Source organism: Aliishimia ponticola, from assembly GCF_004803475.1.
GTDB lineage: Bacteria > Pseudomonadota > Alphaproteobacteria > Rhodobacterales > Rhodobacteraceae > Aliishimia > Aliishimia ponticola.
On the sequence record NZ_SRKY01000003.1, the window covers coordinates 279,438 to 507,096 of the forward strand.

Consider the following 227,659-nt stretch of genomic DNA (forward strand, 5'->3'; position numbering starts at 1 on the left):
CATAGTCCCAGCCTTCGCGCGGGGTGGTCTGGAAGTGCCACTTGATCTCGCCCGTGGCCGGATCGATGCCCAGACGCGACGCGGCATACAGGTTGTCGCCGCTATTGTCGTCCATCGGCTGCCCCGCTGCGCGCAGGTGGCTGTTCCAGGGCGCCGGGTTGCCGGTGCCAAAGATCAGCGTATCGGTATCGGCATCGTAAGAGCCGCCAAGCCACGTCGCCCCGCCGCCGGTTTTCCACATATCGCCGGGCCAAGAGGCGTTCAGCGTGCCGGTCATGGTGCTTTCTTCGCCGTTCAGCGTGCCCATATGGCCTTCGATCACCGGGCGCGTCCAAACGGTTTCTCCGGTCATGGCGTCGCGCGCCTGCACTTCGCCGACAATGCCGAACTCACCGCCCGAATTGCCCGTGATGACCAGCCCGTTCACGATCAGCGGCGCCGCCGTATAGGAATAGCCCGCCTTGTAATCGGCGATTTTCTTGCGCCAGACCACATCGCCGGTGTCCTTGTTCAGCGCCACGATGCGCGCATCCAACGTGCCGAAATAGACGTTGTCGCCATAGATCGCCGCGCCGCGGTTCACCACGTCACAGCAGGGCAGAATGCCTTCGGGCAGACGCGCGTCATATTGCCAAAGCTCTTCGCCGGTGGCGATGTCGATGGCGTACATCCGGCTGTAGGAGCCGGTGATATACATCACCCCATCATGCACGAGCGGCTGCGTTTCCTGCCCGCGCTGCTTTTCGCCGCCAAGGCTGAAGGCCCATGCGGGCATCAGGTTCTGGACGTTGTCCTTGTTGAGAATATCAAGCGGGGAGTAGCGTTGCAGATGCCGTCCCATGCCGTTGGTCAGAACGTCCCCGGTCGAGGCCTGATCGTTGGCCAGCATGTCCTCGGTGACTTCCGCTTGCGCGCTGAAACTGCCTGCAAGCAAACTGGCCAATGCGGCCAGAACAAAGCGGTTCATGTGTTTCCTCCCTGATTTCGCGAGTCGGTCCCTTGCCGGCGCGCGTCTACGGGGTGGATTATCCCGAGAACGCGCGCTTCGCGAAATGCAACTATGGTCGTAGCGTCAACTTGGCCCGCAAATGCGACTGGATTGACCGGCGAACGCCCCGGCGTGCCGGGCGCGGGGCGCTGCATGTCGGGCGCGTGTCAGTCGCTGATCGCCTTGTTGCCCGCCACGTCCGAAATGCTGGTCAGGTAGAACAGGATGAAGTCCTGCACGGTGCGGTCTTCGATGCCCACATGGCGCATCTTGGTGCCCGGCATGAAGCCATCGTTATCCTCCAGCCATGCGCGCAGCGCCGCCGGGGTCCACACGATGCCGGACGCTTCGAGCGCGATGGAGTAATCGTAATCGACCACGCTGCCCGCCGCGCGCCCCACGACGTTTTCAAGGGGCGGGCCATAAGACGGGTCTTGCGAGCCGACAGCATGGCAGCGGCGGCATTCCTTTTCGAACAGGGCCTGCCCGGCCTGCAATTTGATTTCGTCAAAGTTATCGGCCAGCGCCGGGCCAGCGGCCAGCACGGCAAGAAAGGGGATCAGGGTCAATTTCATCGGAACGCTCCGTGTTGAGACTGCCTTGACAGAAGCGGTGCCCGCCACCCTGCCCCATGATCTGGATCAAATTTGCGACCATGGTCGAAGCCTGCCATGCCGGGATCGGGCGCACGCTGCACTTACCCGATGGAAAGCCGCGCCCGCTATACCGCCGCTTGCAGCTGCACCTGTCCTCGCCTTTCGCCGGTAATATAGCTCCGGTCGGCGCGGACGCGATCAGGAACGATGGTCGTTTCCAATGTACCGCCCGTGGCCCTGTTGGCGACGCGGCAGCCATCACGTTTACCCAGGCAGGCCTGCCGCCCTGACGCGATCCAGTTCTCATAGCGCATCCGTTACAGCGCAACTTGCCCGCCGGAGATAGTCCGCCGCGGGCCGTTGCCGCTTAGCCGCCGCGATTGGTCAGCCCGCGCGCCGGGTCATAGGCCCAGATCGCCAGCCCCCCCAGCACCGCCGTCGCCAGAACCGTCCAGCCCAGCGCGGACCAGTTGAGTTCCACGTAAAGCAGGAAGCGGATCAGTTCGACCACATGGGTGAACGGGTTCACCGCGCAGATATCGCGCAGCAGGACGGAGCTTTCGGCCATTTTCCACAGCGGATAAAGCGCCGAGGACAGGAAAAACATCGGGAAGATGACGAAGTTCATCACCCCCGCGAAATTTTCGAGCTGGCGGATGAAGCTGGACAGGACCAGCCCCAGCGCGCCCAGCATCACCCCGCCCAGGACCAGCCCCGGCAGTACGGTGACATAGCCCAGCGCGGGCAGCGTGATCCCGAACAGCGCGGCAACGCCAAGAAACGCATAGACCTGCACGATCGAGATCGCGGTCGAGGCCAGAAGCCGGCTCAGCAGCAACCACCAGCGCGGCAGCGGGCTGGTCAGAAGCAGGCGCATCGACCCCATCTCGCGGTCATAGACAAGGCTCAGGGAACTTTGCATCCCGTTGAACAGCAGCACCATCGCGCAAAGGCCGGGGACGATATAGACCTCGTAGGTGATGTAGGTCTGATAGGGCGGCGTGATCGACAGGCCCAGCGCGGCGCGAAAGCCCGCCGCAAAGGCCAGAAGCCAGACCAGCGGGCGCAGCAATGCCGCGAAAAAGCGCGAGCGTTGGTGAACGAAGCGCAGAAATTCGCGCGCCATGATCGCCTGCATCGCGCGCAGATAAGGTGTCACATCGGCGGCAGCGCTCATGCGGCCAGCCCGGTTCGGCTCAGGAACCAGTCTTTCAGCGGCGCGCCTGCGCGGATGTCCCGCGCGATGCCATCGGCCAGCACGCGCCCGCGGTGCAGCACCAGCAGGCGGTCGGTATCGCGGATTTCATCGGTCAGGTGGGTCGCCCACAGCACGCACATGCCCTGCTCTGCCAGATCATGGGCATGGGCGGTGATCGCCTCGCGCGAGGCCGCATCAAGGCCGACGGTCGGCTCATCCAGCAGCAGAACCTGTGGATCATGCAACAGCGCGCGGGCCAGTTCGGTGCGGCGGCGGTGACCTCCGTTCAGGGCGCGCACCTTTTCGCCCGCCCGTTCGGCCATGCCAAGGCGCGACAGCGCGCGGTCGATGCGGCGGGGCATGTCCGCCCGCGCGATTCCGTGCAGCGCCGCGAAATAGCGCAGGTTCTGGCGCACGCTCAGATCCAGATCCAGCGTCGGTTGCTGGAACACCACGCCCATCCGCGCCAAGGCGGCGCGCGGGTCCTGTCCCAGATCGTGGCCTGCGATCCGTATATGGCCCTGGGGCGCGACCAGAAGCCGGGTCAGCAGCGCATAGAGCGTGGATTTGCCCGCCCCGTTGGGACCAAGCAAGGCGCAGAACGTGCCTTGCGCGACGCTGAAGGAGACATCTTCAAGCGCGGTCTTGGCCCCGTAGCGAAAGCTGAGCGCCTCCGCGCCGATCCCCTTATTCAATGGTGATTTCAAGGCGTTGCGTTTCTCCGGTAGAGCCGGGAACCTTCAGGTAATAGCGGCCGGGCTTGATCGCGACAAAGCCGATTTCCATCTCTCCGGCCTCGTCGAATTCGATACTGTCCACCCCCAGCGGGCGGATTTCCAGCCCTTCGACCACGATCTCGTCGATCCAGATCGCGCGGAAGAATTCAGGCCCGACAAGGGCAAGTTCCTGGCTGCCATCGCCCTGGATCTCGAATTCGTAATACGTACCCGATTTCAGCACCCAAGGCGCAGAGGTCAGCGGAATGCCCGCGCCCAGCTGGATCGGCTCAAGGTCGGCCTTGTTTCTGGCGGACAGGATCCCGGCAAGGCCAAAGCCCTTGTCGTCATCGTCATCACCATCCGCCACTGCCGCGCCCATGGGCAGCGCCAGTGTCAGCAATGCGGTAAGGAGCGCCTTTTTCATATCGTTGTCCTTCGTTGAAATGGATGGAGGGCGTTGGGGTGGATGTAGGGTGCGCTTCAGCGCACCTTACGGTGTGGGGCGGAATGCGGCCCCCCATGGGAAGCGGCCGACCTTGATCGACTTGATCGCCTCGCGGCGGGCCACGTCGATGACGGTCACGTCACCAGAGACGCCATTGGTGGTGAAGACAAGGCTGCGGTCGGCGTTGAAATCCATGTGCCAGACACGGCGACCGACAAGGATATAGTCCTCCACCTCGTAGGTCTGCGCGTTGACCACGGCCACATGGTTCGACGGCCCCAGCGCCACGAAAGCGTGGGTGTCGTCATTGGTCATCTCGAATCCCACGGGCTGCACCCGGTCGGGATGCACGCCCTGCACCTCGAATTCGATCTTGGCCTTCTCGGCCTGCGTGGCCACGTCGAACACGGTGATCGTGCCGCCGATTTCGGCGCTGACCCAAAGTTCGGTGCCGTCCTTGACGAATTCCGCGTGGCGCGGGCGGCTATCGACCAGCGTGTTGGCGAACAGCTCCTGCTTTTCGGTGTCGATCCAATGGGCCATATTCGTCGTCTCGGAGGTGGTGATCACGATCTTCCCGTCGGGGCTGACCGCCATGCCTTCGGGTTCGATGCCGACATCGATCTGCGCCACCACGCTGCGGGTTTGCGTGTCCACCACCGTGGTGATCGCGTCGTCCTCATTGGCGATATACAGGTGCCGGTCATCGGGATGCAGCACGAATTGCTCCGGGTCTTCGCCCGAGGGCAGATCGTGCAGGATCTTGCCGGTCGCGGGGTCCATCACCTGCACCGTGTCGCTGTCAGAGGCGCAGATATAGACCACCGAATAATCCTTTGAGAACGTGATCCCGCGCGGGCGCTCGCCGGTGTCGATGGTGCGCGTCACTTCCATCGTCTCGATGTCGATCACGCTGATCGTGTCGTCCTTTTCATTCGTCACCCAAAGCTCATCCGCTGCCACGGGGGACAGCGATACGGCAAGGGCGGGGGCGGCCAGAAAGGCCAGCGTGCGCAGATCGAAACGGGTCACGGGCGCGTCTCCTTATTCTTGTTCAAACCGGGTGCAGCCGCTTTCGGGCTGGTCGAGGCCAAGCGTGTCGAGTTCCGTGCGCGCGTGCAGATAGCCCTCAAGCGGGGCCTGCGCGACAAGCGCGGCCCGGGTCACAAGCGGGATCGGCTGGCGCAATTGTCCGTTCCATGGGCGGAAGGACAGCGGGCGGCCTTTGAACCCGGCCAGTTCGAACGCATCGGAAAGCAGGAAGGCGCGCAGCGTGTCTGCATCGCCCGCATTGGTGCGGGTCACGGCCTCGCCCAAGGCGCGGATCGCGGCCCATGCGGCATAGTCATGTGGGGTCATGTCGCGCCCGGCCAGATCGTGAAACCGGCTGTGAAGCTGTGCCGCGCCCCATTGTTCGACCACCGGGGCCCATGCCACGGGCATCAGCCCTTCAGAGCCCGCGACCGGGCGTGGCTCCCATGTATTATAGGCGATGTAGCGGGCGAAATCGTTTGCCACGTCCGAGATCAGCAGCAGATCGTGCTTTGGCAGATCCTGCGTGAACAGCGGCACCTCCTGCGCGGCGTTGCGGCGCATGTCGGCATCGAACAGCCATTGCTTTTCCCCCTTGAGCGACATGCCGAACTTGGCCGCGCTGGCCCGCAGCGCCTGCGACCACGCGGCGTCCTGCGGCGCGGCGCCTTCGATTAGGGCAAGGTTTTCCCAGCGTTTCTTGCGCGCGAACTGCATCAGCGCGTCCGCCTTCATCGCATCGCTGGGCATGGTGTGCAGCAGGTTGGCGCGGCAACTGTCAGCGCGCAGCGCCGTATCGCCGGAACTGGCATTGAACAGGATCGCGCCCTGCGCCTCTGCCAAATCGGCGATGGACAGTTGCGACGCGGTGGGCGCGTCCAGAACAAGATAGGGCGATTGCGCCAGCGCGGCACGGGCGGCGGGCAGCAGGTCATCGTCCGGGGCGACCTCGACCACGGTCAATTCATAGGTCTGGCCCAGAAAGCGCCCGGTGGTCTGGTTGTCGCGCAGTGCCAGTTCCGCCCCGGCCCGGCCCCGGTCCTGCGGAATCGGATCAAGGTTCGACAAGACCGGGCGTGGGGCTTCGGCGTGGCGCAGCCACGTCACGCTGACCGCGACATCCGCCCAAACCGCGACTGGCGGCAGAGTGACGCCCATTATAACGGCCGCAAAACAGCGCGCAGCAATGCGTCGAAACATGGTGTCTTCGTCCTCCCTGCTGTCACGCTACACATCGCAGTTCCGATTGCGATACGACCTTTGTCGGACAGGTTTGCTGCCCTTGCGGCACCAAGGTCGAATTGGAGCGGCGGCGCGCGGCGCGATACAAGCAACGAAACCGACCCGAGGAGGACCGTGTCGATGATCCGCACCACATTTACTGCCCTGCCCATCCTGTTTGCCGCCGGTCTTGCGCTGGCACATGGCGACGTGGCGCCGCAGCCCGTAGACACCGCCGCCCTGCCCGATGTGGGCGAGGAATGGCTGATCGAGAATCCCTACCGCGAAGAGGCCGTGGGCCACGACGTCTGGACCAAGGCGATCGAGATCGGAAGCTCCGGTTACAACCAGAATTGCGCGCGCTGCCACGGGCTTGAGGTGATCTCGGGCGGGTTGGCCCCCGATCTGCGTTTTCTGGAGGCCGAGGAATATGGCGACGAATGGTATATGGAACGCTTCATCCACGGTTACACGCAGAACGGCATCACCAAGATGCCTGCCTTTGGCGAGCTTCTGGGGCAGAAAGCCGCCTGGGCGATCCGCACCTATATCGAGACGCGCCCGGATCAGGACATGGTCGATGAGTTCGGCGACGAATTGAAAGCGATGCGCGATCAGTTCTCGGCCTGGTCCGAGGATGCCAGCGGCGCGGATGCCGATGCGGTGATCGCGCGGCTCAGCGAAATCGCAGGCGAGATCGAAACGCTGTCCGGTGCGCCGGTGGCCGATAGTATCGCCCTGCGCGCGTCCAAGGTGATCGACGGCACGCCCGCGGCCTATGGGCGGGCGGCGGAAATCCTGACCGTCGGGTTGTCTGCTGCGCATTGATCCGACAGGCTGCCCGAATGATCAGGACGTTCTGCGCACATCTGGCCGTGATTCTGGGCACCCTGTCGGGCGTGGCCCTGGGCGTGTCGGGCACCGGCGCGCTGGCTTCGGACCCGTGCGCCGATTACGTGCCGCAGGCCAAGCCTCAGAACACTGGCCGCGATATCGTCGGCAAGGATCTGGACCAGATCATCGATCAGGGCTCGATGCTTTTTGCGGTCTATGCGGACAACCCGCCCTATAGCTGGCAAGATGGCGCGGTGCCGCGCGGGGTCGATGTGGACATCGCGCGGATCATCGCCGCCGATATCGGGGTCGAGCCGCGCTTCAACTTCGTGGGCGCGGGCGAAAACCTTGAGGCGGATCTGCGCAACAACCTGTGGAAAGGCGCGCTGATCGGCGGTCGAATCGCCAATGTGATGATGCGCGTGCCGTATGATTCCGCCTTCAAGTGCCGGGTCGAACAGGTCGTGTTCACCGGGCAATATGCGCGCGAGACCATCGCCATCGCCTATGACAGGGACGCTTATCCCGACGACCCGCCGGTTCCGGCCTATTTCCGGTTCGATACCGTCGCGGTGGAGAACGACTCGATCGCCGATTTCTACCTGACGCAACTGGTCGGGCCCACGCATATTCAGCGCTATCCCACGGCGGCGGCGGCGATGGCGGCGCTGCGCGCGGATAAGACAATGGCCGCGATGGGGCCTTTGGCGCAGCTTGAACATGGCGCGGATGAGGGAATCGCAATCCACCAGCCGCCCCTGCCCGGCTTTACCGTGGGCACCTGGACGCTGGGTGTGGGGGTGAATTTCCGGTATCGGCCGCTCGCCTATGCTGTCGATGACGCCATTCGTTATGCAATTGAGGACGGCAGGATCGAAAAGATCCATGCCGACTATGGCTTGACCTTTCAGCCGCCGATACGCTGAACTCATATCACGCGGCCACCGCGCACTTATCCATTGGTCTAATATCCGGCGCAAAGCTCTGCGCTTAGGCTTCGAAGAAATCTGGAAGAGGGAATGAGCTTATGAAAATGTCGGGATCCATCCTGATCGACGCTGACCGCGAGACCGTTTGGGCGGCGCTTCTGGATGCCGAGGTTCTCAAGCAATGCGTGCCGGGCTGTCAGGAGATGGAAGGTTCCCCCGAAGAGGGGTTTCAAGCCACCGTCGTGCAGAAGGTCGGGCCGGTAAAGGCCACCTTCAAGGGCGCGGTGACGCTCAGCGATATGGACGCGCCCAACAGCCTGACCCTGAGCGGTGAAGGCAAGGGCGGCGCTGCGGGCTTTGCCAAGGGCGGCGCGGACGTGCGTCTTGAGGACGAAGAAGGCGGCACCCGCCTGCATTACGACGTCGAGGCCAAGGTGGGCGGCAAGCTGGCACAGCTGGGCAGTCGCATCATCGACGGCTTCGCCAAGAAGATGGCCGATCAGTTCTTTGAGAGCTTTCAAACGGCTGTTGCCGGACCGGCAGCGCCCGAAGAGGGCGCCGAGGACGGGGCCGAGGTCGCCGATGCGGATGCGGATGGCAATCCGAAAGAGAAACGCGGCTGGTTCAAGCGACTTGTATCCAGCGACGAAAAACAGGGCTAAGGGAGAGATGTGAATGCCTGATATCAAGATGAAAGTGAACGGGGTCGAACGATCCGGTTCGGTGGAGGGCCGCGATCTGCTGTCCTCTTTCCTGCGTGACGATCTGGGGCTGACCGGCACCCATGTCGGCTGCGACACGTCGCAATGCGGGGCATGTGTGGTGCATGTGGACGGCGAAGCGGTGAAATCCTGCACCATGCTGGCGGCAGAGGCCGATGGCGCAGAGATCGTCACCATCGAAGGCATGGCCGCGCCCGATGGCACGCTCAACACCATTCAGCAGGCGTTTCAGGACCACCACGGCCTGCAATGCGGCTTCTGCACGCCCGGCATGGTGATGTCCGCATCGGCGCTGCTGAAAGAGAACCCGAAGCCGACCGAGGCCGAAATTCGCGCCTATCTCGAAGGCAATATCTGCCGCTGCACCGGCTATCACAACATCGTCAAAGCGATCATGGCCGCATCCGGTCAGGACGTGGGGGCGATTGCAGCGGAATAAACGGACGCAGGCGCCGCGCCCGGTCCGGGCGCAACGCAGCAACGACATGTAGGGTGCGCTTCAGCGCACCACCGTTTCAAGGGAGGAACAGATGCCCAAGGATCATGGCATTGGGGCCGCGCAGACGCGGCGGGAAGACGTCCGGTTTTTGACCGGTCAGGGAAACTACACAGACGACATCAACCTCAAGGGCCAGGCCTATGTGCATTTCCTGCGCTCGGATGTGGCACATGGCAAGATCGCCAAGCTCGACACATCCGCTGCGGCGGCGATGCCGGGCGTGGTGCGGATTTTCACCTCTGCCGATTTTGAAGGCGTGGGCGGCCTGCCCTGCGGCTGGCAGGTGACGGACAAGCATGGCGAGCCGATGCAGGAACCGGCCCATCCGATCATTGCCTCCGGCAAGGTGCGCCATGTGGGCGAGATCGTCGCCGCGGTCGTGGCCGAAAGCCTGCCGCAAGCACGCGACGCGGCCGAGGCGATCGAACTCGACATCGAAGAACTGCCCCCCGTCGTGGACATGAAAGCCGCGCTTGAGGCAGGCTCGGCCAAGGTGCATGACGATCTGACCTCGAACCTGTGCTATGACTGGGGCTTTGTGGAAGAGAACAAGGGCGCGGTCGAAGAGGCGTTTGGCAAGGCGGCCCATGTCACCACGCTGGAACTGGTCAACAACCGCCTTATCGCCAACCCGATGGAACCGCGTGTGGCCGTGGGTGATTACACCCGCCACAGCGACGAGAGCACGCTGTATACCACCTCGCAGAACCCGCATGTGATCCGCCTGCTGATGGGCGCGTTCGTTCTGGGCATCCCCGAGCATAAACTGCGCGTGGTGGCCCCGGATGTGGGCGGTGGGTTTGGCACCAAGATCTTCCACTATGCCGAAGAAGCGTTCTGCACTTTCGCCGCCAAGGCGTGCAACCGCGCGGTCAAGTGGACATCGACCCGGTCCGAGGCGTTCATGTCCGACGCCCATGGCCGCGACCACGTCACCACGATCCAGCTGGCGCTGGATGAAAACAACAACTTCACCGCGCTGCGCACCGATACGCTGGCGAATATGGGCGCTTACCTGTCCACCTTCGCCCCGTCCGTGCCCACATGGCTGCACGGCACGTTGATGGCGGGCAATTACAAGACTCCGCTGATCTATGTGAATGTGAAGGCGGTCTTCACCAACACGGTGCCGGTCGATGCCTATCGCGGCGCGGGTCGCCCGGAAGCGACCTATCAGCTGGAGCGTGTGATCGACAAAGCCGCGCGCGAGCTTGGCGTCGATCCCATCGCGCTGCGCCGTCAGAACTTCGTGACCGAGTTCCCCTATGCCACGCCTGTGGCCGTCGAATACGACACGGGCGATTATCACGGCACCATGGACGCGCTGGAGCGGATGGCGGATTTCGCCGGGTTCGAAGCGCGCCGCAAGGAAAGCGAAGCGAAGGGCAAGCTGCGCGGTCTGGGCGTCAACTGCTATATCGAGGCCTGCGGCATCGCCCCGTCCAACCTTGTGGGCCAGCTTGGCGCACGGGCGGGTCTGTATGAAAGCGCCACGGTGCGGGTGAATGCGACGGGCGGCCTTGTGGTCATGACTGGCTCGCACAGCCACGGCCAGGGGCACGAGACGACCTTCCCGCAGGTGATCGCGGAGATGATCGGCATCGACGAAAGCATGGTCGAGATCGTTCATGGCGATACCTCCAAGGTGCCGATGGGCATGGGCACATATGGGTCCCGGTCCCTTGCTGTTGGCGGCTCTGCCATGGTGCGGGCGGCCGAGAAGATCATCAACAAGACCAAGAAGATCGCGGCGCATCTGATGGAGGCCAGCGAGGCCGATATCGAACTGAAGGATGGCGCGTTCAGCGTGGCGGGCACGGATAAATCGGTGGCGTGGGGCGATGTCTGCCTTGCCGCCTATGTGCCGCATAACTACCCGCTGGAAGATATCGAACCGGGGCTGGAGGAAACGGCGTTCTATGACCCGTCCAACTTCACCTATCCGTCGGGCGCCTATGCCTGCGAGGTCGAGGTCGATCCGGAAACCGGCAAGGTCACGATCGAGCGTTTCGCCGCTGCCGATGATTTCGGCAATGTGGTCAATCCGATGATCGTCGAAGGCCAGGTTCATGGCGGGATCGCGCAAGGGGTCGGTCAGGCGCTGCTGGAAGGTTGCGTTTACGACGAGAATGGTCAGCTTCTGAGCGCGTCTTACATGGATTACGCCATGCCGCGCGCCGATGATCTGCCCTTCTACAGCGTCGATCATTCCTCGGCCACGCCCTGCACCCACAACCCGCTTGGGGTGAAGGGCTGCGGTGAGGCCGGTGCGATCGGCTCGCCCCCGTCCGTGGTGAACGCGGTCGTGGATGCGCTGCAATCGGCGGGCAAGAACGTGACCCATATCGACATGCCGTTGACGCCCGCGCGCGTCTGGGCGGCGATGCAGTGAGATAACGTCCGGACCCGGGGGGCCAGCCCCCCGGACCCCCCGGAGTATTTCGCGGAACAATGAAGAGGGGCGGTGGCCTCTCATGGGAGAAACAGGATGTATAATTTTGATTTCGAGAAGCCCTCGACCGTGGCGGATGCCGTCGCGGCTTTGGGGCAGGAAGATGCGCAGGCGCTGGGCGGTGGTCAGACGCTGATCCCGACGCTGAAGCAGCGGTTGGCGAGCCCGTCGAAGCTGGTCAGTCTGAAGGGGATTCCCGAGATGGTCGGGATTTGTCGTGGTGATGACGGCGCGCTGTGCATCGGTGGTGCGACGCCCCATGTGCAGGTTGCGGCGGAAGCGGGCGATTATCCGGCGCTGGCGGCACTCGCCTCGCATATCGGGGATCCTGCGGTGCGCAACCGTGGCACGATTGGCGGCTCGCTTGCCAATAACGATCCGGCGGCCTGCTATCCGGCGGCTGCCTTGGCGAGCGGCGCGACGATCAAGACCAATTCCCGCGAGATCGCGGCGGATGACTATTTTCAGGGCATGTTCACCACGGCGCTGGAAGAGGGCGAGATCATCACAGAGGTGCGTTTCCCGGTGCCGGAGAAAGCCAATTACCAGAAGTTCGTGCAACCGGCGTCGCGCTTTGCGTTGACCGGTGTGTTCGTCGCGAAATACGCGGACGGTGTGCGCGTGGCGGTGACGGGGGCATCCGAGGAAGGTGTGTTCCGCTGGACCGAGGCGGAAGCGGCCCTGTCGTCCAACTTCTCGGCCGATGCAGTGCCAAGCGCGCCCTCTGCCGATGGGATGATTGGCGACATTCACGGCACGCCGGAATATCGTGCGCATCTGATCGCGGTTCTGACCAAGCGCGCGGTGGCTGCCGCAGCCTGATCGGCGCGAACTTGGCAAGCGTTAGAGGGGTCGCCTTTCGGGGCGGCCCTTTTTCGTCAAAGGGTGATCAGGTCACCCGCGGTATCGGCCAGAAGGATACGGTGAATACCCGGCGCTGCGCGCAGGCGCCGGGCGAGAGGCAGGTCCGCGAGGCAGAGCGCGGTCGAGAGGCCATCGGCCAGCGTCGCAGTTTCGGCCACGACGGAGACTGTCCCCCAGCGCGGCGTGCCGCCATGGGGCGCGAGGATGTGGAAGCCTTTGGCCAGCCGCATCGCGCCGGGGCTGGAGGTCGCGATCGCCGCATCCTGTAGCGTGACATGGCCGAGCAGTTCGGCCCCGTCTTCGCCCTGCCCTGCCAGACCGAGCCGCCTTGCCGGGCCAAGGACGCGGTGTTCGCCGATATTCACGTGGACATCCTGCAGCCCGTGGGCGCGCAGCCGATCGGTGACCGCATCGGTGGCGAAGCCCTGGGCGATTCCGTTAAAGGTCAGGGCCTGACCCGGAGCAAGCGTGATCCGCGCGGCGCTGGCATGAACACGGGACCAACCCAGCGCGGCGATGGCCTGCGCCGGGTCGCCGCCGCGCGCATGGGCCTGCCAAAGCGGCTGCACGGTGGGATCGAAGAGCCCCTCTGTCAGCCGGTGGATATCGCCTACGTGGCGGAACAGGCGCAGCATCTCGGGCGCGGGATTTGCCAGATATCCATCGCGGTTGAGGCGCGACAGCGCCGAGGTGGGAGCAAAGAGGCTGAAGAGCGATTCAACCTCGCGGATCTGGTCGATGGCCGCCTTCAAGGCGGGCTGGGTGCGCGCCGCCGGGCCATGCAGGGTCAGGCTGGCTTCGGCGCCAAGCGCGCGTCCGGTCCAGCGCGCGGTTGCTGCCCGCGCGGGACCAGCCAGGGTCGTTGCGGCGACGGCGGCGGTGATCGTCAGAAAGCGGCGGCGGGTGGTCATTTGGCGGCCATCCTCATCCGGGTGTCTTTGCGGTCCGCGATGATCAGGGGCACGCATTGGCTGCGGTCGTCATGGATGGTCACGCAGTCAAGGCATTGGAAGCACTCGGAATAATCCACCTGCCCTTGCGGCTTGATCGAGCCGTAGCGGCAGCGCACCCGGCACAATTGGCACGGCGTGCCGCATTCCTCGCGCCGGGGCACCCAGCGGCGCAGGCGCAGCGCCCCGCCAATCGCCATCAGCGCGCCCAGCGGGCAGACATAGCGGCAGAACCCCTTGAACAGCATCATCGACAGCAGCAACCAGAACAGCGCGTAGGCGACGTAGTACCATTCGCGCATGAAGAAGGTGGTGATGGCAGTCTTGAAGGGTTCGACCTCGGCCGCTTTGTCGGTGTAATCGGGCGCGACGAACACCACCCCGACAAGCGCGGCCAGCACCACGTATTTCAGCCATTTCAGCCGTTTGTCCCAATGGGCGGGCATGTCGATCTGCGGCAGGCGCAGCAGGCGGCCCAGATGGCTGGCAAATTCCTGCAGCGCGCCGAAGGGACACAGCCAGCCGCAGAACAGGCCCCGCCCCCAAAGGAAAAAGCCAAGGATCGCGGCGGTCCAGATCACCAGCGAGAAGGAGTCATAGATCAGGAATGCGTAAGAGCCGCCCTCCAGCGCCGCGCGCAGCGTCGCCAGCGGCGTCACGATGGACAACTGCCCCTGCCCCCAGAAGCCGACAAAGCCGGTCACGGCGGCAAGGATGCCCAGCCGGATCGGGGTAAAGGCCCGCAGCCCGGCCAGCCAGCTTTGCCGCCCCCAGAGCAGTGCAATCAGCAGCGTCAGACCGACCCCGGCGATGGCCATGTCCACGGCCCGGCCGCGCAGCGCCTCCAGCCATGGCGGGACGGGCCTGGGCAGTTCGGGGCGGGTGAAAAAGCGTGCGTCGGTCTCGTGGGTCAGGTCCAGCGATTGCGACCCGATCTCGGGCTGGAACATGCCGTGTTCGCGCACCGCCTGCATGGACAGCGTCCAGGGCGCGCTGGGATCGAAGCCCAGCCGCCGGTCCGTGCGCAGGATCAGGCCGGACCCGAAATCGACAGCCTCGTGCAGCGCGTCCGGCACGTCGTCATGCAGTTCGATCAACAGGTCCGCATCGCGCAAGGCAATGGGAAAGCCGCCCTGCTCTGCCGAGATCCAATCGGGCGAGGTGTTTCGCACGAACGCATCCGACACCAGCCCGTGACGCGCGGTTTCGACGACCAGGATCGGCTCGTCAGTGGTGGAAATCTCAAGAAAGTTCTGAAGCTGGGCAAAGCCGTCATCGGACAGGACCGCGCGGGCGATGCTGGGCGGGCCAAGATCGACGACCCACAGATCGAGATAGGCCGCTTCGGGGGCCTCTTTCGCCTCTGGGTCGTCATCTTCCCAGAGGGTGCCTGCGAACATCTCGTCGATCTGGGCATTGGTGACGACAAGGCGCTGGGCCAGCCCTTGCGCGACGAGGTCGTCCCACGTCAGTGCTTCGTCCACGGCCGGGTCGGGATAGGCGGGCGGACCAGAGGCGATGCCACCCATCTTTTCGCGTGCTACCTGAAGCGCGGCGGCCAGCACGCTTTCATGGGCGATGCGCACACTGGCGGTGCCCTTCGTCACCCCGTCGAGATAGACCAGAGAGGAGCCTTCGGACGCGCCGCCATAGGGCGAGCCGACCACCAGCGTGTCGGAGATGGAATGCCCGCGATACTGATCGAAGAATTCGTAGAACAGCCGTTCAGGCAGGCCCGAGACGAAGATCGGTTCGTTATGCGACAGCAATTGCACGTCAAGGAACCGCCCATCGAGGTCCAGCGTCACCAGCAGGTTGATCGGCGCACCGGAAAAGCCGGGCAGCGGGGCCATCGGTTCGGTTTCGAAGACATAGCCGGCCTCTGCCCCGCCGGAATTGAGCAATTGGTAGACGCCCTTGTCGTTCAGGACCGCGCCCAGCGACATGGGCGGTTTGACGAGCGGTTCCAGCACCTCACGCGGGAGCGGCTCTGCCAATGCGGCAGCGGCCTGCACCAATGCGCAGAGGAACAGCAGAACCCGGATCATGCGGCAGAGATTGGCACCCCGGAGGCGACGCATGAAATTGGACTTTGGTCTATACGGTCTGCGCCGGGAACGCTGTACCCATGGGACATGAAAAAACCGGCCCAAACGGGGCCGGTTCCAATGGTCCACGCAGGCTATAGGGAGGATCAGCCCCGACGCTTGCGGCGCAGCGCGCCCAGCCCACCGACACCGGCAAGCAACATCCAGCCCGCAGCAGGCAGCGGCACGGCAGAGACTGGCGGCGTCGACGACGCGGCCGACAGAACCCCGGTATTGACGCCTGTCGGGTCACCAAGATTGAAGACGCCAACATTCTCATACCCGTTGAAGATAGCTTCAGCGGTCAGGGACGTTTCAACGGTGAAGCTTTCGCCATCCAGAATGCCGTCAATCGCGACCGCGCCAATGATGTCGTCGAGGATCACATTGACGCCGCTGATGCCTCCGAACCCGTTCGAGATACCAAAAATGGATGCAGACGCGTTCTGGGCATTGTCGAGAACGTATGTCTGGCTGCCGCCATAGGCGTCTATCCCGGCTGAGAAAACATTCGTGCCGTTCACGAACACATTATAATCGAAACGCACACCGACGGATTCGACGTCTGCGGGCAGAATTTCAAACGGATTGGCACCGAAACTGGCGCCGCCAAAATCACCGTTGAGATAGAAGGACATATTCGTCAGCGAATAGTCCAGCACGTAATCCATCGTCGCGCCGGTGGTATTCGTTTCGGTAATCGTCTGAAGGGCGGCCCCAAGGTAATATCCGGGTTCTTCCCCGTACGCCAATGCGCCCCCACCGACAATAACAGAAGTGCCGTCTGTATTCTGCGTGGCTGTCACGGAGTCAGGCCCAATACCGAAATCGGGTTCGCTGCCAGCTCCGGTGACCGTGACCGTCGCAGATGACGTCGAATTATCGAAATCTACTGCGTGGTTTGCGCCGGAGTATTCGATGGCCGCGAGCACAGCGGCGTCGACCGTGGCTGCATAGGCCGTTCCTGACATCAAAGTCGAAGACACGGCCAAAGCCGCTAAAAGGTTCTTTTTCATGATATTTCACCCAGTTTAAAAAAATGTACGTAACGTCAATCACGCTAGCACCTGGCCACCATTCTACAAATGGTTGGGGTTCGGTGTATGGCGGTTTTCCCTACCGGGTTCGTGCTTTAAGGAACGCTGGCGGACGAAATATAGGTTCACGCCGCAAAATCGCACACAGCAGGTTGTATTCTGTCGCCAGCGAAACCCGGCGCCGAAATTTTCCATCGTTTTTCAGTGACTTGCATCACAGCCTGACCAGTGACCTCGATCACATGATTCGGGTTGCTCGATCAGATCTGCGCGAATAGCCCCGCATGTTCGGCCCGCAGCGCCGCCTTTTGCACTTTGCCCATCGTGTTGCGCGGCAGGGCATCGACCACGATCAGCTTGCGCGGCAGCTTGAACGCCGCCAGCTTTTCACGCGCCGCCTTCAGGATGGCATCGGTGTCGATTTCCTGTCCGGGTTTTCTGGCCAGAACGCCGACGGGGCTTTCCCCGAAATCGGGATGCGGCACACCGATCACCGCGCTTTCCAGCACGCCGGGCATCTCGTCGAGGATCAGTTCGACCTCTTTGGGATAAATGTTGTAGCCGCCGGAAATGATCAGATCCTTGCCACGACCGACGATGTGGACATAGCCATCGGCGTCGATCCGGCCCAGATCGCCCGTGATGAAGAACCCGTCGCTGCGCAATTCGGCGGCGGTCTTTTCCGGCATCTGCCAATAGCCCTTGAAGACATTGCGCCCGCGCACTTCGATCATGCCGATCTCGCCCTCGGGCAAGGATGCGCCGGTTTCCGGGTCGGTGATCTTCAGCTCCACCCCCGGCAACGGGAACCCCACGGTGCCTGCGCGGCGTTCGCCGTCATAGGGGTTGGAGGTGTTCATGTTGGTTTCGGTCATGCCGTAGCGTTCAAGGATGCGGTGGCCTGTGCGCGCCTCGAACCGGGTATGTGTTTCTTCCAGCAGCGGCGCAGAGCCAGAGATGAACAGCCGCATATGCGCCGCCAGATCGCGGGTGAAACGCGCGTCGCCCAGCAGGCGGGTGTAGAAGGTCGGCACGCCCATCATCGCAGTTGCATGTGGCAGGTTTTCGATCATGCGGTCCAGATCGAAGCCGGGCAGAAAGATCATCGACCCGCCGGTGAGCAGCGTGATGTTGGTGGCGACGAACAGGCCATGGGTGTGAAAGATCGGCAGCGCGTGCAGCAGCACATCGTCCGCCGCGAAGCGCCAGTAGTCTTGCAGCGTTTGCGCGTTGGACAGCAGGTTGTCATGGCTGAGCATCGCGCCCTTGGAGCGCCCGGTGGTGCCAGAGGTATAGAGGATCGCGGCGGTGTCATCGGCGCTGCGCGGCACCGTGTCGAACCGGGCGGGCTGTGCTGCCACGGCATCGGCGAAACTGCCCGTGCCAGCGGCGCCAAGGGTCATCAGTGCCACCCCCAGCTTTTGTGCGACAGGGGCGAGACGCTCTTGCCCCGCACTGTCGCAGATCATCAGCTTTGCGCCACTGTCAGAGAGGAAATAGGCGACCTCCTCCGCCGTATAGGCGGTGTTGAGCGGCAGATAGACCAACCCGGCCTGCACACAGCCGCCATAGATCGCCAGCGCCAGTTCCGATTTGGGGATTTGCGCCACGACGCGGTCGCCCGGCGTCAGTCCCGCCTGTGTCAGGGCATGGGCGCAGCGTGCGACCTCGGCCACGAAATCCCGATATGGCAGCGCAGTTCCCTGCGTGGGCGCTTGCGTGAACGGCGCGGCGCTTTGGGCATGGGGCGCAAAGAGCGCGTCATAAAGCGGGTTGGTCATGGCATGGCCCTTCGGTCGATCGTCCCGCCGTACATGGCGCGAGATTTCGAGAAGGTCAAAGGGCCATGTCAGCCAGTGGTGATTTCAAAGGGCGCGATCCGGTCCCAATCGAATGTGACCCCGGTTCCGGGTGTGTCCGGCGCGATGGCGCGGCCCTGTTCGATCACCAGCGGGCGCGTGGTGTAGCGGTCGATGGGGAAGGAATGCACTTCGAGCCAGCCATCGCTGCCCAGCCCGGACAGAAGCGAGACATGCAGTTCCTGCATCCCGTGGCTACAGACCGGCACGCCATGGTCCACCGCGCGCTCCGCCACTTGCAGAAAGCCGGTGATGCCGCCGCAATTGGACGCATCGGGCTGGATGAAGGCCAGCCCGCCCTGCGCCAGCGCCATTTCGAATTCATGGATCGTGTGCAGGTTTTCGCCCTGCGAGACAGGCACGCCGGTGGCATCCGCGATGATCTTGTAGCCGGGGTAGTCGTCGGGGATGATCGGTTCCTCGAACCACATCAGGTTCTGATCCTTGACCGCACCGGCCAGCGCAATCGCGGCTTCGCGGGTCAGGCTGTAATTGGCGTCGATGGCGAAACCGGCCTCTGGCCCTATACGGCTGCGTACGGCGCGGATGCGTTCGATATCGGTCGCCGGGTCGGGTTGGCCGACCTTGATCTTCACCGCGTTCAGCTTGGCAGAAAGATAGCCCGACACATGGTCCAGCAGCTTGGGCAAGGGAAAGGCCAGATCGATGCCGCCGCCATAGGCGTTGCAGGACCGCGCCTTGCCGCCCACCAACTGCGCCAGCGATTGCCCGCGCCCCTGCCCGCGCAGATCCCAAAGCGCGATATCGACGGCGCTGATCGCAAAGCTGAGGATCCCGCCGCGCCCGACATAATGCATATGCCACTGCATCGCGTCATTCAGCGCCTCGACCTCTTCCGCGTCCTGGCCGATCAGGAAGGGCGCAAGGTCGTGGCGGATCATCGCCGCCGTGGCATGGCCGCCGCGCCCGCCATTATAGGTATAGCCGGTGCCGCTGCGGCCATCCTCCAGCGTGACGGTGGCGGTGATCAGGTGGAAATGCGAATGATCCCCGTGCTTTGCATCCACCAGAACCTCGTCCAGAGGCACGGCGAACAGCCGCGCCTCCACCGAGGTGATCCGGGTCATTGGCATTCCGGCACAGGTGTTTTCACCGTGCCGTTTTCCAGATGTTGCAGCAGGTTATCCACGGTCAGCCCGCCCATTGCGGCGCGGGTTTCCACGGTCGCGGACCCCACATGCGGCAGCAGCACGACGTTCTTCATCGCCTTCAGCGCATCCGGGATATGCGGCTCTGCCTCGAAGACATCCAGCCCGGCCCAACCAAGCTTGCCGCTGCCCAGCGCATCGATCAACGCGGCCTCGTCCACGACGCTGCCACGCGCGACATTGACCAGCGTGCCTTGCGGGCCAAGCGCCTCCATCACCTCGGCATTCACGAGATGTTTGGTCGACGGGCCGCCCGGCGTGATCACGATCAGCAGATCAGAGCGCCGCGCCATCTCCACAAGGTTTGGCACATGCTCATAGGGGGACTCCTTGGGGCTGCGCGTGTGATAGAGGATCGTCGGCTCCCATGGTTGCAGCTTGCGGGCGATTTCCTGCCCGATCCGCCCCAGCCCCAGAATGCCGACCGTCTGCCCTTCCATGGACCGGGTCAAAGGCGCGCCGCCCCTGGTTTCCCAATCGCCCGAGCGCGCCCACGCATCGTCGCGCAGCAATTCGCGGTAACAAGCCAGCGCCAGCAGAACGGCGGTGGTCGCGACCTCGGCGTTCAGCACGTCGGGGGTATGCGTCACCATGATCCCGCGGCGCACGGCCTCTGCCACGTCGATGGCATCATAGCCGACCCCATAGCAGGAGATCAGTTCAAGGTTCGGCAACCCGGCCATGACTTCCTTTGGCACGCCGTCATGGCCATTGGTCGCCACATGGGTGATCCGGTGGCCATTGCGCTTGAGCCAATCCATATCGAAATCGGCCCAGCGATGGACGGTGAAACTGGGCGTCAAACGGCCCAGCATTTCATCCGTCATGCCGCCGATAAGCAGAAGATCAGGCATCTTGTCCTACCTTCTGGCGCTGACGGCCCAGCCCTTCGATCTCAAGCTCCATCACGTCGCCCGATTTGAGGTAGACTGGGGGTTTCATGCCCATGCCCACGCCCGGAGGCGTACCGGTGGTGATCACGTCGCCCGGATGCAGGGTGAACAGGCCGCTGAGATGTTCGATGATCTCGGCCACGGTGAAGATCATGGTGCTGGTGGTGCCGGTCTGCATACGCTTGCCGTTCACATCCAGCGACATCGCCAGCGCCTGCGGGTCCGGCACCTCGTCGCGGGTCACAAGCCATGGGCCGGTCGGGCCGAACGTGTCGCAGGATTTGCCCTTGGTCCACTGGCCGGTCAGCTGCGTCTGAAAATGCCGTTCGGACACGTCATTGACCACGCAATAGCCCGCCACATAGTCCAGCGCGTCCTCTTTCGAGACATATTTCGCCTCGCGCCCGATGACGACGCCCAGTTCGACCTCCCAGTCGGTATGGGTCGATCCGCGCGGCATCATCACATCGTCATTGGGACCGACAACGGCGGAGTTCGCCTTGAAGAACAGGATCGGATGCTCTGGAATATCCGCGCCGGTTTCGGCGGCGTGGTCGGAATAGTTGAGCCCGATGCACAGGAATTTCCCGATATTGCCGACGCACGCCCCGATCCGCGGGGCGCCTTCGACAACCGGCAGGCTTGCGGGATCAAGCGCGCGCAGCCGGTCCAGCGTCGCGTCGTCCAGAACCGCGCCGGTAATGTCATCCACATGGGCGGACAGATCACGCAGCGTGTCGCCATCCATCAAGCCCGGCTTTTCCGCGCCCATCGCGCCATAACGTACCAGTTTCATTGTCGTCTCCTGTCAGTGTCCTTGGGTGGGACGCCGCCCACCATCGTTCAACGGGTGCGCCAGGGGTAGGCTGAAGCCTACCCTACGGGCTGGCCCCTAGTGGTTGTCTCTTGGTGTGAACTTGCGGGCGATATCGCGGTATTTCGGCGCGCCCTCCAATGTCATGCCCTCGTCAAAGCGGCCGACTTTCTCGCGGAAGAACTCCTGCCACGGCGACTGGCTTTCGGGATAGACATAGCCGCCCGCCGCTTCGAGTTGCCGCGCCCGCTCCGCCAGATCTTCGGGATCGACCAGCATATCCGCCGTGCATTTACGCAGATCGATCCGCACCATGTCGCCGGTCCTGAGCAGCGCAAGCCCGCCCCCGGTCGCAGCTTCGGGCGAGGCATTCAGGATCGACGGGCTTCCAGAAGTGCCCGATTGCCGACCATCGCCAATGCAGGGCAGCGCCTCCACCCCGCGCTTGAGCAGATAGGACGGCGCACGCATATTCACCACTTCCGAGCCGCCGGGATAGCCGACAGGGCCGGTCCCCCGCATGAACAGAATGCAGTTTTCGTCAATGTTTTCCGCCGGATCGTCGATGCGGTGATGGTAATCCTCCGGCCCGTCAAACACGATCGCCCGGCCCACGAAAGCCTCCGGGTCATCCGGGTTGGACAGATACGTCTTGCGGAACGCGTCAGAAATGACCGAGGTCTTCATGATCGCGCTGTCGAACAGATTGCCCTTCAGGTTGATGAACCCCGCCGCCGCCACAAGCGGATCGGAAACCGGGCGGATCACATCGGTATTGACCGACCGCACCGCGCCGCAATTGTCGCCCATACTGCGCCCATTGGCCGTGACCGCGCCCGGATGCGGCAACAACCCGGCCGCCAGCAATTCGCCCACAACCGCCGGAACGCCGCCCGCGCGCTGGTAATCTTCGCCAAGATAAGCGCCCGCAGGTTGCAGATTGACCAAAAGCGGCACCTCATGGCCGATCTTCTGCCAATCGTCATTGTCCAGATCGACCCCCAAATGCCGTGCAATCCCGTTCAAATGGATCGGCGCATTGGTCGACCCCCCAATTGCCGAGTTGATCACGATCGCATTCTCGAACGCTTCGCGGGTCATGATGTCGGAAGGGCGCAAATCCTCGAACACCATCTCGACCGCGCGTTTGCCGGTCTCATAGGCCATCTGCCCGCGCTCGCGGTAAGGCGCCGGAATGGCGGCAGACCCGGGAAGCTGCATCCCCAAAGCCTCGGCCAGCGAATTCATCGTCGTCGCCGTGCCCATCGTGTTGCAGTACCCGACCGACGGGGCAGAGGCCGCGGCGATCTCCATGAAATCGTCATTGGTGATCTCACCGGCCGCCAATTGCTCACGCGCCTTCCAGATCACCGTCCCGGACCCGGCCCGCTTGCCATCATACCAACCGTTCAACATCGGCCCCACCGACAAGGCAATCGCCGGGATATTCACCGTCGCCGCCGCCATCAACAGCGCCGGCGTGGTCTTGTCACAGCCGATATTCAGCACCACCCCATCCAGCGGATAGCCGAACAGCGTCTCCACCAGGCTCAAATAGGCAAGGTTGCGATCCAGCATCGCCGTGGGCCGCTTGCCGGTCTCCTGGATCGGATGCACCGGAACCTCGATACAGGTGCCCCCCGCCGCGATGATGCCGTCGCGCACGCGCTTGGACAGCTCGATATGATGCCGGTTGCAGGGCGACAGATCGCTGCCCGTCTGCGCAATGGCAATGATCGGCTTGCCCGACTGCAACTCCTCGCGCGTCAAACCGTAATTCAGATACCGCTCAAGATAGAGCGCGGTCATCTCCGGATTGTCCGGATTGTTGAACCATTTCTGCGAGCGGAGTTCAGGTTTCTTCGCCATCATGCACCTTCATTGTTCCAAAAATACTCATCGGCCCGGCCTCAGCCGCTCCAACCGCCGTCGATCACGTGGGGCTGACCGGTGGTAAAGCCGCTCTCGTCGCTCGCCAGATAAACGACCAGCGCCGCGATCTCCTCGGCGCGGGCCACACGGCCCATCGGCTGGCGCGACACGAAAGCCTCCAGCGCCGCCTCATAGCTGCCCATCTCTTCGCCCAGCGCCTTTACGCGCTCGTGCCAACTGGGGCTTTCGACCGTTCCGGGGCAAATGCAGTTGCAGCGCACGCCCTGCCTGATGAAATCCACCGCGACCGATTTGGTCATCCCGATCACGGCGGCCTTGGTGGTGCCATAGATGAATCGATTGGGTGCGCCGATCACGCTGGAACAGGCCGAAGACATGTTCACGATAGAGCCGCCGCCGCGCTCCACCATGCCCGGGATGGCCGCGCGCATGGTCCGCCACATGGACCGCACGTTCAGCGAAAAGGCGAAATCCCAATCCGCGTCACTGGCCTCCAGAACCGATCCGTGATGCACGAAACCGGCGCAATTGAACAGAACGTCCGGCGCGGCGCGGGCGACGCCTTCGCGGATCGACGCGTCGTCCATTGCGTCCAGTTCAAAGACTTCGATCTGTCCCTGATTCGCATCTGCCAGATCCGCCAGTGCGGCGGCGTTCACATCGGTCGCGAAGACCTGTGCGCCCTCTGCCGCCATGGCAAGCGCACTGGCCCGCCCGATCCCCTGACCCGCCGCTGTCACCAGCGCGCGCTTTCCTGCAAGCCTTTGACCAGACATGCTTTCCTCCCTCTTTTCCACCGATGCGGCCCGCGCCGCTATCCCTGTTTTTTACGACTCGACTGTGCGGGATCCTCCCCCCGCGCCATCGGCTCGACCTGTTTGCAACTGGACCCCGCCCGGTGTTCGGTTAGCGTAAGCGGACGGGTGTGAATTGACCATGCCCCGCAACGATCAGGGAGGGCCAGATAATGGCAGCACAACGGATTCTCATCCTCGGAGGCGGCGGCATGGTCGGCCAGAAACTGGCGGCGCGACTGGCCTCCGACGGGCTGAATGGACGCCCGGCAGGAGAGGTCACGTTGTTCGATCTGGGCTTTCCGGAAAACGGCGCGCCCGCGGCGCAGCGCCTGACCGGCAATGTGACGGATACGGCGCGCATGGCAGAACTGGCGGCGCAGCGCTTTGACGTGATCTTCCATCTCGCCTCGATCGTGTCGGGCGAGGCAGAGGCCGATTTCGCCAAGGGATGGCACACCAACATGCTGCCCATGTGGCATTTTCTCGAAGCGCTGCGGGCCGAGCATGAGGCCACCGGCGGGGCCTATGTGCCGCGCCTTGTCTTCACCTCGTCCATCGCGGTGTTCGGCGGCCCGTTTCCCGACCGGATCGGCGACGACTTCCTGTCCGCGCCGCTGACCTCTTATGGTGCGCAGAAAGCCTGCTGCGAGCTGATGCTCACCGATTTCTCGCGCAAGGGCATCCTTGACGGGGTGTCGATCCGCCTGCCCACGATCTGCGTGCGTCCGGGCAAGCCGAACAAGGCGGCGTCTGGCTTTTTCTCGGGCATCATCCGCGAGCCGCTGAACGGCCTGCCCGCGACCCTGCCCGTGCCGGACAGCGTGCGCCACTGGGTTGCTTCGCCCCGCGCGGCGGCCAAGATGCTGACCCATGCGGCGGAGTTCGACACCGCCAAGCTGGCAGAGCGCCGCGCGCTCAACATGCCCGGATTTTCCTGCACCATCGCCGAACAGATCGAAGCGCTGCGCCGCGCCGCCGGGCAATCGGCTGTCGATCTGATCCGGCGCGAACCGGACGAGACCATCATGAAGATCGTCCAAGGCTGGCCGCGCGATTTCCAGACGGACCGCGCCCGCGCCCTTGGCTTCGAGGCCGAAACCAATTTCGACGAGATCATTGCGATCTACATGGAAGACGACCTGCCCCACGCGTCAGCCCGCCAGTGACACAAGCGTCGTGGTCTGGGCGGACTCGCCCAGCACCAGATGCCGTTTGAAATGTTCGTAGATGCGCCGCCGCATCAGGTCTTCGTCGCCGGTCAGCGCCGCGTCGAGGATGTTTTTGTGTTCCTCGATATTCTCCGCAAGGTCGGTCAGCGCGCGGTCCGCTTCGATATTCACCTGCCGGTAGCGGTAATAGACGATCAGGTGCAGTTCCATCAGCAGCGGCGAGCCGCAGGCCGACAGCAGCGTCTGGTGAAATTCAAGCTCTGCCGCGCTCCATAGGCGGAGCAGTTCTTCGGTCATGCCGCGCGCGCTCATGCGGGATTCGATATGGGACAGCTTGTGATGCGCCGCGCTCAGCTGCGCCTCCCATTCGACCCCGCCCTGCCGCATCGCCCGGCAGGCCGCTTCGCTTTCCAGCATGATTCGCGTGGCCGTGATGTCGTGCTGACGTTCGGGCGCGTATTCCGGCATCCGAAAGCCGCGTTGTTCCTGGAAATCGACCAGCCCCAATTCGGACAGGCGCAGCAAATTCTCGCGGACAGTGCTGGCGGCGCAGTCGTAATCCTTGCGCAGTGCCTCGGCCCGCAACTTGGTCCCGTAGGCGAATTCACCGCTACACAAGCGGCGCCGCAGATCATGAAAGACGTCGATTTCCTCACGCATCGCGCCAGCCCCCTCATTTTCGAGATTTATGGTAAATCACGAAATTATAAGAAATCCAACTTTTTTGTTGATAGCTCGCAAATTTTTCGCCTAACCTTGCGCTAGCGTGAAAATAAGAGCGACCGGAGGAGGTCGCGCGAAAACATACGCTACCAACGTCTTGGGAGGAGACACATGACACTATTCAAGAAGGCGGCCAGCATGGCAGCCGCAACGGCCCTTGCCATCACAGCAGGCGGCGCGCTCGCTCAGCAGACCAATCTGCGGATTCAAACGCACTACACGCCCGAAAACAACTCGGGCAAACTGATCCAGACTTTCATCGACAACGTGCAGACCATGTCGAACGGCGAAATCTCCATCGAGATGTTCTGGGCCTCGTCCGTCGTCAAATCGGTGGAAGGTTTCGACGCGGCGGCGACCGGCATTCTGGACTGCGAGATGCATGGCGGCGGCTATCAGATCGGCAAGAACCCGGCATTCCAGTTCGTCGGCGACATCATGGGCGGCTATGACACGCCTTATCAGCAGTTGTCCTGGCTGTACTACGCGGGCGGCATGGACGCCGCGCAGGAGCTGTACAACAAGTACGACATGCAGCTGATCGGCTGGTGGGTTTATGGGCAGGAAAGCTTTGCCTCCACCCGTCCGATTGCCTCCACCGAAGACCTGAAGGGTTGGAAGTTCCGCTCCCCGCCGGGCATGGAGACGATGATCTTCGAACGTTTGGGCGCAAACCCGGTCGTGATGGACTTCACCGAAATCTTCACCGCGCTGGAAACCGGCATCATTGACGGTGCGGATGCGTCGGGCCTTGCGAATAACAAGGGTCTGGGCCTTTACGACATCGCCAAGCATGCGAACTACCCCGGCTTCCATTCGATGCCGTCGGATCACCTGACCTGCAACAAGGCCGTGTTCGACGCGATGCCCCCGCATCATCAGCGTATCCTGATGGTGGGCATGGAAAGCCTTGCCCTGCGCACCGCGCTGCAGACGGAGATCGCCAACACCGAAGCGCTGGCGGCGCTGAAGGCAGAAGGCGTGACGATCCACACATGGTCGCCCGAAGAACTCAAGAAGTTCCGCAACGCGGCCCAGGCGGCATGGGGCGACTACGCCACCACGCCCGAGGCGAAAGCCCTGGTGGAAAGCCACTCCAACTACCTGCGCAAGCTCGGCTTGGTGGACTGACGCGACCGCACGGACGGTAAGGTGACGCGACAGGCCTCGCCGCGCGCAAGCGGCGGGGCCTTTTTCTCTAAAGGCGGCTTGCGATGTGCCGCACCTCAGAGGGAGTGACGGGGTGGACGAGAATAAGACAGGAAGTCCGATCGAGTGGCTGATGCCCTTGGCTTTCGTGATGTGCTGCGGCTGGCTGACATGGCATATGCCCGCCTTCATTCTGGACTGGAACCCGCCGGAGGGGTCCGATTTCGACAAGCTGGCCGCGCAGTTCCAGCGCATGGACGTGACGCCGGGCATGGCTGGCCTGTTTGGCGGATTTGCCGATCTGGTCGACTGGGCCGCGCTGGCCGGGATCGTGGCAACGCTGGCCTTTGGCATGATGACGGTGCGCCGCGCGCCGATGGAATTCGAAAGCTGGCGCGTGATCGACCGCGCCGCCGTCTTTCTGGGCCGGGTGGCGATGATGCTGATCGTGCTGCTTTGCTGCGTGATGCTGTACGAGGTATTCGTGCGCTACGTGCTGAACGAGGGCACCTATTGGGCGAACGAGATGTCGCTGTGGCTGGCCGGGTATGTGTTCCTGCTGGCCGGGCTTTACGCGATGCAGCAGCGCAGCCATATCCGCATCTTCCTGCTTTATGATATCTGTCCGCGCCCGGTGCAGCGGCTGTTCGACATGATCTCCACCCTGCTGATCCTGACCTTCGCGTTCTTCCTGTTTTACGGCGCCTATGGTGAGGCATTTGCGAAATTCTACCGCTGGGAACTGTTCGGCACGGCCTTTGACCCGCCGATCCCGGCGACGCTCAAGATGATGGTGCTTCTGGTGATCCCGCTGGTGGCGATTCAGGCTGTGATCAACCTGATTTCGGACTGGAACGCAGAGCCGGTGTTCCACACCGCCGCCGATGATTTTGACGAAGACGAATTGCAGCGCCTGCGGGCGGCTGTGGGGCAGGATGGCGTGGGCGAACTCGACGTGACGCGCACCGCACATCAGAAGGGAGACAACTAAGATGGATATCGGGACGATCTCCCTCGTATTGATGCTGGGCCTCGTGGTCCTGCTGGCTATCGGGATGCCGCTTGGGCTGGCTTCCGCCGTGTTGGCGGTGCTGGTCCTTGTGATGAAATTCGAACCGGGTCTGTTGATGAACCCGCTCAGCTTCGGTGACGGGATACTGACCGGAAGGCCGGGGAGCGGGCCGCTCAACATCCTTGCGCAGAAGATATACGGGTTGCTTACGGATTATGTGCTCATATCCATCCCGCTCTTTATCTTCATGGCCGCCCTGTTGGAGCGGTCGGGCATCGCCAAGGACATGTATTCCTCGCTCAATGTCTGGCTGAGCCGGACGCGCGGGGGCATTGCCATCGTGACCTCGATCATGGCGGTGATCATGGCGGCGATGTCCGGCATCATCGGGGGCGAGGTTGTGCTGCTGGGCCTGATCGCGCTGCCGCAGATGCTGCGGCTGGGCTATGACCAGAATCTGGCGATCGGCACCATCTGTGCAAGCGGCAGCCTGGGCACGATGATCCCGCCGTCGATCGTGTTGATCATCTACGGGCTGATTACGGAAACCTCGATCAAGGCGCTGTTCACCGCGTCCTTCATTCCGGGTTTCATGCTGGCCTCGTTCTTCATCCTTTATATCGTGATCCGCACCCAGTTGAATCCGTCGCTCGCCCCCCTGCCCGAACCGGAGCCAGGAGAGCCGCAAGGCGCGGAGAAAGGCGCCCTGTTCGGCGCATTCATGAACATTCTGGTTGCTGGCTTTTCGGCTGTGCTGGCGCTGCGGGCCGCGTTCTTTACCGTGACGGGGCAGAACGCGCTGGTCGAAGGTGTCGAGCCCATTGCGCTGGGGATGCCAAATCATGCGGTGATCTTCGGTGTCATCTTCGCGGTGAGCGTCGCGCTGGCGCTGTTTGTCTTCGGGCGCGAGCGCAGCGCCACGGGCTGGAACATGGGCAAGGGTCTGGTCGCCCCCATCGTGGTGATCGGCGTTGTCATGGGGTCCATCTATGGTGGGATCACGGGCATCACCGAGGCCGCGGGCATGGGCGCTTTCGCGGTGCTGGTGCTGGCGATCTTCCGCGGCGAGTTCTCTCTTGATCTGCTGTGGGACAGCCTGATGCGGACGCTGAAATCCACCGGCACGATCATCTGGGTGACCATTGGCGCGGCGGCGCTGGCCGGGGCCTATACCATCGCGGGCGGGCCGACCTATGTGGCCAATGCCATCGTGGGGTCCGATCTGCCGACGATGGGCGTGCTGCTGCTGATGATGCTGATCCTGCTGTTCATGGGCGCGTTCATGGATTGGGTCGGGATCGTTCTGCTGATCATCCCGGTATTCCTGCCCATCGTGCAGCGCCTTCCCATCGAGGAGATCGGCGTCTTCGGCACGCTTGAGCCGAAATACCTGACGGTGTGGTTTGGCGTTCTGTTCTGTATGAACATGCAGGTGAGCTTCCTGTCGCCGCCCTTTGGTCCGGCCGCGTTCTATCTGAAATCCGTGGCCCCGCCGCATATTTCGCTGACAGATATCTTCCGCGGCTTCCTGCCTTTCATCGGCATTCAGCTTATCGCGCTGTCGGTGCTGCTGCTGTGGCCGCCCATCATCGAAATCCTGCTACCGTAGTAACGTAGGGTGCGCTTCAGCGCACCCTGCCGGGGGACAACCTATGAAGCAGACGATCCGTCTTGATCCATCCGACAATGTCGTCACCGCAACCCGGCCGCTTGAGGCCGGCGCGCAGGTGGAGACCGTGACCACCACCGGGTTGATCCCGTCCGGTCACAAGATCGCCACCGCCGCCATCGCCGAAGGTGCGCCGATACGCAAATACGCGCAACTGATCGGCTATGCCGCCCAGCCCATCGCGGCGGGGGATCATGTGCATACCCACAATGTCGCCTTCCGCAACACGGATGAGGAGTATGCCTACAGCACCGATCTGCGCCCGGCCGCACCGGCGGCGCAGTCGGACAGTTTCATGGGCTATCGGCGGGCCAATGGTACGGTGGGCACGCGCAACTATATCGCCATCGTGACCTCGGTGAACTGTTCGGCCACGGCGGCCCGCCAGATCGCCGCGCATTTCACCCCGGACCGGCTGGCCGCTTATCCCAATGTGGATGGGGTCTGCGCCTTCGTGCATGGCACGGGCTGCGGCATGGCGGGCGATGGTGAGGGGTTCGAGGCGCTCCAGCGCGTCATGTGGGGCTATGCGCGTCATCCCAACCATGCCGGAGTTCTGATGGTCGGGCTTGGCTGCGAGATGAACCAGATCGATTGGCTGCTGGAGGCATACGGGTTGGAACAGGGCCCCCTGTTCCAGACCATGAATATCCAGAATGTCGCCGGGCTGCGCCGCACGGTGGAGGCCGGGATCGCCAAGATCGAAGCGATGCTGCCGCTTGCCAACGCCCAGACGCGCACGCCCTGCCCTGCATCGGACCTGAAGGTGGCGCTGCAATGTGGCGGCTCTGACGCGTGGTCCGGCATCACCGCCAATCCGGCGCTGGGTCATGCCTGCGACCTGCTGGTCGCGCAGGGCGGCACTGGCGTTCTGGCCGAGACGCCGGAAATCTATGGGGCGGAACATCTTCTGACCCGGCGCGCCATTGACCGGGCCACGGGCGACAAACTGATCGGGCTGATCCGCTGGTGGGAGGATTATACCGCCCGCAATCGCGGCTCGATGGACAACAACCCGTCCCCCGGCAACAAGAAGGGCGGGCTGACGACGATCCTGGAAAAGTCGTTGGGCGCGGCGGCGAAGGGCGGCACGACGCCGCTGACCGGGGTCTATAAATACGCCGAACCGGTGACGGCGCGCGGCTTCACCTTCATGGACAGTCCCGGCTATGACCCGGCCAGCGTCACCGGCCAGATCGCGGGCGGCTGCAACCTTGTGTGCTTTACCACCGGGCGCGGATCGGCCTTCGGATCGAAACCCGCCCCCACCATCAAGGTGGCCACCAATTCCGAGATGTATGGCCGCATGATCGACGACATGGATGTGAACGCGGGCACGATCCTGACCGATGGCATCAGTGTCGAGGAAAAAGGCCGCGAGATTTACGAGCTGTTCCTGCGCATCGCCTCTGGCACCGCCAGCAAGTCCGAGGCGCAGGGTCTGGGCGATTACGAATTCGTCCCATGGCAAATCGGAGCCGTGATGTGACCCGAATCCTGGTCCTTGGTGGCGGCCTGATCGGCAAACGGCATGTGGCGCGTGTGATCGCGCATCCGCGTGCCGTTCTTGCCGGGCTGGTCGATCCCGACCCCGCCACCGGGGCTGATTTCGCGGATATGTCAGATGTTTCTGGCCCGGTGGATGGCGTCATCATCGCCACACCGACGCCGCTGCACGGGGCCCATGGGCGCGCCGCCGCCGCGCGGGGCTGGCCGATGCTGATCGAAAAGCCCGTCGCTGCGACACTGGCCGATGTGGATGGGCTGGAAGGCGCCGCGCTGCTGGTCGGCCATCACCGGCGGCATCATCCGCGGGTCACTGCCCTGGCCGATCTTCTGGCCGCGGGTACCATTGGCCGCCCGGTCACAGCGACGCTGCTATGGGCGATGAAGAAGCCCGACAGCTATTTCGCGGGCAATTGGCGCAGCGCCGGCGGCTCGCCGGTGATGATCAACCTGGTGCATGAGTTCGACTTGCTGCGCTTCTGGTTCGGAGAGATCACCGCCATCGCCGCCCTGCCCGGCACCAGCCTGCGCGCGGCCCGTGGGGCTGCGCCGCGCCACGAAAGCGGGGCGATTGCACTGCGGTTCGAGGGCGGGCTGGCGGCAACGGTCAGCTTTTCGGATAACGCGCCCAGCCCATGGGGGTTCGAGGCCGCGACAGGCGAAAACCCGCATATCGGCCAGACCGGGCAGGACATGATGTGGGTGACAGGTACGGCGGGCGCGGTCAGTTTCCCGTCGCTTACCGTCTGGCAGGGCACCGATTGGTCCCGTCCCGCCATCGCCCGCGCCCCAGCCACGGTAGACGGGCCAGCGCCGCTGGATGCGCAACTGGACCATTTCCTGGAGGTGATCGCGGGCCGGGCCGCCCCGATCTGCACGCTGGCGGATGGCCGCGCGGCCCTTGCCGCCGCGCTGGAGGTCGAGGCGCAACTGGACCGGAGGGCGGCGTGATGCCCGTCCTGAAGGCCGGATTGATCGGCGCGCATATCTCGCGCACGCGGCTGCCTGCCGCGCTGGATCTGCTTTGTGCCGAACACGGCTGGAGCCTGGATTTCAAGCTGATCGACACTGCCGACCTGCCGCAATTCGATTTCGACGCGCAGATGCACACCGCCCAAGACGAGGGCTGGTCCGGCATGACCGTGACCCACCCCTGGAAGACCGACGCGCGCCGCTTCGTCGGAGAGGCGATGGGCGCCGAAGCCGTGCATCTGGGCGCGTGCAACACGGTGACGTTCGCGCCTGATCTGCGCGGCCATAACACCGATTACACTGGCTTTCTTGCCGCGTTCCGCGCCTTTGACCATGTGCCCGGGCGCGTGGTTCTCATGGGGGCGGGCGGCGTGGCCGAAGCGCTGGCCCCCGCCCTGATGGCGCTTGGCGCGGATGATGTGGCGATTTGCGACATCAACGCCCCGCGTGCAGCGGCGCTGGCGCAAAGCTGCGGGGGCCGGGTGATCGCGCCGGACGCGGCAGAGGATACCCTGCGCGCGGCCAATGGGCTGGTCAATGCCACCCCGCTGGGCATGGCCGAATATCCCGGCACCGCCTTCGATCCGGCCCTTCTGGGGCCGCAGGGCTGGGCCTTTGACGCGGTTTATACCCCGACCCGCACGATGTTCCTGCGCGACGCGGCGGCGGCGGGTCTGGCCTGCCTGAGCGGGTTCGCCCTGTTTCGCGCAATGGCGGTGCGCAGCTTTGCGGCCTACACCGGGATCGACCCGGACGAAGAGGCCATGCGCCCGCTTCTCGATACACTTCATCCTGACTGACTGAACGGAGAGTTTCATGACCAAACCTACGATTGGATTTATCGGCCTTGGCCTGATGGGCGGCGCCATGGTGGGGCGTCTGCAAGACAAGGGCTACACGCTGCACGTTCTGGGCAACCGGGACCGCACCTATATCGACCCCGCCATCGAACGCGGCGCGACAGAGGCGTCGTCCGCGCGCGAGCTTGCCGCCGCCTCGGACATCATCATGCTGTGCATGGGCACCTCGGATCAGGTCGAAGGCCGGATGCGCGGCGAGGATGGCGTGATCGCCGGGCTCAAGCGCGGCGCGATCGTGATCGATTTCGGCACCTCGCTGCCCGGCTCTACCCGGATGCTGGGCGAAGAGGTCGCGGCGGCGGGCGGCACCTATCTGGACGCGCCTCTGGGCCGGACGCCGGCCCATGCCAAGGACGGGCTGCTCAACATCATGGCTGCCGGGGACAAGGCCGCCTTTGACACGGCCAAGCCGGTGCTGGACGATCTGGGCGAGAACGTCTTTCACCTTGGCGCGCTGGGGTCGGGGCACACGATCAAGCTGATCAACAATTTCTTCGGCATGACCGTCGCAAATGCCATGTGCGAAGCCTTTGCCATGGCCGATGTGGCCGGGATCGGGCGGCAGGATCTGTATGACGTGATGTCGGCGGGGCCGCTGAAATCCGGCATGATGGATTTCGTCAAGGGCTATGCCGTGGATGGCGACGCGACCAAGCTGGAATTCGCGGTCAAGAACGCGGCCAAGGATGTCGGCTATTACCGCCGCATGGTCGAAGACGCGGGCGCGGCAAGCACCATGTCGCCGGGCGCGCTGAACGGCATGACCCGCGCGATAGAGGCAGGCATGGGCGACGCGATGGTATCGCAGATGGTCGATTTCTACGCCAAGCAGATGAAGGGCTAGGACCGTGGCCCACGTGATCCCCGGCATCGAGGACAAGGCCCGCAAGGGAATTGCCCTGATGCTTGTCACGTGGCTGACCTTCGCGGTTCTGGACACAAGCGCGAAATGGGCGGCGGTCGCCGGACTGCCCGCTGCCCAGATCGCCTTTTTCCGATATATCGGGCATTTCGGTATCTCGGCGGCGCTGACGATGCGTGACCCGGACAACCGCCGCCTGCCCCCGCAATTCGGCCTGCTGACCCTGCGCGGTTTGCTGGTGGCCGGGGCGACTTTGTCGAATTTCTGGATTCTGACGGTGCTGCCATTGACGGTGACTTCGGCCATCATGTTCTCGTCGCCGGTGATCGTGTGCTTTTTGTCCGTCACCATCCTGCGCGAAAATGTCGGGCTGTGGCGCTGGGGCGCGATCCTGCTGGGCTTTGCCGGCGTGCTGATCGTGATCCGCCCCTTTGGCGCGGCGTTCCATCCGATGATGCTGCTGGCGCTGATGAACGCGGTGTTCATCGCCGTCTATTCGCTGATCACACGGGCGATGGCGGGCAAGGTGTCGACCGATGTGATGCAGTTCTGGATGGGCTTCTGGGGCACGGCGGTGACACTGCCGCTGGCGCTGTGGCATTGGCAGGCCCCGCAGGACACGACCTTATGGATCATCCTGGGCGCGGTCGGCGTTCTGGGCTGGTTCGGGCATCAGTGCATGACGGCCGCGCATCGCTTTGCGACGGCGAACACCTTGATGCCATTCACTTATTCCTTTTTGCTCTACCTCACGGTGTTGAGCTATGTCGTCTTCGGGCATGTCCCGAACTTTTGGACGATTTTGGGGGCCCTCGTCATCATGGGGTCCGGTCTGATCATCTGGTATCGGGAGGGGCAGAAATGACCCGCGTAGCATGTCTTGGCGAAGCTATGGTCGAGCTTTCCATGAGCGGCGAAAACAATGCGACGGTCGGCGTCGCGGGCGATACGCTCAATACGGCGATCTACCTCAAACGCGCCGCGCCGGAGATAGAGGTAGATTACATCACCCGGCTGGGCACCTGCCCCTTTTCCGAACGTATCCGCGGCTTCATCGCGAGCGAGGATATCGGCACCGCGCGCATTACCTCGGACCCGTCGCGCACACCGGGCCTGTATGCGATCACGGTCGATGACACGGGCGAGCGGACCTTTACCTATTGGCGCAGTGCCGCTGCCGCGCGCGACATGTTCGCCGATCACGATTTCGCGGCGCTGGACGGGTACGACCTGATCTACTTGTCGGGAATTTCGCTGGCGATCCTGCCCGGCCCCGTCCGCATGGCGCTGCTGGATTATCTGCGAGGCAGCGGCGCGCGGCTGGCTTTCGACGGCAATTATCGCCCGCGCCTGTGGGAAGATGCGGATACCGCGCGCCGCGTGTCCACCGCCTATGGCGAGGCCGCGCATATCCTGCTGCCCTCCATCGACGATGAAATGGCGCTGTACGAGGAAACCGCCGCGCAGGTTCAAGACCGGCTGATGGCCCTGGGCGCGGGCGGCGCGTTGAAGCGATCCTCTGCCGGACCGCTCTCTCTGAGTGGGCCGGTGACGCAGGACTACCCCGCGGCGCGCAAGGTGGTCGATACCACGGCGGCGGGCGACAGCTTCAACGGCGGCTATCTGGCGGCGCTGCTTTCCGGCGCGGATCAGGCGGCGGCGCTGATGGCGGGGCACCGGCTTGCGGCCGAGGTCGTGCAGCATCGCGGCGCGATCATCCCGGCCAGTGCGACCCGCGCGCTTTATGAAGGTGCCGTCGATGCGTCCTGACCTGACGTGTGCCCTAATCGGGCTGGGCATGGTGGCCGATACCCATGTGGCCGCGCTGCGCGACGCGGCGGGCGTGCGTTTGGGCGGCGTCATGGGGCGCGACCCGGCAAAAGCGCGCGCCTTCGCGGACCGCCATGGGGTGCCCCATGTGTTCGACGATATCGGCCAAGTCGCGGCTTCGGACATGGATTTCGTAATCCTCGCCACCCCGCCCGATGCGCGGCACGATCTGGTGGCGGCACTGGCGCAGGCGGGCAAGCCGATCCTGATGGAAAAACCGATTGAGCGTGATCTGCCCGCCTCTCGCGCGATTGTCGATCTGTGCGCGGCGGCGGATGTGCCCTTGGGCATGGTGTTCCAGCACCGTACCCGCCGGGCCAGCCGCGCGCTGAAGGCGCGGATCGAAACCGGGGCCATGGGCGATCTGGTGCATGCCGAATTGCGGGTGCCGTGGTGGCGACCCCAATCCTATTATGACGCGCCGGGGCGTGGCACCTATGCGCGCGATGGCGGCGGGGTGATGCTGACGCAGGCGATCCATACGCTTGATCTGGCGCTGTGGCTGATGGGCCCTGTGGCACGGCTTCAGGCGATCATGCACCGCACGCCGCTGCACAGGCTGGAGGCCGAAGACTGGGCAGGCGCGTTGCTGCGGTTCGAAAGCGGCGCGGTTGGCACGTTGACGGCGACCACGGCGGCCTATCCGGGCGGGTCGGAAAGCGTGACGATCCAAGGCACCAAGGCGGCGGCACATCTGGCCGAGGGGACGCTGCGGCTGACCCATATGGATGGGTGCGAGGAGACCCTTGGCAGCGCGGCGCAAACCGGCGGCGGGGCCGATCCGATGGCCTTCACCCATGCCTGGCACCAGCGCATCATCGAAGATTTCGCCGAGGCCTTGCGCGATGGACGCCCGCCGCTGGCCACCGGACAGCAGGCCCTGCACGCCCATGCGGTCATCGCCGCCATGGAAGAGGCCAGCCGCAGCGGAGCGGAGGTCAAGCTATGACGCTGACCTGTGTCGCGCTGGGGCTGGACCACCGGCATATCTATGGCATGACCGCGCAGATGCAGGCTGTCGGCGCGCGCTGCCTTGGTTTCTGGACCGAAGGCGACCCCGGCACCCTGCCCGGCTTCACGCGCCGCTTCCCCGACCTGCCGCGCCTGAACAGCCCTGAGGACGCGCTGAGCAGCGGCGCGCAGCTTGCGCTGATCTCTGCCATTCCGGGGGACCGGGCCGCACTGGCGATAAAGGCCATGCGGGCGGGCATGGATGTGATGACTGACAAGCCGGGCTGCGTAACGCTGGAGGAACTGGCCCAGATCCGCGCCTGCGTCGCCGAAACCGGGCGCATCTGGTCGGTCAATTTCTCGGAACGGTTTGAAACGCCCTGTTCGACCCTGGCCTCGCAACTGGTGGCAGAAGGGGCGATCGGCAAGGTGGTGCAGACCGTGGGACTTGGCCCGCACCGCCTGAACCGCGCGACCCGGCCCGGCTGGTTCTTCGAGCGGGCCCGTTTCGGCGGGATCCTGACCGACATTGCCGCGCATCAGATCGACCAGTTCTTGCATTACACCGGTTCTGACAGCGCCGAGATCACCCTGGCCCATGTCGCCAATCACGCCAATCCCGACGATCCCGAGTTGCAGGATTTCGGGGAAATCGGCCTGCGCTCTGCCCATGCGTCGGGGTATATCCGCGTCGATTGGTACACGCCGGATGCGCTGCCCACATGGGGCGACGGACGGCTGACCATCCTTGGGACCGAAGGCTATATCGAGCTGCGCAAATATGTGGATGTGGGGCAGGACGGGACCGATCATCTGATCCTTGCCAATGGCACACGCTGCGAACGGATCGACGCCTCTGGCGCGGGATTGCCTTATTTCCAAAGGCTTGCCAATGACATCCGTGACAGGACCGACAGCGCGATGCGGCAAGATCACTGTTTCACGGTGATGGATCTGGCCCTGCGCGCGCAAGCGATGGCAGAGCGCGAATGATCGGTGTCGCGATCCTTGGCGCCGGGATTGGCGCGCAGCATCTGGCGGGGTTTCGGGCCTTGCCCGGCCAATGGGACGTACGCATGGTCGTGGACCGCGACGCGGCGCGGGCGCAGGCTTTGGGCGCGCCGGTCGAGACGGATATCGACGCGGCGCTGACCGATCCGGCGGTGGAGGTCGTCGATATCTGCCTGCCGCCGCATCTGCATGTACCGGTCGCGCTGAAGGCGCTGGCTGCGGGCAAACATGTCATCTGCGAAAAGCCTATCGCGACCTCGCTTGCGGATGTGGACCGGTTGCGCGTGGCCCAAGGCGCGGCGCAGTTCTTTCCGGTGTTTCAGTATCGCTTTGGTCCCGGTTTTGCGGCCTTGCGGGCCTTGCGCGCGGCGGGGCTGACCGGCCGTCCGCTGGTCGCCGCGCTGGAGACGCACTGGGCGCGCGGCCCTGACTATTACGCGGTTCCATGGCGCGGCACATGGGAGGGGGAGCAAGGCGGCGCTGTTCTGGGGCACGCGATCCACGCCCATGACCTGCTGCGCGAACATATGGGCGCGGTGCGTGCCGTTATGGGGGCCGTGACCACACGGGCCAACCCGATCGAGACCGAGGATTGCGCCGCGCTGAGCTTTGAACTCGAAGGTGGGGCGCTGGCGACTTCCTCCATCACGCTGGGCGCGGCCGTGGACGAGACCCGGCTGCGCTTTGTCTATGACAAGCTGACGACAACTTCCGGCACCCTGCCCTATGCGCCCGCCGACGGGCCGTGGCGGTTCGAGGCCAGAGCCGCCGCCGATCAGGCTGCCATCGACGATGTGCTTGGCGGTCTGCCGCCTGTCGCCTCCGGTTTTGCCGGTGCGTTTGCTGAAATCGCCAAGCAACTGTCCGGCGGCGCAAGCGATGCGGTTCTGTTCGAGGATGGCGCGGCCTCCATCGAATTGGTGACGGCGATCTATGATGCGGCGCGGCGCGGTGGGCGGGTCAGCCTGCCGATCCACCCGGATCATCCGCTTTATTCCGGGTGGCGCGCGTGACCGCCCCCCGTCCCGCACGCTTTGCCGCTGGCCCTGAGCCGGCAAATCGGATAGCACATATGTTAGCGCCCAAACACCGAATTAGGAGCCTGCCATGACCCCTGCCCGCCCCTTGCTGACTGGCACGAATGTCATTCCCGTTCTCGCCTTTTCCGAAGTCGCGCCGACGCTCAAGATGATCGAACGCATGATCGGCGCAGGGCTGAAGGTGATCGAATTGACCCGGCGGTCGGACGTCGCACGCGAAACGCTGCGCGAGGCGAAAGCGGCGTTTGGCAAGGACGCGCTGATCGGCATGGGCACGATCCTGTCGCCGCAGCAGCTTGACGAAAGCATCGATGACGGCGCGGATTTCGGGGTGTCGCCGGGGCTAACGCCGACGCTGATGGACGCGATTGCCAAGACCGATTTCCCCTTTCTGCCCGGCACATCCACCGTGGCAGAGGCGATGCGGGCGCGCGAAGCCGGGTTCGATGTGCTGAAATTCTTCCCCGCCGAACAAGCGGGCGGTGCAGGGTATCTCAAGGCGATGGGGGCCGTACTGCCCGACGTCGTCTTTTGCCCCACTGGCGGCGTGTCGGAAAAGAACGCGCACCAATATCTGGCCCTGCCCAATGTGATCTGCGTGGGGGCAAGCGCGCTGTCCGGGCCAGCCAGCGCCGACCCGTTCGACGCTGCCGGGTTTGCTGAATTAATAGGCAAGTTTTCCCCGCCGAGCTAACCGGATCGGGCTACACTCTGGCAAATCCGCCTGCGCCATGGTGGTTTGGCCATCTGCGCAGGAGGACAGGACGATCGACGGAACCACCGCAGCCCATGACGCGACCGGGACGATGCCGCCCCGTGCGATTGGCCGGGCGCATGTGGCCGTGCGTTTGCGCGATGCAGACGCAGCAGGCCAGAGCCCTTCTGTTCTGTCGGACCTGCACCAATCTGGGTCGATGCGCGTGCTGTTCCCGCGCCCTGCCGCCCCGCCGACGGCGATGCTTCTCAATACGGCGGGGGGGATCACTGGCGGGGACCGGTTCGATATTTCGCTTGAGGTGGGCAAAGGCGCGCACCTAACCGTGACCACGCAGGCAGCAGAACGCGCCTATGCGGCGATGCCGGGGCCTGCGGGGCGGTTATCCACAGCCATCTCCGTTGCTGAGGGCGGCGCGGTTCGCTGGCTGCCACAGGAAACGATCCTGTTTGATAACAGCGACTTGAACCGCCGCCTTGATGTGGAACTTGATGGGGATAACAGCAGCGCGCTGATTGTGGAGCCGTTGGTCTTTGGCCGTCACGCCCATGGCGAAATTCTGACCGACGCGCGCCTGCGCGACCGCATTCGGATCAACCGAAATGGCCGGGCCATTTTCGCCGACGGGATCGACCTTGCCGGGAACGTCACCGAACAATTGCGCCACCCTGCCCGCGGCGGCGGCGCGGGTGCCATGGCAACCGTGGTTCTGGCCCACCCGAGCGCCGAAGCGCAGCTGACTCCGCTGCGTTTGCTTGGCGATGAAATATTAGGCAGCGGCGCACAAATCCGCGTCGGCACCAGTCTTTTGGCCCCGGATTTGCTTGTCCTGCGCTGCCTCGCCGATGATAGTTTTAACCTGCGCCGCGTGCTCCTGCCTGTGCTGGATCATCTGACGAACGGCGCGCTGCCGATCTGCTGGAGACTATGACCCGATGCAACTGACGCCCCGCGAAAAGGATAAGCTGCTGGTGGCGATGGCCGCCGAGGTCGCCCGCAAGAGGCTGGCCCGCGGCGTAAAGCTGAACCATCCCGAAGCGATTGCGCTGATTACCGATGCGGTGGTCGAAGGCGCGCGCGATGGGCGCAGCGTCGCTGATATGATGCAAGCGGGCGCCGAAGTCGTGACACGCGCGCAATGTATGGAGGGCGTGGCCGAGATGATCCACGAAGTGCAGGTCGAGGCGACTTTCCCGGACGGCACCAAGCTTGTCACCGTCCACAACCCAATTCGTTAAGCGGGCCAATTCGCTAAGCGGGCCCATTCGTTATGGCGGCCCGCGCCCGACCAACACGCCGACCGAGAAGACAGATCAAGACCATAAAGGACCGCCCCATGAAGACGATTTTGCCGCTTTCCTCCCTGATTGCCGTATTGGCCCCTGCCGCTGCGATGGCGCATGGCGGCGCGCATCTGCATCCACATGGGGTCGAAGGCTGGGTCGTGGGGCTGGGCATCGTGGCGATGATCGCAGGCGGCGCGGTGAGCGTGCGCGTTGCACGGCGCGGGCAGGATCGCAAATGATCCCCGGCGAGATCATTACCGAAGGGACGCTGACGCTGAATGCCGGGCGTGAGGCGATCACCGTCATGGTCGCCAATACCGGCGATCGTCCAGTTCAGGTCGGCAGCCATTACCACTTTGCGGAAACCAACCCCGCTTTGGATTTCGACCGGGGCGCGGCGCGGGGTATGCGCCTTGATATCGCGGCGGGCACGGCGGTGCGTTTTGAACCCGGCCAGCGGCGCGAGGTGCAATTGATCCCCATCGGTGGAAAGCGCGAGATTTACGGCTTTAACCAAGCTATCATGGGTCCGATCTGAGATTGGATCGCGTAACAAGGAACGCGCGTATGTTGAGAAAATCCGACCCCTACACCTTATGGCATACGGGGCTTCATACTTGGCAGTTGATGCTGGATGCGCAGATGGTGATGACCATGCGCATGATGGGCATGGCGGGGCTTTGGTCCGTCACCCCGGCGGAACAGTCGCGCATGGTGTCCGAAAAGACCGAAGCCTTCACCGATGCGGCCGCGGCCTCGGCCCGGGCGATGGCGCGCGGCGGCTCGCCCGCCGATATCGCGGCGGCGGCGTTGAAACCGGTGCGCCGCAAGGCCCGCAGCAACGCAAAGCGGCTGGCCAAGCGCGGCCCCAATACGCGGGCAAAGCACTGATGCGACAGGCTGCGGCAGCGACGGTGGTTTTGGGCTTCTGGGCCAGTATGGGCCACGCGGCCTGCCCCGGCGCGTCGCAGGCTGAAATGAACGAATGCGCGGCCGCCGAGTATCAGCGGGCCGATGCGGAACTGAATGCTCTGTGGAGCTATGCAAAACCCAGCGCCGATCAGATGGGCGTTGGCGCGCAGCTTCTGGACGCGCAGCGCAAGTGGATCGCCTATCGCGACGCGGCCTGCACGGCCGAGGCGGAGATGTTCCGGGGCGGGTCGATCCAGCCCTTGGTCTGGTTCCAATGCATGACCCGTCTGACAGCCCAGCGCAGCGGCGATCTGCGCAACTTCAGCAACTAAGATGCAGGCTTTGGCGGCATATCCCGCGCCACGCCGCGCCGTTCCGGGCCGGGGCCAAGCCTACCCGGCCTCAGATAATCCCCGCGCCATGCCCGCAACCGCGCGCGCGCCGACAAGACCCGCTAGAACGACCCGCTAGAAGGACAGGACCATGCCCACGACAATCTCTCGTGCTGATTACGCCGCCATGTTCGGCCCCACCACCGGCGACAAGGTGCGGCTGGCCGATACGGAGCTGTTCATCGAAGTGGAGCGGGATCTGACCGCTGAAGCCGTGGGCGCGGCCATGTCCGGCGGCTCTGGCGGGAATGCGGCGATTTATGGCGAAGAGGTCAAGTTCGGTGGCGGCAAGGTGATCCGCGACGGGATGGGCCAAAGCCAGGTCACACGCGCGGGCGGTGCGGTCGATACGGTCATTACCAACGCGCTGATCCTCGATCACACGGGGATCTACAAGGCGGATATCGGGCTGAAGGACGGGCGTATCGCGGGCATCGGCAAGGCGGGCAACCCGGACACGCAGCCCGGCGTCGATATCATCGTCGGTCCCGGCACCGAGGCCATCGCGGGCGAAGGCCGGATCATCACGGCTGGCGGTTTTGACAGCCATATCCACTTCATTTGCCCACAACAGATCGAAGACGCGCTGCATTCTGGCCTGACGACAATGCTGGGCGGCGGCACCGGCCCGGCGCATGGAACGCTGGCCACCACCTGCACCCCCGGCCCCTGGCATATCGGGCGGATGATGCAGGCGGCTGACGCCTTTCCGATGAACCTGGCCTTTGCGGGCAAGGGCAATGCCTCGCTCCCTGCCGCGCTGGAAGAGCAGATCAAGGCCGGGGCCTGCGCGCTGAAACTGCACGAGGACTGGGGCACCACGCCCGGCGCGATTGATTGCTGCCTCTCGGTCGCGGACGCGATGGATGTTCAGGTGATGATCCACACCGATACGCTGAACGAATCCGGCTTTGTCGAGAATACAGTGAAGGCGATGAAGGGCCGCACCATCCATGCCTTCCACACCGAAGGCGCGGGCGGCGGGCACGCCCCGGACATCATCAAGATCTGCGGCGAAGAGCATGTGCTGCCGTCATCGACCAATCCGACCCGGCCCTTCACCGTGAACACGCTGGAAGAGCATCTCGACATGCTGATGGTCTGTCACCACCTTGATAAATCCATCCCCGAGGACGTCGCCTTTGCCGAAAGCCGTATCCGGCGCGAGACTATCGCAGCCGAGGATATCCTGCACGACATGGGCGCGTTTTCGATCATCGCTTCGGACAGTCAGGCCATGGGCCGCGTGGGCGAGGTGATCATCCGCACCTGGCAGACCGCCGACAAGATGAAGAAGCAGCGCGGACGGCTGGCGGATGAAACCGGCGAGAACGACAACATGCGCGCGCGCCGCTATGTGGCCAAATACACGATCAACCCGGCGATTGCGCATGGGCTGTCCCACGAGATCGGGTCCATCGAACTGGGCAAGCGGGCGGATATCGTGATCTGGTCCCCTGCCTTCTTTGGCGTGAAGCCCGAAATGGTGCTGCTGGGCGGCACGATCGCTTGTGCGCAGATGGGCGATCCCAATGCCTCCATCCCGACGCCGCAGCCGGTCTATACACGGCCAATGTTCGGGGCCTATGGGCGGTCGGTCGAACGCTCTGCCGTGACATTCGTGTCCGAAGCCGCGCAGGCGGAGGGGATCGGGAACACGCTGGGGCTGGCCAAGGATACGCTGGCGGTGCGCAACACGCGCGGGATCGGCAAGAAAGACCTGAAGCTGAACACCGCAACGCCCGAGGTCGAGGTCAACCCGGAAACCTACGAAGTGCGCGCGGATGGTGAATTGCTGACCTGCCAACCTGCAAGCGAGCTGCCCATGGCGCAGCGCTATTTCCTGTTCTAAGCGCGCACGCCATGTCCCTGACCGCCGCCAAAACGCAACGCTTAACACCTAGTTTACCGGACCTGTTGCCGTGTTTACTGGATTCTAACGGTCATTTGAGAGATACTTGTCCGCAAGGGAGGAAGCCTCGTACGCAGTTTGCAAGGGTTTCCAATGTCTCAGATAATCATCCACAAGGGGATCAGGCCAACCAACGCCGTCACGGCGATGGTCGATCAGTATTTTGCCGGAATGGGTCAGGGCGTGAACGCCTATCTTCTGACCCGGTCGCGCTACAACCAGATTGCCCGGCTGAACGCCAAGTCCGATACGGAACTGGCTGCACTGAACCTGACGCGCGAAAATATCGTGCCGCATGTGTTCGGCGACCTGTTCGGCGCCTGACCGAACGCCGCACGCGCGGCCCGGAAGGGGCCGCATCTCTTACGCGCAATTTGCCTGCGCCGCGCCGTGCTGATGGGCCCAGCACGGCCGTTTTGCCATGTGCGGCCCCCTGCCCGTTTGAAAACTCATTAAAATCGAAAGGGTTGCGCCTCATGCAAGGCGGCTATTCCACATTGGCACTTCTTTTGTCAGCATCACTGACCTATTTTGGATGCAAGGGAGGGAACCAAAGCAATCGCATAGAGGTTTCCAATGGCAGACTTTACAGCAAACCACGCACCAGCAACCACATTCGGCAATCCGATCAGCCGCTTTTTCAGCAGCATCTGGCACGGCCTGATCTTTCTGGCAGAGCAAAACAGCCGCGTCAAAGCGCTGAACGAACTGGCAGAAACAACCGACGCAGAACTGGCGTCCAAGGGCCTGACACGCGAACAAGCCGCGCGCCGCATCACGTCGGACATGCTTTACATCTAATGCACCCATGGGGGCGGGCATGAGCACCGCCCCTCTTGCACAACCGCGGGTGGCCCGGTCTTACCACGGCCACGCACATGACGCGCCGATCGACGAGCTACGTCTTGACTACGACGCGCGTTTCCTGCGCCGCAAGATGCTGATAACGGTGTCCGGCGCACAGGTTCTCGTCGATCTTCCGCAAACCACCTCTCTTGACCATAACGGCGTGCTGATCCTTGAAGGCGGCGGAGAAATCCTTGTGACCGCCGCGCCCGAAGCCTTGCTGGACGTGCGGGGGCCCGCCCTTCACCGGCTGGCATGGCATATCGGCAACCGCCACACCCCCTGCCAAATCGAAGACGACCGCCTGCTGATCCAGCGCGATCACGTAATCCGCGACATGCTGACCTTGCTGGGCGCGGAACTGCGCGAAGTGACGGAGCCCTTCGTGCCCGAAGGTGGCGCTTATGGCATGGGGCGGACGCACAGCCACGCGCACGGCCATTCCCACACGCATGAACATGGGCATGACCACGCGCAAAATCACGGGCACGGGCATTCCCATGATCACGAACAGGCAGGAACCGGCCATGACTCCGGGAACTGACCCTGCCCTTGTCCTGGCGCAATGGTTCTCTCCCGGTTTTCCCATCGGCGCTTTCGCCTATTCCCACGGGCTGGAATGGCTGATCGAAAGCGGTGATCTTGCGACGGCGCAAGACCTGCAAGACTGGATCGAGGTGCTGTTGCGCGACGGAACCGGGAAGAATGACGCGATTTTCGTGGCTTCGGCCTATGACGCCGAGACGGAAGACCAGATGCAGATGCTTGACGATCTGTGCCGCGCGTATTGCTCCGGCCTTGGGCGGCGGGTCGAAACGGTGGAACAGGGCGGCGCATTTGCGCGGACCCTGCGGGATATGGGCGCGGCGGAGGTGCCGGATATGTGCTATCCGGTGGCTGTGGGCCGGGCGGCGCGCTTGGCGGGTTTGCCGCTGGGGCTGACGATCCGGTTCTATCTGCACGCCTTCGCGGCGAACCTGATCTCCGCCGCGGTGCGACGGGTGCCGCTGGGGCAGGTGGAAGGCCAGCGCGTTTTGGCCGCTTTGGCCCCGGTGATCGAAGGGCTGTCCCGCGCGGTGCCGGACCTTGACCTGCCCGACCTTGGCACCACAAGTTTTGCAGCGGAAATCGCGGGCATGGCCCATGAGACGCTCTATTCGAAAACATTCCGCACGTAAGAGCGGGAAACGAGGAAGGTACATCCATGCACTCCCCCAACGGTCCCTTGCGCATCGGTATCGGCGGCCCGGTTGGCGCTGGCAAGACAACGCTGACCGCACGCCTTGCCGAAGCATTGAAGGCGCGCCACTCCGTCGGTGTGATCACCAACGATATTTACACGCAGGAAGACGCCGAGGCGCTGATGCGTATGCAGGTCCTGCCCGATGACCGGGTGATCGGGGTGGAAACCGGCGGCTGCCCGCATACCGCGATCCGCGAGGACGCGTCGATCAACCTTGCCGCCGTGGCCCGCCTGTCCGAACGGCATCCCGATCTGGAGGTCGTTCTGATCGAAAGCGGAGGAGACAACCTGTCGGCGACGTTTTCGCCGGAACTGGCGGATGTTACGCTTTATGTGATCGATGTCGCGGCGGGCGAAGAAATCCCGCGCAAGGGTGGCCCGGCGATTACCCGCTCTGACATCCTGATCATCAACAAGACGGATTTGGCCCCGCATGTGGGTGCATCGCTTGAAGTGATGGATCGCGACGCGGCGCGGATGCGGCAAGGGCGTCCGTTCTTCTTTGCCCAGCTGAAACACGGAACCGGGGTCGAGGAAATCGTATCAGCGATCCGCGATGTGTCCGGGCTGGGGATCGAAGCGGCGCTGAGCTAACCCCTTGACCCAGCCTTGCGTGCGCGACTGGTTGTGCGCGGGACGATCGGGGCGCGCTGCCCCGCCGCGCGGCACAAGCCCGCGCAGAAGCCGTCGCGGCCGGTCAGGCGACGCGGCGTGAATCCTGGGCAGGCATGTCGGCTTTGTCCCCATGGTTGAAGTGATCGACGAGGCGACGCAGCTCGCGCGCCTGATTGGCAAGGTTGGTCGCCGCGGCCGAGTTTTCTTCGGACGTAGCGGCGGCCGTTTGCAGCACGCTGGCGAAATCGTTGACGGATTTCGTAATCTCTTTCACCCCGGTCGCCTGCTCATTCCCCGCGATGGAAATGTCGCTGATGCCGTTCACGACTTCGGCCACCGCGTTCAGAATACTGTCAAGGGAGCCGCCGCTTTTCTCGACGATCTGGGCGCCGCGCATGACCTGTTGGTGGCTGGTTTCAATGAGGCCCTTGATCTCTGTCGCGGCATCGGCGGATCGTTGCGCCAGCGCCCGCACTTCGGAAGCGACCACCGCAAAGCCCCGGCCCGCCTCCCCTGCCCGCGCGGCTTCGACACCGGCGTTCAGCGCAAGCAGATTGGTCTGGAACGAAATCGCATCGATCAGTTCGACGATCTTGCTGATCGCGTCAGAGCTGGCCTTGATCTCATCCATCGCCGCAATCGCGTGAGAAATGTCGGTCTTGCCTTCCTCGGCCACGATCTGCGCGCTATTCGCGGCGCTGGAGGCTTCCTTCGAGTTTTCCGCGGTGCGAATGACCGTCGCTGACATCTGTTCCATCGCGGCAGAGGTTTCTTCGATCGTCGCCGCTTGGCGTTCCCATTGGCGGGATTGGCTGGCCACGTTGGAATCGATGGAGGCGCTTTCCTCAGCGATCGTGGCCGACAAGGACAGAATTTCATGCACCATGTTGTCGAGCGTCTCGACGGTGGTGTTGAACTTGGTCTTCAGCGCCTGGAAATCCTCTGTCATCTCTTGCGTGATACGGTAATTGAGATCCCCCGCTTCCAACGCATCAAGCCCGGCGGCGATTGCATGCGTCGCTTTGATCCGACCGGTCACATCGGATGCAAATTTCACAACCTTGTAGGGCTTCCCGTAGGATGAGAAAATCGGGTTGTAGGACGCTTGAATCCAGACTTCTCGACTGCCCTTGGCAAAGCGCCGATATTCGCCCGATTGAAACTCCCCATTTCGCAAGTCTTCCCAAAACGCATTGTATTCGGGCGACTTCGCCTCATCCGGGTGCATGAAGATGCGGTGATGGGCGCCTTTCACCTCGTCCAGGCTGTACCCCATCGCTTCCAGGAACGCGTTATTTGCCGTTCGAATGGTTCCATCCATGTTGAACTCGATCACGCCGAGTGAGCGGTTCAGAGCGGTGATCTGAGACGACTTGTCCATGGATTCGCGCTTTGTTGACGTAATATCATTGGCAAATTTTACGATCTTGTAGACTTCACCGGATGTGTTGCGGATGGGCGTGTAGTTGGCTTGCAGCCAGACTTCACGTTGCAGTTTCGAAAAGCGGCGGAACTCCCCCTGGATTGCCTGGCCAGACGCCAACGTTTTCCAGAACTCCTGATACTCGTCATGCGCCGGGTCGCCGGGTACCAGAAACATCCGGTGCTTTTGCCCCACGATTTCTTCAAGTGTGTAATGCACTGTATCGAGGAAGTTTTTGTTCGCGGTGATGATTGTTCCATCCGGTTCGAATTCGATCACGGCCTGCGACTGGTCGATGGCATCGATTCTCGCCTGCGTCTCAACGTCATGTGCCTTGCGCGCCGTGATATCCGCAGCGACCTTCACAATCTTTACCGGTTTCCCATCCTCGTCCAGAACCGGCGCATAGATTGCCTGCAACCACACATCCTCGCCGGTCTTGGCAATACGGCGGTATTGGTCGGAATATGTTTCCCCTGCCGCCAGACCTTGCCAAAACGCTTTGTATTCAGATGTTTCGGCATCGGCCTTGGGCAGGAATATGCTGTGGTGTTGACCAACAACCTCCTCAAGTCGGTATCCCACAGCCGCTAAGAAAACGGCATTTGCATCAAGGATCGTGCCATCCAAGTCGAACCAGATCACGGCGCGGGTGCGACTGATAACGTTTGCAAGAGTTTCGGCCTCGTTGCTTGGGGCGTCATCCCGACGCGGACGTTTGAAAAACACTATAATTCCTCCGGAACGGCGAGCGTCAGGTTTCGCGGCGAAATTAGGCCGATGGAGTTAAAGTAGCGTTATAGGTTCCACGAAAATCACCCCGCATCCTGCCGCGGCGCGCCGTCGAACGGTTTGCGGGCAATCGCAGCGAATAACCTGCATTTTTTCGGGCAATCGCCGGCCTGTCCCGGTGGTCCCCTTGCACAACGGCTGATTCACCTGTTTAGTCGGCACAAATTCGCAGCCATAGCGAAGATCACACACGGGGAGCCAGATTTGGCAGACGGATCACTCAGCGACGCATTTGTCGAGTTTGAACGCGTGCAAAAGAGCTATGACGGGGAAACGCTCGTCGTCAAAGATCTCAACCTTGCGATGCCGAAAGGCGAATTTCTGACCATGCTCGGCCCGTCGGGGTCCGGGAAAACCACCTGCCTGATGATGCTGGCCGGGTTTGAAACCGCGACCCATGGCGACATCCGGCTGGGCGGGGTGTCGATCAACAATATCCCACCGCATAAGCGCGGTATCGGGATGGTGTTCCAGAATTACGCCCTGTTCCCGCATATGACGATCGCGGAAAACCTCTCCTTCCCGCTGGAAGTGCGCAAAATGGGCAAGTCCGAGCGAGAGGACAAGGTCAAGCACGCGCTGGATATGGTGGAGATGGGGGCGTTCGGCGGCCGGCGACCCAGCCAGCTTTCGGGCGGACAGCAGCAACGTGTGGCATTGGCCCGCGCGCTGGTCTTCGAACCTGAACTGGTGCTGATGGACGAGCCGCTTGGCGCGCTCGACAAGCAGCTGCGCGAGAAGATGCAGTTCGAGATCACCGATCTGGCGCACCGCCTTGGTATCACCGTGGTGTATGTGACCCATGACCAGACCGAGGCGCTGACCATGTCGGACCGCGTCGCGGTCTTTGACGATGGCCGCATTCAGCAGCTTGCGCCGCCCGATACGCTGTATGAAGAGCCAGAGAACAGCTTCGTCGCTCAGTTCATCGGCGAGAACAACACGCTGGAAGGCGTCATCAAGGAAATCCGCGGCGGCACCTGTCTGGTGCAGCTTGACGATGGTGACCTGATCGACGCCAAGCCGGTCAATGTCACTGCCGTGGGCGAGCGGACGCGGGTTTCGATCCGGCCCGAACGGGTGGAATTCAACAAGGACCGGCTGAGCCCCGATGCGCATCTGCTGAAGGCGACGGTCAAGGAATTCATCTATATGGGTGACATTTTCCGCACGCGCCTGTCGGTCGCGGGCAATGACGATTTCATTATCAAGACGCGCAACGCCCCAGACCAGGTCCGGCTGAAACCCGGCCAGGAGATCGAGATCGGGTGGCTGGCGGAGGATTGCCGTGCTCTTGACGCCTGAGGCGCGGTGCACGGGACATCGGTTGCCCATACGGGCACGATGAACATGGGACCGGCGAGAATAAGCCCGTCGCTTCGGTCCCTTTCGTTTAGACGGGCGCAACGGGAGAATAACATGAATCTCACGAAAATGATGCTGACGACGACGGCGCTGACGGTTGCGGCCGCCAATGCCTTTGCCGACGGTCACATGGCCGACACCATGACCGCCGTGTCCTGGGGTGGCGCGTATCAGACATCGCAGCAGCGGGCTTATACCGAGCCCTATATGGAAATGAACGAAGGGCTGGATGTCGTCTGGGACGAAAGCTCTGCCGAAGCCGTGGCCAAGCTGCGCGCAATGGACGAAGCGGGCAATGTGACCTGGGACATCGTCGATGTCGTGGCGGCGGACGCGATGCGTCTGTGCGACGAAGGTCTGGCGATGGAGATCGATTTCGACACCGTGCTGGCGGCAGCCCCCGATGGCACGTCGGCAACCGAAGATTTCGGCGAGCTGATCGTGTCCGACTGCTTTATCCCGCAGATCGTATACTCGACGACGTTCGGCTATCGCACCGATCTGGTCGGTGACACGCCGCCGACATCGGTTTGCGCCGTGTTCGACACCGAAGCCTATCCGGGCAAACGGTCGCTGGAAAAGCGTCCGATCGCGAACATGGAATGGGCGCTGATCTGTGACGGCGTCGGCATCGACGAAGTCTATGACCTGCTGGCAACCACAGAAGGTCAGGACCGCGCGCTGGCAAAGCTCGACACCATCAAGGACGACGTGATCTGGTGGTCCGCCGGTGCTGACACGCCGCAATATCTGGCCGATGGCGAAGTCATCATGGGGTCCACGTATAACGGTCGTCTGTTCTCGGTCATCGAAGAGCAGAAGCAACCGGTCGCGATGCTGTGGGACTGGCAGATGTTCGACCTTGATGGCTGGATCATCCCGGCAAACCTGCCCGAAGATCGTCTGGCGCGTGTGATGGACTTCGTAAAGTTCGCGACGGACACGCAGCGTCTGGCCGATCAGGCGAAATACATCTCCTACGGCCCGGCACGTGCATCTTCCGCGCCGCTGGTTGGCCAACATGCCGATCTGGGCATCGAGATGGCGCCGCATATGCCGACCGATCCCGAGAACTCCAAGAACACCTTCCTGTTCAACTATGAGTTCTGGGCTGACTACCGCGACGATATCGACGCGAAGTTTCAGGCGTGGCTCGCGCAGTAATGCGCCCACGGGGGTAGGCTGAAGCCTACCTACGAGATCTGGCCGCCGGGCTGCCATGTTCAGTCCGGCGGTATCAACCACATGTAGGGTGCGCTTCAGCGCACCATCGAAGACCAGGAGAACACGCGATGCCCAAAGGTTACATCATCGGCCATATCACCGTGAATGACCCCGAAGCGTACAAAGAATACGTTGAGAAGGACACGCCGATCCTACTTGGCCTTGGTGCCCGCCCGATTGTCCGCGGCGGCGCCGGCCAGACGATGGAGGGCGAGGACTTCTCGCGCCATGTCATCTTTGAATTCGACAGCTACGAGGCTGCGCAGGCCGCGTATAACAACCCCGAATACCAAGAGGTGATGAAGATCCGCCACCGTTCCGCGACCTCCATGATCGTCGTGGCAGAAGGCGTCTGACATGAGCGATGCGACCGCCCCTGATGGATCCGTGCTTGCCGCGGATGGCACACCGCTCAAGCGTAGCTTGGCCCGGTCGCTTCGCCTTCAGAAGACCCGCGCACTGCTTCTCGTCGCGCCGCTGCTGATCTTCGTCCTTGTCTCTTTCATCATTCCCATTGGCGCGATGCTGTTCCGCTCTGTCGAGAACTCGCAAGTCGCCGATACGCTGCCCCTGACGGTCGCGGCCCTTCAGGACTGGTCGCCCGAGGCAGGCACCCTGCCCGAAGAACCGGTCTATGCCGCCTTCGTGACCGATATGATCGCTGCGGTGGAGGCGAAGGAACATACCAAGCTTGGCACCCGGCTGAACTATGAACAAACCGGCATGTCCTCGCTCTTTCGGAAATCCGGTCGCCGGATCAAGCGGCTGGACACCGAAAGCGGTGCCCCGCTCAAGGACCAGCTGATCGCCGTCGACAAGAAATGGGGCGATGTCGAAACCTGGGCCACGATCAAGACCCATTCGGTCCGATACACCAACGGCTATTTCCTCAACGCCATCGATATGCAGCGCACGCCCGAAGGGGCCGCCGTGCAGCCGGAGGACAAGCGCATCCTGCTCAAACTCTTTGGCCGGACGCTGTGGATGTCGCTGGCGATCACCTGCTCTTGCATCCTGCTGGGCTACCCGATTGCGTGGCTGCTGGCGAACCTGCCCGCGCGCAAGGCGAACCTGCTGCTGATCCTCGTGCTGCTGCCCTTCTGGACCTCGCTTCTGGTGCGGACCTCGGCATGGAAAGTGTTGCTGCAACAACAGGGGGTGATCAACGACATCCTCGTCTGGCTGGGCATGTTGTCCGATGATGGCCGCCTGATCATGATCAACAACCAGACCGGCACGATCATTGCGATGACCCATATCCTGCTGCCATTCATGATCCTGCCGATGTATTCCGTGATGCAGACCATCGCGCCCAGCTATCTGCGCGCGGCGAAATCCATGGGGGCGACGAACTGGACCGCATTCTGGCGCGTCTATTTCCCGCAATCGGTGCCGGGGATCGGTGCGGGTAGCATCCTCGTCTTCATCCTTGCGATCGGCTATTACATCACGCCCGAAATCGTCGGCGGCACCAAGGGGGTCTTTATCTCCAACCGGATCGCCTATCACATCTCGTCCTCGCTGAACTGGGGGCTGGCGGCGGCGCTTGGCGCAATCCTGCTGGCAGTCGTGCTGATCCTCTACTGGGCCTATGACAAGATCGTGGGCATCGACAACGTGAAGCTGGGGTGACGCAATGGCTGCTTTGACACCGATTTCCCGCAAACCCCTTGGCTTCGTCCTTCCGGTCGTGGCGGCGGCGGGTGGCCTTCTGGGGCTGTTCGTCGGCACGGCGAACGGGTCCGGCTTGGCTGGCATCTTGATCGGCGCGGCGCTGGTCGCGGCGATGGCCGCGTTCTTCATCCTCGTGCTCAAGAACGAAGGGCTGGCCCGCTGGATCGCCATTGGCGGCATCGCCCTTCTGGGACTGCTCTTTGCGGGTGTGCCGGGGCTGGTGCTGGGGGCCGTTTTCGGGCTGTTCTTCTGGTGGCTGACCTATTGGCTGTACGAAGGGCGCTACCGCGCGCGGCTGTTGCCTTATCTGACGCCGATGCAGGTGCTCTGGCACTATACGTTCCGCATCATCTGCGGGCTGATCTTCTTCTTCCTCGTTGCCCCGCTGGTGCCGGTGGTCTGGCTGTCCTTCAACGCGCAGGACTTCTTCACCTTCACGCCGGAGATGCTGCGGTTCGACCCGGAGGGCTATTCGCTCAAGCATTACCGCGACTTCTTCACCAATGATGCATGGCAGCGCAGCTTCAAGAACTCGCTGATCATCGCGCCCATCGCCACGGTGATCTCGGTCACGCTGGGCACGCTGGCCGCCATTGGCCTGTCGCAAAGCCATGTGCCCGGCCGCCGGGCGATCATGGCGATCCTGATCTCGCCGATGATCGTGCCGCTGATCATCTCGGCCACGGGCATGTTCTTCTTCTATAGCGATATCGGCAATTTCCTCGAGAACCAGCTTGGGCTCGACAAGTCCTTCGTGGGCTATGTCAAAGTGATCCTTGCCCATGCGGTGCTGGGCATTCCCTTTGTCATCATCACCGTCACCGCGACGCTGGTGGGCTTTGACCATTCGCTGACCCGCGCGGCGGCGAATATGGGCGCGGGGCCAGTCACGACCTTCTTCCGGGTGCAGATGCCGCTGATCTTGCCCGGGGTAATTTCGGGCGGGCTTTTCGCCTTTATCACCTCCTTTGACGAGGTCGTGGTGGTGCTGTTCGTCGGCTCTGCGCAGCAAAAGACCCTGCCATGGCAGATGTTCACCGGCCTGCGCGAGCAGATTTCCCCCACGATCCTTGCGGTGGCGACGATCCTTGTGGCGATCTCCATCGTGCTGCTGACGGTTGTCGAATTGCTGCGGCGCCGGTCCGAACGGCTGCGCGGCATGAGCCCCGGCTGACGCGGAACGCGGAACCGAAACAGACCGACGCGACAGAAGGACATCCCCTTTGCAAAGCTATGCCGGGCTGCTGGCGCTTGTCTTTACCGCTGTGTCGCTGGTGGTGGTCGGGGATACGTTCGGCAAGCTGCTGACCACCTCCGGGATCAGCCCGTTCTTTGTCGCATGGAGCCGGTTTGCGCTGGCGGCGCTGGTGTTGCTGCCGATGAGCGGCCTGCGCCGGGCGGAACTTACCCACCTGCGCGCACCCCGCGTCCTGCTGCGCGGCGCGCTGATCGCAGGCGGGATCTGTTGCATTCTGACAGCCCTGCGCAGCGAACCCATCGCGAATGTCTTTGGCGCGTTCTTCATCGGCCCGCTGGTGTCGTTCCTCTTGGCCCGCATCCTGATGGGCGAACGCCCCACCCCGCTGCGCGCGGCGCTGCTGGGGCTGGGCTTTGTCGGCGTGCTTCTGGTGGTCAAGCCCGGCTTCGGGGTCACGCCGGGGATGATCCTCGCGCTTTGTGCGGGCGTTTGCTATGGCGGGTATCTGGCCACGACGCGGCTGCTGGCGGGCGCATATCGGCCAAGGTTCCTGCTGATTTCGCAGCTGTTGATCGGCACGGTGCTGCTGGCCCCGCTGGCCGCCTCTGCCGGGCTGCCGGAATTGACACCGCGCATGTGGGTCTGGCTGGCGGGCAGCGCATTGGGATCGGCGGTGGGTAATTACCTGCTGGTCATCGCGAACCGCCGGGCCGAGGCGACGCTGATCGCGCCACTGGTCTATACGCAACTGATCACAGCAACGCTGATGGGGATCGCTGTCTTTGGCGAGTGGCCGGACGCTGTCGCGTTGAGCGGTCTGGTGCTGATCCTTGCCTCTGGGCTGGGCGCGCTTGTTGCCCAGCGCCGCGTCCGGGTTTAGCGCAGGCGCGCTTCGGTCTTGGCGTCAAACAGCATCGCGCGCGCCGGATCGAAACGGACAGCGACCCGGTCACCCACGCGCGTACGGTGATCGCCGCGTTCCTCGACGATCATCTTCTCACCGCCCGCGCAGACCAGATGCGCATAGCTCACCCCGCCAAGCGCTTCGGTCAACTCGACCACGGCATCGCTGCCGCTTTGGTCCAGTTCCAGATGCTCTGGCCGCAGCCCCACCGTCACCGCACCGGTGCCCGAGCACAGGCTGGCCGGGACAGAGATGGACCGCGACAGCGCAGGCACGGCGACCTTCCCCTCCCCTTCGATCTGGCCGTCCAGAAAGTTCATGGAAGGCGATCCAATGAACCCGGCGACGAACTTGTTGTCCGGGTCGCGGTAAAGATCGAGCGGCGCGCCAACCTGTTCGATCCGCCCGGCCCGCAGTACGACGATCTTGTCGGCGAGGGTCATTGCCTCCACCTGATCGTGGGTCACATAGATCATCGTCGCGCCAATTTCCTGATGCAGCCGGGCGATTTCGACGCGCATCTCCACCCGCAGTTCCGCATCGAGATTGGACAGCGGCTCGTCGAACAGGAAGACCTCTGGCCCGCGGACGATTGCCCGTCCGATGGCCACGCGCTGACGCTGCCCGCCTGACAGCGCCTTGGGCTTGCGGCTGAGATATTCGTCCAGCTTCAGGATGCGTGCCGCTTCGCTGACCTTTTGCTTGATCTCGGCACGGGGCACACCGTTCATCTTCAGACCGAAGCCCATGTTTTCGGCCACGGTCATATGCGGATAAAGCGCATAGGTCTGGAACACCATGGATACGCCCCGCTCTGCCGGGTCAAGCTGCGTGACGTCGCGCGCGCCGATATGAATCGTGCCATCGCTGGTTTCCTCCAGCCCAGCGATCATCCGCAACAGCGTGGACTTGCCGCAGCCGGACGGGCCGACGAAGACGCAAAATTCGCCATGGTCGATGGTCAGGTCGATCCCATGGATGACCTGCACTTCGCCGTAACGCTTGATCGCGCCGTTCAGAATGAGCCCTGTCATGATCCGGTCCTTTTCTGCGTTTCGGGGAAACGCCATGTCTGTGCCTCGCGGGCGATGAATGCGGCAGTGTCCTTTAGCTGCGGGGCCAGCTTGGTCAGGTCGTCCAGCGTCATGCGCGTGGTCGGCCCCGTGACCGACATCGCGCCCAGCATTCGGCCGCTTTCTGCAAGTATCGGCACGGCAATGCAGATGATGCCCGGCTCGTGTTCCTCGCGGTCGAAGGCGTGGCCTTCGGCGCGGATGGTGGCCAATTCCCCCCGCAGCGCATCCGCGCTGGTCAGTGTCGTGTCCGTGAAACGGTGATAGCTTTGCTGCGCAAGTGCCGCTTCCAGTTGGACGGGATCGAGAAAGGCCAGCATCGCCTTGCCGACGCCGGTGCAATAGGCCGGTCCGACCTTGCCGGCGCCGGAAAACATCTGGACCGGCTGCGCCGCGTTGCGTTTGTCGACATAGAGCACCTGCGCGTTATCAAGCTGCGCCAGATGGACGGTTTCGCCGATGCGCGCGCTCAGATCATCCAGCGACGGACGCGCGATCGGGGCCAAGGAGCTTTGCTGCCACGCCGCATGGGCCAGCCGCACCAGTCGCACCCCAAGGCTGTAGGTCTGGCTGTCCGGGTCATAGGCCAGCATGGACTGCTGCACCAATGTCTGCACCAAGCGATACAGCGTCGCCTTGGGCAGATCGCTTTGCGCCTGCAAATCGCCAAATCGGACCGGGCGGCCAAATCCTGCCACCTGATCCAATACGGCCAAGGCCTTGCCGACTGTACCGCCTTCGGACATGCGTTCCTCCCCTTTGGGCGCCGCGACGTCGCGGGCATCCCACCTGTTGACAACAATAGGTGAGTCGGGCTCTAATTTTCAATATGCAAAACTAGGTTTCACATAGTGGAACTAAAATTCTGCGAAGCCGATCCTAGGGAGGACACCATGACCAAGACGCTCCGCGGCGCATTCGCCGCGCTTGCCTGCTCGACTCTGCTCGCCAGCCCCGCGCTGGCGGAGTTGACGGGTGACCTGAAGATTTTCCTTGATACGTCCAATCCGGCGCCGCGCGCGACGATGGAGAAAATGATCGCCGATTTCCAAGAGGCGCATCCCGATCTCAACATCGAAACCACCGTGATCGACCGCGAGGCGTACAAGACGCAGATCCGCAACTTCCTGACAGCCAACGCGCCCGACGTCGCAAACTGGTACGCGGCGAACCGGATGAAGCCCTTTGTCGATGCGGGCCTGTTCGAAGACGTGTCCGACCTGTGGGCCGAGGCAGAGATCGCCGATAACCTTGCATCCACCAAGGGCGCGATGACCATCGATGGCAAGCAGTGGGGCGTGCCCTATACCTATTACCAGTGGGGCGTCTATTACCGCAAAGACATCTATGACGATCTGGGGTTGAGCGAGCCAACCGACTGGGACAGCTTCAAGGCCAATTGTCAGGCCATCGTCGATAGCGGCAAGGCGTGCTTTACCATCGGCACGAAATATCTTTGGACCGCAGGCGGCTGGTTCGACTATCTCAACATGCGCACAAACGGCTTCGACTTCCACATGGCGCTTGCCGCGGGTGAGGTCAGCTGGGAAGACGAGCGGGTCAAGCAGACCTTCGCCAATTGGCGCGAGCTGATCGACATGGGCGCGTTCATCGACAACCACCAGACCTATAGCTGGCAAGAAGCGCTGCCCTTCATGGTGCAGGGCGATGCGGCGGGCTATTTGATGGGCAACTTCGCCGTGGCCCCGCTGCGCGAAGCAGGCCTGACCGACGATCAGCTGGACTTCTACCAGTTCCCGGCGATCAACCCGGACGTGGAACTGGCCGAGGACGCGCCGACCGACACGTTCCACATCCCGGCCAATGCGACCAACAAGGAAGCGGCGCGCGAATTCCTGCGCTTCGTTGTCTCTGCCGATGTGCAGACAGAGATCAACAACGGCAAGAATCTTGGGCAGTTGCCGGTCAACGCGGCCTCCATGGTGGATGACGACAAATTCCTGAACGAAGGCTTCAAGATGCTGTCGTCCAACAGCCCCGGCGGCGTGGCGCAGTTCTGGGACCGCGATGCCCCGGCAGAAATGGCGAAGGTGTCGATGGAAGGCTTCCAGGAATTCATGGTCAAGCCGGACAATCTGGACCGGATCCTTGCCAAGCTCGAACGGGCACGGCAGCGGATCTACAAGTAAGCCGGGATGGGCGCGTTTCGGCGCGCCCCGCCCCACCATCGTCACCGCGGGGTGCGCCTTGGTGCGCCCTGCCCTTGGATCGGACCGGTACAGGTGCAAACACTTCCAAAACGTGGTTTCTGGGCCCGCAATCAGCGGCGGCTTGCGCCGTGGCTGTTCCTTGCGCCCGGCATCGCGTTTTTCCTGGTTTACGTCATTCTGCCGGTCTTTCAGTCCTTCAACCTGTCGCTTTACGAATGGGACGGGCTGGGGGCCAAAGAATATTTGGGCCTGCGCAATTACGAAGACCTGTACTGGGAATTCGTTGACCGTGACGCTTTCTTCATCTCTCTCAAGAACAACCTGATCTGGCTGTTCCTGTACCTGCTGGCCATTCCGGGCGGGCTGTTCATTGCCCTGTTCCTGAACCAGAACGTCTGGGGCATCCGCCTTTACAAGTCGCTGTTCTTCTTCCCCTTCGTGATCAGTCAGGTCGTGGTCGGCCTTGTCTTTGCGTGGTTCTACGATCCGGCTTTCGGGCTGTTGAACGTGGCGCTGGGATGGATCGGGCTGGGTCCGATCAACGTGCTGGGGGATGAGAACCTTGTCACCTATGGCATCATCGCGGCGGGGCTTTGGCCGCAGACCGCCTATTGCATGATCCTGTACCTGACCGGCCTGAATGCCGTCGACCCCGAACAGATCGAAGCCGGGCGTCTTGACGGGGCCAAGGGGCTGCGGATGCTCTGGCATATTATCCTGCCGCAACTGCGCCCGGCGACTTTCATCGCCTTCGTGGTCACGATCATCGGCGCGCTGCGCTCTTTCGATCTGATCTCCATCATGACGCAGGGCGGCCCGTTCGGATCGTCGCGCGTGCTGGCCTTCTACATGTTCGAGGTCGCCCTGTCGGAATATGGGTTCCGCATGGGGTATGGCGCGGCGATTGCCGTGGTGCTGTTCCTGATCATGCTGTGCTTCATCGCCTATTTCCTGTGGTCGATGTGGCGCGAAGAAAAGGGGCATTAAGATGTTCCCACGCCCTATCGAGAAAAGCACCCCCGCCGCACGCGTCGCTTACAAGACGCTGCTGCCGGTCGCGCTGCTGTTCTGGCTGCTGCCGCTGCTGGCCGTTGCGGTGTTTTCCGTCAAACCCGACGCGGATTTCACCTCGGGCAATTACTGGGGCTGGCCCTCCTCCTTCGAGGCGCTGAACAATTACGGCAAGGTGTTCTTCGCCTCTGACATGCCGCGCTATCTGCTCAATTCCGTGCTGATCACAGTGCCGACCGTGATCGGCGCAGTGGCCCTGTCGACGATGACCGGCTTCGCGCTTGGCATCTACAAGTTCCGGGGCAACCTGCTGATCTTCTTCATGTTCATCGCGGGCAATTTCGTGCCGTTCCAGATCCTGATGGTGCCGGTGCGCGACCTGACGCTGGAGATGGGCCTTTACAACACCAAGACGGGGCTGGTTCTCTTTCACATCGCGTTTCAGACGGGGTTCTGCACGCTGTTCATGCGCAACTTTATCCGCGCCCTGCCCTTTGAACTGATCGAAGCCGCCCGCGTCGAAGGCGTGTCCGAAATCCGCATCTTCCGCTATGTGGTCCTGCCGCTGATGCGCCCGGCCATCGCGGCGCTGTCGGTGTTGATCTTCACCTTCATCTGGAACGATTATTTCTGGGCCGTGGTGCTGACCCAAGGCGCGGAAAGCCAGCCGGTGACCGCGGGCATCACCTCGTTCAATGCGCAATACCGCGCGGCCTATCACCTGATGAGCGCAGGCAGCATCGTCGCCGCCCTGCCGCCCGTCCTGATGTTCTTCCTCATGCAGCGACACTTCATCGCTGGTCTCACCCTCGGAGCGGTCAAATGAAAATCGCCTTTATCGGAGCAGGCTCAACCATCTTCATGCGCAACATCGTGGGCGATTGCCTGCTGACACCGGCCTTGGCCGAAGCAGAGTTCGCGCTGATGGATATCGATCCGAAGCGGCTGAGCGAGTCGGAACAGGTCGCGCGGTCGATGATCGCACAGACCGGCGCGGGCGCGCGCGTCACCGCAACGCAGGATCGGCGCGCGGCGCTGGATGGGGCAGATTTCGTCGTCACCGCCTTTCAGGTCGGCGGCTACAAGCCCTGCACGGTGACCGATTTCGAAATCCCCAAGCAATACGGCCTGCGCCAGACCATCGGCGACACGCTCGGTGTAGGCGGCATCATGCGCGGGCTGCGCACGGTGCCGGTGCTGTGGGACGTGGCCGCCGACATGATGCAGCTTTGCCCCGACGCGCTGTTGCTGCAATACGTGAACCCGATGGCGATCAACACATGGGCACTGGCCGAAGCCTTTCCCAAACTGCGCCATGTGGGCCTGTGCCACTCGGTGCAGAACACGGTCGAAGAAATCGCCCATGATCTGGACCTGCCCAAGGAGGACATCCGCTACCGCGTCGCCGGCGTGAACCACGTCGCCTTCTTCCTGCGGCTCGACCATAATGGCCAGTCGCTCTACCCCGCCCTGCGCGAGGGCTACCGCACAGGCCGCCTGCCCAAACCGCCCCTCCTGATGCCGCGCTGCGCCAACAAGGTGCGCTATGAAGTGATGGAGCAGCTTGGCTATTTCTGCACGGAAAGCTCTGAACACCTGGCCGAATACGTGCCTTGGTTCATCAAGGCCGGGCGCGATGACCTGATCCGGGACTTCTCGATCCCGCTCGATGAATACCCGAAACGCTGCGAAGAGCAGATCGCCGAATGGGATTCGCAGAAACAAACCACGACAAAGGTCTGTCGCTCCCATGAATTCGCTGCCGACCTGATGAATGCCGTGGTCACCAACCAGCCCTACACGGTCTATGGCAACTTGCCCAATACCGGCCAGATCCCGCAACTGCCGCTGGGCGCCGCGGTGGAAACCCCCTGCCTCGTCGATGCAAATGGCCTTCAACCCACCACCGTGCCGGACATCCCGCCGCAACTCGTTGCCCTGATGCGGACCCAGATCAACGTGCAGGAACTGACCGTGCGCGCGCTGGTGGACCAAGCCCCCGAACACATCTACCACGCCGCGATGATGGATCCGCACACAGCCGCCGAACTGGACCTGCGCCAAATCCGCAACCTCGTCGACGACCTGCTTGCCGCCCATCAGGACTGGCTGCCCGACTGGTGCCGCCCCGCCCGCGCGGCCTGACCCTTCATTGTTCCCCAAATACTCCCGCCGGAGGCGCCCTTGACCCATCCCATCTTTCCCGACCTCAAAGATCGAAGCATCTACATCACCGGCGGCGGCTCCGGGATCGGGGCGGCGCTGACCGACGGCTTTCTCACTCAGGGGGCCAAGGTCGCATTCATCGGACGCTCCGACGCCACCGCCTTCTGCGACGCGATGGAAGAAAAGCACGGGCGGCGGCCACTTTTCCTGCAAGGCGACGTGACCGACACCGCCCGGTTGCAAGCCACCATCGCCGAGGCCGCAGAGGCGCATGGCCCGCTGAAGGCGCTGATTTCCAATGCGGCCAATGACCAACGCCAAAAGCTCGAGGATTACAGCCCCGAAGACTGGGACGCCAATCAGGCGATCAACCTCAAGGCCTATTACTTCGCCACGCAGGCCGCCGCGCCGCTGATGCGGGCCGCCGGGGGCGGATCGATCATCAACTTTTCGTCGATCAGCTATATGATGGGGAACGCAGGATATTCCGCCTATGTCGCTGCCAATGCAGGGATCACGGGCATGACCCGCGCCCATGCACGCGAACTTGGCCCCGACAATATCCGCGTGAACGCCGTCGCACCGGGCTGGGTGCTGACCGAGAAACAGCTTGAACTCTGGGCCACGCCCGAGGATCTGTCGGCGCATCTGCAACGCCAATGCCTGCCCCGTCACCTCACGCCGGAAGACATCGTCAACCCTGTGCTGTTCCTCGCCTCCGACGCTTCTGCCATGATGACGGCGCAATGCATCGTCGTCGATGGTGGCGTGGCTTATACGGGGTAACGGAATGTCCAAGGAATGGATCGCAGTCGACTGGGGCACGACCCATCTGCGCGTATGGCGGATGGCCGGGCGCGAGATCATGGCAAAGGCCGCCTCGGACAAGGGGATGAACACTCTTGCAGCGGACGGGTTCGAACCGGCTCTGCTGGAACTGGTGGAACCGTGGCTGACCGAGACACCGACGCGCGTGTTGTGCTGCGGTATGGTCGGCTCGCGGCAAGGCTGGATCGAAGCACCCTATCGCCCGGTGCCCTGCGCGCCGCTGGCCGAAACCCTGGTGCGTGCGCCGACCAGGGATCCACGGCTGGACGTGCGCATCGTTCCCGGCCTCAGCCAATCCAGCCCGCCCGATGTAATGCGCGGCGAAGAGACCCAGATCGCGGGGTTCCTCGCGCTCAAAGACGGTTGGGACGGGGTGATCTGCCTGCCCGGCACCCACACCAAATGGGTGCATCTAAGCGCGGGCGAAGTCGTCAGCTTTCAGACCTTCATGACCGGCGAGCTTTTCGCGCTTTTGGCCGGGCAGTCGGTGCTGCGCCACTCGGTCGATACGTCCGGTTGGGACGCTGCCGCCTTTGCAGAGGCCGCGTCCGAGGCGATGTCGCGCCCCGAAGCGCTGGCGGCGCGCCTGTTCCGTCTGCGCGCGGCGCATCTGCTGGAGGGGCCGCAACCCGCCCGCGCCTGCGCCGAACTCTCCGGCCTGCTGATCGGGGCGGAACTCGCCGCCGCGCGGCCCTATTGGCTGGGCCAGAATATCGCGGTGATCGGCGCAGATGCGGTGGCCCGCGCCTATGTCGAGGCGCTCAGCCTGCAAGGAAATTCGGCAACCTTTGCCAAGTCCGACGCCATGACGCAGGCCGGACTGGTCAAGGCCAGCCGGGACACGGAGTAAACTGGATGACCCTCCCCCTGATCGCGATTTTGCGCGGTATCACCCCGCCCGAAGCGCCCGAGATCGCCGCCGCCCTTGTCGCCGCCGGGATCACGACGATCGAAGTGCCGCTGAACTCGCCCGACCCGCTGGCAAGCATTCACGCCATGGCGCAAACCGTCGGCACGCAGGCGGTTATCGGTGCGGGTACCGTGCTGACCCCGGACGAGGTCGACGCGGTGGCAGATGCCGGCGGGCATATCGTCGTGTCGCCCAATTGCAATCCGGCCGTCATCGCACGGACCAAGGCGCTGGGGCTGCAAAGCTGGCCGGGCATCTTCACACCGACCGAAGCCTTCACCGCGCTGGGTGCCGGGGCCGATGGGCTCAAACTGTTCCCCGGCTCCATGGCCGGGCCAAGCGGTTTGCAGGCGCTGCGCGCGGTTCTGCCCGAAGGCACCAAGGTCTATGCCGTTGGCGGCGCAGGTCCGGATAATTTCGCCGATTGGCAACGCGCGGGTGCAGATGGCTTTGGCATCGGCTCTGCGCTTTATCGCCCCGGCCTGTCCGCCGACACGGTCGCCGCGCGCGCGCGCGCCATTGTCGCCGCCTTCAAGGATCCGAATTATGAACGCCGCACGTCACGATGACCGCATCTGCAAGCTTGGCGAGGGACCATTGTGGCACCCCGCGCGCAAGCAACTTTTCTGGTTCGACATTCTGGGCTGCCGGCTGCTGTCGCAACAGGGCGGCGCGCCCGTCGAATGGCAGTTCGAGGAAAACGTCTCTGCCGCCGGGTGGCTGGACCACGACACTCTGCTGATCGCTTCGGAAACGGCGCTGTTCCGCTTTGATCTGACCCAAGGCACGCGCGAAGTCGTCTTCCCGCTTGAGGCAGACCTGCCCGCCACACGTTCCAACGATGGGCGCGCGGACCCGTGGGGCGGGTTCTGGATCGGGACGATGGGCAAACATGCCGAACCGGGCGCGGGATCGATCTATCGCTTTTATGGCGGGGAATTGCGCCGCATCGCGGGCGAAATCAGCGTATCGAACGCGATCTGCTTCGCCCCGGACAGCTCTGCCGCCTATTACACGGACACCCATAGCCGTCAGGTGATGCGCGTCCCGCTGGAGCCGCAGACCGGCTGGCCTGCGGGATCTGCGCAGGTGTTGATCGATCTCACCGCTGACGGTCTGAACCCTGATGGCGCTGTGACCGATGCGGATGGCAATATCTGGATCGCTCAATGGGGCGCGGCGCGGGTGGCACAATACAGCCCGCAAGGCACGTTTCTAAGCGCCCTTGCGGTGCCCGCCCTGCAAGCCTCTTGCCCGGCCTTTGGCGGCGCGGGGCTGCGTGACCTTTACGTGACATCGGCCAGCGTCGGACTGGACGCCGCCGAGAAAACCGCCCGCCCGCATAATGGCAAGACCTTCGTGATTGCGAATGCGGGCCAAGGGCTGCCTGAACCGAAAGTGATCCTCTGATGCCCAGTATCGGCGTTTGTTATTACCCGGAACACTGGGCCGAAGAGACGTGGCCGCGTGATGCCAGGCGGATGGTCGATACGGGCATTACCCATGTGCGCATCGGGGAATTTGCGTGGTCGCGGATCGAGCCCCGCCCCGGCGTATTCGACTGGGACTGGCTGGACCGGGCGATTGATGTGCTGGCCTCTGCCGGACTGAAGATCGTTCTGGGCACGCCGTCAGCCACGCCGCCGCGCTGGATGCTGGACCGCTTTCCCGACATGCTGGCCGTCGATGCGGCTGGAGCGCCGCGCAAATTCGGATCGCGCCGGCACTATTGTCACGCGCATGATGGCTATCGTGACGCCGCTGCCGATATGTGCCGTGTGCTGGGCGAACGCTATGGCCGCGATGCGCGGATCGCCGCGTGGCAGATCGACAACGAGTATGGCTGCCACGATACCGTGCTCAGCTATTCGGACGCCGCAAGGCACGCGTTTCGGGACTGGCTCGCCCGCAAGTACCAATCGCCCGAGGCGTTGAACCGCGCGTGGGGCAATGTGTTCTGGTCGATGGAATATGCCGATTGGACCGATGTCGATTTGCCCAACCTGACGGTGACGCAGCCGAACCCCGCGCATGAGCTGGATTACCGCCGCTTTGTGTCGGACATGGTGGCGCAGTGGAATGCGCGGCAGGTCGCGGCGCTGCGTCCGCTGACCGACGCGCCGCTTTTGCACAATTACATGGGCCGGGTGCTGGAGTTCGATCACTTCGATGTGGGCGCTGATCTGGATATCGCCAGTTGGGACAGCTATCCGATTGGCTTTCTATCCGACCGACTGGAGGCGGCGCCCGCCCACAAGGCGCGCTTCATGCGGCAGGGAGACCCGGATTTCCAGGCCTTTCACCACGATCTTTACCGCGCGGTCGGCAAGGGGCGCTGGTGGGTGATGGAACAACAGCCCGGCCCGGTGAACTGGGCCCCGTCGAACCCGGCCCCGGCCCCCGGAATGGTGCGTCTGTGGGCGATTGAGGCCGTTGCGCACGGGGCCGAGGTCGTCAGTTACTTCCGCTGGCGGCAGGCCCCTTTCGCGCAGGAACAGCTACATGCGGGGCTGATGTATCCCGATGACACCCCCGCCCCCGGCCTGACCGAGGCCAAGCGTGCCGCCGATGACCTTGCCGCCTTGCCCGCGCAGTTGACTCCCAGTGCGCGGGTGGCGCTGATCTTCGATTACCAATCGGATTGGGCATGGAAAACGCTGCCTCAGGGCGCGGGGTTCGACTATTTCGATCTGGCGTTCTCGGCGTATCGGGCGCTGCGGCGGGCGGGTATGTCCATCGACATTCTGCCGCTGGAGACCGCGCGCGATTACGGCGGCTATGACCTGATCGTGGCACCGGGGTTGATGACGCTAAATGCGGCAGAGATGCAGGCGCTCACGGCGTCCGGCGCGACACTGCTGATGGGCCCGCGTAGCAATTTGCAGACGCCTGATTTCCAGATTCCCAATCCGCCCGGACCCGCGATTCCCGGTCTGGACCTTCAGATCATGCAGGTCGAAAGCTATCCGCAGGGTTACGCGCCGCACGTCAGGGATGACCGGCATATCGGTATCTGGCAGGAACATGGGCGTGGCACGGCCGAGGTGGCGCTGCGCCGCCGCGACGGCATTCCGATCCTCTACCGGGCGGGCAAGATCCACTATCTTGCCGCATGGCCGGACGACGCGCTTTGGGGGGATATCGTGCAGGACTTGACGGGGGCCCCGTCACTTCTGCCGCCGGGTCTGCGCATCCGCGACACCGAAAGCCACCGCTTCGTGATCAACTACGATCTGGACCCGGTGGACTGGGACGGCCACACCGTCCCCGGCTGCGACGCGCTCATCCTGCCGCGCAGTTGACGCGATTGCGAGAACGCCCGCCACGCGCCCCCTAAAGGGCGTGCGGCCCGCAAGGGACGCTCCGCTATGTCAGAGGCGTTACTTCGAGGCGGCTTCCAGCGCGTCGAGCCGCGCCTTCAGCGCTTCGTTCTCTTCGCGCGCCTTTTGCGCCATCGCCCGCACCGCGTCGAATTCTTCGCGCGTTACGAAATCGCGATCGGCCAGCCAGCGATCCACGATGGACTTCATCGCGGTTTCGGCTTCGTCCTTCGCGCCTTGCGCGACGCCCATCGCGTTGGTCATCAATTGCGACATATCGTCGAAAAACTTGGAACGGGTCTGCATTCTGCCCTCCATCATGCGTTCGTGTTCCATATGGTTCGTGATGGGCGCATGCGCAAGGTTGACTTCGCCCCGCGCCGTCGCCATTCGATCCCCATGACCGGAGCGATCCCCTTTCCCGACATCTCACCCGAGATCTTTTCGATCTCGTTTTTCGGCATGGATTTTGCCCTGCGTTGGTACGCGCTGGCCTATATCGTGGGCATCGTGATCGGCTGGCGGCTTGTGGTCATGGCCGCGCGCCGCCCGCATCTTTGGCCCGCCGGCACGCCCGCGATGACCCCCAAACAGATCGAAGACCTGCTGACATGGATCATCCTTGGCGTGATCCTTGGGGGGCGGCTGGGCTATGTGCTGTTCTACCAGCCGGAATTCTACCTCGCCAATCCGGGGCAAATCCTGATGGTCTGGCAAGGCGGCATGGCCTTTCATGGTGGATTGATCGGCGTGATCCTCGCCAGTTGGGTATATACCCGCAATCAGGGCATTCCGCGTCTGTCGGCGGCCGATGCGATTGCGATCGGTGTGCCGCCGGGGCTTTTGCTGGGCCGGATCGCGAATTTCATCAATGCCGAGCTTTGGGGCCGCGCGACCGATATGCCTTGGGGCGTGGCCTTTCCGGGTGACGCGGCGCAAGCCTGCGGGCAGCTTTCGGGGCTGTGTACGCGCCACCCATCGCAGCTTTACGAGGCGGCTTTGGAAGGTCTGCTTCTGGGCGCTGTATTGCTGTGGCTGGTCTGGCGGCGCGGCGCGCTCAAGACCCCCGGCCTTGTCTGCGGCACCTTCTTTGCGGGCTATGGCATCGCGCGCTTTGCGGTGGAATTCGTGCGCCAGCCCGATGCGCAGTTCATCGCGCCGGGCAATCCGCTTGGTCTGGCGTGGCATGTCGGGGGCTATGGCCTGACGATGGGGCAAATCCTGTCGCTGCCGATGATCCTGCTGGGCGTCGTCCTGATCCTGCGTGCCCGCCGCCGCGCGCCGCAAACCGCATGACCCTCAAGCGAGAACTGTTGCACCGCATCGCATCAGACGGGCCGCTGAGCCTTGCCGAGTATATGCGCGAGGCGCTGCTGCATCCGCAGTTCGGTTATTACAGCACGCGCGATCCGTTCGGCGTGGCGGGGGATTTCACCACTGCGCCGGAAATCTCGCAGATGTTCGGCGAATTGCTCGGGCTCAGCCTCGCGCAGGCATGGATGGATCAGGGTGCCCCGCCGCAGATCACGCTGGCGGAACTGGGACCGGGTCGCGGCACCTGCATGCGCGATGTGTTGCGCGCGGTCCGGGGCGTGCCAGGGTTCCAGCCGGACGTGGTGTTGATCGACGCCTCGGAAAAGATGCGGGACGTACAGCGCGGCACCCTAGCGGGCCACGATGTCCGCTGGGCCGACCGAGTGGAGGATCTGCCCGATCAGCCGCTCTTCCTGATAGCCAACGAATTCTTCGACGCCCTGCCGATCCGACAGTTTCGCCGCGATGCCACCGGCTGGCGTGAAATCCGGGTCGGGGCCGATGGCGACGATCTGGTCTTTGGCGCGGGGCCGGATCAGGCGGAGCCCATGCTGGCGCACCGGCTGGAGGACACCGCGCCAGGCGATATCGTGGAAACCTGCCCGGAGGCGGCACGAATCGCGGGGCAGATCGGCGCAAAGATTGCCCAGTTTGGCGGCGCTGCACTTTTGATCGATTACGGCGACTGGCGATCCCTGGGCGATACGCTGCAAGCGCTGCACCAACATCAACCGGTCCATCCGCTGGCCGATCCGGGCCATGCGGACCTGACGGCGCATGTGGATTTCGAAGCGATTGCAAATGCCTGCGCCCCGGCGCGGTATTCGCGCGTGACACCGCAGGGGATCTTTCTGGAGCGGCTGGGCATCACCGCACGGGCGCAAGCGCTGGCGCGCAACCTGACGGGCGCTGCGCTGGATGCGCATATTGCCGCGCATCGGCGGTTGACCCACCCCGATGAAATGGGAAACCTGTTCAAGGTGATCGGGCTTTATCCCGACACTGCGCATCCACCTCCCGGCCTGGACCCATGACACTCGAAGCACTGACCTCCGATCACCTTGCCCCGCTGCGCCACGGTTTCTTTACACGTCGCGGCGGTGCGTCTTCGGGCGTGTTCGAGGGGCTCAATTGCGGGGCGGGCAGTTCCGACCAGACAGAAGCGGTCAAGATCAACCGGGGCCGCGTGGCAGAGGCGATGGGCGTCGCGCCCGATCACCTTGTGGGCGTGCATCAGGTGCATTCCGCCGATGTGGTGACCGTCCTGTCGCCCAGCGACGCGCGCCCGAAAGCGGATGCGCTGGTGACAAACGTGCCGGGCCTTGCACTGTCCATCCTGACCGCCGACTGCCAGCCGGTTCTGTTCGCCGACCATGAGGCCGGCGTTATCGGCGCGGCCCATGCGGGGTGGCGCGGCGCGCTTGACGGGGTGCTCGAAGCGACGGTGGACGCGATGGAGGCACTGGGCGCCGCCCGCGCCCGGACCGTCGCCATCATCGGCCCCTCGATCAGCCAGCGCGCCTATGAGGTCGGGCCGGAATTCGTCGAGCTGTTCGCCGACATGGATATGGACAACATGCGCTTCTTCGCCTCCGGCAATGGAGACCGCGCGCATTTCGACCTGCCCGCCTTCGGTCTGTCCCGGCTGCGCGAGGCCGGGCTGGGCCATTGCGAATGGATTCGGCACTGCACCTATTCCGATCCGAAGCTGTTCTACAGCTACCGGCGGTCCGTACATGCGCAAGAAGCAGACTATGGCCGACTGATTTCGACCATCGTTTTGTAAAATTGGCCTCATTTGGGCATGTTTGGCCACTGCGGCGCCACGATCTGACGTGAACAATCCCGACAAACTTCACAGCATTGTTGCGCTTCCTCCCGTAAGCCAATGAATTTACACAGTTTCAGAAAGCGGCGCATTCGCGACAAACTTGCCCTGCCAGAAACACAGATGTCGTTTCATTTTTCTGAACAATTGCCAAAATCTGGTCAGATTGACCCGGCATCTTGTGGTTAATCAAAACGACGCGCCACAGGCAGGAGCATACAGACATGAAATCTAACGAGCGGCACATCAAGTCTGTCATCAAGGCAGCCAAGGAATGCGACACAGTTCTCCCCTGGAGCCGGGGCGCGCGACGTGACGCGTTCATCGCGAAAAGAAATTCGAAGGCGCTGCTCAAGAAAAGCGCCTGACCTCCAAAGCAGTATTCCCCCCACTGGTCCCCGCTCCCTCAGGCGGGGATTTTTTTTGCCGCAAAGAATCAAAATGTGGCAAGACTGTCTTGCGCAGCGGAAACATTTTTCGCCCTGTGAGCCGCTTTGTTCCGGCGCGCGGATACAATCATCCCTGAAATTTGACGAAAGCCGTGCGGCTGATCACATTAATCCTCGTTAAAGAACAAACGTCCGTCTGACGTTGCTGGTGGGGGCCAGCTTCGGATGTGACCAACCAGTTAATGGGTGATCACATGGTTATGCCCCCGTCTTTCCCAGGCGCGTCCCCTCTTGCGGGCCGTGCGCCAACCGAACCGCGGCTCCCCTCCTCGACCGACCTCTCTCGGTCGCCGCAGCCCGGCTTTCGTGTTTTGGAAACAGCGGTCGCCCGCGCGGACGGCACAACCCATGTTTCGCAGATGAAAGTGCCCGCGCTGCCCCTGTTCGAGGCGGCGTTCTCAGCCTTTGCGCGTGGCACGGTTCTGCAATCGGACTTCGGCGACATTGCGATCGAAGACCTGCAACCGGGGGACAAGCTGGCCACGACCTCTGGCAAAAGTGCGCGCGTGCTGTGGATCGGGTCGGCCAGTTTTGCCCCGATCGACGCCAATGGGCGGCGCACGCCGCTGACGCGCGTCATGGCGGACAGTTTCGGGCAAGGCCGCCCGGACAGCTTCCTGACACTTGGCCCCAGCGCCCGCATCCTGCAAACGCCGCCGCATCTGCGCGGACAGGTCGGAGCCGGAACGGTGCTGAGCCCGGTGCATCATTTCGTCGACAGTGTGAACGTGATCGAAGTGACACCGCCGACTCCGGTGACGCTGTTCCATATCGTTTTGGAACGTCACGCGGCGGTCTATGCCGGCGGTCTGGAATGTGAAACCTATCACCCCGGCGCGAATGCAACGCGGACCGTGTCGCACACATTGCGCGACCTGTACCTGTCCATGTTCCCGCATATCCACCACGTCAGCGATTTCGGCCCGTTGGCGCATCCGCGCGCCCCGGAGATCGACCAGATGCTCGCGACGGCGGCCTACTGATGGGTGCGCCGGAATGGGTCGCTATGCTGTTGGCGATGTGGGCTTTTCTGCCGGGTCACGCGGTTTTCTGCAGCCGCGCTTCGAGAACGTCGAACGGCACGCCGGGCACGTCTTTCGCCTCTTGGATGACCAGTGACGTCTTGACGCTTTCCACATTGGCGGTGGTCAGCAATTCGTCCGTCAAGAAGGTCTGAAAGCTGGACAGGTCCGGCGCGGTGCATTTCAGCAGGAAGTCCACTTCGCCGTTCAGCATGTGACATTCGCGGACCAGCGGCCAGGACCGGCACTGATCTTCGAATGCGGTCAGGTCGTCCTTGGCCTGGCTGTGCAGCCCGACCATTACAAAGACCTGGACCTCGAACCCAAGAGAGCGGGCATCGACATCGGCATGGTAGCCTTTGATGAACCCCTGCTCTTCCAGTGTGCGCACCCGGCGCAGGCAGGGCGGAGCGGATATTCCGACGCGCTTGGCCAGTTCCACATTCGTCATTCGACCATCTGCCTGCAATTCGGCGAGAATCTTGCGGTCAATCGGGTCGAGACCATTGCTCGGCATACGCATCCTCCTGATTTGCGATTGTTATAGCAGCGCGGATTGCACACGCAATATTGTTTCACTGAACGGTAATAAAATGGCACGGCACCTACCGCATTTGTGAGAGTCGCCGCGCAAACTGGGGGCTTTAAGCCGCTGCGGCGCGGGTCTATATCCATGCGGCAACATCTGAGGGGAAGTTCGACATGGCCGAGACACGCCGCACCAAGGTTCTTATCATCGGCTCCGGCCCGGCGGGTTACACGGCTGGCGTGTATGCGTCGCGCGCGATGCTGGAGCCGATTCTGGTTCAAGGGATCGAGCCCGGCGGGCAGTTGACCACGACCACAGAGGTCGAGAACTGGCCCGGCGATACCGAAGTGCAAGGCCCCGACCTGATGGTTCGGATGGAGGCGCATGCCAAGGCGATGGGCTGCGAGATCATCGGCGACATCATTTCGTCCATCGATTTCGACAAGCGCCCCTTCGTGTGCCAGTCCGACAGTGGCACCGAATATGTGGCGGACGCGATCATTCTGGCCACCGGCGCGCGCGCCAAATGGCTGGGCCTGCCGTCGGAAGAGAAATTCAAGGGCTTTGGCGTGTCGGCCTGCGCCACCTGTGACGGGTTCTTCTATCGCGGCCAAGAGATCGTCGTGATCGGCGGCGGCAATACGGCCGTGGAAGAAGCGCTGTTCCTGACGAATTTTGCCTCCAAGGTCACATTGATCCACCGTCGGGACGAATTGCGTGCCGAACGCATCCTGCAAGACCGCCTGATGAAAAACCCCAAGATCGAACCGCTTTGGTTCCACGAGCTGGACGAAGTCATCGGCACCGAAGATCCGCTTGGCGTGGAAGCCGTGCGGGTCAAGAACGTCAAGACCGGCGAGATGACCGAGATCGCGTGCAAGGGCGTCTTCGTCGCCATCGGCCACGCCCCGGCCAATGAACTGGTGAAGGACGTGCTTGAGACTCATATGGGCGGTTATGTCCTGACCAAGCCGGACAGCACCGAAACCTCCATCCCCGGTATCTTCGCGGCGGGCGATCTGACCGATCACAAATACCGACAGGCGGTGACGAGCGCGGGAATGGGCTGCATGGCCGCGCTGGAAGCCGAACGCTGGCTGGCCGAACATGGCATGGAAGCCCCGATCGCAGCGCAGTAACACCGCCTGTGCCGGAAAATCCCGGCAGCGTTAATGTTTCGCTTAGACGGCCCCGATATACCTACGGCGTACCCACGTCGTAGGTTTTTTATTTGTGCCGTCCCATCAGATGCAGCCCGAAAACGAACTGACGCTGCCGCTTGGCTTCGTCATCGAGTTGACGGAATCCCACGACAAAGAGGACGTGATCCAAGCCTATGCCCGCTGGGTCAGCGTGATCTTTTCCTGTAGCCGGACCGATGTGGCGCTGCTGGACCCGCAAGAGGAGTTGATCGTTTACGCAATCGAGGACGGCGACATCAAAGTCGATGGGGAGCCGCATCGCATCCGCGACACGATACTCGGCCATGTCAGCCAGACCCAAATGGCTTTGGTGCAACGGGATGTAACCCGGACTTCGGAATTTCCAGATGTGGCGCGCCTTGCATCGCGGGGTATCACCAGCGTGGCGGTGGTGCCGCTGATTTTCGCGGGGAAAGCCCTTGGCGCCTTGGGTCTTGCCTTCAGGGCGACGGAAACCTTTGACGACGGCAAGATGATCCTGCTTGAGACGGTGGCGCGCTGCCTTGCCTCTTACCTGCTGCTGCATGACCAGCTTCGGCAGTTGAACGATCTTTCGATCACCGACCCGTTGACGGGCAGTTTCAATCGCCGCCACTTTCAGGACGTGACACGCGCCGCACAAGACGCCTGGGTGCAGGCCGGAACGCCGTTGTCCATCGCGATCCTCGATCTGGATCACTTCAAGGCGATCAACGATACCCATGGGCATGATTTCGGCGATGACGTGCTGCGCGAGGTGGCTGCAGTGTCGCAAGACTTCGCCACCGGGCAGGAGACGTTTGTGCGATTGGGCGGGGAAGAATTCTGCCTTGTGATGCAGGGCACGCCCTTGCCGTCCGCGCTTGCCCGGGCCGACGACCTGCGCCAGCGGATCGCGTCGATGCCGATGGACTGCGCCGGGGTTCCGGTGCCCGTCACGGCCAGTTTCGGCGTCGCGGCCCTGGGCCCCGGCGTTCCGGATGTCGCGGCGATGATGCGCCGCGCGGATGAGGCGCTCTATGCCGCGAAACATGCCGGGCGCAACCGCGTGATGCCCATGACCGCGCAGGTGCAGACCGCCTCCGCTTGACCGCTGGGTGATCGGGCCGCAGGATCACAGCATTGGCGGCGGGGACAAGATGGCGGGATTATGGGGCGGCACATGGACGACGCGGACGCGGATTGCGACCGGGCTTGTCCTGTTCACCTATGTCGGCCTGCATTTCCTGAACATTGCGAGCGTTCTGATTTCCCCGCAATTCGCCGATCGGATGATGGCCATCATGACCACGATTGTCCGCTCTTTGCCCGGCACCCTGCTGCTGTATGGCGCGCTTGGCCTGCATGCGGCGCTGGCGCTGGGAAAGGTCGCGTTCAGCAAGAGGCTGCAGCTGTCTGCCACCGACATGATACAGGTCGGCTTTGGCGTCACGATCCCGCTGATCCTTGCCAGCCATGTGACCTTCACACGGCTGAGTTACGAGCAATACGCAACGAATGTCACGGTAAGCTATATCGCCGGGCTGATCTGGGACACCCGCGACGGCTGGCTTCAGGCGATCTTGCTGCTGCTGACATGGCTGCACGGGTGTCTTGGGGTGCATATGTGGCTGCGGCAATTGCCGTGGTGGCGCCGGTATCTGAGCGGGTTTGCCATTGTGGCCGCGCTGGTTCCGGCCTTTGCGCTCAGCGGTCTTATCAGCGAAGGTCGGCGTGCCAGCGCGCTGTGGCGCGGCGCGGAGGCGGCGCAGCGCGACGCGTTCTTCGAGGCGACCAATTGGCCCGCCCGCGAACAGTTCAGCGCCATGCTGACCCAGTCCCGCATTCTGTTTTGGACCGTGGCGGCACTGATTTGCCTGACCGCTGTGATCTATGTGGTGCGCCAGATCCTCAGCCCGCGCCGTTCGCTGCGCATTTCCTATGTGAACGGCCCGACCATCAGCACCGCCCCCGGCCCGACGCTGCTTGAGATGAGCCAGATCGCCGGGGTGCCGCATACCAGCCTGTGCGGCGGTAAGGGCCGCTGTACCACCTGCCGGGTAATCTTGCAGGATGGGCGCGAACACGTCGCGCCGCCCTCTGCTGCCGAAACCGCCGCGCTGCGCGCTGTCGATGCGCCGGAACATGCGCGGCTGGCCTGCCAGATCCGACCGACCGGGCCATGCACCGTCTACCGCATGTTCGAACCCGAAGCCCGCCGGCGACAGGCGCGCACATCGCAGGGCAAGGAGGCGCGTCTGGCGATCCTGTTTCTGGATATGCGCGGCTTCACCGCCCGCACCACCGGGCATCTGCCCTATGACGTGGTCTTTCTGCTCAACCGGTTTTTTGACGCCATCGTGCCAGAGATCATCGCGGCGGGCGGGACGGTGGACAAATATCTGGGCGACGGCCTTCTGGCGGTGTTCGAACTTCCGGCCTCTGAAGCCTCTGCGCAGGCGGGGGTGAAGGCCGCGCGCGGGATCGGCGTTGCGCTGGAACGCTTCAACGCGCAGCTGCGCGCAGAAGGGTCAGAGCCGGTGCGGATCGGGCTGTCGCTGCATCTTGGCACGCTGGTTCTGGGGGAAATCGGCGCGGCCGGGTTGGCCCCGCGCACGCTGATCGGCGACACGGTGAATGCGGCCAGCCGACTTGAAGCGGAAACCAAACAATTGGGCGTCGAGGGGCTGATATCGCTTCCCGTTCTCGAAGCGGCGGGGATTCCAGCAGACCCTGACACGCTGATTGACCTTGCGTTGCGCGGCGTGGCCGAGCCTGTGACAGCGCTGAAAGTGCCTGTGTTGGCGGGCTTGCCGGAGCTTTAGCCAAATGTGCGTACGCTTGTTTACCATTTTCTTGAGCGGGGCCTGAAAGAACAGGATCGGATGTTCTCACACGATAAGGACCTCGATCATGTCGCGTCTTACCGCCCCGTCGCCTGCCGATCTGGCCCATATTCCGCATCTTCCTGCCCTGCCCTTTGTCGGCCATACCTTGGCGTTGCTGCGCGACCCTTACGGGCTGCACCGGCGCTGCGCCGAGAAACTGGGCCCGATCTACAAGCTGCGGATGCTGGGCCAATGGCGGGTCGCGCTTGCGGGGCGCGAGGCGTGCGAGTTGATCCTGGACGACAAGGAGAAGCAGTTCTCGGCCCATCACGGCTGGGACATGATCCAGCCGATTTTCGGTGGCGGCCTGATGCTGCGCGATTTCGACGATCACCGCCGCCACCGCCGGATCATGCAATCGGCCTTTCGCAAGCCGGTCATGGACGGGTATCGCAGCCAGATGGATGCGCTGATGCCGGTCCTGATCGACGCATGGCCGGTGGCGCAGAAGTTCCGCTTTTATCCCGCGATCAAGGATCTCAGCCTGCGGATCGGCACGTCGATCTTCATGGGGCTGTCCCCGGATGATCCGCGTGTGGCAACCATCAACGCGGCGTTCATGGATGAGGTGAATGCAGGCGTGGGCGTGATCCGCAAACCGCTGCCCTTCACGGCGCTGCGCCGCGGATTGAAGGCCCGCGCTGTGCTGCTGGACACGTTCCGAGCCCTGATCCCGGAACGTCGTCTTGCACCCGGTAATGACTTCTTCAGCCAGATGTGCGTGGCGCAGGATGAAAGTGGCGGCGGCTGGACCGAGGCAGAGATCCTCGACCATTTCAACTTTCACATGATGGCCGCGCACGACACCACGGCCTCTACGATCGCGGCGATGGTCGGCGCGCTTGCATCACATCCCGAATGGCAGACCCGCCTGATCGGAGAGATCGATTCTTTGCCCGCCGGCGCTATCGACGACGCTGGCCTTGCGGCGATGACCCTGACGGACCGCGTCTTCAGGGAAGCGTTGCGGATGATGCCGCCCGTTCCCTTCATCCCGCGCCGTGCAACGCAGGATTTCGTCTGGAAGGGCACCCACATCCCGGCGGGCACCTGGGTCAGCTGTCTGCCCGCCACCGTCATGATGTCGCCCGAGCATTACAGCGACCCGGAAGTCTTCGACCCGGATCGGTTCTCTCCTAACCGCGCCGAGCATCATGGCGCACGGCATGTCTGGGCCCCGTTTGGCGGCGGTGCGCATAAGTGTATTGGGATGCATTTCGCCAATCTGGAGGTGAAGATCTTCTTCCGTCACCTGTTGGCCCGTTACCGGATCGAAGCGGTGGGAAAGCGGCCCGTGAAGTGGCGTCGCCTGCCGGTGCCGCGCCCGGTCGGGGAACTGCCCATCCGGCTGATCCCGCGCAGCTGACAGCCTTCAGGCCTGTTTACGCCGAATCCACAGCATTGCTGGACTTTTGCCACAAACGCGGTGTATCGGACCCGCGAACCGGGAATGACCCGGCGTATCGACGCAAACCTGAACGAAAGTCCTTTACCGATGTTGGCGAATTTGGCTCCGATCCCGGAACTGTATGTTTCCTATGAAAGCGCGCAAAAACTCAAGTCGGAGGCAGCCGATCTGGTCAGCCATGACCTGACCCCTCGGCAGATCTGCGATCTGGAATTACTGATGAATGGCGGGTTCAACCCGCTCAAGGGCTTTCTGAGCGAAGAGGATTACAACGGCGTCGTCGAGAACATGCGTCTGGCCGATGGCACATTGTGGCCGATGCCGATCACGCTGGACGTGTCGGAAGCCTTTGCCGAAGGTCTGGAACTGGGTCAGGACATCGCGCTGCGCGACCAAGAGGGCGTGATCCTCGCCACCATGACCGTGACCGACCGCTGGGAGCCGAACAAGGCGCGCGAGGCCGAGAAGGTCTTTGGCGCCGATGACGATGCGCACCCGGCGGTGAACTACCTGCACAACACGGCGGGCAAGATCTATCTGGGTGGCCCGGTGACTGGTATCCAGCAGCCGGTGCATTACGATTTCCGCGGCCGCCGCGACAGCCCGAACGAGCTGCGCGCCTATTTCCGCAAGCTCGGCTGGCGCAAGATCGTCGCCTTCCAGACCCGTAACCCGCTGCACCGCGCGCATCAGGAACTGACCTTCCGCGCCGCGAAAGAGGCCGAAGCCAACCTGCTGATCCACCCGGTCGTCGGCATGACCAAGCCCGGCGATGTGGATCACTTCACCCGCGTGCGTTGCTATGAGGCGGTTCTGGACAAATATCCCCAGTCCACCACCACAATGTCGCTGCTGAACCTAGCCATGCGTATGGCGGGCCCGCGCGAAGCAGTCTGGCACGGCCTGATCCGCGCCAATCACGGCTGCACCCATTTCATCGTGGGCCGCGACCATGCTGGCCCGGGCAAGAACTCCGCCGGGGAAGATTTCTACGGCCCCTACGATGCGCAGGACCTTTACCGCGCGCACCAGTCCGAGATCGGCTGCGAAATGGTCGACTTCAAGCACATGGTCTATGTGCAGGAACGCGCCCAGTACGAGCCCGCCGACGAGATTGCCGACAAGGATGATGTGACCATCCTGAACATCTCTGGCACCGAACTGCGCCGCCGTCTGGCCGAAGGTCTGGAAATCCCCGAATGGTTCTCCTTCCCCGAAGTGGTGAAGGAACTGCGCCGCACCAAGCCGCCGCGCTCCAAGCAGGGCTTTACCGTGTTCTTCACCGGTTTCTCCGGTTCGGGCAAATCCACCATCGCCAACGCGCTGATGGTCAAGCTGATGGAAATGGGCGGCCGCCCGGTGACGCTGCTGGATGGCGACATCGTGCGCAAGAACCTGTCGAGCGAGCTGGGCTTTTCGAAAGAGCACCGCGACCTGAACATCCGCCGCATCGGCTATGTCGCGTCCGAGATCACCAAGAACGGCGGCATCGCCATCTGTGCGCCCATCGCGCCTTATGCCACCACCCGCCGCGCGGTGCGCGAGGATATCGAACAGTTCGGTGCCTTTGTCGAAGTTCACGTCGCGACCACCATCGAGGAATGCGAACGCCGTGACCGCAAAGGCCTGTACAAGCTGGCGCGCGAGGGCAAGATCAAGGAGTTCACCGGCATCTCCGACCCCTACGATGTACCCGAGAACCCCGAGCTGCGCGTCGAGACGGAAAATGTCGAAGTCGACAACTGCGCGCATCAGGTGCTGCTTAAACTGGAAAGCATGGGCCTGATCTAAAGGCGGCTCAGTTGCGATCTGGATGACGGTTCAAGGCCCTGCGGAAACGCAGGGCCTTTTTTCTTGCGGCAACAGGCTGCGCCGGGGCCGCCCAAACTTTCATCGCATTCAACGGAAGTTTAACGTCACCATTCTATCCTCTTGGTTCCACAAGAGGTGATGACATGGCCGACGCCGTTCACTGGGCCTGGTTGCAACCCACGTCTTTGGCGGGGTTCGATCCGACCGACGATAACAATCTGGATGCCAGCCTGAACGGGATGGCCGTTTCGACCGCGACCTATTTGGAATACGGTCTGCGGGATCTCGACGGCGATGGCATCGTCTATGATCTGGATGCCGATGACGGGACCACCACCGCCGCGGGCGAAGGGATGGTCTATAACGGCGCGGTCTATGCCCCGCAAGAAGTCGCAATCTACGACGGTTCCACCGTTATCGCCAATGGCGTGGAATATACTCTCCCACTGGTGGTTATTCTGTCGGAAACCGGAAATTACGGCGTGCGCATTCTTGACGGGTATTTTCCGGCGGACACCTATCCCAGCGATTTCACATCTGCCACGCTTGGGACGCTGCGCGCGGTCGAGTATACGGGGGCAACCATCGACGCGCTGGATGACATGCTGTGCTTCGCCGATGACGTGCCAATCCGCACCCCGCATGGCTGGCGCGCCGCCGGCGAATTGCGCGAAGGCGATCTGGTCACGACCCTGCGGGGGGAGAAACCGCTTGTCTGGACGGTCCGGTTCACCGCAACCCAGCCCCCCGTGGTGATCCCGCAGGGCGCGTTCGGGGCGCAACTGCCGATCCGGCTGTCACGGGCGCATAATCTTCTGATGTCTTCGCCGCTGGCCGATCTGATGTTTGGCAGCGCGGATGTGTTGATCGCCGCCGGGGCGCTTGTCGGGCGGGCGGGCGTGCATATCGCCCAGCGCCCGCCAGCCAATTATGTCCACCTGATGTGCGCCGACCACGAGGTATTGGAAGTGCCGGGTCTGTATTGCGAAAGCTATCATCCCGGCCCTTGGGGGCTGCGGAACCTGCCATCTTGCGCACAGGCCGGCCTGACCAAAGCCACATGTGGCCGGTTCCCGGCAGCGCGGTATCCGATCCTGAAACGCAAAGAGGCAGAGTTGCTGCTGAATGCGATGGGTGCGGACGACGACAACGCCGCCCGGCTGATCAGCCCACCGCGCGGCGACGCGCAGGCAAATCCCGCCTTCTGCTGAACTGCTTGCCCAGCCAACGCCGCCTTGGCGCGTTGTTCAGACGCCGAGGCACCAGCGCATGACGGCCTTTTGCGCGTGCAGGCGGTTCTCTGCCTCGTCGAACACGACGGAGTTCGGACCATCCATGACAGAAGAGGTCACCTCCTCTTCCCTATGCGCGGGCAGACAATGCATGAACAATGCGTCGGGCTTTGCCTTGGCCATAAGCGCGTCATTCACCTGATAGGGGCGCAGCATGTTGTGGCGGCGTTCGCGCGCCGATTGTGCGTCATGCATCGACACCCAGGTATCGGCAAAGATCAGGTCCGCGCCCTCGACGGCTTTCTCTGCATCCCGTTCGACCTTGAAACTTTGGCCGCTGTCGCGCACCAGCTTTTGCCATTCAGCTTCCGGGTCCAGTTGCATCGGGCCGGTGAACGTGATGTCGAACCCGAACTGGGCGGCGGCATGCATCACGCTGGCGCAGACATTGTTGCCATCGCCGCACCACGTCGCCTTGATCCCGGCAATCGGTCCGCGATGTTCCTCATAGGTCATCACATCGGCCATGATCTGGCAGGGATGGGTCCGGTCGGTCAGCCCATTGATCACCGGCACATCGGCATATTCCGCCATCTCTTGCAGGACGCTTTCATCGAAGGTCCGGATCATGATCATATCGACATAGCGTGACAGCACGCGGGCGGTGTCGGCGATTGTCTCGCCATGGCCAAGCTGCATTTCGCTGCCCGACAGCACCATGGTCTGCCCGCCCATCTGGCGCACACCGACATCAAACGATACCCGTGTCCGCGTCGACGGCTTTTCAAAGATCAGCGCGACCATCCGCCCGTCCAGCGCGCGGTCGTCATCCGGCACGCCCTTGGGGCGGCCCGCCCGCGCGTCCTTCATGGCGCGAGCATGGTCTATCATCGCGCGCAGGTCGGCTTTGTCGGTCGTGTGAATATCAAGAAAGTGGTTCATAAATCCGTTCGCTTTTTCGGCGCGGCGAAGCAATCCAGCCCCGCCGCTATCTTATGTCAAAGTCAGGCAGACAGGCGGGTGGCCGCACGATCAAGCCGGTTGACCGCTTCGCCGATTTCTTCGTCGGTGATGGTCAGGGCCGGCAACAGGCGCACCACGTTATCGGCCGCTGGAACGGTGAGGACGTCTTCCTCGTAGCCCGCCGCGACCAGATCGGTATTGGGTGCCTTGCATTTCAGCCCCAGCATCAGGCCAGATCCGCGCACGCTGTCGAACACATCCGGATGCGCGGCGACAAGCCCTTCGAGGCGCTGGCGCATCAGGCCCGCCTTGCGGTTCACTTCGGCCAGAAAGGCAGGATCGGCGACGATACCCAGCACCGCATTGCCCACCGCGCAGCCCAGAGGGTTGCCGCCATAGGTGGACCCGTGGGTGCCTGCCGTCATGCCCGAAGCGGCGTTTTCCGTCGCCAGAACAGCGCCCAATGGGAACCCGCCGCCAATGCCCTTGGCAACCATCATGATATCCGGAGTGATCCCCGCCCATTCATGCGCAAAAAGCTTGCCGGTCCGGCCCACGCCGCATTGCACCTCGTCAAGGATGAGAAGCGTGCCGGTTTCGTCGCACAGCGCCCGCATGGCGCGCAGGTCTTCGTCGGGCATTGGCACGATGCCGCCTTCGCCCTGCACCGGTTCGATCAGGATGGCGGCGGTCTTGTCCGACACCGCCGCTTTGAGTGCCGCGTGATCGCCCCATGGCAGGTGCGTGAACCCGGGCAGCAGCGGGCCGAAGCCCTTGGTCATTTTCTCGGACCCGGCAGCCGCGATCCCGGCCGAGGACCGGCCATGAAACGAGCCAGAGAACGCGATGATCTCGGTCCGTTCCGGTTGGCCTTTGTCATACCAGTATTTGCGCGCCATCTTCACCGCCAATTCGCAGGCCTCGGTGCCGGAATTGCAGAAGAAAACGGTGTCGGCGAAGGTTTCGTCCACCAGCTTGTCGGCCAGCTTTTCCTGCTGCGGCACGCGGTAGAGGTTCGACGTATGCCAAAGCTGCCCCGCCTGTTCGGTCAGCGCCGCCACCAGCGCCGGATGCGCATGGCCCAGTGCGTTGACCGCGATCCCCGCGCCCAGATCAAGGTATCGGCGCCCCGACCCGTCGATAAGCCAAACACCCTCGCCTTTTTCAAAGGCCATGGGCGCTCTGTTATAGGTCGGCAAAACGGAAGAAATCATGGGACTGATCCTTGGAAAATACCCGCAAGCGGAGTGAAACTCATGCAACAGGCGCTGCGGCGGGTCAAGTTGTAGGGGAGAAGGACGCAGGCGCATCCTGAAAGCAACACGAAAAGCGCGGGGTCAGCCGCGCGCGCTACGTCGAAGATTGTGAGCGTTCATGTTCATGCCCGCAGCGGTGCCGTAAATTTTGCCGCGATGCAAGCATATTCGGCGCTTGAAACCGCCCGCGCGGCCCGCCAGACATCTATCATGTTCGAGCCGCGCGCCCCTGCCCCCCTTTTGGCCGCCGCACTGATTTTGTGCGCCACCGCCTTTATCGCCCTGACGACCTTGCTCGCCAAGGCTTTGGGGACGGACACGTTTGGCCCGCCCCTGCCCGCCTTGCAAATCAGCCACGGGCGGTTTCTCTTTGCCTTTCTCGCCATTGCCAGCGTTGCTGCCGCGCGCGGGCTGCGTCCTTCGGGGGTGCATTGGCGTTTGCATGTGGCGCGCACCAGTCTGGGCTGGGCGGGCGTTAGCCTGATGTTCGCCTCGGTCGCGTTCATTCCGCTGGCGGACGCGACGGCGATCTCGTTTCTGAACCCGGTGTTCTGCATGATCCTAGCCATCCCCTTGCTGGGCGAAAAGGTCGGTCCAGTGCGGTGGGGCGCCGCCGGGGTCGCGCTGATTGGCGCGCTGGTGCTGCTGCGCCCGACGCCGGACAGCTTTCAGCCCGCCGCGCTGCTGGCGCTTGGGGCGGCGGTGGTCATGGGGCTGGAGCTGATCTTTATCCGCAAGCTGTCGACCCGCGAGCCGCCTTTGCAGATCCTGCTGATCAACAACGCGATCGGTCTGTGCATCGCCACCGCCGCCGTGCTGCCTGTTTGGCAGGCACCCACGGGCGCGCAATGGCTGGCTCTTGCCGGGGTCGGCATCGCCATGGCCGCGGCGCAGGCCTGTTTCGTCAACGGCATGGCGCGCGGTGACGCCAGTTTCGTCGCGCCCTTCAGCTATGCCACATTGATTTTCGCCGCCCTTTGGGACGGTCTGGCATTTGCCGTCTGGCCCGACGCGATCACGGTGCTGGGCGCGGGCATCATTCTTGGCGGCGCGGTGCTTCTGGCGTGGCGCGAAGCACAACTGGCCCGAAAGACACGCCGCACGGGTATGACGCCTTGATCCTGCCTTCCCGGCGTTTTAAATGAGACGCTGACACGGCGAGACGCGCCAAGAACAAGGAAACCGTATGTCCTGGACTGATGACCGCGTAGAAAAGCTCAAGAAAATGTGGGGCGAAGGACAATCCGCCAGCCAGATTGCCAAGGAACTTGGCGGCGTGACGCGGAATGCGGTTATCGGTAAGGTGCACCGGCTGGGTCTGTCCAACCGCACCGGCGGCGCGACCAGCCAGCCCAAGGCGGAAGCCAAGGCCAAGCCCGCGCCCAAGGCCGAACCCAAGCCACGCGCCAAGGCCAAACCGGCAGAGCCGGTCGAAGCCGCGCCGGTGCCCGAAACACGCCCGGCCACGACCCCGGCGCGCAAGCAGATCATTCCGGCAGGCCAACCGCTGCCGCCGCAGCCTTCCGCGAACGAAATCAGCCCCGAGGCGCTTGCCAAGGTGAGCGAGGTCGAAAAGAAGGCCAAGAAGCTGACGCTGATGGAACTGACCGAGCGGACCTGCAAATGGCCGGTGGGCGACCCGGCGACGGATGATTTCTGGTTCTGCGGCCTTCCGGTGCAGCAGGGCAAACCCTATTGCGAAGCGCATGTGGGCGTTGCCTTCCAGCCGATGAGTTCGCGCCGCGACCGCCGTCGCTAAGCTGAAACAATCCCGCACATATCTGTCACTTGCATGTGGCGCGCTGCCGTGGAACCTGCGGGAGCATGACTGACACGATCCGCGCCGCCGATGCCCTTGCCCGCCGCCTTCATGCCGCGGGCTGCCGCTTTGCCTTTGGGATGCCCGGAGGCGAGGTTCTCACCATTGTCGATGCTTTGGAGCGGGCGGGAATCCGGTTCGTCCTTGCCAAGCACGAAAACGCCGCCGCCTTCATGGCCGAGGCCGCGTGGCACCGATCCGGTGCGCCCGGCATCCTTGTGGCCACTGTTGGGCCGGGATTGCTGAACGGCGTGAACGCCATTGCCAATGCCCATCAGGACCGGGTGCCGCTGATCGTCTTGGCGGGCAGCATCGACAGCGATGAGGCCGAAACCTACACCCATCAGGTGCTGGATCAGCGGGCGGTTCTGGCCCCGATCACCAAGGCGACCTTCGGCATGACCGCAGGGGCGGCGCATGTGCAGGCCGACAAGGCCGTCAGCCTCGCGCTGGAGGGGCGGATGGGTCCGGTATATGTCGATGTGCCGATCTCTGTCGCGGATGCGAAGCTGCCCGCCGCCGCGCCTGCTGCCCGTGTCGCCGCGGCGCAGACCGGCCTCAGCGGTGATGATCTGGCGCTTGCGACCGGCTGGCTGACCGAAGCGCGTCGTCCGCTGATGATCGCGGGCGTCGATGCGATGAACCAAGGCGCGGAACCGGCCATTGCGGCGTTCTGCGAACGCTACGGGATTGCGCTGATCACAAGCTACAAGGCCAAGGGCACCTTGCCCGAAGACCATCCGCTGTGTCTTGGCGGGGCCGGGCTATCGCCGCTGGCGGATCGCCACTTGCTGCCGCTGGTGCAAAGCGCGGACCTGATCCTTTGCGCGGGCTACGACCCGATTGAGATGCGTCCAGGCTGGCGCGATCCGTGGGATCCGGCGCAGCAGCGGGTGATCGATATCGCGCCCGTACCCAACGACCATTACATGCATCAGGCCACGCTGAACGTGATCGGACCGGTTGCCCCAACCCTGCACGCATTGTCCAGCGCCTCGCCGCAAGACACATGGCCCGGCGGCGAAGTGGCCGCCTGCAAGACCGCTTTAGCAGAGGCCTTCCCGGCGGATGCGGAGTGGGGGCCGAATGCGATCGTGGATGTGTGCCGCAGCACGCTGCCGCAGGATACGCTTGCCACCGCCGATAGCGGCGCGCATCGCATCCTGCTGTCGCAGCAATGGACCTGCTATGAGCCGCGCGGGCTGATGCAGTCGTCGGGCCTGTGCACGATGGGCTGCGCCCTGCCCCTTGCCATCGGCGCCGCCTTGATGGAGCCGGACCGCCCTGTGATCTCTTTCTCGGGCGATGCGGGCTTTCTGATGATCGCGGGCGAATTGGCAACCGCCGCCGAACTGAAGCTGAAACCGATCTTTCTGGTCTTCGTGGACGGCGCGCTTGCCCTGATCGAGAAGAAGCAGCGCGAACGTCAGCTTGCCAATGCGGGCGTGGATTTCGCGGTGCATGACTTCGCCGCGATGGGCCGGGCCTTTGGCGGCGCGGGCGTGGATGTGCGCGACCGTGACAGCCTGCGCACCGCGTTGACAGATGCCATGACGGCCCCGACCTTCACGGTCATCGCCGCACATATCGATAAAGGAGCCTATGATGGCCGAATCTAAAGGCGCGCTTGACGGGCTGGTTGTTCTGGACCTGTCCCGTATCCTCGCAGGGCCGACCGCCACCCAGCTTTTGGGCGATTTCGGCGCGAGGGTCATCAAGGTGGAGAACCCGAAGACCGGCGGCGATGATACCCGCAGCTGGGGCCCGAACTATGCGCTGAACCCCGATGGGACTCGTTCTGACCTGTCGGCATATTTCATGGCGGCCAATCGCAACAAGCAATCCATCGCAGTGGACCTGTCCACCCCAGAGGGTCAGGACACGATCCGAAAGCTGGCGGCGCGGGCCGATGTGGTGATCGAGAATTACAAACCCGGCGGGCTCAAGAAATACGGGCTGGATCACGAGACGATGCTCGCCGCGCATCCCGGGCTCGTCTATTGCTCTATCTCCGGCTACGGGCAGACCGGGCCGAACCGGAGCCAGCCGGGCTATGACCTGATGGCGCAGGGCTTTGGCGGCATCATGTCGCTGACGGGCGACCCGGATGGCGCACCGATGAAGGTGGGCGTTGGCATCGCGGATGTAATGTGCGGGATGTATGCCTGCATCGGTATTCTCGCCGCGCTCCGGCACCGGGATGCGACGGGCGAAGGTCAGCATATCGACTTGGCGCTGGTCGATGCTCAGATGGCCTGGCTGATCAACGAAGGCACGAATTTCCTGACCTCTGGCAAGGAACCGGTGCGGCGCGGCAATGCGCATCCCAATATCGTGCCCTACGAAGCGTTCGAGACCGCCGATGGCTGGTTCCTGCTTGCGGTTGGCAATGACGGGCAGTTTGCCCGGTTCTGCGATGCCTTCGGATTGCAGTCCTTGGCGGAGGATGACGCCTATCGCACCAACCTTGCCCGGATCGAAAACCGCGAGGTGCTGATACCGCAGATCGCGGCGACCCTTGCGAAATTGCCAAAGGCCGAAGTGCTGCGCCGGTGCCAAGACGCGCTGGTGCCCGCCGGGCCGATCAATACGGTGAAAGAGGCGCTGACCTCGGATCAGGCGGTTGCGCGCGAAACCGTGCGCGAGGTGCCCGCCGCTGTGAAAGGCGGCCATGTCAAACTGCTCGCCAACCCGCTGAAGCTGTCGCGCACCCCTGTCAGGTACGATCTTGCGCCGCCGCGGTTCGGGCAGGACAGTGACGCGGTTCTCAAGATGCTGGGCGAGGACGATTAAGGCCGACAAGGACCGGCGTCCTGCGCCAGATCACGGCCCCCCTGCGCCCTTTCGGCGCGGGGCGTTCCCTTTTCGCGTGTATCAATTTCGTTGACCTGTCACCATACGCTGAAATAACCTTAAGATGTTGAGACAACAATAAACTGGTTGACGGGAAATATTTTGGCCTCACCTAAGAGACCGACAAGAAGACAGGCTTTCACTACGCCGCACCAGCCGATAGGCGTCATCGCCCACGCGCCGTACTGCCCTTACACTGATCGGTACGGATAACGCCCATGATGTTTCAGCTTCTCCAAAGCTTGATTGAGCTGTGTCTGGCCGGGTTGTTCTGCTACGTGATGTTCACCTCGCCGCGTCTGCAGAAAAGTCATGCGAGGCGGAGCGCGATCATTGGAATCGTTTTCGGAATGCTCGCGATTTTGTTGGGCGCGAATTCCTTTCGGATACCTGAAGTTCAAGTGCCGCTTGATGGCCGCCCCGGGCTGCTTCTGTTTGCGGGCTATCTTGGTGGCCCGCTGGGCGCGGCCATCGCGGGCGGTCTGGCGGCCTCGTCCCTCGTCGTGGAAGGCGGGCCCACGGTCATCGTATTTGCCGGAATATGTGTCATGCTGGCCATCGCGTTTTCCGGCGCGGGGTTGGCACGCCTTCTGCCGCCCACGCCCTGGCCCCAAGTGCATTGGCGGGCCGTGGTCGGGATGATCGTGTGCTACATCGCCATCCACTACACCGTGGCCGTCCTGCTTTGGTATGGCGGCGCCCCGTTGGTCGATATCAACCGGGTCATCCGAATGTCGCCGATCGTGATCGGAGTTGGCGCCTTGTCCGTGTTGATCGTCTGGCTGACCGTGATGCAAGCGGACCGGGCGGCGCAACACACCTTCGACAAGCAGCGCCTGAAAATAAACTTGGACCTCGCCCAGACGGCGGCAAATTACGGTGTGTTCTCCGGCGCGCTTGGCACAGATCATCGAGAGTTCGATCTCAAGGCGTTGCAGTTGCTGGGATTGGGGCATCTGACACCGGGTCCGCACAAGCTGGAAACCGTGCTGCACCGGGTCCACCCCGACGATGTGCCGGACCTGATTGCGGCAGATCAGCGGCTGACCGTCGGCGAAGACGTCGACCCGGACATCCCCTTCCGCATCATCATCCCAGAAACCGGCGAAATCCGCCACTTGCGGGTGATGTGGAGCATCTGGAAAGAACCGTCCCCCGAACAACACCGGATCACGGCCTTGCTGATCGACGAGACGGATCGGCGCAAACGGGAAAATGCCCGGCTTGAGGCGCTGGAACGGATTGCCCAGGTCGCGCGGTCTTTCCCCGGAGTGATTTTCCAGCTTGTGCTGCATGCTGAGGGCGGCGGGCGGCACTTCACCTTTGCCAGCGATAACGTGCAGGAAGTCTGGGGCTTCACACCCGCCGAGTTGATGGAAGATTCGATGGCGTTTTATCCGAACCAGGACCCGGATGATGTGGCCGCCGTCAGATCCGCGATCGCGCAATGTGCCGCAACCGGAGAACGGGGATATGTGCGCACGCGCGCCGTGCATACGGATGGGTCGGTGCGCTGGGTCGATCTGCATATCACACCCAAGAGCCTTGAAAATGGCGAAACCCAGATCACCGGCGTCATTGTCGATGTGACACGTGAAGTGGATGCGATGCGAGAGGCCGAGCGGCAGGGTCAGCTTGCGATGCAGGCCCAGAAAATGGAAAGCATCGGCCGTTTGACCGCAGGTGTTGCGCATGATTTCAACAACTTGCTTGCGGTCATCATGGGCAATCTCGAACTCTTGCAGAGCGAACCGCAAATGGTCACCATCGAGGGGGCGAACGACAAGATCATCGCAGGGCTGGAAGCCACGCAGCGCGGTGCCAACCTGACGCGCAGCATGCTGTCCTTCGCGCGGCAGGCGCGGCTGGCACCAGAGATCGTCGATATCAATGACATCGTGCGTCACGCCAAGATCTGGATGCACCGCGCCATGCCTTCGACCATCGATGTTGAGCTTTCGCTGCTGGCCGGGTTGTGGAAGGCGCGGCTGGACAAGACCTCGCTTGAGAACGCGATCCTGAACCTGCTGCTCAATGCCCGTGACGCGATGGATGCCACTGGCAGGCTGACGATCGAAACCGCGAATGTGCGCATCGACCAGACCTATATCGATCAACGCGGTGAACAGCTTGAACCGGGGCGTTACGTGATGCTGGCCGTCAGCGACACGGGCGTCGGCATGGACGCGGATACATTGGCCCATGTGTTCGAGCCGTTCTTCACGACCAAGGGCGCGGCCAAGGGGTCGGGCATCGGCCTGTCGATGGTCGAAGGTTTCGTCAAACAGTCCGGTGGAACGGTGCAGGTCTATACCGAAGTGGGCGCGGGCACGACCTTCAAGCTGTATTTCCCGGCGACAAGCGCCCCCAGCGCCGTGCCATCCCCGGAGGTTGAGGAAGACGCCGTAAACACATTGGCGCGCCAGCATATTCTGCTGGTGGAGGACGAACCGGCGGTGCGCGATGTCCTGACGGAGGTCCTGCGATCCGCCGGCTATCAGGTCACGACCGCAGAAACCGGCGATCGAGCGAAGGAGCTGTTCGAGAGCACCCCGGGCATTGAGCTTCTGGTGACGGATATCGTGATGCCCGGCACCTTGCAGGGCACCCATCTGGCGCGGGCGCTGCGCGATCAGGTGCCGACGCTGCCGGTCGTGTTCATGTCTGGCTATGCATCAGAGGCGACGGTACATGGCAACGGCCTCAAGCCGGAGGATATCCGCCTGATGAAGCCGGTCCCCCGTGACGAGTTGATCCGCGCGGTTGTCAGCGCCTTGCATAATGCGTCTCGGAACGAGGACGCGGAGCCGCCGACTGCGTAACCCGCGCCGGTTTTTCCGAAGAAGGGATGGGGCTTCCGCCCGAGGGAATTGCGCCCGCAAGAACCGGCAGGTCAGCCGCCGAACAGCGTCGCCATATCGTCGAAGACGTTGTGCCGGGTTTGCGGCGTTTCCATCATCACTTCATGTTCGCCGCCGGGCACCATTTCCAGTCGTCCGCCCGGCCAACGGGCCATGCGTTCATGAATCCGGTCGGTCAGCACGATCCGTTCGTTGTCGCCCAAAAACGTGACGCAGGGCAATTTGGGCGAGGCCATCGCGGCCAGACGCGCGCATTCGGTCAACGCCTCGCGCAGCCAGACGTAGCTTGGCCCGCCCAAGGCCAGCGCCTCGTGCGTCGTGACCTGCTTGCGCATCATCTCGAACATCTCGGGATCGGTGGTCAGTGTGTTATCGGCAAACGGCTCGGTCGCCACATAGGGCTTGCGGTTGGTGCCGGGCGGGCACTGATTGCCAAGCCCCAGCATCGGCATGACATGGGCCAACGTCCATGCCACCGGAATGATCGGCGGGGAGACGCGGATGCCCCACATCGGCCCGGTGAAAGCCGCCGCATTGACCGGCAGCCCTTCGATCAGGGCACGCAGCCCGATGCAGCCGCCCATCGAATGGGCCACAAGGTTCCACGGCTTGGGCAGGTCCAGCGCATGGGCCAGCCGCAGCACCGCGCCGACGTCTTTCTGGTAATCGGGGAAATTGACCACATGCCCCAGCAGCGGATCATCGGCCAGCCGGTCGGCCAGCCCCTGCCCGCGCCAGTCCACCGCCAGCGTGGCAAAGCCGCGCGCCGCCAGTTCCCCGGCGGCCGGCGCATATTTTTCGACATACTCGGTGCGGCCCGGAAACAGCAGCACTGTTCCTTTCTGCGCCTTCCTGCCCCACACGCCAACACGCAGACGGACACCGTCATCGGCGTTCACCCACCATGCCGCGCCATCCTCTGGCCCCGGGTTGATATCCGTGAAAAGCGGCGCGGCTGTGTGTGTCATATGGGGCAGTCTTGTCTTGAAGGGTCAGGCCAGAACGGCGGCGAGTTGCATCGCTTTGCCCATGTCGCCATCGACTTTGAGCTTGCCGGTCATGAAGGCGGATGTCGGATTCACATCGCCGGTCATCATGCCTTGGAAGGTTTCGACGTCAGCGGTCAGCGTCACGTCGGCCGGTTCGTCGGAAACACGTGCGGACGCGCCATCGATGACAACGGCCCCGGTGCCTTCGATATCGAACTTGGCAGTGCCCGAAAAATCGCTTCCGGCCAGCTTTTCGTTCAGCGCCGCGACGGCCTGATCCAGAACTTCACTCATCCTTGATGCCCTTTCTGTTGGCGGTGTGCCGAGAATTCATGGAATTATCAGCGTTCGGTGTTACATTTCGGTTATGGGCATCTTACGCACTCTTCGCCACCTTATCGTCGCGGCACTTCCTGTCTTAGTCGGGTATTCCTTACCTTTGCACGCTCAATCAGAGGTGCCGTCCCTTCTCGAATCACTTCGCGACGCGACCCCGGAAGAGGCGCGGATGCTGGATCGGCAGTTGAACGCGGCGTGGTCACGTTCTGGTTCGGCATCGATGGATTTGCTTCTGCGGCGCGGTCAGAAGGCGCTGGAAGAGGGGCAGACCGAAGCCGCGATCGAACATTTCACCGCCCTCACCGATCATGCCCCCGAATTCGCCGAAGGCTGGCACGGGCTTGCCCGCGCCTATTTCGCCGCCGATCTTTACGGCCCGACGCTGGATGCGCTGGGGCATGTGCTGGCGCTGAACCCCGATCACTACCCCGCCATGTTCGGACTTGGCGTTCTTCTGGTCGAGTTTGAGGATTACGCCCGCGCGGAAGAGACGTTCATGAAGGTTCTGAACTTGAATCCTCACTACGAAGAGGCCAAGGAAGCCCTCGACAGGCTGAAGCGCGTGGGCGTGGGCCGGACACTTTAAGGAATGACCGGTGAGCCAGACGCGCCGGGTCGTTGCCGTACTCGGCCCGACCAATACAGGTAAGACGACTTACGCGATCGAACGGATGCTGGGCCACCGAACAGGTGTGATCGGCCTGCCGCTGCGCCTGCTTGCCCGCGAAGTCTATGACCGGATCGTGGAATTGCGCGGCCCGTCGGTGGTGGCGCTGGTAACAGGCGAGGAACGGATCGTCCCGCCGCGCACGCAATATTGGGTCTGCACGGTCGAGGCGATGCCCGACGGTATGGGCTGCGATTTTCTGGCGGTCGATGAAATCCAGCTTTGCGCCGATCCGGAGCGCGGGCATGTCTTTACCGACCGGCTGCTTCATGCGCGCGGCCTGCACGAAACGCTGTTTCTTGGCGCCGACACGATGCGCGGGCCGATTTCCGAACTCGTGCCCGAAGCGCATTTCATCCGCCGCGAGCGCCTGTCTACATTGCTGTATTCCGGCGCGCGCAAGACGGCGAAAATGCCGCGCCGCTCTGCGATCGTGGGGTTTTCCGTCGATAGCGTCTATGCGCTGGCTGAGTTGCTCAAGCGCCAGAAAGGCGGCGCCGCCGTGGTGATGGGCGCGCTGTCACCGCGCACGCGCAATGCGCAGGTGGCGATGTATCAGCAGGGTGAGGTCGACTACCTTGTCGCGACGGACGCGATCGGGATGGGGCTGAACCTTGATGTGCATCACGTCGCCTTTTCGTCGCTGACCAAGTTCGACGGGCGTCGGATGCGGGCGCTGCAACCCAATGAACTGGCACAGATCGCCGGGCGCGCGGGCCGTGGCCACCGGGACGGCACCTTTGGCGTGACGGGCGACGCGCCGCCGCTGGACGATGGTGTTGCCGGGGCGATCATGAACCACCGGTTCCGCCCCTTGCAAAAGCTGATCTGGCGCAACAGCGCGCTTGAATTCGGGTCGATCCACCGGCTGATCACCTCGCTCGAACGGGGGCCGGAGCATGAAATGCTGGCTCGCGCCCGCGATGCGGACGACCTGCTGGCGCTTAAATCACTGTCGGAATCGGCGCAGGTCGTGGCACGTGCCACCGATGGCCGATCGGTCAAACTGCTGTGGGATGTGTGCCGGATTCCCGATTTCCGCGGTATCAGCCACGCAGAACATTCGTCGCTGCTGGAGGCGATTTTCGGCCACCTGCATGAGCGCGGCGAGATCCCGAATGACTTCATCGCACGGGCAGTTAAACGGATCGACAAGCCCGCCGGAGATATTGACGCCATCGCGAAACGGCTCGCTTTCATCCGCACCTGGACTTATGTGGCGCAGCGAAACGGGTGGACGCAGGATGATTCTCATTGGCGTCAGGAGACACGCGCGGTAGAAGACAGGTTGTCGGATGCGCTACATTCGGCATTGATGCAAAGATTTGTGGACCGGCGGACCAGTGTACTGCTTCGCCGGCTGGGCCAGAAGGAGGCCATGGTGGCCGAAGTAAGTGATAGCGGCGATGTGACCGTCGAGGGCGAATTCGTAGGCAAGCTGGAAGGGTTCCGGTTTGCGCAGGATAAAAGTGCCGAGGGGGCAGAAGCAAAGACGATCAAGACGGCGGCGCTTCAGGCGCTGGCGCCGCATTTCCATTTGCGCGCGGACCGGTTCTACAATGCCCCCGATACGGAAATCGACTTCACCGAGCAAGGTGGTTTGATGTGGGGATCGGCGGCCATCGGCAAGCTGGTCGCGGGCAATGAGCCTCTCAAACCGCGTGTCGAGGTATTCGTCGACGATGTCGCTGGTGCGGATGTGGCCGAAAAGGTCCAACGCCGCCTGCAACATTTCATCGACCGCAAGGTGGCCGCGCTGTTCGAGCCGATGATCGCCATGCAGAACGATGAGGCGCTGACCGGTCTGGCCAAGGGATTCGCGTTCCAGATGGTCGAGGCCTTTGGCATATTGCCCCGCAGCGCGGCGGCGGACGACGTCAAGGCGCTGGATCAGGATGCGCGCGGGCTGCTGCGCAAACACGGTGTACGCTTCGGCCAGTTCACCATCTTCATGCCGCTGCTTCTTAAACCTGCGCCGACCCGCTTGCGGTTGGTGCTGTGGAGCCTTGCGCAAAACCTGTCGGAATTTCCCGAAGCGCCGCCTCCGGGCTTGGTGACGATCCCCTCTGACGATGGGGCGCCGGAAGGTGCGGACACGATGGCGGGCTATCGCAAGGCCGGTCAACGGGCGATCCGCATTGATATGCTGGAACGTCTGGCCGATCTGCTGCGCGCGCAGGACAGCCGCGCCGGGTTCGAAGCAACGCCGGACATGCTGTCGATCACCGGCATGACGCTGGAGCAATTCGCAGACCTGATGCAGGGCCTCGGCTATAACGGTGAGCGCGGCGAACGTGCCAAGGTGAAGCCGGTCGATGCGGTTGTCAGCGAAGAGACACCCGCGACGCCGCCCGCCGAAGGCCCGGACATGACCGAAACCGCCGCAGAGGCCGTCGAATCGATTCCCGATGAGGGGATCGCCCCGATTGCCGAAACCGCGCCGGAACAAACAGATATACCTGCCGCCATCCCGGAAATGAGCGAAGGCGAAACAGCCCCCGGCACTGTGCCGGATGCGGTCGAAGACCCCGAGATCGAGGTGTTCTACACCTTCACCTGGGGTGGGCGCGGCAACAACCGCCAGCGCGGCGGTGGACGCCGTCCGCAGGGTCAGGAAAACAGCGGCAAGCCGCGCGGCGGCAAGAAACCGCCCCGCAAGGCTGGTGGCAAGCCCGGTGGCCGCGACGGTGGCAAGGGCAAGCCGCAAGGGGGCCGCAGCTTCGAGGCGCGTCCGCCGAAGAAAGACAAGCCTATCGATCCTGACAATCCCTTTGCCGCGCTCGCCGCGTTGAAGCAGGACAAGTAAGGATTGACCGCGCCGCCCGAAAAGCTGCGCATAGACAAGTGGTTGTGGCAGGCGCGGTTCTTCAAGACCCGCTCTGTCGCGGCCGCGCAGGTGTCTGCCGGGCATGTTCGGGTCAACGCCACCAAAATCCACAAACCCGCGCAGAATGTCGCTCCGGGCGATGTTCTGACCTTTCCACAGGGGCGCACGGTGCGTGTGATCCGGGTTGAGGCCATCGGCCAGCGCCGCGGCCCTGCCCCCGAAGCGCAGGCGCTTTACACCGATCTTGACCCGCCCCAGCCGCGCAAGAAAACGGATATGCCTGAAAACCCCTCATATGAGGGAAAAGGTCGCCCAACGGGGCGCGATCGCCGCAGGTTGGACCTTTCCCGCAGTGGCAACCTTGAATGATCCGCATCGCTGGTCTAACTGCCACTTGATCAACAGCCCAACCGGACGACCATGACCTATATCGTCAACGACAATTGTATCGCCTGCAAATACACCGACTGCGTCGAAGTCTGCCCCGTAGATTGCTTCTACGAGGGGGAGAACATGCTGGTGATTCATCCGGATGAATGCATCGATTGCGGCGTGTGCGAACCTGAATGCCCCGCCGACGCGATCCGCCCGGACACCGAACCGGATATGGAAAAATGGGTCGAGTTCAACCGCAAGTATTCCGAATTGTGGCCGGTGATCATCACCAAGAAAGACCCGCTGCCCGAAGCGGAAGAGCGTGACGGCGAAGCTGGCAAGCTCGAAAAGTACTTCTCGGAGGCGCCGGGCGAAGGCGGCTAAGACGCCGCGCCCCTGCCCGGGACGTCAATTTTGCCGCCATAACAGGCGTTTAACTGGTGCGCGCTTTGAGAATCAGCTCAAACGTGATATATTGCCGTTACAAATGAGCCTGATCGCACCCATTTCACGGCGTAGGACTGCTGTCCTGAACGCAAGGCATCGCTGAAAATTCAGTACGTTGACGAGGACTTGCGCCTCGGCACGGCTGGCTTTTTCGCGTTGTACCACCGGGCGCGCCGCGGCGTCAAAAAAGGAAAAAGAATACATGCCAAAGTCGAAAAACCTCGACTTCCGTCCAAACGAGTATGTCGTTTACCCCGCGCATGGGGTCGGACAGATCGTCTCCATCGAAGAACAGGATGTGGCGGGATTCAAGCTGGAGGTCTTCGTGGTCTCCTTCGAGAAAGACAAGATGAAGCTGTCGGTGCCGACCAACAAGGCGACCGAAGTGGGAATGCGTGCATTGTCCAGCCCTGATGTCATCAATCAGGCACTCAAGACCCTGAAGGGCAAGGCGAAGGTCAAGCGGGCCATGTGGTCGCGTCGCGCGCAGGAATATGAGCAAAAGATCAATTCCGGCGACCTGATCGCGATTGCAGAGGTCGTTCGCGACCTGCACCGCAATGACGATCAGCGCGAGCAAAGCTATTCCGAGCGTCAGCTTTACGAAGCCGCGCTGGAACGTTTGACCCGCGAAGTTGCTGCGGTCGATGGCCGGGACGAACTGGAAGCTGCCCGCCAGGTGGACGAGGTGCTGACCAGCCGCGCGGCCTAAGCCGACCTGATCGCGTCTGGAACGAACGCTTAAGGGCCTTGCCGGTGATCGTATCGGCAGGGCCCTTTTTCGTTTGCCCGCCAGTCCTGTCCGCCAGTCCTGTCCGCCAGTCCTGTCCGCCAGTCCTGCGCCGCAAACGGGGCTGCCCCGTTACCCCTTGGACAAGCTGTCCCGCGCGGCCAGAAGTTGGTCAAGGGCGGCCGCGATATGCGGCTCTTCGATGGCGCGGGCCCCTTCTGCCACCCGAATGCGGTGGGCGGCGATCATCACGTCCGCGACCCGGTGACCTTCGGGCAAGGTGAACTTGTAGCAGGCCAGTTCAATCGTCAGCCCCAGCGGATCCTTGAAATAGATCGATTCCATGAAGCCGCGATCCTTCGGCCCGGCAAAACCGAACCCGCGGTCCTTCAGCCGTGTTATCGCCTGATTGAAGCTGGCGCGCGGCACGTCGAACGCGATATGGTGGACGCTGCCGGGAAAGGGGTCGATCCTGGCCCGGCGCGGCTTTCGCGTTTCATTCGTGAAAACAGTGATCAAACGGCCATCGCCGGGGTCGAAATAAAGGTGCCCTTCTTCCGGGTCGTCCAGATTCGGCTGTTCGAAAATGAACGGCATCCCCAGCACACCTTCCCAGAAATCGATGGTGCTTTGCCGGTCTGCGCCGACCAATGTGATGTGATGCACGCCTTGTGTGGCGATGGGCGGGGTCGTCCCGGTCATGTGGCGCTCCTCCTTGTTTCAGTCAGTCGCAAGTTTCCGCCGGAAACCTAGCGCGGTGCGCGGATTCTTACAGATTGCCCGGCCCTCTGGGTGCGCAATTGCGGCATCGGTGTCAGTTTGTGTGTCATCTGCTCACGAAAGCAGAGATCGGCTTCACGTTGGCGTGTTATCACGCTCCGGGCCATAGGGACGGGCCGCCAGTTAGGTTTAGATCGGTACAAACAATTAGTGCAGGTCCACCCATGTCCCATGATATTTGCCAGTCTCCCGTTTCGCTTACGACCCCCGGCGCCTTGTCGGAATGGAACAAAATGATCTGTGGTTTTCTGGCGCATACCGCCAGCACACCGACCCATCTGGGCGCGGTACTGGAGGCAGAGAGCGACTTTGCCATGGGCCATGCGGCCAAGGGCCTGTTCAGCCTGATGTTGGGGCGGCACGAGATGCGCGGCGCGGCGGAAGATGCCTATCGCATGGCGCGCACCGGGCGGGCCACACATGCGCGCGAACGCGGCTGGATCGACGCGCTTGGCTTCTGGCTCGCCGGGCGTCCGTCCCGCGCGGTCGCGGCGATGGAAGACGTGCTGCGCGCCCACCCCGAAGACACGCTGTCCGCCAAGGTCAGCCATGCCATCCGCTTCATGTTGGGCGACGCCGCGGGAATGCGCCGATCGGTCGAGGCCGTTCTGCCCGCCCATGAGGCGCATCCGCTGCGCGGCTATCTCTTGGGGTGCCACGCCTTTACGCTGGAAGAAACCGGTGACTATGCCGCCGCCGAACGCGCCGGGATTACCGGGCTGGAACTGGCGCCGGACGATGCGTGGGGGCTTCATGCCGTGGCGCATGTATATGACATGACCGCCCAGCCGGACCGGGGGATTGCCCTGATTGAAGACAATTGCGCGGCATGGGATCACTGCAACAATTTCCGGTATCACGTGTGGTGGCACAAGGCGCTGCTGCATCTGGACCGGAACGAGACCGCGCTGGCCGTCGCCCTTTACGATCAGCAGATCCGCGCGGACAAGACCGACGATTACCGCGACATCGCCAATGCGTCCTCGCTGTTGATGCGGCTGGAGCTTGAAGGCGTCGATGTCGCTGACCGCTGGGATGAACTGGCAGATCTGTCAGAGCAACGCACCGCCGATGGCAGTCTTGTTTTCGCCGATCTGCACTACATGCTGGCCTTGGGCGCGGCAGGGCGGTTCGAAGCCGCCAGCGAGATGGCCCTGCGCTTTACCCGCGATGCCCGCGATCCGGGCGATATGGCGCTGCGCGTGGCCGATCCGGGGCTGGCGGCGATGGCGGGGCTGCATTCCTTTGCCGAAGCGCGTTGGGATACCGCGTTCCTCAACCTGTCCGCCGCGCGCACCCAGATGCAAACCGTGGGTGGCAGCCACGCCCAGCGCGATGTGTTCGAACGTATGACCATCGACGCTGGTCTGCGTGCCGGGTTCTACGACGAGGTCAGCACGATTCTGGACCAGCGCCGAACCCTGCGGGGCGGCCATGACGATCGGTTCAACGCCACGCGGCAGGACATGCTGACCCACGCCCGGCGCATTCCCGCTCAGTAACGGGGTGGCCCCGTTCGTGGCCGCTTGACTTCCCTCGTGCACGGACCAAAGAGCTAATGACTTTCGCTGATCCAAGCCAGGCTTCCTCGATGCCCGATTCTGCTGCCTCTCCCAGTGCCGCACCAGCACGTGTGCGCGACCTCCGGTTGGATTTCTTCCGGGGGCTGGCGATGTTCATCATCCTGATCGCCCATACACCGGGCAACTTCCTCACCCTGTGGATTCCCGCGCGCTGGGGCTTTTCCGACGCGACAGAGATTTTCGTCTTCTGCTCCGGCATGGCGTCGGCGATTGCCTTCGGATCGACCTTTGACCGGGCCGGGTTCGCCCTTGGCACCGCGCGTGTCGCGTACCGGGTCTGGCAGGTCTATTGGGCGCATGTGGGGCTATTCTTTGCCACGCTGGCGCTGGCCGTTTTCCTTACCGATCTGGAGATCACCGGCCGCAATTACTGGGGCCAGTTGAACCTGTGGATGATCTTTGTCGAAAGCGACAAATGGGAAAACCCGAACATGCTGCTGTCTTTCATGACGCTGCGCTGGGTGCCCAATTATTTCGACATCCTGCCGATGTATATGATCGTGCTGATGATGATGCCGGTCGTGATGGCGCTGTCACGCGTCGATCTGCGTCTGGTTGCCGCCTTTGTCGTGGCGGTCTGGGTCCTGGGCCAGGAAACCGTGACGCGCGCCTTGGGCCTGCCCTATCTCGCCTTCCCGGCCGAGCCGTGGTCGGACCGGTCGTGGTTCTTCAACCCGTTCGGCTGGCAGCTGATCTTCTTCACCGGCTTTGCCTTCATGCGCGGCTGGTTGCCCAAACCACCGGTTTCCGCGCTGCTGATCGGTCTGGCGCTGTTCCTTGTCATCGCCAATATCCCGCTATCCAATATCGGTGTGCGCGTGCTTGGGCTGGAATGGGCGCGCGATTGGCGCGAGGCAATGGCCCCGCTGATCGACAAATCCGGGTTCGGCCTGCTGCGCTATACACATTTCCTTGCGCTCGCCTATCTGTGCTGGGTGGCGGCAGGAGATAAGGGGAGCCGTCTTTTGAGCCGGGGCGCAGGCGCGCTGGCACGGCTCTGGGACGGCGTTCTGGCGATCATCCTGAAGGTGGGGCAGCAATCTTTGGCCGTCTTTGTTGTGTCGATGTTTACTGCCCGGCTGATGGGGTTCGGCATGGATGTGATGGGCCGCGATGTTCTGACCACACTGGCCGTCAACCTTGCGGGTTTCGGCGTTCTGATCGCCACCGCATATGTTGCCGGCTGGTTCAAAACCCAACCTTGGCGCGTTCGGAGGACTGCATAATGCTGCGACGTGAATTTCTGATGGCGCTGGCCGCCTTGGCCGCCTCGCCGGGTCTTGCACAAGAGAATGAGCCGGGCTTGCAGGCCGGCGCATCCACGCCATTTTCGCGCGACGATCTGATGGAGCGCGCGCGGCAGATGGCCCAATCCGAATACACCCCGCGCGGCGAGGTGCCCGAAGATTGGCGCAACCTGACCTATGACCAGTATCGCCAGATCTGGTTCGACAGCCGCAATGCGCTGTGGGAAGGCACCGCGCTGCCGCAACGGCTGGATGTGTTTCCGCCGGGCCTGTATTTCCCGCGCCCGGTCGAGGTCCATGTGGTCGAGGGCGGCGAACAACGCCCGCTGCGTTTCGACATGGGCGTGTTCGACACGACCGACCAGTTCCCGGACCTGACGATCGATGACAGTCTTGGCTATTCCGGCCTGCGCCTGCGTGCCGATCTTCTGGGCGATGGCAACCATACCGAATATGCGGTGTTTCAGGGGGCCAGCTATTTCCGGGGCATCGGCACCGGCGAAAATTACGGGCTGTCGGCGCGGGGTTTGGCCCTGCGCACCGGTGATCCACAGGGCGAGGAGTTCCCCGACTTCGTCGCCTTCTGGATAGAGACCCCGGCCAAGGGCGCGCCCAGTGTGACGCTCCATGCGCTGCTGGACAGCCCATCCTGCACGGGGCTTTACACCTTTGTCATCCGCTATGGCGAAACCCTGATGATGGACATCACCGCCAGCCTGTTCGCGCGGGTGGACCTGACACATGTGGGTATCGCGCCGCTGACCTCGATGTTCCTGTTCGATCAGACCAACCGCGACCGCTTTTCCGATTTTCGGCCTGCGGTGCATGACAGCGACGGGCTGCTGATCCACAATGGCGATGGCGAGGTCATCTGGCGGCCCCTGGCCAATCCCGAAACGCTGCAAATCAGCGCCTTCGGTGACAATGGCCCGCGCGGTTTCGGGCTGATGCAGCGGGCGCGCCGGTTCTCTGACTTCAACGATCTTGAAGCACATTACCACAACCGCCCCGGCGTCTGGATCACCCCCGGCGAGGATTGGGGCCAAGGCTCCGTCGCGCTGGTCGAAATCCCGGCGGACAAGGAAATCTACGACAATATCGTTGCCTATTGGCGGCCCGCCGGGACCATCCCGGCAGGGGCGCGCCACGATATGAGCTACCGGCTGGATTGGGGCGACGATCCGGCCCCGCGCAAGGCCATGCCGCTGCGGGTCACGAATACCTCTGCCGGGGGCAGCGCCTTTCACAAGGGGCTGATCTTCGTCATCGACTTCCAGGCGTCGGAGGCCGTGCCAGAGGATCTGTCCAAGCTGATGCGGATCATTCGCACCACGGCAGGCACCGTGTCCGAGGGCGTTCTGCAGCGCAATCCCGAAACCGGCGGCCCAAGGCTGGCCTTTGAATTCGACCCGCAAGGAACCCCGCTGGCAGAGTTCCGCGTGCAGCTGCGCGCCGAAGACGGCACCCCACTTTCCGAGGTTTGGCTTTATCGCTGGACCCAGGACACACGCATGGCGGAAACCCGCTGATGCGCTCATGCAACCATCTTCCACCTTTGGCGTTACGTCATCATGGATAACACCCCTCACCTTGACTCACACATGCCCGCTCCAGCCCCGCTGGAAATCGTCCCGCAGCGTTTCGACCGCGCGCCACAGGCGGCGGTAAATGCAGGTGGGTCAAAGGGCGATCTGGCACAGGCCCGCGCCTTCCCGTGGCGGCTGGCCCTTTTCGCCCCGGCCCTTGCTGGCACCGCCGCGCTGGTGGCGGGAATGCACGCATGGCTGAACATGGGCGGCATGACCTGGCTGGAATGGGCGCTGCTCAGCCTGATTGGCTTCAGCTTCGTATGGGTGGCGCTGTCGGTTGCCACCGTCATCGTGGCGCTGGCGGGCCTTGCGCTGCGCCGGGCCGAAACCGTGACCGATGCCGCGCCGCTGGATGTGGCCCTGCTGGTCCCGGTCTATAACGAGAACCCCAGCGATGTCTTTGGCAATGCGCAGGCGATGCTGGACGATCTGGCCCGCCAGAACGCGGCGCATCGCTTTACCCTGTTCGTTCTGTCCGACACGCGCGATCCCAAGATCGCCGCCGACGAGGTCTCTGCCTTGCGCGCGCTGCGCCGCGATGCGCCCGCCGGGATGGACGTCTATTACCGCCGCCGGGCCGAAAATACCGACAAGAAGATCGGCAATCTGCATGACTGGATCACCGGTTGGGGCGCGGCGTATGACGCGATGCTGGTGCTGGATGCCGACAGCCTGATGGCCGGGCGCAGCATCATTGCGCTGGCCGACGCGCTGGCCGCCGATCCCAAGGCCGGGCTGATGCAAAGCTTCCCGACGCTAATCGGGGCAGAGACCGTCTTTGCCCGTATTCAGCAGTTTTCCAACATCGCCTATGGCTGGCTTCTGGCCGAGGGGCTGGCGCTCTGGTCCCAGTCGGAAGGCAACTATTGGGGCCACAACGCGATCATGCGCACCCGCGCCTTTGCCGAAGCGGCAGGCCTGCCCCGTTTGCGCGGCGACCGGCTGATCCTGAGCCATGACTTCGTCGAGGCCGGCTTGCTGCGCCGCGCGGGTTGGCGCGTGCGGTTCTTGCCGCGCATCGCCGGATCGTATGAGGAAACGCCCGCGACCCTGATCGATTACGTGTTGCGCGACCGGCGCTGGTGCCGGGGCAATCTGCAACACCTGCGCCTTCTGGGCGCGCGGGGGCTGCACCCGGTCTCACGGTTCCACCTGTTCCAAGGCGCGGTCAGCTATCTGCTAAGCCCCGCATGGTTCCTCCTGCTGTTGGCATGGGCGCTTTTGGGCAAGAACGAAACGACCAATGTCATCAGCTATTTCCGCGAGGATAACCCGCTTTATCCCGATTGGCCGGTGATGACAGAGATCAACGCGGCGCTGTTTCTCGTCATCATGTACGCGGTGCTGCTGACGCCCAAGCTGATGGGGGCGGGCATCATCGCGCTGCATCCCAAGGCGCAGCGCATTTTCGGCGGTCGCCGGAACTTCCTGACCGCCTTCCTCGTGGAGATTACGCTGTCGGTTCTCTATGCGCCTGTGCTGATGATCCAGCAATGCCGCGCCGTGCTGCGCGCCGCGCTGACCATGTCTGAACCGTGGTCGCCGCAAAGCCGGACCGCGCGTGGGCACGACCTTGGCACATTGCTGCGCTTCCACTGGCTGGAAACGGTTCTGGGCCTGATCCTTGCGGTTGGCCTTGTATCGGGCCTTGTGTCCATGTGGCTGCTGCCGATCGTGATCTCGCTGGTCATGGCGGTGCCGCTTTCGGCGCTGGGGTCGTTCAACCTTGCCCGCCATGCCCCCCCAGCGCTGCGGCTCGACAGCCCCAACACCCTGCGCGAGCCTGCAATCGTCACCCGTGCCCGGATCGAACGGGACCGGATGCGCGCGCATCTGGCAGGTCAGATCGAAACACCGGCAGAATAACCCTTGGCGCGTGTCGCGCGGCCCTCAAGCCGCGCGGCAGCGTCAGTTGAGCGCGGTCTGCGCCTCGAACCACTCCAGCGCCATTTCCGCCCAGCCATTTGGCACGGCATGCCCGCCCGGATGCATCACGAAGCTCAACGATGAGCCCGGCGCGCAGTTTTCCGACCAGTCACGCCGCCACAGGAGGCCGTCGGCGCTGCGTGCGTCCGGGTCATGGGTGCGGCAGTCATTCGTCTCGCGCCACAGCGCGATGGAGTGGAACACATCGCCCTGCACAAAGGCGTCCGGCGCATAGGCATCTGCACCCCGCACCGTCCGTCCTTCCAGCGGCACGACCCCGTCATTCCAGCCGTGGGTATGCATCAGGCGCACCGGTCCGGCGCAATCCTGCGGTTGCGGACGCCACATTCCGCCCGCCACCGGGGCGTAAGCGGCGAACAAATCGGGCTGGAAACAGGCCACGTAGGACACCATCGAGCCGCCGATGGAAAAGCCCGACAGCATCACCGTATCCGGGTCAAAACCGAACCGCGTGGCAGCGTCCTTCTTCACGCTTGCAAGAAACGGCAATTCGTCGCGCGCGGCGGGCCGATCCGGGTGGAAAGACCATGTGCGCCCGTTGCGCCCTTCGCGCGGGGTGCCATTTGGCGCGATGACCGCCAGCCCGGCCTCGGTGAAGGTGCGGACCATGCCCGACATGCTCAGGCTGCCCGCGCCGGAGGATCCAAACCCGTGCAGGAACATGACCGCGCCTTTGGGCGGCCCGTCCGGCAGGGCCGCGAAATAGCTGCCCGTGGGCACCTCGCAAGCGTTGTCCGGCGCGGCGCAGTCCTGCGCGTTGGCACTTGTGGCGACGCCGAAAGCGATGGCGGCACTCAGGGCAATGGCCTTGGCGGTAAATCTTTGTTTCATAGGCGCACCACCGGCAAGCCCTTGCGCAGCCAGCCCTGCCCCGCACCCGATCCAAGCATCCCTTCCGGCACGTCCAGAACCCGGGTGAACCCGGCCTCTGCCATGCGCTGCGCAAGTCGCCGGGACCGCACGCCGCGCGCGCAGATCACTGCAATCGGGGCGTGCGCGTCACCGCCCACAAGCGTCAGCACCGCGCCCGCGAAATCCGCCCGGCGCATATCGATGGGATGCGCCCCCGCGCCGATACCGGTGCGCGCCCATTCATCGGGTCGGCGAATGTCGATCAGCGTGATGTCGCGGCGGGTTGCCATAGCATGGGCGTCCTCGACGCTCAGCCCGGCTTGGGTGACGCTTGCGCCGATATTGAACCAGCGCGCGCCCAGCACCCCGACGCCCACGGCCGCCACGGCGCCCAGCGCCAGAATGCGGCGGCGCGAGGGGGGCTTGGGATTATGAGGGGAGCCATCCGGCCCGGCGGACGTGGGATTTTGTGTCATTGGCGCTTCGCTTCCAAACCAGCCCTTTGGTAACTTCCGCGCCCCTGTCGATCAAAAGCTAATTGTCCGGCTCGCGCCGATGTGACCGGTGCTAGCGCAGCTTGGGCGGCTTGTCCGGGTCCATGCCCGGCGCGGCCGGCGTGGCGGCTTTCGGATCTGGCGCGGCGGGGATGTCGAACCGCATCCCCACGCGAGTGAGTTTTTCTGCCAAGGGGGCCTGCGGCGCGACGAAAACCACGTCGAGTTGTCCCGCATCGAGGCCGGAGAATGTCAGCGCCTCGGACACCATCCGGGCCAGCGCCGGTTCGGCCCGCGCCTCTGCCCCGATGATCGCCAGCAAATGCCCCTGCCCGCCATCGGCGTAATCCGCCCGCGCAAGGCACGCGGCCTCGGCCAGACCAGCGGCGCGCGCCAAGCGGATCGACAGCGCCTCCAGCAGCGCTTCGGGCACCTGTCCGGGCGAAGCCACGCCCTTGATCCGCGCCTCCGCCGCATCGGGCGCGTCTTGGCCCAGCGTTTGCACCAGCCATGTCAGCGCATCGGGCGGCAGGACAATCGCGGACGGGGCCGTGTCCAGGTTCAGACCCAGCAGGATGCCCTGCCCGTCCAACATCTGCGCCACGATCCGTCCCGGCAACGCCACATAGGGCGCAGGACCGTCGGAAAACTCCGCCAGTCGCAATTCGGTGTCAAAGGCCAGAACCATGGGGCCATCGCCGGTTTCGATCAGGCGCGGCGTGATGTCGTCGCCGTCAGGCTCGCTCTCCAGCAGCAGGCACAGTTCGGTATCGGCCAGCGTCGCGAAGTAGTTCAGCCGCGCGGCGTCGGAGCTGTCCATCAGCGCATGGGCCTGATCGAGCGGGGTTGGTTCTGTCATTGCAATGCCTCTTTGACCGCAAGGCGCAGGGCGGGCACCACCTCGGCCTCGAAAAAGGGGTTTCGTTTCAGCCAGGCGGTATTGCGCCAGCTTGGATGCGGCAACACGAAGGTGGCCGGGGCGTGATCGCGCCAGTTGCGCACCGCGTCATCCACGCGGCCCTTCCAGCCCAGATGCCAGCGCATGGCATAGGCCCCCACAAGGATGCGCAACCGCACTTGGCCAAGCGCGTCCATCATCTTGCCACGCCATGTGCGCGCGCAGACCGGCGGCGGCGGCAGGTCACTGCCCTTGGCGTTATAGCCGGGAAAGCAGAACGCCATCGGCACTATTGCAAGCCTGTCGCGGTCATAGAAGGTCTGATCGTCGATCCCCATCCAGTCGCGCAGCCGGTCGCCGGAAGGATCGGTGAAGGGGCGGCCGCTTTCATGCACCCGGGCCCCGGGCGCTTGTCCCGCCACCAAAATCCGCGCCCCCGGACGCGCCCAGACGACCGGGCGCGGCGCATGGCCGGTGGCGGTTTGCGTAAAGCGATCCGCACAGATGCGGCAGGCGCGGATATCTTGGGTCAGACGCTCCATCCTGCCCGGATGTGCGCGTTTTCCGGGCGAGAGGCAAGCGCCCCTGCGCGGAACTCTGAGGCCGCAACCTTGGATCGGCCCGGCCTTCTGATCGTCCGGCGTTCTCATCAGCCTGCCTTCATTTCGATATTTGTCGAAATATTTCTTGCCGCGCCCCGCTCATTTCGATAATCCTAGAAATATGAAACACGACTCGACAGACAACCTCGACCTTGCCCGCGCAGCCTCGACCTTTGCCGCGCTGGGATCGGAGCAACGGCTGGCAGTTCTGCGAAGCCTTGTGCGCGCCGGACCCAACGGGCTGAGCATCGGAGAATTGGGAGAGCGATGCGGCGTGACCGGATCGACCCTGACCCACCACATGAAAATCCTTGCCCAATCCGGGCTGGTGACACAGGCCCGCAAGGGGCGGAGCATTATCTGCGCCGCGGTCGCCTATGATGAGGTGAAGGCCTTGTCGAACTTCCTGCTGAAGGAATGCTGCACGGATTGCGCGCCCCCTGCGGATGGAGACATTGATCATGGCTGATACGGCCCACACCCCGCCCTCTTCGCTTTACGAACGCTGGCGGCGCATCGACAAGGCGTGGCTGACTGTCGGGCTGATCCCGCTGGCCGTGCTGGTTCTGGACAGCGCGCAATTCTGGCCGGTCGTGACCACCGCCCTGCGCGCCTTTGCCGGGACCGCGCCCCTGATCGTCTTTGCCATCACCGCTGTCGCCTATGTCAAAGCCAGCGGGGCCGAAACGCTGATCGCGCGCGCCTTCGAGGGCAACGCCGCGCGCATGATCTTTCTGGCAGCGCTTCTGGGGGGATTGTCGCCGTTCTGTTCCTGCGAGGTCATCCCCTTCATCGCCGCCCTGCTTGCCGTGGGTGCGCCGCTGAGTGCCGTCATGGCGTTCTGGCTGGCCTCGCCGCTGATGGACCCCCCGATGTTCTTCGTCACCGCCGGAGAGTTGGGCCTGCCCTTCGCCATCGGCAAGACGGCGGCGGCGGTCTCGCTGGGGCTGTTTGGCGGCTTTGCCACGATGCTTCTGGCGCGCTCACCGATCTTTTCCGACCCGCTGCGCGAAAAGCCGCAAATCGGTGGCTGCTGCGGCGTCCAGAAACCGTTTCAGGGCCAGCCGGTCTGGAAGTTCTGGACAGAAGCCCCGCGCCGCACCGCCTTTCGCGACAGCTGGATCGAAAACGCGCTGTTTCTCGTGAAGTGGTTGCTGATCGCGTATCTCTTCGAGGCGCTGATGATCGAATACGGCACCACGCAATATGTCGCGCAGTTCTTGGGCGGTGACGGGCTGCTGACCGTTGCACTGGCCGCGCTGGTCGGAATGCCCGCCTATCTCAACGGCTATATGGCGGTGGGGCTGATGGGCGGCCTTGTGGAACATGGCATGTCTCCGGGCGCCGCGATGAGCTTTGTGATCGCGGGCGGTGTGTCCTCCATTCCCGCCGCGATTGCGGTCTGGGCCTTGGTCAAACCGCGCGTTTTCGCCGCCTATCTGGGCTTTGCGCTGATCGGGGCCATACTCGCCGGGGTGGCGTGGCAGGCCGTCGCCTGACCCTCCCCCGGCCGTCGAATGGCCCGTCCGTCCGCATCTGATCGGTGCGGGCGGATTTCTGCTTTTGACCATGAGGAAAGCGAACAGTTCCCGCGTAAGCGGTGGATTTGTTGCCCCATCGGACATAATATAGCCTGAATCCGGGAATAACTCGGTAAGAAACTCCTGTTAGGGAGGCTGGAAGAGCCCTCGTACCGGGGGTGGAGCAGGCAATGTTGGAATTCTTGGATGTCTCCAAGTCCTTTTGGACAGGGCAGCAGCGCAAGGTGATCCTTGACCGCGTGTCTTTTCGCGTGGAACTGGGCCGCTCGCTTGGCATTCTTGCGCCCAACGGCACCGGCAAGACGACGCTGATCAACATGATGGCGGGCCTGGAAAAACCGGATGAGGGCGTGATCAACCGGGGATGCAATATCTCCTTTCCGCTTGGCTTCATGGGCGGCGTGGTCACGAAAATCTCTGCGCTCGAAAATTCCCGCTATATTGCAAGGCTTTACGGACTGGACCCCGATTATGTCGAAAGCTTCTGCCGCTGGCTCTGTGGGCTGGGCGAGTATTTCGATCAGCCCATCGGCACCTATAGTCAGGGGATGCGCGCGCGGTTCTCCTTTGCGTTGATGCTGGCGCTCGATTTTGACATGTATCTCATCGACGAGGGGATGCCGGGGACCACGGATGTGGAATTCAACCGCAAGGCGGGGGATATTCTGCGCGAACGACTGGCGACGACAACGATCATCATCGTATCGCACCAACCGCAAACACTTGAGAAATTCGCGCGTTCGGCGGCGGTACTCCTGAACGGCAAACTTCACATGTTCGACACCTTGGAAGAGGCAAGACAGCTTTATGACTACGAAACCCAAGGCTAGAAAATTCCGCATCCGGCGGTCCATGCCGCGCAGCAGAGCCGAAAGTGCGGGCGTTGACGGGTCTGCTGTGCGGGCGCAACCGGTGCCCGATCCGGCCCCACACGCCGCGGAACCGCCCGAAGCGCCGCGCGTGCAGCAAACTGGTGCAAAGCCGGCTGCGGCACAACCACAGCAACCACCGCAGGCCAACCAACAGGCGGCCCCGTCCGCCTCTGCCCAGGCCACCGGCGCGCCCAGCACCGATCTGGACGCGATCCGGCGCGAAGGGCTGACGGGCCGCCAACTGCGCATGGCGCGGCGCGTGGCGCAAAAGCACGGGCTGGCCCCGACCTCTGATTTCGACGCGGTAAGACTGCTGCGCGACAAGGGGATCGATCCGTTCCAGCGGTCCAATATGCTGGAATTGGTGGCCCCCAAGCCGGACGATGACGGCGCGCAAGACGGCAGCGATCAGACGCGCCGCACGCAATTGCCGCAAACCGTGCCTGCGGGCGGAGGCAACCTGCCCTCCACCGAAACCATCAGCCCGGCGCAGCGGCGTGAACGCGAGATTTCCGACATTCAGCGCGACATCGCCCGCCGCCGCCGCCGCAAGATGGCGCTTTTGGTGACGCGGCTGCTGTTCTTCGTCTTCCTGCCGACCTTCTTTACCGGGTGGTATTTCTACAAGATCGCCACACCGATGTACGCCACCCACAGCGAATTTCTGATCATCCAGAACGAAGGGTCGGGCGGCGGCGGCGCGCTTGGGGGCTTGCTGCCCACGCAATTCGCCACCTCGCAGGATAGTATCGCGGTGCAGTCCTATCTGACGTCCAAAGACGCGATGCTGCGGCTTGACCGGGATGAGGGGTTCCGCGCCCATTTCGCGGACACGTCAATCGACCCGATCCAGCGCCTGTCCGAAGAACCGTCCACCGAAGAAGCGCACCGGGCTTACAAGAAGAACGTCAAGATCGGCTTCGATCCGACCGAAGGCGTGATCCGTATGGAGGTGGTCGCTGCCGATCCGGCGGTCAGCCAGTCCTTTTCCGAGGCGCTGATTTCCTACGCCGAAGAACGGGTGAACCAGCTTTCGGCGCAAAAGCGCGAGGATCAGATGCGCGACGCGCTGGAGGCGCTTGCCAAGGCGGAGGAGGATCGTCGCGAGGCGCAGGGCGAGCTGGTCGCGCTTCAGATCGAAGGCGCGACGCTGGATCCAGAGGCCGTGATCGCGGCCTTGCGGACCCAGATTTCCGAGATCAACGGGCTGATCACCGAAAAGGAGATCGAGCTTGATACCCTTCTCAACAACACGCGCCCGAACCAAGCCAAGGTGGATGGTGCGCGCAGCACGCTGAACATCCTGCGCAATCGCCGGAGCGTGCTGGAAGCCGAGATGACGGATATGAGCCAGGGCGAAAACAGTCTGGCGCAGCTGTCGATCAACATCCAGATGGCGCAGGCAGACCTCGCCACGCGCGACATGATGCTGCAATCGGCGCTGCAGCAGATGGAACAGGCCCGGACCGAAGCGAACCGCCAGGTGCGTTATTTGACAGTGGCCGTGCGCCCCGTCGCCCCGGATGAGGCGACTTATCCCCGCGCATTCGAGAACACGATCTTGGCTTTCATGGTTTTTGCAGGCATCTACCTGATGATCTCGCTGACTGGAGCGATCTTGAAAGAACAGGTGTCTTCCTGATGAAAACAATCGATGTCGCCGGGCTGAAGATCGGCAACGCCTGCCCGCTTACCGTGATCGCAGGCCCGTGCCAGCTTGAAAGCGCCGATCATGCGCAGATGATCGCGGGCACCATGAAAGAGGCCTGTGCCGCTGCCGGAGCGCAATATGTGTTCAAGGCCAGCTACGACAAGGCCAACCGCACCTCGCTGTCGGGCAAGCGCGGCCTTGGCATCGATGCCGGGCTGAAAGTGCTGGACGACCTGCGCAAGGCGCTGGATGTGCCGGTGCTGACCGATATCCACTCCGAAGCGCAGTGCAAGCCCGCCGCAGATGCGGTCGACATTCTGCAAATCCCCGCCTTCCTGTGCCGCCAGACCGATCTGCTGATCGCGGCGGGCGAAACCGGTGCGGCGGTGAATGTCAAAAAGGGGCAGTTCCTTGCCCCATGGGACATGCCGAACGTGATTTCAAAGATTGAAAGCACCGGTAATACTCGCATCCTGCTGACCGAGCGCGGCACCTCTTTCGGCTACAACACGCTTGTGGCCGATATGCGCGCCCTGCCCCAGATGGCCGCGACAGGCTATCCGGTGGTCATGGACGCGACCCATTCGGTGCAGCAACCGGGCGGCAAGGGCGGCTCTTCCGGGGGGCAGCGCGAATTCGCCCCCGTGATGGCCCGCGCGGCGGTCAGCCTTGGTGTCGCCTCGGTGTTCATCGAAACGCATGAAGACCCGGACAATGCGCCCTCCGACGGGCCAAACATGATCCCGCTTTCGCAAATGGCTCATCTTGTTGACACAATGATGCAGTTTGATGCGCTGGCCAAAGCAAATCCTATCGTGATCTGACAGAGTACCTACATTCCATGACAAAACCACTTTCCGACGTGACCCCAAACACTTGGGCCTTTTTGCGCGATGCGATGATCCGCCCCACGGGCTTCCGTGAGTATGACGCACGCTGGCAATATCCCGAAGAAATCAACCTCCCCGGCATGACCGCGCTGGGGATGGGGCTGGGCACGCAGATGCACAAGCGCGGGATCGCCCCCGTAATAGCCGTCGGGAACGATTACCGGGACTATTCGCTGTCGATCAAGAATGCGCTGATCCTCGGGCTGATGCAGGCCGGTATTCACGTCAAGGACATTGGCCCGGCGCTGTCGCCGATGGCCTATTTCAGCCAGTTCCATCTGGACGTGCCCGCCGTGGCGATGGTGACGGCCTCGCACAACCCCAACGGTTGGACCGGTGTGAAGATGGGCTTTGATCGCCCGCTGACCCATGGCCCGGACGAAATGGCAGAGTTGCGCGATATCGTTCTGAACGGCGAAGCCGTGGCGCGCGAGGGCGGCAAGTATGAGTTCGTGGATGGCGTGAGAGAAGCCTATCTTGACGATCTGGTGGGCGATTTCAAAATGTCCCGCCCGCTGAAAGTCGTCTGCGCGACAGGCAACGGCACGGCCTCCGCCTTTGCGCCGGAGCTGTTCGAGCGGCTGGGCGTCGAAGTGGTCGAAAGCCACAACGCGCTTGATTACACGTTCCCGCATTACAACCCGAACCCCGAAGCGATGGAAATGCTGCATGATATGTCGGCGTCCGTGAAAAACTCCGGCGCGGATTTCGCGCTTGGGTTCGATGGGGATGGCGACCGCTGCGGCGTTGTCGATGACGAGGGTGAGGAAATATTTGCCGATAAGGTCGGCGTGATCATGGCCCGCGATCTGGCAAAGATTTACCCGAATTCGACCTTCGTGGCCGATGTGAAATCGACCGGCCTCTTCGCCTCCGACCCAGAGCTTCAGGCCCATGGCGTCAAGGCGGATTACTGGAAAACCGGCCACAGCCACATGAAGCGCCGGGTGAAGGAAATCGGTGCCTTGGCGGGATTTGAGAAATCCGGCCACTATTTTTTGGCAGAGCCGATCGGGCGCGGATATGACTGCGGCATGCGCGTCGCGGTGGAAATCTGCAAGCTGATGGACCGCAACCCCGATATGAAAATGTCGGACCTGCGCAAGGCCCTGCCCCAGACCTATTCCAGCCCGACGATGTCCCCCTATTGCGCCGATACCGAAAAATACGACGTGCTGGCGCGGCTGGTGGACAAGCTGGTGGCCAAGCATGAGGCCGGGGAAACCGTTGGCGGGCGCGCCATCAAAGAGGTCGTGACCGTCAATGGCGCGCGCGTGATCCTCGACAATGGCGGTTGGGGGCTGGTGCGCGCATCGTCCAATACGCCAAACCTCGTCGTGGTTTGCGAAAGCCCCGAGAGCGAGGATGAACTGCGCGCGATCTTCGCCGATATCGATGCGGTCATCCGCACCGAAAGCGCCGTGGGCGATTACGACCAGACGATCTGATCCGCGCCGGATACGGGACGGTGGGCGGGGCGAGTTGGCCGATCAGGCCAAGAGCGCCGTTCCCGCCGGACCGGGCCAGCGCCGCTGTCAGTCGAACAATTTGCGAAGCTGCCGCCCCAGTTCTTCTTTCGCGGCATCTTCCAGTGACTGACCCTCTTTCTGGGTCACGCCCAGCTCCTTCTTGACCTTGTCTTCGACCTTCTCGCGCACTTGGCTTTCAAGCTGCTTGCGTTCTTCGACAAGGTTCTGCTCCACCGCCGCTTTCAGGTCGGGCAGAATTTTCGGCCCACTCCATGCGCCGCGCACCCGCACGGGGATCGACACGTCCTTGCCGTCCCGCGCATTCAGTGCGACCGGCGTGAAGAGATAATCGATATCCTGTGCGCCAAGGCCCACGCGCCCCGCCCCGCGCACTTCGAACCGCGCCAGTTTCATCAGCAGGTCCTTGTTCTCCAGATTGCCCCCCGCCATCGTGAAACTGCCTGTCAGGCTGTCAAAGACGGTCGTGCCACCCGCGCCAGAGCCGCTGCGCATCAACTGATCCAGATCGATCCCTTCGATCGTGCCGCGCCCCAGGGCGAGGCGTCCGCCACCGCTAAGGCTGCGCATGATGGCATCGACACTTTGCCCGACGCCCAGGAAGTTCAATTCGGCCTCTGCCGCGCCGGTCAGCCGGGTCAGGCCTGCCAGATCGCTAAGCAAGCCTTGCAGTTGCAGGCCGCTTCCGGTCAGTTTGCCGCCCACGCTGAGCCCGTTGCGGTTGTTCATCACGAATTCACCGCGCAGCGCGCCGCCATAGGCCGCGACATCCTGCAATGCGAAAACCATACGCGAATTGTCGTTGCGCAGCTCGGTGCGCGTTGCGCCAAGTTTCAGCGATCCAAGATCGATACTGTCGGCACGCAGGGCGATGGTTCCATTGAACGCCGCAAGGCCAGAGGCATCGATCGGTGCGCGGGACCAGCCTTGCGCCGCGCCCGATGACGACCCGCCCCCCGCATCGGCAGAGCTGCCGCCCAGCGCCGCGCGCAGATCCAGCGGTCCGGCATCTAGATTGGCCTTCACATTGGGCGTGCCGTTCAGCGACACCTCTGCCGTGCCTGCGATACGGTTACCGCCAAGATCGGCGCTCAAATCGGTCAGTGACAGAAAGCGGTCCCCGCTCAGCGCCAGTTCCGCGCTCATATCCACGGACCGCCCCAGCCCTTGCGGCAGGTCGGCGCCGGGCAGCCCCAATGCGCGCAGGAACCCATCCGTGTTGCCGCTGCGCAGCGTCAGCTTGCCCGCCACATCGCCGGAAATCGCCGCCAGCCCCTTGAGCGTGGCCGCCCCCGCGTCCGAGGTCAGCGCCACATCGACGGCCTCGACCCCGCCTGCGATGAACCTGTCGAAACGCGCGATATTGGCGGAAATCGTTACCGGCGTATTCGTGGGCCGCACCACGGCGTCAATCCGGGCGGGGCCTTCACGTTCCGGCCAGTCCAGGGTCAGGTCCACCCCGGAGTAAGAGACAAGGTCCGCCCCTTCCGCGTCGTAGATCAGCGTCGCATCGGTGATGTCGAGCCTTTCGATGGACACTGCGCGCGGCGCGCTATCGGGGGAGGTCGTGGTTTCGATCTGCGCCGCACCGCCGCCATCGGTGAATAGCCAGCTTGCGCGCCCATCATTGCGGCTTTCCAGCCGGATCGTGGGCGATTGCGCCTCGATATTGGTGATGCGGATTTCGCCGCGCAGCAAGGCTGCGGCATCCACGCCCAGCGCCGCGTTCTGCGCTGTCAGCATCGGCCCCTGTTCGGACCATTCGGCATTGCCGACCTCAAGCGCGCCGACCCGTGCGCCCACGACGGGCCAGAAGGTCATTGCCACATCGCCGGTGATCGACACGTCGCGCCCGGTCGCGGCGCGGATCTGATCGGCGGCCAGTTGCGCGACCTTGTCCGCCGGCATCAGCAGCACCGCCCCGACGGCCAGCACCACCAACATCACGACAATTCCGATGATCCGTGCAATCCAGCGCAGCATGGTCAGGCCCCTTCGATACGTCCTTGATCCCTGCCTTGGTGTTAGGCCCGCAGCCGCGTTGATGCAATCAAAGCCTTGGCGCAGCCGCGCGCGCAGGCTATAGGCCCGGCACATGAGCCAGAACCCGCCGAACCTGCGCCCCGACCTCGCGCCCAAGCCCCGCCTGACAGACACAGCCCGCCCCGGACAACCAACCGTGGGGATGGTGTCCTTGGGATGTCCAAAGGCCTTGGTGGACAGCGAACGCATCCTGACGCGCCTGCGCGCTGAAGGCTATGCGATCTCGCCCGATTACAGCGGGGCCGATGCGGTGATCGTGAACACCTGTGGCTTTCTCGACAGTGCAAAGGCCGAAAGCCTTGATGCGATTGGCGAGGCGCTGACCGAAAATGGCCGCGTCATCGTCACCGGCTGTCTGGGCGCCAATCCCGAATATATCACCGGCGCGCATCCCAAGGTTCTCGCCGTCACTGGCCCGCATCAATATGAGCAGGTGCTGGATGCGGTTCATGCCGCGGTGCCGCCTGCGCCCGATCCGTTCGTCGATCTGCTGCCTGCCTCCGGCGTGTCGCTGACCCCGCGCCATTTCAGCTATCTGAAGATTTCCGAAGGCTGCAATCACGCCTGCAAGTTCTGCATCATCCCCGATATGCGCGGCAAGCTGACATCGCGCCCCCATGCTGCAGTGCTGCGCGAGGCGGAAAAGCTGGTAACCGCGGGCGTGCGCGAGCTTTTGGTGATTTCGCAGGACACCTCGGCCTATGGCACCGATTGGGACCGTGAGATTCGGCGCGGCCTGACCGAACAGCCGATCACCACACTGGCGCGCGATCTGGGCCAGCTTGGCGCGTGGGTGCGCCTGCATTACGTCTATCCCTATCCGCATGTGGCAGAGATGATCCCGCTGATGGCCGAAGGTCTGGTGCTGCCCTATCTTGACGTGCCGTTCCAGCACGCCCATCCCGATACGCTGCGGCGCATGGCGCGGCCGGCGGCGGCGGAACGGACGCTGGACCGTATCGCGGAATGGCGCGGGATCTGCCCGGAAATCACGCTGCGCTCTACCTTCATCGTCGGCTATCCCGGCGAGACGGAAGAAGAGTTCCAAACGCTTCTGGACTGGATGGAGGAAGCGCAGCTCGACCGTGTCGGGTGCTTCCAATACGAGAATGTCGAGGGCGCGCGCTCAAACGCGCTGCCGGATCACGTGCCCGCCGAAGTCAAACAGGACCGCTGGGACCGCTTCATGCAGACTGCGCAGGCGATTTCCGAGGCGAAGCTGGCGGCAAAGGTCGGCAAGCGCATGGATGTGATCGTCGATCTGGTCGAAGAAGATGCCGCCACCTGCCGGACAAAGGCGGATGCCCCGGAAATCGACGGCAACCTCTTTATCGACGAGGGGCATGAGGCGCTTTCCCCCGGTGATATCGTCACGGTCGAGGTCGACGAGGCCGGCGAATACGATCTGTGGGGGCGGCTGGTCTAAGGGCTGAAAAGCGCTGGACCTTCCCGCGCCGCTGCCGCAACCTGCGCGCACAGACAGGAGAACCAGATGGCGACCGGCACGAATATCCGCACCTATTTCAACGGCCAATGGCATGACGGCGATGTGCCGATCATGCATGCGGGCGATCATGGGGCGTGGCTGGGGTCTTCGGTTTTTGATGGCGCGCGCTTCGTCAACGGGCTGACCCCCGATCTGGAGGCGCATTGCGCACGGGTTGGCCGCTCTGCCGAGGCGCTGATGCTGACCCCGACGGTCAGCACCGAAGACATGGTGCAGATCGCCCGCGAGGGGCTGGCGATGTATCCCAAGGACGCGGCGGTTTACATCCGGCCGATGTATTGGGGCATCCATGGCGACGCGACGGCCATCGTTCCGCAAGCGGAAGAGACCGGCTTTGCCTTGTGCCTTGAGGAAATTCCGATGGCCGCGCCCGAGGCGGCTGTGACGCTTTGCCGGACGCGGTTCCGCCGCCCGGTGATGGACGACGCGGTGGTGAATGCCAAGGCTGGCTGCCTGTATCCCAACAACGCGCGGATGCTGGTCGAAGCCCGCGCCAAGGGGTTCAGCAACGCGCTGGTTGCGGATGCGATGGGCAATGTCGCGGAAACCGCGACCGCCAACATCTTCATGGTGCGCGATGGTGAAGTGTTCACCCCGATTCCGAATGGCACTTTCCTTGCGGGTATCACCCGCGCGCGGCATATCGCCAATCTGCGCGCCGATGGCGTGACGGTGCATGAAACGGTTCTGGGCTTTCAGGATTTCGACGCCGCCGACGAAGTCTTCATGTCCGGCAACATGAACAAGGTCACGCCGGTCAAGGCGTTCGAGGATCGCCAGTACCAGATCGGGCCGATCACACGCCGGGCGCGTGAGCTGTATTGGGACTGGGCGGCAAGCTAGGCTTGCAACACGGATACACGCGACCGTTGCGCCTTGCCAGCAGTTGCGCCATGATCCGCAGGAAACACTCCGGAAGGCCACATGCGCAAGTTCCTCGTCGTCCTTGACGATTCCCGAGAATGCCTCAACGCAATGAGATTTGCCGCCATGCGCGCCTCCAAGACGGGCGGCGGCGTGCAGATTCTATCGGTGATCCCACCCGATGAATTCAATCATTGGATCGGTGTCGGTGACATCATGCGCGAAGAGGCCCGCGAACGGATCGAGGTGCATTACGAGGTCTTCGCCAAGTGGATGCGCGACCGTCAGAATGTCGATCCGGAACTTGTGATCCGCGAAGGGCGGCCTGTTGACGAGATCATCGCGCAAATTCGTGACGATCCGGATATCGGCGTGCTGGTGCTGGGTGCGGGCGTCGACAAGAAAGGCCCCGGACCGCTTGTCACGCAATTGACCAAGACCGCTGGCGCGCTGCCGGTGCCGATCACCATCGTTCCAGGCGATTTGAGTAAGGATCGGCTCGAAGCGATTACCTGAGCGTTCTTTGCCGGGGACAATCATGCGGCCCGAGCAATGATCCCTGCGCGGTGATGTCTGAATTAGAATTATTCTAATCTCTTGACACCCTCCCGGCGCGGTCGCATATCTGGTGCAAAGCGCGCGGAGGGCTACAGCATGTTTATCCAGACCGAATCCACACCGAACCCGGCGACCCTGAAGTTTCTGCCCGGCCAAGCCGTGTTGGAGACCGGGACCGCTGACTTCCCCGCCGCCGAGGCTGCCGATAGCTCGCCCTTGGCGCAGCGCCTGTTTGCCGTGAGCGGTGTGACGGGCGTGTTCTTCGGGACCGATTTCATTACCGTCACCAAGGATGACGGGCAGGAATGGGATCACCTGAAACCGGCCCTTCTGGGCGCGATCATGGAACATTTCCAGTCCGGCCAACCGGTGATGGCAAGCGGCTCTGACACGTCGGGCGGCCACGCGGAACATTCCGGCGAAGACGGCCATATCGTTGGTCAGATCAAGGAGTTGCTGGACAGCCGCGTGCGTCCGGCGGTGGCGCAGGATGGTGGCGACATCACCTTCCACGGTTTTGATCGCGGCGTTGTCTATCTGCATATGCAGGGTGCCTGCGCCGGGTGCCCGTCCTCGACCCTGACGCTGAAAATGGGGATCGAGAACCTGCTGCGGCACTACATCCCGGAAGTGACCGAGGTCCGCCCGGTTGCGGTCTGACGCGAAAATACTCGCCTTCGACACATCGGCCGCGCATTGCGCGGCCGCATTGCTTTGCGGTGACGAGATACTTGATCAACGCTGCGAAGAGATGACGCGCGGCCAAGCCGAACGCCTCATGCCTTTGCTGGACTCGCTGCTGCAGGCCCAGGGCATCGGCTGGCGCGATCTGGACCGGATCGGCGTCGGCATCGGTCCCGGCAATTTCACCGGCATCCGCATTTCGGTCGCGGCCGCGCGCGGGCTGGCGCTGGGGCTGGGCATTCCGGCCATTGGCGTGTCGATGTTCCAGACGACGCAAAAGCTGGCCGACAGCGCGCAAACCGCCATCCCCGCCCCGCGCGAGCAGGCTTATGCGCTGGATACCGACACAATGACCGCCCCGATCATGGCGGCGCAGGCTGATCTCGCTGGTTTTACGCTGTCCACCGCTTTCACTGCCACGGACCATGTTGCGACCATCGCGCGGATCGCCCGCGATGCGCCCGATCAGGCAACCCCGCCTGCCCCGCTTTACATCCGCCCCGCCGATGCGGCCCCGCCGCGCGATCCAGCCCCGGTGATCCTTGATGACGCCTGAAGAGATGGCGGAACTTCACGCGACCTGCTTTCCCGATCGGCCATGGTCGGCGAAAGAGTTCAGCGATCTGATGCGCCAGAACGGGGTCGTCGTGATCACTGCGCCGTCGGATGCGGGGATGCTGGTTGCCCGCTCCATTCCGCCCGAAGCAGAGGTTCTGACCATCGCGGTCCACCCCGATGCACGGGGGAACGGGCTTGGCTTCGGGTTGATGCAACGGCTGCTCGATACGCTGCCATCGGTCAATGCGAACGAGTTATTTCTGGAAGTGGCCGAGGATAACGCTGCGGCAATCAGCCTGTACGAGAAGCACCGTTTTGTCGTGACGGGACGCCGGAAGAACTATTATCGTCAAAAGGATGGCAGGACTTGCGACGCTTTGCTTATGCGGCGGGCGGTTGCAAATGGTCCGGTGAATTGACGCCAAGAATCGGTTGACCCTCCCGGCGCTTCACGCCCTTAATGTCAGATGTTCAACGAAGATCGGCGAGCATGGGCTCAGCCGACATGAATGGGAGACATTCTATGACCCTGATGAAGACATTCCTCGGCGCTGCCGCCGCGATGGCCGTAACGGCTGGCGCTGCGCTGGCAGACCCGGCAATCATCTTTGACCTTGGCGGCAAGTTCGACAAGTCGTTCAACGAAGCCGCCTTCAATGGTGCGAAACGCTGGGCAGACGAAACCGGCGGCAGCTTCCGCGAGATCGAGCTTCAGTCCGAAGCCCAGCGCGAACAGGCGCTGCGCCGCTTTGCCGAAGCCGGTTCCAACCCTGTGATCACCATGGGCTTTGCCATGGCCGACCCGCTGTCCGCGGTTGCCGCCGATTACCCGGACACCAAATTCGTGGCCGTGGATGTGACATGGCTGGACGCGCCGAATGTGCGCCAGATCGGCTTTGCCGAGCATGAAGGATCCTACCTCGTGGGGATGCTGGCGGCGATGGCGTCCAAATCGGGCACGGTCGGTTTCATCGGCGGCATGGACATTCCGCTGATCCGTCACTTTGGCTGCGGCTATGCGCAAGGTGCGAAGGCTGTGAACCCTGACGTGAAGATCGTCGCCAACATGACCGGCACGACCCCGGCAGCATGGAACGACCCGGTGAAAGGGTCCGAACTGACCAAGGCCCAGATGAGCCAAGGCGCTGACGTGGTTTATGCCGCGGCCGGCGGTACGGGCGTGGGCGTTCTGCAAACGGCTGCGGATGAAGGCATCCTGTCCATCGGCGTCGACAGCAACCAGAACCACCTGCATCCAGGCAAAGTCCTGACCTCCATGCTCAAGCGCGTGGATGTTGCGGTTTATGACGCGATGAAGGCGGGCGAGAACGTCGAAACCGGTGTCTTCACACTGGGTCTGGCCGAAGAAGGCGTGGGCTATGCGCTGGATGAAAACAACGCCGAGCTGATCACAGACGAGATGAAAGCCGCCGTGGATGCCGCGCGCGAGAAGATCATCGGCGGCGAGATCGAAGTCGAAGCCTATTACACCAACGACAGCTGCTCCGCTCTGGACTTCTGATCGACTGGATTGACTGAAACACGAAGGCCGCGCTGAGAGATCGGCGCGGCCTTCTTCAGACAGGGGACGGGCATGGCGAACGAAGCGCCGGCAATTGAACTCAAAGGCATATCGAAGGCTTTCGGGCCGGTGCAGGCCAACAAGGACATTTCGATCCGCGTGATGCCGGGGACGATCCATGGCATCATTGGCGAGAACGGCGCGGGCAAGTCCACGCTGATGTCCATTCTCTACGGTTTCTACAAGGCCGATGCGGGTGAGATTTTCATCTCCGGCCAGAAGACCACGATCCCGGACAGTCAGGCGGCGATTGCTGCGGGCATCGGGATGGTGTTCCAGCATTTCAAGCTGGTGGAAAATTTCACGGTTCTCGAGAATATCGTGCTTGGCGCAGAGGATGGCGGCTTGCTGCGCCCCTCGCTGGCCAAAGCGCGCAAGACGCTTGAGGAACTGGAACAGGAATACGACCTGAAGGTCGATCCCGACGCGATCATCGAACAGATAGGCGTAGGTGCCCAGCAGCGGGTCGAAATTCTCAAAGCCTTGTACCGGCAGGCAAATATCCTGATCCTCGATGAGCCGACAGGGGTTCTGACCCCGGCAGAGGCGGACCAGTTGTTCCGTATCCTCGGGCGGCTGCGCGAGGAAGGAAAGACCATCATCCTGATCACCCACAAGCTGCGCGAGATCATGGAAATCACCGACACGGTCAGCGTCATGCGGCGCGGCGAGATGACGGCGACGGTCAAGACCTCGGAGACCAGCCCGGAGGAATTGGCGGAACTGATGGTGGGCCGCAAGGTTCTGCTTCAGGTGGACAAGACCCCGGCGCAACCGGGCGATGTTATCCTGGATGTGAAGAACCTGCGGGTTGTCGATGAGATGGGCGTGGAACGGCTGCGCAGCATCGATTTGCAGGTGCGCGCGGGCGAAATTCTTGGGATTGCGGGCGTGGCCGGGAATGGCCAGTCGGAACTGCTTGAGGTTCTGGGCGGCTATATGGACGCCACTGGCGAAGTGCGGGTCAATGGCACCCTGATGCCGCTGACCGGCGCGGGTGCAGATGGCCGATCCCGCCGGGAAAGCGGCGTCAGCCATGTGCCCGAAGACCGCCAGCGCGAAGGGCTGATCATGGATTTCGCCGCGTGGGAAAACGTCGCCTTCGGGTATCACGACGACGCCGCCTATAATCGCGGGGTTCTGATGGATAACAGCGCGGTGCGGGCCGATACCGAGGCCAAGATGGAACGCTTCGACGTGCGCCCACCCAACCCGGCGCTTGCGGCCAAGAATTTCTCGGGCGGGAACCAGCAGAAAATCGTTCTGGCCCGCGAGATCGAACGCAATCCGGACCTTCTGCTGATCGGCCAGCCGACGCGGGGTGTGGATATTGGCGCGATTGAATTCATCCACCAGCAAATCGTGGCGCTGCGGGATCAGGGGAAAGCGATCCTGCTGGTATCGGTCGAGTTGGAGGAAATCCTGTCCTTGTCCGATCGTGTTGCGGTCATGTTCGATGGACAGATCATGGGCGAACGTCTACCAAGCCAGACCGACGAAAAAGAACTGGGCCTTCTGATGGCCGGCGTAAGCGGGGAGGCAGCCTGATGGACGTGGTACCCAAGTGGGCGGAAGTGACGCTCATTCCGATTATCTCGTTGCTGCTGGCGGCGATCTTCTCTGCGATTGTCATCATCGCCATCGGCGAAGACCCTCTCAATGCGCTCAAGATCATGGTTCAAGGCGCGTTCGGCTCCACCTATGGCTGGGGCTATACGCTGTATTACGCGACCAATTTCATGTTCACCGGGCTGGCCTTTGCGGTCGCCTTCCATGCGTCGCTGTTCAATATCGGCGGCGAAGGTCAGGCGCTGCTGGGCGGTTTGGGCGTGGCGCTTGTGTGTCTGCTGGTGCCGTGGCCGCATTGGACCATTGCCCTGCTTTTCGCAATGATCGGCGGCGCGGCATTCGGGGCGCTTTGGGCCGCGATTCCGGCTTGGCTTCAGGCCAAGCGGGGCAGCCATATCGTGATCACGACGATCATGTTCAACTTCATCGGTGCCGCGGTGCTGAACTATATGCTGGTCAATGTCCTCAAGCCCAAAGGCTCGCAGGATCCGGCCACTGCCCGCTTTGCCGAGGCTGTCCATCTGCCCACCTTGCATGACATCCTTGCGCCTTTCGGAATTGCGTTTTCCAAATCCACACCGGCCAATGTCTCTTTGTTCATCGCGTTGGCCGCCTGCGTCCTTGTCTGGCTGCTGATCTGGCGCACCCGTCTTGGGTTTGAAATCCGCGCTTTCGGCAAGTCGCAATCGGCGGCGCGCTATGCGGGCATCAGCGGTGTGCGGATCACGATGATCGCCATGCTGATTTCCGGCGGTCTGGCCGGGCTGATGGCAATCAACAACGTCATGGGCGAGGCCGAACGCCTGGTACTGAACCCGACCGAGGGCGCGGGCTTTCTGGGTATTGCCGTGGCGCTGATGGGACGCTCGCACCCGTTTGGTGTGTTCCTTGCCGCGATCCTCTTCGGGTTTCTCTATCAGGGCGGCGCAGAGCTTGCCTTTTTCACCTCGATCCCGCGAGAGATGATCATCGTCATTCAGGCGCTTGTGATCATGTTCACCGGGGCGCTCGACAATATGGTCCGTATGCCGCTGGAGCGGATTTTCCTCGCCCTGCGCGGCAAGGAGGTGCGCTGATGGATTTCCTGACGATCATCCAGATCCTCGATTCGACGATCCGTCTGGCCACGCCGCTGCTGCTGGCCTGTCTTGCCGGGTTCTTTTCCGAACGCGCCGGGATTTTCGATATCGGGCTTGAAGGCAAAATGCTGATCGCAGCGATGTTTTCTGCGGCTGTGGCCTATGTCACCGGGTCGGTCTGGCTGGGCCTGTTGGCCGGGGCCGCATCGTCAGTGGCGCTGGCGGCGCTGCATGGGCTGGCCTCCATCACCTTCCGAGGCAATCAGCTGATTTCCGGCGTGGCGATCAACTTTCTCGCGGCAGGCATGACCGTGGTGATCGCGCAGGACTGGTTCCAGCTTGGCGGGCGGACACCCTCCCTGTTCGGCGGCGCCCGGTTCGAGCCGATCATCCTGCCCTTCGCCGAGGCGGTGGCCGATGTACCGTTCCTTGGGCCGATCTATGCCGAGTTGCTGTCGGGCCATTCGATCCTCGTTTACGTGACCTTCCTGCTGGTGCCCGGAACATGGTGGGTGATCTATCGCACCCGCTTTGGCCTGCGCCTGCGCGCCGTGGGCGAGAACCCGGCAGCGGTGGATACGGCAGGCGTGTCGGTCGTTGGCCTGCGCTATGCAGCCGTGGCGATTTGCGGTGTGCTGTGCGGCATTGCCGGGGCGTATCTTGCCACTGCGCTGCAAGCAGGCTTTGTGAAGGACATGACCGCGGGGCGCGGGTTCATCGCGCTGGCGGCGCTGATCTTTGCCAAATGGCGCCCTTGGCCCGCGATGTGGTCGTGCCTGCTGTTCGGGCTGCTTCAAGCCATCGCCCTGCGTTATCAGAATCTTGATCTTGGCGTGTTTACTGTACCGGTGCAGGCCATGGACGTGCTGCCCTATGTGCTGACGGTGATCATTCTTGCCGGGTTTGTCGGCAAGGCGATCCCGCCCCGTGCAGGCGGCGTGCCTTATGTGAAGGAACGATAGGATACGAAGTGCGCGCGCGGCGGAAAGTTCATTCTGCCCCGCGGCATGGGAGTTGATTTGCCCGATGGTTAAGCGCTAACAGAGCATATGCAGATATACCTCCCCATCGCCGAAGTTTCGGTCAACGCATTCCTGCTTTTGGGACTGGGGGGGCTTGTCGGGGTTTTGTCTGGCATGTTCGGCGTGGGCGGCGGCTTCTTGATGACGCCGCTGCTGTTTTTTATCGGCATTCCCCCGGCTGTGGCCGTCGCGACAGAGGCGAACCAGATCGTCGCGTCCTCCTTTTCCGGCGTGCTGGCGCATCTCAGGCGAAAGACCGTCGATCTGAAAATGGGGACGGTGCTGCTGATTGGCGGCCTTGTCGGGGCTGCGCTTGGCGTTGTGCTGTTCAACTATCTGAAATCGCTGGGCCAGGTCGATCTGCTCGTCCGGCTTTGCTATGTGGTGTTTCTTGGGATTATCGGTGGGCTGATGTTCATCGAAAGCCTGAATGCGATCCGCAAGACGCGTAAAGGGGCCACGGCACCGACCAAACGCAAGCACGGGCTTGTGCACAAGCTGCCCTTCAAGATGCGTTTCCGGGTGTCCGGGCTTTATATCTCGGTGATCCCGCCACTTCTTGTCGGGCTGCTGGTGGGTATCTTGTCGGCGATCATGGGCGTCGGCGGCGGCTTCATCATGGTGCCTGCGATGATCTACCTGCTGGGGATGCCCACGAAGGTCGTGGTTGGCACATCGCTGTTCCAGATCATCTTCGTCACCGGCTTCACCACCCTGCTTCATGCGACGACGAACTACACGGTGGATATCGTGCTGGCGGTGCTGCTGCTGGTGGGCGGCGTGATCGGGGCGCAGATCGGCACACGGATCGGCGTTCACCTGAAGGCTGAACAGTTGCGGATCCTGCTGGCGCTGATGGTTCTGGTGGTCTGCGGCAAGCTCGCGCTGGACCTGCTTTTGCAACCGTCAGAGCTTTACACCCTTGGCGCAAGCGGGGGGCACTGAGATGCTGCGGCTTTGCCTCCTGCTGCTTTGGCTCGCCCTGCCCGCCACGGCGGAGAACGTCGTGCTGGGCCTGTCGCAGGACCGCGTGGCCATCACCACCAGCTTTGACGGGTCGGAAATCCTGATCTTCGGCGCGGTCAAGCGAGAGGTTCCGATCCCCGACACATCACAGCTTGAGGTGATCGTCACCGTTGCCGGGCCGTCGCAAGCCGTTTTGGTCCGCCGCAAGGCGAAACGCTATGGCATCTGGGTCAATACCGACGCGGTGGAAGTCGATGCGGCCCCGGCCTTCTATGCGGTGGCAACAAGCGGCCCGCTGCGCGAGGTTCTGTCGGACGTGGAAGACCTGCGCCACCGCATTTCGATCCCCCGCGCGATCCGGTCCGTCGGCGCGCCGCAGAACATACTGGATTCGCGCAATTTCACACGGGCGCTGATCCGCATCCGGGAAGATAGCGGCCAGTACCAGCTTCTTGAAAACAAAGTCGCGGTCGATGAGCAGACCCTGTTCCGCACGCGCATCCAACTGCCCGCCGCCTTGGTCGAAGGCGAATACGCGACGCGCATTTTCCTTGCGCGCGAAGGGCAGATCGTATCCGATTTTGAAACCACCATCACCGTCGACAAGGTCGGGCTGGAGCGGTGGCTGTTCGACATGTCACGGCAACAACCGCTGCTTTACGGCATCATGTCACTTGCGATCGCGATTGCCGCCGGGTGGACGGCAAGCGCTGCGTTCTCGCTGCTCCGGAACTAGCCGCGCCCGACATAGGGCATCTTGTTGGCCATGATCGTCATCGTCAGCACGTTGGTATCAAGCGGCAGTGACGCCATGTGCAAAAGCGAGCGTGAGACATCCTCCACCGACATGGTCGGCAGGTCCGGCACCTTCGCCTTCATCGCTGCGACCATCTCGCTTTCCGCGTTGCCGATATCGATTTGCCCGCAGCAGATGTTCAGATCCCGCCCATCAAGGCTGAGCTGTTTGGTCAGTCCCGTCACCGCGTGTTTTGTCGTGGTGTAGGTCACGGCGTTCTCGCGCGGCACATGGGCAGAGACGGACCCGTTATTGATGATCCGGCCCCCACCCTGCTTGCGCATCTGGGCAAAGGCCGCGCGGGCGCACAGGAACATGCCAGTCAGATTGACGGCGAGCGCCTGATCCCAGTCTTCCACCGGGGTTTCATCGATCGGCGCGGCGGGTTTGAAAATGCCGGCATTGTTGAAAAGCACATCGATCCCCCCGGCCCTTTGGGCAAAATCGGCAAAGCATTTTTCAACCTCGGCCGGTTTCGTGACATCGCCCGGCAGTACGATGGCCGCTTCGCGCCCGGCCGCGACCTCTTCAAGCGCAGCCGCGCGGCGCGCCATCAAACCAACTGTCCAGCCCGCTTGCAGAAAGGTCTCCGCAGCCGATTTCCCGACGCCGGAGCTTGCCCCTGTGATCAAGATCGTTTTCATTCTGTCTCCTCCGTGGTTTCCAGCGCCAGCGGCGTTCGCGGGACGCTGCGCAGATCGTCCGTCCTGAGCGGTCCGTTGGGTTTCGACAGCCGTGCGCGCACCACCCAATGCAGACGTTCGGACGCGCGGGTGATCGCCACATAGGCCAGACGTTTCCACAGCGGTTGACCGGCCTCCATCCGGCCCACCCGCGCCGCCGCGTAAAGATCGGGCGCAAAAACCTGCACCGTATCCCATTGCGAGCCCTGCGCCTTGTGGATCGTCACCGCCGCACCGTGCAGGAAGGTCGCGCCCATATTGGCCGCGAAGGGGATGAAGGGTTCTTCTTCATCCGGTTTTTCAATTTTTACGATGGACGCGGCAGAGACCTGCGGCTGCTCTGCGCCAACGACGTGGAGACGCGAAAAACCGGGGCGCTTCCCTTCGCTCAGATAGATCACCTGCGCGCCTTTGATCAGGCCGCGCGCCTCAAGGTCGAGCCGTTTCTTGCGGTGTTTCAAAGGCAGTTCGATCCCGTCGCAGATCAAGGGCTCACCCGGCATCAGCGCATCTTCCGGCGCGCCGTGGACCTGGCGGAACGCATTGATAAGCCGAATACGCGTCGCGTTGCGCCACACCAATACCGGGGATCGCGCCATCAGATCGACCTCGACCCGCTGCGCCATCACCACGCGGTCGTCTTGGCGGGCAGCTTCTTCGATCATCTGTTCAAAGCTGTGGAATTCAAGCTGCGGGTCGGCAAGGGCATGTGCCAGATCAAGGATCGGGTTGTCCGCGTCCTGCCGGTGGACCCGCGCAAGGTTCAGGCGGCGTTCCTCTGGCAGGCGGTCAAAGACCATCTCGCCCGATTGCTGCACCGGCGCAAGCTGCGCGGGATCGCCGAACAGAAGCAGCGTCGGAAAGATTTCCTTCAAGTCCTCGAACTGCCGATTGTCGAGCATGGAGGATTCGTCGATGAACCCGATATCCAGCGGCTCTTCCCGGCGTTTCCAGCCGGTGATGAAATCAGATCCGCGTAGCCCGGCCGCAGCCAAAGCGCCGGGAATCGACTTGTTGGTCTGATAAAAGTTCCACGCACGGTCCAGCGCCTGTTCGGTCAACGCCTCGATCTGGGGCTTTTCGCCATTGCCCATGAGCCATTCGGCGATCCGCTCGTATTCGGGATCGTAAACAGGCGTATAAAGGATGCGGTGAATGGTTGTGGCCGGGACGCCGCGCAGGCGCAGCACGCTGGCCGCCTTGTTCGTGGGCGCGAGGATCGCAAGGGTACGTTTGTCCTTGGACTTTCGGCTTTCGTAATCGCCAGAGATAACCTCGACCCCGGCGTCTTGCAGCGCTTTGGCGAGCTCGGCCAGCAGCAGCGTCTTGCCGGACCCTGCTTTGCCCGTCACGGCGGCGATGGAACTGATCCCCTCGCGCCGGGGCATGAGGACGCCATCATCAAGATCGACGCCCATCGTGCGCAGCATCTCGGAGATGCTGTCATGGGCGGCGGCCTGGTCTTCGGAAAACGATACTGCCGGGGCGGTCATGGGCGGACCCTAACCGCCCCGGCAGGGGGCTACCAGATCAAAGCGTCAGGCGAGCGCCCGCACAGCCCAATTCGTGTCGCTTGGCTGCACGGCGCGCCCGAAGGAGTTTTCGAACCACATACGGGACTGTTCCGCTGTCAGACCCGCGCGCGCGGCGACTTTCGCCTTGGCTTCGGTCGTGAAATCCCAAAGCCCGACACTGATCTGGTCACGCCCCTCCCCAATCGAGCCAAGCACATCCGGCGAGGACCCGATCATGCGATAGATGCGCACCATGCGGGCGTCGAATACGCCGACGAAGTTGACGATGCCGAAGCCTTCCATGATTTCGCCGCCCCCCAGCATCAATGCTGCTGCCACATGCGCCGGGGCGCCGCGCTTCAGGCAGAATCGTGTGCATTCCCAGACCAGCGGGCTTTCGACCGTTCCGCCGCCCATGATGTGGCTGAAATGTTCATTGATCATGGTCCGCCCCGTCGTCGGAAGGAACCGCATCGATCCGCCATGCGTGCCGTCGGGCATTTCCCAGATGACATAAAGCGGGTTCAGCGCATCATACTGGTCGGTTTCGAACCCGTTTTCATCAACATTGACTTCCCACCCAAGGCGCGCGCTGAACTGATCGGCGCGGTCGCGGAACATGGTGTCACGCAGTTTCGGGAAACGGTGGAGGTCTTCGGCATAGACATAGCGGAGCATGTGATCGTTCCTTTATTGGAATTGGGGACTGATCACAGGGATAAGCTATGAGGTTTTAAGAGCCTATTGCCGCCACGCGCGTTATTTTAACCCCACCGTGCGGATGCGGTAAGGCTGCATTAAGTTTGCGCACACGCGCAGCTTGTAGGCATCACACGACGATCAAACCCCGGCTCAGGGCGCGGGCGACCGCGTGTGTGGTGTTCAGCGCGCCCAGCTTGAACCGTGCGCTTTCGATATAAACCCGCAAGGTATGTTCAGAAATGGACAGCGTGTCAGCGACCTGCGCGCGGGAGTAACCCATTGCCAACAAGGTCATCGCATCCACTTCCCGCGGCGACAGGTTTTGCGCCGCTTCCGGGGCGCGGTCCGGTTCCAATTCCAGCGCCTTTTCGTTGAAGTAATGCGCGATCAGTACCAGCATGCGCCGGTGTTCTTCGATGAAGGCGCTCCATTCTTCATCCGAGCATGTGTGGTTTGCGGTAAACAGTGCAAATTGCCCGTTCGGACCGCGGATCGGGACGGAGTAACCCTGATTGCCGACCTCATATTCGGTTGCCACGCGAAGAAAGTGGCGAGCGGCCTTTGTCGACCAATCCAGTTGTTTCCAATCGACCGGATGGAACCGCTGGTAGCAGCCAAGAATGACCGGATCGACCCTGTGAAATTGCTGCTGTTCATACTTTTGCCGCCATTCAAGACTGTAGGTGCCGACGCCGGAATGTGCCCCCAGCGAGTCCACCCAGTGATAGACCAGATGGTCGATCGCAAACTCGTCCCGGAGGCTGACGATCGACGACTGAAGCCCTTCAAGCCCGTCGGCCTTCTCCAGCCTCTCCAATATTTCTTCCAGCCGAGAGTTCGTCACCATTGGCAGTACTTGCCTTCATTTCAACGGACGCCAGCTCCACCGCTGCCAAGTCCGCCGTGTCGGCCAGCTGCTCTGCGAGGGACGGCAGGCCATTGGCACGTGCGAAGTTCTTGAGGTCAGTGAGGACGTCTAGGATCCACTCGTTTGTCATAAGAAAGTCGCCCTTTTTTGGTTAACGATGAGTTAACATAAGACTACCATGGGTTAAGAGGCGGCGATATTCGCGAATTTTCACTCCCCAGAAATGGTGAGGTATCGGGCACGATGGCGGATATTCCGGGGGCATTGCAACCCTTAATAGAAAAAGGCCCGCGAAACAATCTTGATTCGCGAGCCCATTCATTTCCAACTTACGATTGAAGGCGTGTCAGCCTTTCGCGTCAAGCACCTCTTCCAGCGTTCTCAGGCCGGTTTTCGGCGCTTGCACCAGCACGGACATGTTGCCGGGCTTATGCTCGTTCCGGAGCATTTTCATGTGCGCCTGCGGCAGGTCCGCCCAGGTAAAGACCTCGGACATGCACGGATCAAGACGGCGTTCGATCATCAGCTTGTTGGCCGAGGACGCTTGCTTGAGATGCGCGAAGTGCGACCCCTGCACACGCTTCTGGTGCATCCACAGATAACGGACGTCAAAGGTGCAGTTGAAACCGGTCGTACCGGCACAAATCACGACCATGCCGCCCTTCTTCACAACGAAGGTGGATACGGGGAAGGTTGCCTCGCCGGGGTGTTCGAACACCATATCGACGTTGTTGCCCTTGCCGGTGATATCCCAGATCGCCTTGCCAAATTTGCGCGCTTCCTTGAACCACTCCGCATATTCGGGCGTGTTGACCGTTGGAAGCTGGCCCCAACAGTTGAAATCCTTGCGGTTCAGAACGCCCTTGGCGCCCAGCCCCATCACGAAGTCACGCTTGTCCTCGTCAGAGATCACGCCAATCGCGTTCGCGCCCGCCGTATTGATCAACTGGATCGCGTAGGAGCCAAGGCCCCCCGACGCCCCCCAGACCAGCACGTTCTGACCCGGTTTTAGGTCATGCGGCTCGTGCCCGAACAGCATCCGATAGGCAGTCGCCAGTGTCAGCGTGTAGCAGGCGCTTTCTTCCCAAGTCAGGTGCTTGGGACGCGGCATAAGCTGCTGTGCCTGCACATTGGTGAACTGCGCGAAAGACCCATCGGGTGTTTCATAGCCCCAAATCCGCTGCGAGGGCGAATACATCGGATCGCCACCGTTGCATTCCTCGTCGTCACCATCGTCCTGATTGCAGTGGATCACGACCTCATCGCCGACTTTCCAGCGCTTCACCTTGTCACCCACGGCCCAAACGATCCCAGAGGCATCGGAACCCGCGATATGATAGGGCGCGCCATGGCCGTCAAAGGGAGAGATCGGCTGACCGAGCGCGGCCCAGACACCGTTATAATTGACGCCAGCCGCCATCACGAGGACGAGCACCTCGTGGCTGTCCAGCTGGGGCACGTCCACGACCTCGACCTGCATGGCCGTATCGGGTTCGCCATGGCGTTCCTTGCGGATCGTCCACGCGTACATCTGCTTGGGCACATAGCCCATTGGGGGAATTTCGCCCAATTCATAGAGGTCTTTCTCGGGCGCCTCATAAGTAATCGAACCGTCGGTATCCAAAGCCATCCAAGCCTCCGTATCAACAAGTGCTGCGCCGCAGAATCGCGGTGCGTTTGAGCAGGAATATGGATGCGCGCGAAATAAAGCAATAGATGAATTGCCTGTTTGGGTAATTTTGTGACCCAGCAGGCGCAGAATATTACTTTGCGGCCGCAGAATAAGTGCGTTCGCTCTGCTCTGTTGAGTTGGCATAGAAGCGCAGCGCGTCGCGTTCGCCCTCGCAGATCGTGACCCGGTCCGCATCCACGGTGACAAATCCCCGCGCGATCATCTGATCCAGCGCCGCGTCCAAGACCTGCATTGGGTTTTCGCTAGGATTCAACAGGTAGCGCTCCGGGGCGGCCTCCATGTCCTGCGCCGCTTGCATCATCAAGGCTGTGCGACTGGTCGGCGCGCCCTGTTCCAACAGGCGTTTTGACAACAGTGGAACCGCAAGGCGCGGCATGGCCGCTTCGATACGGGTCATCAAGTCTTGCGCCAAGGCCTCTACCGGGGCGTCCGCATCGAATGACTGCAAAGACAGCGGCTCGCCAAACACGACCGCAGCCGAACCAAAGCGCAGGAACTTGCCGCGCACCCGCAGCCATAGCTTTTGCAGAATGAACCCAACCACGACGCTGATCCGCGCGCCAAAACGGCGATCGCCACGCTGATGCGCCGCCATCAACACCCTGTCTTCCAATATGCGGTCGTAATTGATTGCCACCGGCACAAAGACCACGTCGCGATCACTCTCTCGCCCGGCCTCTACCACGTAAGACAGTAGCCCCAGTTTCGGCGGCGCGAGGTTCCCATCAAGGCTCAGCCCGCCTTCGGGAAAGATTGCCTGTGTCACGCCGCCTTCGGTCGCCATCTGCACATAGCGGGCCAGCACCTTGCGATAAAGCTGCCCGCGCGATTTGCGCCGAATGAAATGCGCCCCCATGGATTTGATAAGCCGCGACAACGGCCAGACCCGCGCCCACTCCCCCACGGCATAGGACAGCGCAGAGGCGCGCCCGGCCAGATACGTGACCAGCACGTAATCCATGTTGGAGCGATGATTCATTATGAACACCGCCGTGGCGTCGGTCGGAATATTCGCGATGATGTCATCATTTCGCGGCCCGCAGCGCACTGTGTAGAGCGCATTGGCCAGCCACCGGGCCAAGCGGATGCCCAACCCGAAATAGGCAAAGGCGGAAAAGCTTGGGACGATCTCGCGCGCGTAGCTACGCGCCTTTTCAAAGGCCACGTCTTCACGCACGGATGATTTGCGCGCGTATTCGACAATCGCGCGGGTCACTTCCGGGTCATAGATCAGCCGCTGAATCATGTCGTGACGCGCCACCAGCTTGAACGGTTCAATCGGCCGGGTCAGGCGCTGGTTCAGCCGCGCCACGGCGCGTTCCAGACGTCGCCGTAAAAACCAGCGGACCGAGGGGAACAGAAAATGCGACGCGAAAGTGACCGCGGCGAACACCACGATCAGGACAAAAAGCCAGATGGGCAATTCAACCGTTTGCGACATGGCGCAGACCGTGGCAGGTCATCGCCGGAGCGGCAAGCGCACAAATTCAAGGCAATCGCAATTAGGCAGAAACGTCCGGGCAGTGTGGCTTTGGCGCTTTGGAAAGGGCCTATGTCGGGGGCCATTAATAACCTTGCGTATCGCCGCGATGCAGCGAATTGACATTGGCACAATCTTCCAAGTATCACATCCCTGACGAAATAAAATTACCCATTTGTGATTCCGAGAGGTGCCCATGTCGCAACCGCAGAAAGACCGCCCCTGGCTGATCCGGACCTATGCCGGACATTCCACTGCCGCTGCGTCCAATGCGCTGTATCGCAAGAACCTCGAAAAGGGTCAGACCGGCCTTTCCGTGGCTTTCGATCTGCCGACGCAGACCGGCTATGACAGCGATCACGTGTTGAGCCGTGGCGAAGTGGGCAAGGTCGGCGTGCCGGTTTCGCATCTGGGCGATATGCGCACGCTGTTCGATCAGATCCCGCTGGAACAGATGAACACCTCCATGACGATCAACGCGACCGCGCCCTGGCTGCTATCGCTTTATATCGCCGTGGCCGAGGAACAAGGCGCGGATGTCGCCAAGTTGCAGGGCACGGTTCAGAACGATCTGATCAAGGAATACCTGTCGCGCGGCACATATATCTGCCCGCCCAAACCATCGCTGAAGATGATCGCGGACGTGGCCGAGTATTGCTATACCAACGTGCCCAAATGGAACCCGATGAACGTGTGTTCCTATCACCTGCAAGAAGCCGGGGCGACGCCGGAACAAGAGCTGGCCTTTGCGCTGGCCACGGCGCAGGCGGTTCTGGACGAATTGAAACCGCGTATCCCGGCCGAGGATTTCCCAACCGTCGTTGGCCGTATTTCGTTCTTCGTGAATGCCGGCATCCGTTTCGTGACCGAGATGTGCAAGATGCGGGCCTTCGTCGATCTGTGGGATGAAATCTGCCGCGACCGCTACGGGGTCGAGGACGCGAAGATGCGGCGCTTCCGCTATGGCGTGCAGGTCAACTCTCTTGGGCTGACAGAGCAACAGCCGGAAAACAACGTCTACCGTATCCTGATCGAGATGCTGGCCGTCACCTTGTCGAAAAAGGCACGGGCACGGGCGGTGCAGCTACCGGCATGGAACGAAGCGCTTGGCCTGCCCCGCCCCTGGGATCAGCAATGGTCGATGCGGATGCAGCAAATCCTAGCCTATGAAACCGATCTGCTGGAATTCGATGATCTGTTCGATGGCAACCCGTCGGTAGATGCCAAGGTCGAAGCGTTGAAAGAAGGCGCGCGGCATGAGCTGGCGACGCTGGAAAGCATGGACGGCGCAATCGGCGCGATCGACTACATGAAATCGCGTTTGGTCGAAAGCAACTCCGAACGGCTCAACCGGATCGAAGCTGGCGAGACGATCGTGGTCGGCGTCAACCGCTGGCAGAAAGGCGAGGCATCGCCGCTAATGACGGGCGATGGCGGCATCATGGTTGTCGACCCGGCAGTGGAGCAAGAGCAGATCGACCGCCTGAATGCGTGGCGGTCGGAACGCGATGACACCGCGGTAAAGAACGCATTGGCCGGACTGCGCGCCGCCGCAGCGGCGGGGGACAATATCATGCCCGCCTCTATTCTTTGTGCGCGTGTTGGCGTGACGACCGGCGAATGGGCCGCGCAAATGCGGTCCGTGCACGGAGAGTATCGCGGCCCGACGGGTGTCGCCTCTGGCCGCTCCAACAAGACCGAAGGGCTGGAAGATATCATCGCTTCCGTTGATGCGGTCAGTGACCGTTTGGGCCGCCGTTTGAAATTCCTTGTCGGCAAGCCGGGGCTTGATGGCCACTCCAACGGGGCGGAGCAAATTGCAGTGCGCGCGCGCGATTGCGGAATGGATATTTCCTATGAGGGTATTCGACTGACGCCCGAGGAAATTGTGAATGCCGCGAAAAACGACGACGCGCATGTGGTCGGACTTTCCATTCTTTCGGGCAGCCATTTGCCGCTGGTGGAAGACGTTTTGACCCGTCTTAAAAATGAAGGGCTAAGCCATATTCCCGTGATCGTGGGCGGCATTATTCCCGACGAGGACGCCGACAAACTTCGCGCTATGGGTGTGGCACGTGTTTATACGCCGAAAGATTTCGAGTTGAATACGATCATGACCGATATCGTGACACTTGCCGACCCACAGGCTGTTGCCGCCGAATAGGCGGAAAAAAGCTGACACAAACCACCTATTTTCGGGGAATTGCTTTGATAAGAGCAGTTCCCTAATGTCCTTCGCGTGAATGCCCGCAGGAATTCTCGGAGGAATAGAATATGGCAGTAGACCTGACAACTATGAACAAAAAGCAGCTCGAAAAGCTGTTAAAGGACGTTCAAGCTGAATTGAAAATCGTCGCCGTGCGTGAGCGCCGCGAAGCAAAAAAGGCAGCGGAAAAGGCCGCAGCGAAGTTCGGCTTTTCGCTTTCGGAACTGACCGGTGGCGCGTCCGCGCGTGGCCGGAAGAAAGGCGGGGTCAGCCCCAGCGGCGACCCGAAATATGTGAACCCATCCGACCCGGACCAGACCTGGACTGGTAAAGGCCGCCAGCCGCGTTGGTTCAAGGATGCCGTCGCAGCAGGCACCGATCCGTCGACGATGGAACTCTGACCACATGACAATTCATATCGGCGCAAAGCCGGGTCAGATCGCCGAGACCGTATTGATGCCCGGCGATCCTTACCGTGCGAAATGGGCTGCGCAGACATTTCTTGATAATGCGGAATGTGTGAACGAAGTCCGTGGGATGCTTGGCTTTACCGGGACGTGGAAAGGGAACCGGGTCACGATCCAGGGGAGTGGAATGGGCATGCCGTCCTTTTCCATTTACGCCAATGAATTGATCCGGGACTACGGCGCGAAAACACTGATCCGGATCGGGTCTTGTGGTGGAATGCAGCCGCATGTGGGCATTCGTGATGTTATCATTGCGATGACCGCAAGCTCTGTCAGCACACCTTCGTCCGCAATTCTCAAGGAGTTCAATCTGGCTCCCTGTGCGGATTGGGATCTGTTGTCGGCTGCTGTTTCCGCAGCCGCGACGCGCGATGTGAAAACCCATGTGGGGGGGATTTATTCCTCTGACGTGTTTTATGCCGAGCGGCCTGACCTGGACGAACAAATGGTCCGCCACGGTATTCTTGGTGTCGAAATGGAAGCGGCGGAACTTTACATCCTTGCCGCGCGCCATGGATGCCGTGCATTGGCCGTGCTTACGGTTTCGGACCATTTGCAAACCGGAGAGGCATTGCCTTCCGATCAAAGAGAACGCTCTTTCGGCGACATGGTCGAGATTGCCTTGGAAGCGGCCTTCGCCTGAGGGACGCCGCGTTACCCGTGGCTGCGATCGTAGCCGCTTTTTGACGCCTCCTGCCAACCGCGCAGACTTTCCTGTTGCGGTTGGTAGATCTCCACTTTCAACGGAAAGCATGCAGCAACGTCCGACGAATGGGACGCGGAACAATCCCCTCCCGGACAGGCGGACAGGTTTCCCAGCAGATCCGTTTCAGCCAGAAATTCAATGTAATCGCCTGGACGCACAGGGCTGGCCTTCATGAAATACTGCCCCGTATCACGGGTAAAGCCGGTGCACATGAAAACATTCAGAACGTCGTGAACCAGCAATTCCGCTTCTTTGCGCGGAACTTGCATGTAGTCTGCCAAAGCGCGTGTCAGGTTGGAATGACAGCAATGGTGGTATTGCCCGCCTGTCAGCGCGTGGTGCGTATAGGGATCGCAGCGCGTGCCGATCACATCATGGACAGACCCGCCATGGGGGTCGATGCCGTACCAATCCAGACTGTCCTCTGTCACGGTGGCAAGCGGTCGAAGATGCGGCAAAGTCGACCAAAGCCGATCCCCTGTGCTGACATGCGTACCATGCAGCGCCCGCGTTTTGCCCGAGAAGAACCGTTCCGACAGGTCATGCAGGCTGTGCAGATTAAGATCGCCGACCTGCGGCCCCTCTACCGACGTGATCCGAAAGAAATGCCCTGCGGGGACTTCGAACACACGGGCCTCGCGCGGGGGCACGATGACCTCTGACAGTTTGGTCGCACCCGCACGTGCCTGCGCGTAAAGCGCAAGGTCGGGCGCGGGCAGCGTTTCGGGCGGGTAGCAGATCACGGGGGGCAAGGCGCGTTGGCGGTCGGCGAAATCTTGGGTCATCAGTGGCGTCTTTCTTTTCGCGCCACGCTACCAAGACAATCCGTTCGCGCAATGGGGTTGTTGCCCCTGCCCCGGCAATGCCGGTCACAGTTTGGGTTGATCCACGAGGCATTTGTTCGGCGGACCCGGCTGTGCGGTAAACGCCTCTTGCCCGCAAGAGGCGCAGCGGTACTTGCGCAAGGCTCCGCGATCACCGGATTTTTCGGCACGCCAACGGCATGTGCGCGTTGTCTTGCGCCGTGATGCGACCACGATCAAGACAACGAAAACGATCAGCAATCCAATGATAAACGGCATGTCGGTTTCTTGGCGCCCTTCCCCGGTCCGAGGACCCGGAATTTTCAACAGTGGACAGATCGGGCCTTAACACCGCGATTTCAAGAACTGCAGGCGAAACACCGGGGGCGTGCGCGCTAAATGCCGCGTGATGCGGTGCGGATTGGGGTGGGCGATACGTTCCGGCACCGCAACACGGAGGGTGCCGGAAACAGGATTGACAGGACGAGCCTCAGACGGCCCGTTCGACCATCATCTTCTTGATCTCTGCGATTGCCTTGGCCGGGTTCAACCCTTTGGGGCAAGTCTTGGCGCAGTTCATGATCGTGTGGCAGCGATAAAGCTTGAACGGATCTTCCAGTTCGTCAAGACGCTCGCCCGTGGCTTCATCGCGGCTGTCGATGATCCAGCGATAGGCATGCAACAGCGCCGCCGGTCCAAGGTAGCGGTCGCCGTTCCACCAATAGCTTGGGCAGGATGTCGAGCAGGACGCGCACATCACGCATTCATACAACCCGTCAAGCTTTTTGCGGTCGTCGATGGATTGCCGCCACTCTTTCGCCGGGCGGTTGGTCTTGGTTTCAAGCCACGGCATGATCGAAGCATGCTGCGCGTAGAAATGCGTCAGGTCGGGGATCAAATCCTTTACCACCGGCATGTGCGGTAGCGGATAGATTTTCACATCGCCGGTCACTTCATCCATGCCATAGATACAGGCCAACGTATTGATCCCGTCGATATTCATCGCGCAGGAACCACAGATCCCCTCGCGGCAGGACCGGCGGAAGGTCAGGGTCGGGTCGATCTCGTTCTTGATCTTGATCAGCGCGTCCAGGATCATCGGACCGCATGTGTCCATGTCCACGAAATAGGTATCGACCCGCGGGTTCTGGCCGTCATCCGGGTTCCAGCGGTAAATCTTGAACGTGCGCAGGTTGGTCGCGCCGTCCGGCTTTGGCCATGTCTTGCCGGTGGTGATCCGGGAATTCTTGGGGAGCGTGAACTGTACCATGGAGTTCTCCTCTTACGCGGCCAAGGCAGTGATGCCGGCGCGGGTCAGGCATTGCGTCGTTTCGGGACGGCGCAGGATGGACTGGATCAGGGCAACGGTGGTTTCGGATACCCCGACCACCGCATCCTTTGCGAATTCTCCGATCTCGCGCGCGGACGCGTTGTCGATCACGCAATCGGTAAAGGGCGTCACCGCAAGCGACGGGACGTTGGGAAAGCGGGTCACAAGCGCCTCATTCACCGCAGCTTTGGCGCTGCGGCGGGCCACACCGTCGACGGCGTCCTGTGTCTGCGCGCAGGCAGCCAGCAGGAGAAACCCGGCAATCATCAGCGGCTTCGGCAATAGTTGCTTCCCCGGATCAAGGGCGACGAGTTGCGGCGGCAGCCATAGACCAGACCACCCGTATCGGCGTAAATCTCGTCTGACACGCAGCTTGTGAACACTCGGCGCAAACCTTTGCATTCCTTGGCGCTGGGGGCGCTTTCCGCACCACCATAGGCCGCGGCACCATATTGCACCTGATAGATGTCCCGCAGGCAATCGTTGACATTCGCCGCGCCGCGGATCGTGCCGCCAAAGGCGGGCTGAACACTTGGCACTGTCGCGCTGCTGCGGATCACTTCGTAGCTGCCCGGTGCGTGCACGCGCGCAGTGCAATTGAGCACCTGGCCCTGCACCGCCTGGTCAGCCAGCGCCGCCCCGCCCAGGGTGGCAGCCCCGAGCACAGCAGACAGAAACATGGATTTCATCAATACACCCTCGCTTTTGGCGCGATCTTTTTCAGATCGATCCCCCCGTCATTATGGCTTGTCAGCGGCTGTGTGATCACACCACGATAGCCGAGCGAAGCCTCATTGCCCTTGAACCAGACGAGGCTGTGCTTGCGCCAGTTCTCATCATCGCGGTCAGGGTAATCTTCATGCGCATGCGCGCCGCGGCTTTCCTTGCGCGCGGCGGCGGCGGTAACGGTGGCAACGGCGTTTGGAATGAGGTTGGTCAGTTCCAGCGTTTCCATCAGGTCGGAGTTCCAGACAAGCGAGGTATCTGTGACTTTGACATCACTGATCTTGCCTGCCACGGCTTCCATTTTCTTCTGCCCTTCGGCCAGCGTCTTGTCGGTACGGAAGACAGCCGCATCGGCCTGCATCGTCTTTTGCATTTCCAGGCGCAGGTCGGATGTCGGCACATGCCCCTTGGCATAGCGCAGCCCATCGAACCGGCTGAAGGCCGCTTCGACCGACCGTGAGTTCGGTGTCGGCACCGGCGTTTTGGGATCGACCGTCTGGCCAGCACGGATCGCCGCGGCACGGCCGAATACGACGAGGTCGATCAGCGAGTTGGACCCAAGACGGTTGGCCCCGTGCACAGAGGCGCAGCCCGCTTCGCCCACAGCCATCAGCCCCGGTGCAATCGCTTCGGAATCGTCCTTGGTCGGCGCAAGCACTTCGCCCCAGTAATTGGTCGGAATGCCGCCCATATTATAGTGAACCGTCGGCAGAACCGGAATCGGCTCTTTCGTGAGGTCCACGCCTGCGAAAATCCGCGCCGATTCCGAGATGCCCGGCAGACGCTCTGCCAGAGTTTCGGGCGGCAAGTGGTTGAGGTGCAGGTGAATGTGGTCGCCATCCGCACCAACGCCGCGCCCTTCGCGGATTTCCAGCGTCATGCAGCGCGAAACCACGTCGCGGCTGGCAAGGTCCTTATACGTCGGCGCGTAGCGTTCCATGAACCGCTCGCCTTCGGAATTGGTGAGGTAACCACCCTCCCCCCGTGCGCCCTCGGTGATCAGGCAGCCAGAGCCGTAGATCCCTGTCGGGTGAAACTGGACGAATTCCATATCCTGCAGGGGCAGCCCGGCCCGTGCCGTCATACCGCCACCATCGCCGGTGCAGGTATGCGCCGACGTGGCCGAGAAATAGGCGCGGCCATAGCCGCCGGTCGCCAGAACGACCATCTTGGCCGCGAAGAGGTGCATGGTCCCGTCATCAAGCTTCCAGCACAGAACGCCTTGGCAGACGCCGTCTTCGGACATGATCAGGTCGATCGCGAAATACTCGATATAGAATTCCGCGTTGTTCTTGAGCGACTGACCATAAAGCGTGTGCAGAATGGCGTGGCCGGTCCGGTCGGCTGCGGCACAGGTCCGCTGCACCGGGGGGCCTTCGCCGAATTCGGTCGTGTGCCCACCGAAGGGCCGCTGGTAAATCTTGCCTTCCTCGGTCCGGCTGAAGGGAACGCCGTAATGTTCCAGTTCGTAAACCGCCTTGGGCGCCTCACGTGCGAGGTATTCCATCGCATCCGTGTCGCCCAACCAGTCGGAGCCTTTGACGGTGTCATACATGTGCCATTGCCAGCTGTCGGGGCCCATATTGCCCAGCGACGCGGCGATGCCGCCTTGTGCCGCCACGGTGTGCGACCGGGTCGGGAACACCTTGGAGATACAAGCGGTTCTCAGCCCCTGCTCCGCCATGCCAAGCGTGGCGCGCAGCCCGGCGCCGCCGGCACCGACGACCACGACGTCATATTCATGCGTCTCGTATTCGTATGCTGCAGTCATTTTCGGTTTCTTTCCTAGCGCGCGTTATTCAAAGGGCGAGTTTGACAAGGGCGAACAGCCCGGCTGCCATCAGCGTGTAAGATACCGCGCTGGCGGCCACGATCAGCAGCTTGCCAGCCACGCCGTGCACATAGTCTTCGATCGCTTCAGTGACTTCCTGAAGGATGTGATACAGCCCGACGATCAGCATCAGAGCCGTCACGATTGCCGGGAAGGGCCGCGAGAAATAGGCCAGCACTTCTTCATAGCTGCCGCCATAGCCCAGCCCGAAAGTGAATACGAAGATCGGCACCAGCACGGCCAACGCCGCCGAGCTGACAAGCATCTGCCAGTGGTGGTGAGTTCCGCTACGGCCAGAACCAAGGCCCTGCGCGCGCTTGCGATCAGTCAGATAACGCATCGAATTGCCCCTTACACTACAATCGCGGTCAGGATCGTCAGCACGGTCGCGCCGATGAACATGGCCCAGCCCAGATGTTCGGAAATCTCGACCTCGACCCAGTAGCCCAGATCCCAAACGACGTGCCGCAGACGTCCCAGCATGTGATACCAGATCGCCCATGTCAGCACGAACATCAGAAGATCGCCGATGAAGCTGCGCATCAGCCCGTCCACGACGCTGAATGCGCTTTCGGACGTGGCGGCGGTCAGTAGCCACAAAACGATCAGGAATGCTGTTCCAAGCGAAACGATTCCGGTGATCCGCACCATGATAGACGAGATAGAGGTCATCTGCGGGCGGTAATACTGCCCGATCATGAAGGGAGATAGCGGGCGGTTGCCCCGATTCACATCGGCCATGGCGACTCCGTTTTTCTAGGTTCCCTGCTGGTTAGATAGCAGAAAAGTTCACAAGTCACGTACGAAGATCACAATAACGCTGAGTTTCTTGCTGGCAACTCGCGGACGTGATCACACGTTGTTTGCACGTGATCACATTATTCGAAACTTGTTGGAATGGGACGCATTGGCGCAGTGTTTTGCGCCGTGGCTTTGCGGGTTTCGCGTTGCAGTTTGCGGCGGATCGCTTCTGGATAATCCTCGAATCCGGTTGCGGTTTCGACGAATGCCCCGTCGCCGGTGATGACGTTCTCGAAAAAGTAGGCCGTGAGGTCGGTCTCGTCCGTCTCAATGGCCAAGGCATTCGCGGTGATGCCGTCCGCGTTCAGGGCCGAATGCACCCGCGGCGGTTCGGTTCCTTCGTTGGAAACCCCGTCCCCGGACAGATCGATCACCCGCCGCTTGCAATGCGCCATATCGGCCAAAAGCGTGCGGCCCACGGTCAACGCCTCGCCAATTGCTGTGGAATAGTTGCGCCAGACCCGCGCATCCTGCGCAATCTGCGCGGCAAAGCTGTCCACCGCTGCAAAGTTGGACATGCGCGCCCATGGCAATGTCTGCTGCTGCCGCGACGACCCGGTCCACTGGACCAGCGTGACCATCGCCTGCGCATCCACAAGGGCTTCGGCCACGATGCCATCCCGCAATCCTGCGGCCAGCCCGTCCATCTGAATCCGATATTCGTCCCGATCGACAGAGCCGGAGACATCGACCGCCAGCACCAGCGCAAGATCGCAGGCCCGTGCCTTGCCGCCCATTATTGCCCAGAACATCACATTTCGCGCCCACATAGGCGCACCCTAACCACATGGCCGCGCATCACGCAGGAAAAACTGGCCGTTGCCGCGACACTCGGCGCAATTGTGAACGCGCGTCGTTAAGGTTACTATTCCGTTAATGGATTTTGCGGATCGTCTTTACCCAGTGCGCCGCGTAACGATTGCCCATCCGCCGGGTCCGGGACATTTGGACAAGGAGGATAAAGATGACGAACAAATCTACGAAAACCAAATCGCAAACCCTGCAAGGCGACGGGATGGCCGCCGCAATGGCCCTGTTCAACCCGGCTTTGGCAACCGCATGGGTCGAGATGATGACCGAAAGCGCGCGGTTTGTATCGGACCGGTTGCAGCAGGACATGGAAACCCAGCGGGCATTGCTGAATTGCAAGACCCCGGCAGAGCTTTTGCAGGTGCAGACCGAGTTCTATCAAAACGCGATGGAACAGTACGCCGCCGAAGCGAACAAGCTGATGGAGATGATGACTCAGGCCGCAGCCTCGCATAAGCGCGGCTATGACGACGTTCCATTGTAACGCGAGTGCAAGCTGTCCCGATTGGGCGGGGGGGATGCTGGGCAACCTCGCGGCTTGCGGCGGGTGGCGATTGAACGCCGCCCGCAACCGTTTTCAGATCGGAGCCTACGGATCGGCCGCTATCAGATTGGACAAAGCGCCCAGTAATCGAGGTCCAGCAGCACTTCGGGCAGATATTTTCCGTCCTCGCCCCGCAGTTCGAAAGGCGCACCGCCCTTGGTTGCGACCAGCCGCAGACGCAGCGCCCCCACACCCGGCACAGAGGTTTCGGCTTTGTCCAGCACCTCGGTCCAGGCACGGATGGTGTCGCCGGACAGGCACGGGTTCGCATGTGCGCCCGCATTCAGACCGACGATCATTTGCGCATTGGCCAGCCCGTTGAAAGACAGCGCACGCGCCATCGAAATCACGTGTCCGCCATAGATCAGCCGTGAACCATCCGGCCGCGCGGATGTGTCGAAATGCACCTTGGCGGTGTTCTGCCAAAGGCGCGTCGCCATCATATGCTCGGCCTCTTCGACAGTGACGCCGTCGACGTGGTCGATTTGCTCGCCCACCTCGTAGTCGCCCCAGCGATGCGGCTCGCCCGCCAAATCGTAGTCGTAGCCGTCGAATGTCAGCCCCTCGGGGATCACCAGATCCTCGACCGCGACGGTCTTGGCAAGTTCAGGCACAACGGCTTCGGGCGCAGGCGCGTCCGCATCCCGCTTACGCACCATCACCCAGCGAACATAGGTCAGAACCGCCTCGTCCTTCTCGTTGAACCCGGTGGTGCGCACATAGACCACCCCCGTCCGCCCGTTGGAGTTCTGCTTCAGCCCGATCACCTCGGACACTGACCGCAACGTATCGCCCGGCCAGACCGGCTTCAGCCAGCGCCCTTCGGCATAGCCCAGATTGGCGACGGCGTTCAGCGATACATCCGGCACGGTTTTGCCAAAGACCACGTGAAAGGCCGCAAGATCATCAAGCGGCGCCGCGTCCAAGCCGCAGGCCTGCGCAAACGCGTCCGAGGAATAGATCGCGTGCCGCGCGGGATAAAGCGCGTGGTAGAGTGCCCGTTCTCCCGCGCCTACGGTGCGCGGCACCGCATGCTGGATCGTCTGCCCGATGCTGTAATCTTCGAAAAATCGGCCCGGATTGGTTTTGGCCATGTCTTACTGTTCTCCCAGTTTCAGATCGGGGTGATAGTCCCCCTCCACGTCCTTCGTGACCGCCTGCCCGCAGCGCATGATCCCGCGCTTCGCGTCGAAGGCGTAGGTTGGATCGCCATACAATACCCAGCCTTTCGACAGGGCTGCGGTCACCTTGTGACAAAAGGCGGATGTGTCGTCTTCGCTGAGAAATCGATAGAGTTTCATGTCATGTCCAAAGATCTGGGTTTATCCGAAGGTCGGGTAGCCGAGCCATGTGTGAATGCCGCCAATCACCAGCAACAACACCACGCTTGCGCCTGCAAACATCGCGTCCTTGGCGATGGACCCCTTCGGCGGCGGCGTCCAGTTGGGTTCGGCCCGGTTGATGACGATCATTTCGGCAATCGCCCAGATCCCCAGCCCGCCAAACAGTACGAAGGACGGCACATCGCCGTTCACCAGCAAGTGTGCCAACGCCCACAGCAGAAAGCCCGTCAGCATCGGGTGCCGCATCTTGTAGAACAGCGCGCCTTTGCTTGGCCCCGGCGAGGTCAGATACAACGCGAACAGCATCATCAGATTGTTGATGCCAACCGTCGCCGGATGCCGCCCCCAGAAAAACGCCCCATCCGCGGCGCGATAGCCGAAGATCATCAAGATGACGGACAGGACAAGCGCCAACGCGACGATCCCCTTGCCGCGTTCGCCCATGCGCGCACGCATATCGGGCGCCGCGCGCTTGAAGAAATGTGCTGCCACCCAAATGGCCAATCCGAGAATCAGTAGGGTCATATCGCGCTCCTGCCTATGTGAATCGGCGCCAGCGTCCCCTTATCCGGCCATCGCTGCAATGGCTTGTGCCTTCGCGATGGTCTTTTTCGCGGTCTCCACATGCAGGTTCTCGACAATTTTGCCATCCACGACGGCAACGCCCTGCCCCGAGGCAACGACCTCTTCGAAGGCGGCAATCTGACGACGGGCCAGTTCGATTTCTTCATCAGAGGGCGCAAAGGCCGTGTTGGTGACATCCACCTGTGCCGGGTGGATCAGCGTCTTGCCATCAAACCCCATGTCGCGGCCCTGATCGCATTCGGCGCGCAGCCCTTCATCATCCTTGAACGCGTTGTAGACGCCATCGACGATGATGCGGCCATGCGCCTTTGCGGCCAGAACACAATGCCCAAGCCCGGCCATCAGCGGCAGACGGTCCGCCCGGAACCGGGTCTGAAGCTCTTTGGCCAGATCATTTGTGCCCATGACCATCCCGGCCAGCTTGGGGTGTCCTGCAATTGCATCGGCATTCAACATGCCTCGCGGGGTTTCCATCATGGCCCAAAGCGGCACGTCACCGGTGATCGCAGCCAATTGATCAAGGTCTTCTGGCCCGGCGACCTTGGGAAGCAGCACCGCATCCACATCCATAGCAGCCACGGCCTGTGCGTCTTTCGCCCCCCATTCGGTGTCAAAGCCGTTGATCCGCACGATCTTGACCCGCGCCCCATAGCCGCCTTCGGCAATCGCAGCGGCCAGCGTGTCGCGCGCGCTGTCCTTTTCCTCTGCCGACACGGCATCTTCCAGATCGAAGATGATCGCATCCACGGGCAGATTGCGCGCCTTGTCCAGCGCGCGCGGCTTCGACCCGGGAATATACAATACGGAACGATATGGGCGCTCATCTGACATCTGAAACTCCTCCTGCGGGTTCGCCGTGAAATATTGTTGCGCGTTGGGTCGCTGTTTTTTACAGAATGATCAACCCCCTTGCCGCCGCGACGCAGCGAAAACCTGAAAAATTTTACGGAGCGCGCCGGGGATTAACCAATGCTTCAGTGTGGTGTGCGCATATTGTTCTCATTCGCACACCGGCGGGAGGGCCGCATCGGTTGGGCCACCGACAACACCTTGGCTCTGGTGTGCACAGGACAGAAACCGGGGCCGACCCGTCATCGCCGGAGATATTCCGGTTTGGGCCAGATGAGCGTGTCGCTGCCTTGACCAAAGGACGGCAACGCTATGAAGACGACTTTCAAGACTTTCGCAATCGGCTTCGGCCTGATCGCACTGACGGCTGGCACAGCCATGGCACAGAATGCGCGCAACTGCGCCCCGCGTGAGGCGGTGATCGATCGCCTCGCCTCAGGTTATGGGGAATCGCGCCAATCCATGGGGCTGGGTACCAATAATCAGGTGGTTGAGGTATTCGCCTCTGACGAAACCGGGACATGGACGATCACGGTGACAATGCCGAACGGCCTGACATGCCTCGTCGCATCTGGGCAAGCCTTCGAAGAGCTGGTCGAAGCACTCCCCGAAGACGGCAACGACGCCTAAGCTGATTAAAAGACTATCGAGCAGAGGAGCGGTCGCTTAAGGCGGCCGCTTCCTTGTCGGCGCCACCCAAACCTTTGGCCAAGCTTGAAGTCACCAGCCCCTGACCATCGGACTGAACCTTGCCGGGCATCTGCCGTCCACCGGCAAGGTTCTGGTCCCACCGGTTCCGGGGTAATGCCGACCCGCCCTTTCGGCAGCCCAGCCCAAGGGCCATGCTTCAGCCCGCTCGGCGGCGTCAGGTCAGGCCATCCCAGATCAGTTTGGTCCCCGTCGCCAAAAGCAACACATAAGTCAGCCCGAAAAAGAGCCGCTCCGGCACGATCCTATGCAGCTTTACCCCGGCCCAGGCGCCGGCCAGCGCAAATGGCGCCAAGACAAGATTGGCGCGCGCCGTTTCCCATGTGAACATGCCCAGATAGGCGTAAGGAACGAATTTCAGGATATTGATCACCCAAAAGATCAGGACCGTACTGGCTTGATATTGCGTCTTGGTCAGGTTCTTGCTGAGCAGATAGACTGCGGCGGGCGGCCCTCCGGCATGGCTGACAAAGCTGGTAAAGCCCGCAACCAACCCGGCCAGTGCGCCGATCCAGTCGGGCAAAATCCTTTGCGCCCCCCTGCCCTGCTGCTGCGCCGCGTTTGCGGATTTAAGCAGTTGCCACGCGACGAATGCGATGGAAATCGCGCCGATCAGTACGCGGAACACATCCGCATCGACCACTGCGTAAAGCCACGCGCCCAGTGCAACGCCCGGAATACCGCCCGCGATCAACAAAACCGCGCCGCGCGTGTCCCATTTCTTCCAATATGGTCCCAGCGTCGCGACGTCGATCAGCATCAAAAGCGGCAGCATGACACCAAGCGCCAGACCCGGCTCGACAACCAGTGCCAGAATCGACGCGGCAGCGAATGCGGCCCCGGACCCGAAGCCCCCCTTGGAAATACCCGCAAACATCGCGGCTGGCCCGGCAATTGCGTAGAACCAGACATCGGTCAGCATCATGGTGTGATCTCCGGTTTTCCACTTCTTTGCCAATGACTTACGATACGTGACCCAAAGGCGCCAGATGCAAAGGCGCGCATCGCCCTCTTGCACAGACGCCCGGTTCGCACTACGCACCGCGCAAGTCACAATCACATCAGAGGACTTCTCTTATGGCCAGACCCAAGATCGCGCTCATCGGCGCAGGTCAGATCGGGGGCACGCTTGCCCACCTCGTTGCACTCAAGGAACTGGGCGACGTCGTCTTGTTCGACATCGCGGAGGGCACCCCAGAGGGCAAAGCGCTCGACATCGCGGAATCAGGCCCGTCCGAAGGGTTCGACGCGGCGCTGAAAGGCACGCAGGATTACGCCGACATCGCGGGCGCCGACGTGTGCATCGTGACGGCGGGCGTGCCGCGCAAGCCGGGCATGAGCCGCGACGACCTTCTGGGCATCAACCTGAAAGTCATGAAGTCCGTGGGTGAAGGCATCCGCGACAACGCGCCGAACGCGTTCGTGATCTGCATCACCAACCCGCTTGATGCGATGGTTTGGGCGCTGCGCGAATTCTCCGGCCTGCCGCATGAGAAAGTCTGCGGCATGGCAGGCGTTCTGGACAGCGCACGGTTCCGCCACTTCCTGAGCCTTGAATTCAACGTCTCCATGAAAGACGTGACAGCCTTCGTTCTGGGCGGACACGGCGACACGATGGTGCCGCTGACGCGCTATTCGACCGTTGCAGGCATCCCGCTGCCCGATCTGGTAGAGATGGGTTGGACCACGCAACAGAAACTGGACAGCATCGTTCAGCGTACGCGCGACGGCGGTGCGGAGATCGTTGGCCTGCTCAAGACCGGCTCTGCGTTCTATGCGCCTGCGACCTCGGCGATCGAGATGGCAGAAGCCTATCTCAAAGACCAAAAGCGCGTTCTGCCTTCCGCGGCATATGTCGACAACGCCTATGGCCTGAAAGGCTTCTATGTGGGCGTCCCGACAGTGATCGGCGCCGGCGGCATCGAGAAAGTCGTCGAAATCAAGCTGAACAAAGACGAGCAGGCGATGTTCGAAAACTCCGTGAATGCGGTGAAGGGCCTCGTCGAAGCCTGCAAGGGGATCGACAGCTCTCTGGCGTAAGCCTGATTTGCAGCGTAGTCTTAAGGCCGGGCGAGCGATTGCCCGGCCTTTTCTGTTTCATCGTTTTCAACCGAGATCATGACCCAAGCCCCCGCGATTCAGCGTAAACTGACCACGATCCTCGCGGCGGATGCTGCCAATTTTTCGGGCCGGATGGCCACGGATGAGGTCGCGACGATCCAGGCGCTGCGCCGCTCACGCTCTGTCATTGAAGGCTGCATCGCCATTCGGGGCGGCCGCGTTGCCAATACTGCCGGCGACGGGTTGATTGCGGAATTCCCCTCGGTTGTTGAGGCGGTTGCGGCGGCGGTGACGATCCAGCGCAGCATCGCGGATGCCCCCGATTTGCTGGCGTTTCGCATCGGTCTGCATCTGGGCGACGTGATTGTCGAAGGCGACGATTTGCTCGGCGATGGCGTCAATCTGGCGGCGCGGCTTGAACAGATGGCCCCCGAGGGCGGCATCCTCGTGTCCCGGCAGGTGGTGGATCAGGCGCGCGGACGCCTTGACGCGGACTTCCGACCGCTGGCGCCGGTGACGCCCAAGCATATGCGGGACGAGATCGAGGTGTATGGCGTGATCGCAGACGGCGTGAAAGAGCCGGGCAACCTTGCCCCCGTCCTGCACCGCACGGAACCACCTGCCGACAAGGCCGCACCGGCCAAAAGCAAAAAGCCTCAAACCCGCTATGTCGCGCTCACCGGTTTTGTGCTGGTCGTGGACCTGCTCACCGATGGCGCGATTTCGTGGTCGTTGCTGCCCGCCGCGTTCTTCGGCTATCGCCTGTTTCGGGCGCGGCAGACCCCTAGTTGAAGCGGTAAGTCACGCCGAAGTTGATCGCATGTGTGTCGACTTCGAAGTCGATGCTGCCGCCACCGTCCAGATCCGCGTCGATCCAGCTATAGGTTCCTTTGTATTCGCCAAAGATCGCCCAGCGATCGTTGACGGCATACTGGATGCCCGCATTCCACGCGACGCTTGGGCCCGCGACCTGGTAGCCAAGCGTTTCGGGCGCGGCTGCCGCGGTCTGAACTTCCACATGCGGAATCACGATCCCCGCCCCGACACCTGCATAGGGCGTCCAGCGTCCGTCAGCCGTCGGCCAGCGCCAGACCGGACCGACAGTCAGGTTGTTGAGGCCGTCGGTAAATTCCAGTGTGGAGAACCCGGAGCTCGCCAGCGTCGAATCCGATCCGTAAATCTTGGTGTGGTTGAAATCGACGGCCCAGCCAAAGCGTTCCGTCTGCCACCATGTCGCGCGGATACCGTAATGCGGCGGTGCCTCAAAGCTTTTGCCGTCCCAGCTGGCCGGGAACGAAAATGCGCCGACACCGGCCGGGTCGTTGCCGTTGATGTCGCTGTTGCCCGCTTGCTGAAAGCCGAGATATACGCTGATATCCGGCGCGGCCAGGGCTTGCGTCGCCCCGAAAATTGCGGTCACGGTGATTGCGGACACGAAGGAAAAACGTGCAAGACGGGTCGTCATTTTCGAGGCTCCAGAGCAAGGACCGCAGGCGTCCAGCGGCTTTGCCCTAAACTGGCGCGATCATCGGGCAAGTTCAAGTCACCGCGAACGCAGTGTGGCCCGCAATCAACAAACTGCGTCTTCGCGGCAGAATCTTCGACCTTCCCCCCGGATTCGTTGGGGAATCCTGTTATTCCGCACGCGCGCCACGTTTTGTGATCACACTTTTTTGGCCGTGATCACAAAATTGGCTTTTTTCCGCACAAGTTTGGTTGAAACGACTTTTCAGGTTTACCGAGCCTTCATCATTGGTCGTATAGGCGACAAGCGAAGTCTAGCGCGAGGAAGATCTCTCCCATGAATATCCACGAATACCAGGCCAAGGCCTTGTTGCGCAGCTACGGGGCCCCGGTCTCCGATGGTCGTGCGGTTCTCAAAGCCGAAGATGCGAAAACCGCAGCAGGCGAAATGGACGGGCCGCTTTGGGTCGTCAAGGCGCAGATTCACGCCGGTGGCCGCGGCAAAGGTTCCTTCAAGGAAGCCGAGGCAGGCGAAAAGGGCGGCGTACGTCTGGCCAAGTCGGTCGAAGAAGCGGCCGAAGAAGCCAAGAAGATGCTGGGCAAGACCCTCGTGACGCATCAGACCGGTCCGGCGGGCAAGCAAGTCAACCGCATCTACATCGAAGACGGGTCCGACATTGAACGCGAACTCTATCTGGCGCTGCTGGTGGATCGTGTGACGTCGCGCGTGTCTTTCGTCTGCTCCACCGAGGGCGGCATGGACATCGAAGAAGTCGCGGCAAGCACGCCCGAGAAAATCCTGTCCTTCTCTGTCGATCCGGCCACGGGCTACATGCCGTTCCACGGTCGCCGCGTCGCGTTCGCCCTTGGGCTGGAAGGCGCGCAGGTCAAGGAATGCGTGAAACTGATGGGTATTCTCTACAAAGCCTTCATCGAGAAGGACATGGAGATGCTTGAGATCAACCCGCTGATCGTCATGACTGACGGCAAGCTGAAAGTGCTGGACGCCAAGCTGGGCTTCGACGGCAACGCGATCTACCGCCAGCCCGATATTGCCGAACTGCGCGACGAGACCGAGGAAGACCCCAAGGAACTCGCCGCCTCCAAGCATGACCTGAACTACATCGCTCTGGATGGCGAAATCGGCTGCATGGTGAACGGCGCGGGCCTGGCCATGGCGACGATGGACATCATCAAGCTCTATGGTGCGGAGCCTGCCAACTTCCTCGACGTGGGCGGCGGCGCGACCAAGGAAAAGGTGACCGAAGCGTTCAAGATCATCACCTCTGACCCGAACGTCAAAGGTATTCTGGTGAACATCTTCGGCGGCATCATGCGCTGCGATGTGATCGCGGAAGGCGTGATCGCGGCGGTGAAGGAAGTCGGTCTCAAGGTTCCGCTCGTTGTCCGCCTTGAGGGCACCAACGTTGAAAAAGGCAAGGAGATCATCAACACCTCCGGCCTTGATGTGATCGCGGCGGACAACCTGTCCGACGGCGCAGAGAAGATCGTGAAAGCGGTGAAAGGCTGAACTGATGGCAATCCTCGTAGACGAAAACACCAAAGTCATCTGTCAGGGCTTGACCGGGTCGCAGGGTACTTTCCACTCTGAACAGGCCATCGCCTATGGCACCAAGATGGTCGGCGGCGTGACGCCGGGCAAAGGCGGTCAGGAACATCTGGGTCTGCCCGTGTTCGACAGCGTGCACGAAGCCAAGGCCAAGACCGAAGCGAACGCATCGGTGATCTATGTCCCGCCACCCTTCGCGGCGGACTCGATCCTCGAAGCGATCGACGCGGAAATGGAACTGATTGTCTGCATCACCGAAGGCATTCCGGTGCTGGACATGATGAAGGTCAAGCGCGCGCTGGAAAACAGCGCCAGCCGCCTGATCGGCCCCAACTGCCCCGGTGTCATCACGCCGGACGCCTGCAAGATCGGCATCATGCCCGGCCACATCCACAAGCGTGGCTCGGTCGGCGTTGTGTCGCGCTCCGGCACGCTGACCTATGAGGCCGTGAAACAGACCGCGGATATCGGTCTGGGCCAATCCACGGCTGTGGGCATCGGCGGCGACCCGATCAAGGGCACCGAGCACCTTGAGGTGCTGGACATGTTCCTGTCGGATGACGAAACACAGTCGATCATCATGATCGGCGAGATCGGTGGCTCTGCCGAAGAAGAAGCGGCTGAGTTCCTCGCGAACGAACGCAAGAAAGGCCGTTGGAAGCCCACGGCTGGCTTCATCGCGGGCCGCACGGCACCTCCGGGCCGCCGTATGGGTCACGCGGGCGCGATTGTCGCCGGTGGTAAAGGCGGCGCGGAAGACAAGATCGCAGCCATGCAAGAGGCTGGCATCATTGTCGCTGACAGCCCCGCAACACTGGGCGAAGCCGTGATGGAAGCCATCAACAAGGGATAAACTGGCGCGGACCCCGCGTCCGCCCTAGCTCATCCTTTGACACATGAAACGGTTGGCCGGGGCAGTCCCGGCCCGCCGCACGCAGAAGCTTCTCGCAAAGGCCCGCACGGGCCTTTTCGCGAAACTTCATTCAACCAAGGCCCAACCCCGAGGTGCCAAAATGACCGAACAAAGTCCCAACGACCAGTTTCATGCTTCCAGCTTCATGCAGGGGCATAACGCCGAATATCTGGAACAGATGTATGCCCGCTATGCGTCCGATCCGAACGCGGTAGACGAAAGTTGGCAGGCGTTTTTCAAGGCGCTTGGGGATGACGAGATTTCCGTCAAGCGCGAGGCCGAGGGCCCCTCTTGGGCGCGGGGCGACTGGCCTCCCGCCCCCAATGACGATCTGACCGCCGCACTGACCGGCGAATGGCCCGCCCCGGCAGAGGGCAAGGCCGCTGGCTCCAAGATCAAGGAGAAAGCCGCCGAAAAAGGCATCGAGATCACCGATGATCAGGTCAAACGCGCCGTGCTGGATTCGATCCGCGCGCTGATGCTGATCCGGGCCTACCGTATTCGCGGCCACCTTGCCGCCGATCTTGACCCGCTGGGCATCCGCGCAGAAGAGCCCCACCCGGAGCTTGATCCCAAATCCTACGGCTTTACCGAAAGCGACATGGACCGCCCGATCTTTATCGACAAGGTTCTGGGGCTTGAAATCGCCTCCATGCGGCAAATCGTGGACATCGTGAAACGGACCTATTGTGGCACTTTCGCGCTGCAATACATGCATATTTCCGATCCCGAACAGTCCAGCTGGCTGAAAGAGCGGATCGAAGGATATGGCAAGGAAATCCAGTTCACCCGCGAGGGGCGCAAGGCGATCCTGAACAAGCTGGTAGAAGCCGAAGGTTTCGAAAAGTTCCTGCACGTCAAATACATGGGCACCAAGCGGTTCGGTCTGGACGGCGGCGAAAGCCTGATCCCCGCGATGGAACAAATCATCAAGCGTGGCGGTTCCCTGGGCCTGAAGGAAATCGTGATCGGGATGCCGCACCGGGGCCGTCTTTCGGTGCTGGCCAATGTGATGGGCAAACCCTATCGCGCGATTTTCAACGAATTTCAGGGCGGCAGCTTCAAACCCGAAGATGTCGATGGCTCTGGCGATGTGAAGTATCACTTGGGCGCGTCCTCTGACCGGGAATTCGATGGCAATTCCGTCCACCTGTCGCTGACCGCCAACCCCTCGCACCTGGAGGCGGTGAACCCGGTTGTTCTGGGCAAGGTTCGCGCCAAGCAGGACCAACTCAACGATACGGACCGCACGCAGGTCTGTTCGATCCTGTTGCACGGGGATGCGGCCTTTGCCGGTCAGGGCGTCGTGGCCGAATGCTTTGCCCTGTCGGGTGTGCGCGGCCACCGCACCGGCGGCACGATCCATATCGTCGTGAACAACCAGATCGGCTTTACCACGGCGCCGCATTTCTCGCGCTCGTCGCCCTACCCCACCGACAACGCGCTGGTGGTCGAAGCGCCGATTTTCCACGTGAATGGCGACGATCCCGAAGCCGTGGTCCACGCGGCCAAGGTCGCGACCGAGTTCCGCCAGAAGTTCCACAAGGACGTGGTGATCGATATCTTCTGCTACCGCCGGTTTGGTCACAACGAAGGCGATGAGCCGATGTTCACCAACCCGCTGATGTACAAGAAGATCAAGGGCCACAAGACGACCCTGTCGCTGTATACCGACCGGCTGGTCAAAGACGGCCTGATCCCCGAGGGCGAGATCGAGGATATGAAAGCCGCGTTCCAGTCTTTCCTCAATGACGAATTCGAGGCGGGCAAGGAATACAAGCCGAACAAGGCCGATTGGCTGGATGGCCGGTGGTCGCATCTGGACCGCAACACCGAAGACTACGTGCGCGGCCAGACGGCGATCAAGCCGGAAACCATGGAAGAGGTCGGCAAGGCGCTTGTCTCGGTCCCCGAAGGCTATCCGATCCACAAGACGGTCGCCCGCCTGCTGGATACCCGCAAGAAGATGTTCGACACGGGCGAGGGTTTCGACTGGGCCACGGGCGAGGCATTGGCCTTTGGCTCTTTGCTGACAGAAGGGTATCCGGTGCGCCTGTCGGGGCAGGATTCCACCCGCGGCACGTTCTCGCAGCGCCATTCGGGCATTGTCGATCAGGAAACCGAAGAACGGTACTATTCGCTCAACCACATTCGCGCTGGCCAGTCCCGCTATGAGGTGATCGATTCCGCGCTGTCGGAATATGCGGTGCTTGGCTTTGAATATGGCTACTCGATGGCGGAGCCCAACGCCCTGACCATGTGGGAAGCGCAGTTCGGCGACTTTGCCAATGGCGCGCAGATCATGTTCGACCAGTTCGTGTCGTCAGGCGAATCCAAATGGCTGCGGATGTCCGGGCTGGTCTGCCTGCTGCCCCACGGGTTCGAAGGTCAAGGGCCGGAACACTCCTCTGCACGGCTTGAGCGGTTCTTGCAGATGTGCGGTCAGGACAACTGGATCGTTGCCAACTGCTCGACCCCTGCGAACTATTTCCACATCCTGCGCCGCCAGTTGCACCGCGATTTCCGCAAGCCGCTGATCCTGATGACGCCGAAATCGCTGTTGCGGCACAAACTGGCGGTCAGCCGGGCCGAGGATTTCACCACGGGCTCCAGCTTCCACCGCGTTCTTTGGGACGATGCGCAGCATGGCAATTCGGACACCAAGCTTGTGGCCGATGACAAGATCAAGCGGGTCGTCATGTGTTCGGGCAAGGTCTATTACGACCTGCTCGAAGAACGCGACGCGCGCGGCATCGACGACATCTATTTGCTGCGGATCGAACAGTTCTATCCGTTCCCGGCGCAATCGGTCGTGCATGAACTGGAACGGTTCAAGCAGGCCGACATGGTCTGGTGTCAGGAAGAACCCAAGAACCAGGGGGCCTGGACCTTTATCGAGCCGAACCTCGAATGGGTTCTGAACCGTATCAAAGCGGATCACCTGCGCCCGACTTATGTGGGTCGCGCCACCTCCGCCTCGCCCGCGACGGGCCTGGCCAGCCAACACAAAGCTCAACAGCAGGCGCTCGTGAACGACGCGCTGACGATCGAAGGATAAGACCTCATGACGACTGAAGTCCGCGTTCCCACGCTTGGCGAATCCGTGACCGAGGCCACTGTGGCCACATGGTTCAAGAAACCCGGTGACAGTGTCGCCGTTGACGAGATGCTGTGCGAGCTTGAAACCGACAAGGTGACGGTCGAAGTGCCCTCCCCCGCGGCGGGCACCTTGGGCGAAATCGTCGCGGCCGAGGGCGAGACCGTTGGTGTTGACGCGCTGTTGGCCACGATCACCGAGGCGGGCGCAGGCGATGCCCCCGCTGCCAAGCCTGCTGCGAAGGAAGACGCCGCATCCGAGGCCCCTGCGCAAGGCGGCGGCGATACGGTCGATGTGATGGTTCCGACGCTGGGCGAATCCGTGACCGAAGCGACCGTGTCCTCCTGGTTCAAGGCGGTTGGCGACAGCGTATCGCGCGACGAGATGCTGTGCGAACTGGAAACCGACAAGGTATCCGTCGAAGTGCCCGCCCCCGCTGACGGGGTGCTGGCGGAAATCGTGGCGCCCGAAGGCACGACTGTCGATGCCTCGGCAAAACTGGCGGTGATCTCCAGCTCTGGCGCGGCGCCGGCTGCGGGCAAAACCGACACGGCCCCGGCGGATGGCAAGCAATATTCCCTGCCCGAAGCAGGCACGCCCAACCTCAGCAAGGACGTCAAGGATGGCCCGGCGGCTGAAAAAGCGATGACCGAAGCCGGTCTGAGCCGCGATCAGGTGCAAGGCACCGGCCGCGATGGTCGCGCCACCAAGGAAGATGTCGCCAAGGCGGCTGCCGCTGCGGCGTCTGCCACCTCTGCGGCACCGGCCCCTGCCGCCGCGCCGCGTGGCCCTGTCGCCGCCGAAGATGAGGCCCGCGAAGAACGCGTGAAGATGACGCGCCTGCGTCAGACCATCGCGCGCCGCCTCAAGGACAGCCAGAACACCGCCGCGATGCTGACCACCTATAACGAGGTCGACATGACCGAGGTCATGGCGCTGCGGAACGAATACAAGGATCTGTTCCTGAAGAAACACGGTGTGAAGCTGGGCTTCATGTCCTTCTTCACCAAGGCGTGCTGCCACGCGCTCAAGGAAGTGCCGGAAGTCAACGCCGAGATCGACGGCACCGATATCGTCTACAAGAATTTCGTGCATATGGGCATCGCTGCCGGTACGCCGACCGGTCTTGTGGTGCCGGTGATCCGGGATGCGGACAACCTGTCCTTCGCCGATATCGAAAAGCAGATCGCTGAAAAAGGCGCCCGCGCCCGCGACGGCAAGCTGTCCATGGCGGAAATGCAGGGCGGCACCTTCACGATCTCGAACGGTGGCGTCTATGGCTCGCTCATGTCCTCGCCGATCCTGAACCCGCCGCAATCCGGTATCCTCGGCATGCACAAGATTCAGGACCGCCCGATGGTCATCAATGGCGAGATCAAGATCCGCCCGATGATGTATCTGGCCCTGTCCTACGATCACCGGATCGTGGACGGCAAAGGCGCGGTCACCTTCCTTGTGCGCGTCAAGGAAGCGCTGGAAGATCCGCGCCGCCTGCTGATGGATCTGTAACAAACTCTCGGCGGCTGCGTTTTCGCCCTTTACGGAAATGCAGTCGCCGCATCAGGTAATGACCTCTCAAACGCCCCCTCCCCCCCTGCGTACCGGACGCCTGTTCCGGCACCCGCCCCTGCGGCGCGCGGGGCGTGAACGGGCAGCACAAGCCTATTGGGCGGCCTATCAGGACCGGTTCGAGAAACACGCCGACATGGTCGCGTGGCTGGATGCGATCACGATGCCCGCGTCCGGCAATTGGGTCTATGGCCGAATTCCAAAGACCGGCACGAATTCCGTGCTTGCCGCGCTGCATCAGCTTGAATTCGGCGCGCCGATTTCCACCTCGATCTCGGAAGAGAACAACACATCACCCGACACGGCGCCGCACCATCTGGACGAGGCCGGGGTGTTCATGTCCACCCTGCAAACCCAGCATACGCCGGCCGTTCTGGAAAACGCCTTTCGCTTTACCGTCCTGCGCGACCCGGTCAAACGCGCGCTGTCCAGCTTTCTTTACTTGGGCCGCTCCCACGTGCTTGCCACGCGCCAGCTTGCCCCTGTCCGGCTGAGGATGAGCGCGGAAACCGGCTTTGACTGGAACAAGGATGCCCACACGCGCAAGGGCTTTGAAATGATGCTGGATTTCATCGAATCCATGCAATCCATCAGCCGCCTTCGGCTGGATCGCCACATCGCGCCGCAGACGGCCTCGATGGACCCGTCGATCTTTCGTCCGCACCTGACAGGGCGCACCGAGGAGATGGGCAGTTTCCTTGCGCAATTGTCAGACCACTTTGGGGCGGAACTGCCGCAGAAAATCGCCAAGTCCAAGCGCAATCAAACGCCAAAGCCGGAAACGGCCATCCGGCTTACGAAGGCAATCCGCAGCCGGGTAGAGACCATTTTCGCGGCGGACATGGAATGGTATGACAGCCTATGACCCGCGCCAGATCATACGCCAATGCGATTTCCGCGCGCCGCCGCTTTGCGCTGCCGGATTATCCGACGCTGGCCGACAAGGGGTTCGACGGCGACTATGTCTCGCCGATCCAGATGACCTCTGGTGCGCTCGATGGTCCGTTGCTGATCTCGAAGGATTGGCTCGACGCACCGTCCGTGGACCGGCACCGCGCAGAGTTGCAGCAGCAGGGGTATCTTCGCGGCAATCCATTCAACCGCGTGATCGACCTGACGCTTGGGCTTCTTGGATTGCGCCGCGCACAAATCTACATCACGCCGGTGTTTCACCTGCTGACCCCGCGCCGCTCCAGCCAGATTCCGGCCGCCCATGCGCGCGCCAGTTTCGAAGCGGTGGGACAGTATGAATTGATGGGCCGCCGGCCTGTCGCTCTTGGCACCGACAGCGCGCGCGTGCTGCGCTTTTTCGGGATCGACCACGTGACCGCGCCGCACCCGTCCGCCCGGATCGGCAGCTATGCTGCGCGCGCCGAACAAATTGCATCGGCAGTGGAGGCCGCATCATGACCCCCGAATTGACCGTTCTGACGCTGGCAGGATTGCTGCAAGTGCTGCAGTTCATCCTGTATTCCGCAACCGCGCAACGCGCAGTCGGCAAGACCTATGCCCTGTCTCCGCGCGACACGCCGCGCGAGCTTTCGGGAACGGCGGGCCGCGCGCAGCGGGCGATGAACAACCACTACGAGGCGTTGATCCTGTTCGGCATCGCCGCGCTGGTCATCGGCGTATCCGGCCAATCCACCGGCTTCACCGCCACCTGCGCATGGGTCTACCTGATCGCGCGCGTGCTCTACGTGCCGGCCTATCTTCTGGGCTGGGTGCCGTGGCGTAGCCTGATCTGGATGGTCGGCCTTGGCGCGACAATCCTTATGCTGATCGCGGCGCTGATATGAGCGCTGCACCCAATCGACATCCAAGCGGCGTCGAAGCGACGTCCAAATTTTAAGGAGATTTCCCTCATGGCATCCTATGATGTGATCGTCATCGGTTCCGGCCCCGGCGGCTATGTCAGCGCGATCCGTTGCGCGCAGCTGGGCCTCAAGACGGCCTGTGTCGAAGGGCGCGAGACGCTGGGCGGCACCTGCCTGAACGTGGGCTGCATCCCGTCCAAGGCGCTGCTGCATGCCTCGCATATGCTGCACGAGGCCGAGCATAACTTTGCCGCCATGGGTCTGAAGGGCAAGTCGCCTTCCGTCGATTGGAAGCAGATGCTGACCTACAAGGAAGAGACCATCGGTCAGAATACCAAGGGTGTCGAATTCCTGTTCAAGAAGAACAAGATCGACTGGCTGAAAGGCTGGGGATCGATCCCCGAGGCGGGCAAGGTCAAGGTCGGTGACGAAGTGCATGAGGCCAAGAACATCATCATCGCGACCGGGTCCGAGGCGTCCTCGCTCCCCGGTGTGGAGATTGACGAAAAGATCGTCGTGACCTCCACCGGTGCGCTGGAACTGCCGAAAGTGCCCAAGAAGATGGTCGTGATCGGTGCGGGCGTCATCGGGCTGGAACTGGGGTCTGTCTATTCCCGTCTGGGCGCGGAAGTGACCGTTGTCGAATACCTTGATGTGGTGACGCCGGGCATGGATGGCGAGGTGCAAAAGACCTTCCAGAGACTGCTCAAGAAGCAGGGGCTGGAATTCATCATGGGCGCTGCCGTGCAATCGGTCGAAACCATGAAGACCAAGGCAAAGGTCAACTACAAGCTGCGCAAGGATGACAGCGATCACACCATCGACGCGGATGTGGTTCTGGTCGCGACGGGCCGCAAACCTTACACCGACGGGCTGGGGCTTGAGGCGCTTGGCGTCGAATTGTCAGAGCGCGGTCAGGTCAAGGTGGGCAAGGACTGGCAGACCAATGTCAAAGGCATCTACGCCATCGGTGACTGCATCGACGGGCCGATGCTGGCCCACAAGGCCGAAGATGAAGGCATGGCCGCCGCCGAGCAGGTCGCGGGCAAGCATGGCCATGTCAACTATGGTGTCATTCCCGGCGTGATCTACACCCACCCCGAGGTCGCCAATGTCGGCGCGACGGAAGAGCAACTGAAAGAAGCGGGCACGCCCTACAAGGTCGGCAAGTTCTCCTTCATGGGCAATGGCCGTGCGCGGGCGAATTTCGCGGCCGAAGGCTTTGTGAAGATCATCGCGCATAAGGAAACCGACCGCATTCTTGGCGCGCATATTGTCGGCCCGGCGGCGGGTGATTTGATCCACGAGATTTGCGTGGGGATGGAATTCGGCGCGTCGGCCGAGGATATCGCACTGACCTGCCACGCGCACCCGACTTATTCCGAAGCGGTCCGCGAAGCGGCGCTGGCCTGCGGCGACGGGGCGATCCACGCCTAACTAAAGTTCTGCCGCGTCCGATCCCCATCGGGCGCGGCGCCTTTCGCCTACCACATGCGGGGTTTGGCGTTCTCGATATAGGTGCGATCATAATCCGGCCCGCCATGCGCGCCTTGCGACATATCGGCAAGGATTTCGCCGACTGTCGGCAGCCCCGCGCGATCATCCCGGTTCCACAAATCCGCCCGCAGCAATGCCTTGGCGCACTGGGTATAGACCTCGGCCACATTCAGGACGATCACCGTCGCGGGCAACTTGTCCCCCTTGGCAAAACGCGCGCGCATCTGCGCATCGTCGGTCAGCCAAGCACGGCCATTCACGCGAACCGTCGTCGTGCTGCCCGGCACCATGAACAACAGCGCCGCCCGACCATCCGCCACGATATCGCGCAGACAATCGAGCCGGTTATTCCCCCGCCAATCGGGCATCAGGATGCGTTCTGGCGTATCGATTTCGACCACAGGGCCATCATCACCGCGCGGGCTGCCATGGACACCGTCCGGCCCGCTGGTGGACAGGATACAAAACCGCGCCTGTTCGATCCACGCCGCATAAAGCGGTGTCAGCCGCGGCGCGACCTTGACCAGCGCCGCAGGAACCGCCGCGGGATACAGCGCCTCCAATTCCGCGATGTCGTCAATCTTGCGCATTGAACCCGGCCTCTTGCATCAAGGCATCGGTGCTGCTTTCGATCTCACGCTCCAGCGTCGCCATGAAAGCGCCGCGCTCCATGCCCGGTTCAATGGCCGGCAGGAATTCGACCACCGCAAGCCCCGGCTTGCGCAGGATGCCTTTCCGGGGCCAGAACAGCCCCACATTGGTCGCCGTGGGCACGCAGCGTTGGCCCAGCTGTTCGTACAGGATCGCGGTTCCGATCTTGTAGGGTTTCTTATCCCCCGGTGCGACCCGTGTGCCTTGCGGATAGATCACCAACTGGCCCGGCTCCGCCCGGCCTGCTTCCACATCGCGCACCATCTTGTCGATCGCCATGCCGCGCTTGCCCCGGTCGACGGGCACGCAGCCAAGCCGCTTGGCATAGACACCAATGACGGGGGTCCAGAGCAGCTCTCGTTTCATGATGAATTTCGCGGTGGGCAGCGCTTCGAACAACAGCAGGATATCGAAGAAGCTTTGATGTTTGGCCGCGATCAGAACCTCGTCCTGCGGGATCGGTCCGCGCACCTCGCCGCGCAAGCCGATCATCCAGCGCGCGGTCCAGAATGCCCAGTGGCAGAAGGTTTTACAGGCGGCGCGCGCCCCTTTGGGCGACAGGATTGCCCATGGCGCAAAGACGATGCCCAAGATCCCCATCACCAGATAAACCTGCACGATATAAATCAGCGAGCGGACCCATTGCAGCATCAGGTCAATCCTCCAAGCGTGCGGCGGGCCGAGGCGCGGGTCGCGATGAAGGCGACGAACGCGGCCAGAACCGGCACCAGCCAAGGCAAGAACCAATGCCATCCCGCGAACCCCAATCCGGTGAGAATTCCCGCCGAACTGCCGGCAGATGGCAAAAACAAAATCGCGGCCACGCCAAACAGCGTGCCGATCAACGCGCCCAACCCGGCGCGCAGCGTGAAACGGCGCACGAACGCGCGGGCGATATAGGCATCCGTGGCCCCGACAAGGCGCAGCACGGAAATCACCTGCGCGTTGGCGGCAAGCGCGACATTGGCAGCCAGCGTGATCATGGCGCCGGTCGTGGCAAGGATGAGCACCATCGCAATCCAGCCCAAGGACCGGAGACGCCCGGCAGCGCGGGTCAGCGGCTCGCGCCAGCGGCGGTGATCGTCCAGCACCGCACCGGGTGCCTCTGCCGCCAGCCGCAACCGCAGGCCCGCCGGGTCAAAGCTGCCATCGGCGGTTTCTTCGATTTCGATCAAGCGGGGCGCGGGCAATGTGGACAGGTCCAGCCCCTCGCCCAGCCACGGCGCCAAGAGCGCCTCGTGTTCTTCTGCGGTCAGCGCACGGGCCGAGGCCACACCCGCCGTCGTATCCAGCACGCGCAAAGCCGCCGCGACCTGCGCATCCTGCTGCCCCGCCGGTGTCACCACGCGGATGGTCGCCCCGGCGGCCAGATCGGCCTCCCAGCGGTCTGCAAGACGGCCCGACGCCAAAGACAAGGCAAGGGCGAAGACCGCCAGAAACGCCATGGCCGCAGAGGCGAACAAGGTCAGTTGCGCGGTAAAGCCGGACGGCGGCACCACCCGGTCGGATTGCGCTTCGGCGCCCGTCACGCGGCGCCAGATCGATTTGGGCAAGGACAGAAGCGCGCGCATCACAGGTCCGCCCCCGCCAATTGCACGCGCCGATTGCTGATGCGCAACACCCGCGCCTGAACTAGGGCTTTCGCCGCACGGATCAGGCCAAGATCGTGCGTCGCGACGACGATGGTCTTGCCCATCCGGTTGAGTTCAACAAGCAGGGTCAAAAGCCGCTGCGACATTTCCCAATCGATATTGCCCGTCGGCTCATCCGCCACGACCACGTCCGGCGACAGGATGATGGCGCGGGCTAATGCAGCGCGCTGACGTTCCCCGCCTGACAGTTCCGGCGGCAGGGCATGGCTGCGATGGGTCAGCCCGACCCAGTTCAAAAGCTCGTCCAGGTTCTGCGCATATGCCCCGACATCGCGTCCCGACACGATCAGCGGCAGCGCGACGTTTTCAGCCACATCGAGATGATCGAGGAACCGGCAATCCTGATGGACGACCCCCATTTGCCGCCGCAGCAAGGCAACATCGTTCCGATCCATCTCGGCCAGGGACCGCCCGAACAGACGAATATCGCCCGCTGTCGGCAAAAGATCGCCGTAACACAGCTTGAGCAGCGTCGTCTTGCCCGCCCCCGAAGGCCCGGTCAGAAAGTGGAAGGAGCCGGGCGCCAATTTCAGCGACACCGACGACAACAACTCACCGCCCCCATAATTATAGGCCACATTTTCCAGTTCGATCACGGCCCCGCCACGCTCTTTTCTTGCCCCAACCTGTTCCATTAGTGCCTCAGCGCCAAGGCGGTTACAATGCCAGCGCAGCGGCAGTTTGCAATTTGCACAACCTTCGGTACAAGATATTGCGAGGCAGTGTGTGCAACGGTCGAGACAAGACCGCGCGAACAGTGGGACCAGAGTGAATGCGGATTATTTGCCCGAATTGCGACGCGCAGTATGAAGTACCGGATGATATCATTCCGGAAGAAGGGCGCGACGTGCAATGTTCCAACTGCGGACAGACGTGGTTTCAGGAACACAAGGATGCCATTGCGGCCCGCACCGCATCTGAAGCGACCGAAGATGACGCGCTCGACCAACCGGATGTTCCGGCTGAGGACGAAGAGTATATCGAGACGCCCGTCGCCCCGGCGATGAGCGAGGCCAGCCGCAAGAAGCTGGACCCGGAGGTTGCGGACATCCTGCGCCAAGAGGGTGAGCGGGAAGCAGCGGCGCGCGCGGCAGACACCAGCGCCGGCGGCCTTGAGATGCAGCCCGACTTGGGCCTGCCCGACAGCGAAGACGAGGCAACGAAGCGGGCGCGTGAAGCGCGGGACCGCATGTCCAAGATCCGCGGCGAGAACCAGGAAGCACAGGCCGACCTGGCCGCGCAAGAAAGCCGCGCACCGCGCAACGCTGCGCGTGGCAGTGTTGGCGAGGCAGCCGCAACCGCTGCTGCACTGGATTCCCGGCGCGAGCTTTTGCCCGATATCGAAGAGATCAATTCTACGCTGCGCTCTACCGGCGACCGTGCTGTGGCCGGAGCCGATCTGGCACCCGACGCGCCGATCAAGGCGCGCAAGCGGCGCGGCTTCCGCCGTGGTTTCTTGATCGCGCTGGTTCTGTTCACGATTGCGGTGCTGATCTATGTCTTTGCGCCGCAAATCGCCGAAGCGTTTCCGCCTGCCAACCCTGCCCTGACTTCCTATGTCACGTGGGTGGATGGGCTGCGGTCGGGCCTTGATGCGCGCGTGCAGGAGATGCTGCAATGGCTGGATCGGGCCGCAGCGGAATCGTCGGCCAACTAAGCCACGGCTTCAAACTCAGAAACGGTCAAGCAGCCGCTTGAGGTAATCGCGCTCTTCTTCGGGGCGCTGCGTTTCTGCGGAACGGCGGCGGATTTCATCCAGAAGTTCCTGCGCCCGGCGACGTCCTTCTTCGCCTTGCAGCATGTTCTGGTCAGATCCGATGCCGCCTTCGCCACCGGAATCGCGCCCCAGCGGATCGCGGTTGTTGGTCTGCTGGTCGGTTTCGACCATGCCCTGACCTTGCTGACCATTCTGTTCCTGCTGCGCCATCATCTCACCAAGGTTGCGCATGGCGTCGCGCAGCGCATCCATGGCGCGGCTTTGGTTATCGATTGCTTCGGCATAGTCGCGCTGGCGCAGCGCATCTTCCGCACCGTCCATTGCGCGCCCGGCCCGCTCCAGCGCGTCGCGCGCCGCATCGCCTTCGGGAGAGCCCTGCCCCGGCAGGCTGCCCTGCTGGCGACGCAGCTCGTCGCGCAGCGCCTGTTGCCGGTCCGCAAGATCCTGCGCGAGCCCTTCGCCTTCATTGCCCTGCTGGCCCGGCTGGCCTTGTTGCCCGTTCTGGCCCTGGCCTTGCGCTTCGCCCTCGCCCTGACCGCCCTGCCCTTCGTGGCTTTGGCCGCGCCCCTGATTGCCATTGCGCCCTTCGTTCCCGGCCTGATCGCCAGCTTGCGCGTTGGGATTGAACTGTTCTTGCAGATCGCGGAATGCCTGATCGGACAGGCCTTGCTGTTCGCGCAAGGTATCGGCCAGACCGTCCATTGCCTCTTGCCCCGGATTTTGGCCCTGCCCTTGCTGGCCATTCTGCGACATACGCAGGTTTTCCAGAAGCTCCTGCAATTCCTGCAGCGCCTGCTCTGCCTCGGCCATGCGGCCCTGTTCCATCAATTCCTGAATACGGTCCATCATGCGCTGGATGTCATCCTGCGTCATGGTCATGGAATTTTCGTTCTGCTGTTGCTGCGCGCCGGTATCGCCGTTTTCTTCGGCGTCCAATTCCGCCTGCCGCCGCATCTGGTTGAGGTAATCTTCGGTCGCCTGCCGCAATTCGCGCATCAGTTCCGCGATTTCATCGGGCGAGGCGCCGTTACGCATCGCCTCTTCCAGCCGTTCGCGCGCACGCTCAAGCCGTTCCAGCGCATCGGCCAGATCGCCCTCTTCGATTGTCAGGGCAAGGCCCCAAAGTTCCTCGGCCAGTTCTTCCTGCATCTCGTCGGACAGGTTGAAACGGGCCAGCGTTTCCATCCGGCGGATCAGGCGGTTGACGCGCAACTGCGTGGTTTCCTTGCGGAACACATCGGCAGGGCGGTGCGCCGCGGCGCGCATGATCTGGGCCGCGCGGGCGGTGTTGTTCCGGTTCCATAGGATGTCACGGCGCATTTCGATCAAAGCGGAGGCCATCGGGTCAAAGAAGCGGCGGCCCGGCAGGACAAGCTGTTCGACCTCTGACAGACCGTTTTGTTCGGCAGAATCCAGAACGGAAAGTTGCAGCGTCACCGGCAGGTTCGCCCATGGATGCTTGGAGAAATCTTCGACCAACGCTTCTTGGAAATCGGCGCGGCTGCCCGCCAAAGGCACCGGCAGGCCCACAACCAATTGCGGGCGTTCTTCTGGCGCAAGGCTCAGCCCGTAGCGACGATCGACAGAGGCCACATCCAGCGCGATCCGGGCCTCGCCCGCTTCTACGCCGTAATCGTCTTGCGCGGTGAAGGGGATCGTCGCCTCACCCAGCGCGGCGGCTTCCACATCGCCGATCCGGGACACGGTGGGCGGCGCATCCGGCGTAACCGCGACCTCCCACGACCGGCCACCGGGGCCTGCGATCTCAATCTGGCCGGCCTGCCGGATGGTGAATTCCTGTACCGGGTCAGAGGCGGGCGGGACCTCCCCCACACGGGCCGATACCGTTTCCGCCACGGTAAGCGCGCCAAGTTCGCCATAAAGCCGCACGGTCACAAGCGTTCCTAGCGGAACCTCAAGCTGGCCAGGCTCAAGGTCGTTGAGATACAGCGCAGGCCGCCCCGTATAGCGTGGCGGTTCCACCCAGCCTTCCCAAATCGGCCCACCAGCGGCCGTTTCCACCGATCCGGGCGCAAGGTCTGCGACCGATCCGACGCGCCAGACAGAACCGAACAGCAGCGCGACCGCAAAAGCGACCATAGCCACAAAGCGCAACGCGTATGGATCGCGCGTTGCGGTGCGGATTTCCGGGGCGACGGGCTGCGCCCCTGCGGCACGGTCCGCCATGCGCGCCTGATGCGCGCGCCAGACAGCCGTGGACGCGGCATCGGTGTCGCCAATCGCCTGTTCGTCCATAAGTGCCCGAATCGGACGCCCTTTGAGCGACGCATCCAGCCGATCGATCGCTTCTTCACGGCTGGGCAGCCGGAATCGCCGCATCGCAAAGACCAGCGCGGCCAGCGCGCCAAGGGTCACAAGCACCACGCTCGCCCAGACGATTTCGATGGGAACGATGTCCTGAAGACCCAGCATCAGCGCCGCAAGTGCCAGCAGAACCACGCTGAACAGCGGCCAGAGCGCGTGTACCAGACGTTCGCCAATCATCCCGGCCCGCGTCCAGATCAAAGGCCATCGCAAGGCCTTCAGACTGCGGTGTTTGTCGTGCCGGGAGAAATTCGCCATAGGCCGCGCTCCTGTCGGGCTATTTCAAGGATAGTATCATAGCCATGAAGGAATGGTATCGCGATCAATCATTTCGTCAAAGGTCGGACGTGCGCGAATAACCGCAAATTGATCATCATGCACCAAAACCTCCGGGATCAGAGGCCGGGTGTTATATTCCGACGACATAACGGCGCCGTAAGCCCCGGCAGAGCGGAACGCGACCAGATCGCCCGCCCCCAGCGCTGGCATCATGCGCCCTTTGGCAAAGGTATCACCGCTTTCGCAGACCGGGCCCACAACGTCATATTGGGCAAGATCGCTGCCCGGCGCAGGTTCGACCACCGGGACGATATCGTGCCATGCGTCATACATCGCGGGGCGGATCAGGTCATTCATCGCCGCGTCGAGGATCAGGAAATTCCGGCCCTCGCCCGATTTCACATAGATCACCTTTGTCACCAAGATACCCGCATTGCCCGCGATCAGGCGGCCCGGCTCGATTTCGATTTCGCAGCCCAGATGCCCGACCGTGCGCTGGATCACCGCCCCGTAATCGGTGGGCAGCGGCGGCGCTTCGTTGGAGCGCGCATAGGGAATGCCCAGCCCGCCACCAAGGTCGAGCCGCGTGATCTCGTGCCCATCCGCCCGCAGCGCCTCGGTAAGCTCGGCGACCTTGGTATAGGCCAGTTCGAACGGTTCGAGATCAGTCAGTTGCGATCCGATATGAACGTCGATCCCCACGACCTTCAGCCCCGGAAGGCGCGCGGCCTGGGCGTAAACGTCGCGCGCGCGGGAAATCGGGATGCCGAATTTATTCTCGGACTTGCCGGTCGCGATCTTGGCATGGGTCTTGGCGTCCACGTCGGGGTTGACCCGGATGGTGATGGGCGCGATCAGCCCAAGCTGCGTCGCCACGGCAGAGATCACTTCCATCTCCGGCTCTGATTCCACGTTGAACTGGCGGATACCGCCGGTCAGCGCGGTGCGGATCTCACCTTCGGTTTTGCCGACACCGGAAAACACGATCTTTTCGCCCGGCACGCCAGCGGCCTTGGCACGCCGGTATTCGCCTTCGGAAACGACATCCATGCCCGCGCCGGCCTCTGCCAGCGTTTTCAGGATTGCCTGGTTCGAGGCGGCTTTCATCGCGTAGCAGACCAGATGCGGCCCCCAATCCAGCGCTTCGTCGAAGAGCTTGAAATGGCGCAGAAGCGTCGCGGTGGAGTATACATAGAAGGGCGTGCCGACAGCCGAGGCGATTTCGGCTATGGGAACGTTTTCGGCATGGAGAGCGCCGTCGCGATAGAGAAAATGATCCATATCCGCCGATTACGCGGAATGCCCCCTTGGTGCAATCATCCGATTGTGCGGTGCGTGGCGCAAAGACAGGAGCGCCGCGACCAGATTGCCGGCTGCGCCGACGCCTTTTCTGGTTCATGAATGAGGGGCGTTGCCCCTCAAACTCCCCAAAGTATTTCGAAACAGGCGAAAGCGCGAATCAAGGCGGTGGCGGTGTTTGCGTTGGGGTTATGATTTCTTGGCCGCTTGGCGGGCATTGAAGACCTCGATCCTGCTGCTCAGGATGCGTTGGCTTTCAGCGGCGGCGGCTTCGAAACGTGGCAGGAAATCGGGATTTCGGATGCCACGGTCCGCAGCCAGTTGATAGAGCGCGTGGAATGGGTTGTCATTTGCCTCGATGATGATCGGGCCATCCTGGGCCATGCCGATATCCCAGCCGATCACGCCGAATTCGGGGAACAGGCCATGTGCCTTGACGGCAATGTCGTGCAGGCGCTGCCAGTGGGGGATTTGCAGGCCCTCGAAGGCGACGCCTGATGCGGGATGTTTTTCCACTTGCCCGTAATCTGGCCCGGCGCCCTGGGCGCAGCGGGTCACTTTTCCCTCTGCGTCGATCTGCGCGATCATCGAACCGTCTTGCCAGTAATTATCCGACATGGCGCGCGGCGAGGGGATTTTCCAGATCGTGTAGAGAGGCGCGATTCCGTCCGCGTCGCGCAGGGTCACGACGCGCAGGGTGCCCACAGCGGCGCCAGTCACATTCGCCAGTGTTTCATGTTGTTCGATCGCCGATTGCAGCAGGAACCCTTCGGGGTATTCCGAGATGACCTCTTGCGAGAACGCGCCCAGATCGACCCGTTTTCCATTGCCCAGATGCAGCAACCCGGCTTCTTGATCGACGGACATGATCAGGACCGAACCGACCGAACCAGACCCTTCGACAGGCTTGCCGAAAAGCGGATAGGTGGCGCGCGTGCGCAGGAAATCGGCCACGTCGCGCGGTTGCCGCAGCGCTGGAATATCGCCAAGGTGGCGTGCGCTGTGGATTACCGCCTGCGTTTCGGTTGCGGGCAGTCCAAGCGAGCGCAGCAATTGGGTATACAGCACCTTGTCGCGCACAAAGCCGCGCGAGACGGTCAGCTTCATCGGGCTGGCTGCGACGTTCAGGTCATAAGACCCTGTGCGCCCGACGAATTCGCGCTTTTGTTCGGTCGAGAAATCCGGGCGGAACGCCCCCGTGGACACATATTCATGCGCTGCCAGCTTGCCCGGACCATAGCGCAGGCCAAAAATCTCGCGCATTTGACGGAGCGGCGACACGCCATATTCCCGCGCGATGCGCACCATGGTTTCGGCGGCCGGCGGCTTGGGGGCTTTGGGTGCGGCCAACAGGGATTTGTCCAGAGTGGCAGAAGCGGTCACGGTCACGAACTCCTCGGGCGATTGCGGTCGAGGGCGTTGGTAGCGGGCGATAATGGTCAAATTGAGGCGCGATTGTTTCGGATTTTGGGGTTAATCGCGGGATCCGCCGGGATTGGAGCGGAGGAACAAATAGAGCGGCAGACCGCAGCTGACACCGATGCAGAAGGTTGCAGGGATCGCCAACAGCCGGGCCCATGCACGGGTTTGTGCGGTTTCGATGAGAACCCAGAGCGTGAGCGCAATCGCGGCAATCGTCAGATCCCAGACCAGCCCGGACGTGGCGTCATTGGCGTGCCATGCCTCGACCATCGCCATCAGCGACCAGCCATTGGCCTGAAACCAAGCGATGAAATAGGCCATCGGATGGATCGCGCCCCAGATCGCAAGCGCCAGCCAAAGCCAGCGGAGCATGTCAGAAAATCCGTCCCAGAGACAGGTTCCACGGCCCCTTGCGCACGCCCACGGACCCGCCGGCGTGAACGCCGCCCGTGGAAACGCCGACATTGAGATTGGCCGTGGGTTTCACCGGGTCGCCATCCGCGCCGCATGCGGCGATCAGGCTGACCGTGGCGAGGGCGAGGGCAAGGCGTGTCATCCAAGGGTCTCCTTCCAGCGGGCCACCTGTGCGTGCACGCAGGAAGGGGCCGTTCCCCCATAAGATATACGCGATGCCACCGAATTTTCCACGGTGAGGACATCGAACACATTCCCCGTGATGCCGTCATGGACGGATTTCATGTCCTCCAGCGAAAGGTCCGGCAGGTCACATCCCTTTTGCTCGGCCAAGGCGACGAGACTACCGGTGATATGGTGCGCCTCGCGGAACGGCAGGCCCAGAACGCGCACCAGCCAATCGGCAAGATCGGTCGCGGTCGAGAAACCCGACCCCGCCGCGGCGGCCAGTTGGTCCCGGTTGCCCGTCATATCGCGCACCATGCCTTCCATCGCGGCCAGCGCCAGCATCAGGTTGTCGGCGGCGTCGAAGGTCTGTTCCTTATCTTCCTGCATATCCTTGGAATAGGTCAGCGGCAGGCCCTTCATCACGATCAGCAGCGCGGTCTGCGCACCGAAAATCCTGGCGACCTTGGCGCGGATAAGTTCCGCCGCGTCCGGGTTCTTTTTCTGCGGCATGATCGACGAGCCGGTCGAAAAACTGTCCGACAGGGTCACGAACCGGAATTGCGCCGAGGACCAGATCACCAGTTCTTCGGCCAGACGGCTCAGGTGCATCGCACAGATCGACGCCGCGCCAAGAAATTCCAGCGCAAAGTCGCGGTCCGCAACGGCATCCAGCGAGTTCGCCATCGGGCGGTCGAACCGCAACGCCTGCGCGGTCATCTCGCGGTCGATCGGGAAGGAAGTCCCGGCGAGGGCCGCCGCACCAAGGGGCGATTCGTTCATGCGCACGCGCGCGTCGCGGAAACGGGCGGCGTCGCGACCCAGCATTTCAACATAGGCCATCATATGGTGGCCCCATGTGACAGGCTGCGCGGTTTGCAGATGGGTAAAACCCGGCATGACCCAATCGGCGCCGATCTCGGCCTGCGACAGCAGCGCGCGTTGCAATGCTTCGATGCCCGAGATCGCGGCGTCGGCCTGATCGCGCACCCACATCCGAAAGTCGAGCGCGACCTGATCGTTGCGCGACCGGGCGGTGTGCAGGCGACCTGCGGGTTCGCCAATCAGGTCTTTCAGGCGGGCTTCGACATTCATGTGAATATCTTCCAGCGCGGCAGAAAATTCGAACGCGCCGCCTTCGATCTCTGACAAGACCGTGAGCAGCCCTTCCCGAATGGCCTCAGCGTCGCTATCCGTAATGATGCCTGTGGCGGCCAACATGGCGGCATGGGCACGAGAGCCCTCGATGTCCTGCGCGGCGAGCCTCTGGTCGAAGGAAATGGAAGCGTTGATCGCCTCCATGATCGCATCGACCCCGGCGCTGAAACGTCCGCCCCACATCTGGTTTGCGCTCTTGTTGGTCATGGCCCCGTGCCCCCTGGAGGAAAGATGAAACGTCTTCTTGTCGCTGCTCTTTATCTGTCTATCGGAATGGGTGCCAGCCCCGCGCTTGCCGATCTGGAGGCCGCCGCCGCCGCCCGTGACGGCGACATGAAAAAGCTGGTGATCCATTCAGAGCCAAAGCCAGCCGGAACAGCGGCATTTCAGCTTGCGGACGGCGCGGGCGAAGGCACGCTGGAGGATTATCGCGGCAAGGTCGTTCTGCTGAACTTCTGGGCAACGTGGTGCGCGCCCTGCCGCAAGGAGATGCCCATGCTGTCAGAGCTGCAAAGCACGTTCGGCGGCGACGATTTCGAGGTCGTGACCATCGCCACCGGGCGCAATTCTCCGGCCGGGATCAAGAAATTCTTTGACGAAATCGGCGTGACCAACCTGCCCCGCCACCAGGACCCGCGCCAAAAGCTGGCCTCGCAGATGGCGATCCTTGGCCTGCCGATCACCGTGATCCTTGACCGCGACGGCAACGAGATCGCACGGCTGCGCGGTGACGCGGACTGGTCTTCGGACAGCGCCAAAGCGGTGCTGCGCGCGCTTCTTCCAGCAGAAAGCTGACGTAACGCCTGTCTTGACGAACGGCGCCTCACGACGCGCAATAGGTGGCACAGGAGGGAGATGTGCCGCTCGAATTGCTTTTGATCCTTGTCGTCGGCGGAATTGCCGCCGTGACGTTGGTGCTGCATCTGCTGGGACTGAGCGACGTGCCTGCGCTGGATGCGGCGCAGGCCAAGGCGGCATGGGACCGCGAATATCCCGCTGATCCCGCGATTCATTGCACCCCGACCCCCAATGCGCGTGCCGCGTTGATCCGCACCCAAAATGGCCAACGTGGCCTTGTGTGGCGGTTCGGGGCGGACACGGTTGCACATCCCCTTTCCCAATACCGGATCACCGAAACACCAACGGGCCTGACGGTGCGGTTTCGCGATTATGCCACGCCATCCGTGCATGTGCCGCTGCCAGCTCAGGTCCGCGCCGCCTGGAAACAAGAATTGGAACCTGCCGGATGACCGATCTGAGCTACCCCGACGTGGTGCAACTTGCCGTGCCGTTCTTTATCGCCGCCATTGCCATCGAACTGGCGTGGATCGTCATCAAGGGACGCGGCGGGCGCTATGAAACCCGCGATGCGGTCACTTCGCTGATCATGGGTGCGGGAAATGTGGCCTCGGGCCTCGTGCTCGGCTTTGTGGCTTATGGGTTCTTCATGGCGCTCTGGACGCTCACCCCGCTGGATCTTGGCACAGGCTGGTGGGCTTTGCTGCTGTGCTTCGTGCTGGATGATCTGCGCTATTACTGGGTCCACCGGTTTGGCCACCGCATCCGCTGGGTCTGGGCCTCGCACGTCAATCACCATTCCAGCCAACACTACAATCTGACCACGGCGCTGCGGCAGACATGGACGGGCACCTTCACCTTCATGATGGTCGTGCGCGCGCCGCTGATCTTGCTGGGGTTCCACCCCGCGATGGTGCTGTTCTGCGGCGGGCTGAACCTGATCTATCAGTTTTGGATTCACACCGAAGCCATTGGAAAGATGCCAAAATGGTTCGAGGCAGTGATGAACACCCCATCCCATCACAGGGTCCACCATGGACGCAATCCGCGTTACCTCGACAGCAATTACGCAGGCGTTTTCATCGTCTGGGACAAGCTTTTCGGAACTTTCGTGCCGGAACTCGACGAGGAAAAACCCGATTTCGGGCTTGTGCATAACATCGGCAGCTTCAACCCGATCCGTGTCGCGTTTCACGAATGGGTGGGCATTTTCCGCGACGTGACCCAGCGCGGAATTTCCATGCGCGACAGGCTGTTATATGCCGTTGCTCCACCGGGGTGGAGCCATGATGGCTCACGCGGGACATCGGAGGAAATCCAGGCCGATCACCTGCGCCGCCACCCGGAAGATCGCGGCACGCCCGGCTTCAAAGGCTAGGCCCATCTGCGTCTGTGGATATCCCGCACCGCAACCCAGAGTTATGCTAAATTGCAACAACCCTGCGCGGTGGCCCAAACAGACTTTTCCACATGACCCTCGTTTGGTAAGCTTCTGTTAATAATAATACGAAGGCAGACATACAGGCATGGTGACGGGCTATTCAGGCACGTTCGTCATTTCCTGGTCGCAGACAGAGGTAGACGGGCTCGACAACGCTCCGCAGACGGCACTGACCGTCGGGGCGGCTTGGTCCTGGCGTGGGGACGCGCTGCGGGTGGACGGACCGAATGATCTTCTGCGACTTGAGAATGCGAATGGTGGCGAGCAACTTCGCAAAAGCGCCGCAAAGATGGTGCAACGCCTCGTGGGGCGGGCGCTTGAGACAGAGCAGGCGAAGCCGCGCGAGCGCAGCGCCGATCTTGGCTCGGGCCTTTCGGACAACATCTTCACAGTGACCGATGGCGCGCGCAGCTATACCGTAACGCTGATTGACACGGGCAAGGCCACCAATCCCTTGCTGATGTTCGCGGGGCAGATGCCGCCGCGGGATACCGACCTGTGGGTGGTGGAGCATACACCTGCCGCCGCCCCTGCCCGCAGCGCCGCGCCTTCCGACGCGGGCGGTGTCATCTGCTTTACCCACGGCACACGTATCCTGACGCCGGACGGACCCAAGCTGATCGAAGAGCTGCAAGCCGGCGACTATGTGCAGACCAAGGACAACGGCCCGCAGGAAATCCAGTGGGTCGGCGCACGGCGTATGTCGGGTGCCCGGCTTTACGCGATGCCCACATTGCGTCCGGTGCGCATCCGCGCAGGCGCGCTTGGCATCGACCGGCCGGAAGAAGAGCTTCTTGTCTCTCCCGAACATCGGATGCTGATATCGGGCCGCGTGGCGCAGGACCTCTTCAACACGCCCGAAGTGCTTGTTGCCGCGCGCGATCTTGTGAACGGTGATACGATAGCCGTGGACCTGACGGTACGGCATGTGACCTATGTCCACCTGCTGCTAGAGCGCCACCAGGTGCTTTGGGCCAATGGCGTCGCGACAGAAAGCTTCCATCCCGCCAATGCAGCCTTTTCGACATTGGCGGATGATGACCGTAAACGGCTCACCAGCCTCTATCCCGACTTGTCCCTGGACCCGCACAGCTATGGCAGCTTCGCGCGGCGCAACCTGACCGCCTCTGAAGCGGCCCTTCTGACACACGCGGCCTGATGCGCCCAGGTCTGCGGGGGTCAGGTCTGCGGGGGCCAGAACAGGCCCCTGCGCAAGCCAGGCGGCGCGGGCGCAAAGGCGCTATGCGGTGCCAATAGTCCCATCCGCGCCACTGTCCAACGTGATTGTACCAACGCGCCCGTCCCCTGTCCCGAAGGCGAATGTCGTCAAGGCCGCGTCCGCGACAATCGCCGTGACCAAGGCACCGTTTCCGCTGCGGGCGATCTTGGCAGTGCCCTTGCGGGCTTCGCCGACCATCACGCTGCCATCCGTGTATCCGGCCACCATGCGATCCGGGCGCCCCGTTTCGGCGACCGCGCTGATGGTCTGGGAAAAGGCATATCCGATCTCAACCGGCGGAATGGCACCGGGGTCTCCCGCCAGCCCCCATGCTACAAGGACGTCCGCGCCCGAGGTATAGAGATATGTGCTGTCTTGCGTCCAACCAAAGGCCTTCACCTTGCGCTGGTAACCGCCCAAACGGAAGTCCCGGCCAGAAACCAGATCCCACACATGCAATTCGCGGTCCTGGGTTGCGGCAACGACGTATTGGTCATTGGGTGATACGCTCATCCCGGTAAGCGATCCGGCCCATTTCAGGTCTTCCGGCTTGCGCAGTTCCTCGACCGACCAAATCGAAACGCCATTGTACCGGCTGGCAGCCAAGCGCTTGCCATCGCTTAGAAAACGGACACCCGTCACGGTGGAGGGATGATCCACGAACCGGGCGATGATTTGATCCTCTTCCAACACGATCAGGCGCGGCCCCACGGCAATCACGAGGCGCTTTTGATCGGGCGACACGGCCAGCGCCGTAATCCACTCGCCAGACTGAAAGATCGGCTTCGCCGCCCCCCCTATCGTCGACGCATAAACCACGCCATCCTGCCCCGCCGAATAGACGACACCCCGCGTTGTCGACACGGCAGAGGTCACCGCCCCTTCATGACGGGCGAGCACGCTCATTCCGCCATTGTCCAGCGCGACGACCTCGCCGTTGCCCAGACCGGCAATGATCGTATCGCCCTGCCGTGCCAGACAGGTCACATTGGCATCAAGCTGCCTTTCGCTGGCTTCGATACCCGGAGCGATGGTTTTGATCCCGCGATCCAGATTTGGTTCCAACTGGATGTTCATGCCGCAACCTTCGCATAGCAGGTTTCGAACCCGCGCTTGATCTTTGCCTGATCAAGTCCGCGCCCGATGAAGACCAGTCGGCTTGTCCGGTCCTCGGCCGTTTTCCACGCCGCGCCCCATTGGCTGTCCATCACCATGTGGACGCCTTGGAAAATATAGCGCTTGTCGGCACCATCGAAGCTGAGAATACCCTTGGATCGGAAAATCCTGGTTCCCTCTTCCTTCACCAGACTGCGCATCCAAAGCGAAAAGCTTTTCGCATCAAGCGCATGTTCGGCGGTCAGAGAGAAGCTTGTCACCGTATCATCATGTTCGTGATCTTCCGGGTCTTCTTCCAGAATGCCCGGCTCTATCTCGAGAATGCGGCTCAGGTCGAACGCGCCGCGATCAAGCACCTCGCTGATGGCCACATTGGATTGCTGCGTTTCGATCAGACGCACCTGCCCGTTCAGCTCCAGCACCTTCTGGCGCACGGCGGCGAGTTCCTCGGGCGAGACAAGGTCGGTCTTGTTGAGCAGGACCAGATCGGCAAAGGCAACCTGCTCTTCGGCCTCGTGGCTTTCCTCGACCTTGCCGAGAAAATGCTTGCTGTCCACCAGCGTCACGACCTGATCCAGCGCGACGCGACCGCGCAGGTCATCATCGACGAAAAACGTCTGAATGACCGGTCCCGGGTCCGCCAGACCGGTGGTTTCGATTATGATGCCGTCGAAAGCCTCGGCACGATCCAACAGGCCGGAAATGATGCGGATCAAATCCCCGCGCACGGTACAGCAGATACAGCCATTGTTCATCTCAAAGACCTCTTCATCGGCACCGATGACAAGGTCGTTGTCGATCCCTTCCTCGCCGAACTCGTTGACGACGACGGCGTATTTCTTGCCATGCTCTTCGGTCAGAATGCGGTTGAGAAGCGTGGTCTTCCCGGCACCGAGGTAGCCGGTCAAAAGCGTAACGGGGGTCGCGGTGGTTTGATCTGTCATAAATCCCTCCAGGGCAGCGATGGAAGCCATGGGCGCGCCATCATCAGCGCGCCCGGTTTTGATCCGACGGGCTTGGTCAGACGGGCTGGGTCAGACGAGGCCAAGGGCGGCAAAGGCAGCGCCTTCGGCATTCTCAAGCGTCAGGAACAGGCCAATGCCGCCGATCACAGCGCCGGCAAGGCGGGCTTCGATGGCGGTGGCTTCGGTCGCTTTGACAACCTTTGTCATGACGATCCCGGCAAGGACCGCGATCAGATACTGCGTCAGGCCAAGGCCAAGCAGATACCCGAAGGCAACGCCAAGTCCGTAACCGGCTTCCTGGCCCACAATGCTTTCTCCGAAAGCGGTGCCGTGGAACAGACCAAAGGCACCAAAGGCCAGCAACACGGTTTGCAGGGACATCTGGCGACCCGACAGAACCACATAGCCCATGACCAGAAGCGACGCGCCGATGACGACTTCGGCAAATGGCAGCGTAACGCCGGCCATCATCAACAGACAGCCCAGCAGCATACCGGCAACATAGCCAAGCGGCGCCTTGAGCGACTGGCCGGTGAAGGCCGCGGCGATGCCGACCAGGACGACAAACGCAAGGTGATCGAAGCCCAAAATCGGGTGCCCAACACCCGAGAGCATGCCATGCGCCATCGTCTCCATCGGGGCACCGGCGAGCGGGTGGTGGGCCATGGCTGGCGCAGCGAGGGTTGCAAGACCAGCAACGGCGGCAGATTTAGCGAGCAGTTTCATTTTCTGTAGTCCTCTCTGTCAGGAAGTGGGACCGCTTGGCGCGGCGCTTAGAATGTTTTGTAGGGAAGGAATTTGCCGGTCATCTCGATCTTTACGCGGTCACCAGCGGGGTTTTCCTCGCGCTGGATGTCCATGGTGAAGTCGATGGCCGACATGATGCCGTCGCCGAATTCTTCTTCGATCAAGGCTTTCATGGTGGTGCCGTAGACAGCGACCACTTCGTACAGGCGGTAGATCAGCGGATCGGTCGGGACCGCCGTCGCGATCGAACCGCGATAGGGAACGGTCATCAGCAGCGCGAGCTCTTCATCCGAGAAGTTCAGCCCCATCGCATTGCCCGCGGCAATCGCCTGTTCCTTGGTCAGGGAAATCTGGCCCATCAGCGCGGCCGTTACCCATTCCTTTGATTGCCCCACCGCAGTCGCGACATCCTTCCACTTGATATCGTTGAAGGTCTTATGTGCGACGATTTTTTCCGTCAGTTCTGCACGTGTCATAAAGGCGTCTCCTTAACTTGCGACTTGATTCAGGGTGTCGCCATCAGCCGCTGGGCGGACGACTGGCGGGTTCTTGGGGTCGTAGCTGGCGCTGGCCAGTTCTTCCCGGAACGACTTTGATCGGTTCACGAGGAACTCGATCAGGTGATTTCGCATGGGGTAGTAATTCGGATGCGTGTGCATGTCCGAACGCGTGCGCTCTTTGGGAAGCGAGTTCTCGACGATCTCGCATACGCGCGCTTCCGGTCCGTTCGTCATCAACACGATGCGGTCCGAAAGCAGGATCGCCTCATCGATGTCATGGGTGATCATGAACGAGGTCTGGCCGCGCTGTGCGATGATGCCCAGCAATTCGTCCTGAAGCGAGCCGCGCGTCAGCGCATCCAACGCCGAAAACGGTTCGTCCATCAGCAGGACTTTCGGCTCGATCGCCAGCGCACGCGCGATCCCGACGCGCTGCTTCATGCCGCCCGACAATTGCGCGGGCTTCTTGTTCTCGGACCCGGTCAGATGCACCATGTCGATGAATTGCTGGCAGTGCGCGCGCCGCTTTTCCTTGTCCCAAGCGGGCCATCGGGACGAGACCGCGAAATCGATGTTCCCCATCACGGTCATCCACGGCATCAGCGCGTGACCCTGAAAGATCACGGCACGGTCAAGGCTTGGCTTTTCCACCGCGAAACCGTCGGCGATGACGTGACCCGATGTGGCTTGATCCAACCCCGCTAGGATATTGAGCAGGGTCGTCTTGCCGCACCCGGAATGGCCGATAAGGCAGACGAACTCGCCTTCTTTCACATCGAACCAGACATCCCCGAAGACCTGCGTTTCCCCCTTCCCTTCTGTCGATGGAAAGCTGCGCTCCAAGCCTTCAACCTTGATGATCTTGTTCGCTTTATTCATCGTCATCACTCCGCATAGGCGACAAGTTTGGCCGCTTGGCCGAGCATCAGATCGAGGATCATTCCGACCACACCGATAAAGAAAATCGCCGAGATCACGCCGGTGATCGAAAGGTTGTTCCATTCGTTCCAGACGAAGTAGCCAATGCCGGTGCCACCAACGAGCATCTCTGCCGCGACGATCACCAGCCATGCGATGCCGATGGAAATGCGCATTCCCGTCAGGATTGTCGGGGCCGCGGCAGGCAGGATCACCCGCCACGCGGTCCGCAGCGGCGGCACTTCAAGTGTTTTGGCCACGTTCAGCCAGTCTTTGCGCACGCTGGCGACGCCGAAGATCGTGTTCAGCAGCATTGGCCAGATTGAGCAGATGAAAATCACGAAGATCGACGAAATCTCGCTGTCCTTGATCGTGTAGAGCGCCAATGGCATCCACGCGAGCGGCGAGACAGGCTTGAGCAACTGGATGTAGGGGTTCAGCGCCTGCGCGGCGAGCTTGCTCATCCCGATCAGAAAGCCCAGCGGGATCGCGATCAGGGCCGCCAGCCCAAATCCGGTCAGCACCCGAAAGATCGAATATGCCAACTGAATGCCGACACCTTTGTCATTCGGTCCCGCATCGTAGAACGGGTTGGAAATGTGGCCCCAGATTTCCGAGCCGACATCGCCGGGTGTGGGAAGGGCGCTTTCGCCCTTCGCCTGAGGTCCAAGTAAAGCCGCAAGTTCCGGGTCCATGTCTGCGGCCGGTCCGCTTTGCGCCACGACAAAGGCATTCCACGCGGCAAGAAACACCACGAGAAAGCCAATTGAGGCGACCATCGCTTTCAGCCTGTCTTTGACGTCTTGAGACATGTCTGGTCTTGCTCCTTTTTCGGTCCGTTAGCCGCGCTTGATCGCGAAGCTGTCGACATATGCCTCGGGCATCGTGGGGTCGAAGGTCTTGCCCATGATCTCGTAGGATTCGTATGTCGTGGTGGGCGGGGTCATCCCCATGTCTTTCATCACCGCCGCCGCATCCGTGGCGAGGTAGACCTGTTCCGCCAGACCCGCGTAGTTCACATCGCCTTCGATGTAGCCCCAGCGTTTCATCTGGGTCAGAATCCAGACCGCAAACGAATGGTAGGGGAAAGGATCGAAATCGATCCGGTCAGGTTCGTTGCGGACATTGCCAAGACCATCGGCGAAGCGCCCCGTAAGGACCTGTTCAATCACCGTGGTTGGCTGGTTCAGGTAGTTCTTGGGCGAAATGGCGGCCGAGATTTCCGACCTGTTTTCCGCCGCCGAACTGAACGCTGTCGCATCCAGGATCGAACGGAACAGCGCGAGGAAGGTGTTCGGCGTTTCGTCGATGAACTTCTGGCTGGCCGCAAAGGCGCAGCAGGGGTGGCCGGGCCAGATTTCCTTGGTCAGCTTGTAGATGAAGCCGACCCCGTCATAAACCGCCCGCTGGTTGAACGGATCAGGCGAGAGATAGCCATCAAGGTTCCCCGCGCTCAGGTTCGCCACCATCTCGGGCGGTGGCACAACGCGGATCTGGATATCCTGATCGGGATCAAGCCCGGCTTCGGCCACGTAGTAACGCAGCAGGAAGTTGTGCATCGAATATTCGAACGGCACCCCAAAGGTGAAGCCCTTCCACTTCGTCGGATCCTGCTTATCAAGGTGCTTCGTCGCCAGAACGATTGCCTGCCCGTTGATGTTTTCAACGGCGGGCATGGTCCACGGTGTTGCGGCGGACCCTGCCCCGGCTGTAATCGCCAAGGGCATCGGCGTCAGCATATGCGCGGCGTCATATTCCCCGGACAACGACTTGTCGCGGCTGACGGCCCAACCGGCTGTCTTGATCACCTCAACATTCAGGCCGTATTTTTCGTAAAAGCCCATCGGCTTGGCCATGATGATCGGCGTCGCACAGGTGATCGGAACGAACCCCACATTCAGGTTGGTTTTCTCCAACGGCCCGTTCGCATCGAGGATATTCGCAATCGCCTTGTCGATCGGAATGACAGAGGCAATCGCTGCTGCCGCGGTCGTGCTTCCGACCGCACGCAGGAAGTTGCGGCGGTTCATGTCGGTGCCGAACAGCCCTTTCAACAGGGCGGATTTGGCGACATTGACCATGACCTCTTCCTGGTTGTCCCAAGAGGGGCCTTCGCTTTGCGATGCCGGGCTTTGCAAATCGCTGAGCGTTTCCAGCGCGGGCCCTTGATCGCGCGGCGCGGTGCCTTGCGTACTTTCGGCCGCGTAAAACCTGCTGCCTTCGGCGCCAGACAAGGCGGCCTGATGTTCATACATGGTCGCGTGCAATCCGCACGGGCACCCTTTCCAGAGAATTTCCTCTGGATCATAGACGTTGCTTAAAGCTCCCATGAGCTCACTTCCTTCTTCATTCGAAGGTTCGGCCCCCATCGGCCATTTGCCCCCTTCGCCGCCATCAGCGTCGGAAGGCCATTCAGGTGGTTCCGTATCCGCGCCCCCATTAGCGCCGGAACCGATGTGTGCCGGGCTACCGCCTCAACACAGCAAACTTTCCGCCTCGATGATCTGCCCGGCCATTTCGGCCAGAGGCAGATTGCGTTCCATCGACAATTGCTGGACCCGGCGGTGCGCCTCGACCTCATCGATGCCGTGCCGGGCGATCAGGATCATCTTGGCCCGCGCGACGCGCTTGGCGTCGTTCAAAGCCTCTTCGGCGCGGGTTTTGTCCAATTCCATCTGCCGGTGCTTGCGCGCCTGTGCCAGCGCAGAGACCGCCGCGATGTTGAAGCGATCCGATTGCAGCCCCAGCGGCAGGACGTGATCGGCCCCGGTCTCTAGCAGTGTTTCGATATCCGTGGCGTCCGCCTCTTCGATCAGTGCAAGCACCGCGCAGGTCTTGCAGCTGCGCAGGCGGGACAGATCGACCAGTTCAGACCGATCCATGCGCTCGAAATAGACAATCGCCAGCTCCGGTTCCGCCTGATCGGCGATGGCGCTGTCGATGCTGGTGTAGCATGTCTCAAGGCTGATATTGCGGCTGCCCAGCATCAGCTGAAACATCTCGCGCCGGGACTCGTTGCCGTCGATCAAAATGGCGCTTTGTTGCTTTGGCTCTTTCAGGGTCAGGAACATACCGCCGCCTCCTGCTGCAAGACGCTTGCAAGGAAATCGAGCCGGTCCTGCCCCCAGAACCGCTGCCCGTCGAACACGTAAGTCGGCGAGCCAAAGACTTCTGCGGCAATCGCGTCCTCGGTGATCTTCTGCACCTCGCCCGCGATGTCATCGGTCGCGGCAAGCGCCAGGACAGCCGCCGCATCGCATCCCGCCGCAGTCAGAATATCGGCCAAAGTCTCGGTCTGGGCGATATCGCGGTCTTCGGCCCAGACGGCCCTGAGACAGCCAAAGCTAAGCGCGTCCTGATCCAGCCCTAGTTTTCCGGCGGCAATAATCGCGCGGCAGGCTGGCCCCGGATCGGTGGGCCAGTGGGCGGGGGTGGGTGTCATGTCCAACCCTTTGTGCGCCGCCCAGCGCGCCTGATCTTCGATCCGGTAGGATTTGCGCGGCGCGCTTTGTGCAAAGGGCGGGGTTGTCTCGCTGGCGGCAAAGACCTTGGCGATCATCAGGGGGCGAAAATCGACCGTTGCACCGTGCTGCCGCGCCAACGTCGTCAATGTCTGGTGCCCCAGATAGGCATAGCCAGAAATCGGCGCGAAATAGTATGTGATGACGCCCCCCATGGCCCCGATTACTCAGCCGCGAAGGGCAGACCGGCGTCGATGGGCAGGCTTTCGTCCCTGCTCCATTCGTTCCAGGACCCGAAATAGATGCGCACGTCTTTGACGCCTGCCTCCTTCAGGGCCAGGAAGCTATTCGATGCCCGCGCGCCCTTGAAGCAATAGATATAGACCGGCGTATTCGCTGTGATCCCGACAGTGGCGCATTCGGCCAGCACCTCTTCCTTGGACTTGATCATCGGCCCGTTTGGCGTCGGCTTCATCAGGCGATACCATTCGATCCAGACGGCCCCGGGGATGCGGCCTTTGCGCGGGCAGAAATCCTTGCCGTAGGGCGACGAGCTGTCCGCGATCCATTCATCCACATCGCGCACGTCCAGCAAGGCGATCCCCGGATCGCCAAGAGAGGCTTTCACATCGTCGACCGTCAGCATCAGCGCCGCGCCCGCCGGATCGACCGGGAATTCCGCCGGCGTGGGCGCGACAGTGTCAGTGGACAGTTCCATCCCTGCCGACAGCCATGCTTCGACCCCGCCATGCAGCACTTTGACATCCTTGTAGCCAAGGTAGGACAGCAGGAAATAGCCGCGGCAGGACTGGCCAAAACCGGAATTCATCGACTGTTCATAAAGTACGGCTGTCTTTTTCCCATCAAGGCCCGCAGCGCCGAATGTCGCCGCGAACTTGTCGGTCAGCTCTGCCATACCCTCCGGGGTCGATGTCGCCAGAAAGGTAAAGATATCGTGGATGTTCACGGCACCAGCGATATGCCCTTCGGCAAAGGCTTCGGGCGCGCGGGTGTCGATGATGACGACTTCATCGCGCGCCATCACAGAGAGTTCTTCGGGTGAGATAAGTACGGATGTCATTGGAAGGCTCCTCTTGGTTCAGACTTGCGGCAGGTCGTGCAGCATCTTGCGCAATTGCTTGGTTGCGGGCGTCACGATGCCAATGAAATACGCTTCACGAAGGCGGCGCTGCGCGGCCCCGCCAGACACATAGCCGCGCGCCCCCTGGTGCAGCATCGCGGCATGAGCGGCCTTCATCGCGGCTTCGCCCCCTTTGAGGCGCAGCGTCACGACACGCCGGAAATACGGGATGGAGGTGTCGTAAGGGGTCAGGGCCAGCGCGGCCAATTCGGCTTCGGCGTCGGCAAGGATCTTTTCGAAATCCTCCGGTTGCTCCTCAAGGTATTTGTTCACATGGCCCAGTTGACCATCGACCTGCCGCATCAACGCGATGGAGGACCGGATCATGCCAATCGCCATTCCGCATTGCATCAGAACGAAACCGGGCCGGATTTTTTGCAGGTATCCATCGATGGGATCAGCCAGGATCATCTCGTCCGGGATGAAGGCGTTGCGGAATTGGATGGACCGGGTGGCGGTGCCGCCCAAGGCCATGAAGTCGTGATCCAGAACGGTCTTGATGCCTTCTTGCGCACAGTCCGCCACGGCCATGATCCGTTTGGGTGCCTCGTCGGTGGTTTCAAAGACCATGCCGAAGAAGCCGTCCTCGCCGACATTCGACACCCATGGCAACGCGCCTTTGACAAGGTATCCGCCATCCACACGCGTGCCCTTCAGGCGCATCTTTTCGATGCCAAAAAAGGTTTTCATGGGGTTGGACAGGCCAGTGCCGCCCAGCACCTCGCCTGCCCCGACCTTGGCCCCCAAGGGCGCCAAGGCCTTGTTTTCCGACGACCCGATGTACCAGGCCAACGCGTTCTGGCACCACATGCAAAACGCGGTGGAGATGCAGTGTTCCGCGACGGTTGAAATCGCCTCGATCGTGTCGGTCAGGGTCACGGCATTGCCATCCACATACGCGGCGCCGAAAGCTCCGGTCGCCCCGAGCGCGCGCATGATGTCCTCCGGGTAGGCACCTTCATCGATCTCGCGCACGCGCGGACACAACTCCGTCGCGGCGATGGCGGCCACATCGGCAAGCATTGTCGACGGGTCTTCCAGAACAGCAGTGGCTGGCATTGCTTTCTCCTTAGATCGTCTCAGCGACCATGTTCACGGGGCGTGAGAAGGTGTTGAACACCGGCGAATACTTGATGACGTGGGCGACCAGTTCGTCGATCACGGATTTCGGCGTGCCTTCGCACTCCATATCGACCTTGATCCGCACATCCGTGAAACCGATGGGCTTCGACTCGCTCAGATCGCCCGTGCCCCAAACGGCGGTAATGTTCAGATCACCTTCCAGTTCAAGTTCCAGCTTGTTCACGGTCATCCCGCGATGCACGGCATTGGCGTGCAGTCCAACCGCAACGCAGGAACCAAGCGCGGCAAGCGATGCCTCGGATGGGTTGGGCGCGGTGTCGTCACCCAGCAGGCCCGGCGGCTCGTCCACGATGTAGGGTTCAAGATCGCGGATGAAGTTCGCATGGCGGAACTTGCCTTCTGCCACGGTCTTGCATTTCAGCGTCTTGATGACCTTTGGGTTGGCCTTGCCGTTTTCGATCAGGGTGTTCAGCCCCGTCTTGTCAATCGGGGCAAGACAGCCCGTCAATGCGGTTACCGGTTCAGACATTTAGTACCTCCTTCGTTTAACTTTCCCGCACCCAATTCAGGCGCTGGACTGCCTTCAAGCATATGTAATCCAATAAAAAACCGATGATCCCGATCACCACGACCGTGGCCGCAAGCCGGGAATAGTCGAGCGTGTCGCGCGCATCGTTGATCGCGTAGCCAAGCCCGGATGTGACGCCGAGATATTCGGCAGGCACCAGCACGATCCATGCAACGCCCAGCGCCAGACGGATGCCGGTCAGGATGTCGGTCGCAATGGCCGGCAGAATGACGGTCGTCAGCTGGTGCAACGGCGATGCGCCAAGGTTGCGGGCGACTTTCAGCCATGCCGGATCAAGACGGCGCAAACCGGCCGCGGTCGCGAACATGATCGGCCAGACCGCAGCGACCGCGATCAAGAAGATGATCGCCGCGTCCCATGTGGCAAAGGCCATCACGGCGATTGGCATCCACGACAGGGGTGAGATCATGCGCAGGAATTGGAACGGGATGTTCGTGACTTCGCGCAGCACTACCATGCGGCCAATCGCGATCCCGACGGGCACGCCGATACCGATGGCAAAGACCAGCCCCAACCCCACACGGTAAAGCGAGGGGATCGACATTTCCCACACTTCGCCGGACAGCAGCATGTCCCACAGGCGCGAGAGCGCCGGTTCGGGCGCAAACATGGAAAAAGCGAACATGCCGGGGGAATTGGCGACCCAGCGACCGCCGAGCCACCAGATGAACAACAGCCCCAAGATACCAATGATCCCACTGACCACCCCGCGGTAACGACCAAGGGATGGCCAGCGTACCGGCGCGTTTATGACCGGCGTGTCGCTCACAGTTTCAGGATCTCTTCGCGATTGAACGGATCGCCCGGATTGACGGACGGATCGTTGACCCAGGACGGGTTCGCATCCAGCGCGTTCTTCACGAATTCGTAGTTCACAAGGTCGTTCGCCACGAACTCCGGATCGAGATCCTTCAAGAAAGTCGTATCCCCGGACACGACCGTATCCCCCATCGCTTCGACGATCAGCTTGGTTGCCGATGGATAGGGCCATGGCTGAAAATCAATGCGCCCGTTTTGCCATTCGGCTTGGTGATGGATCACGCCGCCATCCTGATACACGCTGTCGTCCTGATAAACGGTCATGGCGCGCTGCACGACGGGCGCTGGCGCAGGCAGATAGCCTTCGCCGTCCTTGGACAGCAGCGTTGCGACTTCCATCTTGTTCTCGGACGCATAGATCGCGCCCCGCACCACGGCGTTCATGACCTTCTGGGTCCATGCTGCCTTCTTTGTCGTCGCTTCTTCATGCATGCAGACAACGCAGCAGGGGTGGTTCTTCCAGATGTCACCGGTAAAACGCAGCATCCGCGCACCTGCCATCAACTCACCAAGCGCGTTGAACGGCTCTGCCACGATGTAGGCGTCCAGCTTTTTCGCCGCGAGCGCCGGTGGCATTTCCGGCGGCGGCATCACCTGAAGGTTGCATTCATTCGGCGCCAACGGTTCGCCCTGGGCCTTGATCACCGGCGTTACGCCACTTTGGCGCAGGGCATATTGCAGCACGATGTTATGCATCGAATACCAGAACGGCACAGCGACCTGCTTGCCACCAAGCTGGCTGAAATCGGTGATGTCCGTATGGCCACCCACCACCAGGCCCGACCCATTGGTATGGGCCCAGGACATGATCTTGACCGGGAAGTTGTTGTTGTAGCGCATCCAAACCGGGATCGGCTTGAGGAAATGCACAAGGTTGAACTTGTTGGACACGAAGCCTTCGATCAGGGGCGACCAACCGCGGATCAATGTCGGGCGCTCGGCCTCCAGCCCTTCGTCCTCGAAATACCCCTTGGCATGGGCAACCAGCAGCGCGGTCGCGTCCGTGATCGGCAAGTATCCAATGCGGACAACTTCGTCTTCCTGTGCATAGGCTTGCTGCGGCAGGCCCGCCATCATGGCACCGAGCGAGGCGAAAAGTCCGCCGCTTGCCAACATGTCCAGCGTTTGACGGCGCGTGAAGTCGGACGAGAAATACTCCTCGTCGTCCCATTCCTGCATCGTGTCTTTTGATCGATCTTTCATAGTAACCCCCTGTTCTGCGGCTCAGCCCAGCCCCGCAATTTCGGTGTAGAGCGTGCGAAGGCGCGTTGTTTCCATTTGGAATTTCTTGGATTGAGAGACCCGGTCCGCTTCGGAAACGTTGATCTCTGTATCGCCAGCGATCCGGCCCGGACCGCTGGACAACAAGACAGCTCTGTCTGCCATTTGGACCGCTTCATTGACGTCATGCGTCACCAGAACGACGGTCAGCCCAAGGCGCTTGGCGATCTCACGAACATCATTCTGAAGGGCGCGCCGCGTGAAGATGTCCAGCGCCGAAAACGGCTCATCCAGCAGCAAAAGTTCAGGTTCCGGCGCGATGGACCGGGCAAAAGCGGCCCGCTGCTGCTGCCCTCCGGACAGGTCTTGCACGTTGCGATCCGCGAACTCGGCAAGGTCCACAAGCGACAGAACCTCTTTCACCCGCGCATCGACGCCTTCGGTCTTCTTGGCGTATTTCAGCCCCAGCCCCGCATTCTGCGCGACCGTCATCCAAGGATAAAGCGAGGGGGCTTGAAACATCATAACCCAACGCGGAGACGGCTTTTCGACACGCTGCCCATCGATACGCACAGCGCCGTCAGATGGCTTCATGAGGCCAGAAATGATGTGCAGCAGGGTCGATTTACCACTGCCGGAACGACCGATCAGCGCAACGATTTCCCCGGCAGAGATCTTGAGGTCGATAGACCGAAGCACGGTGGGTCCATTGCGGGAATAAGAATGCCCTACTCCAGACACTTCTACATACCGCCGATCCGCCTCGTCACGCGGTGCGACGGGTGAAGTGCCGGTATCGGCCGAGGGAGCAACGGCTCTCAAATTCTCTGGCTTGGACTTCAACTGCACCATCATCCCCACGACGAAATCAAACAGGTCTGTATGGTTAAGCGTCAGTTGCGAAGTCGATTCGTGTCAAACGGCCGTCTGGCCTGCCGCTCGTTGCATGGTCAATTTATTCTGAATGCTCAAATTTTCTTGCGAAACCGAATGGCTTAGATGAATTTGTAGGCGCTCGCGAATCCTTTCGGGGCATCGGAGGAGATTCGAACAGATCAGTATCGAACCATCCGAAGGCCCTTCTTAGGTCGTCGGTGGTAATCATCGATATTGGTCCGTAAGGAGTGATCCGTGCACTTAGTCCGTAGGCAGAAACCAGTATGACCATCGAATTGAACAGTGACGCATTCGAAACCGCCCCCGCTTGGACCTGCATTGGTCGCAAGGCGGCCAACCCGAAGGACCGCGTCTTGAACGCGGCGACGGAACTATTTTGCCATCACGGCTTCGCGGCCACAGGGGTCGATACGATCGCCAGCCGCGCCGGTACGGCGAAGTCGACCCTCTATGCTCACTTCAAATCGAAAGAAAAGCTGATCGATGCCGTGCTGGAGAGAGAAGGCAAAGCATGGCGCGATTGGTTCTTTGGACGTCTGGGCAAGATCAAAGGCACCCCCAAGGACAAGCTCTGCGCGGTTTTCGACATCCTGGCCGAATGGTTCAGTGACCCTGAGTTTTACGGCTGCCCTTTTATCAACGCGATTGGAGAGGCGACATCGGAAAACGAAACCCTCCGAAACGCGGCCAAGGTTCACAAATCACATGTGAACCTGTGGATTCAGGCGCAGGCGATGGAACTTGGCATGGAACGGCCCGATGATCTCGTCAGGGAAATGACCGTTCTGGTCGATGGGGCGATCGTGGCTGCACAAGTGTCGCGGGACTCTGATTTCGCACAGGTCGCCAAATCACTGATCGCGAGACGGCTGGGGGATTAGGCGCTACCTACAACCAACGTGGTAAGGCGCAGCCTAAAAAGACCCCGCCACGCTGCCCTACCCGCACTTGCTGTGGCCGCATGCCGCGCAGGTCATACATCCTTCGATCATCCGCATTTCATACTGGCCGCAAGACGGGCACGCTTTGCCGCGCCCTCCATCAAGGTTCACAACCTGCGCATGCGGGTCGGACTTGAGGCCTAGCCCCTCGCCCTCGATGAAGCCGATGCGGATCATGTGCTGCTCGATCACCCCCCCGATCGCCGCCAGGATCGACGGGATATACTTGCCCTGCATCCACGCGCCACCGCGCGGATCGAACACCGCCTTAAGCTCCTCCACCACAAACGACACATCCCCGCCGCGCCGGAACACCGCCGAAATCATCCGCGTGAGCGCCACAGTCCACGCGAAATGCTCCATGTTCTTGGAGTTGATGAACACCTCAAAGGGGCGCCGCTTTCCGGCCTGCATGATGTCGTTGATCGTAATGTACAGAGCATGCTCGCTATCGGGCCACTTCACCTTGTAGGTATGCCCCTCCAGCGCCGCCGGACGATCCAACGGCTCGGCCATGTAGATGACATCCCCATGCGGCTGCATTGGCGCGGCGCTGCCTTCCGCCACCACAGCGGGCGCGTCCTCCACTTCCCCGAAAAGCAGCCAGCCAGCAGGCACGTCGAATGCGTGCGACGCAAGAATAGCGTCTTCCTTTGATATTTCGTTCCCGCTGTTTGCAACCCAGCGAGAGTAGCTTGCGCGCTTTACACCCATCGCGTCTGCGGCAGCCTGTGGCGTCTCATAGCCCGCCGCCTCTGCAGCCCACTTCAATCGCTCCGCCGACGTCGCCAATTCCGGGAGCTCCGCTTTCCCTTCATTGTTCCCGGAAATACTCAATACACTTCCGGTCACATCATTGGGCCGGTAGGTGGTGCAGCCCTTGCAGCCGGTTTCATAGGCCTGCAGATACACATCCTTGAACGCGTCGAAATCGATATCTTCGGGGCAGTTGATGGTCTTGGAGATACTCGAATCCACCCATTTCTGCGCAGCCGCCTGCATTTTCACATGGTCGAGCGGCGCCAGAGTCTGGGCGTTGACGAAATAGTCGGGCAGTTCCGCATCCCCGAATTTGTCGCGCCACATCTGCACCGCGTAGTCGACGACCTCTTCTTCGGTGCGGGTGCCATCCTTCTGCAGCACTTTGCGGGTATAGGCGTATGCAAAGACCGGCTCGATGCCCGAGGATACATTCCCGGCATACAGGGAAATCGTGCCCGTCGGCGCGATGGAAGTCAGCAGCGCATTGCGAATGCCATGTTCCGCGATCGCGGCGCGCACGTCTTCGTCCATCGCGGTCATCGTGCCAGAGGCGAGGTATTTCTCCGCCTCGAACAGGGGGAAGGCCCCCTTCTCTTTCGCCAATTCGACGGATGCCAGATATGCGGCGCGCGCGATGGCCTTCAGCCATGCCTCGGTCTGTGCCGCCGCCGCGTCCGACCCATAGCGCAGCCCGACCATCAGCAGGGCATCCGCCAGCCCGGTGACACCAAGCCCGATCCGGCGTTTGGCCGCCGCTTCCTGCGCTTGCGCCTCCAGCGGAAAGCGTGAGGCATCCACCGTGTTGTCCATCATTCGGATCGCAGTGGCGACAAGCTCTGTCAGTGCCGCTTCGTCCAGCTGTGCAGCGTCCTCGAAGGGCGCGTCGACCAAGCGGGCGAGGTTGATCGATCCAAGCAGGCAAGCGCCATAGGGCGGCAGGGGTTGCTCGCCGCAAGGGTTGGTCGCCGCGATGGTTTCGCAATAGGACAGGTTGTTGGCCGCGTTGATGCGATCGATGAAGATCACGCCCGGTTCGGCATAATCATAGGTCGCCTGCATGATCCGGTTCCACAAGTCGCGCGCTTCGACCGTATGATACACCATGCCGTCGAACTGCAGATCCCAAGAGGCATCGGCCTTGACCGCATCCATGAAATCATCGGTGATCAGCACCGACATGTTGAACATGCGCAGCCGCGCCGGGTCGGATTTGGCCACGATGAAATCCTCGATATCCGGGTGATCGCAGCGCATCGTCGCCATCATCGCCCCGCGCCGCGAACCTGCCGACATGATCGTCCGGCACATCGCGTCCCACACATCCATGAAGCTCAGCGGTCCAGACGCATCCGCAGCCACGCCCGCCACACCCGCGCCCTTGGGACGGATGGTCGAGAAGTCATAGCCGATGCCGCCGCCCTGCTGCATGGTCAGCGCAGCCTCTTTGAGCATTTCGAAGATGCCGCCCATGCTGTCGGGGATCGTGCCCATCACAAAGCAGTTGAACAGGGTGACGGAACGCGCCGTCCCCGCCCCCGCCGTGATCCGGCCCGCAGGCAGGAATTTGAAATCCTCCAGCGCCGCGTAGAAGCGGTCTTCCCAGACATCCGGCGTCGCCTCGACCTTGGCCAGATCGCGCGCAATACGCCGCCAGGTGTCCTCAACCGTCAGATCAATCGGTGTGCCATCCGCCTCCTTGAAGCGGTATTTCATGTCCCAGATCTGTTCCGCGATCGGTGCCGCAAAGCGCGTCATGTCGATTCCTCGATAGGGCTGGTCAGGGCCTTGAGCCTACCATTTGCACCCTGTTCCGAAAAGGCTACAATATGCAGTGTAGTGGGGACGACTCTGTGGATAACATGATAAATCTGGTGAAACTCTGCGTCGGTGCCTCAGAAGTTCAGGACCTGATCGACTGGCAGGCGACCCGCCGCGCCCAGTCCGAGGACGGGTTCGCGCGCCACGTCACCCGCATGTGGCCCAAGCGCGAGGCAGAGCTGCTGAATGGCGGCTCGCTCTATTGGGTGTTCAAAGGCGAAATCCTGTGCCGCCAGCGCATTTTGCGACTGGACGAAGTAACCCGCCATGACGGTGTGCGCATGTGCGGCATCGTTCTGGATGCCGAAATCATCCGCACCGCACCAGCGCCCAAGCGGCCGTTTCAGGGCTGGCGTTATCTGCAATCCTCGGATGCGCCGCCCGATCTGCGCAAAGGGCGCGAGGCCGAACCGACATTGCCAACGGAACTTGATCGGGCACTTGCAGAAATCGGTGTTCTGTAGAGATGCCCCGGGCGAAGGCACCCGCTCTGGACGCATGCCTGCCATCTGACACCACCCCCACGACTGCGCTTGAAATCGCTGCATTCCTGCTTGGATCGACCCGGCACGCCTATGTGGTGAATGATTTCGACCTGTTCGCGAGCTATTTCGACCTGCCGCACAAGGTCGCAACCTTCGAAGAAGCGCGCGTCGTCGCAACGCGAGACGACCTGCGGGCTATCTTTACCGAGCTGCGCGCGCATATGACGCTGGTCGGCGCGCTCGACATCAAGTGGCGCGTGGTGTCAGCGCGTTGGGTCACGGACCGGCGGATTACGTATACCTTCACATGGCAATACGTGCTGCCGGGCTATGCCTTGTCGGATGAGGTCGTCGGAAACTTCAACGCCCATTATGCGGATGCGAAATGGCGGATCGGTGATGGCAATTACGCCACGACAATCGAACCGGTCGCCCGCGCCTTCAAAGCGGCCGCATCCTGAAACGCGCCGCGCGGGCTTAGCCGAGCCTCTTCAGGATCGTCGCGAGGCTGGCATCTTCGGCCCTGCCCCATTCCGCCTTGCGAGAGCGCCACAGCGTTGCCTCCGACCGCAGGATCAGCCCATCGGACAGGATCTTGAGGTGGTTGGCGCGCAAGGTCTCCCCCGACGATGTGATATCCGCAATCGCTTCGGCGGTTTCATTCGCGACCGTGCCTTCCGTGGCACCCTGGCTATCCACCAATGCGTAATCGGCCACGCCCGCATCGCGCAGCGCTTCGCGCACAAGCCGATGGTATTTCGTGGCAATCCGCAGCCGGTGGCCGTGATGCGCGCGGAACTGCGCCGCGACGGAATCCAGATCGCCCAGCGTGTCCACATCGACCCAGGCATTGGGCACTGCGATGACCAGATCGGCATGGCCGAAACCCATCGCCTCGACCTCTTCGACCTGATGTTCCCAGATCGGCAGGCGTTCATGCACCAGGTCGGTCCCGGTCACCCCCATATGCAGACGCCCGGCCGCCAATTCGCGCGGAATTTCCCCCGCTGACAGCAATACGAGCGCAACGCCCTCGATCCCTTCGACCGCGCCGGCATATTCCCGGTCAGACCCTGTCCGCGTCAGGGTGATGCCCCGCGCCGCGAACCAGTCGAAGGTCTTTTCCATCAGCCGCCCTTTGGACGGCACGCCCAGTTTCAGGGTCATTGCGCGTGCTCCAGTTCCAGCAGAAGACCGGGCCGAATGACCCCGCCAACCGCCGGGATTTCCTGACCATTGCCAAGGCGCCGCGTCAGTGCGTCATACCGCCCGCCGGACGCCACAGGAGGCAGGTCGGGCCGCCGCTCGGCATAAAAGCCAAAGACAAAGCCGTCATAGTATTCGAGCGAGGTGCGCCCATAGCTTGCTTCGAAGTCGAGCCGGTCCACATCCACACCGCGTTCCACCATCGCATCGGCGCGGTCCGCCAGACGGTCAACCGCAGGCGCGATGGCGGGCAGGTCCACAGCAACGTCACGCAGTTGTTCCAACGCGAACGGCACGGTTTCCCGGATGCCCAGAAGCGCTTCGAGCAGTTCAATCTCGCCAGAGGAAATCGGCGGCGCGGCCGCGTCGTTATGCAGCGCCGTGATCCGTTCGCCAATCTCGCCCAGGGTCCGTTTACCGATCAAGGGCACCGCCCGGCGCAGCGGGTCGGCATCGGCCAGCAAATCCTTGCGCGTCACCGGCGTCGGCGTTTTGCCGGAATAGCGGTCAAGCAATTGCCGGAACTTGCGCGGACGCCAGATATGCCGGGTCAGCGCGGCCTTGCGTTCGTCCGTCGTCTTCAACCCGGCCACTGCAGCGACCAGAATGCCGATATCCCCTGTTGCCGCCCGCAGCTTGGCATGGGCCAGCATGTTGGAGATCAGCGCAAAGACTTCGGCCTCCGCCGCAGCGGGGTTTTCCCGGTCAAAGACCTCGTAGCCGACCTGCACGTATTCGCTTGGGCGGTCTGGGTTGTCCTCCTGGCGGCGAAAGACCTCGCCCGCGTAGGTATATCGCGCAGGTTCCGCCCCGTGGGCCATGTGCATTTGCACCACCGGCACGGTGAAGTCGGGGCGCAGCATCTGTTCGCCGCGCAGCGCGTCGGACGTGATATAGGCGCGCCCGCGCACATCCTCTCCATAAAGGTCCAGCAGCGTTTCCGCCGGTTGCAGCAGCGGCGGGTCCACGACCTCTGCCCCGGCGGTCTCGAAGACCTCGCGAAGCCCCATGGCGCGCGCATTCGTGTCACGGCGGGACAGCATGTTCAGCACCCGCATCCCGGACCATGGACGTGATGCCCGTCACCGCCATCATCCTGTTGCTGGCTGCGCAGAATGTCGCGGACCTTCGCCACCAGACGTTCGCGCGGAACCTCGAACTGGCTGGGCAGGTCTTTCCATTCCTCAAGGCTGGCGGTTTCGGCGATTTTCGCGCCAAGGATCAAGTCCTTGATCTGCACCACGCCTTTGTCCTTTTCATCGCCGCCTTCGATCACGGCGACCGGGCTGCCGCGCTTATCCGCGTATTTCAACTGGTTGCCGAAATTCTTCGGGTTGCCCAGATAAACCTCGGCCCGGATACCAGCGCCACGCAGTTCGGCCACCATCGCCTGATAATCGGCCATGCGGTCGCGGTCCATCACGGTCACGACGACCGGCCCTTGGGCCTGCGCCTGTGCCCCGCGTTGCATCCGCAGGGCCGCCAGAAGCCGGTCCACGCCGATGGAGACACCGGTTGCGGGCACTTCCTGTCCGGTAAAGCGCTTGACCAGATCGTCATAGCGACCGCCCCCGGCGACCGACCCGAATTGGCGCGGGCGGCCCTTTTCATCCTTGATCTCGAAGGTCAGTTCCGCCTCGTAGACCGGCCCGGTGTAGTATCCGAGGCCGCGCACGACCGAAGGGTCGATCACGATACGGTCCGGGCCATAGCCCGCCGCGTCCAGCAATGCGGCGATCTCGGACAGCTCGTCGACGCCCTTCGCGCCAATCTCGCTGTTGCCAATTGCGCTGCGCAGGTTCGCGAGGGTCGCGGATGTGTCATCGGCGCGCGAGGTCAGGAAGGCGATCACCGGCTCCGCCTGCGCATCCTCCAGCCCGACGCCGTCGATATAGGCACCCGAGGCGTCCAGCCGCCCCTTGCCCAGCAATTCACGCACGCCGCTTTCACCGACCTTGTCGAACTTGTCGATGGTACGCAGCACATCCGCGCGCTGACCTTCATCGGAAAGGCCCATCGTTTCCAGGACACCGTTCAGCACCTTGCGGTTGTTGATCCGCACCACGTAATCGCCGCGCTGGATGCCGACCTCTTCAAGCGCATCGGCCAGCATCGCGCAGATTTCCGCATCAGCGGCCATGGAGGCGGTGCCCACAGTGTCTGCGTCGCACTGATAGAACTGGCGGAACCGCCCCGGACCGGGCTTTTCGTTGCGCCAGACCGGGCCGAAAGTGTAGCGCCGGTAAGGGCTTGGCAGGTCGTTGCGGTGCTGTGCATAGACGCGGGCCAGCGGCGCGGTCATGTCATAGCGCAGCGCCATCCACGCCTCGTCCTCGTCCTGCCAGGCAAAGACACCTTCGTTCGGGCGATCCACGTCGGGCAGGAACTTGCCCAGCGCCTCGACGGTCTCGACCGCCGAAGTCTCCAGCGCATCGAACCCGTAGCGATGATAGACCCCGGCGATCTTGCCGAGCATATCGGCGCGTTCGGTGACATCGGCACCGAAATAGTCACGGAAGCCCTTCGGCGTTTCTGCCTTGGGACGCGGGGTTTTCTTCTGCTTGGCCATGAACGGACCCCCAGTAGTCAGGTTGCGCGCGGCATAGACGAAACCCGGTAGAGGGACAAGGCGAGAGCGGCCCTGCGGCGCAGATGATGGGGGATTGGCGGGCGCGCCGGCGGCTTGGGCGCGACTTGGCCACATCCCGTAGGGTAGGCTTCAGCCTACCCCCGCGCCGCCACGGCCCGCGCCTGCGGCAAATCGGCTGGCGCCCGCAACGCCTTCGGCCCGGACCATGGCCGCGCTTTTCCATTCGCGCATCAGCGCCGCGGCAAGGTCTTCGGGCGACATCCGGGCAGAGTCGTGATCCGCCATCATGCAGCCTTGCGGAAACTCCAAAAGAGATGTTGCCAGCGCCAGGGCGGCCTCTTTCGCGGTGCCCGTTTCGACGACCCGGTCGGCCAGCCCCATAGTCTGCGCCTCGCCCGCCCAGACCCTTCGGCCCGTCAGGATCATATCATTGGCCCGGCCTTGTCCGACGATGCGCGGCAGCCGTACGGTCCCGCCATCGATCAGGGGTACGCCCCAGCGGCGGCAGAACACTCCGAAATAGGCCGACTTCGCCACCACGCGCATGTCGCACCAAGCGGCAAGCTCCAACCCGCCTGCCACGGCCGGGCCTTCAACCGCCGCGATCACGGGCTTGCTCAGCCGCAAGCGTGTTGGCCCCATCGGCCCCGGCATCGGCTGGCGCGCCGGATGCCAGCCGTCGGGAATATCCAGCGCCTCGATCCACTCTGCGCCCTCACCGCCTGCTGCCGCTTTCAGATCGAACCCCGCGCAAAAGGTGCCCCCCGCGCCGGTCAGGATCGCCACATCGCTATCGTCATCGGCCTCGAAATCGGTGAAGGCGTCGAACAGCGCCCGCGCCATACCCGGATGCACCGCGTTGCGCGCGTGCGGCCTGTTCAGCGTCACGATGCGCACCCGCCCCGATTGTTCGATGGTGATATCCATACTTGCCTCCTTGCCGGCAATCCTCCACATCTGCCACAGAACCCTGCCGGAGACCGCCATGCAAGCCATCGAGGAAAAACTCGCCCATCTGACGCGGATCGTCGACGATCTGTCTGATGTGGTCGCGCGTCAGGACAAGGAAATCGACCGCCTGCGGACCAAGGTCGAACGGCTGATCCTGCGCGAGGCCGAACGGGAATCCGAAGCGCCGGGGGGGGTGGTTCTGGGCGATGAACGCCCGCCCCACTATTAAGCTCAGGGCGCCTTGAAGGCCGCGGCGACCACTGCGCCGTCATGCAGCAGGATATCCGACCAGCGGCCATTGTCGGTGAACCGTTCATAGGCGGTAATGAACACGGTGTCGCGTTCCAGCTGTTCGATCTTTGCGCCGCAGGGCGCGCTGCGTTTCACCTTGCAGACCGAGGATTTCACCTTTTCATAGGCTTCATCCGTGCCGCTATAGGGGTACGTCTTGGACGGTCGGCCATAGCGCAGTTTTTCATGCATGCTGGGCGCGCCGAACATCGCCAGTGCGGCGGTGAACTGGCGCGGGCAGCCATCCGCGAAACCGGTCACGTAGAAACTGCGCGGGCCAGTGCTTTCCGGGGCGCTGTCGATCAGCGTGTAGGCACCCAGCCTTCCGGCCTTGGCGATCTCTCGGCCCATTGGTTTGTGCCGCGCTTCGCAGGCGCGGGCGACACGGCCAAACGGCAAAGTTTCGCCGTAGCGGACCTCTGGCAGTTCGATTTCATGGCGCTGCGCCCGTGTGGTGCGGTCCCCGGCGAGCAAACCACCAAGGAATCCGCCGGAGCGTTGGGGCCCATCTGTTTGCGCGTCTGTTTGCGGCTGGGCCGTGACCGGTTCGGAAGGCGCCGCGTCTGTGGCGACGTCGCCTTGCAGGCTGGCCAGTTCGGTGTCGGGTGCCGGGTCCGGCGTCACGTCGTCAGGGACGGAACCGCCCGTGGCGCGGCGCACGAGCCAACCCGCCACACCCCGCGTGGCGGAGCGTTCCGGGACAGCCTCCGCGCCGTTATGCGTGGCAAGAATGGCGGTGGATTCCCCTGACGTGTCAGTGGCTTGCGGTGCGGTGTTCACCTCCGCTTCGTCCGCGCGGGCCGTTGCCTCTGCCGGGCGCCCCGGGATCAGACGGCGCAGCAGACCGCCTTCGGCTTGGACATCATCGGCAGAGGCCAGCGCACCGCGCACGGGCTGATCCTCGGCCAGCTTCACGTCAGACAGTTTCTCAACCCGCGCCAGCGGGTCAGCACATCCGGCGAGAACGGCGAGGCCCACCGTCAGAAGCACAGCATTTTTCAATGAACCCAAGTCCCTGCGTCTTTTTGTTGAAGAACCTTAACAAAAAGTAAACGACAGGTCTACGCCCCGGCGCGCAGGCGGGACGCTGCGTCAGGATACGGCGCTTATATGTCTTGCACGTCCACCACGCCGTTCAGCGATTTGATCGCGCCCTTGATTTGCGGTGTCACCGGAAATTCTTCGCCCAAGGTCATTTCGACCTCGCCCAGATCCCCGGCCATGACGCAGAACTGCACAGGGCCCTTCGCGGCGCGGGCGACGGCTTCGCGCGCACCGGCCAGCACCGATTGGACAGACGCGACCGCGCGGGCTTCGTCGATGAAAACCTTCAGCCCCATTCCGCCGACATCGGCCACCACCCCGTCAATCGGCGCGACGGAACGGCCCAGCAGTTTCAACTGATCGGATTCCATTGTCGCCTCGACCGTGACGACGACTTGCGCGCCGGTGGTCAGGTGATCCTGCGCGGCCTCCAACGTGTCAGAGAACAGCGTGACCTCATAGGCCCCCGACGGGTCCGACAACTGGCAGAAGGCAAAACGGTTGCCGCGCGCGGATTTGCGGATTTGCAGGCCGGACACGACGCCGGCGATCTTGGCCACCAGCGGACTGCGTTCGGCTTTCTGGTGGATTTCCTCCAGCGTTTTGACGTCCTTGCGGCGCAACGCTGCCATGTAATCGTCCAGCGGGTGCCCCGACAGGTAAAAGCCAACCGCCTTGAATTCTTCGGACAGGCGTTCAGCGGGCAGCCAATCCTGCACTGGCGACAAGCGCGGCTCTGGCAGGTCGTCGCCCGCATCGCCGAACAGCGATACCTGATTGGAGTTCTTCTGGTCGTGGATCGCTGCCGAATAGGCCACCAGCGGATCAAGGCTGTCAAAGACACGTCGCCGGTTCGGGTCGAGCACGTCAAACGCCCCGGCGCGCGCCAGCATCTCCAGCGGGCGTTTGCCCACGCGCTTGAGGTCCACGCGCCGAGCCACGTCAAAGAGATTGACGAAAGGCTTGTCCCCGCGTCCTTCGGTGATCAGCTTCATTGCCTCCACACCGACATTCTTCAAAGCGCCCAGCCCATAGATCAGAACGCCGTCCTGCACGTCGAACACGGCTTCGGACCGGTTCACGCAAGGTGGCGCCCAAGGCAGTTTCAGCCCCTTCTTCACCTCTTCGAAGTAAACGCCCAGCTTGTCCGTCAGGTGGATATCGCAGTTCATGACCCCGGCCATGAATTCCACCGGGTGGTTCGCCTTGAGCCACCCTGTCTGGTAGCTCACCACCGCGTAGGCGGCCGCGTGCGATTTGTTGAAGCCGTAATTGGCGAATTTCTCAAGCAGGTCAAAAACTTCGGAGGCTTTCTTCGCGTCGACCCCGTTTTCCGCCGCACCCTTTTCGAATTTGGGGCGTTCGGCGTCCATCGCCTCTTTGATCTTTTTACCCATCGCGCGGCGCAGCAGGTCCGCGCCGCCAAGGCTGTAACCCGCCATGACCTGCGCGATCTGCATCACCTGTTCCTGATAAACGATGATGCCTTGGGTTTCTTCAAGGATGTGGTCGATCAGCGGGTGAACCGACGTGATCTCGCGCTGGCCGTTCTTGACCTCGCAATAGGTCGGGATGTTTTCCATCGGACCGGGACGATACAGCGCCACAAGCGCCACGATGTCCTCGATACAGGTCGGCTTCATCCGCTTGAGCGCGTCGATCATGCCAGAGCTTTCCACCTGGAACACGGCGACGGTCTTGCCCGCGGCGTAAAGCTTATAGGTCGCCTCGTCATCCAGCGGGATTGCGTTGATCTGGTTTTCCGCCCCGTCGGCGGGTTCGTAAAGCTGCGTGCCATCGGCAGCGATGTGAAGCTGCCGCCCGCCCTTCAGGATCAGGTCGACCGCGTTCTGGATCACCGTCAGGGTCTTGAGGCCAAGGAAGTCGAACTTCACAAGCCCGGCCTGTTCGACCCATTTCATGTTGAACTGGGTGGCGGGCATGTCGGATCGCGGATCCTGGTACAGCGGCACCAGCGCGTCCAGCGGCCGGTCGCCGATCACGACACCCGCCGCGTGGGTCGAGGCGTTGCGCAACAGCCCTTCGACCTGCTGGCCATAGGTCAGAAGCCGGTCCACGACCTCTTCGTTGCGGGCCTCTTCGCGCAGGCGCGGTTCATCCTGCAACGCCTTGTGGATGGAGACAGGCTTCACCCCCTCCACCGGGATCAGCTTCGACAGACGGTCGACCTGACCATAAGGCATTTGCAGAACGCGCCCGATATCGCGCACCGCCGCTTTCGACAAAAGCGCACCGAAGGTGATGATCTGCCCCACCTTGTCGCGTCCGTATTTCTGCTGAACATAGCGGATCACTTCCTCGCGGCGGTCCATGCAGAAGTCGATATCGAAGTCGGGCATGGACACCCGTTCGGGGTTCAGGAACCGTTCGAACAGCAGCGCATAGCGGAGCGGATCAAGGTCGGTGATCGTCAAGGCATACGCCACAAGGCTGCCCGCACCAGACCCCCGCCCCGGCCCGACCGGGATATTGTGATCCTTGGCCCATTGGATGAAGTCGGCAACGATCAGGAAGTAGCCCGGAAACCCCATCCCTTCGATGATGCCCAGTTCGAAATCGAGCCGTTCCTGGTATTCTTCCACGCTGACCGCATGGGGGATCACGGCCAGCCGGGCCTGTAGCCCTTCATTCGCCATGCGGCGCAGTTCGGCGACCTCGTCATCGGCGAATTTGGGCAGGATCGGATCGCGGCGATAGGTCATGAAGGCGCAGCGCTGCGCAATCTCAACCGTGTTCTCGATCGCTTCGGGCAGATCCGCGAACAGGGTAATCATCTCTGCCGGGGTCTTGAAATAGTGCTGGTTGGTCAGGCGGCGGCGCGGCTCTTGCTGGTCGACATAAGCCCCTTCCGAGATACAGATCAGCGCGTCATGCGCCTCGTACATCTTGGCGTCCGGGAAATAGACGTCATTGGTCGCGACCAGCGGCAGGTTCATCGCATAAGCGATCTCCACATGGCCGCGTTCGGTCAGTTTCTCGGCCTCGGGCTGGCCGTTTTCGCCCGGATGGCGCTGAAGCTCGATATAAAGCCGGTCTGGGAAGGCCGCGCCAAGCCGCGTCACAAGCGCCTCGGCCTTGGCGCGTTGCCCGGCTTGCAGCCATTGCCCGACCGGACCTTCGGGGCCACCTGTCAGGCAGATGATGCCGCCTGAATATTGCTCCAACTCCTCCAGCGTGACCTGTGGCAACTGCCCGCCCTTGTCGACATAGAGACAGGAGTTGAGCTTCATCAGGTTTTCATACCCGGCCTCGGACTGCGCCAGCAGAACCACCGCCGCCGGGTCGCGCTGTTTCTCGCCCGGTTCCGGCTGGTGATAGGCCAGATCGACCTGACAGCCGATGATCGGCTGGATGCCCGCGCCCGACAGCGTGACAGAATATTCCAGCGCGGCGAACATGTTGTTCGTATCGGTCAGCGCCAAAGCGGGCATCCCCATCTGGCGGCACAGGTCGGGCAGCTTTTTCAGCCGCAGCGCGCCTTCCAGCAGGGAGTATTCGGTATGGGTGCGAAGATGGATGAATCGGGCAGCACTGGTCATGCCGGGACCATAGCTGCGGCAGGGCGTCCATACCAGCCCGCGCATGTTGCCCAAGGCGGCGCAGCGGTCTAATCTGCGCCCCGGCTTGAGGGAGGCATACAGCATGGAAAAAGTGGGCGAGTTCTGGGTTCCGTCCAAAGATGTGCGCGGCACACGGAACCGCAACAAGGTGGCGCGTGATTTCGCCGATGGCAGAGGCCGCGTCGGCCCCATCGAAAGCGCGATCGAAACCATCAAGAAAACTGCGCCGGAGCTGGACCTTGCCAATATGTCCGCCTTCGATGGCGGGGCGAATGTCGGTTCCTATACGCGCGTGATGGCCGCGCATTTCGGCACCGTCATCAGCTTGGAACCTGCGCCCGACACCTTTGCCTGCCTTGAAGCGAATGTGCATGACTGGGGTCTGTTGCCGCGGGTCATTCCCTATATGGCAGCCGTGGGCGACCAACGCGACTATATCAGCATGGGCCGGGCATGGGGGCGGCGGTCGATTACCAGCAAGATCAACGGCAAGGGCAATATTCCCGCCGTCCCGCTTGATGCGTTCGGGCGCAGCGATGTCGCGCTGATCAAACTGGATATCGAAGGGTATGAGGAAAAAGCCCTGATCGGCGCGCAGCAGACCATCGAAACATGCCGTCCCTTCATCATGATGGAGGTGAAAGAGGACGAGCCGGGAGACCCCCTTGCGGCGCATCGTCGTCTCTTGTCGATGGGCTACAAGGACATCCATCACGACGGGATCAACTGGCTGTATCAACCCGAGGGCTAAATGCGCCGCACGGCGATGGGTCGCAGCGCGGATTCACTTAGCACATCAGCTAAGTGTCTTGACAATGCGCCCTCACGCGCCGAAACTTAGCTTCATGGCTAACCAACTCGATTCCATATTCTCCGCACTCTCTGACCCGACGCGGCGCGCCGTGGTCGAGGCCCTGACCAAAGGCCCCGCGACGGTCGGTGATCTGCACGCAGCCCATGACATCGCCCTGCCGACCTTCATGCGCCATCTGGGCGTGCTGGAGCGCAGCGGGCTTGTCCAATCCGAAAAGAAAGGCCGCGTGCGCGTCGTCCATATCGAAGCCGCTCCGCTTGCGGTCATCGAAGACTGGCTGACCCGGCACAAGGCGATGTGGGAAGCACGGCTTGACCGGTTGGAGCAGCTTGCCACGCAGCTTGAGGCCTCGGGCGACCCGCCCCCCCCCGAAAAAGGAACGGACACATGACCACCGACACCCACCAATTCGATCTGCACCGCAGCCTGCCCGTCCCGCCGGAACGGCTATGGCAATTGCTGACGGACGCCAAACTGCGCGAGCAGTGGGGCGCGCCCAGCGAAGGCACGGTGTTGACCGTCATTACCAGCGATCTGCGCGTCGGCGCAGAGGAACGCCATCGATGCGGCCCCGCCGATGCCCCGGAATTCGAGGTCACGACGCGCTGGTATCGGCTGGATGCGCCGCACGATGCGGTCTTTACCGAAACCGTACATGTCGCCGGGGAAACCATCGCCACAAGCCTTGTGACCTACCGGGTTTCGCCCGAAGCGGGCGGCGCACGGCTATCGGTTACCGTGGCGGTGTCCTCTTTCGTCGGACCGGAGGCCGGGGCCGAGTTCCACAGCGGATGGGAGGCGGGCCTGAACAATCTGGCGGCGCTTGCTGCCCGCGCGCCCGCGTGACGCGACTGACCCCCTTGCCAACCCCGCCCCTCGCCCGCTAGCTTTCGGAAGTTCTACCGCCCGCGCCCTGTCTACGCCGCATCGGCAAGGCGCTTTTCCCTTCGGGCATCGGTAACGCGGCGAGGCGCGACATGAATATCAGGTTTCTTCTCAATGGAGAGACCGTGGAGACCACAGTGACCGACCCAACGGTCACTTTGCTTGACTGGCTCCGCGAGACACGTGGCCTCACCGGCACCAAGGAAGGCTGCAACGAAGGCGATTGCGGCGCGTGTTCGGTGATGGTGACATCTGAAGACGGCGCAGAGCCGCTGAACGCATGTATTCTGTTCCTGCCGCAACTGAACGGCAAAGCTGTGCGCACGGTCGAGGGGATCGCCGCACCCGGCGGCGCATTGCATCCAGTTCAGCAGGCGATGATCGACCATCACGGTTCGCAATGCGGCTTTTGCACGCCCGGCTTTATCACCACGATGGCCTGCAACCACCTGAATGGCGGCACCGACCATGCAGTTGCGCTGGCGGGCAATTTGTGTCGCTGCACCGGCTATGCCCCGATCCTGCGCGCCGCCCGCGCGGCGGAGGGCGCCGTTGTGCCGGAGCATATGCGTGACACGCCGCCCGCGCCGATCACGGGCCAAGACGCAGGCACCGGTGCTGGCCCGGCTGCCGTTCAGCCGCAAAGCGCGGCGGAACTTGCAGCATGGTATCTGGACCATCCGGAGGCCACGCTGATCGCCGGGGCGACGGATGTCGGGCTTTGGGTGACCAAGCAACACCGCGATCTTGGCCAGATCGCGTTTCTGAACCGCTGCGCCGATCTCAAAGGCATCCGCGAAGAGCAAAACAGTATCCATATCGGGGCGATGACCACGCTGGCCGATCTGGAGCCGGTGATGGAGGCGCATCACCCCTCTTTCGCGGCCATGATCCGACGCTACGGGTCTGCGCAGGTGCGCGCCGCCGCGACAATCGGCGGCAATATCGCCAACGGATCACCCATCGGGGATGGCCCGCCCGCGCTGATGGCGCTGGACGCGATTTTGCACTTGCGACGCGGCGACACGCGGCGGCACCTGCCGCTGGCCTCGTTCTTTCTGGACTACGCCAAACAGGACCGCGCGCCCGGCGAATTTGTCGAGGCGGTGAGCATCCCCAAGACCGGCGCTGACCGGCTGAAATGCTATAAACTGTCAAAGCGCTTCGATCAGGATATCTCGGCCGTGTGTGGCTGCATTTGGATCGAAACCGTGGGGGGCAAGATCACCGTTGCGCGGCTGGCCTTTGGCGGGCTGGCCGGAATTCCGGCGCGCGCCGCTGCGGCGGAGGACACGCTGGTGGAGGCCGATTGGTCCGAGGCAACGATACGCCGCGCGATGGATGCGCTGCAAAACGATTTCACGCCGCTATCGGACATGCGCGCCTCGGCGGCCTATCGGCTGTCGAGCGCGCAGAACATGCTGTGGCGCTATTGGCTGGAAGATCAGGGGCAAGACGTGCAGGTGCGGGCATGACCGTTGGAACCTCCCGCCCGCATGATTCCGCCCGGCTGCATGTCACCGGGGAGGCACGCTATGTCGATGATATCCCAACGCCCGCCGGAACGCTGCACCTTGCCTTCGGCCTGTCGCAAACCGCCGCCGGGCAGCTTGAAGGGCTGGACCTTGACGCCGTGCGGGCTGCGCCCGGTGTAGTCGCGGTGCTGACCCATGCCGATCTCAAACGTCCTGCCGATTGCAGCCCCTCTGCCCATGATGAGCCGCTGCTATGTGACGGCGCGGTTCATTACCTTGGCCAGCCGCTGTTTCTTGTGATCGCGGACACGCATGTGAACGCGCGCCGGGCTGCACGTCTGGGCAAGGCGCAGATCGCGGAAACCACGCCGATCCTGACCATCGACGAGGCACTGGCGCAGGGCAGCCGGTTCGAAGAAGGCCCGCGCATCTATCAAACCGGCGATGCCGGCACCGCGATCGCGGCCGCGCCGCACCGGCTCGAGGCCAGCTTCGATATTGGCGGGCAAGAGCATTTCTATCTTGAAGGGCAAGCCGCTCTGGTCCTGCCGACGGAAGATGGCGGCGCGCAGGTCCATTCCTCGACCCAGCATCCGACAGAAATTCAGCACAAGGTGGCCGACGCGCTTGGGGTGCCGATGCATGCGGTACGCGTCGAAACGCGCCGCATGGGTGGCGGGTTCGGCGGCAAGGAAAGTCAGGGCAACCATCTGGCCATTGCCTGCGCCGTTGCGGCAGAGGCGACGGGCCGCCCCTGCAAGATGCGCTATGACCGGGACGATGATTTCCTGATCACCGGCAAACGGCATGATTTCCGCATCGACTATACCTGCGGCTTTGACGAGACCGGGCGCATCCTTGGCCTGGACTTCGTGCAATATACCCGCTGCGGCTGGTCGATGGACCTGTCCCTGCCGGTGGCCGACCGGGCCATGCTCCATGCGGGCAATGCCTATCACCTTGAAAACATGCGCGTCGAATCGCACCGGCTGCGCACCAACACGCAAAGCGCCACCGCCTTTCGCGGCTTTGGCGGCCCGCAAGGCGTCATTGGCATGGAACGTGTCATCGATCACGTCGCCCATCATCTTGGCCTTGATCCTATAGAAGTCCGGCGGCGGAATTTCTATGCCCCGGACGGGGAAAACGGCGCAGCGGACCAGACAACGCATTACGGCCAACCCGTGCAGGGTTTCTTGCTGCATGAGATGACCGATCAATTGCTGGCCAGCGCCGATTATGCCCAGCGCCGCGAAGACGTGCGCCAGTTCAACGACATAAGCCCCGTGCTGAAACGCGGTCTGGCCTATGCGCCCGTGATGTTCGGTATTTCCTTCACGCTGACGCATCTCAATCAGGCGGGCGCGTTGGTGCATGTTTATATGGATGGCTCTGTCCATCTGAACCATGGCGGCACCGAGATGGGACAGGGGCTGAACCAGAAGGTCGCGCAAGTCGCCGCCGCCCGGTTCGGCATCCCGCTGGAGTCGGTGAAAATCACCGCGACCGATACCGGCAAGGTGCCCAACACATCCGCCACAGCGGCGTCCTCCGGTTCGGATCTGAATGGCATGGCGGTGCAGGTCGCCTGCGACGAAATCCGCGACCGGCTCAGCCGCCTGCTTGCCGAAAAGCACCAATGCACCCCGGCGCAGGTCACCTTTGCCGGTGGCAAAGTCACCACGCCCGGCGCTGAATACAGCTTTGCCGAGGTGGCCCATCTGGCCTGGACCGAACGGGTCAGCCTTTCTGCGACCGGCTTTTACAAGACGCCCGACATCAAATGGGATCGGATCAAGGGGCAAGGCCACCCGTTCTTCTACTACGCCTATGGCTGTGCCCTGTCCGAAGTGCTGCTTGATACGCTGACGGGCGAATACCGCCTGACCCGCGTCGACATCCTGCATGATGCGGGCGCGTCGCTGAACCCGGCGCTGGATATCGGCCAGATCGAAGGCGGATATGTACAGGGGGCCGGGTGGCTGACGACCGAGGAACTGGTTTGGGACGCACGCGGCGCTTTGCGCACCCATGCCCCATCCACCTACAAGATCCCCGGCTTTGGCGACCAGCCCGATATCTTCAACGTGGCGCTGTTCGATGCAGGCAACCGGGCGGACACGGTCTATCGCTCCAAGGCGGTGGGCGAGCCGCCATTGATGCTGGGCATTTCCGCCTTTCTTGCGTTGTCCGATGCGGCGGCAAGCTGCGGCGCGCGCTATCCACGCCTCAGCGCCCCGGCGACTCCAGAAGAGCTGTGCCGCGCCATCGCCCGGACCCGCGCGTGAGCGCCCTAATCACCGTCACGATCACTGAAACGCGCGGCTCCACCCCGCGTGAGGTCGGCACATCCATGTCTGTCGGGTGCGCGGCCCAAAGCGGCACGATAGGCGGCGGCGCGCTGGAATGGGAGGCGACCCGCATCGCCCGCGAGATGCTGGCGGACGGCCAAACCCATGCCATCCGGACCTTTCCGCTGGGCCCCGATCTGGGCCAATGCTGCGGCGGTGTCGTGACGCTGGAATTCCGCGCCGAAGCGGCCCCAGCCCAGCCCCCCGGCGCACCGCTATGGATCTGGGGCGCGGGCCATGTGGGGCGCGCCGTGCTGGGGGTTCTTGCCCCCCTGCCCGATTTCGCGATCACGCTGGTGGATACTGCGCCCGGACGCTTGCCCGATGATCTGCCGCAGACCGCGGCCCCGCTGGTCGCCGTCGATCCCCCCGCCGCCGTGCCCCATGCACCGAAGGCCGCGCACCACATCATCGTGACCTACAGCCATGATATCGACCTCAAACTCTGCGACGCCCTGCTGCGGCATGTATTTGCTTCTGCGGGTCTGATCGGCTCCGCCAGCAAATGGGCCCGCTTCCGCAGGCGGCTTGGCGCGCTCGGTCATTCAGACGCCGAAATCAGCCGCATAACCTGCCCAATCGGCGATCCGAGCCTTGGCAAACACCCGCAAGCCATTGCCCTTGGTGTCGCGGCTTCGCTACTAAAGACGCGAACAGCAGGGAACGGCACCGCATGACCACACCGCTCATCCGACTTGACGGTCTGACCAAAGCCTATCCGGGTGTGCGTGCCAATGACGACGTTTCACTGGAAATCGCCCCGTCGGAAATCCACGCGCTTCTAGGCGAAAACGGCGCGGGCAAGTCGACGCTGGTCAAGATGATCTACGGGCTGGTCAAACCCGATTCCGGCAACATGACGCTCGCCGGGGCCGCCTATGACCCGCAAGAGCCGCGCGCCGCACGCGCCGCCGGGGTCGCCATGGTGTTCCAGCATTTTTCGCTCTTCGACGCGCTCAGCGTGGCGGAAAACGTTGCCTTGGGTATGGAAGACCCGCCAGCGATGCGCGATCTGTCCCAGCGCATCAAGGACGTGTCGGAAACCTACGGTCTGCCGCTCAACCCGTCGCGGCGAGTGGGCGATCTGTCCGCCGGGGAACGTCAACGTGTCGAAATCATCCGCTGCCTGCTACAAGACCCCAAACTGCTGATCATGGACGAGCCGACCTCGGTCCTGACGCCGCAAGAGGTTGAAATCCTGTTCCAGACCCTGCGCAAACTCAGCGCCGAAGGGACAGCGATCCTTTATATTTCCCACAAGCTCGAAGAAATCCGCACGCTGTGCAACAGCGCGACGATCCTGCGCGGCGGCAAGGTGGTGGGCAAGTGTAACCCACGCGACGCCACGGCGCGTGAAATGGCCGAACTGATGGTGGGCAAAGGCCTCTCCGTCCCCGCGCGGTCGGGCAAAAGCCACGGGCTGGTCGCCCTGGAGCTGGAACGGCTGTCGATGCCCGCCCCATCGAATTTCGGCATGCCCCTGCGCGACATCTCCCTGCAAGTGCGCAGCGGCGAGGTCATGGGCATCGGCGGCGTCGCGGGCAACGGACAAGACGAATTACTGCAGGCCCTGTCCGGTGAAACCCGTGCGCCCGGCAAACGGATCTGGCTCTTTGGCGAAGACATCGGCGCGCGCGGTCCCCGGTCGCGGCGGGCCAAAGGCCTGCTTTGCGCTCCCGAAGAACGGCTGGGGCATGCGGCCGCGCCAAACATGACCCTGACGGAAAACGCGATGCTCACCGGCTCGCTCAGACGGGGGCTCGAACGCAACGGCTTTCTCGACTGGCGCGCGGCCCGCAACTTCGCGGAAGAGATCATCGCCCGCTTCGATGTGCGCACCCCCGGCCCCAACAACGCCGCACGTGCCCTGTCCGGCGGCAACCTGCAAAAATTCGTGGTGGGGCGCGAAGTCCTGCAAGACCCGAAAGTGCTCGTCGTCAACCAACCTACATGGGGCGTCGACGCCGCAGCCGCAGCCGCCATCCGCCAGGCACTGCTGGACCTCGCAGCCGCTGGCGGCACGGTCATCGTCATCAGCCAGGATCTGGATGAACTCATGGAAATCTCCGACCGGTTTGCCGCACTGAACGAAGGCCGGCTGTCCGATCCGCGCGACACCGCTGGCCTGACGATCGAAGAAATCGGCCTGATGCTCGGCGGTGCCCACGGAATGGAGGTCGCGCATGTCTGACACATCCCAAATCGCCGCCGCCTGCGAAAAGCCACCATTCCGGTCTTCGCCTGTTTCCAAATACTTTCGGGGAGAGTTTGAGAGGGGCAGACAGCCCCTCTCATCACGCGGCCCGAAGGGGCGCAAAACCATCGCGTGCGACCCGCAGGGGCGCGCCGCTATGCAGGAGGCCGCATGATCCGGCTTGTCAAACGCCCCCAGCCCTCCGCCGCGTGGTCCTACGGTGCTCCGCTTCTGGCGGTACTGGCCACCATTCTGGCGGGCGGGCTTCTGTTCTTCTTTCTGGGCAAGAACCCAGGCGAGGCGATCGCCACGATCTTCTGGGAACCTCTGTTTGGCGAATTCGCCTTTTTCTATCGCCCGCAACTGCTGATCAAGGGCGCGCCGCTGGTGCTGATCGCCATCGGCCTGTCGCTTGGGTTCAAGGCCGGCATCTGGAATATCGGGGCCGAGGGCCAGTATATCATCGGCGCGCTGTGCGGCGCCGGGGTGGCGCTGGCGATGTACCCGCTGAACGTCTTCTGGCTCTTCCCGGCGATGGTGCTGGCGGGCGCGCTGGGTGGCTGGGCGTGGGCGATGATCCCGGCCCTGCTCAAGACGCGGTTCGGCACGAATGAAATCCTGGTGTCCCTGATGCTGGTCTATGTGGCGGAGCAATTCCTTGCCTCCATGAGCCTTGGCCTGATGAAGAACCCCGAAGGCTTCGGCTTTCCCGGCTCGCGCAACCTGCAACAGTATCCCGCCGCCCATAATGCCGAGATTATCGCCAATACCGGTCTGCATTGGGGCGTGCTTGCCGCGCTCATTTCGGTGATTTTCGCCTATGTCCTGCTGACCCGTCATCGTCTGGGCTTTTCGATCCGCGTCACTGGCGACGCCCCGCGCGCGGCCACGTTCTCGGGCGTGTCGCCCAAGCGGTTGGTGATCTTCTGCCTTGGCACCTCGGGGGCGCTGGCCGGGCTGGCGGGCCTGTTCGAAGTCGCCGGACCCGCCGGGCAGGTGACGATTGATTTCAACGTGGGCTACGGCTTTACCGCGATCATTGTCGCCTTTCTCGGACGGCTGCACCCCGTGGGCATCCTGCTGGCGGGAGGGCTGATGGCGCTGACCTATATCGGCGGCGACATTGCGCAAAGCCAGCTTGGCCTGCCCGCCGCCGCGATCCAGATCTTTCAGGGCATGCTGCTGTTCTTCCTGCTCGCGATTGACGTGTTTACAAATTACCGGCTTCAGATCGGCCGACAGGAGGCCGCGTAATGGACCTGAGCGCAATCAACCCGGTCTTGCTGCTGGCCGCACTGCTGGCGGCGGCGACGCCGATCCTGCTGGCCGCTACCGGGGAACTCATCGCCGAGAAGGCCGGCGTGCTGAACCTTGGCGTCGAAGGGATGATGATCACCGGCGCGATCTGCGGTTTTGCCACAGCGGTCGAAACGGGCTCCCCCCTGCTGGGCTTCGCGGCGGCGGCGGTGGGCGGGGCGGCATTGTCGCTGCTTTTCGCCTTTCTCACGCAGGTGGCGTTGGCCAACCAAGTGGCGTCCGGGCTTGCGCTGACACTCTTTGGTCTGGGCCTCTCTGCGCTGCTTGGGCAATCTTACGTGGGGGTCAAACCACCCCGGATGGAGGATGTGAATTTCGGCCCCCTTGCGGACATTCCGCTGATCGGTCGGATCTTCTTCCAACACGATCTTGTCCTCTATCTGGGTGTCGTTCTGGTCGCGTCTGTCTGGGCGTTTTTGAAATACACGCGCTCTGGCCTGATCCTGAAAGCGGTGGGCGAAAACCACGATGCGGCCCATGCGCTTGGCTACAAGGTCGTGCGCATCCGCACGCTGGCGATCATGTTTGGCGGGGCCTGCGCCGGTGCGGGCGGGGCCTATATCTCGCTCGTTCGGGTGCCGCAGTGGACCGAGGGCATGACCGCCGGGGTTGGCTGGATCGCACTCGCCCTTGTGGTGTTCGCCAGTTGGAAACCGTGGCGGGTTTTGCTAGGTGCCTATTTGTTCGGCGGCATCACCCAGTTGCAGCTAAATCTGCAAGGCGCAGGCGTTGCTATTCCGGTCGAGTATCTGGCAATGTCGCCCTACATCATCACCATCGTGGTGCTGGTCCTTCTTTCCGCGGACAAGGCGCAGGCGCCTGCCTCTCTTGGCCGCACGTTCCATGCCTCACAGTAGAGGCCAATAACCGGGGGGTAATTCCACTCATGAAAATCACGCAACTTCTTGCTACGGCTGCCGTGGCTCTGGGCCTTGCGAGCACCGCAATGGCACAGGACAAGACCAAGGTCGGCTTCGTCTATGTCGGCCCTGTGGGCGATGGCGGCTGGACCTATGAACACGATCAGGGCCGCCTTGCAGTGGTCGAGCATTTCGGCGACGCGGTCGAAACCGTCTTTGTCGAGAACGTCGCCGAAGGCCCGGACAGCGAACGAGTGATGACGCAGATGGCGCTGGACGGTGCCGACCTGATCTTCACCACATCCTTCGGCTACATGGACCCGACGATCAACGTGGCCGCCAAGTTCCCGAATGTGAAATTTGAACATGCGACCGGCTACAAGCGCGCCGACAACGTGTCGACCTATTCCGCCCGCTTCTACGAAGGCCGTGCGGTTCAGGGCCATATCGCGGGCAAGATGACCGAAAGCAACATCATCGGTTATATCGGCTCCTACCCGATCCCCGAAGTGATCCGCGGCATCAACTCGGCCTATATCCACGCCAAGAAGGTGAACCCGGATGTCGAGTTCAAGATCGTCTGGGCCTACACATGGTTCGATCCGGCGAAAGAAGCGGACGCGGCCAAGGTGCTGATCGATCAGGGCGCGGACGTGGTTCTGCAACACACCGACTCCACCGCGCCGCAAGCGGCCGCACAGGAAGCGGGCAACGTCATCACCTTCGGTCAGGCCTCTGACATGGCGGAATACGCACCCAAGCCGCGCGTGTCCTCCATCATCGACAACTGGGCGCCCTACTACATCGCCCGGACCCAGGCCGTGATCGATGGCACCTGGGAAAGCATGGACACATGGGACGGGATCGGCCCGGGCATGGTCGGCATCGGCGAGATCACGGACGCGGTTCCCGCTGACGTGAAGGCCGAAGCGATCGCCCTGCGTGACGCCATCGCTTCTGGTGAGTACCACCCCTTCACCGGCCCGCTGAAAAAGCAGGATGGCTCCGACTGGCTGGCAGAAGGCGAAGTGGCCGATGACGGCACGCTGGCAGGCATGAACTTCTATGTCGAAGGTCTGGACGGCGAAATCCCGCAATAAGCCCTGACCCGGCAACAGATCAGGAGGCCCCGGCGATTGTTCGGGGCCTTTTCTTTTGCGCCTATGCGCCCTGCCAGCGGCGCGGCACCAATCAGGCCGCGACCGGTGCGCCCATTGCCGGTGCCCAACCGCGACGCAGCCCTGCCGGAATATCGGCATGGGACAGAACGCCCACGACTTTCCGCCCCATATCCAGCACCGGCAAATGGCTGAAGCCACCCGCCTGCATCCGTTCGGACGCCTCTGCAATCGACCCGTTGGTCTGAATATAGACCACCTGCCGCGTCATCACCTGTGCGACCTTTGCCGTGCCGAACCCACCGCGTTGCGACGCGTGCCTCAGGATGTCCCGCTCGGTGATGATGCCGTGCAAGTCACCGTCTTCCAGCACGACAAGCGCACCGGTGCGGTGGACCGAAATATGGTCGCAAGCATCTTCCAAAGTCGCGGCTGGCGGCACCCAGTAAAGCGGGCGTGCGCCGAGTATCCCCTTGATTGTCTGAATGACCAAAGCAATGCCCTCCGTTTCAATACAATCAAAATAGGTACGGACCGGGCATTTTTGAAGTCAGGAAACCCTGACCTTTTGGGGGCAGCGAGTGGGTCGCCGCCATGTCGCTTCGCCGTTGCCGTTGCGGCCGGGTCATGTCATCCCTTGCTGCATGACACAGCTGACGACACTTTCCGGCGATGCGCTGGCCCCGATCGCCTTTGGCGCAATGCAGTTTGGCGGCAAGGCCGATGAGACCGCCGCGCGCGCCATGTTCGACGCTTGCCGCGCCGCTGGAATCAGGCATTTCGACACGGCGTGGGGCTATACCGAAGGCAGATCCGAAGAGATGCTTGGCCGCCTGATTGACGATCGAGACTCTCTCTTTATCGCGAGCAAGGTTGCCTATACCGGCGGCGCGGACCGTGCCAACATCACTGCGCAGCTGGACACAAGCCGCCGGCGGCTTGGGCTGGACTGTATCGACCTGCTGTATCTTCACCGCTTTGACGCTGACACGCCGCTGGAAGAAACCATCGAGACCATGGCAGGCTTTCAGTCTGCCGGGCTGATCCGCCTTATCGGCCTGTCGAACTATGCCGCGTGGCAGGTGATGAAAGCGCAGGGGATCGCCCAGCAGCTTGGCACCCGCATCGACGTGATCCAGCCAATGTACAACCTTGTCAAACGGCAGGCAGAGGTGGAGCTTTTGCCCATGTGCGCCGATCAGGGGATCGTCGCCTGCACCTATTCGCCGCTTGGGGGCGGGCTGTTGTCCGGCAAGTATCAATGGGGCGGAACGGGCCGGTTGACCGAAGACGCCCGCTACAACGCCCGCTATGCGGTGCCGCAGATGCACGACGCCTCCGAGGGGCTGACCCAGATCGCCGTGCGCGAGGGGGTGCATCCCGCGACGCTGGCGGTGGCATGGGTCATGGGCTCTGGCTTTGGGGCGCAGCCGATTCTGTCGGCCAGTCATCCGGAGCAACTCAAGCCGTCGCTGGAGGCGCTCACCTTCAATCTGCGCCCGGATCTACATGCAGAGCTGACCGCTTTGATGCCCGCCCCGCCCCCCGCAACCGACAGGATCGAAGAAGCATGATCGACTTTCTGGTAATTGGCGGCGGCATCGCTGGCCTGTCTGCTGGCGCGCGGCTTTCGGCCCATGGCACCGTCTGCGTGCTGGAGGCGGAAGAGGCGCTTGGCTATCACGCGTCGGGCCGCTCTGCCGCGCTGTTCGAACCCAACTACGGCAACGCGGCCGTCAAGGCGCTGAACCACGCCGGAGAAACCTTTTTCCGCGACGGCAACTATCTGACACCGCGCGGTTTTCTGCTCTTGGGCTCTGCCGGTGGGGATGCCCTGTTCGAGCAGGATTTGCACGACATGGCATGCCCGGAGATCACCGTGGATGCGGCGATTGACATGGTGCCGATCCTGCGCCGTGACGCGATTGCCCGCGCGGCCTTCAATACCTCTGCCGAGGATATCGACACCGATCTGCTGCTTCAGGATTTCGCACGAACGATCCGTCAGAACGGGGGCCGTGTCGTCACCGGCGCACGGGTTACGCAGATGCGCCAAATTGCAGGCGGCTGGGCTGTCAGCGCGCAGGACACGCTGGAGGCCCGCGTGCTGGTCAATGCCGCCGGACCCTGGGCGGACGAGATCGCGCAGATGGCCGGGATCGCGCCGTTGGGCCTGGTGCCTTACCGTCGGTCGATGGCGCGTATCGCCGCGCCGGGCGGCCATGACGTATCGGGCTGGCCGATGTTCTTCGGCGCGGGCGAAACATGGTATGCCAAGCCCGATGCCGGTCAGCTGATCGTATCGCCCGCCGATGCAGAACCCTCGGTGCCGATGGATGCCTGGCCTGACGATATGGTGCTGGCAGAAGGGCTGGCGCGGTATCAGGACCACGTAACCGAAGAGGTCACGCGGCCCACCGCCACATGGGCCGGGCTGCGTACATTTGCGCCCGATCACGCGCTGGTGCTGGGACCAGAGCCGGGGCGCGATGATTTCATCTGGTCTGCCGGGCAAGGCGGCTATGGGTTTCAGACCGCGCCCGCCGCGTCGGCGCTGGTCGCGGCCCTTGCGACGGGCGGCACGACCGACCATCCGGCCGATCTGGTCGCGGCACTGTCCCCGGCGCGGTTCCGCTGACGCAGGCGTTTGCCCCAAGCGCCGGTTTGACGGTGTAATCTGCGCCGAAGACGCTAGACTGCGGCACCACCGACCCGAGGAGAGTTCCCATATGCGCCGCGCCTTCCTGCTGATCTGCTTGCTGATCCTCTCCGCTTGTGGGGCGCCCTCGTCTGATCCGGGCGGGCGCACCACGATTGGCGACCGCGATCCGGTGAATTTCCGGGGCCGCGCGCCCTCCAGCTTTGCGGTGCGTGGGATCGACGTGGCGCGATTCCAGAAAAAGGTCGATTGGGCGCGGGCGCGCAAGGCAGGGGTCGAATTCGCCTTCATCAAAGCGACCGAAGGCGGCGATCTGCGCGATCCAATGTTCCGCACCCATTGGCGCGGTGCGCAGCGCGCGGGTGTGCGCCGCGGCGCCTATCACTTCTATTACTTCTGTACCCCGCCAGAGGTGCAGGCCCGCTGGTTCATCCGTACCGTGCCCAAAACTGCTGGCGCCCTGCCCCCGGTGCTGGACATGGAATGGAACCCGTTTTCGCCGACCTGCCAGCGCCGTCCCACCGGCCAGATCGTGCGCGGCGAAATGCGGGTGTTCCTTGAGATGGTCGAACGACATTACGGCCAGAAACCGATCATCTACACCACCCCGGGATTTTATGACGATGCGGGGCTTGGCGCCTTCAGCGACTATGAGTTCTGGCTGCGTACCACCGCGAAAACGCCGCGCGAAGCCTATCCGGGGCAAAGCTGGCGGTTCTGGCAATATACAGCCACAGGAATTCTGCCCGGCACACCGGGCGACGTCGATATCAACGTCTTTAACGGCAGTCGCGATTTCTGGGAATCATGGCTTTCGCAGCGTGCTCGTTAACCTAGAAATCCAGTTGCCGAACACGACACAATCCGCAAGCCCTGACCGCATTGATGTGTAGGTCAGGGCTGCTGACAAATTCGCTGATCGTTTCCCCTAAAACTTGACACATTTCGGCCCGATATCGTGGTTAACCGACGCCATAGTCACGTGAAAGGTATCGAAATATGCGAACTATACTTACAGCACTTGCTTTGTCGCTCACTGCAGGCGCGGTTTCGGCTGCCACGATTGAAAACGGCAGTTTCGAAGATCTTGGCAGCAACTCCCTCGGCGGATCGAGCTGGAAAATCTTCAGCGACCTTCCCGGCTGGACAGGCGTGCCGAACCTTGAGCTTCAGACGAATGCCACGCTGAGCAGCATCGACGCGCAGGACGGCTCGAACTATGTGGAACTCGCGTCCAACCAGAATGCGGCGATCGAACAGTCCGTGTCGCTGACCGCTGGTACATACGCGCTGAGCTTCTGGTACAGCCCGCGCATCAATGGCGCGAACACGTCCACCAACGACATGAGCTATGTTGCGACCAGCCGTGCCGGCGACATCTTTTCCGGGGTGATCAACGGCGCGCCGGATCCGCTGTTCCCGCATGGCGTTTGGACGCAGGTGACAGAGACGTTCACCCTGGCGGATGATGCGCTTGTCACATTCACCTTCGCCGCGACCGGTGTCGGTGGAAGCAACCAAACAGGCGCGTTGATCGACAACGTGTCGCTGGCCGCTGTGCCGCTGCCTGCCTCGGGCGCGCTGCTGCTGGGCGGTGTGGCCGCGATGGGCGCTGTGCGTCGCCGCGCGCGCCGCGCATAAGACTACAACAAACCTCACCGCGCGGGGGTGCCCCTGCGCGGTGGGCCTTTTCGGCGACCTGCGCCCGGTGATCATCGCCAAGGCGATAGTGGTGCCCCATCGGATTGGCACGCAGCCACCACGAAGTCGCGCATCACAGCCCCGCTGTCACCGCCGATCATTCTGATCCCGGCGCCAAACCAGCCGCCAAAAGAAAAATGCCCCGACTGCACAAGCCGGAGCACTCAATCTTTTCAATACCATCAGCCGATTGAACAGGCCGCCCTGGCGGTCAGGCGTCCTTGCGGATCACCTCGTTCTTCGGATCGTAGGGGCTATCCTCGACAATCTCGGCGTCCCAAAGTTCGTTCAGCATCCGTACCTTCAGCTTGGTACCCGGCACCGCCAGAACGGGCGAGACATAGCCCATCCCGATGGACTTGCCAAAATGGACGGAGTAACCGCCCGAGGTCAGACGCCCGACCTTCGTGTCCCCGTCATACAGCGCCTCGCGCCCCCACGGGTCGGCATCTTGCGGCCCATCGATCAGCAGCGTCACGCATTTGCTGCGCACGCCGGTCGCCTCAAGCGCGGCTTTGCCGTGGAACTCTTTGGACAGGTCGATGAAGCGCGGCAGGTCCGCCTCAAGCGGGGTCGCGTCGCGCCCAAGTTCGTTGCCGAACGCGCGATAGGATTTTTCCTGCCGCAGCCAGTTTTGCGCGCGCGCGCCGACCAGCTTCATGCCGTGCTTTTCGCCGGCCTCCAGCAACAGATCCCAAAGATAGGTCTGCATCTCGATCGGGTGGTGAAGTTCCCAGCCAAGCTCGCCAGTATAGGCCACGCGGATGGCACGGACCGGGCACATGCCCAGTTCGATGTCGCGCATCGACAGCCACGGGAAGCGCTTGTTGCCCAGAACCGTCGCCGGGTCGGCATCCTTGACGATCTCGCGAAGCACATCGCGCGATTTCGGCCCGGCAATGGCAAAGACACCCCATTGCGTCGTCACATCGTGAATGTCGACATAGCCACCGCCCGCGCCCATGAAATCCTCGGCCGATTTCATCAGGTAATCCGCGTCGTAAGCTGTCCACGCACCGGCGGAGACCAGGTAATATTCATCCTCGCCCAAACGCACGATGGTATATTCGGTCCGCGTCGTACCGGCATCGGTCAGCGCGTAGGTCAGGTTGATCCGGCCGACTTTCGGCAGCTTGTTGCAGGTGAACTTGTCAAGGAACCCCGTCGCGCCGGGGCCGCGCACCAGATGTTTGGTGAAGGCGGTCGCGTCGATCAGGCCCACATCCTTGCGGATCGCTTCGGCTTCGGCCTTGGCATATTGCCACCAGTCGCCCCGCCGGAAAGAGCGCGCATCATGGTCGAAGCTGTCCGGTGCATCCAGCGGGCCGTAATAGTTGGGCCGTTCAAACGCGTTGACGCAGCCGAACTGCGCGCCAAGCGCCTTCTGGCGGTCATAGACCGGGCCGGTACGCAGCGGGCGGCAGGCTTCGCGTTCCTCATCGGGGTGGTGCAGGACGAAGACATGTTCGTAACATTCCTCGTTCTTGCGCGCGGCATATTCGGTCGTCATCCACGCGCCATAGCGCTTGGGATCAAGGCTGGCCATGTCGATCTCGGCCTCGCCTTCGACCATCATCTGCGCAAGGTAATACCCCGTGCCGCCTGCCGCCGTGATCCCGAAAGAGAACCCTTCGGCCAGCCACATGTTGCGCAGTCCCGGCGCGGGGCCAACCAGCGGGTTGCCGTCCGGCGTATAGCAGATCGGGCCGTTATAATCGTCTTTCAGGCCGACGGTCTCCGACGAAGGGAGGCGGTGGATCATCGACATATATTCCTCTTCGATCCGCTCCAGATCGAGCGGGAAGAGATCGGCGCGGAAGCTTTCCGGCACGTCATAGAGGAACCGCGCCGGGGCGCCGCGCTCATACGGGCCCAAAATCCAGCCCCCGCGTTCTTCGCGGACATACCACTTGGCGTCGGCGTCGCGCAGCACGGGGTGTTCCGGGTGATCCTTGCGCCACTCGACAAGCGCCGGATCGGGTTCGGTCACGATATATTGGTGTTCGACGGGGATCGCGGGGATCTTGATACCCAGCAGCTTGGCCGTGCGCTGCGCGTGGTTGCCCGTGGCGGTGACGACATGTTCCGCATGGATCACGGTCTGCTCGTCCGAGGGGACAAGGTTGCCGCCCTTTTCGACCATCTTGGTCACGGTCACATCCCAATGATCGCCGGTCCAGTGGTAGCCATCGACCTGCCACTTGCGTTCGATCAGGACGCCGCGCTGCCGTGCGCCTTTGGCCATTGCCATGGTGACGTCCGCCGGGTTGATATAGCCATCGGTCGGGTGGAAGATCGCACCTTTCAGATCTTCGGTCCGAACCAGCGGCCAACGGTCCTTGATCTCGGCGGAGGTGAGCCACTCATAGGGGATCCCGACCGTCTCGGCCGTGGAAGCATAGAGGCGGTATTCATCCATGCGGGCGTCAGTCTGCGCCATGCGCAGGTTGCCCACCACCGAGAAACCCGCATTCAGCCCGGTTTCCTCTTCCAGCGTCTTGTAGAACTTCACGGAGTAGTCGTGGATGTGGCTGGTCGCATAAGACATGTTGAAGAGCGGCAGCAAACCGGCAGCGTGCCAGGTGGAGCCGGAGGTCAATTCGTCCCGCTCCAGCAGCATGACGTCGCTCCAGCCGGCGCGCGCCAGGTGATACGCAATGCCCGTCCCGACTGCGCCGCCACCGACGACCAGAGCTTTGACATGGGTTTTCATCGAACCGACTCCTTCGTGAACTCTGGAGCCGTTTTTAAGTCAATTCGCAGCCGCGCGCGGAAATGTTCCGACCCTATCCGGATAAAAACGACAGCCCACACCGGGCGGGCGGAAACCGACCCGGTTTCCGGCCCGTTTTCCGTATCGGAAAACGGCGCGGGTGGGGATCAGGACGCGATGACCTTACCGGGGTTCAGGATGTTATCCGGGTCCAGCGCGGCCTTGATCGCCGCCATCACGTCGACGGCATCCCCCAGTTCCTTGCGCAGATAGGGCATCTTGCCCTGGCCGATGCCATGTTCCCCCGTGCAGGTACCGTCCATCGAAATCGCCAATTCGTTGAGCCAGCTGACGAAGGCCTCGGCCTTGGCGACTTCTTCGGGGTTATCCATATCCAGCAGCACGACCGAGTGGAAATTACCGTCACCCACGTGCCCCAAGACCATGGGAACGAAACCGTCCGCTTTCATCCGCTCCTGTGTCGCGACGACGCATTCGGCAAGGCGCGAGATCGGCACACAGACATCGGTGGAAATCCCCTTGGCACCGGGGCGCACCTGCAAAGTCGCCCAATAAAGGTCATGCCGCGCCTTCCAGAGCCGGTTGCGTTCTTCCGTGCTTGCCGTCGCCTCGTAGCCGATGGCCCCGTTGTCCTTGGCGATCTGACCGAAAAGCTCGGCCTGTTCGACCACCGACGCCTCGGAACCGTGGAATTCCATCAGCAGCAGCGGTTGCTCGGGCAGGTCCAGCTTGGAATAGGCGTTGACCGCCGCCACGGAATGTTCGTCCAGCAGTTCGATGCGGGCCACCGGGATACCGTATTGGATCACCTGCATCACCGCTTCGCAGGCCGTGCCCACCGAGGTGAACGAACACCGCGCGGCAGACATCGCCTCTGGAATGCCCTGAAGGCGCAGCGTGATTTCGGTCACGATGCCCAGTGTGCCTTCCGATCCGACGATCAGTCGCGTGAGGTCATATCCGGCAGAAGTTTTCTTTGCCCGCGATGCGGTGCGGATCACGCGGCCATCGGCGGTGACGACTTCCAGCGAGATGACATTGTCCTTCATCGTGCCATAGCGCACCGCATTGGTCCCCGACGCACCCGTGGCGACCATACCGCCCAGCGAGGCATTCGCGCCCGGATCGATTGGGAAAAACAGCCCCTGGTCGCGCAAATGCGTGTTTAGGTCTTCGCGTGTGACGCCCGGCTGGATCACGCAGTTGAGGTCTTCGGCATGAACCTCCAGCACCTTGTTCATCTGCATCAGGTCGACGCACACACCGCCAGCGGGCGCGTTGACATGCCCTTCCAGCGATGTGCCCGTGCCGAAGGGGATGACCGGAACGCTGTATTTCGCGCAGGTTTTGACGATATCGGCGACCTCTTCGGTCGAGGTCGGGAAAATCACCGCATCAGGGGGTTGCGGAGTGAGCCATGTAGTCGTGTGTGCGTGCTGGTCGCGCAGGGATTGCCCGGTTTGCAGCGCGTCGCCGTATTTCTGTTTGAGCACGCCGATTGCAGCGGCAATCCCGTCCTCGTTGCGCGGCATGGCTGTCACCTGACCCATGGCGTTCCTCCCTTAAACTTGTGGCCAGCCTTATTGGCCCAGCGCGATCCCTTCGCGGCGCGGATCGGCACCGCCCTGCAAATTTGCCCCGATGGAGATCGCGTGCAAGCCCGAATTGAGATCCCGCACCCCGGTCGTGAATCCCATGGCCTCAAGCTCCGGTGCCATGGCCTCCATTTTCGTGCCTTCCTCCAGATCATACGTGCCGAACCGGTTCACCGCATGGGGCAAGGCGACGGCCTGCTGGACGTTCATCCCCCAGTCGATATGTGCGATGATCGCGCTGGCCACGTAGGGGATGATGCGGCTCCCGCCCGGCGATCCAATGGCCAGCACCGGTCTGCCATCGCGCAGGACAATGGTCGGCGCCATGGACGATCGTGGGCGTTTGCCCGGTTCCACCCGGTTGGCGATGGGCACGCCATCGCGGTGAGAGCGGAACGAGAAATCCGTCAATTCGTTATTGAGCAGAAAACCGTTCGTCATAAGGCGCGAGCCGAACGCATTTTCGATCGTCGTCGTCATGGAGGCGACATTGCCGAAGCTGTCGACGATGGAGATATGCGAAGTCGAGGGCAGTTCCAGCGCCTCGTCATCGGCCCATAGCAGCGCGTGTTCGAATTCCGGCGCGCCCGGCGAGACGCTTTCCAGCGCGCCATCGCCAAAGAGCAGCGCCGCCCGGCCTGCGAGATACGCGGGATCGACCATGCCCTGCACCGGCACTGGCACAAAGTCAGTATCCGCGACGTAACGGCCACGATCCGCGAAGGCGAGCCGCGACGCATCGCCGATCAACCGCCATGATTGAGGGTCGTCCGGGCCAAGAGTTGCAAGATCGAATTGGTTCAGAATGCCCAGCGTCTGGCCGACCGCCAGCGCCCCCGAAGAGGGCGGACCCATGCCGCAGACGTCATGGTCGCGATAGCTTGCGCAGACGGCCGGGCGTTCGATGACCTGATAAAGGGCAAGATCCCATTCGCTCAGAACGCCCGGATTGCCCGGCGCATTCTGGACGGTCGCAACGATATCGGAGCCGATGGCGCCCTCGCCCCGCGCGTAGAAAACCCGCGCGCCGTCCGAAGCCATCTTGCGCAAGGTCGCGGCATAGGCGGGATTGGTCAGCGTCGTGCCCGCTTGCAGCGGTGCGCCTTCGGGCAGGAAATACGCGGCCGTTTCCGCAAAGCGGGACAGCCGGTCGGCATCGCGCTCCACCAATCCGGCAAGTCTGGGCGACACGGCGAAACCGCCCTCGGCCAGCGTGATCGCCGGTTGCAGCAAGGACGGCCACTCCAGACGCCCCCATTTTTCATGCAGGGTTTCCAGCAGCGCGGGCGTGCCGGGCACCCCGACCGACCGCCCCCCGACAACGGCATCGAAGAACTTCAACGGCGCGCCATCTTCGTCCTGAAACAGGCGCGGCGTGGCGGCAAGGGGCGCGGCCTCGCGTGCGTCCAACGTCGTGACGTTGCCGGACGCAGCATCGTACCAGACCAGAAACGCCCCGCCACCCAGGCCGGAGGATTGCGGCTCCACCAAGCCCAGAACCGTCTGCACGGCCACCAAGGCATCGGCTGCGGTGCCGCCGGCGCGCAGGACATCGGCCCCGGCTTGTACCGCATGGGGATTGGCGGCTGCGACCATCCACTCTTGCGCGGCCACGGGTCGCCCGGCGGCCTTGGCGGACAGCGCCTTGCCAACCTCGGGAGAGATCGCCTCAAACTGGCCCTGCGTCGCAGCTTCCGGCGCGACCGCATCTGCGGCATCCTGTGCCGTGGCCGGAAGCGCCAACAGCGCAGCAACAACACAAGATATAAAGCGCATCGTCTTTCTCCTCTCGGGTCACCGGAAACCGACACGGTTTCCGGTCCGTTTTCCGGGGCGGAAAACGGCTACAGCATCGACGGAATCACCAGATCGGGGGGCCGGTGCCCGTCATCGAAGGTCTTGATGTTGATGATGACTTTCTCGCCCATCTCCATCCGCCCTTCGCGCGTGGCCGAGCCCATATGTGGCAACAGCACCACGTTATCCAGCTCTCGCAGACGCGGATTGGACACATCGCCCTCATAGACATCCAGCCCGGCACCGGCGATTTCGCCCGCGCGCAGCATCCGGGTCAGCGCGTTCTCGTCGATGACATCCCCGCGCGCTGTATTCACGACAACAGCGTCAGGTTTCAGCAGTTTCAGCCGGCGCGCGTTCAAAAGATGGAAGGTGGACGGGGTCGATGGGCAATTGATGGAGATCACATCCATGCGCGCCACCATCTGGTCGAGGCTTTCCCAATACCGTGCGCCCAGCGCGTCCTCGACGCCAGCGTGCAGCCTGCGGCGGTTGTGGTAATGCACCTGCATCCCGAATGCCGCCGCCCGCTTGGCCACCGCCTGCCCGATATGGCCCATCCCGATGATACCAAGCCGCCGTCCGCCGACACGGCCGCCCAGCAACCCGCGCGGCGACCAGCCTTCCCAGTCGCCCTTCTGCATGATGGCCAGCCCCTCGGGGATTCGCCGCGTGACCGCGAGAATCAGCGCCATCACCATATCGGCGGTATCGTCTGTCAGAACGCCGGGCGTGTTGGACACCAGAATACCGCGCTGCCGCGCCGTGGCCACATCGATATGGTCCACACCGGCCCCGTAATTCGCGATCAGCTTGAGCCGCTCGCCCGCCTGCGCAATCAACCCCGCATCGATCACATCGGTGATGGTCGGCACCAGAATATCGGCGTGCTTCATCGCATCGGCCAACTGGGTTCGCGTCATCGGGCTGTCGCTGTCGCGCAGGGTCACGTCGAACAATTCGCCCATCCGGGCTTCTACCTGCTCCGGCAACCGTCGCGTGACGACAACACTCAGACGCGGTTTTGACATCTATGATTCCCTCGGACTTTCGCGGATCTCTGTGCTATGGCATCGTGGCGGAAAGGCAGGAGCGGCACAAGAACCCCTCCGCCTCAATTGAGTAACAGGCACCCGGATAGGCATCGGACACATGGTCGCAAAACCCAGTGCGCTTGGCGCTGCGCTTATTCTGACCCTCTTGGCAAATTTTAGCGCCGCAACGGAACGGGGGCCGGTTACGAACCTGCCGATCCCGCGTTTTGTCTCGTTGAAGGCGTCCGAGGGCAATGTTCGGCGCGGCCCTTCGCTGTCTCATCGCATCGACTGGGTCTTCAAGCGGCGCAATATGCCCCTGCGCATCACGGCAGAGCATGGCCACTGGCGCCGGGTCGAAGACAAGGAAGGTTTCGGCGGCTGGGTGCATTATTCGCTGCTTTCCGGCAATCGGACGGTTGTGATCGAACAGGATTTGCTGCCGTTGCACACACGCCCCGATGAAACAACGCCGGTCGTCGCCGCGTTGGAGGCAGGCGTGATCGCGGAACTCGGCAAGTGTGAGCCCGACTGGTGCCGCCTGCAATCGGGCGGATATCGCGGCTGGGCGCAAAAATCGGCCCTTTGGGGCGTCACCTCCGAAGAGCTGCGCGACTGACACTGCGCGGGCCTCGCCCTGGCCTGGCGATCCGACCGCCCACGCCTACCCCCGTGCGATGAAGTCGCATGTCAGCCGCGCCAATTCCGGGCCGACATCTTCCTGTAGAAAGTGACCGGCCTTAGGCAGCACCGTATGCTGCTGCCCTGCCGCGCCCGGCATCGTCTTTTGGAACACCGCATCGGCGCCGGCCATGATCTTGTCTTCCGCCCCGAAGGCGGTCAGCACGGGCGTGCCCAGGCCGCGCAAGATCTTCCATGCCTCGCGGTTGGCCTGCGATTCCGGATTGTCCGGCGTTGCGGGCACCAGCATCGGAAACTCCCGCGCCCCGGCCTGATACCGCGCGTCCGGGTATGGCGCATCATAAGCCGCCTGCTCGGCCGCGGTCAGTTTGGACACCGTACCCCCATAGACAATGCGCCCCGCCTCGAACGGATCGACCTCTTGCGAGAACGCGCGCCAGCTTTCAAAGGCCGGGGGCATCGGATGATCGCCCGTGGGCAGCGTTGTGTTGGCGACGACAACGCGGGCGAACCGCTCTGGCATCGCGGCGAGCAGGCGCAAGCCGATCAGCCCGCCCCAATCCTGTATCACCAACGTGATCCCATTAAGGTCGCGCGCTTTCACGAAATCGGTCATCCATGCCACATGCCGCGCATAGGTGTAATCCGACCGCTCTGCCGGCTTGTCGGATTTGCCGAAGCCGATCAGATCGGGCGCGACAACGCGGTGCCCTGCGGCCGTGAAGACAGGGATCATATGGCGGTAAAGGTATGACCAAGTCGGCTCGCCATGCAGGCACAGCACCGGCGCGGCCCCAGACGGCCCCTCATCGACATAGTGTATCCGCAATGTCCCGCCCTGTGTATCGTCCACCTCTTGGTAGTGGGGTGCAAAGGGGTAGTCCGGCAGGCCGGTGAACCGATCCTCGGGTGTGCGCAAAATGTCCATGCTGTCCTCCTCCAGCTTGTGCCCGGTCAGAGGGCACGGCCCCGCCCTGCCGGTCAAGCCCGTCACCAGTGTGACGCTGCGCCCTTGCCGCCGTGACGGGTTCACGACACTCTGGACCTCGCATCATCAGGAAACGCCGCACATGCTTCGAATTATCCTTCTGGCCGTCGCCCTTTGCCTTGGCCCCATCGCGGGCGCTGCGCAGCAGACGGTCGACCAACCCTCGTCCACCATCGCGGTCGAGGACAGCGCCGAAAGAGACGCCGCCATCGCCGTGCGTATCCGCAACATTCTGGCAGAGCTGGAAGGCTATGAGGATGTGACCGTCGCCGTGACCTCCGGCATCGTCACGTTGCGCGGTACCACCGTCGATCAGGCGTTGGCAGAGCGTTTGACCGGGCTTGTCGCGCGGGTCGAAAATGTCGTCGCCATCGAAAACGAAGTGCGCCAGACCACCGATGTGGTCGAACAGCTTGACCCGGCTGTGGAGAGGTTCCTTGACCGGTTCCGCCAATTCGTCACCTATCTGCCGCTGGCGCTTGTGGCGCTGACGGCCTTTGTTCTTGTTGTATCGCTTGGGTTTGTGATCGCGCGGATGAAGCGGCCCTGGGACCGGCTGGCGCCCAACCCGTTCATTGCAGACCTCTACCGGCAGGTCGTGCGGCTGGCCTTTGTCATTGCCGGGCTGGTGGTCGCGCTGGATATCCTTAATGCCTCGGCGCTGCTGTCTACGATCCTTGGGGCGGCGGGGATTGTCGGCCTCGCTATCGGTTTTGCCGTGCGCGACACGGTCGAGAACTTCATCGCGTCGATCATGCTGTCGATCCGCCAGCCTTTCCGGCCCAATGACACGGTTGAGATCGAAGGCGATATCGGCAAGGTCATCCGGCTGACATCGCGTGCGACGATCTTGCTGAGCTTTGACGGCAATCACATCCGTATCCCCAATGCTACCGTGTTCAAAAGCCGCATCGTGAACTATTCGCGTAATGACGAACGGCGTTTCGTGGTCGATCTGGGCGTCGCCTATGACACCGATCTGGTCGAAGCGCAGGCGCTCGCGCTTGAGACGGTGCGCAATCTGCCCTTCGTGC

At 62.4% G+C, this 227,659-nt stretch carries 221 protein-coding genes (2 of these 221 only partly in view); 130 read left to right on the top strand and 91 right to left on the bottom strand.

Features of this window, described 5'->3' with window-relative positions:
• Positions 1-967: the 5' portion of a PQQ-dependent methanol/ethanol family dehydrogenase gene (locus E4Z66_RS12520; RefSeq protein WP_136463362.1), read on the bottom strand. The gene continues 803 nt to the left of window position 1, outside the view; only the first 967 of its 1,770 coding nucleotides appear in the window; the start codon lies at positions 965-967; its stop codon lies off the left edge, out of view.
• Between the two features lie 188 nt (positions 968-1,155).
• Positions 1,156-1,563: a c-type cytochrome gene (locus tag E4Z66_RS12525; protein ID WP_136463363.1), complete on the bottom strand. Its 408-nt coding sequence runs from the start codon at positions 1,561-1,563 to the stop codon at positions 1,156-1,158.
• A 56-nt stretch (positions 1,564-1,619) separates the two neighbouring features.
• Here E4Z66_RS12525 and E4Z66_RS12530 point away from each other — a divergent pair, with 56 nt between their 5' ends.
• Entirely contained in the window at positions 1,620-1,874 is a 255-nt protein-coding gene (locus E4Z66_RS12530; protein ID WP_136463364.1) for a hypothetical protein, read from the top strand.
• Between the two features lie 77 nt (positions 1,875-1,951).
• On the opposite strand, the gene E4Z66_RS12535 is transcribed toward E4Z66_RS12530, so the two are convergent.
• From E4Z66_RS12535 to E4Z66_RS12555, 5 genes are all read right to left on the bottom strand, one after another.
• Complete coding sequence (locus tag E4Z66_RS12535) at positions 1,952-2,761, bottom strand: ABC transporter permease (RefSeq protein WP_168797794.1); 810 nt, start codon at positions 2,759-2,761, stop codon at positions 1,952-1,954.
• The gene (locus tag E4Z66_RS12540) at positions 2,758-3,477 is read right to left on the bottom strand and encodes an ABC transporter ATP-binding protein (protein ID WP_136463365.1); all 720 of its coding nucleotides are present in this window, start codon (positions 3,475-3,477) and stop codon (positions 2,758-2,760) included. Before E4Z66_RS12540 ends, E4Z66_RS12535 begins: the two co-directional genes overlap by 4 nt.
• On the bottom strand, positions 3,470-3,925 hold the full coding sequence (locus tag E4Z66_RS12545) for a cupredoxin domain-containing protein (protein WP_136463366.1): 456 nt from the start codon (positions 3,923-3,925) through the stop codon (positions 3,470-3,472). Before E4Z66_RS12545 ends, E4Z66_RS12540 begins: the two co-directional genes overlap by 8 nt.
• 66 nt (positions 3,926-3,991) lie before the next feature.
• Positions 3,992-4,954: a YVTN family beta-propeller repeat protein gene (locus E4Z66_RS12550; RefSeq protein ID WP_425456145.1), complete on the bottom strand. Its 963-nt coding sequence runs from the start codon at positions 4,952-4,954 to the stop codon at positions 3,992-3,994.
• Between the two features lie 36 nt (positions 4,955-4,990).
• On the bottom strand, positions 4,991-6,136 hold the full coding sequence (locus E4Z66_RS12555; protein WP_136463367.1) for an ABC transporter substrate-binding protein: 1,146 nt from the start codon (positions 6,134-6,136) through the stop codon (positions 4,991-4,993).
• A gap of 204 nt (positions 6,137-6,340) precedes the next feature.
• On the opposite strand from E4Z66_RS12555, the gene pedF reads away from it, so the two are divergent.
• From pedF to E4Z66_RS12585, 6 genes are all read left to right on the top strand, one after another.
• Positions 6,341-7,027, top strand: coding sequence for a cytochrome c-550 PedF (pedF, locus tag E4Z66_RS12560; RefSeq protein WP_136463368.1), 687 nt, complete (start codon positions 6,341-6,343; stop codon positions 7,025-7,027).
• Between the two features lie 17 nt (positions 7,028-7,044).
• Positions 7,045-7,959 carry a substrate-binding periplasmic protein gene (locus E4Z66_RS12565; RefSeq protein WP_136463369.1) on the top strand — a complete coding sequence of 305 codons (915 nt, stop codon included), beginning with the start codon at positions 7,045-7,047 and terminating at the stop codon, positions 7,957-7,959.
• Between the two features lie 101 nt (positions 7,960-8,060).
• Entirely contained in the window at positions 8,061-8,624 is a 564-nt protein-coding gene (locus E4Z66_RS12570; RefSeq protein WP_136463370.1) for an SRPBCC family protein, read from the top strand.
• 13 nt (positions 8,625-8,637) lie between these two features.
• Positions 8,638-9,123: a (2Fe-2S)-binding protein gene (locus tag E4Z66_RS12575; RefSeq protein ID WP_136463371.1), complete on the top strand. Its 486-nt coding sequence runs from the start codon at positions 8,638-8,640 to the stop codon at positions 9,121-9,123.
• A gap of 91 nt (positions 9,124-9,214) precedes the next feature.
• The gene (locus tag E4Z66_RS12580; RefSeq protein WP_136463372.1) at positions 9,215-11,575 is read left to right on the top strand and encodes a xanthine dehydrogenase family protein molybdopterin-binding subunit; all 2,361 of its coding nucleotides are present in this window, start codon (positions 9,215-9,217) and stop codon (positions 11,573-11,575) included.
• A gap of 96 nt (positions 11,576-11,671) precedes the next feature.
• A complete protein-coding gene (locus E4Z66_RS12585; protein WP_136463373.1) occupies positions 11,672-12,457 on the top strand; it encodes an FAD binding domain-containing protein in 786 nt (261 codons plus the stop codon).
• A 56-nt stretch (positions 12,458-12,513) separates the two neighbouring features.
• On the opposite strand, the gene E4Z66_RS12590 is transcribed toward E4Z66_RS12585, so the two are convergent.
• The 9 genes from E4Z66_RS12590 to E4Z66_RS12630 all read right to left on the bottom strand — a co-directional run bounded on the left by E4Z66_RS12590 (position 12,514) and on the right by E4Z66_RS12630 (position 23,977).
• Positions 12,514-13,410, bottom strand: a complete 897-nt coding sequence (locus E4Z66_RS12590; RefSeq protein WP_136463374.1) for an FAD:protein FMN transferase — start codon at positions 13,408-13,410, stop codon at positions 12,514-12,516.
• On the bottom strand, positions 13,407-15,497 hold the full coding sequence (locus E4Z66_RS12595; protein ID WP_136463375.1) for a 4Fe-4S binding protein: 2,091 nt from the start codon (positions 15,495-15,497) through the stop codon (positions 13,407-13,409). The genes E4Z66_RS12590 and E4Z66_RS12595 overlap by 4 nt, the downstream gene beginning before the upstream one ends.
• 146 nt (positions 15,498-15,643) lie before the next feature.
• Complete coding sequence (locus E4Z66_RS12600; RefSeq protein WP_136463376.1) at positions 15,644-16,552, bottom strand: VPLPA-CTERM sorting domain-containing protein; 909 nt, start codon at positions 16,550-16,552, stop codon at positions 15,644-15,646.
• Between the two features lie 281 nt (positions 16,553-16,833).
• Positions 16,834-18,354 carry a malonate--CoA ligase gene (locus tag E4Z66_RS12605; RefSeq protein ID WP_136463377.1) on the bottom strand — a complete coding sequence of 507 codons (1,521 nt, stop codon included), beginning with the start codon at positions 18,352-18,354 and terminating at the stop codon, positions 16,834-16,836.
• A gap of 68 nt (positions 18,355-18,422) precedes the next feature.
• Entirely contained in the window at positions 18,423-19,520 is a 1,098-nt protein-coding gene (locus E4Z66_RS12610; RefSeq protein WP_136463378.1) for a mandelate racemase/muconate lactonizing enzyme family protein, read from the bottom strand.
• A complete protein-coding gene (locus E4Z66_RS12615) occupies positions 19,517-20,455 on the bottom strand; it encodes a 2-hydroxyacid dehydrogenase (protein ID WP_136463379.1) in 939 nt (312 codons plus the stop codon). The genes E4Z66_RS12610 and E4Z66_RS12615 overlap by 4 nt, the downstream gene beginning before the upstream one ends.
• The gene (locus tag E4Z66_RS12620; RefSeq protein WP_136463380.1) at positions 20,448-21,290 is read right to left on the bottom strand and encodes a fumarylacetoacetate hydrolase family protein; all 843 of its coding nucleotides are present in this window, start codon (positions 21,288-21,290) and stop codon (positions 20,448-20,450) included. Before E4Z66_RS12620 ends, E4Z66_RS12615 begins: the two co-directional genes overlap by 8 nt.
• Positions 21,291-21,386: 96 nt before the next feature.
• Positions 21,387-23,180, bottom strand: a complete 1,794-nt coding sequence (locus E4Z66_RS12625; RefSeq protein WP_246036010.1) for an IlvD/Edd family dehydratase — start codon at positions 23,178-23,180, stop codon at positions 21,387-21,389.
• A gap of 38 nt (positions 23,181-23,218) precedes the next feature.
• Entirely contained in the window at positions 23,219-23,977 is a 759-nt protein-coding gene (locus E4Z66_RS12630) for an SDR family oxidoreductase (protein WP_136463382.1), read from the bottom strand.
• Between the two features lie 191 nt (positions 23,978-24,168).
• Between E4Z66_RS12630 and denD the strand changes: the two genes are divergently transcribed.
• Entirely contained in the window at positions 24,169-25,164 is a 996-nt protein-coding gene (gene denD, locus E4Z66_RS12635; protein ID WP_136463383.1) for a D-erythronate dehydrogenase, read from the top strand.
• Here the strand turns inward: denD and E4Z66_RS12640 are convergent.
• The gene (locus E4Z66_RS12640) at positions 25,150-25,827 is read right to left on the bottom strand and encodes a GntR family transcriptional regulator (RefSeq protein WP_136463384.1); all 678 of its coding nucleotides are present in this window, start codon (positions 25,825-25,827) and stop codon (positions 25,150-25,152) included. The genes denD and E4Z66_RS12640 overlap by 15 nt on opposite strands.
• 174 nt (positions 25,828-26,001) lie before the next feature.
• On the opposite strand from E4Z66_RS12640, the gene E4Z66_RS12645 reads away from it, so the two are divergent.
• From E4Z66_RS12645 to ureG, 25 genes are all read left to right on the top strand, one after another.
• Positions 26,002-27,021: a TRAP transporter substrate-binding protein gene (locus tag E4Z66_RS12645; protein ID WP_136463385.1), complete on the top strand. Its 1,020-nt coding sequence runs from the start codon at positions 26,002-26,004 to the stop codon at positions 27,019-27,021.
• A gap of 112 nt (positions 27,022-27,133) precedes the next feature.
• Complete coding sequence (locus E4Z66_RS12650; protein ID WP_246036011.1) at positions 27,134-28,030, top strand: TRAP transporter small permease subunit; 897 nt, start codon at positions 27,134-27,136, stop codon at positions 28,028-28,030.
• A 1-nt stretch (position 28,031) separates the two neighbouring features.
• Positions 28,032-29,660 (top strand): TRAP transporter large permease, encoded by a 1,629-nt coding sequence (locus E4Z66_RS12655; RefSeq protein WP_136463386.1) that lies wholly within the window; start codon positions 28,032-28,034, stop codon positions 29,658-29,660.
• Positions 29,661-29,703: 43 nt separating this feature from the next.
• Positions 29,704-31,209, top strand: a complete 1,506-nt coding sequence (locus E4Z66_RS12660; RefSeq protein ID WP_136463387.1) for a UxaA family hydrolase — start codon at positions 29,704-29,706, stop codon at positions 31,207-31,209.
• A complete protein-coding gene (locus E4Z66_RS12665; RefSeq protein ID WP_136463388.1) occupies positions 31,206-32,177 on the top strand; it encodes a Gfo/Idh/MocA family protein in 972 nt (323 codons plus the stop codon). The genes E4Z66_RS12660 and E4Z66_RS12665 overlap by 4 nt, the downstream gene beginning before the upstream one ends.
• Positions 32,177-32,998 (top strand): shikimate dehydrogenase family protein, encoded by an 822-nt coding sequence (locus E4Z66_RS12670; RefSeq protein WP_136463389.1) that lies wholly within the window; start codon positions 32,177-32,179, stop codon positions 32,996-32,998. Before E4Z66_RS12665 ends, E4Z66_RS12670 begins: the two co-directional genes overlap by 1 nt.
• A gap of 16 nt (positions 32,999-33,014) precedes the next feature.
• A complete protein-coding gene (locus E4Z66_RS12675) occupies positions 33,015-33,902 on the top strand; it encodes an NAD(P)-dependent oxidoreductase (protein ID WP_136463390.1) in 888 nt (295 codons plus the stop codon).
• A 4-nt stretch (positions 33,903-33,906) separates the two neighbouring features.
• Positions 33,907-34,785 carry a DMT family transporter gene (locus tag E4Z66_RS12680; protein WP_246036012.1) on the top strand — a complete coding sequence of 293 codons (879 nt, stop codon included), beginning with the start codon at positions 33,907-33,909 and terminating at the stop codon, positions 34,783-34,785.
• On the top strand, positions 34,782-35,690 hold the full coding sequence (locus E4Z66_RS12685; RefSeq protein WP_136463391.1) for a sugar kinase: 909 nt from the start codon (positions 34,782-34,784) through the stop codon (positions 35,688-35,690). Before E4Z66_RS12680 ends, E4Z66_RS12685 begins: the two co-directional genes overlap by 4 nt.
• The gene (locus tag E4Z66_RS12690; RefSeq protein ID WP_136463392.1) at positions 35,680-36,699 is read left to right on the top strand and encodes a Gfo/Idh/MocA family protein; all 1,020 of its coding nucleotides are present in this window, start codon (positions 35,680-35,682) and stop codon (positions 36,697-36,699) included. Before E4Z66_RS12685 ends, E4Z66_RS12690 begins: the two co-directional genes overlap by 11 nt.
• On the top strand, positions 36,696-37,694 hold the full coding sequence (locus tag E4Z66_RS12695) for a Gfo/Idh/MocA family protein (protein ID WP_136463393.1): 999 nt from the start codon (positions 36,696-36,698) through the stop codon (positions 37,692-37,694). The genes E4Z66_RS12690 and E4Z66_RS12695 overlap by 4 nt, the downstream gene beginning before the upstream one ends.
• Positions 37,691-38,725, top strand: a complete 1,035-nt coding sequence (locus tag E4Z66_RS12700; RefSeq protein WP_136463394.1) for a Gfo/Idh/MocA family protein — start codon at positions 37,691-37,693, stop codon at positions 38,723-38,725. The genes E4Z66_RS12695 and E4Z66_RS12700 overlap by 4 nt, the downstream gene beginning before the upstream one ends.
• 94 nt (positions 38,726-38,819) lie before the next feature.
• On the top strand, positions 38,820-39,446 hold the full coding sequence (locus E4Z66_RS12705; protein WP_136463395.1) for a bifunctional 4-hydroxy-2-oxoglutarate aldolase/2-dehydro-3-deoxy-phosphogluconate aldolase: 627 nt from the start codon (positions 38,820-38,822) through the stop codon (positions 39,444-39,446).
• Positions 39,447-39,483: 37 nt separating this feature from the next.
• Positions 39,484-40,398: an urease accessory protein UreD gene (locus E4Z66_RS12710; RefSeq protein WP_246036013.1), complete on the top strand. Its 915-nt coding sequence runs from the start codon at positions 39,484-39,486 to the stop codon at positions 40,396-40,398.
• A gap of 4 nt (positions 40,399-40,402) precedes the next feature.
• Positions 40,403-40,705 (top strand): urease subunit gamma, encoded by a 303-nt coding sequence (locus E4Z66_RS12715; RefSeq protein WP_136463396.1) that lies wholly within the window; start codon positions 40,403-40,405, stop codon positions 40,703-40,705.
• 98 nt (positions 40,706-40,803) lie between these two features.
• Positions 40,804-40,992: a hypothetical protein gene (locus E4Z66_RS12720; protein ID WP_136463397.1), complete on the top strand. Its 189-nt coding sequence runs from the start codon at positions 40,804-40,806 to the stop codon at positions 40,990-40,992.
• On the top strand, positions 40,989-41,291 hold the full coding sequence (locus E4Z66_RS12725; protein WP_136463398.1) for an urease subunit beta: 303 nt from the start codon (positions 40,989-40,991) through the stop codon (positions 41,289-41,291). The genes E4Z66_RS12720 and E4Z66_RS12725 overlap by 4 nt, the downstream gene beginning before the upstream one ends.
• A gap of 29 nt (positions 41,292-41,320) precedes the next feature.
• Positions 41,321-41,644, top strand: coding sequence for an antifreeze protein (locus tag E4Z66_RS12730; protein ID WP_246036014.1), 324 nt, complete (start codon positions 41,321-41,323; stop codon positions 41,642-41,644).
• Positions 41,644-41,997: a lysozyme inhibitor LprI family protein gene (locus E4Z66_RS12735; protein ID WP_246036015.1), complete on the top strand. Its 354-nt coding sequence runs from the start codon at positions 41,644-41,646 to the stop codon at positions 41,995-41,997. Before E4Z66_RS12730 ends, E4Z66_RS12735 begins: the two co-directional genes overlap by 1 nt.
• A 151-nt stretch (positions 41,998-42,148) precedes the next feature.
• Entirely contained in the window at positions 42,149-43,909 is a 1,761-nt protein-coding gene (gene ureC, locus E4Z66_RS12740; RefSeq protein ID WP_136463399.1) for an urease subunit alpha, read from the top strand.
• Positions 43,910-44,062: 153 nt separating this feature from the next.
• Positions 44,063-44,293, top strand: a complete 231-nt coding sequence (locus E4Z66_RS12745) for a hypothetical protein (RefSeq protein ID WP_136463400.1) — start codon at positions 44,063-44,065, stop codon at positions 44,291-44,293.
• 252 nt (positions 44,294-44,545) lie between these two features.
• A complete protein-coding gene (locus E4Z66_RS12750; RefSeq protein WP_136463401.1) occupies positions 44,546-44,770 on the top strand; it encodes a DUF1127 domain-containing protein in 225 nt (74 codons plus the stop codon).
• 19 nt (positions 44,771-44,789) lie between these two features.
• Positions 44,790-45,359 (top strand): urease accessory protein UreE, encoded by a 570-nt coding sequence (gene ureE / locus E4Z66_RS12755; RefSeq protein ID WP_136463402.1) that lies wholly within the window; start codon positions 44,790-44,792, stop codon positions 45,357-45,359.
• Positions 45,343-45,993, top strand: a complete 651-nt coding sequence (locus tag E4Z66_RS12760; protein ID WP_136463403.1) for an urease accessory protein UreF — start codon at positions 45,343-45,345, stop codon at positions 45,991-45,993. The genes ureE and E4Z66_RS12760 overlap by 17 nt, the downstream gene beginning before the upstream one ends.
• Positions 45,994-46,019: 26 nt before the next feature.
• Entirely contained in the window at positions 46,020-46,652 is a 633-nt protein-coding gene (ureG, locus tag E4Z66_RS12765; RefSeq protein WP_136463404.1) for an urease accessory protein UreG, read from the top strand.
• Positions 46,653-46,755: 103 nt separating this feature from the next.
• Here ureG and E4Z66_RS12770 read toward each other — a convergent pair whose 3' ends face one another.
• Positions 46,756-48,825, bottom strand: a complete 2,070-nt coding sequence (locus E4Z66_RS12770) for a methyl-accepting chemotaxis protein (RefSeq protein WP_168797796.1) — start codon at positions 48,823-48,825, stop codon at positions 46,756-46,758.
• 267 nt (positions 48,826-49,092) lie between these two features.
• Between E4Z66_RS12770 and E4Z66_RS12775 the strand changes: the two genes are divergently transcribed.
• From E4Z66_RS12775 to E4Z66_RS12800, 6 genes are all read left to right on the top strand, one after another.
• Positions 49,093-50,193: an ABC transporter ATP-binding protein gene (locus tag E4Z66_RS12775; RefSeq protein ID WP_136463406.1), complete on the top strand. Its 1,101-nt coding sequence runs from the start codon at positions 49,093-49,095 to the stop codon at positions 50,191-50,193.
• A gap of 114 nt (positions 50,194-50,307) precedes the next feature.
• Entirely contained in the window at positions 50,308-51,417 is a 1,110-nt protein-coding gene (locus tag E4Z66_RS12780; protein WP_136463407.1) for an extracellular solute-binding protein, read from the top strand.
• A gap of 128 nt (positions 51,418-51,545) precedes the next feature.
• Entirely contained in the window at positions 51,546-51,833 is a 288-nt protein-coding gene (locus tag E4Z66_RS12785; RefSeq protein WP_136463408.1) for a DUF1330 domain-containing protein, read from the top strand.
• A 1-nt stretch (position 51,834) separates the two neighbouring features.
• On the top strand, positions 51,835-53,109 hold the full coding sequence (locus E4Z66_RS12790) for an ABC transporter permease (RefSeq protein ID WP_136463409.1): 1,275 nt from the start codon (positions 51,835-51,837) through the stop codon (positions 53,107-53,109).
• Positions 53,110-53,113: 4 nt separating this feature from the next.
• Complete coding sequence (locus tag E4Z66_RS12795; RefSeq protein WP_136463410.1) at positions 53,114-54,325, top strand: ABC transporter permease; 1,212 nt, start codon at positions 53,114-53,116, stop codon at positions 54,323-54,325.
• Between the two features lie 49 nt (positions 54,326-54,374).
• Positions 54,375-55,229 carry a DMT family transporter gene (locus E4Z66_RS12800; protein WP_136463411.1) on the top strand — a complete coding sequence of 285 codons (855 nt, stop codon included), beginning with the start codon at positions 54,375-54,377 and terminating at the stop codon, positions 55,227-55,229.
• Here the strand turns inward: E4Z66_RS12800 and E4Z66_RS12805 are convergent.
• The gene (locus E4Z66_RS12805; RefSeq protein WP_136463412.1) at positions 55,226-56,287 is read right to left on the bottom strand and encodes an ABC transporter ATP-binding protein; all 1,062 of its coding nucleotides are present in this window, start codon (positions 56,285-56,287) and stop codon (positions 55,226-55,228) included. The genes E4Z66_RS12800 and E4Z66_RS12805 overlap by 4 nt on opposite strands.
• Entirely contained in the window at positions 56,284-57,072 is a 789-nt protein-coding gene (locus E4Z66_RS12810; RefSeq protein WP_136463413.1) for an IclR family transcriptional regulator, read from the bottom strand. Before E4Z66_RS12810 ends, E4Z66_RS12805 begins: the two co-directional genes overlap by 4 nt.
• Before the next feature lie 147 nt (positions 57,073-57,219).
• Between E4Z66_RS12810 and E4Z66_RS12815 the strand changes: the two genes are divergently transcribed.
• The 9 genes from E4Z66_RS12815 to E4Z66_RS12855 all read left to right on the top strand — a co-directional run bounded on the left by E4Z66_RS12815 (position 57,220) and on the right by E4Z66_RS12855 (position 66,714).
• Positions 57,220-58,476, top strand: coding sequence for an ABC transporter substrate-binding protein (locus E4Z66_RS12815; RefSeq protein ID WP_136463414.1), 1,257 nt, complete (start codon positions 57,220-57,222; stop codon positions 58,474-58,476).
• A gap of 93 nt (positions 58,477-58,569) precedes the next feature.
• On the top strand, positions 58,570-59,484 hold the full coding sequence (locus E4Z66_RS12820) for a carbohydrate ABC transporter permease (RefSeq protein ID WP_246036016.1): 915 nt from the start codon (positions 58,570-58,572) through the stop codon (positions 59,482-59,484).
• 1 nt (position 59,485) lies between these two features.
• Complete coding sequence (locus tag E4Z66_RS12825) at positions 59,486-60,334, top strand: carbohydrate ABC transporter permease (protein ID WP_136463416.1); 849 nt, start codon at positions 59,486-59,488, stop codon at positions 60,332-60,334.
• Complete coding sequence (melA, locus tag E4Z66_RS12830; protein WP_136463417.1) at positions 60,331-61,653, top strand: alpha-glucosidase/alpha-galactosidase; 1,323 nt, start codon at positions 60,331-60,333, stop codon at positions 61,651-61,653. Before E4Z66_RS12825 ends, melA begins: the two co-directional genes overlap by 4 nt.
• Positions 61,654-61,692: 39 nt before the next feature.
• Complete coding sequence (locus E4Z66_RS12835; RefSeq protein ID WP_136463418.1) at positions 61,693-62,460, top strand: SDR family NAD(P)-dependent oxidoreductase; 768 nt, start codon at positions 61,693-61,695, stop codon at positions 62,458-62,460.
• 4 nt (positions 62,461-62,464) lie between these two features.
• Complete coding sequence (locus E4Z66_RS12840; RefSeq protein WP_136463419.1) at positions 62,465-63,352, top strand: 2-dehydro-3-deoxygalactonokinase; 888 nt, start codon at positions 62,465-62,467, stop codon at positions 63,350-63,352.
• Positions 63,353-63,357: 5 nt separating this feature from the next.
• Positions 63,358-63,981 carry a 2-dehydro-3-deoxy-6-phosphogalactonate aldolase gene (locus E4Z66_RS12845; RefSeq protein WP_136463420.1) on the top strand — a complete coding sequence of 208 codons (624 nt, stop codon included), beginning with the start codon at positions 63,358-63,360 and terminating at the stop codon, positions 63,979-63,981.
• Positions 63,959-64,822, top strand: coding sequence for an SMP-30/gluconolactonase/LRE family protein (locus E4Z66_RS12850; protein WP_136463421.1), 864 nt, complete (start codon positions 63,959-63,961; stop codon positions 64,820-64,822). The genes E4Z66_RS12845 and E4Z66_RS12850 overlap by 23 nt, the downstream gene beginning before the upstream one ends.
• Complete coding sequence (locus tag E4Z66_RS12855) at positions 64,822-66,714, top strand: beta-galactosidase (RefSeq protein ID WP_246036017.1); 1,893 nt, start codon at positions 64,822-64,824, stop codon at positions 66,712-66,714. Before E4Z66_RS12850 ends, E4Z66_RS12855 begins: the two co-directional genes overlap by 1 nt.
• A 78-nt stretch (positions 66,715-66,792) precedes the next feature.
• Here E4Z66_RS12855 and E4Z66_RS12860 read toward each other — a convergent pair whose 3' ends face one another.
• Positions 66,793-67,038, bottom strand: a complete 246-nt coding sequence (locus E4Z66_RS12860; protein ID WP_136463729.1) for an accessory factor UbiK family protein — start codon at positions 67,036-67,038, stop codon at positions 66,793-66,795.
• A gap of 93 nt (positions 67,039-67,131) precedes the next feature.
• On the opposite strand from E4Z66_RS12860, the gene lgt reads away from it, so the two are divergent.
• From lgt to E4Z66_RS12880, 4 genes are all read left to right on the top strand, one after another.
• Complete coding sequence (gene lgt / locus E4Z66_RS12865; RefSeq protein WP_136463423.1) at positions 67,132-68,028, top strand: prolipoprotein diacylglyceryl transferase; 897 nt, start codon at positions 67,132-67,134, stop codon at positions 68,026-68,028.
• Positions 68,025-69,080, top strand: coding sequence for a class I SAM-dependent methyltransferase (locus E4Z66_RS12870; protein ID WP_136463424.1), 1,056 nt, complete (start codon positions 68,025-68,027; stop codon positions 69,078-69,080). Before lgt ends, E4Z66_RS12870 begins: the two co-directional genes overlap by 4 nt.
• The gene (gene pgeF / locus E4Z66_RS12875; protein WP_136463425.1) at positions 69,077-69,832 is read left to right on the top strand and encodes a peptidoglycan editing factor PgeF; all 756 of its coding nucleotides are present in this window, start codon (positions 69,077-69,079) and stop codon (positions 69,830-69,832) included. The genes E4Z66_RS12870 and pgeF overlap by 4 nt, the downstream gene beginning before the upstream one ends.
• Before the next feature lie 850 nt (positions 69,833-70,682).
• A complete protein-coding gene (locus E4Z66_RS12880) occupies positions 70,683-71,306 on the top strand; it encodes a Hint domain-containing protein (RefSeq protein WP_246036018.1) in 624 nt (207 codons plus the stop codon).
• Positions 71,307-71,361: 55 nt separating this feature from the next.
• Here the strand turns inward: E4Z66_RS12880 and E4Z66_RS12885 are convergent, their stop codons facing one another.
• Positions 71,362-71,862 carry an Lrp/AsnC family transcriptional regulator gene (locus E4Z66_RS12885; protein WP_136463427.1) on the bottom strand — a complete coding sequence of 167 codons (501 nt, stop codon included), beginning with the start codon at positions 71,860-71,862 and terminating at the stop codon, positions 71,362-71,364.
• 185 nt (positions 71,863-72,047) lie between these two features.
• On the opposite strand from E4Z66_RS12885, the gene trxB reads away from it, so the two are divergent.
• From trxB to E4Z66_RS12915, 6 genes are all read left to right on the top strand, one after another.
• A complete protein-coding gene (trxB, locus tag E4Z66_RS12890; protein ID WP_136463428.1) occupies positions 72,048-73,013 on the top strand; it encodes a thioredoxin-disulfide reductase in 966 nt (321 codons plus the stop codon).
• A gap of 109 nt (positions 73,014-73,122) precedes the next feature.
• Positions 73,123-74,145 carry a GGDEF domain-containing protein gene (locus tag E4Z66_RS12895; RefSeq protein ID WP_168797797.1) on the top strand — a complete coding sequence of 341 codons (1,023 nt, stop codon included), beginning with the start codon at positions 73,123-73,125 and terminating at the stop codon, positions 74,143-74,145.
• A gap of 49 nt (positions 74,146-74,194) precedes the next feature.
• Entirely contained in the window at positions 74,195-75,859 is a 1,665-nt protein-coding gene (locus E4Z66_RS12900) for an adenylate/guanylate cyclase domain-containing protein (RefSeq protein WP_136463430.1), read from the top strand.
• Positions 75,860-75,947: 88 nt separating this feature from the next.
• On the top strand, positions 75,948-77,288 hold the full coding sequence (locus E4Z66_RS12905) for a cytochrome P450 (RefSeq protein WP_136463431.1): 1,341 nt from the start codon (positions 75,948-75,950) through the stop codon (positions 77,286-77,288).
• 129 nt (positions 77,289-77,417) lie between these two features.
• The gene (locus tag E4Z66_RS12910) at positions 77,418-79,121 is read left to right on the top strand and encodes a bifunctional sulfate adenylyltransferase/adenylylsulfate kinase (RefSeq protein ID WP_246036019.1); all 1,704 of its coding nucleotides are present in this window, start codon (positions 77,418-77,420) and stop codon (positions 79,119-79,121) included.
• 164 nt (positions 79,122-79,285) lie between these two features.
• Positions 79,286-80,353 carry a Hint domain-containing protein gene (locus E4Z66_RS12915; protein ID WP_136463433.1) on the top strand — a complete coding sequence of 356 codons (1,068 nt, stop codon included), beginning with the start codon at positions 79,286-79,288 and terminating at the stop codon, positions 80,351-80,353.
• 36 nt (positions 80,354-80,389) lie between these two features.
• Here E4Z66_RS12915 and argF read toward each other — a convergent pair whose 3' ends face one another.
• Both argF and E4Z66_RS12925 read right to left on the bottom strand, forming a co-directional pair.
• Complete coding sequence (gene argF, locus E4Z66_RS12920; protein WP_136463434.1) at positions 80,390-81,316, bottom strand: ornithine carbamoyltransferase; 927 nt, start codon at positions 81,314-81,316, stop codon at positions 80,390-80,392.
• 62 nt (positions 81,317-81,378) lie between these two features.
• On the bottom strand, positions 81,379-82,551 hold the full coding sequence (locus E4Z66_RS12925) for an aspartate aminotransferase family protein (RefSeq protein WP_136463435.1): 1,173 nt from the start codon (positions 82,549-82,551) through the stop codon (positions 81,379-81,381).
• A 252-nt stretch (positions 82,552-82,803) separates the two neighbouring features.
• On the opposite strand from E4Z66_RS12925, the gene E4Z66_RS12930 reads away from it, so the two are divergent.
• The 5 genes from E4Z66_RS12930 (at position 82,804) to E4Z66_RS12950 (ending at position 90,087) form a co-directional block, all read left to right on the top strand.
• A complete protein-coding gene (locus E4Z66_RS12930) occupies positions 82,804-83,712 on the top strand; it encodes a DMT family transporter (RefSeq protein WP_136463436.1) in 909 nt (302 codons plus the stop codon).
• A gap of 67 nt (positions 83,713-83,779) precedes the next feature.
• Complete coding sequence (locus E4Z66_RS12935) at positions 83,780-84,352, top strand: GcrA family cell cycle regulator (protein WP_136463437.1); 573 nt, start codon at positions 83,780-83,782, stop codon at positions 84,350-84,352.
• Positions 84,353-84,417: 65 nt separating this feature from the next.
• A complete protein-coding gene (locus E4Z66_RS12940; RefSeq protein ID WP_136463438.1) occupies positions 84,418-86,031 on the top strand; it encodes a thiamine pyrophosphate-binding protein in 1,614 nt (537 codons plus the stop codon).
• Positions 86,018-87,205: a CaiB/BaiF CoA transferase family protein gene (locus tag E4Z66_RS12945; protein ID WP_168797798.1), complete on the top strand. Its 1,188-nt coding sequence runs from the start codon at positions 86,018-86,020 to the stop codon at positions 87,203-87,205. The genes E4Z66_RS12940 and E4Z66_RS12945 overlap by 14 nt, the downstream gene beginning before the upstream one ends.
• 410 nt (positions 87,206-87,615) lie before the next feature.
• Positions 87,616-90,087, top strand: coding sequence for a hybrid sensor histidine kinase/response regulator (locus E4Z66_RS12950; RefSeq protein WP_168797799.1), 2,472 nt, complete (start codon positions 87,616-87,618; stop codon positions 90,085-90,087).
• A 71-nt stretch (positions 90,088-90,158) separates the two neighbouring features.
• Here E4Z66_RS12950 and E4Z66_RS12955 read toward each other — a convergent pair whose 3' ends face one another.
• Both E4Z66_RS12955 and E4Z66_RS12960 read right to left on the bottom strand, forming a co-directional pair.
• On the bottom strand, positions 90,159-91,094 hold the full coding sequence (locus E4Z66_RS12955; RefSeq protein WP_136463441.1) for an alpha/beta hydrolase: 936 nt from the start codon (positions 91,092-91,094) through the stop codon (positions 90,159-90,161).
• A gap of 24 nt (positions 91,095-91,118) precedes the next feature.
• A complete protein-coding gene (locus E4Z66_RS12960) occupies positions 91,119-91,409 on the bottom strand; it encodes an SCP2 sterol-binding domain-containing protein (protein ID WP_136463442.1) in 291 nt (96 codons plus the stop codon).
• Positions 91,410-91,674: 265 nt separating this feature from the next.
• Here E4Z66_RS12960 and E4Z66_RS12965 point away from each other — a divergent pair, with 265 nt between their 5' ends.
• The 5 genes from E4Z66_RS12965 to E4Z66_RS12985 all read left to right on the top strand — a co-directional run bounded on the left by E4Z66_RS12965 (position 91,675) and on the right by E4Z66_RS12985 (position 96,482).
• Positions 91,675-92,040, top strand: coding sequence for a tetratricopeptide repeat protein (locus tag E4Z66_RS12965; RefSeq protein ID WP_246036020.1), 366 nt, complete (start codon positions 91,675-91,677; stop codon positions 92,038-92,040).
• Positions 92,041-92,050: 10 nt separating this feature from the next.
• Positions 92,051-94,927, top strand: a complete 2,877-nt coding sequence (locus E4Z66_RS12970) for a helicase-related protein (protein WP_211097154.1) — start codon at positions 92,051-92,053, stop codon at positions 94,925-94,927.
• A 3-nt stretch (positions 94,928-94,930) separates the two neighbouring features.
• A complete protein-coding gene (locus E4Z66_RS12975; RefSeq protein ID WP_136463444.1) occupies positions 94,931-95,317 on the top strand; it encodes an RNA-binding S4 domain-containing protein in 387 nt (128 codons plus the stop codon).
• A 51-nt stretch (positions 95,318-95,368) separates the two neighbouring features.
• The gene (fdxA, locus tag E4Z66_RS12980) at positions 95,369-95,707 is read left to right on the top strand and encodes a ferredoxin FdxA (protein WP_136463445.1); all 339 of its coding nucleotides are present in this window, start codon (positions 95,369-95,371) and stop codon (positions 95,705-95,707) included.
• Between the two features lie 265 nt (positions 95,708-95,972).
• Complete coding sequence (locus E4Z66_RS12985) at positions 95,973-96,482, top strand: CarD family transcriptional regulator (protein WP_136463446.1); 510 nt, start codon at positions 95,973-95,975, stop codon at positions 96,480-96,482.
• 150 nt (positions 96,483-96,632) lie between these two features.
• On the opposite strand, the gene E4Z66_RS12990 is transcribed toward E4Z66_RS12985, so the two are convergent.
• Positions 96,633-97,202 (bottom strand): VOC family protein, encoded by a 570-nt coding sequence (locus E4Z66_RS12990; RefSeq protein WP_136463447.1) that lies wholly within the window; start codon positions 97,200-97,202, stop codon positions 96,633-96,635.
• A gap of 242 nt (positions 97,203-97,444) precedes the next feature.
• Between E4Z66_RS12990 and E4Z66_RS12995 the strand changes: the two genes are divergently transcribed.
• The 4 genes from E4Z66_RS12995 to mdoH all read left to right on the top strand — a co-directional run bounded on the left by E4Z66_RS12995 (position 97,445) and on the right by mdoH (position 103,565).
• Positions 97,445-98,782, top strand: a complete 1,338-nt coding sequence (locus E4Z66_RS12995; protein WP_136463448.1) for a tetratricopeptide repeat protein — start codon at positions 97,445-97,447, stop codon at positions 98,780-98,782.
• An 89-nt stretch (positions 98,783-98,871) separates the two neighbouring features.
• Positions 98,872-100,089 carry an OpgC family protein gene (locus E4Z66_RS13000; RefSeq protein WP_246036021.1) on the top strand — a complete coding sequence of 406 codons (1,218 nt, stop codon included), beginning with the start codon at positions 98,872-98,874 and terminating at the stop codon, positions 100,087-100,089.
• On the top strand, positions 100,089-101,639 hold the full coding sequence (locus E4Z66_RS13005; protein ID WP_136463450.1) for an OpgD/OpgG family glucan biosynthesis protein: 1,551 nt from the start codon (positions 100,089-100,091) through the stop codon (positions 101,637-101,639). The genes E4Z66_RS13000 and E4Z66_RS13005 overlap by 1 nt, the downstream gene beginning before the upstream one ends.
• A 72-nt stretch (positions 101,640-101,711) precedes the next feature.
• Positions 101,712-103,565 (top strand): glucans biosynthesis glucosyltransferase MdoH, encoded by a 1,854-nt coding sequence (gene mdoH, locus E4Z66_RS13010; RefSeq protein ID WP_246036022.1) that lies wholly within the window; start codon positions 101,712-101,714, stop codon positions 103,563-103,565.
• Positions 103,566-103,607: 42 nt separating this feature from the next.
• Here mdoH and E4Z66_RS13015 read toward each other — a convergent pair whose 3' ends face one another.
• From E4Z66_RS13015 to E4Z66_RS13030, 4 genes are all read right to left on the bottom strand, one after another.
• On the bottom strand, positions 103,608-104,477 hold the full coding sequence (locus E4Z66_RS13015; protein ID WP_136463452.1) for a CE1 family esterase: 870 nt from the start codon (positions 104,475-104,477) through the stop codon (positions 103,608-103,610).
• Positions 104,474-104,974 (bottom strand): rhodanese-like domain-containing protein, encoded by a 501-nt coding sequence (locus E4Z66_RS13020; protein ID WP_136463453.1) that lies wholly within the window; start codon positions 104,972-104,974, stop codon positions 104,474-104,476. Before E4Z66_RS13020 ends, E4Z66_RS13015 begins: the two co-directional genes overlap by 4 nt.
• Before the next feature lie 91 nt (positions 104,975-105,065).
• A complete protein-coding gene (locus E4Z66_RS13025) occupies positions 105,066-105,851 on the bottom strand; it encodes an SseB family protein (protein ID WP_136463454.1) in 786 nt (261 codons plus the stop codon).
• The gene (locus E4Z66_RS13030) at positions 105,848-106,432 is read right to left on the bottom strand and encodes a uracil-DNA glycosylase family protein (RefSeq protein ID WP_136463455.1); all 585 of its coding nucleotides are present in this window, start codon (positions 106,430-106,432) and stop codon (positions 105,848-105,850) included. The genes E4Z66_RS13025 and E4Z66_RS13030 overlap by 4 nt, the downstream gene beginning before the upstream one ends.
• Before the next feature lie 181 nt (positions 106,433-106,613).
• Between E4Z66_RS13030 and E4Z66_RS13035 the strand changes: the two genes are divergently transcribed.
• The 6 genes from E4Z66_RS13035 to E4Z66_RS13060 all read left to right on the top strand — a co-directional run bounded on the left by E4Z66_RS13035 (position 106,614) and on the right by E4Z66_RS13060 (position 112,894).
• Positions 106,614-106,961: an ArsR/SmtB family transcription factor gene (locus tag E4Z66_RS13035; RefSeq protein WP_136463456.1), complete on the top strand. Its 348-nt coding sequence runs from the start codon at positions 106,614-106,616 to the stop codon at positions 106,959-106,961.
• On the top strand, positions 106,954-107,991 hold the full coding sequence (locus E4Z66_RS13040; protein WP_136463457.1) for a permease: 1,038 nt from the start codon (positions 106,954-106,956) through the stop codon (positions 107,989-107,991). The genes E4Z66_RS13035 and E4Z66_RS13040 overlap by 8 nt, the downstream gene beginning before the upstream one ends.
• A gap of 212 nt (positions 107,992-108,203) precedes the next feature.
• Positions 108,204-108,863 (top strand): ABC transporter ATP-binding protein, encoded by a 660-nt coding sequence (locus E4Z66_RS13045; protein ID WP_136463458.1) that lies wholly within the window; start codon positions 108,204-108,206, stop codon positions 108,861-108,863.
• Positions 108,841-110,547: a KpsE/RkpR family capsule polysaccharide export protein gene (locus tag E4Z66_RS13050; protein ID WP_136463459.1), complete on the top strand. Its 1,707-nt coding sequence runs from the start codon at positions 108,841-108,843 to the stop codon at positions 110,545-110,547. The genes E4Z66_RS13045 and E4Z66_RS13050 overlap by 23 nt, the downstream gene beginning before the upstream one ends.
• Entirely contained in the window at positions 110,547-111,380 is an 834-nt protein-coding gene (gene kdsA / locus E4Z66_RS13055; protein WP_136463460.1) for a 3-deoxy-8-phosphooctulonate synthase, read from the top strand. The genes E4Z66_RS13050 and kdsA overlap by 1 nt, the downstream gene beginning before the upstream one ends.
• Before the next feature lie 17 nt (positions 111,381-111,397).
• On the top strand, positions 111,398-112,894 hold the full coding sequence (locus tag E4Z66_RS13060; RefSeq protein ID WP_136463461.1) for a phosphomannomutase/phosphoglucomutase: 1,497 nt from the start codon (positions 111,398-111,400) through the stop codon (positions 112,892-112,894).
• Between the two features lie 87 nt (positions 112,895-112,981).
• Here the strand turns inward: E4Z66_RS13060 and E4Z66_RS13065 are convergent, their stop codons facing one another.
• Positions 112,982-114,916 (bottom strand): AsmA family protein, encoded by a 1,935-nt coding sequence (locus E4Z66_RS13065; protein ID WP_246036023.1) that lies wholly within the window; start codon positions 114,914-114,916, stop codon positions 112,982-112,984.
• 112 nt (positions 114,917-115,028) lie between these two features.
• Here E4Z66_RS13065 and rimO point away from each other — a divergent pair, with 112 nt between their 5' ends.
• From rimO to E4Z66_RS13125, 12 genes are all read left to right on the top strand, one after another.
• Entirely contained in the window at positions 115,029-116,402 is a 1,374-nt protein-coding gene (rimO, locus tag E4Z66_RS13070; protein ID WP_136463462.1) for a 30S ribosomal protein S12 methylthiotransferase RimO, read from the top strand.
• A 66-nt stretch (positions 116,403-116,468) separates the two neighbouring features.
• Positions 116,469-117,326 carry a branched-chain amino acid aminotransferase gene (locus E4Z66_RS13075; RefSeq protein ID WP_136463463.1) on the top strand — a complete coding sequence of 286 codons (858 nt, stop codon included), beginning with the start codon at positions 116,469-116,471 and terminating at the stop codon, positions 117,324-117,326.
• A gap of 81 nt (positions 117,327-117,407) precedes the next feature.
• Positions 117,408-117,863 (top strand): universal stress protein, encoded by a 456-nt coding sequence (locus E4Z66_RS13080; RefSeq protein ID WP_136463464.1) that lies wholly within the window; start codon positions 117,408-117,410, stop codon positions 117,861-117,863.
• A 138-nt stretch (positions 117,864-118,001) separates the two neighbouring features.
• Positions 118,002-118,565 carry a NifU family protein gene (locus E4Z66_RS13085; RefSeq protein ID WP_136463465.1) on the top strand — a complete coding sequence of 188 codons (564 nt, stop codon included), beginning with the start codon at positions 118,002-118,004 and terminating at the stop codon, positions 118,563-118,565.
• On the top strand, positions 118,555-119,145 hold the full coding sequence (gene tsaB, locus E4Z66_RS13090; protein WP_136463466.1) for a tRNA (adenosine(37)-N6)-threonylcarbamoyltransferase complex dimerization subunit type 1 TsaB: 591 nt from the start codon (positions 118,555-118,557) through the stop codon (positions 119,143-119,145). Before E4Z66_RS13085 ends, tsaB begins: the two co-directional genes overlap by 11 nt.
• On the top strand, positions 119,135-119,566 hold the full coding sequence (gene rimI / locus E4Z66_RS13095; RefSeq protein ID WP_136463467.1) for a ribosomal protein S18-alanine N-acetyltransferase: 432 nt from the start codon (positions 119,135-119,137) through the stop codon (positions 119,564-119,566). Before tsaB ends, rimI begins: the two co-directional genes overlap by 11 nt.
• A 104-nt stretch (positions 119,567-119,670) precedes the next feature.
• Positions 119,671-120,669, top strand: a complete 999-nt coding sequence (locus tag E4Z66_RS13100) for a BMP family lipoprotein (RefSeq protein ID WP_136463468.1) — start codon at positions 119,671-119,673, stop codon at positions 120,667-120,669.
• Positions 120,670-120,741: 72 nt separating this feature from the next.
• A complete protein-coding gene (locus tag E4Z66_RS13105; protein WP_136463469.1) occupies positions 120,742-122,277 on the top strand; it encodes an ABC transporter ATP-binding protein in 1,536 nt (511 codons plus the stop codon).
• Positions 122,277-123,374, top strand: coding sequence for an ABC transporter permease (locus tag E4Z66_RS13110; RefSeq protein ID WP_136463470.1), 1,098 nt, complete (start codon positions 122,277-122,279; stop codon positions 123,372-123,374). Before E4Z66_RS13105 ends, E4Z66_RS13110 begins: the two co-directional genes overlap by 1 nt.
• The gene (locus E4Z66_RS13115; protein ID WP_136463471.1) at positions 123,374-124,339 is read left to right on the top strand and encodes an ABC transporter permease; all 966 of its coding nucleotides are present in this window, start codon (positions 123,374-123,376) and stop codon (positions 124,337-124,339) included. Before E4Z66_RS13110 ends, E4Z66_RS13115 begins: the two co-directional genes overlap by 1 nt.
• 87 nt (positions 124,340-124,426) lie before the next feature.
• Entirely contained in the window at positions 124,427-125,344 is a 918-nt protein-coding gene (locus tag E4Z66_RS13120) for a sulfite exporter TauE/SafE family protein (protein ID WP_136463472.1), read from the top strand.
• A 1-nt stretch (position 125,345) separates the two neighbouring features.
• Entirely contained in the window at positions 125,346-126,101 is a 756-nt protein-coding gene (locus E4Z66_RS13125) for a TIGR02186 family protein (RefSeq protein ID WP_136463473.1), read from the top strand.
• Here the strand turns inward: E4Z66_RS13125 and E4Z66_RS13130 are convergent.
• The 6 genes from E4Z66_RS13130 to E4Z66_RS13160 form a co-directional block, all read right to left on the bottom strand.
• On the bottom strand, positions 126,098-126,805 hold the full coding sequence (locus tag E4Z66_RS13130; protein WP_136463474.1) for an SDR family oxidoreductase: 708 nt from the start codon (positions 126,803-126,805) through the stop codon (positions 126,098-126,100). The genes E4Z66_RS13125 and E4Z66_RS13130 overlap by 4 nt on opposite strands.
• The gene (locus E4Z66_RS13135; RefSeq protein WP_136463475.1) at positions 126,802-128,337 is read right to left on the bottom strand and encodes an AAA family ATPase; all 1,536 of its coding nucleotides are present in this window, start codon (positions 128,335-128,337) and stop codon (positions 126,802-126,804) included. Before E4Z66_RS13135 ends, E4Z66_RS13130 begins: the two co-directional genes overlap by 4 nt.
• A gap of 45 nt (positions 128,338-128,382) precedes the next feature.
• Positions 128,383-129,036, bottom strand: coding sequence for an acyl-homoserine-lactone synthase (locus tag E4Z66_RS13140; protein ID WP_136463476.1), 654 nt, complete (start codon positions 129,034-129,036; stop codon positions 128,383-128,385).
• Positions 129,037-129,187: 151 nt separating this feature from the next.
• On the bottom strand, positions 129,188-129,907 hold the full coding sequence (locus tag E4Z66_RS13145) for a helix-turn-helix transcriptional regulator (protein ID WP_136463477.1): 720 nt from the start codon (positions 129,905-129,907) through the stop codon (positions 129,188-129,190).
• A gap of 367 nt (positions 129,908-130,274) precedes the next feature.
• Positions 130,275-131,558, bottom strand: a complete 1,284-nt coding sequence (gene ccrA / locus E4Z66_RS13155) for a crotonyl-CoA carboxylase/reductase (RefSeq protein WP_136463479.1) — start codon at positions 131,556-131,558, stop codon at positions 130,275-130,277.
• Positions 131,559-131,691: 133 nt separating this feature from the next.
• Complete coding sequence (locus E4Z66_RS13160; RefSeq protein ID WP_136463480.1) at positions 131,692-133,062, bottom strand: 1-acyl-sn-glycerol-3-phosphate acyltransferase; 1,371 nt, start codon at positions 133,060-133,062, stop codon at positions 131,692-131,694.
• Positions 133,063-133,297: 235 nt separating this feature from the next.
• On the opposite strand from E4Z66_RS13160, the gene E4Z66_RS13165 reads away from it, so the two are divergent.
• From E4Z66_RS13165 to deoD, 3 genes are all read left to right on the top strand, one after another.
• Positions 133,298-135,265 carry a protein meaA gene (locus E4Z66_RS13165; protein WP_136463481.1) on the top strand — a complete coding sequence of 656 codons (1,968 nt, stop codon included), beginning with the start codon at positions 133,298-133,300 and terminating at the stop codon, positions 135,263-135,265.
• 110 nt (positions 135,266-135,375) lie between these two features.
• Positions 135,376-135,708: an H-NS histone family protein gene (locus E4Z66_RS13170; protein ID WP_136463482.1), complete on the top strand. Its 333-nt coding sequence runs from the start codon at positions 135,376-135,378 to the stop codon at positions 135,706-135,708.
• 4 nt (positions 135,709-135,712) lie between these two features.
• On the top strand, positions 135,713-136,417 hold the full coding sequence (gene deoD / locus E4Z66_RS13175; protein WP_136463483.1) for a purine-nucleoside phosphorylase: 705 nt from the start codon (positions 135,713-135,715) through the stop codon (positions 136,415-136,417).
• Between the two features lie 11 nt (positions 136,418-136,428).
• Here deoD and E4Z66_RS13180 read toward each other — a convergent pair whose 3' ends face one another.
• The 9 genes from E4Z66_RS13180 to E4Z66_RS13220 all read right to left on the bottom strand — a co-directional run bounded on the left by E4Z66_RS13180 (position 136,429) and on the right by E4Z66_RS13220 (position 142,723).
• Positions 136,429-137,265: an urea carboxylase-associated family protein gene (locus tag E4Z66_RS13180; RefSeq protein ID WP_136463484.1), complete on the bottom strand. Its 837-nt coding sequence runs from the start codon at positions 137,263-137,265 to the stop codon at positions 136,429-136,431.
• An 84-nt stretch (positions 137,266-137,349) separates the two neighbouring features.
• Positions 137,350-137,562, bottom strand: a complete 213-nt coding sequence (locus tag E4Z66_RS13185) for a hypothetical protein (RefSeq protein ID WP_136463485.1) — start codon at positions 137,560-137,562, stop codon at positions 137,350-137,352.
• 211 nt (positions 137,563-137,773) lie between these two features.
• A complete protein-coding gene (locus tag E4Z66_RS13190) occupies positions 137,774-138,553 on the bottom strand; it encodes a succinate dehydrogenase iron-sulfur subunit (protein WP_136463486.1) in 780 nt (259 codons plus the stop codon).
• A gap of 12 nt (positions 138,554-138,565) precedes the next feature.
• Positions 138,566-138,880, bottom strand: coding sequence for a hypothetical protein (locus tag E4Z66_RS13195; RefSeq protein ID WP_136463487.1), 315 nt, complete (start codon positions 138,878-138,880; stop codon positions 138,566-138,568).
• Positions 138,880-139,302 carry a hypothetical protein gene (locus E4Z66_RS13200; RefSeq protein ID WP_136463488.1) on the bottom strand — a complete coding sequence of 141 codons (423 nt, stop codon included), beginning with the start codon at positions 139,300-139,302 and terminating at the stop codon, positions 138,880-138,882. The genes E4Z66_RS13195 and E4Z66_RS13200 overlap by 1 nt, the downstream gene beginning before the upstream one ends.
• Complete coding sequence (gene sdhA / locus E4Z66_RS13205) at positions 139,302-141,110, bottom strand: succinate dehydrogenase flavoprotein subunit (protein WP_136463489.1); 1,809 nt, start codon at positions 141,108-141,110, stop codon at positions 139,302-139,304. The genes E4Z66_RS13200 and sdhA overlap by 1 nt, the downstream gene beginning before the upstream one ends.
• A gap of 28 nt (positions 141,111-141,138) precedes the next feature.
• Positions 141,139-141,510 carry a succinate dehydrogenase, hydrophobic membrane anchor protein gene (sdhD, locus tag E4Z66_RS13210; protein WP_136463490.1) on the bottom strand — a complete coding sequence of 124 codons (372 nt, stop codon included), beginning with the start codon at positions 141,508-141,510 and terminating at the stop codon, positions 141,139-141,141.
• Positions 141,511-141,521: 11 nt separating this feature from the next.
• Positions 141,522-141,911: a succinate dehydrogenase, cytochrome b556 subunit gene (gene sdhC / locus E4Z66_RS13215; RefSeq protein ID WP_136463491.1), complete on the bottom strand. Its 390-nt coding sequence runs from the start codon at positions 141,909-141,911 to the stop codon at positions 141,522-141,524.
• 137 nt (positions 141,912-142,048) lie between these two features.
• Complete coding sequence (locus tag E4Z66_RS13220; RefSeq protein WP_246036024.1) at positions 142,049-142,723, bottom strand: DUF1194 domain-containing protein; 675 nt, start codon at positions 142,721-142,723, stop codon at positions 142,049-142,051.
• A 212-nt stretch (positions 142,724-142,935) separates the two neighbouring features.
• Between E4Z66_RS13220 and E4Z66_RS13225 the strand changes: the two genes are divergently transcribed.
• Positions 142,936-143,265, top strand: a complete 330-nt coding sequence (locus tag E4Z66_RS13225; RefSeq protein ID WP_136463493.1) for a phasin family protein — start codon at positions 142,936-142,938, stop codon at positions 143,263-143,265.
• Positions 143,266-143,387: 122 nt separating this feature from the next.
• On the opposite strand, the gene E4Z66_RS13230 is transcribed toward E4Z66_RS13225, so the two are convergent.
• The 4 genes from E4Z66_RS13230 to E4Z66_RS13245 are packed head-to-tail and all read right to left on the bottom strand — an operon-like array spanning position 143,388 to position 146,084.
• Positions 143,388-144,419, bottom strand: a complete 1,032-nt coding sequence (locus E4Z66_RS13230) for a MaoC family dehydratase (protein WP_136463494.1) — start codon at positions 144,417-144,419, stop codon at positions 143,388-143,390.
• A gap of 3 nt (positions 144,420-144,422) precedes the next feature.
• Positions 144,423-144,626, bottom strand: a complete 204-nt coding sequence (locus E4Z66_RS13235) for a DUF1737 domain-containing protein (RefSeq protein ID WP_136463495.1) — start codon at positions 144,624-144,626, stop codon at positions 144,423-144,425.
• A 21-nt stretch (positions 144,627-144,647) separates the two neighbouring features.
• Positions 144,648-145,193, bottom strand: coding sequence for an NnrU family protein (locus E4Z66_RS13240; protein ID WP_136463496.1), 546 nt, complete (start codon positions 145,191-145,193; stop codon positions 144,648-144,650).
• Between the two features lie 39 nt (positions 145,194-145,232).
• Entirely contained in the window at positions 145,233-146,084 is an 852-nt protein-coding gene (locus E4Z66_RS13245; protein ID WP_136463497.1) for an HpcH/HpaI aldolase/citrate lyase family protein, read from the bottom strand.
• A gap of 330 nt (positions 146,085-146,414) precedes the next feature.
• Between E4Z66_RS13245 and E4Z66_RS13250 the strand changes: the two genes are divergently transcribed.
• The gene (locus E4Z66_RS13250; protein WP_136463498.1) at positions 146,415-146,732 is read left to right on the top strand and encodes a hypothetical protein; all 318 of its coding nucleotides are present in this window, start codon (positions 146,415-146,417) and stop codon (positions 146,730-146,732) included.
• Positions 146,733-146,967: 235 nt separating this feature from the next.
• On the opposite strand, the gene E4Z66_RS13255 is transcribed toward E4Z66_RS13250, so the two are convergent.
• Positions 146,968-147,735 (bottom strand): sulfite exporter TauE/SafE family protein, encoded by a 768-nt coding sequence (locus E4Z66_RS13255; protein ID WP_136463499.1) that lies wholly within the window; start codon positions 147,733-147,735, stop codon positions 146,968-146,970.
• A 152-nt stretch (positions 147,736-147,887) separates the two neighbouring features.
• Here E4Z66_RS13255 and mdh point away from each other — a divergent pair, with 152 nt between their 5' ends.
• A complete protein-coding gene (mdh, locus tag E4Z66_RS13260; RefSeq protein WP_136463500.1) occupies positions 147,888-148,850 on the top strand; it encodes a malate dehydrogenase in 963 nt (320 codons plus the stop codon).
• A 78-nt stretch (positions 148,851-148,928) separates the two neighbouring features.
• On the top strand, positions 148,929-149,663 hold the full coding sequence (locus tag E4Z66_RS13265; RefSeq protein ID WP_136463501.1) for an adenylate/guanylate cyclase domain-containing protein: 735 nt from the start codon (positions 148,929-148,931) through the stop codon (positions 149,661-149,663).
• Here the strand turns inward: E4Z66_RS13265 and E4Z66_RS13270 are convergent.
• Positions 149,656-150,336: an outer membrane protein gene (locus tag E4Z66_RS13270; RefSeq protein WP_136463502.1), complete on the bottom strand. Its 681-nt coding sequence runs from the start codon at positions 150,334-150,336 to the stop codon at positions 149,656-149,658. The two genes, E4Z66_RS13265 and E4Z66_RS13270, sit on opposite strands and share 8 nt — an antisense overlap.
• 336 nt (positions 150,337-150,672) lie before the next feature.
• On the opposite strand from E4Z66_RS13270, the gene sucC reads away from it, so the two are divergent.
• The 8 genes from sucC to lpdA all read left to right on the top strand — a co-directional run bounded on the left by sucC (position 150,673) and on the right by lpdA (position 160,735).
• A complete protein-coding gene (sucC, locus tag E4Z66_RS13275; RefSeq protein WP_136463503.1) occupies positions 150,673-151,866 on the top strand; it encodes an ADP-forming succinate--CoA ligase subunit beta in 1,194 nt (397 codons plus the stop codon).
• Positions 151,867-151,870: 4 nt separating this feature from the next.
• Complete coding sequence (gene sucD, locus E4Z66_RS13280) at positions 151,871-152,758, top strand: succinate--CoA ligase subunit alpha (protein WP_136463504.1); 888 nt, start codon at positions 151,871-151,873, stop codon at positions 152,756-152,758.
• A 160-nt stretch (positions 152,759-152,918) separates the two neighbouring features.
• The gene (locus E4Z66_RS13285; RefSeq protein WP_136463505.1) at positions 152,919-155,876 is read left to right on the top strand and encodes a 2-oxoglutarate dehydrogenase E1 component; all 2,958 of its coding nucleotides are present in this window, start codon (positions 152,919-152,921) and stop codon (positions 155,874-155,876) included.
• Positions 155,877-155,882: 6 nt separating this feature from the next.
• A complete protein-coding gene (odhB, locus tag E4Z66_RS13290) occupies positions 155,883-157,424 on the top strand; it encodes a 2-oxoglutarate dehydrogenase complex dihydrolipoyllysine-residue succinyltransferase (RefSeq protein ID WP_136463506.1) in 1,542 nt (513 codons plus the stop codon).
• Between the two features lie 58 nt (positions 157,425-157,482).
• Complete coding sequence (locus E4Z66_RS13295) at positions 157,483-158,349, top strand: sulfotransferase family 2 domain-containing protein (protein WP_168797800.1); 867 nt, start codon at positions 157,483-157,485, stop codon at positions 158,347-158,349.
• Positions 158,346-158,894: a hypothetical protein gene (locus tag E4Z66_RS13300; RefSeq protein WP_136463508.1), complete on the top strand. Its 549-nt coding sequence runs from the start codon at positions 158,346-158,348 to the stop codon at positions 158,892-158,894. Before E4Z66_RS13295 ends, E4Z66_RS13300 begins: the two co-directional genes overlap by 4 nt.
• The gene (locus E4Z66_RS13305) at positions 158,891-159,280 is read left to right on the top strand and encodes an MAPEG family protein (RefSeq protein WP_136463509.1); all 390 of its coding nucleotides are present in this window, start codon (positions 158,891-158,893) and stop codon (positions 159,278-159,280) included. Before E4Z66_RS13300 ends, E4Z66_RS13305 begins: the two co-directional genes overlap by 4 nt.
• 66 nt (positions 159,281-159,346) lie before the next feature.
• Positions 159,347-160,735, top strand: a complete 1,389-nt coding sequence (gene lpdA / locus E4Z66_RS13310; protein WP_136463510.1) for a dihydrolipoyl dehydrogenase — start codon at positions 159,347-159,349, stop codon at positions 160,733-160,735.
• Between the two features lie 47 nt (positions 160,736-160,782).
• On the opposite strand, the gene E4Z66_RS13315 is transcribed toward lpdA, so the two are convergent.
• The 4 genes from E4Z66_RS13315 to E4Z66_RS13330 are packed head-to-tail and all read right to left on the bottom strand — an operon-like array spanning position 160,783 to position 163,694.
• The gene (locus tag E4Z66_RS13315) at positions 160,783-161,385 is read right to left on the bottom strand and encodes a pyridoxamine 5'-phosphate oxidase family protein (protein WP_136463511.1); all 603 of its coding nucleotides are present in this window, start codon (positions 161,383-161,385) and stop codon (positions 160,783-160,785) included.
• Positions 161,372-162,097, bottom strand: a complete 726-nt coding sequence (locus E4Z66_RS13320; protein ID WP_136463512.1) for a lysophospholipid acyltransferase family protein — start codon at positions 162,095-162,097, stop codon at positions 161,372-161,374. Before E4Z66_RS13320 ends, E4Z66_RS13315 begins: the two co-directional genes overlap by 14 nt.
• Positions 162,097-163,017: a cell division protein FtsX gene (locus E4Z66_RS13325; RefSeq protein ID WP_136463513.1), complete on the bottom strand. Its 921-nt coding sequence runs from the start codon at positions 163,015-163,017 to the stop codon at positions 162,097-162,099. The genes E4Z66_RS13320 and E4Z66_RS13325 overlap by 1 nt, the downstream gene beginning before the upstream one ends.
• The gene (locus tag E4Z66_RS13330; protein ID WP_136463732.1) at positions 163,017-163,694 is read right to left on the bottom strand and encodes a cell division ATP-binding protein FtsE; all 678 of its coding nucleotides are present in this window, start codon (positions 163,692-163,694) and stop codon (positions 163,017-163,019) included. The genes E4Z66_RS13325 and E4Z66_RS13330 overlap by 1 nt, the downstream gene beginning before the upstream one ends.
• A gap of 176 nt (positions 163,695-163,870) precedes the next feature.
• On the opposite strand from E4Z66_RS13330, the gene E4Z66_RS13335 reads away from it, so the two are divergent.
• Positions 163,871-164,755 carry a zinc-ribbon domain-containing protein gene (locus E4Z66_RS13335; RefSeq protein ID WP_136463514.1) on the top strand — a complete coding sequence of 295 codons (885 nt, stop codon included), beginning with the start codon at positions 163,871-163,873 and terminating at the stop codon, positions 164,753-164,755.
• Positions 164,756-164,770: 15 nt separating this feature from the next.
• On the opposite strand, the gene E4Z66_RS13340 is transcribed toward E4Z66_RS13335, so the two are convergent.
• The 6 genes from E4Z66_RS13340 to argH all read right to left on the bottom strand — a co-directional run bounded on the left by E4Z66_RS13340 (position 164,771) and on the right by argH (position 172,084).
• Positions 164,771-167,398 carry a TIGR02302 family protein gene (locus tag E4Z66_RS13340; RefSeq protein WP_136463515.1) on the bottom strand — a complete coding sequence of 876 codons (2,628 nt, stop codon included), beginning with the start codon at positions 167,396-167,398 and terminating at the stop codon, positions 164,771-164,773.
• 36 nt (positions 167,399-167,434) lie between these two features.
• Positions 167,435-168,700 (bottom strand): diaminopimelate decarboxylase, encoded by a 1,266-nt coding sequence (lysA, locus tag E4Z66_RS13345; RefSeq protein ID WP_136463516.1) that lies wholly within the window; start codon positions 168,698-168,700, stop codon positions 167,435-167,437.
• A 207-nt stretch (positions 168,701-168,907) separates the two neighbouring features.
• Positions 168,908-170,101 carry a sugar-transfer associated ATP-grasp domain-containing protein gene (locus E4Z66_RS13350; RefSeq protein WP_246036025.1) on the bottom strand — a complete coding sequence of 398 codons (1,194 nt, stop codon included), beginning with the start codon at positions 170,099-170,101 and terminating at the stop codon, positions 168,908-168,910.
• Between the two features lie 90 nt (positions 170,102-170,191).
• The gene (locus tag E4Z66_RS13355) at positions 170,192-170,512 is read right to left on the bottom strand and encodes a DUF2834 domain-containing protein (RefSeq protein ID WP_136463517.1); all 321 of its coding nucleotides are present in this window, start codon (positions 170,510-170,512) and stop codon (positions 170,192-170,194) included.
• A 1-nt stretch (position 170,513) separates the two neighbouring features.
• Positions 170,514-170,696, bottom strand: coding sequence for a hypothetical protein (locus E4Z66_RS13360; protein ID WP_136463518.1), 183 nt, complete (start codon positions 170,694-170,696; stop codon positions 170,514-170,516).
• Positions 170,693-172,084 carry an argininosuccinate lyase gene (gene argH, locus E4Z66_RS13365; protein WP_136463519.1) on the bottom strand — a complete coding sequence of 464 codons (1,392 nt, stop codon included), beginning with the start codon at positions 172,082-172,084 and terminating at the stop codon, positions 170,693-170,695. The genes E4Z66_RS13360 and argH overlap by 4 nt, the downstream gene beginning before the upstream one ends.
• Positions 172,085-172,108: 24 nt before the next feature.
• Here argH and E4Z66_RS13370 point away from each other — a divergent pair, with 24 nt between their 5' ends.
• From E4Z66_RS13370 to E4Z66_RS13385, 4 genes are all read left to right on the top strand, one after another.
• A complete protein-coding gene (locus tag E4Z66_RS13370; protein WP_136463520.1) occupies positions 172,109-172,672 on the top strand; it encodes a TlpA disulfide reductase family protein in 564 nt (187 codons plus the stop codon).
• A gap of 44 nt (positions 172,673-172,716) precedes the next feature.
• Positions 172,717-173,127 (top strand): hypothetical protein, encoded by a 411-nt coding sequence (locus E4Z66_RS13375; protein WP_246036026.1) that lies wholly within the window; start codon positions 172,717-172,719, stop codon positions 173,125-173,127.
• Complete coding sequence (locus E4Z66_RS13380) at positions 173,124-174,053, top strand: sterol desaturase family protein (RefSeq protein WP_136463521.1); 930 nt, start codon at positions 173,124-173,126, stop codon at positions 174,051-174,053. The genes E4Z66_RS13375 and E4Z66_RS13380 overlap by 4 nt, the downstream gene beginning before the upstream one ends.
• Before the next feature lie 148 nt (positions 174,054-174,201).
• Positions 174,202-175,275, top strand: coding sequence for a Hint domain-containing protein (locus E4Z66_RS13385; RefSeq protein ID WP_136463522.1), 1,074 nt, complete (start codon positions 174,202-174,204; stop codon positions 175,273-175,275).
• Positions 175,276-175,356: 81 nt separating this feature from the next.
• Here E4Z66_RS13385 and E4Z66_RS13390 read toward each other — a convergent pair whose 3' ends face one another.
• The 15 genes from E4Z66_RS13390 to E4Z66_RS13460 form a co-directional block, all read right to left on the bottom strand.
• Entirely contained in the window at positions 175,357-176,412 is a 1,056-nt protein-coding gene (locus tag E4Z66_RS13390) for a WD40 repeat domain-containing protein (protein ID WP_136463523.1), read from the bottom strand.
• Positions 176,409-177,395 (bottom strand): CobW family GTP-binding protein, encoded by a 987-nt coding sequence (locus E4Z66_RS13395; protein ID WP_136463524.1) that lies wholly within the window; start codon positions 177,393-177,395, stop codon positions 176,409-176,411. Before E4Z66_RS13395 ends, E4Z66_RS13390 begins: the two co-directional genes overlap by 4 nt.
• A 90-nt stretch (positions 177,396-177,485) precedes the next feature.
• Positions 177,486-178,142 (bottom strand): HupE/UreJ family protein, encoded by a 657-nt coding sequence (locus E4Z66_RS13400; protein WP_136463525.1) that lies wholly within the window; start codon positions 178,140-178,142, stop codon positions 177,486-177,488.
• A gap of 47 nt (positions 178,143-178,189) precedes the next feature.
• Positions 178,190-178,639 carry a cyanase gene (gene cynS, locus E4Z66_RS13405; protein ID WP_136463526.1) on the bottom strand — a complete coding sequence of 150 codons (450 nt, stop codon included), beginning with the start codon at positions 178,637-178,639 and terminating at the stop codon, positions 178,190-178,192.
• Between the two features lie 12 nt (positions 178,640-178,651).
• The gene (locus E4Z66_RS13410) at positions 178,652-179,542 is read right to left on the bottom strand and encodes an ABC transporter ATP-binding protein (RefSeq protein WP_136463527.1); all 891 of its coding nucleotides are present in this window, start codon (positions 179,540-179,542) and stop codon (positions 178,652-178,654) included.
• 5 nt (positions 179,543-179,547) lie between these two features.
• Positions 179,548-180,393 carry a nitrate ABC transporter permease gene (gene ntrB, locus E4Z66_RS13415; RefSeq protein ID WP_136463528.1) on the bottom strand — a complete coding sequence of 282 codons (846 nt, stop codon included), beginning with the start codon at positions 180,391-180,393 and terminating at the stop codon, positions 179,548-179,550.
• A gap of 27 nt (positions 180,394-180,420) precedes the next feature.
• Positions 180,421-181,911, bottom strand: a complete 1,491-nt coding sequence (locus E4Z66_RS13420; protein ID WP_246036027.1) for a CmpA/NrtA family ABC transporter substrate-binding protein — start codon at positions 181,909-181,911, stop codon at positions 180,421-180,423.
• Positions 181,912-182,055: 144 nt separating this feature from the next.
• On the bottom strand, positions 182,056-182,652 hold the full coding sequence (locus tag E4Z66_RS13425; protein WP_136463529.1) for an ANTAR domain-containing response regulator: 597 nt from the start codon (positions 182,650-182,652) through the stop codon (positions 182,056-182,058).
• A complete protein-coding gene (locus E4Z66_RS13430) occupies positions 182,643-183,257 on the bottom strand; it encodes a 2-hydroxychromene-2-carboxylate isomerase (RefSeq protein WP_136463530.1) in 615 nt (204 codons plus the stop codon). The genes E4Z66_RS13425 and E4Z66_RS13430 overlap by 10 nt, the downstream gene beginning before the upstream one ends.
• 8 nt (positions 183,258-183,265) lie before the next feature.
• Positions 183,266-184,123: a sulfurtransferase gene (locus E4Z66_RS13435; RefSeq protein ID WP_136463531.1), complete on the bottom strand. Its 858-nt coding sequence runs from the start codon at positions 184,121-184,123 to the stop codon at positions 183,266-183,268.
• 18 nt (positions 184,124-184,141) lie between these two features.
• On the bottom strand, positions 184,142-185,242 hold the full coding sequence (locus E4Z66_RS13440; RefSeq protein WP_136463532.1) for an acyl-CoA dehydrogenase family protein: 1,101 nt from the start codon (positions 185,240-185,242) through the stop codon (positions 184,142-184,144).
• Positions 185,243-185,252: 10 nt separating this feature from the next.
• Positions 185,253-185,795 (bottom strand): OsmC family protein, encoded by a 543-nt coding sequence (locus tag E4Z66_RS13445; RefSeq protein ID WP_136463533.1) that lies wholly within the window; start codon positions 185,793-185,795, stop codon positions 185,253-185,255.
• 16 nt (positions 185,796-185,811) lie between these two features.
• Positions 185,812-186,624: an ABC transporter permease gene (locus E4Z66_RS13450; protein ID WP_246036028.1), complete on the bottom strand. Its 813-nt coding sequence runs from the start codon at positions 186,622-186,624 to the stop codon at positions 185,812-185,814.
• The gene (locus E4Z66_RS13455; RefSeq protein ID WP_136463534.1) at positions 186,621-187,877 is read right to left on the bottom strand and encodes an ABC transporter substrate-binding protein; all 1,257 of its coding nucleotides are present in this window, start codon (positions 187,875-187,877) and stop codon (positions 186,621-186,623) included. Before E4Z66_RS13455 ends, E4Z66_RS13450 begins: the two co-directional genes overlap by 4 nt.
• A 21-nt stretch (positions 187,878-187,898) precedes the next feature.
• The gene (locus E4Z66_RS13460) at positions 187,899-188,594 is read right to left on the bottom strand and encodes an ABC transporter ATP-binding protein (RefSeq protein ID WP_211097155.1); all 696 of its coding nucleotides are present in this window, start codon (positions 188,592-188,594) and stop codon (positions 187,899-187,901) included.
• Between the two features lie 461 nt (positions 188,595-189,055).
• Here E4Z66_RS13460 and E4Z66_RS13465 point away from each other — a divergent pair, with 461 nt between their 5' ends.
• Complete coding sequence (locus E4Z66_RS13465; RefSeq protein WP_136463535.1) at positions 189,056-189,673, top strand: TetR/AcrR family transcriptional regulator; 618 nt, start codon at positions 189,056-189,058, stop codon at positions 189,671-189,673.
• Positions 189,674-189,730: 57 nt separating this feature from the next.
• Here the strand turns inward: E4Z66_RS13465 and E4Z66_RS13470 are convergent, their stop codons facing one another.
• Positions 189,731-192,250: an adenosylcobalamin-dependent ribonucleoside-diphosphate reductase gene (locus E4Z66_RS13470; RefSeq protein ID WP_136463536.1), complete on the bottom strand. Its 2,520-nt coding sequence runs from the start codon at positions 192,248-192,250 to the stop codon at positions 189,731-189,733.
• Between the two features lie 104 nt (positions 192,251-192,354).
• Between E4Z66_RS13470 and E4Z66_RS13475 the strand changes: the two genes are divergently transcribed.
• Complete coding sequence (locus E4Z66_RS13475; RefSeq protein WP_425456146.1) at positions 192,355-192,777, top strand: DUF1489 family protein; 423 nt, start codon at positions 192,355-192,357, stop codon at positions 192,775-192,777.
• A 2-nt stretch (positions 192,778-192,779) separates the two neighbouring features.
• A complete protein-coding gene (locus E4Z66_RS13480) occupies positions 192,780-193,259 on the top strand; it encodes a hypothetical protein (RefSeq protein ID WP_136463538.1) in 480 nt (159 codons plus the stop codon).
• 16 nt (positions 193,260-193,275) lie between these two features.
• Here the strand turns inward: E4Z66_RS13480 and hisG are convergent, their stop codons facing one another.
• The 4 genes from hisG to E4Z66_RS13500 all read right to left on the bottom strand — a co-directional run bounded on the left by hisG (position 193,276) and on the right by E4Z66_RS13500 (position 197,521).
• A complete protein-coding gene (gene hisG / locus E4Z66_RS13485; RefSeq protein WP_136463539.1) occupies positions 193,276-193,965 on the bottom strand; it encodes an ATP phosphoribosyltransferase in 690 nt (229 codons plus the stop codon).
• Positions 193,962-195,047, bottom strand: coding sequence for an ATP phosphoribosyltransferase regulatory subunit (locus E4Z66_RS13490; protein ID WP_136463738.1), 1,086 nt, complete (start codon positions 195,045-195,047; stop codon positions 193,962-193,964). The genes hisG and E4Z66_RS13490 overlap by 4 nt, the downstream gene beginning before the upstream one ends.
• A gap of 2 nt (positions 195,048-195,049) precedes the next feature.
• On the bottom strand, positions 195,050-196,573 hold the full coding sequence (hisS, locus tag E4Z66_RS13495; RefSeq protein ID WP_136463540.1) for a histidine--tRNA ligase: 1,524 nt from the start codon (positions 196,571-196,573) through the stop codon (positions 195,050-195,052).
• Between the two features lie 150 nt (positions 196,574-196,723).
• The gene (locus E4Z66_RS13500) at positions 196,724-197,521 is read right to left on the bottom strand and encodes a crotonase/enoyl-CoA hydratase family protein (protein ID WP_136463541.1); all 798 of its coding nucleotides are present in this window, start codon (positions 197,519-197,521) and stop codon (positions 196,724-196,726) included.
• A 58-nt stretch (positions 197,522-197,579) separates the two neighbouring features.
• Here E4Z66_RS13500 and E4Z66_RS13505 point away from each other — a divergent pair, with 58 nt between their 5' ends.
• Positions 197,580-197,774: a SlyX family protein gene (locus tag E4Z66_RS13505; RefSeq protein WP_136463542.1), complete on the top strand. Its 195-nt coding sequence runs from the start codon at positions 197,580-197,582 to the stop codon at positions 197,772-197,774.
• A gap of 2 nt (positions 197,775-197,776) precedes the next feature.
• Here E4Z66_RS13505 and E4Z66_RS13510 read toward each other — a convergent pair whose 3' ends face one another.
• Positions 197,777-198,838, bottom strand: a complete 1,062-nt coding sequence (locus tag E4Z66_RS13510; RefSeq protein WP_136463543.1) for a hypothetical protein — start codon at positions 198,836-198,838, stop codon at positions 197,777-197,779.
• A gap of 104 nt (positions 198,839-198,942) precedes the next feature.
• Positions 198,943-202,440 (bottom strand): DNA polymerase III subunit alpha, encoded by a 3,498-nt coding sequence (dnaE, locus tag E4Z66_RS13515; RefSeq protein WP_136463544.1) that lies wholly within the window; start codon positions 202,438-202,440, stop codon positions 198,943-198,945.
• Positions 202,441-202,543: 103 nt separating this feature from the next.
• Between dnaE and E4Z66_RS13520 the strand changes: the two genes are divergently transcribed.
• The 10 genes from E4Z66_RS13520 to E4Z66_RS13565 all read left to right on the top strand — a co-directional run bounded on the left by E4Z66_RS13520 (position 202,544) and on the right by E4Z66_RS13565 (position 213,457).
• Complete coding sequence (locus E4Z66_RS13520; RefSeq protein ID WP_168797802.1) at positions 202,544-203,212, top strand: FkbM family methyltransferase; 669 nt, start codon at positions 202,544-202,546, stop codon at positions 203,210-203,212.
• A 94-nt stretch (positions 203,213-203,306) separates the two neighbouring features.
• Complete coding sequence (locus tag E4Z66_RS13525; RefSeq protein WP_136463546.1) at positions 203,307-203,666, top strand: ArsR/SmtB family transcription factor; 360 nt, start codon at positions 203,307-203,309, stop codon at positions 203,664-203,666.
• Positions 203,663-204,121: an SRPBCC domain-containing protein gene (locus tag E4Z66_RS13530; RefSeq protein WP_136463547.1), complete on the top strand. Its 459-nt coding sequence runs from the start codon at positions 203,663-203,665 to the stop codon at positions 204,119-204,121. Before E4Z66_RS13525 ends, E4Z66_RS13530 begins: the two co-directional genes overlap by 4 nt.
• Positions 204,122-204,252: 131 nt before the next feature.
• Complete coding sequence (xdhA, locus tag E4Z66_RS13535; RefSeq protein WP_136463548.1) at positions 204,253-205,635, top strand: xanthine dehydrogenase small subunit; 1,383 nt, start codon at positions 204,253-204,255, stop codon at positions 205,633-205,635.
• Positions 205,632-207,923, top strand: a complete 2,292-nt coding sequence (gene xdhB / locus E4Z66_RS13540; RefSeq protein ID WP_136463549.1) for a xanthine dehydrogenase molybdopterin binding subunit — start codon at positions 205,632-205,634, stop codon at positions 207,921-207,923. The genes xdhA and xdhB overlap by 4 nt, the downstream gene beginning before the upstream one ends.
• Complete coding sequence (gene xdhC / locus E4Z66_RS13545) at positions 207,920-208,663, top strand: xanthine dehydrogenase accessory protein XdhC (protein ID WP_136463550.1); 744 nt, start codon at positions 207,920-207,922, stop codon at positions 208,661-208,663. Before xdhB ends, xdhC begins: the two co-directional genes overlap by 4 nt.
• Positions 208,660-210,177 carry an ABC transporter ATP-binding protein gene (locus E4Z66_RS13550; protein WP_136463551.1) on the top strand — a complete coding sequence of 506 codons (1,518 nt, stop codon included), beginning with the start codon at positions 208,660-208,662 and terminating at the stop codon, positions 210,175-210,177. The genes xdhC and E4Z66_RS13550 overlap by 4 nt, the downstream gene beginning before the upstream one ends.
• 174 nt (positions 210,178-210,351) lie before the next feature.
• Positions 210,352-211,434 (top strand): ABC transporter permease, encoded by a 1,083-nt coding sequence (locus E4Z66_RS13555; protein WP_136463552.1) that lies wholly within the window; start codon positions 210,352-210,354, stop codon positions 211,432-211,434.
• Positions 211,434-212,354: an ABC transporter permease gene (locus E4Z66_RS13560; protein WP_136463553.1), complete on the top strand. Its 921-nt coding sequence runs from the start codon at positions 211,434-211,436 to the stop codon at positions 212,352-212,354. The genes E4Z66_RS13555 and E4Z66_RS13560 overlap by 1 nt, the downstream gene beginning before the upstream one ends.
• Positions 212,355-212,383: 29 nt before the next feature.
• Positions 212,384-213,457, top strand: a complete 1,074-nt coding sequence (locus E4Z66_RS13565; RefSeq protein ID WP_136463554.1) for a BMP family ABC transporter substrate-binding protein — start codon at positions 212,384-212,386, stop codon at positions 213,455-213,457.
• A 91-nt stretch (positions 213,458-213,548) separates the two neighbouring features.
• Here the strand turns inward: E4Z66_RS13565 and E4Z66_RS13570 are convergent, their stop codons facing one another.
• Positions 213,549-213,968 carry a CBS domain-containing protein gene (locus E4Z66_RS13570; protein ID WP_136463555.1) on the bottom strand — a complete coding sequence of 140 codons (420 nt, stop codon included), beginning with the start codon at positions 213,966-213,968 and terminating at the stop codon, positions 213,549-213,551.
• A 151-nt stretch (positions 213,969-214,119) separates the two neighbouring features.
• Between E4Z66_RS13570 and E4Z66_RS13575 the strand changes: the two genes are divergently transcribed.
• From E4Z66_RS13575 to E4Z66_RS13590, 4 genes are all read left to right on the top strand, one after another.
• Positions 214,120-215,049 (top strand): aldo/keto reductase, encoded by a 930-nt coding sequence (locus tag E4Z66_RS13575; protein WP_136463556.1) that lies wholly within the window; start codon positions 214,120-214,122, stop codon positions 215,047-215,049.
• Entirely contained in the window at positions 215,046-216,113 is a 1,068-nt protein-coding gene (locus E4Z66_RS13580) for an NAD(P)/FAD-dependent oxidoreductase (RefSeq protein ID WP_136463557.1), read from the top strand. Before E4Z66_RS13575 ends, E4Z66_RS13580 begins: the two co-directional genes overlap by 4 nt.
• A 91-nt stretch (positions 216,114-216,204) precedes the next feature.
• Positions 216,205-216,966, top strand: coding sequence for a glycoside hydrolase family 25 protein (locus tag E4Z66_RS13585; protein ID WP_136463558.1), 762 nt, complete (start codon positions 216,205-216,207; stop codon positions 216,964-216,966).
• Between the two features lie 167 nt (positions 216,967-217,133).
• Positions 217,134-217,775, top strand: coding sequence for a VPLPA-CTERM sorting domain-containing protein (locus E4Z66_RS13590; RefSeq protein WP_136463559.1), 642 nt, complete (start codon positions 217,134-217,136; stop codon positions 217,773-217,775).
• Between the two features lie 271 nt (positions 217,776-218,046).
• On the opposite strand, the gene E4Z66_RS13595 is transcribed toward E4Z66_RS13590, so the two are convergent.
• The 4 genes from E4Z66_RS13595 to E4Z66_RS13610 all read right to left on the bottom strand — a co-directional run bounded on the left by E4Z66_RS13595 (position 218,047) and on the right by E4Z66_RS13610 (position 224,992).
• Positions 218,047-220,548 carry a GcvT family protein gene (locus tag E4Z66_RS13595; RefSeq protein WP_136463560.1) on the bottom strand — a complete coding sequence of 834 codons (2,502 nt, stop codon included), beginning with the start codon at positions 220,546-220,548 and terminating at the stop codon, positions 218,047-218,049.
• Between the two features lie 167 nt (positions 220,549-220,715).
• On the bottom strand, positions 220,716-222,119 hold the full coding sequence (locus E4Z66_RS13600; protein WP_136463561.1) for an FAD-binding oxidoreductase: 1,404 nt from the start codon (positions 222,117-222,119) through the stop codon (positions 220,716-220,718).
• A gap of 30 nt (positions 222,120-222,149) precedes the next feature.
• Positions 222,150-223,940, bottom strand: a complete 1,791-nt coding sequence (ggt, locus tag E4Z66_RS13605; protein WP_136463562.1) for a gamma-glutamyltransferase — start codon at positions 223,938-223,940, stop codon at positions 222,150-222,152.
• A 68-nt stretch (positions 223,941-224,008) separates the two neighbouring features.
• Complete coding sequence (locus tag E4Z66_RS13610) at positions 224,009-224,992, bottom strand: 2-hydroxyacid dehydrogenase (protein WP_136463563.1); 984 nt, start codon at positions 224,990-224,992, stop codon at positions 224,009-224,011.
• A gap of 121 nt (positions 224,993-225,113) precedes the next feature.
• Here E4Z66_RS13610 and E4Z66_RS13615 point away from each other — a divergent pair, with 121 nt between their 5' ends.
• Complete coding sequence (locus tag E4Z66_RS13615; protein ID WP_136463564.1) at positions 225,114-225,614, top strand: SH3 domain-containing protein; 501 nt, start codon at positions 225,114-225,116, stop codon at positions 225,612-225,614.
• Positions 225,615-225,659: 45 nt separating this feature from the next.
• On the opposite strand, the gene E4Z66_RS13620 is transcribed toward E4Z66_RS13615, so the two are convergent.
• Positions 225,660-226,565, bottom strand: coding sequence for a haloalkane dehalogenase (locus tag E4Z66_RS13620; protein WP_136463565.1), 906 nt, complete (start codon positions 226,563-226,565; stop codon positions 225,660-225,662).
• 142 nt (positions 226,566-226,707) lie between these two features.
• Between E4Z66_RS13620 and E4Z66_RS13625 the strand changes: the two genes are divergently transcribed.
• Positions 226,708-227,659, top strand: partial view of a mechanosensitive ion channel family protein gene (locus E4Z66_RS13625; protein ID WP_136463566.1) — the 5' portion only. 389 nt of this gene lie beyond the right edge of the window; 952 of the gene's 1,341 nt are visible here — the first part of the coding sequence; it begins with the start codon at positions 226,708-226,710; the stop codon falls past the right edge of the window.

Bases quoted from the DNA above. Each gene is read 5' to 3' on its own strand.
- E4Z66_RS12525 (WP_136463363.1), bottom strand. From the start codon at position 1,563: ATGAAATTGACCCTGATCCCCTTTCTTGCCGTGCTGGCCGCTGGCCCG.
- E4Z66_RS12530 (WP_136463364.1), top strand. From the start codon at position 1,620: ATGATCTGGATCAAATTTGCGACCATGGTCGAAGCCTGCCATGCCGGG.
- E4Z66_RS12535 (WP_168797794.1), bottom strand. From the start codon at position 2,761: ATGAGCGCTGCCGCCGATGTGACACCTTATCTGCGCGCGATGCAGGCG.
- E4Z66_RS12545 (WP_136463366.1), bottom strand. From the start codon at position 3,925: ATGAAAAAGGCGCTCCTTACCGCATTGCTGACACTGGCGCTGCCCATG.
- E4Z66_RS12555 (WP_136463367.1), bottom strand. From the start codon at position 6,136: ATGGGCGTCACTCTGCCGCCAGTCGCGGTTTGGGCGGATGTCGCGGTC.
- pedF (WP_136463368.1), top strand. From the start codon at position 6,341: ATGATCCGCACCACATTTACTGCCCTGCCCATCCTGTTTGCCGCCGGT.
- E4Z66_RS12565 (WP_136463369.1), top strand. From the start codon at position 7,045: ATGATCAGGACGTTCTGCGCACATCTGGCCGTGATTCTGGGCACCCTG.
- E4Z66_RS12570 (WP_136463370.1), top strand. From the start codon at position 8,061: ATGAAAATGTCGGGATCCATCCTGATCGACGCTGACCGCGAGACCGTT.
- E4Z66_RS12575 (WP_136463371.1), top strand. From the start codon at position 8,638: ATGCCTGATATCAAGATGAAAGTGAACGGGGTCGAACGATCCGGTTCG.
- E4Z66_RS12580 (WP_136463372.1), top strand. From the start codon at position 9,215: ATGCCCAAGGATCATGGCATTGGGGCCGCGCAGACGCGGCGGGAAGAC.
- E4Z66_RS12585 (WP_136463373.1), top strand. From the start codon at position 11,672: ATGTATAATTTTGATTTCGAGAAGCCCTCGACCGTGGCGGATGCCGTC.
- E4Z66_RS12590 (WP_136463374.1), bottom strand. From the start codon at position 13,410: ATGACCACCCGCCGCCGCTTTCTGACGATCACCGCCGCCGTCGCCGCA.
- E4Z66_RS12595 (WP_136463375.1), bottom strand. From the start codon at position 15,497: ATGATCCGGGTTCTGCTGTTCCTCTGCGCATTGGTGCAGGCCGCTGCC.
- E4Z66_RS12600 (WP_136463376.1), bottom strand. From the start codon at position 16,552: ATGAAAAAGAACCTTTTAGCGGCTTTGGCCGTGTCTTCGACTTTGATG.
- E4Z66_RS12605 (WP_136463377.1), bottom strand. From the start codon at position 18,354: ATGACCAACCCGCTTTATGACGCGCTCTTTGCGCCCCATGCCCAAAGC.
- E4Z66_RS12610 (WP_136463378.1), bottom strand. From the start codon at position 19,520: ATGACCCGGATCACCTCGGTGGAGGCGCGGCTGTTCGCCGTGCCTCTG.
- E4Z66_RS12615 (WP_136463379.1), bottom strand. From the start codon at position 20,455: ATGCCTGATCTTCTGCTTATCGGCGGCATGACGGATGAAATGCTGGGC.
- E4Z66_RS12620 (WP_136463380.1), bottom strand. From the start codon at position 21,290: ATGAAACTGGTACGTTATGGCGCGATGGGCGCGGAAAAGCCGGGCTTG.
- E4Z66_RS12625 (WP_246036010.1), bottom strand. From the start codon at position 23,180: ATGATGGCGAAGAAACCTGAACTCCGCTCGCAGAAATGGTTCAACAAT.
- E4Z66_RS12630 (WP_136463382.1), bottom strand. From the start codon at position 23,977: ATGTCTGGTCAAAGGCTTGCAGGAAAGCGCGCGCTGGTGACAGCGGCG.
- denD (WP_136463383.1), top strand. From the start codon at position 24,169: ATGGCAGCACAACGGATTCTCATCCTCGGAGGCGGCGGCATGGTCGGC.
- E4Z66_RS12640 (WP_136463384.1), bottom strand. From the start codon at position 25,827: ATGCGTGAGGAAATCGACGTCTTTCATGATCTGCGGCGCCGCTTGTGT.
- E4Z66_RS12645 (WP_136463385.1), top strand. From the start codon at position 26,002: ATGACACTATTCAAGAAGGCGGCCAGCATGGCAGCCGCAACGGCCCTT.
- E4Z66_RS12655 (WP_136463386.1), top strand. From the start codon at position 28,032: ATGGATATCGGGACGATCTCCCTCGTATTGATGCTGGGCCTCGTGGTC.
- E4Z66_RS12660 (WP_136463387.1), top strand. From the start codon at position 29,704: ATGAAGCAGACGATCCGTCTTGATCCATCCGACAATGTCGTCACCGCA.
- E4Z66_RS12670 (WP_136463389.1), top strand. From the start codon at position 32,177: ATGCCCGTCCTGAAGGCCGGATTGATCGGCGCGCATATCTCGCGCACG.
- E4Z66_RS12675 (WP_136463390.1), top strand. From the start codon at position 33,015: ATGACCAAACCTACGATTGGATTTATCGGCCTTGGCCTGATGGGCGGC.
- E4Z66_RS12685 (WP_136463391.1), top strand. From the start codon at position 34,782: ATGACCCGCGTAGCATGTCTTGGCGAAGCTATGGTCGAGCTTTCCATG.
- E4Z66_RS12690 (WP_136463392.1), top strand. From the start codon at position 35,680: ATGCGTCCTGACCTGACGTGTGCCCTAATCGGGCTGGGCATGGTGGCC.
- E4Z66_RS12695 (WP_136463393.1), top strand. From the start codon at position 36,696: ATGACGCTGACCTGTGTCGCGCTGGGGCTGGACCACCGGCATATCTAT.
- E4Z66_RS12700 (WP_136463394.1), top strand. From the start codon at position 37,691: ATGATCGGTGTCGCGATCCTTGGCGCCGGGATTGGCGCGCAGCATCTG.
- E4Z66_RS12705 (WP_136463395.1), top strand. From the start codon at position 38,820: ATGACCCCTGCCCGCCCCTTGCTGACTGGCACGAATGTCATTCCCGTT.
- E4Z66_RS12710 (WP_246036013.1), top strand. From the start codon at position 39,484: ATGGTGGTTTGGCCATCTGCGCAGGAGGACAGGACGATCGACGGAACC.
- E4Z66_RS12715 (WP_136463396.1), top strand. From the start codon at position 40,403: ATGCAACTGACGCCCCGCGAAAAGGATAAGCTGCTGGTGGCGATGGCC.
- E4Z66_RS12720 (WP_136463397.1), top strand. From the start codon at position 40,804: ATGAAGACGATTTTGCCGCTTTCCTCCCTGATTGCCGTATTGGCCCCT.
- E4Z66_RS12725 (WP_136463398.1), top strand. From the start codon at position 40,989: ATGATCCCCGGCGAGATCATTACCGAAGGGACGCTGACGCTGAATGCC.
- E4Z66_RS12730 (WP_246036014.1), top strand. From the start codon at position 41,321: ATGTTGAGAAAATCCGACCCCTACACCTTATGGCATACGGGGCTTCAT.
- E4Z66_RS12735 (WP_246036015.1), top strand. From the start codon at position 41,644: ATGCGACAGGCTGCGGCAGCGACGGTGGTTTTGGGCTTCTGGGCCAGT.
- ureC (WP_136463399.1), top strand. From the start codon at position 42,149: ATGCCCACGACAATCTCTCGTGCTGATTACGCCGCCATGTTCGGCCCC.
- E4Z66_RS12745 (WP_136463400.1), top strand. From the start codon at position 44,063: ATGTCTCAGATAATCATCCACAAGGGGATCAGGCCAACCAACGCCGTC.
- E4Z66_RS12750 (WP_136463401.1), top strand. From the start codon at position 44,546: ATGGCAGACTTTACAGCAAACCACGCACCAGCAACCACATTCGGCAAT.
- ureE (WP_136463402.1), top strand. From the start codon at position 44,790: ATGAGCACCGCCCCTCTTGCACAACCGCGGGTGGCCCGGTCTTACCAC.
- E4Z66_RS12760 (WP_136463403.1), top strand. From the start codon at position 45,343: ATGACTCCGGGAACTGACCCTGCCCTTGTCCTGGCGCAATGGTTCTCT.
- ureG (WP_136463404.1), top strand. From the start codon at position 46,020: ATGCACTCCCCCAACGGTCCCTTGCGCATCGGTATCGGCGGCCCGGTT.
- E4Z66_RS12780 (WP_136463407.1), top strand. From the start codon at position 50,308: ATGAATCTCACGAAAATGATGCTGACGACGACGGCGCTGACGGTTGCG.
- E4Z66_RS12785 (WP_136463408.1), top strand. From the start codon at position 51,546: ATGCCCAAAGGTTACATCATCGGCCATATCACCGTGAATGACCCCGAA.
- E4Z66_RS12790 (WP_136463409.1), top strand. From the start codon at position 51,835: ATGAGCGATGCGACCGCCCCTGATGGATCCGTGCTTGCCGCGGATGGC.
- E4Z66_RS12795 (WP_136463410.1), top strand. From the start codon at position 53,114: ATGGCTGCTTTGACACCGATTTCCCGCAAACCCCTTGGCTTCGTCCTT.
- E4Z66_RS12805 (WP_136463412.1), bottom strand. From the start codon at position 56,287: ATGACAGGGCTCATTCTGAACGGCGCGATCAAGCGTTACGGCGAAGTG.
- E4Z66_RS12810 (WP_136463413.1), bottom strand. From the start codon at position 57,072: ATGTCCGAAGGCGGTACAGTCGGCAAGGCCTTGGCCGTATTGGATCAG.
- E4Z66_RS12815 (WP_136463414.1), top strand. From the start codon at position 57,220: ATGACCAAGACGCTCCGCGGCGCATTCGCCGCGCTTGCCTGCTCGACT.
- E4Z66_RS12825 (WP_136463416.1), top strand. From the start codon at position 59,486: ATGTTCCCACGCCCTATCGAGAAAAGCACCCCCGCCGCACGCGTCGCT.
- melA (WP_136463417.1), top strand. From the start codon at position 60,331: ATGAAAATCGCCTTTATCGGAGCAGGCTCAACCATCTTCATGCGCAAC.
- E4Z66_RS12840 (WP_136463419.1), top strand. From the start codon at position 62,465: ATGTCCAAGGAATGGATCGCAGTCGACTGGGGCACGACCCATCTGCGC.
- E4Z66_RS12845 (WP_136463420.1), top strand. From the start codon at position 63,358: ATGACCCTCCCCCTGATCGCGATTTTGCGCGGTATCACCCCGCCCGAA.
- E4Z66_RS12850 (WP_136463421.1), top strand. From the start codon at position 63,959: ATGAACGCCGCACGTCACGATGACCGCATCTGCAAGCTTGGCGAGGGA.
- E4Z66_RS12855 (WP_246036017.1), top strand. From the start codon at position 64,822: ATGCCCAGTATCGGCGTTTGTTATTACCCGGAACACTGGGCCGAAGAG.
- E4Z66_RS12860 (WP_136463729.1), bottom strand. From the start codon at position 67,038: ATGCAGACCCGTTCCAAGTTTTTCGACGATATGTCGCAATTGATGACC.
- lgt (WP_136463423.1), top strand. From the start codon at position 67,132: ATGACCGGAGCGATCCCCTTTCCCGACATCTCACCCGAGATCTTTTCG.
- E4Z66_RS12870 (WP_136463424.1), top strand. From the start codon at position 68,025: ATGACCCTCAAGCGAGAACTGTTGCACCGCATCGCATCAGACGGGCCG.
- pgeF (WP_136463425.1), top strand. From the start codon at position 69,077: ATGACACTCGAAGCACTGACCTCCGATCACCTTGCCCCGCTGCGCCAC.
- E4Z66_RS12880 (WP_246036018.1), top strand. From the start codon at position 70,683: ATGAAAGTGCCCGCGCTGCCCCTGTTCGAGGCGGCGTTCTCAGCCTTT.
- E4Z66_RS12885 (WP_136463427.1), bottom strand. From the start codon at position 71,862: ATGCCGAGCAATGGTCTCGACCCGATTGACCGCAAGATTCTCGCCGAA.
- trxB (WP_136463428.1), top strand. From the start codon at position 72,048: ATGGCCGAGACACGCCGCACCAAGGTTCTTATCATCGGCTCCGGCCCG.
- E4Z66_RS12895 (WP_168797797.1), top strand. From the start codon at position 73,123: ATGCAGCCCGAAAACGAACTGACGCTGCCGCTTGGCTTCGTCATCGAG.
- E4Z66_RS12900 (WP_136463430.1), top strand. From the start codon at position 74,195: ATGGCGGGATTATGGGGCGGCACATGGACGACGCGGACGCGGATTGCG.
- E4Z66_RS12905 (WP_136463431.1), top strand. From the start codon at position 75,948: ATGTCGCGTCTTACCGCCCCGTCGCCTGCCGATCTGGCCCATATTCCG.
- E4Z66_RS12910 (WP_246036019.1), top strand. From the start codon at position 77,418: ATGTTGGCGAATTTGGCTCCGATCCCGGAACTGTATGTTTCCTATGAA.
- E4Z66_RS12915 (WP_136463433.1), top strand. From the start codon at position 79,286: ATGGCCGACGCCGTTCACTGGGCCTGGTTGCAACCCACGTCTTTGGCG.
- argF (WP_136463434.1), bottom strand. From the start codon at position 81,316: ATGAACCACTTTCTTGATATTCACACGACCGACAAAGCCGACCTGCGC.
- E4Z66_RS12925 (WP_136463435.1), bottom strand. From the start codon at position 82,551: ATGATTTCTTCCGTTTTGCCGACCTATAACAGAGCGCCCATGGCCTTT.
- E4Z66_RS12930 (WP_136463436.1), top strand. From the start codon at position 82,804: ATGTTCGAGCCGCGCGCCCCTGCCCCCCTTTTGGCCGCCGCACTGATT.
- E4Z66_RS12935 (WP_136463437.1), top strand. From the start codon at position 83,780: ATGTCCTGGACTGATGACCGCGTAGAAAAGCTCAAGAAAATGTGGGGC.
- E4Z66_RS12940 (WP_136463438.1), top strand. From the start codon at position 84,418: ATGACTGACACGATCCGCGCCGCCGATGCCCTTGCCCGCCGCCTTCAT.
- E4Z66_RS12945 (WP_168797798.1), top strand. From the start codon at position 86,018: ATGGCCGAATCTAAAGGCGCGCTTGACGGGCTGGTTGTTCTGGACCTG.
- E4Z66_RS12950 (WP_168797799.1), top strand. From the start codon at position 87,616: ATGCTCGCGATTTTGTTGGGCGCGAATTCCTTTCGGATACCTGAAGTT.
- E4Z66_RS12955 (WP_136463441.1), bottom strand. From the start codon at position 91,094: ATGACACACACAGCCGCGCCGCTTTTCACGGATATCAACCCGGGGCCA.
- E4Z66_RS12960 (WP_136463442.1), bottom strand. From the start codon at position 91,409: ATGAGTGAAGTTCTGGATCAGGCCGTCGCGGCGCTGAACGAAAAGCTG.
- E4Z66_RS12965 (WP_246036020.1), top strand. From the start codon at position 91,675: ATGGATTTGCTTCTGCGGCGCGGTCAGAAGGCGCTGGAAGAGGGGCAG.
- fdxA (WP_136463445.1), top strand. From the start codon at position 95,369: ATGACCTATATCGTCAACGACAATTGTATCGCCTGCAAATACACCGAC.
- E4Z66_RS12985 (WP_136463446.1), top strand. From the start codon at position 95,973: ATGCCAAAGTCGAAAAACCTCGACTTCCGTCCAAACGAGTATGTCGTT.
- E4Z66_RS12990 (WP_136463447.1), bottom strand. From the start codon at position 97,202: ATGACCGGGACGACCCCGCCCATCGCCACACAAGGCGTGCATCACATC.
- E4Z66_RS12995 (WP_136463448.1), top strand. From the start codon at position 97,445: ATGTCCCATGATATTTGCCAGTCTCCCGTTTCGCTTACGACCCCCGGC.
- E4Z66_RS13000 (WP_246036021.1), top strand. From the start codon at position 98,872: ATGCCCGATTCTGCTGCCTCTCCCAGTGCCGCACCAGCACGTGTGCGC.
- E4Z66_RS13005 (WP_136463450.1), top strand. From the start codon at position 100,089: ATGCTGCGACGTGAATTTCTGATGGCGCTGGCCGCCTTGGCCGCCTCG.
- mdoH (WP_246036022.1), top strand. From the start codon at position 101,712: ATGCCCGCTCCAGCCCCGCTGGAAATCGTCCCGCAGCGTTTCGACCGC.
- E4Z66_RS13015 (WP_136463452.1), bottom strand. From the start codon at position 104,477: ATGAAACAAAGATTTACCGCCAAGGCCATTGCCCTGAGTGCCGCCATC.
- E4Z66_RS13020 (WP_136463453.1), bottom strand. From the start codon at position 104,974: ATGACACAAAATCCCACGTCCGCCGGGCCGGATGGCTCCCCTCATAAT.
- E4Z66_RS13025 (WP_136463454.1), bottom strand. From the start codon at position 105,851: ATGACAGAACCAACCCCGCTCGATCAGGCCCATGCGCTGATGGACAGC.
- E4Z66_RS13030 (WP_136463455.1), bottom strand. From the start codon at position 106,432: ATGGAGCGTCTGACCCAAGATATCCGCGCCTGCCGCATCTGTGCGGAT.
- E4Z66_RS13035 (WP_136463456.1), top strand. From the start codon at position 106,614: ATGAAACACGACTCGACAGACAACCTCGACCTTGCCCGCGCAGCCTCG.
- E4Z66_RS13040 (WP_136463457.1), top strand. From the start codon at position 106,954: ATGGCTGATACGGCCCACACCCCGCCCTCTTCGCTTTACGAACGCTGG.
- E4Z66_RS13045 (WP_136463458.1), top strand. From the start codon at position 108,204: ATGTTGGAATTCTTGGATGTCTCCAAGTCCTTTTGGACAGGGCAGCAG.
- E4Z66_RS13050 (WP_136463459.1), top strand. From the start codon at position 108,841: ATGACTACGAAACCCAAGGCTAGAAAATTCCGCATCCGGCGGTCCATG.
- kdsA (WP_136463460.1), top strand. From the start codon at position 110,547: ATGAAAACAATCGATGTCGCCGGGCTGAAGATCGGCAACGCCTGCCCG.
- E4Z66_RS13060 (WP_136463461.1), top strand. From the start codon at position 111,398: ATGACAAAACCACTTTCCGACGTGACCCCAAACACTTGGGCCTTTTTG.
- E4Z66_RS13065 (WP_246036023.1), bottom strand. From the start codon at position 114,916: ATGCTGCGCTGGATTGCACGGATCATCGGAATTGTCGTGATGTTGGTG.
- rimO (WP_136463462.1), top strand. From the start codon at position 115,029: ATGAGCCAGAACCCGCCGAACCTGCGCCCCGACCTCGCGCCCAAGCCC.
- E4Z66_RS13075 (WP_136463463.1), top strand. From the start codon at position 116,469: ATGGCGACCGGCACGAATATCCGCACCTATTTCAACGGCCAATGGCAT.
- E4Z66_RS13080 (WP_136463464.1), top strand. From the start codon at position 117,408: ATGCGCAAGTTCCTCGTCGTCCTTGACGATTCCCGAGAATGCCTCAAC.
- E4Z66_RS13085 (WP_136463465.1), top strand. From the start codon at position 118,002: ATGTTTATCCAGACCGAATCCACACCGAACCCGGCGACCCTGAAGTTT.
- rimI (WP_136463467.1), top strand. From the start codon at position 119,135: ATGACGCCTGAAGAGATGGCGGAACTTCACGCGACCTGCTTTCCCGAT.
- E4Z66_RS13100 (WP_136463468.1), top strand. From the start codon at position 119,671: ATGACCCTGATGAAGACATTCCTCGGCGCTGCCGCCGCGATGGCCGTA.
- E4Z66_RS13105 (WP_136463469.1), top strand. From the start codon at position 120,742: ATGGCGAACGAAGCGCCGGCAATTGAACTCAAAGGCATATCGAAGGCT.
- E4Z66_RS13110 (WP_136463470.1), top strand. From the start codon at position 122,277: ATGGACGTGGTACCCAAGTGGGCGGAAGTGACGCTCATTCCGATTATC.
- E4Z66_RS13115 (WP_136463471.1), top strand. From the start codon at position 123,374: ATGGATTTCCTGACGATCATCCAGATCCTCGATTCGACGATCCGTCTG.
- E4Z66_RS13120 (WP_136463472.1), top strand. From the start codon at position 124,427: ATGCAGATATACCTCCCCATCGCCGAAGTTTCGGTCAACGCATTCCTG.
- E4Z66_RS13125 (WP_136463473.1), top strand. From the start codon at position 125,346: ATGCTGCGGCTTTGCCTCCTGCTGCTTTGGCTCGCCCTGCCCGCCACG.
- E4Z66_RS13130 (WP_136463474.1), bottom strand. From the start codon at position 126,805: ATGAAAACGATCTTGATCACAGGGGCAAGCTCCGGCGTCGGGAAATCG.
- E4Z66_RS13135 (WP_136463475.1), bottom strand. From the start codon at position 128,337: ATGACCGCCCCGGCAGTATCGTTTTCCGAAGACCAGGCCGCCGCCCAT.
- E4Z66_RS13140 (WP_136463476.1), bottom strand. From the start codon at position 129,036: ATGCTCCGCTATGTCTATGCCGAAGACCTCCACCGTTTCCCGAAACTG.
- E4Z66_RS13145 (WP_136463477.1), bottom strand. From the start codon at position 129,907: ATGGTGACGAACTCTCGGCTGGAAGAAATATTGGAGAGGCTGGAGAAG.
- ccrA (WP_136463479.1), bottom strand. From the start codon at position 131,558: ATGGCTTTGGATACCGACGGTTCGATTACTTATGAGGCGCCCGAGAAA.
- E4Z66_RS13160 (WP_136463480.1), bottom strand. From the start codon at position 133,062: ATGTCGCAAACGGTTGAATTGCCCATCTGGCTTTTTGTCCTGATCGTG.
- E4Z66_RS13165 (WP_136463481.1), top strand. From the start codon at position 133,298: ATGTCGCAACCGCAGAAAGACCGCCCCTGGCTGATCCGGACCTATGCC.
- E4Z66_RS13170 (WP_136463482.1), top strand. From the start codon at position 135,376: ATGGCAGTAGACCTGACAACTATGAACAAAAAGCAGCTCGAAAAGCTG.
- deoD (WP_136463483.1), top strand. From the start codon at position 135,713: ATGACAATTCATATCGGCGCAAAGCCGGGTCAGATCGCCGAGACCGTA.
- E4Z66_RS13180 (WP_136463484.1), bottom strand. From the start codon at position 137,265: ATGACCCAAGATTTCGCCGACCGCCAACGCGCCTTGCCCCCCGTGATC.
- E4Z66_RS13185 (WP_136463485.1), bottom strand. From the start codon at position 137,562: ATGCCGTTTATCATTGGATTGCTGATCGTTTTCGTTGTCTTGATCGTG.
- E4Z66_RS13190 (WP_136463486.1), bottom strand. From the start codon at position 138,553: ATGGTACAGTTCACGCTCCCCAAGAATTCCCGGATCACCACCGGCAAG.
- E4Z66_RS13195 (WP_136463487.1), bottom strand. From the start codon at position 138,880: ATGATTGCCGGGTTTCTCCTGCTGGCTGCCTGCGCGCAGACACAGGAC.
- E4Z66_RS13200 (WP_136463488.1), bottom strand. From the start codon at position 139,302: ATGAAATCCATGTTTCTGTCTGCTGTGCTCGGGGCTGCCACCCTGGGC.
- sdhA (WP_136463489.1), bottom strand. From the start codon at position 141,110: ATGACTGCAGCATACGAATACGAGACGCATGAATATGACGTCGTGGTC.
- sdhD (WP_136463490.1), bottom strand. From the start codon at position 141,510: ATGCGTTATCTGACTGATCGCAAGCGCGCGCAGGGCCTTGGTTCTGGC.
- sdhC (WP_136463491.1), bottom strand. From the start codon at position 141,911: ATGGCCGATGTGAATCGGGGCAACCGCCCGCTATCTCCCTTCATGATC.
- E4Z66_RS13220 (WP_246036024.1), bottom strand. From the start codon at position 142,723: ATGTTCTGGGCAATAATGGGCGGCAAGGCACGGGCCTGCGATCTTGCG.
- E4Z66_RS13225 (WP_136463493.1), top strand. From the start codon at position 142,936: ATGACGAACAAATCTACGAAAACCAAATCGCAAACCCTGCAAGGCGAC.
- E4Z66_RS13230 (WP_136463494.1), bottom strand. From the start codon at position 144,419: ATGGCCAAAACCAATCCGGGCCGATTTTTCGAAGATTACAGCATCGGG.
- E4Z66_RS13235 (WP_136463495.1), bottom strand. From the start codon at position 144,626: ATGAAACTCTATCGATTTCTCAGCGAAGACGACACATCCGCCTTTTGT.
- E4Z66_RS13240 (WP_136463496.1), bottom strand. From the start codon at position 145,193: ATGACCCTACTGATTCTCGGATTGGCCATTTGGGTGGCAGCACATTTC.
- E4Z66_RS13245 (WP_136463497.1), bottom strand. From the start codon at position 146,084: ATGTCAGATGAGCGCCCATATCGTTCCGTATTGTATATTCCCGGGTCG.
- E4Z66_RS13250 (WP_136463498.1), top strand. From the start codon at position 146,415: ATGAAGACGACTTTCAAGACTTTCGCAATCGGCTTCGGCCTGATCGCA.
- E4Z66_RS13255 (WP_136463499.1), bottom strand. From the start codon at position 147,735: ATGATGCTGACCGATGTCTGGTTCTACGCAATTGCCGGGCCAGCCGCG.
- mdh (WP_136463500.1), top strand. From the start codon at position 147,888: ATGGCCAGACCCAAGATCGCGCTCATCGGCGCAGGTCAGATCGGGGGC.
- E4Z66_RS13265 (WP_136463501.1), top strand. From the start codon at position 148,929: ATGACCCAAGCCCCCGCGATTCAGCGTAAACTGACCACGATCCTCGCG.
- E4Z66_RS13270 (WP_136463502.1), bottom strand. From the start codon at position 150,336: ATGACGACCCGTCTTGCACGTTTTTCCTTCGTGTCCGCAATCACCGTG.
- sucC (WP_136463503.1), top strand. From the start codon at position 150,673: ATGAATATCCACGAATACCAGGCCAAGGCCTTGTTGCGCAGCTACGGG.
- sucD (WP_136463504.1), top strand. From the start codon at position 151,871: ATGGCAATCCTCGTAGACGAAAACACCAAAGTCATCTGTCAGGGCTTG.
- E4Z66_RS13285 (WP_136463505.1), top strand. From the start codon at position 152,919: ATGACCGAACAAAGTCCCAACGACCAGTTTCATGCTTCCAGCTTCATG.
- odhB (WP_136463506.1), top strand. From the start codon at position 155,883: ATGACGACTGAAGTCCGCGTTCCCACGCTTGGCGAATCCGTGACCGAG.
- E4Z66_RS13295 (WP_168797800.1), top strand. From the start codon at position 157,483: ATGACCTCTCAAACGCCCCCTCCCCCCCTGCGTACCGGACGCCTGTTC.
- E4Z66_RS13300 (WP_136463508.1), top strand. From the start codon at position 158,346: ATGACCCGCGCCAGATCATACGCCAATGCGATTTCCGCGCGCCGCCGC.
- E4Z66_RS13305 (WP_136463509.1), top strand. From the start codon at position 158,891: ATGACCCCCGAATTGACCGTTCTGACGCTGGCAGGATTGCTGCAAGTG.
- lpdA (WP_136463510.1), top strand. From the start codon at position 159,347: ATGGCATCCTATGATGTGATCGTCATCGGTTCCGGCCCCGGCGGCTAT.
- E4Z66_RS13315 (WP_136463511.1), bottom strand. From the start codon at position 161,385: ATGCGCAAGATTGACGACATCGCGGAATTGGAGGCGCTGTATCCCGCG.
- E4Z66_RS13320 (WP_136463512.1), bottom strand. From the start codon at position 162,097: ATGCTGCAATGGGTCCGCTCGCTGATTTATATCGTGCAGGTTTATCTG.
- E4Z66_RS13325 (WP_136463513.1), bottom strand. From the start codon at position 163,017: ATGCGCGCGCTTCTGTCCTTGCCCAAATCGATCTGGCGCCGCGTGACG.
- E4Z66_RS13335 (WP_136463514.1), top strand. From the start codon at position 163,871: ATGCGGATTATTTGCCCGAATTGCGACGCGCAGTATGAAGTACCGGAT.
- E4Z66_RS13340 (WP_136463515.1), bottom strand. From the start codon at position 167,398: ATGGCGAATTTCTCCCGGCACGACAAACACCGCAGTCTGAAGGCCTTG.
- lysA (WP_136463516.1), bottom strand. From the start codon at position 168,700: ATGGATCATTTTCTCTATCGCGACGGCGCTCTCCATGCCGAAAACGTT.
- E4Z66_RS13355 (WP_136463517.1), bottom strand. From the start codon at position 170,512: ATGCTCCGCTGGCTTTGGCTGGCGCTTGCGATCTGGGGCGCGATCCAT.
- E4Z66_RS13360 (WP_136463518.1), bottom strand. From the start codon at position 170,696: ATGACACGCCTTGCCCTCGCCCTCGCCACGGTCAGCCTGATCGCCGCA.
- argH (WP_136463519.1), bottom strand. From the start codon at position 172,084: ATGACCAACAAGAGCGCAAACCAGATGTGGGGCGGACGTTTCAGCGCC.
- E4Z66_RS13370 (WP_136463520.1), top strand. From the start codon at position 172,109: ATGAAACGTCTTCTTGTCGCTGCTCTTTATCTGTCTATCGGAATGGGT.
- E4Z66_RS13380 (WP_136463521.1), top strand. From the start codon at position 173,124: ATGACCGATCTGAGCTACCCCGACGTGGTGCAACTTGCCGTGCCGTTC.
- E4Z66_RS13385 (WP_136463522.1), top strand. From the start codon at position 174,202: ATGGTGACGGGCTATTCAGGCACGTTCGTCATTTCCTGGTCGCAGACA.
- E4Z66_RS13390 (WP_136463523.1), bottom strand. From the start codon at position 176,412: ATGAACATCCAGTTGGAACCAAATCTGGATCGCGGGATCAAAACCATC.
- E4Z66_RS13395 (WP_136463524.1), bottom strand. From the start codon at position 177,395: ATGACAGATCAAACCACCGCGACCCCCGTTACGCTTTTGACCGGCTAC.
- E4Z66_RS13400 (WP_136463525.1), bottom strand. From the start codon at position 178,142: ATGAAACTGCTCGCTAAATCTGCCGCCGTTGCTGGTCTTGCAACCCTC.
- cynS (WP_136463526.1), bottom strand. From the start codon at position 178,639: ATGACACGTGCAGAACTGACGGAAAAAATCGTCGCACATAAGACCTTC.
- E4Z66_RS13410 (WP_136463527.1), bottom strand. From the start codon at position 179,542: ATGAATAAAGCGAACAAGATCATCAAGGTTGAAGGCTTGGAGCGCAGC.
- ntrB (WP_136463528.1), bottom strand. From the start codon at position 180,393: ATGTCTCAAGACGTCAAAGACAGGCTGAAAGCGATGGTCGCCTCAATT.
- E4Z66_RS13420 (WP_246036027.1), bottom strand. From the start codon at position 181,911: ATGGGAGCTTTAAGCAACGTCTATGATCCAGAGGAAATTCTCTGGAAA.
- E4Z66_RS13425 (WP_136463529.1), bottom strand. From the start codon at position 182,652: ATGTTCCTGACCCTGAAAGAGCCAAAGCAACAAAGCGCCATTTTGATC.
- E4Z66_RS13430 (WP_136463530.1), bottom strand. From the start codon at position 183,257: ATGGGGGGCGTCATCACATACTATTTCGCGCCGATTTCTGGCTATGCC.
- E4Z66_RS13435 (WP_136463531.1), bottom strand. From the start codon at position 184,123: ATGACATCCGTACTTATCTCACCCGAAGAACTCTCTGTGATGGCGCGC.
- E4Z66_RS13440 (WP_136463532.1), bottom strand. From the start codon at position 185,242: ATGCCAGCCACTGCTGTTCTGGAAGACCCGTCGACAATGCTTGCCGAT.
- E4Z66_RS13445 (WP_136463533.1), bottom strand. From the start codon at position 185,795: ATGTCTGAACCGGTAACCGCATTGACGGGCTGTCTTGCCCCGATTGAC.
- E4Z66_RS13455 (WP_136463534.1), bottom strand. From the start codon at position 187,877: ATGAAAGATCGATCAAAAGACACGATGCAGGAATGGGACGACGAGGAG.
- E4Z66_RS13465 (WP_136463535.1), top strand. From the start codon at position 189,056: ATGACCATCGAATTGAACAGTGACGCATTCGAAACCGCCCCCGCTTGG.
- E4Z66_RS13470 (WP_136463536.1), bottom strand. From the start codon at position 192,250: ATGACGCGCTTTGCGGCACCGATCGCGGAACAGATCTGGGACATGAAA.
- E4Z66_RS13475 (WP_425456146.1), top strand. From the start codon at position 192,355: ATGATAAATCTGGTGAAACTCTGCGTCGGTGCCTCAGAAGTTCAGGAC.
- E4Z66_RS13480 (WP_136463538.1), top strand. From the start codon at position 192,780: ATGCCCCGGGCGAAGGCACCCGCTCTGGACGCATGCCTGCCATCTGAC.
- hisG (WP_136463539.1), bottom strand. From the start codon at position 193,965: ATGACCCTGAAACTGGGCGTGCCGTCCAAAGGGCGGCTGATGGAAAAG.
- E4Z66_RS13490 (WP_136463738.1), bottom strand. From the start codon at position 195,047: ATGCTGTCCCGCCGTGACACGAATGCGCGCGCCATGGGGCTTCGCGAG.
- hisS (WP_136463540.1), bottom strand. From the start codon at position 196,573: ATGGCCAAGCAGAAGAAAACCCCGCGTCCCAAGGCAGAAACGCCGAAG.
- E4Z66_RS13500 (WP_136463541.1), bottom strand. From the start codon at position 197,521: ATGGATATCACCATCGAACAATCGGGGCGGGTGCGCATCGTGACGCTG.
- E4Z66_RS13505 (WP_136463542.1), top strand. From the start codon at position 197,580: ATGCAAGCCATCGAGGAAAAACTCGCCCATCTGACGCGGATCGTCGAC.
- dnaE (WP_136463544.1), bottom strand. From the start codon at position 202,440: ATGACCAGTGCTGCCCGATTCATCCATCTTCGCACCCATACCGAATAC.
- E4Z66_RS13520 (WP_168797802.1), top strand. From the start codon at position 202,544: ATGGAAAAAGTGGGCGAGTTCTGGGTTCCGTCCAAAGATGTGCGCGGC.
- E4Z66_RS13525 (WP_136463546.1), top strand. From the start codon at position 203,307: ATGGCTAACCAACTCGATTCCATATTCTCCGCACTCTCTGACCCGACG.
- E4Z66_RS13530 (WP_136463547.1), top strand. From the start codon at position 203,663: ATGACCACCGACACCCACCAATTCGATCTGCACCGCAGCCTGCCCGTC.
- xdhA (WP_136463548.1), top strand. From the start codon at position 204,253: ATGAATATCAGGTTTCTTCTCAATGGAGAGACCGTGGAGACCACAGTG.
- xdhB (WP_136463549.1), top strand. From the start codon at position 205,632: ATGACCGTTGGAACCTCCCGCCCGCATGATTCCGCCCGGCTGCATGTC.
- E4Z66_RS13550 (WP_136463551.1), top strand. From the start codon at position 208,660: ATGACCACACCGCTCATCCGACTTGACGGTCTGACCAAAGCCTATCCG.
- E4Z66_RS13555 (WP_136463552.1), top strand. From the start codon at position 210,352: ATGATCCGGCTTGTCAAACGCCCCCAGCCCTCCGCCGCGTGGTCCTAC.
- E4Z66_RS13560 (WP_136463553.1), top strand. From the start codon at position 211,434: ATGGACCTGAGCGCAATCAACCCGGTCTTGCTGCTGGCCGCACTGCTG.
- E4Z66_RS13565 (WP_136463554.1), top strand. From the start codon at position 212,384: ATGAAAATCACGCAACTTCTTGCTACGGCTGCCGTGGCTCTGGGCCTT.
- E4Z66_RS13575 (WP_136463556.1), top strand. From the start codon at position 214,120: ATGACACAGCTGACGACACTTTCCGGCGATGCGCTGGCCCCGATCGCC.
- E4Z66_RS13580 (WP_136463557.1), top strand. From the start codon at position 215,046: ATGATCGACTTTCTGGTAATTGGCGGCGGCATCGCTGGCCTGTCTGCT.
- E4Z66_RS13585 (WP_136463558.1), top strand. From the start codon at position 216,205: ATGCGCCGCGCCTTCCTGCTGATCTGCTTGCTGATCCTCTCCGCTTGT.
- E4Z66_RS13590 (WP_136463559.1), top strand. From the start codon at position 217,134: ATGCGAACTATACTTACAGCACTTGCTTTGTCGCTCACTGCAGGCGCG.
- E4Z66_RS13595 (WP_136463560.1), bottom strand. From the start codon at position 220,548: ATGAAAACCCATGTCAAAGCTCTGGTCGTCGGTGGCGGCGCAGTCGGG.
- E4Z66_RS13600 (WP_136463561.1), bottom strand. From the start codon at position 222,119: ATGGGTCAGGTGACAGCCATGCCGCGCAACGAGGACGGGATTGCCGCT.
- ggt (WP_136463562.1), bottom strand. From the start codon at position 223,940: ATGCGCTTTATATCTTGTGTTGTTGCTGCGCTGTTGGCGCTTCCGGCC.
- E4Z66_RS13610 (WP_136463563.1), bottom strand. From the start codon at position 224,992: ATGTCAAAACCGCGTCTGAGTGTTGTCGTCACGCGACGGTTGCCGGAG.
- E4Z66_RS13615 (WP_136463564.1), top strand. From the start codon at position 225,114: ATGGTCGCAAAACCCAGTGCGCTTGGCGCTGCGCTTATTCTGACCCTC.
- E4Z66_RS13620 (WP_136463565.1), bottom strand. From the start codon at position 226,565: ATGGACATTTTGCGCACACCCGAGGATCGGTTCACCGGCCTGCCGGAC.